The sequence below is a fragment of the Burkholderia sp. AU16741 genome (assembly GCF_002223345.1).
Taxonomy (GTDB): domain Bacteria; phylum Pseudomonadota; class Gammaproteobacteria; order Burkholderiales; family Burkholderiaceae; genus Burkholderia; species Burkholderia sola.
Genome location: NZ_NKEZ01000011.1, coordinates 1 through 230686, shown reverse-complemented (window position 1 = coordinate 230686; position 230686 = coordinate 1). Strand labels below are relative to the sequence as shown.

General features: G+C 67.7%; 176 protein-coding genes, 1 rRNA gene and 3 pseudogenes (1 of these 180 cut by a window edge). 65 read left to right on the top strand and 115 right to left on the bottom strand.

The window, feature by feature from the left end:
- On the top strand, positions 1-391 hold the 3' end of the coding sequence (locus CFB89_RS30010) for a PhzF family phenazine biosynthesis protein (RefSeq protein WP_089471128.1). It extends 470 nt beyond the left edge of the window; the window shows 391 of its 861 coding nt (coding positions 471-861); its start codon lies off the left edge, out of view; the stop codon is at positions 389-391.
- A 27-nt stretch (positions 392-418) separates the two neighbouring features.
- On the opposite strand, the gene CFB89_RS30005 is transcribed toward CFB89_RS30010, so the two are convergent.
- Positions 419-1582: an aldose epimerase family protein gene (locus tag CFB89_RS30005; RefSeq protein WP_089471127.1), complete on the bottom strand. Its 1164-nt coding sequence runs from the start codon at positions 1580-1582 to the stop codon at positions 419-421.
- 103 nt (positions 1583-1685) lie between these two features.
- Positions 1686-2591 carry an AraC family transcriptional regulator gene (locus tag CFB89_RS30000; protein WP_089471126.1) on the bottom strand — a complete coding sequence of 302 codons (906 nt, stop codon included), beginning with the start codon at positions 2589-2591 and terminating at the stop codon, positions 1686-1688.
- A 120-nt stretch (positions 2592-2711) separates the two neighbouring features.
- Here CFB89_RS30000 and CFB89_RS29995 point away from each other — a divergent pair, with 120 nt between their 5' ends.
- Positions 2712-3620 (top strand): LysR family transcriptional regulator, encoded by a 909-nt coding sequence (locus tag CFB89_RS29995; RefSeq protein WP_089471125.1) that lies wholly within the window; start codon positions 2712-2714, stop codon positions 3618-3620.
- A gap of 145 nt (positions 3621-3765) precedes the next feature.
- Here the strand turns inward: CFB89_RS29995 and CFB89_RS29990 are convergent, their stop codons facing one another.
- From CFB89_RS29990 to CFB89_RS35575, 6 genes are all read right to left on the bottom strand, one after another.
- Positions 3766-5253 (bottom strand): mechanosensitive ion channel family protein, encoded by a 1488-nt coding sequence (locus tag CFB89_RS29990; protein ID WP_089471124.1) that lies wholly within the window; start codon positions 5251-5253, stop codon positions 3766-3768.
- A 111-nt stretch (positions 5254-5364) separates the two neighbouring features.
- Complete coding sequence (locus CFB89_RS29985) at positions 5365-5784, bottom strand: DoxX family protein (protein ID WP_089471123.1); 420 nt, start codon at positions 5782-5784, stop codon at positions 5365-5367.
- 230 nt (positions 5785-6014) lie between these two features.
- Positions 6015-7826 carry a winged helix-turn-helix domain-containing protein gene (locus CFB89_RS29980; protein WP_089471122.1) on the bottom strand — a complete coding sequence of 604 codons (1812 nt, stop codon included), beginning with the start codon at positions 7824-7826 and terminating at the stop codon, positions 6015-6017.
- Between the two features lie 436 nt (positions 7827-8262).
- Positions 8263-9084, bottom strand: coding sequence for an alpha/beta fold hydrolase (locus CFB89_RS29975; RefSeq protein WP_089471121.1), 822 nt, complete (start codon positions 9082-9084; stop codon positions 8263-8265).
- Positions 9085-9148: 64 nt separating this feature from the next.
- On the bottom strand, positions 9149-9580 hold the full coding sequence (locus CFB89_RS29970) for a DUF3331 domain-containing protein (RefSeq protein WP_089471120.1): 432 nt from the start codon (positions 9578-9580) through the stop codon (positions 9149-9151).
- A 125-nt stretch (positions 9581-9705) separates the two neighbouring features.
- Positions 9706-10125, bottom strand: coding sequence for a hypothetical protein (locus tag CFB89_RS35575; protein ID WP_256979804.1), 420 nt, complete (start codon positions 10123-10125; stop codon positions 9706-9708).
- Between CFB89_RS35575 and CFB89_RS29965 the strand changes: the two genes are divergently transcribed.
- Positions 10106-10927, top strand: a complete 822-nt coding sequence (locus tag CFB89_RS29965) for an alpha/beta fold hydrolase (RefSeq protein WP_256979803.1) — start codon at positions 10106-10108, stop codon at positions 10925-10927. The two genes, CFB89_RS35575 and CFB89_RS29965, sit on opposite strands and share 20 nt — an antisense overlap.
- Positions 10928-11027: 100 nt before the next feature.
- On the opposite strand, the gene CFB89_RS29960 is transcribed toward CFB89_RS29965, so the two are convergent.
- Positions 11028-12608, bottom strand: coding sequence for an MFS transporter (locus tag CFB89_RS29960; RefSeq protein ID WP_089471679.1), 1581 nt, complete (start codon positions 12606-12608; stop codon positions 11028-11030).
- A gap of 83 nt (positions 12609-12691) precedes the next feature.
- Between CFB89_RS29960 and CFB89_RS29955 the strand changes: the two genes are divergently transcribed.
- Both CFB89_RS29955 and CFB89_RS29950 read left to right on the top strand, forming a co-directional pair.
- Complete coding sequence (locus tag CFB89_RS29955) at positions 12692-13720, top strand: HlyD family secretion protein (protein ID WP_089471118.1); 1029 nt, start codon at positions 12692-12694, stop codon at positions 13718-13720.
- Complete coding sequence (locus CFB89_RS29950; RefSeq protein WP_089471117.1) at positions 13717-15165, top strand: efflux transporter outer membrane subunit; 1449 nt, start codon at positions 13717-13719, stop codon at positions 15163-15165. Before CFB89_RS29955 ends, CFB89_RS29950 begins: the two co-directional genes overlap by 4 nt.
- A 27-nt stretch (positions 15166-15192) precedes the next feature.
- Here the strand turns inward: CFB89_RS29950 and CFB89_RS29945 are convergent, their stop codons facing one another.
- Entirely contained in the window at positions 15193-16464 is a 1272-nt protein-coding gene (locus CFB89_RS29945; protein ID WP_089471116.1) for an NAD(P)/FAD-dependent oxidoreductase, read from the bottom strand.
- A gap of 226 nt (positions 16465-16690) precedes the next feature.
- Here CFB89_RS29945 and CFB89_RS29940 point away from each other — a divergent pair, with 226 nt between their 5' ends.
- The 7 genes from CFB89_RS29940 (at position 16691) to CFB89_RS29910 (ending at position 24945) form a co-directional block, all read left to right on the top strand.
- Positions 16691-16963 (top strand): ubiquitin carboxyl-terminal hydrolase 14, encoded by a 273-nt coding sequence (locus tag CFB89_RS29940; protein WP_089471115.1) that lies wholly within the window; start codon positions 16691-16693, stop codon positions 16961-16963.
- A 324-nt stretch (positions 16964-17287) separates the two neighbouring features.
- Positions 17288-18574, top strand: coding sequence for a cytochrome c (locus tag CFB89_RS29935; RefSeq protein ID WP_089471114.1), 1287 nt, complete (start codon positions 17288-17290; stop codon positions 18572-18574).
- Positions 18571-19071 (top strand): (2Fe-2S)-binding protein, encoded by a 501-nt coding sequence (locus tag CFB89_RS29930; protein ID WP_089471113.1) that lies wholly within the window; start codon positions 18571-18573, stop codon positions 19069-19071. Before CFB89_RS29935 ends, CFB89_RS29930 begins: the two co-directional genes overlap by 4 nt.
- Positions 19071-21332, top strand: a complete 2262-nt coding sequence (locus tag CFB89_RS29925) for a molybdopterin cofactor-binding domain-containing protein (protein WP_089471112.1) — start codon at positions 19071-19073, stop codon at positions 21330-21332. Before CFB89_RS29930 ends, CFB89_RS29925 begins: the two co-directional genes overlap by 1 nt.
- A 105-nt stretch (positions 21333-21437) precedes the next feature.
- Positions 21438-22355 carry a LysR family transcriptional regulator gene (locus CFB89_RS29920; RefSeq protein WP_089471111.1) on the top strand — a complete coding sequence of 306 codons (918 nt, stop codon included), beginning with the start codon at positions 21438-21440 and terminating at the stop codon, positions 22353-22355.
- Positions 22356-22536: 181 nt separating this feature from the next.
- The gene (locus CFB89_RS29915; RefSeq protein ID WP_089471110.1) at positions 22537-23754 is read left to right on the top strand and encodes an MFS transporter; all 1218 of its coding nucleotides are present in this window, start codon (positions 22537-22539) and stop codon (positions 23752-23754) included.
- Between the two features lie 78 nt (positions 23755-23832).
- Positions 23833-24945 (top strand): alkene reductase, encoded by a 1113-nt coding sequence (locus tag CFB89_RS29910; RefSeq protein WP_089471109.1) that lies wholly within the window; start codon positions 23833-23835, stop codon positions 24943-24945.
- A 94-nt stretch (positions 24946-25039) separates the two neighbouring features.
- Here the strand turns inward: CFB89_RS29910 and CFB89_RS29905 are convergent, their stop codons facing one another.
- From CFB89_RS29905 to CFB89_RS29895, 3 genes are all read right to left on the bottom strand, one after another.
- Positions 25040-25714: a phosphohydrolase gene (locus tag CFB89_RS29905; RefSeq protein ID WP_089471108.1), complete on the bottom strand. Its 675-nt coding sequence runs from the start codon at positions 25712-25714 to the stop codon at positions 25040-25042.
- Between the two features lie 79 nt (positions 25715-25793).
- Positions 25794-27692: an amidohydrolase gene (locus CFB89_RS29900; protein ID WP_089471107.1), complete on the bottom strand. Its 1899-nt coding sequence runs from the start codon at positions 27690-27692 to the stop codon at positions 25794-25796.
- A gap of 144 nt (positions 27693-27836) precedes the next feature.
- The gene (locus CFB89_RS29895; RefSeq protein ID WP_089471678.1) at positions 27837-30770 is read right to left on the bottom strand and encodes a winged helix-turn-helix domain-containing protein; all 2934 of its coding nucleotides are present in this window, start codon (positions 30768-30770) and stop codon (positions 27837-27839) included.
- A 400-nt stretch (positions 30771-31170) separates the two neighbouring features.
- Here CFB89_RS29895 and CFB89_RS29890 point away from each other — a divergent pair, with 400 nt between their 5' ends.
- Positions 31171-32091: an AraC family transcriptional regulator gene (locus CFB89_RS29890; RefSeq protein ID WP_089471106.1), complete on the top strand. Its 921-nt coding sequence runs from the start codon at positions 31171-31173 to the stop codon at positions 32089-32091.
- 176 nt (positions 32092-32267) lie between these two features.
- Here the strand turns inward: CFB89_RS29890 and CFB89_RS29885 are convergent, their stop codons facing one another.
- Together CFB89_RS29885 and CFB89_RS29880 are read right to left on the bottom strand one after the other, a co-directional pair.
- Positions 32268-33257: an alpha/beta hydrolase gene (locus CFB89_RS29885; RefSeq protein WP_256979802.1), complete on the bottom strand. Its 990-nt coding sequence runs from the start codon at positions 33255-33257 to the stop codon at positions 32268-32270.
- 184 nt (positions 33258-33441) lie between these two features.
- Positions 33442-35997: a winged helix-turn-helix domain-containing protein gene (locus tag CFB89_RS29880; RefSeq protein ID WP_179233563.1), complete on the bottom strand. Its 2556-nt coding sequence runs from the start codon at positions 35995-35997 to the stop codon at positions 33442-33444.
- 261 nt (positions 35998-36258) lie between these two features.
- Here CFB89_RS29880 and CFB89_RS29875 point away from each other — a divergent pair, with 261 nt between their 5' ends.
- A complete protein-coding gene (locus CFB89_RS29875; RefSeq protein WP_089471103.1) occupies positions 36259-37230 on the top strand; it encodes a LysR family transcriptional regulator in 972 nt (323 codons plus the stop codon).
- Between the two features lie 316 nt (positions 37231-37546).
- Here the strand turns inward: CFB89_RS29875 and CFB89_RS29870 are convergent, their stop codons facing one another.
- A complete protein-coding gene (locus tag CFB89_RS29870) occupies positions 37547-38593 on the bottom strand; it encodes an MBL fold metallo-hydrolase (RefSeq protein ID WP_089471102.1) in 1047 nt (348 codons plus the stop codon).
- Between the two features lie 216 nt (positions 38594-38809).
- On the opposite strand from CFB89_RS29870, the gene CFB89_RS29865 reads away from it, so the two are divergent.
- Positions 38810-39715, top strand: coding sequence for a LysR family transcriptional regulator (locus CFB89_RS29865; protein WP_089471101.1), 906 nt, complete (start codon positions 38810-38812; stop codon positions 39713-39715).
- Between the two features lie 23 nt (positions 39716-39738).
- Here CFB89_RS29865 and CFB89_RS29860 read toward each other — a convergent pair whose 3' ends face one another.
- The 5 genes from CFB89_RS29860 to CFB89_RS29840 all read right to left on the bottom strand — a co-directional run bounded on the left by CFB89_RS29860 (position 39739) and on the right by CFB89_RS29840 (position 45281).
- Positions 39739-41211, bottom strand: coding sequence for an alginate export family protein (locus CFB89_RS29860; protein ID WP_089471677.1), 1473 nt, complete (start codon positions 41209-41211; stop codon positions 39739-39741).
- Positions 41212-41225: 14 nt separating this feature from the next.
- A complete protein-coding gene (locus CFB89_RS29855; RefSeq protein WP_089471100.1) occupies positions 41226-42179 on the bottom strand; it encodes a VOC family protein in 954 nt (317 codons plus the stop codon).
- A gap of 170 nt (positions 42180-42349) precedes the next feature.
- Entirely contained in the window at positions 42350-44239 is a 1890-nt protein-coding gene (locus CFB89_RS29850; RefSeq protein ID WP_089471676.1) for an amidohydrolase, read from the bottom strand.
- A gap of 19 nt (positions 44240-44258) precedes the next feature.
- Positions 44259-44426: a DUF1427 family protein gene (locus tag CFB89_RS29845; protein ID WP_014725963.1), complete on the bottom strand. Its 168-nt coding sequence runs from the start codon at positions 44424-44426 to the stop codon at positions 44259-44261.
- A 168-nt stretch (positions 44427-44594) separates the two neighbouring features.
- Positions 44595-45281 (bottom strand): hydrolase, encoded by a 687-nt coding sequence (locus CFB89_RS29840; RefSeq protein ID WP_034175518.1) that lies wholly within the window; start codon positions 45279-45281, stop codon positions 44595-44597.
- A 305-nt stretch (positions 45282-45586) separates the two neighbouring features.
- Here CFB89_RS29840 and CFB89_RS29835 point away from each other — a divergent pair, with 305 nt between their 5' ends.
- Positions 45587-45865 carry a XapX domain-containing protein gene (locus tag CFB89_RS29835; protein ID WP_089471099.1) on the top strand — a complete coding sequence of 93 codons (279 nt, stop codon included), beginning with the start codon at positions 45587-45589 and terminating at the stop codon, positions 45863-45865.
- Positions 45866-46023: 158 nt separating this feature from the next.
- Positions 46024-46932 (top strand): LysR family transcriptional regulator, encoded by a 909-nt coding sequence (locus CFB89_RS29830; RefSeq protein ID WP_089471098.1) that lies wholly within the window; start codon positions 46024-46026, stop codon positions 46930-46932.
- 155 nt (positions 46933-47087) lie between these two features.
- On the opposite strand, the gene CFB89_RS29825 is transcribed toward CFB89_RS29830, so the two are convergent.
- Entirely contained in the window at positions 47088-47825 is a 738-nt protein-coding gene (locus tag CFB89_RS29825) for a YoaK family protein (protein WP_089471097.1), read from the bottom strand.
- A complete protein-coding gene (locus CFB89_RS29820) occupies positions 47807-48019 on the bottom strand; it encodes a DUF1427 family protein (RefSeq protein ID WP_089471096.1) in 213 nt (70 codons plus the stop codon). The genes CFB89_RS29825 and CFB89_RS29820 overlap by 19 nt, the downstream gene beginning before the upstream one ends.
- Before the next feature lie 250 nt (positions 48020-48269).
- Here CFB89_RS29820 and CFB89_RS29815 point away from each other — a divergent pair, with 250 nt between their 5' ends.
- From CFB89_RS29815 to CFB89_RS29805, 3 genes are all read left to right on the top strand, one after another.
- The gene (locus CFB89_RS29815) at positions 48270-48989 is read left to right on the top strand and encodes a TetR/AcrR family transcriptional regulator (RefSeq protein WP_089471095.1); all 720 of its coding nucleotides are present in this window, start codon (positions 48270-48272) and stop codon (positions 48987-48989) included.
- 136 nt (positions 48990-49125) lie between these two features.
- A complete protein-coding gene (locus tag CFB89_RS29810; protein ID WP_089471094.1) occupies positions 49126-50001 on the top strand; it encodes an alpha/beta fold hydrolase in 876 nt (291 codons plus the stop codon).
- A 41-nt stretch (positions 50002-50042) separates the two neighbouring features.
- Positions 50043-51185 (top strand): FAD binding domain-containing protein, encoded by a 1143-nt coding sequence (locus tag CFB89_RS29805; protein ID WP_089471093.1) that lies wholly within the window; start codon positions 50043-50045, stop codon positions 51183-51185.
- Here CFB89_RS29805 and CFB89_RS29800 read toward each other — a convergent pair.
- The 6 genes from CFB89_RS29800 to CFB89_RS29775 form a co-directional block, all read right to left on the bottom strand.
- Positions 51113-51352 (bottom strand): hypothetical protein, encoded by a 240-nt coding sequence (locus tag CFB89_RS29800; protein ID WP_373559881.1) that lies wholly within the window; start codon positions 51350-51352, stop codon positions 51113-51115. The two genes, CFB89_RS29805 and CFB89_RS29800, sit on opposite strands and share 73 nt — an antisense overlap.
- Positions 51353-51378: 26 nt before the next feature.
- Complete coding sequence (locus CFB89_RS29795; protein WP_089471675.1) at positions 51379-51657, bottom strand: DUF4148 domain-containing protein; 279 nt, start codon at positions 51655-51657, stop codon at positions 51379-51381.
- Between the two features lie 173 nt (positions 51658-51830).
- Positions 51831-52580, bottom strand: coding sequence for an amino acid ABC transporter ATP-binding protein (locus tag CFB89_RS29790; protein ID WP_089471091.1), 750 nt, complete (start codon positions 52578-52580; stop codon positions 51831-51833).
- Positions 52567-53217: an amino acid ABC transporter permease gene (locus CFB89_RS29785; RefSeq protein WP_089471090.1), complete on the bottom strand. Its 651-nt coding sequence runs from the start codon at positions 53215-53217 to the stop codon at positions 52567-52569. Before CFB89_RS29785 ends, CFB89_RS29790 begins: the two co-directional genes overlap by 14 nt.
- Positions 53214-53900, bottom strand: a complete 687-nt coding sequence (locus CFB89_RS29780; RefSeq protein ID WP_089471089.1) for an amino acid ABC transporter permease — start codon at positions 53898-53900, stop codon at positions 53214-53216. The genes CFB89_RS29785 and CFB89_RS29780 overlap by 4 nt, the downstream gene beginning before the upstream one ends.
- 89 nt (positions 53901-53989) lie before the next feature.
- Positions 53990-54796, bottom strand: a complete 807-nt coding sequence (locus tag CFB89_RS29775; RefSeq protein WP_089471088.1) for a transporter substrate-binding domain-containing protein — start codon at positions 54794-54796, stop codon at positions 53990-53992.
- A 469-nt stretch (positions 54797-55265) separates the two neighbouring features.
- Between CFB89_RS29775 and ansP the strand changes: the two genes are divergently transcribed.
- Entirely contained in the window at positions 55266-56756 is a 1491-nt protein-coding gene (gene ansP, locus CFB89_RS29770; protein WP_089471087.1) for an L-asparagine permease, read from the top strand.
- 64 nt (positions 56757-56820) lie between these two features.
- Here the strand turns inward: ansP and CFB89_RS29765 are convergent, their stop codons facing one another.
- Both CFB89_RS29765 and CFB89_RS29760 read right to left on the bottom strand, forming a co-directional pair.
- Positions 56821-57183 carry a DUF4148 domain-containing protein gene (locus CFB89_RS29765; protein ID WP_089471674.1) on the bottom strand — a complete coding sequence of 121 codons (363 nt, stop codon included), beginning with the start codon at positions 57181-57183 and terminating at the stop codon, positions 56821-56823.
- A gap of 127 nt (positions 57184-57310) precedes the next feature.
- Complete coding sequence (locus CFB89_RS29760) at positions 57311-57808, bottom strand: MEKHLA domain-containing protein (protein ID WP_089471086.1); 498 nt, start codon at positions 57806-57808, stop codon at positions 57311-57313.
- Between the two features lie 269 nt (positions 57809-58077).
- Here CFB89_RS29760 and CFB89_RS29755 point away from each other — a divergent pair, with 269 nt between their 5' ends.
- From CFB89_RS29755 to asnB, 4 genes are all read left to right on the top strand, one after another.
- Positions 58078-61317 carry an efflux RND transporter permease subunit gene (locus tag CFB89_RS29755; protein WP_089471085.1) on the top strand — a complete coding sequence of 1080 codons (3240 nt, stop codon included), beginning with the start codon at positions 58078-58080 and terminating at the stop codon, positions 61315-61317.
- 49 nt (positions 61318-61366) lie between these two features.
- Positions 61367-62803, top strand: coding sequence for an efflux RND transporter periplasmic adaptor subunit (locus tag CFB89_RS29750; protein WP_089471084.1), 1437 nt, complete (start codon positions 61367-61369; stop codon positions 62801-62803).
- A 31-nt stretch (positions 62804-62834) separates the two neighbouring features.
- Positions 62835-64343, top strand: coding sequence for an efflux transporter outer membrane subunit (locus CFB89_RS29745; RefSeq protein ID WP_089471083.1), 1509 nt, complete (start codon positions 62835-62837; stop codon positions 64341-64343).
- 572 nt (positions 64344-64915) lie between these two features.
- Positions 64916-66736: an asparagine synthase (glutamine-hydrolyzing) gene (asnB, locus tag CFB89_RS29740; RefSeq protein WP_089471082.1), complete on the top strand. Its 1821-nt coding sequence runs from the start codon at positions 64916-64918 to the stop codon at positions 66734-66736.
- A 245-nt stretch (positions 66737-66981) separates the two neighbouring features.
- On the opposite strand, the gene CFB89_RS29735 is transcribed toward asnB, so the two are convergent.
- From CFB89_RS29735 to CFB89_RS29715, 5 genes are all read right to left on the bottom strand, one after another.
- Positions 66982-68442 (bottom strand): heavy metal sensor histidine kinase, encoded by a 1461-nt coding sequence (locus CFB89_RS29735; protein ID WP_089471081.1) that lies wholly within the window; start codon positions 68440-68442, stop codon positions 66982-66984.
- Positions 68439-69116 (bottom strand): heavy metal response regulator transcription factor, encoded by a 678-nt coding sequence (locus CFB89_RS29730; protein ID WP_050014215.1) that lies wholly within the window; start codon positions 69114-69116, stop codon positions 68439-68441. The genes CFB89_RS29735 and CFB89_RS29730 overlap by 4 nt, the downstream gene beginning before the upstream one ends.
- A 320-nt stretch (positions 69117-69436) precedes the next feature.
- Positions 69437-70837, bottom strand: a complete 1401-nt coding sequence (locus CFB89_RS29725) for an efflux transporter outer membrane subunit (protein ID WP_179233562.1) — start codon at positions 70835-70837, stop codon at positions 69437-69439.
- Positions 70838-70908: 71 nt separating this feature from the next.
- The gene (locus CFB89_RS29720; protein WP_089471079.1) at positions 70909-72903 is read right to left on the bottom strand and encodes a MacB family efflux pump subunit; all 1995 of its coding nucleotides are present in this window, start codon (positions 72901-72903) and stop codon (positions 70909-70911) included.
- Positions 72904-72907: 4 nt separating this feature from the next.
- Positions 72908-74089 carry an efflux RND transporter periplasmic adaptor subunit gene (locus CFB89_RS29715; protein WP_089471078.1) on the bottom strand — a complete coding sequence of 394 codons (1182 nt, stop codon included), beginning with the start codon at positions 74087-74089 and terminating at the stop codon, positions 72908-72910.
- Between the two features lie 1027 nt (positions 74090-75116).
- Between CFB89_RS29715 and CFB89_RS29705 the strand changes: the two genes are divergently transcribed.
- Together CFB89_RS29705 and CFB89_RS29700 are read left to right on the top strand one after the other, a co-directional pair.
- Positions 75117-76769 carry a PAS domain-containing sensor histidine kinase gene (locus tag CFB89_RS29705; RefSeq protein ID WP_306427141.1) on the top strand — a complete coding sequence of 551 codons (1653 nt, stop codon included), beginning with the start codon at positions 75117-75119 and terminating at the stop codon, positions 76767-76769.
- A complete protein-coding gene (locus CFB89_RS29700; protein ID WP_089471076.1) occupies positions 76751-78130 on the top strand; it encodes a sigma-54 dependent transcriptional regulator in 1380 nt (459 codons plus the stop codon). The genes CFB89_RS29705 and CFB89_RS29700 overlap by 19 nt, the downstream gene beginning before the upstream one ends.
- Positions 78131-78210: 80 nt before the next feature.
- Here the strand turns inward: CFB89_RS29700 and CFB89_RS29695 are convergent, their stop codons facing one another.
- From CFB89_RS29695 to CFB89_RS29680, 4 genes are all read right to left on the bottom strand, one after another.
- Positions 78211-79776: a methyl-accepting chemotaxis protein gene (locus CFB89_RS29695; RefSeq protein ID WP_089471075.1), complete on the bottom strand. Its 1566-nt coding sequence runs from the start codon at positions 79774-79776 to the stop codon at positions 78211-78213.
- 101 nt (positions 79777-79877) lie between these two features.
- Positions 79878-80351, bottom strand: coding sequence for a hypothetical protein (locus CFB89_RS29690; protein ID WP_089471074.1), 474 nt, complete (start codon positions 80349-80351; stop codon positions 79878-79880).
- A 91-nt stretch (positions 80352-80442) separates the two neighbouring features.
- On the bottom strand, positions 80443-81729 hold the full coding sequence (locus tag CFB89_RS29685) for an MFS transporter (RefSeq protein ID WP_089471073.1): 1287 nt from the start codon (positions 81727-81729) through the stop codon (positions 80443-80445).
- A gap of 48 nt (positions 81730-81777) precedes the next feature.
- On the bottom strand, positions 81778-83202 hold the full coding sequence (locus tag CFB89_RS29680; protein WP_089471072.1) for a M20 family metallopeptidase: 1425 nt from the start codon (positions 83200-83202) through the stop codon (positions 81778-81780).
- A 134-nt stretch (positions 83203-83336) separates the two neighbouring features.
- On the opposite strand from CFB89_RS29680, the gene CFB89_RS29675 reads away from it, so the two are divergent.
- Positions 83337-84233: a LysR family transcriptional regulator gene (locus CFB89_RS29675; RefSeq protein WP_089471071.1), complete on the top strand. Its 897-nt coding sequence runs from the start codon at positions 83337-83339 to the stop codon at positions 84231-84233.
- Positions 84234-84486: 253 nt separating this feature from the next.
- On the opposite strand, the gene mdeB is transcribed toward CFB89_RS29675, so the two are convergent.
- Positions 84487-87177: an alpha-ketoglutarate dehydrogenase gene (mdeB, locus tag CFB89_RS29670; protein ID WP_089471070.1), complete on the bottom strand. Its 2691-nt coding sequence runs from the start codon at positions 87175-87177 to the stop codon at positions 84487-84489.
- Positions 87178-87254: 77 nt separating this feature from the next.
- Positions 87255-88271 carry a 1-aminocyclopropane-1-carboxylate deaminase gene (locus CFB89_RS29665; protein ID WP_089471069.1) on the bottom strand — a complete coding sequence of 339 codons (1017 nt, stop codon included), beginning with the start codon at positions 88269-88271 and terminating at the stop codon, positions 87255-87257.
- 173 nt (positions 88272-88444) lie between these two features.
- On the opposite strand from CFB89_RS29665, the gene CFB89_RS29660 reads away from it, so the two are divergent.
- The 5 genes from CFB89_RS29660 (at position 88445) to CFB89_RS29640 (ending at position 92799) form a co-directional block, all read left to right on the top strand.
- Positions 88445-88957, top strand: a complete 513-nt coding sequence (locus CFB89_RS29660; protein ID WP_089471068.1) for an Lrp/AsnC family transcriptional regulator — start codon at positions 88445-88447, stop codon at positions 88955-88957.
- 460 nt (positions 88958-89417) lie between these two features.
- The gene (locus tag CFB89_RS29655) at positions 89418-91148 is read left to right on the top strand and encodes a methyl-accepting chemotaxis protein (protein WP_089471067.1); all 1731 of its coding nucleotides are present in this window, start codon (positions 89418-89420) and stop codon (positions 91146-91148) included.
- Between the two features lie 34 nt (positions 91149-91182).
- Positions 91183-91713, top strand: coding sequence for a chemotaxis protein CheW (locus CFB89_RS29650; RefSeq protein WP_089471066.1), 531 nt, complete (start codon positions 91183-91185; stop codon positions 91711-91713).
- Positions 91710-92123 (top strand): hypothetical protein, encoded by a 414-nt coding sequence (locus CFB89_RS29645; protein ID WP_089471065.1) that lies wholly within the window; start codon positions 91710-91712, stop codon positions 92121-92123. The genes CFB89_RS29650 and CFB89_RS29645 overlap by 4 nt, the downstream gene beginning before the upstream one ends.
- Positions 92124-92529: 406 nt before the next feature.
- On the top strand, positions 92530-92799 hold the full coding sequence (locus CFB89_RS29640; RefSeq protein WP_179233561.1) for a hypothetical protein: 270 nt from the start codon (positions 92530-92532) through the stop codon (positions 92797-92799).
- A gap of 205 nt (positions 92800-93004) precedes the next feature.
- Here CFB89_RS29640 and CFB89_RS29635 read toward each other — a convergent pair whose 3' ends face one another.
- Positions 93005-94573 (bottom strand): methyl-accepting chemotaxis protein, encoded by a 1569-nt coding sequence (locus CFB89_RS29635; RefSeq protein WP_089471064.1) that lies wholly within the window; start codon positions 94571-94573, stop codon positions 93005-93007.
- 275 nt (positions 94574-94848) lie between these two features.
- Here CFB89_RS29635 and CFB89_RS34580 point away from each other — a divergent pair, with 275 nt between their 5' ends.
- A complete protein-coding gene (locus tag CFB89_RS34580; protein WP_144030177.1) occupies positions 94849-95139 on the top strand; it encodes a hypothetical protein in 291 nt (96 codons plus the stop codon).
- On the opposite strand, the gene CFB89_RS29630 is transcribed toward CFB89_RS34580, so the two are convergent.
- The 14 genes from CFB89_RS29630 to CFB89_RS29570 all read right to left on the bottom strand — a co-directional run bounded on the left by CFB89_RS29630 (position 95101) and on the right by CFB89_RS29570 (position 115905).
- On the bottom strand, positions 95101-96015 hold the full coding sequence (locus CFB89_RS29630; protein WP_306427140.1) for an endo alpha-1,4 polygalactosaminidase: 915 nt from the start codon (positions 96013-96015) through the stop codon (positions 95101-95103). The genes CFB89_RS34580 and CFB89_RS29630 overlap by 39 nt on opposite strands.
- Positions 96016-96081: 66 nt before the next feature.
- On the bottom strand, positions 96082-97455 hold the full coding sequence (pelG, locus tag CFB89_RS29625; protein WP_089471062.1) for an exopolysaccharide Pel transporter PelG: 1374 nt from the start codon (positions 97453-97455) through the stop codon (positions 96082-96084).
- Positions 97455-99101 (bottom strand): GT4 family glycosyltransferase PelF, encoded by a 1647-nt coding sequence (gene pelF, locus CFB89_RS29620; RefSeq protein ID WP_089471061.1) that lies wholly within the window; start codon positions 99099-99101, stop codon positions 97455-97457. Before pelF ends, pelG begins: the two co-directional genes overlap by 1 nt.
- Positions 99098-100132 carry a hypothetical protein gene (locus tag CFB89_RS29615; protein ID WP_089471672.1) on the bottom strand — a complete coding sequence of 345 codons (1035 nt, stop codon included), beginning with the start codon at positions 100130-100132 and terminating at the stop codon, positions 99098-99100. Before CFB89_RS29615 ends, pelF begins: the two co-directional genes overlap by 4 nt.
- 53 nt (positions 100133-100185) lie before the next feature.
- Entirely contained in the window at positions 100186-101646 is a 1461-nt protein-coding gene (locus CFB89_RS29610; RefSeq protein ID WP_089471060.1) for a PelD GGDEF domain-containing protein, read from the bottom strand.
- Positions 101647-101680: 34 nt separating this feature from the next.
- The gene (locus tag CFB89_RS29605; RefSeq protein ID WP_080287820.1) at positions 101681-102178 is read right to left on the bottom strand and encodes a penicillin-binding protein activator LpoB; all 498 of its coding nucleotides are present in this window, start codon (positions 102176-102178) and stop codon (positions 101681-101683) included.
- A gap of 171 nt (positions 102179-102349) precedes the next feature.
- On the bottom strand, positions 102350-102613 hold the full coding sequence (locus CFB89_RS35705) for a hypothetical protein (protein WP_306427139.1): 264 nt from the start codon (positions 102611-102613) through the stop codon (positions 102350-102352).
- A 50-nt stretch (positions 102614-102663) separates the two neighbouring features.
- Positions 102664-106479: a tetratricopeptide repeat protein gene (locus CFB89_RS29600; RefSeq protein ID WP_306427138.1), complete on the bottom strand. Its 3816-nt coding sequence runs from the start codon at positions 106477-106479 to the stop codon at positions 102664-102666.
- On the bottom strand, positions 106469-109243 hold the full coding sequence (locus CFB89_RS35570; RefSeq protein WP_089471059.1) for a sugar ABC transporter: 2775 nt from the start codon (positions 109241-109243) through the stop codon (positions 106469-106471). The genes CFB89_RS29600 and CFB89_RS35570 overlap by 11 nt, the downstream gene beginning before the upstream one ends.
- A 91-nt stretch (positions 109244-109334) precedes the next feature.
- Positions 109335-109805 (bottom strand): hypothetical protein, encoded by a 471-nt coding sequence (locus CFB89_RS29590; RefSeq protein WP_089471058.1) that lies wholly within the window; start codon positions 109803-109805, stop codon positions 109335-109337.
- Between the two features lie 536 nt (positions 109806-110341).
- Complete coding sequence (locus CFB89_RS29585) at positions 110342-111427, bottom strand: Rieske 2Fe-2S domain-containing protein (protein ID WP_089471671.1); 1086 nt, start codon at positions 111425-111427, stop codon at positions 110342-110344.
- Positions 111428-111451: 24 nt separating this feature from the next.
- On the bottom strand, positions 111452-113152 hold the full coding sequence (locus tag CFB89_RS29580) for an NAD(P)/FAD-dependent oxidoreductase (RefSeq protein WP_089471057.1): 1701 nt from the start codon (positions 113150-113152) through the stop codon (positions 111452-111454).
- Between the two features lie 51 nt (positions 113153-113203).
- Entirely contained in the window at positions 113204-114289 is a 1086-nt protein-coding gene (locus CFB89_RS29575) for a monodechloroaminopyrrolnitrin synthase PrnB family protein (RefSeq protein ID WP_089471056.1), read from the bottom strand.
- Positions 114289-115905, bottom strand: a complete 1617-nt coding sequence (locus CFB89_RS29570) for a tryptophan halogenase family protein (RefSeq protein ID WP_089471055.1) — start codon at positions 115903-115905, stop codon at positions 114289-114291. The genes CFB89_RS29575 and CFB89_RS29570 overlap by 1 nt, the downstream gene beginning before the upstream one ends.
- 794 nt (positions 115906-116699) lie before the next feature.
- On the opposite strand from CFB89_RS29570, the gene CFB89_RS29565 reads away from it, so the two are divergent.
- The 4 genes from CFB89_RS29565 to CFB89_RS29550 all read left to right on the top strand — a co-directional run bounded on the left by CFB89_RS29565 (position 116700) and on the right by CFB89_RS29550 (position 121157).
- A complete protein-coding gene (locus tag CFB89_RS29565; RefSeq protein ID WP_089471054.1) occupies positions 116700-117302 on the top strand; it encodes a LysE family translocator in 603 nt (200 codons plus the stop codon).
- A 459-nt stretch (positions 117303-117761) separates the two neighbouring features.
- Entirely contained in the window at positions 117762-118688 is a 927-nt protein-coding gene (gene rbsK, locus CFB89_RS29560) for a ribokinase (RefSeq protein WP_089471053.1), read from the top strand.
- A 40-nt stretch (positions 118689-118728) separates the two neighbouring features.
- Positions 118729-120102: an L-fucose:H+ symporter permease gene (fucP, locus tag CFB89_RS29555; protein ID WP_089471052.1), complete on the top strand. Its 1374-nt coding sequence runs from the start codon at positions 118729-118731 to the stop codon at positions 120100-120102.
- A gap of 2 nt (positions 120103-120104) precedes the next feature.
- Entirely contained in the window at positions 120105-121157 is a 1053-nt protein-coding gene (locus CFB89_RS29550) for an aldose 1-epimerase family protein (protein ID WP_089471051.1), read from the top strand.
- Positions 121158-121176: 19 nt separating this feature from the next.
- Here CFB89_RS29550 and deoR read toward each other — a convergent pair whose 3' ends face one another.
- Positions 121177-121947: a DNA-binding transcriptional repressor DeoR gene (deoR, locus tag CFB89_RS29545; RefSeq protein WP_089471050.1), complete on the bottom strand. Its 771-nt coding sequence runs from the start codon at positions 121945-121947 to the stop codon at positions 121177-121179.
- A gap of 146 nt (positions 121948-122093) precedes the next feature.
- Here deoR and deoC point away from each other — a divergent pair, with 146 nt between their 5' ends.
- Positions 122094-122774, top strand: a complete 681-nt coding sequence (gene deoC, locus CFB89_RS29540; protein WP_089471049.1) for a deoxyribose-phosphate aldolase — start codon at positions 122094-122096, stop codon at positions 122772-122774.
- Positions 122775-122890: 116 nt separating this feature from the next.
- Here deoC and CFB89_RS29535 read toward each other — a convergent pair whose 3' ends face one another.
- Positions 122891-123343, bottom strand: coding sequence for a hypothetical protein (locus CFB89_RS29535; RefSeq protein WP_089471048.1), 453 nt, complete (start codon positions 123341-123343; stop codon positions 122891-122893).
- Between CFB89_RS29535 and CFB89_RS29530 the strand changes: the two genes are divergently transcribed.
- Positions 123342-123974, top strand: coding sequence for a hypothetical protein (locus CFB89_RS29530; protein WP_256979801.1), 633 nt, complete (start codon positions 123342-123344; stop codon positions 123972-123974). The genes CFB89_RS29535 and CFB89_RS29530 overlap by 2 nt on opposite strands.
- 120 nt (positions 123975-124094) lie before the next feature.
- Here CFB89_RS29530 and CFB89_RS29525 read toward each other — a convergent pair whose 3' ends face one another.
- Positions 124095-125066: an ATP-binding protein gene (locus CFB89_RS29525; protein WP_089471047.1), complete on the bottom strand. Its 972-nt coding sequence runs from the start codon at positions 125064-125066 to the stop codon at positions 124095-124097.
- Entirely contained in the window at positions 125063-125980 is a 918-nt protein-coding gene (locus CFB89_RS29520) for a DMT family transporter (protein WP_089471046.1), read from the bottom strand. The genes CFB89_RS29525 and CFB89_RS29520 overlap by 4 nt, the downstream gene beginning before the upstream one ends.
- Before the next feature lie 91 nt (positions 125981-126071).
- Here CFB89_RS29520 and CFB89_RS29515 point away from each other — a divergent pair, with 91 nt between their 5' ends.
- Positions 126072-126872 (top strand): helix-turn-helix transcriptional regulator, encoded by an 801-nt coding sequence (locus tag CFB89_RS29515; RefSeq protein WP_089471045.1) that lies wholly within the window; start codon positions 126072-126074, stop codon positions 126870-126872.
- On the opposite strand, the gene CFB89_RS29510 is transcribed toward CFB89_RS29515, so the two are convergent.
- The 5 genes from CFB89_RS29510 to CFB89_RS29490 all read right to left on the bottom strand — a co-directional run bounded on the left by CFB89_RS29510 (position 126829) and on the right by CFB89_RS29490 (position 132933).
- Complete coding sequence (locus CFB89_RS29510) at positions 126829-127170, bottom strand: anthrone oxygenase family protein (RefSeq protein ID WP_256979800.1); 342 nt, start codon at positions 127168-127170, stop codon at positions 126829-126831. The two genes, CFB89_RS29515 and CFB89_RS29510, sit on opposite strands and share 44 nt — an antisense overlap.
- A 128-nt stretch (positions 127171-127298) precedes the next feature.
- On the bottom strand, positions 127299-128153 hold the full coding sequence (locus CFB89_RS29505) for a 3-hydroxybutyryl-CoA dehydrogenase (protein ID WP_069619533.1): 855 nt from the start codon (positions 128151-128153) through the stop codon (positions 127299-127301).
- 38 nt (positions 128154-128191) lie between these two features.
- Positions 128192-129385, bottom strand: a complete 1194-nt coding sequence (gene bktB, locus CFB89_RS29500; RefSeq protein WP_089471044.1) for a beta-ketothiolase BktB — start codon at positions 129383-129385, stop codon at positions 128192-128194.
- A 48-nt stretch (positions 129386-129433) separates the two neighbouring features.
- Entirely contained in the window at positions 129434-131062 is a 1629-nt protein-coding gene (locus CFB89_RS29495; RefSeq protein WP_373559887.1) for an electron transfer flavoprotein-ubiquinone oxidoreductase, read from the bottom strand.
- 80 nt (positions 131063-131142) lie between these two features.
- Entirely contained in the window at positions 131143-132933 is a 1791-nt protein-coding gene (locus CFB89_RS29490; protein WP_089471042.1) for an acyl-CoA dehydrogenase, read from the bottom strand.
- Positions 132934-133285: 352 nt separating this feature from the next.
- Between CFB89_RS29490 and CFB89_RS29485 the strand changes: the two are divergent.
- Positions 133286-133495, top strand: a pseudogene (locus CFB89_RS29485) (hypothetical protein); the annotation flags it as partial.
- 111 nt (positions 133496-133606) lie between these two features.
- Here CFB89_RS29485 and CFB89_RS29480 read toward each other — a convergent pair.
- On the bottom strand, positions 133607-134767 hold the full coding sequence (locus CFB89_RS29480; protein ID WP_089471670.1) for an AraC family transcriptional regulator: 1161 nt from the start codon (positions 134765-134767) through the stop codon (positions 133607-133609).
- Positions 134767-136401: an AMP-binding protein gene (locus CFB89_RS29475; RefSeq protein WP_089471041.1), complete on the bottom strand. Its 1635-nt coding sequence runs from the start codon at positions 136399-136401 to the stop codon at positions 134767-134769. The genes CFB89_RS29480 and CFB89_RS29475 overlap by 1 nt, the downstream gene beginning before the upstream one ends.
- A gap of 312 nt (positions 136402-136713) precedes the next feature.
- Here CFB89_RS29475 and CFB89_RS29470 point away from each other — a divergent pair, with 312 nt between their 5' ends.
- Complete coding sequence (locus CFB89_RS29470; RefSeq protein WP_089471040.1) at positions 136714-137814, top strand: AraC family transcriptional regulator; 1101 nt, start codon at positions 136714-136716, stop codon at positions 137812-137814.
- 25 nt (positions 137815-137839) lie between these two features.
- Here CFB89_RS29470 and CFB89_RS29465 read toward each other — a convergent pair whose 3' ends face one another.
- The 13 genes from CFB89_RS29465 to CFB89_RS29405 form a co-directional block, all read right to left on the bottom strand.
- A complete protein-coding gene (locus tag CFB89_RS29465; protein WP_089471669.1) occupies positions 137840-139378 on the bottom strand; it encodes a HAMP domain-containing sensor histidine kinase in 1539 nt (512 codons plus the stop codon).
- On the bottom strand, positions 139378-140097 hold the full coding sequence (locus tag CFB89_RS29460; RefSeq protein WP_089471039.1) for a response regulator transcription factor: 720 nt from the start codon (positions 140095-140097) through the stop codon (positions 139378-139380). The genes CFB89_RS29465 and CFB89_RS29460 overlap by 1 nt, the downstream gene beginning before the upstream one ends.
- Before the next feature lie 405 nt (positions 140098-140502).
- The gene (locus CFB89_RS29455; protein WP_089471038.1) at positions 140503-141321 is read right to left on the bottom strand and encodes an aspartyl/asparaginyl beta-hydroxylase domain-containing protein; all 819 of its coding nucleotides are present in this window, start codon (positions 141319-141321) and stop codon (positions 140503-140505) included.
- Positions 141322-141415: 94 nt separating this feature from the next.
- Entirely contained in the window at positions 141416-142663 is a 1248-nt protein-coding gene (locus CFB89_RS29450) for an MFS transporter (RefSeq protein WP_089471037.1), read from the bottom strand.
- Positions 142660-143103 (bottom strand): GNAT family N-acetyltransferase, encoded by a 444-nt coding sequence (locus tag CFB89_RS29445; RefSeq protein WP_089471036.1) that lies wholly within the window; start codon positions 143101-143103, stop codon positions 142660-142662. The genes CFB89_RS29450 and CFB89_RS29445 overlap by 4 nt, the downstream gene beginning before the upstream one ends.
- Entirely contained in the window at positions 143084-144547 is a 1464-nt protein-coding gene (locus CFB89_RS29440) for a serine hydrolase (RefSeq protein WP_089471035.1), read from the bottom strand. Before CFB89_RS29440 ends, CFB89_RS29445 begins: the two co-directional genes overlap by 20 nt.
- A gap of 65 nt (positions 144548-144612) precedes the next feature.
- Positions 144613-146208, bottom strand: coding sequence for an MBL fold metallo-hydrolase (locus CFB89_RS29435; RefSeq protein ID WP_256979799.1), 1596 nt, complete (start codon positions 146206-146208; stop codon positions 144613-144615).
- 1 nt (position 146209) lies between these two features.
- Positions 146210-160261 (bottom strand): hybrid non-ribosomal peptide synthetase/type I polyketide synthase, encoded by a 14052-nt coding sequence (locus CFB89_RS29430; protein ID WP_089471033.1) that lies wholly within the window; start codon positions 160259-160261, stop codon positions 146210-146212.
- The gene (locus CFB89_RS29425) at positions 160261-163509 is read right to left on the bottom strand and encodes a non-ribosomal peptide synthetase (protein ID WP_089471032.1); all 3249 of its coding nucleotides are present in this window, start codon (positions 163507-163509) and stop codon (positions 160261-160263) included. The genes CFB89_RS29430 and CFB89_RS29425 overlap by 1 nt, the downstream gene beginning before the upstream one ends.
- Positions 163510-163579: 70 nt before the next feature.
- Positions 163580-164989 (bottom strand): hypothetical protein, encoded by a 1410-nt coding sequence (locus CFB89_RS29420; RefSeq protein ID WP_089471668.1) that lies wholly within the window; start codon positions 164987-164989, stop codon positions 163580-163582.
- Between the two features lie 70 nt (positions 164990-165059).
- The gene (locus CFB89_RS29415; RefSeq protein ID WP_089471031.1) at positions 165060-165950 is read right to left on the bottom strand and encodes a cupin-like domain-containing protein; all 891 of its coding nucleotides are present in this window, start codon (positions 165948-165950) and stop codon (positions 165060-165062) included.
- Positions 165951-165975: 25 nt separating this feature from the next.
- On the bottom strand, positions 165976-167304 hold the full coding sequence (locus CFB89_RS29410; protein ID WP_256979798.1) for an MBL fold metallo-hydrolase: 1329 nt from the start codon (positions 167302-167304) through the stop codon (positions 165976-165978).
- A 226-nt stretch (positions 167305-167530) separates the two neighbouring features.
- The gene (locus tag CFB89_RS29405) at positions 167531-167740 is read right to left on the bottom strand and encodes an MbtH family NRPS accessory protein (protein WP_089471029.1); all 210 of its coding nucleotides are present in this window, start codon (positions 167738-167740) and stop codon (positions 167531-167533) included.
- A 329-nt stretch (positions 167741-168069) separates the two neighbouring features.
- Here CFB89_RS29405 and CFB89_RS29400 point away from each other — a divergent pair, with 329 nt between their 5' ends.
- Positions 168070-168861 (top strand): thioesterase II family protein, encoded by a 792-nt coding sequence (locus CFB89_RS29400; RefSeq protein ID WP_089471028.1) that lies wholly within the window; start codon positions 168070-168072, stop codon positions 168859-168861.
- An 82-nt stretch (positions 168862-168943) separates the two neighbouring features.
- Here the strand turns inward: CFB89_RS29400 and CFB89_RS29395 are convergent, their stop codons facing one another.
- From CFB89_RS29395 to CFB89_RS29380, 4 genes are all read right to left on the bottom strand, one after another.
- Positions 168944-171025 carry a bifunctional diguanylate cyclase/phosphodiesterase gene (locus tag CFB89_RS29395; protein ID WP_089471027.1) on the bottom strand — a complete coding sequence of 694 codons (2082 nt, stop codon included), beginning with the start codon at positions 171023-171025 and terminating at the stop codon, positions 168944-168946.
- Positions 171026-171261: 236 nt separating this feature from the next.
- Entirely contained in the window at positions 171262-172335 is a 1074-nt protein-coding gene (locus tag CFB89_RS29390) for a porin (RefSeq protein ID WP_089471667.1), read from the bottom strand.
- Positions 172336-172522: 187 nt separating this feature from the next.
- Positions 172523-173965, bottom strand: coding sequence for an MFS transporter (locus CFB89_RS29385; RefSeq protein ID WP_089471026.1), 1443 nt, complete (start codon positions 173963-173965; stop codon positions 172523-172525).
- Positions 173966-174147: 182 nt separating this feature from the next.
- Positions 174148-175071, bottom strand: coding sequence for a dihydrodipicolinate synthase family protein (locus CFB89_RS29380; RefSeq protein WP_089471025.1), 924 nt, complete (start codon positions 175069-175071; stop codon positions 174148-174150).
- Between the two features lie 181 nt (positions 175072-175252).
- On the opposite strand from CFB89_RS29380, the gene CFB89_RS29375 reads away from it, so the two are divergent.
- Positions 175253-176197, top strand: coding sequence for a LysR family transcriptional regulator (locus CFB89_RS29375; protein ID WP_089471024.1), 945 nt, complete (start codon positions 175253-175255; stop codon positions 176195-176197).
- A gap of 63 nt (positions 176198-176260) precedes the next feature.
- Here CFB89_RS29375 and CFB89_RS29370 read toward each other — a convergent pair.
- Positions 176261-176365, bottom strand: a pseudogene (locus CFB89_RS29370) (sel1 repeat family protein); the annotation flags it as partial.
- Between the two features lie 207 nt (positions 176366-176572).
- On the opposite strand from CFB89_RS29370, the gene CFB89_RS29365 reads away from it, so the two are divergent.
- Positions 176573-177172 carry a TetR/AcrR family transcriptional regulator gene (locus CFB89_RS29365; protein WP_089471023.1) on the top strand — a complete coding sequence of 200 codons (600 nt, stop codon included), beginning with the start codon at positions 176573-176575 and terminating at the stop codon, positions 177170-177172.
- Positions 177173-177429: 257 nt separating this feature from the next.
- Complete coding sequence (locus tag CFB89_RS29360) at positions 177430-178722, top strand: Nramp family divalent metal transporter (protein WP_089471022.1); 1293 nt, start codon at positions 177430-177432, stop codon at positions 178720-178722.
- 33 nt (positions 178723-178755) lie between these two features.
- Here CFB89_RS29360 and CFB89_RS29355 read toward each other — a convergent pair whose 3' ends face one another.
- Both CFB89_RS29355 and CFB89_RS29350 read right to left on the bottom strand, forming a co-directional pair.
- Complete coding sequence (locus CFB89_RS29355; RefSeq protein ID WP_089471021.1) at positions 178756-179760, bottom strand: chemotaxis protein CheB; 1005 nt, start codon at positions 179758-179760, stop codon at positions 178756-178758.
- A gap of 162 nt (positions 179761-179922) precedes the next feature.
- Positions 179923-184077 (bottom strand): CheR family methyltransferase, encoded by a 4155-nt coding sequence (locus CFB89_RS29350; RefSeq protein WP_089471020.1) that lies wholly within the window; start codon positions 184075-184077, stop codon positions 179923-179925.
- A gap of 481 nt (positions 184078-184558) precedes the next feature.
- On the opposite strand from CFB89_RS29350, the gene CFB89_RS29345 reads away from it, so the two are divergent.
- On the top strand, positions 184559-184840 hold the full coding sequence (locus tag CFB89_RS29345; RefSeq protein ID WP_089471019.1) for a hypothetical protein: 282 nt from the start codon (positions 184559-184561) through the stop codon (positions 184838-184840).
- Between the two features lie 214 nt (positions 184841-185054).
- Here the strand turns inward: CFB89_RS29345 and CFB89_RS34575 are convergent, their stop codons facing one another.
- Positions 185055-185429 carry a hypothetical protein gene (locus CFB89_RS34575; protein WP_144030176.1) on the bottom strand — a complete coding sequence of 125 codons (375 nt, stop codon included), beginning with the start codon at positions 185427-185429 and terminating at the stop codon, positions 185055-185057.
- A gap of 19 nt (positions 185430-185448) precedes the next feature.
- On the opposite strand from CFB89_RS34575, the gene CFB89_RS29340 reads away from it, so the two are divergent.
- Positions 185449-186357 carry a manganese catalase family protein gene (locus CFB89_RS29340; RefSeq protein WP_089471018.1) on the top strand — a complete coding sequence of 303 codons (909 nt, stop codon included), beginning with the start codon at positions 185449-185451 and terminating at the stop codon, positions 186355-186357.
- A 166-nt stretch (positions 186358-186523) separates the two neighbouring features.
- On the opposite strand, the gene CFB89_RS29335 is transcribed toward CFB89_RS29340, so the two are convergent.
- From CFB89_RS29335 to groES, 3 genes are all read right to left on the bottom strand, one after another.
- The gene (locus tag CFB89_RS29335) at positions 186524-186811 is read right to left on the bottom strand and encodes a hypothetical protein (protein ID WP_179233559.1); all 288 of its coding nucleotides are present in this window, start codon (positions 186809-186811) and stop codon (positions 186524-186526) included.
- A gap of 118 nt (positions 186812-186929) precedes the next feature.
- Positions 186930-188552, bottom strand: a complete 1623-nt coding sequence (groL, locus tag CFB89_RS29330; protein ID WP_089471016.1) for a chaperonin GroEL — start codon at positions 188550-188552, stop codon at positions 186930-186932.
- A gap of 80 nt (positions 188553-188632) precedes the next feature.
- Complete coding sequence (groES, locus tag CFB89_RS29325) at positions 188633-188950, bottom strand: co-chaperone GroES (RefSeq protein ID WP_006482399.1); 318 nt, start codon at positions 188948-188950, stop codon at positions 188633-188635.
- Between the two features lie 443 nt (positions 188951-189393).
- On the opposite strand from groES, the gene CFB89_RS29320 reads away from it, so the two are divergent.
- Together CFB89_RS29320 and CFB89_RS29315 are read left to right on the top strand one after the other, a co-directional pair.
- Positions 189394-189717, top strand: a complete 324-nt coding sequence (locus CFB89_RS29320; protein ID WP_089471015.1) for a hypothetical protein — start codon at positions 189394-189396, stop codon at positions 189715-189717.
- Entirely contained in the window at positions 189711-189989 is a 279-nt protein-coding gene (locus CFB89_RS29315) for a hypothetical protein (protein WP_089471014.1), read from the top strand. The genes CFB89_RS29320 and CFB89_RS29315 overlap by 7 nt, the downstream gene beginning before the upstream one ends.
- A 225-nt stretch (positions 189990-190214) precedes the next feature.
- On the opposite strand, the gene CFB89_RS29310 is transcribed toward CFB89_RS29315, so the two are convergent.
- From CFB89_RS29310 to CFB89_RS29300, 3 genes are read right to left on the bottom strand one after another with little or no spacing between them, the layout of a single operon-like run.
- Positions 190215-191186 carry a PDR/VanB family oxidoreductase gene (locus CFB89_RS29310; protein ID WP_089471013.1) on the bottom strand — a complete coding sequence of 324 codons (972 nt, stop codon included), beginning with the start codon at positions 191184-191186 and terminating at the stop codon, positions 190215-190217.
- Positions 191187-191208: 22 nt separating this feature from the next.
- Positions 191209-192606, bottom strand: coding sequence for an SLC13 family permease (locus CFB89_RS29305; protein ID WP_089471012.1), 1398 nt, complete (start codon positions 192604-192606; stop codon positions 191209-191211).
- Positions 192603-193829 carry an aromatic ring-hydroxylating dioxygenase subunit alpha gene (locus tag CFB89_RS29300; RefSeq protein WP_089471011.1) on the bottom strand — a complete coding sequence of 409 codons (1227 nt, stop codon included), beginning with the start codon at positions 193827-193829 and terminating at the stop codon, positions 192603-192605. The genes CFB89_RS29305 and CFB89_RS29300 overlap by 4 nt, the downstream gene beginning before the upstream one ends.
- 274 nt (positions 193830-194103) lie before the next feature.
- Here CFB89_RS29300 and CFB89_RS29295 point away from each other — a divergent pair, with 274 nt between their 5' ends.
- The gene (locus CFB89_RS29295) at positions 194104-194664 is read left to right on the top strand and encodes a DNA-binding protein (protein ID WP_089471010.1); all 561 of its coding nucleotides are present in this window, start codon (positions 194104-194106) and stop codon (positions 194662-194664) included.
- Positions 194665-194721: 57 nt separating this feature from the next.
- Here CFB89_RS29295 and CFB89_RS29290 read toward each other — a convergent pair whose 3' ends face one another.
- From CFB89_RS29290 to CFB89_RS29265, 6 genes are all read right to left on the bottom strand, one after another.
- On the bottom strand, positions 194722-196038 hold the full coding sequence (locus tag CFB89_RS29290; RefSeq protein WP_089471666.1) for a hydantoinase/carbamoylase family amidase: 1317 nt from the start codon (positions 196036-196038) through the stop codon (positions 194722-194724).
- Positions 196038-197015 carry a dihydroorotate dehydrogenase gene (locus CFB89_RS29285; protein WP_089471009.1) on the bottom strand — a complete coding sequence of 326 codons (978 nt, stop codon included), beginning with the start codon at positions 197013-197015 and terminating at the stop codon, positions 196038-196040. Before CFB89_RS29285 ends, CFB89_RS29290 begins: the two co-directional genes overlap by 1 nt.
- Complete coding sequence (locus CFB89_RS29280) at positions 197008-197874, bottom strand: dihydroorotate dehydrogenase electron transfer subunit (RefSeq protein WP_089471008.1); 867 nt, start codon at positions 197872-197874, stop codon at positions 197008-197010. The genes CFB89_RS29285 and CFB89_RS29280 overlap by 8 nt, the downstream gene beginning before the upstream one ends.
- 39 nt (positions 197875-197913) lie before the next feature.
- Positions 197914-199161: an MFS transporter gene (locus CFB89_RS29275; protein WP_089471007.1), complete on the bottom strand. Its 1248-nt coding sequence runs from the start codon at positions 199159-199161 to the stop codon at positions 197914-197916.
- A gap of 151 nt (positions 199162-199312) precedes the next feature.
- Positions 199313-199636, bottom strand: a complete 324-nt coding sequence (locus CFB89_RS29270; RefSeq protein WP_089471006.1) for a hypothetical protein — start codon at positions 199634-199636, stop codon at positions 199313-199315.
- 104 nt (positions 199637-199740) lie between these two features.
- The gene (locus CFB89_RS29265; protein ID WP_089471005.1) at positions 199741-200814 is read right to left on the bottom strand and encodes a porin; all 1074 of its coding nucleotides are present in this window, start codon (positions 200812-200814) and stop codon (positions 199741-199743) included.
- 332 nt (positions 200815-201146) lie between these two features.
- Here CFB89_RS29265 and CFB89_RS29260 point away from each other — a divergent pair, with 332 nt between their 5' ends.
- A complete protein-coding gene (locus CFB89_RS29260; RefSeq protein ID WP_089471004.1) occupies positions 201147-202061 on the top strand; it encodes a helix-turn-helix domain-containing protein in 915 nt (304 codons plus the stop codon).
- Positions 202062-202320: 259 nt separating this feature from the next.
- Here the strand turns inward: CFB89_RS29260 and CFB89_RS29255 are convergent, their stop codons facing one another.
- A complete protein-coding gene (locus CFB89_RS29255) occupies positions 202321-203262 on the bottom strand; it encodes a LysR family transcriptional regulator (RefSeq protein ID WP_089471003.1) in 942 nt (313 codons plus the stop codon).
- A gap of 137 nt (positions 203263-203399) precedes the next feature.
- Here CFB89_RS29255 and CFB89_RS29250 point away from each other — a divergent pair, with 137 nt between their 5' ends.
- Both CFB89_RS29250 and CFB89_RS29245 read left to right on the top strand, forming a co-directional pair.
- Positions 203400-204698: an MFS transporter gene (locus tag CFB89_RS29250; RefSeq protein WP_089471665.1), complete on the top strand. Its 1299-nt coding sequence runs from the start codon at positions 203400-203402 to the stop codon at positions 204696-204698.
- A gap of 94 nt (positions 204699-204792) precedes the next feature.
- A complete protein-coding gene (locus CFB89_RS29245) occupies positions 204793-205689 on the top strand; it encodes an amidohydrolase (protein ID WP_256979797.1) in 897 nt (298 codons plus the stop codon).
- Positions 205690-205719: 30 nt separating this feature from the next.
- Here CFB89_RS29245 and CFB89_RS29240 read toward each other — a convergent pair.
- Positions 205720-205912: pseudogene (locus CFB89_RS29240) on the bottom strand (IS3 family transposase); the annotation flags it as partial.
- A 147-nt stretch (positions 205913-206059) separates the two neighbouring features.
- Between CFB89_RS29240 and msrB the strand changes: the two are divergent.
- The 4 genes from msrB (at position 206060) to CFB89_RS29220 (ending at position 210624) form a co-directional block, all read left to right on the top strand.
- A complete protein-coding gene (gene msrB / locus CFB89_RS29235; protein ID WP_089471001.1) occupies positions 206060-206590 on the top strand; it encodes a peptide-methionine (R)-S-oxide reductase MsrB in 531 nt (176 codons plus the stop codon).
- A 35-nt stretch (positions 206591-206625) separates the two neighbouring features.
- On the top strand, positions 206626-208470 hold the full coding sequence (locus CFB89_RS29230; RefSeq protein ID WP_089471000.1) for a cytochrome c biogenesis protein DipZ: 1845 nt from the start codon (positions 206626-206628) through the stop codon (positions 208468-208470).
- Between the two features lie 60 nt (positions 208471-208530).
- Positions 208531-209274, top strand: coding sequence for a peptide-methionine (S)-S-oxide reductase MsrA (gene msrA, locus CFB89_RS29225; RefSeq protein WP_089470999.1), 744 nt, complete (start codon positions 208531-208533; stop codon positions 209272-209274).
- Positions 209275-209508: 234 nt separating this feature from the next.
- Positions 209509-210624, top strand: coding sequence for an aromatic ring-hydroxylating dioxygenase subunit alpha (locus CFB89_RS29220; protein ID WP_089470998.1), 1116 nt, complete (start codon positions 209509-209511; stop codon positions 210622-210624).
- 31 nt (positions 210625-210655) lie between these two features.
- Here CFB89_RS29220 and CFB89_RS29215 read toward each other — a convergent pair whose 3' ends face one another.
- From CFB89_RS29215 to CFB89_RS29180, 8 genes are all read right to left on the bottom strand, one after another.
- The gene (locus CFB89_RS29215) at positions 210656-211045 is read right to left on the bottom strand and encodes a cytidine deaminase (RefSeq protein ID WP_089470997.1); all 390 of its coding nucleotides are present in this window, start codon (positions 211043-211045) and stop codon (positions 210656-210658) included.
- 25 nt (positions 211046-211070) lie between these two features.
- Positions 211071-212387, bottom strand: a complete 1317-nt coding sequence (gene deoA, locus CFB89_RS29210) for a thymidine phosphorylase (RefSeq protein WP_089470996.1) — start codon at positions 212385-212387, stop codon at positions 211071-211073.
- 39 nt (positions 212388-212426) lie between these two features.
- A complete protein-coding gene (locus CFB89_RS29205) occupies positions 212427-213701 on the bottom strand; it encodes a NupC/NupG family nucleoside CNT transporter (protein WP_011545785.1) in 1275 nt (424 codons plus the stop codon).
- Positions 213702-213949: 248 nt separating this feature from the next.
- On the bottom strand, positions 213950-215407 hold the full coding sequence (hydA, locus tag CFB89_RS29200; RefSeq protein WP_089470995.1) for a dihydropyrimidinase: 1458 nt from the start codon (positions 215405-215407) through the stop codon (positions 213950-213952).
- Between the two features lie 65 nt (positions 215408-215472).
- Positions 215473-216981, bottom strand: a complete 1509-nt coding sequence (locus CFB89_RS29195; RefSeq protein WP_089470994.1) for an NCS1 family nucleobase:cation symporter-1 — start codon at positions 216979-216981, stop codon at positions 215473-215475.
- A gap of 100 nt (positions 216982-217081) precedes the next feature.
- Positions 217082-218398: an NAD-dependent dihydropyrimidine dehydrogenase subunit PreA gene (gene preA / locus CFB89_RS29190; RefSeq protein ID WP_089470993.1), complete on the bottom strand. Its 1317-nt coding sequence runs from the start codon at positions 218396-218398 to the stop codon at positions 217082-217084.
- 57 nt (positions 218399-218455) lie between these two features.
- Positions 218456-219793 (bottom strand): NAD(P)-dependent oxidoreductase, encoded by a 1338-nt coding sequence (locus CFB89_RS29185; protein WP_089470992.1) that lies wholly within the window; start codon positions 219791-219793, stop codon positions 218456-218458.
- A gap of 129 nt (positions 219794-219922) precedes the next feature.
- Positions 219923-221203 (bottom strand): Zn-dependent hydrolase, encoded by a 1281-nt coding sequence (locus tag CFB89_RS29180; protein ID WP_089470991.1) that lies wholly within the window; start codon positions 221201-221203, stop codon positions 219923-219925.
- A 321-nt stretch (positions 221204-221524) separates the two neighbouring features.
- Between CFB89_RS29180 and CFB89_RS29175 the strand changes: the two genes are divergently transcribed.
- A complete protein-coding gene (locus tag CFB89_RS29175; protein WP_089470990.1) occupies positions 221525-222217 on the top strand; it encodes a TetR/AcrR family transcriptional regulator in 693 nt (230 codons plus the stop codon).
- A gap of 127 nt (positions 222218-222344) precedes the next feature.
- On the opposite strand, the gene CFB89_RS29170 is transcribed toward CFB89_RS29175, so the two are convergent.
- From CFB89_RS29170 to CFB89_RS29160, 3 genes are read right to left on the bottom strand one after another with little or no spacing between them, the layout of a single operon-like run.
- Positions 222345-223535 carry an acetyl-CoA C-acyltransferase gene (locus CFB89_RS29170; RefSeq protein ID WP_089470989.1) on the bottom strand — a complete coding sequence of 397 codons (1191 nt, stop codon included), beginning with the start codon at positions 223533-223535 and terminating at the stop codon, positions 222345-222347.
- Positions 223536-223553: 18 nt separating this feature from the next.
- Positions 223554-224321 (bottom strand): 3-hydroxyacyl-CoA dehydrogenase, encoded by a 768-nt coding sequence (locus tag CFB89_RS29165; protein ID WP_089470988.1) that lies wholly within the window; start codon positions 224319-224321, stop codon positions 223554-223556.
- Positions 224322-224334: 13 nt separating this feature from the next.
- On the bottom strand, positions 224335-226002 hold the full coding sequence (locus tag CFB89_RS29160; protein WP_089470987.1) for an acyl-CoA synthetase: 1668 nt from the start codon (positions 226000-226002) through the stop codon (positions 224335-224337).
- A gap of 142 nt (positions 226003-226144) precedes the next feature.
- On the opposite strand from CFB89_RS29160, the gene CFB89_RS29150 reads away from it, so the two are divergent.
- From CFB89_RS29150 to CFB89_RS29130, 5 genes are all read left to right on the top strand, one after another.
- A complete protein-coding gene (locus CFB89_RS29150; protein WP_089470986.1) occupies positions 226145-227149 on the top strand; it encodes an AraC family transcriptional regulator in 1005 nt (334 codons plus the stop codon).
- A gap of 119 nt (positions 227150-227268) precedes the next feature.
- Complete coding sequence (locus CFB89_RS29145) at positions 227269-228522, top strand: SMI1/KNR4 family protein (RefSeq protein WP_256979796.1); 1254 nt, start codon at positions 227269-227271, stop codon at positions 228520-228522.
- A gap of 189 nt (positions 228523-228711) precedes the next feature.
- A complete protein-coding gene (locus CFB89_RS29140; RefSeq protein WP_089471663.1) occupies positions 228712-229311 on the top strand; it encodes a hypothetical protein in 600 nt (199 codons plus the stop codon).
- A gap of 53 nt (positions 229312-229364) precedes the next feature.
- Positions 229365-229736: a nuclear transport factor 2 family protein gene (locus CFB89_RS29135; RefSeq protein WP_089470984.1), complete on the top strand. Its 372-nt coding sequence runs from the start codon at positions 229365-229367 to the stop codon at positions 229734-229736.
- A 136-nt stretch (positions 229737-229872) separates the two neighbouring features.
- Positions 229873-230337, top strand: coding sequence for a GNAT family N-acetyltransferase (locus CFB89_RS29130; RefSeq protein ID WP_089470983.1), 465 nt, complete (start codon positions 229873-229875; stop codon positions 230335-230337).
- A 227-nt stretch (positions 230338-230564) separates the two neighbouring features.
- On the opposite strand, the gene rrf is transcribed toward CFB89_RS29130, so the two are convergent.
- A 5S ribosomal RNA gene (rrf, locus tag CFB89_RS29125) occupies positions 230565-230677 on the bottom strand.
- Between the last annotated feature and the right edge of the window lie 9 nt (positions 230678-230686).

Below are 230686 nucleotides of genomic sequence, written 5' to 3'. Positions count from 1 at the left end.
CCAGTTGCTGGTCGCGCTCAAGAGCCCGGCCGCCGTGCGGCGCGCGCAGCCCGACAGCGCGTACCTCGACATCTGGCCGCGAAGCAGCCTCGGCCGGAAGACCGCCTATGTATTCGCGTTCGACGCCGAGCGCCCGGGGACGGTCGTGTCCCGCTACTTCTTCGTGAAGCAGGGCGGCGGCGTATCGGAAGACCCGGGCACCGGATCGGCCTGTGCGAACCTCGGCGGCTGGTTGCTCGCCGCCGGGCACGATCTGCCGGCCGCGTGGCGGGTCGAGCAAGGCGAAGCCGTCGGTCGGCCTTGCCTGCTGCGGTTGTCGGTCGATGCCGCGGGCGAAATCGGCGTCGGCGGGCGCGTGATCGAACTCGGGCGCGGCACGATCAACGTGTGATCGGTGCGCGCCCGCCAGCGTCGACGATCATCGCGCGCCCACCCGCCACACCGTCACTTCGTGCAGCGTGTCGCCCGGCTTGAGCACCGTCGACGGGAAGGCCGGATGATTCGGCGAATCGGGAAAATGTTCGGCTTCCAGCGCAAACGCGTCGGTTTGCCGGTACACCGTGCCGCCCTTGCCCGCGACGCTGCCGTTCAACCCGTTGGCCGTATAGAACTGCAGCCCCGGCTGCGTCGTGTACAGCTCGAGGAAACGCCCGGACGCCGGGTCGTAAGCACGCGCGGCAAACGCGGGCGCCGGCTGGCCGCCCTGGTCCAGCACCCAGTTCTGATCGTAGCCATGCGCGATCACGAGCTGCGGATACCCATCGCGCAAATGCGCGCCGATCGGCGTCAACTGGCGCAGATCCATCGGCGTGCCCGCGACGCTCGCCAGTTGCCCGGTCGGAATCGACGTATTGTCGGTCGGCGTGAAACGCGACGCGGCGATCTCGATCAGTTGCCGCTCGACGCTACCGCCGGCCTGCCCCGCCAGATTGAAGTAGCTGTGGTTGGTCAGGTTGACGACGGTGTCCTTGTCGGTCGTCGCGCGATAGTCGATGCGGATCTGGTCGTCGGGGGTCAGCGTGTAGGTCACGTCCGTCGTCAACGTGCCGGGGAAGCCGTTCTCGCCGTCGGGGCTCACGTAGCGCAGCGTGACGCTCGAACCCGTCGCGTCGCTGTGCGTGCCGGTGACCTTCCACACCTTCGCGTCGAAACTGTCGGGACCGCCGTGCAGCGTGTTCGGCCCGTCGTTGACCGGCAGCGTCCACATCCTGCCGTCGAGCGCGAAACGCCCGCCCGCGATGCGGTTCGCATACCGGCCGATCAGCGCGCCGAAATGGATGTTGCCGTTGTGCGTTTCGTAGTCGCGCAGCGAATCGAAGCCGAGCACGATGTCGGCAACGTGGCCGGTGCGGTCCGGCACGTCGAGCGCCGTCACGATGCCGCCGTACGTGATCACTTTCAACGTCACGCCGTGCCGGTTCGCGAGCGTGTACTGGCTCACCGCCTGCCCGTTCGCGGTCGTCCCGTAATCCGCGCGGCTGATCGACACGTCGGATGCCGCGTAAGCGATGGCGGCATGAAAGCCGATCGTTGCGAACACACCTATCGCGAGCATCGCTCGTCGTGGCCAGCGTCGTTTCATGAAAACCTCCGAAGTCGTGCAGCCCGTGCTCGCCCGCAAGTTGCATGCCTGCACGTCGCCGCGTTTGCGATGCGCGCGCCCCGCCCCCGGCGTATCGCGGCGCTCACGTATGGTCCGCGCGCCACCGGCGTGGTGTGACACCGGTCAACCGCGTGAAGACTCGCGAGAAATGGCTCTGATCGGCAAAGCCGCATGCAAGGGCGATCGTGCTCAACGGCACGTTCCGGTCGCGCATCCATTCCTTCGCCCGCTCGACCCGCTGCACGATGAGCCAGCGATGCGGCGGCAGCCCGGTGGTTCGCTGAAACGCCCGGACGAAATAGCTGCGAGACAACCCGCACGCGCTCGCGACGTCGGCCAGCCCGATGTTGCCGTCGATGTGCTCGAGCAACAGTTCCTTCGCGCGGCTGGCCTGCGACGGCGTGAGCTTGCCGCCCGATCTCTCCCGCCGTTCGCCGACGCCGCCGTAACGGTGAGCGACGTGGGCCTGAAACGCCAGCCCCACATGATCGATGAAGATCTGCGATGCCTCGCCCGGCCGGGCCAGCGCCGGCAGTAGCGACTGGCCGAGCGCGTGGATGATCGAGTCGTGGGTGCTCAGATGCGGCGGCAGATAAAGCTGCGGCCGCTGCCGGCCGCCGAGGTCGTCGACCGTTTCCTCGAGCGTGTGGCGCGGCAGATGGAAATGCAGGCAATCGAACGCGCCCTGGAGGTCGGCCACCCAGCGCCGGTCGAGATCGTAGATCGACACGGTTCCCGCGTCATACGGGACGAACGGTGCGGGGCGGCCGTCGAGCCACAGACCCTGTTCGCCGAACGGACGCAACTGCAATACGATCAGATCCGTATTCTCGAGTTCGTAGGGTGCGGTCAGCCCCGAGTTCCTGCGCAAGCTCTGAAGTCGGACGATACCGATTTGCCCGTTCGGCAACGCTTGCGTGACGACGGTCTGCCTGACGTCGGCCGGGATGAAATCGGACGATGCGATGTCCGGCTGAGGGGCGCTCATGGGGCGATGCGGGGCGGCGAATGACGATACCCGCCACTCTAGCAAATCGCGGCGACGCACGCTGCTCGCGCCGCACCGTGCACTGGTATGATGCGCCAGCCACCTCTCCCGGAATTCGCAATGAAGCTGTCATTCGAAGCGCTCGAAGCCCTGGACGCGATCGACCGCACCGGCACCTTTGCCGAAGCAGCGGAACTGCTGCATCGTGTGCCCTCGGCGCTGACCTACCTGGTGCAGAAACTCGAAAGCGATCTCGGCGTGGCGCTGTTCGACCGCAGCGGACGGCGCGCGAAGCTCACGCATGCGGGACGCATCGTCGTCGAGGAAGGCCGGCGCCTGCTGCGCGCGGCCGAGCAACTCGAAATGAAGGCGCTGCGTGCGCAACAGGGCTGGGAAACGGAAGTGCGCGTCTGCATCGATGAAATTCTGCCGTTCGACGCGCTGTGGCCGTACGTGCACCGGTTCTACGCGCTCGGGATGGACACGCGGCTGCGGCTGTCGACCGAAGTGCTCGGCGGCGCGTGGGATGCGCTGATCTCGCGTCGGGCCGATCTCGTCGTCGGCGCGGCGGGCGAACCGCCGGAATTGCCCGGCATCGTCGCGCGGCCGATCGGTTCGCTGAAACACGTGTTCGCGGTCGCGCCGACCCATCCGCTCGCATCGATGCCCGAACCGCTGGCGATGGCGTCGGTCGTCCGGTATCGCGGCGCGGTGATCAGCGATACGTCGCGCGAATTGCAGCCGCAGTCGGTCGCGATCGATGCGGGCCAGCCGACCCTCGCGGTCCCGACGCTGGCCGCGAAACTCGAAGCGCAATGCGAAGGGCTCGCGGTCGGCACGCTGCCGGAATGCATCGCGGCGCGCGCGATCGCCGACGGCAAGCTCGTCGCGCGCCAGGTGACGGGCATGCGCGACACCACGCACTGCTATCTCGCGTGGCGCGGCGACGAGGCCGGCCGCGCGCTGCACTGGTGGGTCGAGCAACTCGACCAGCCCGATCTCGTCGAGCGGTTCACGACGCCGGACTGACGCATCCGTTCACGGCCTGCCGGCACGGCGGGGTCGCACCCGCGACCGCGTCGTCGATGGCCGACGGCCCGGCAGCGCGCGCGTGGCGTACCACCAGCTCGCCGCGCTGCCCCCGGCCGCGCTGGCGGCCCTCGCGATCCGCACGTCAGCCGAGCGAATCGTGCAGCCGCTTCATTTCCTTCTCGAGCCAGCCAATCAGGCTGAACCCCGCGTGCGCCTTCTCGACCGGGGGAATCATCATCCTTTCCTCGGTCGCGATATGGTCGGTGAGCGACTCGCACATCAGCCTGCCGAGCGCCGGCTTCCTGCCGATCAGCGCCGAGAGATCCTCGCTGCGAAGCTGATGCACGGTCATCGCGGTCACCGCATGGACCGTCGCGTGAAGCCGCGTGCCGGCGAGCACGACCGACTGCCCGATCGCATCGCCCGGCGCCATCCGTCGCACTTCGACGTCGCCCGTCGCGCCCGGCACGAACACTGCCGCGACGCCCGATTCGACGATGGTCAGCACGCGCGACTCCGCAGTCGACGCATAGATCACGTCGCCCTTGCCGAACGAACGCGAGACCAGCGCATCGGCCAGCACGGCCAGATCGTCGTCGTCGACGCGCGCGAACAGTTCGACCGCACGCAACAGCAGCAGCCGGCGCGATACCGGATGCGCTTGCGACGTCGACGACGATGCGGACGCCGGCGCCGGCCCCGCGAGCGGCCGCCACGCGACGCCCGCCGCGGCCAGATGCCGATGCGCGAGATCGTAGAGCGCGTTGCGCACGGTCGTTTTCTTCTGCAGCGCGTCGACGTAGCAGACGAGTTCGTACTGGATCGCGTTCGCGCGGAACGCCTTCACGACGGCGATCGGCGCGGGGCGCGCGAGCACGTCGAGCGAACTCGCCGCGGCCCGCTCCAGTGCGCCGACGGCGACGGCCGGCCGCACCGCGGGATCGAGGTCGAGCGCGAGCGTGACGCCGTGCAGGCCGGCCGGCTCGCTGAGGTTCACGATGGTGGCGCGCGCCGCCGCGCTGTTCGGCACGACGATCAGGTTGCCGAGGCTGTCGATCAGCTTCGTCGAACGCCAGTTGCTTTCGACGATCCGCCCTTCGCGTTCGCCGATCGACACCGTGTCGTCGAGCCGGAACGGCTGCGTGGTGTTCAGCACGAGCCCGGAGAACACGTCGTTCAGCGTGTTCTGGAGCGCGAGACCGAGGATCACCGCGACGGCGCCGGAGGTCGCGACCAGGCCGCTCAACGGCAGGCCGAGCACGTAGCCCAGCGCGGCCACCGCGGCCGCGCCGAACACGATGCCCGCGGCGATGTCGTGAAAGAGCCGCTGGCTGTGCCACGCACGCGGCAGCAGCAGATGGTTGAGCAGCAGGCTGAACACGATCGCGCACTGGAGCCACCACGCGATGCACACGGCCTGGACCACGATCCGGTCGAGCCCGCCGAGCGACGCGGGAACGGCGAGCGGGCTGACGCCGGTCGCGAACAGCACGGCGCTCAGCGCGGCGAACGCCGCGCAGCGCCGGATGGCGCGCGCCACGGGGCGATCGTGCCCGCGCAGCCGCCACGCGGCGAGGTCGGCCAGCACGATCGGCGCGCCGTAGATCGCCGTATCGGAGAAATTCAACATGTCGGATCGCCAGCGCGGCGCGCGAAAGAGTGGAAGCGCCAGCACGCAGGTCGCTGCGGGCACGGAACCGGCGGATACATGGCGGGCGCGCCGCCGACGCGCCGGTTGCGGCTAGCTACGCCGACGCACGACGCCCGGCAACGGCAACACATAGCGGCCGGGGCCCGCGATCGCGATCGTGCCGAACAGGATCAGCAACATCCACGCGAACTGCGCGTCGCGCAGCGGCCAGTCGGGGTGGACGAACACCAGCGCGACGAGCGTGACGATCATCACCGGCAGCGCCGCCAGCCTCGGGAACAGACCGACGATCATGAAGATCGGGCACACGACCTCCGCGAAGATCGCGAACAGGATCGACAGCGTGCGGCCGAGATGGAACGGATCCTCGATGGCCGCGGCTTCGGCCGTGTAATGGACGACCTTCGGCAAGCCGTGCACCACGAGCAGCAGCACGCTGGCGGCGACACGCAGGAACAGCAGGCCGAAATCGGTCGCGCGACGGGAAAGGTCGGACGGGTCAGGTTTCATGCGGAGGTTCGTCGATTGAGCGGGACGCGCGACGACGTGCACGCCGGGCGTTTCGCCGCGCCGGCGTTCAGGGATGTCGCGCGATGCCGGCGGGCGCACGGGGTCGGCTCGCACGCGTGCCGACGGGGTGCCGGCGCCCTCCGTTCACGCAATCTACGCGCGCGGCCTGCCGCCGTCCTGTAACGGGGCTGAATCGTTCTGAAACATCGAGACGCGCGACGAACCCGGCGTCACGACTCGCGCGACGGCAGCTCGGCCTCGGCCGCATCGAGCCCGAGCCCGTGCACTTCCGACCACGCATCGTGCGCGGCCTGCGTCGAGCCTGCCGTATGCGCGAGCGCGGCCGCATACGCGGCCAGCAGCCGCACACGCGCATCGTCGGACACGGGCGCCGCGCCTGCGTCCGCGTCGCGCATCGCATCGAGCGCGACGCGCGCCCGCTCGCGGCATTCGTCGACGAGCGACAGGTCGAACAGGCAAGGCACCGCGACGGCCGCGAGCGCGATGCCGAGCGCCGCGTCGCCCTGCGCCGAAAACGCCCAGTCGAGCGCGGCACGCAGATTGCCGAGCTCGCGCCGGACCGCATCGAGCCGGGTCGTGCTGCCGGCCTCGCTGCGCGACTCGTCGCCATCGTGGGCCGCGCGCCGGAACAACGCGAGGAAGTAGGTCGCATGCGCGCGCGCGGCGGCCGCCGCCTCGCCGTGACTGTCGAGCTGCTGTTGCGCGTAGGCCCGCGTGGTCGTCAGCAGCCGGTAGCGCGGCGCGCCGTGCGCGGTCTCGAGGATCAGCAGCGACTTCGACACGAGGCCGGCGATCGTATCGAGCAGGTCGGCGCCGGCCAGCCCGTTGGCGCCGACGACCTCGCGCACGGCCTCGATCGAGAAGCCGTCGCGAAACACGCCGAGCCATCGCAGCAGCAGGCGCTCGGCCTCCCCGAGCAACCGGTAGCTCCAGTCGTACATCGCCTGCAGCGTCTGATGGCGCGGCAACGCGGTGCGAAAACCGCCGGTCAGCAGCCGAAAGTGATCGTCGAGATGGGCGGCCAGCACGTCGATGCCCAGCACGGCGGCGCGGGCCGCGGCCAGCTCGATCGCGAGCGGCAGGCCGTCGAGGCGGCGGCAGACCGACGCCATCAACGCCACGCTGCGTGCATCGAGCGGAAAACGCGGATCGGCCGCGCGCGCACGCGCCGCGAACAACTGCACCGCGCTCGCGCGCATCGCCTCGTGTTCGCCGGCCCCTTCGTCGGGCACGTCGAGCGGCGGCACCGGGCACACGCGCTCGCCGTGGATGCGCAGCGATTCCCGGCTCGTCGCGAGCACGCACAGCCCGTCGTCCGCATCGGTGAGCGCGCTCGCGATCTGCGCGGCGGCGTCGAGCAGGTGCTCGCAATTGTCGAGCACGAGCAGCATCCGGCGACGCGCGACGCTGGCGAGCACCGCTTCGAGCGTCAGCGACCCGATCGGCTGCGTGATGCCGAACGCGCCGGCGAGCGCGTCCGGCACGAAGCGCGGACACGCGACGGTGGCGAGCGAAACGAATACGCTGCCTTCCGGAAAGCGGGCGTCGGCGCGCGCCGCCGCTTCGATCGCGACCCGCGTCTTGCCGATGCCGCCCGCGCCGACCAGCGTCACGACGCGCGCGCCCTGCAGCGCGGCCAGCACGTCGGCGACCGTCTGTTCGCGGCCGAACAACGCACTCGGCGCAGCGGACGGCCGCCACGTCGCGGGCCGCACGGGCGCGTCGCCGTCGTCCTGCCCGACGACCAGCCGGTAGCCGCGGCCGGGCACCGTCACGATCAGGTTCCGGTCGCCGGCCAGCGCCTTGCGCAGCGAAGCGATGTGCACCTGCAGGTTGTTTTCCTCGACCACGGTGTGCGGCCATACGCGCTGCATGATGTCGTCTTTCGATACCAGCGCACCGTTCGCCCGAATCAACAGCTCGAGAATTTCGAATGCGCGGCTGCCGATGCGCAGCAGCTTGCCGTTCGAACGAATTTCACGTCTGTCGAGAAAAACGTGAAGTGTTCCAATCCGGATCATGAGAATTTCTTGAGGGTGACATTCAACGGCGCCCCACTGAAATCGGGGGCCGGTTCGGTGTCAATGCTACGGTATTTGCATGGCCGAATGATTCAAATTATCAGAATGAATGGCACGATTTTTTTGAAATGACGAAAAACGCCGCCGCGAAACGCTGCTTTGAACCCCTCACCGAAAGGCGACAAGGCCGTGCACGTTTCATGTGCAAATCGTGGATGCGCCGATGAATACGACGTCGTTATATCAGACGAAACGTTTTTCGATTGGCGCCATGCGCGCATTTTCGTTTTGATTGACCGGCCGGTTTATTTTCAGGCGCCTCTATTGCGCCGGCCGACTATCCGCCGGCTCGTTTGCCCGCGTTTGCGGCGCGATTCACCGCGCGGCGCGGGCGCGCGCCCGCGGCCTCGCACCGCCGCCGGCCGGCATCGCGGGCTCAGGCCCGCGCGAACGCCAGCAGCTCGTCGTTCAGCCTGGCCGCGTGCGTCAGGTAGAGCGCGTGCGGGCCGCCTTCGTAGACGCTCAGCGTCGCATGCGGCACGCGTTTCGCCGTGGCGGCGCCGGTCAGCGCGAGCGGCGCCGTCTGGTCGTCGTCGCCATGAATCACCCGCGTCGGTACGTCGAATCGTTGCAGATCGGCACGGAAATCGGTTTCGGAAAACGCGCGGACGCAATCGAGCGTGCCCTTCAGCCCGCCCTGCAGCGCCATGAACGACGTCCAGCCGAGCGCCGCGCGCGACACCGTCGAGCCGTCGCGGTTCGAACCGGTAAAGAGCGGCCAGAAGCCGTCGAAAAACGCCGCGCGATCGGCCACGATGCCCGCGCGAATGCCGTCGAATACCGCGACGTCCACGCCCTCCGGATGATCGTCGCGGCGCGCGACGAGCGGCGTCACCGAGCCGATCAGCACCGCCTTCGCGATGCGGCGCGTGCCGTGCCGGCCAATGTAGCGCGCCACCTCGCCGCCGCCCATCGAAAAGCCGACGAGCGTCACGTCGTGCAGGTCGAGCGTCTCGAGCAGCGTGGCGAGATCGTCGGCGAGCGTGTCGTAGTCGTATCCGCTCCACGGTTGACCGGACCGCCCGAAGCCGCGCCGGTCGTACGCGATGCAGCGCAGGCCGTGCGACGCGAGATGATGCATCTGCACGTCCCACATGTCGGCGTTCAGCGGCCAGCCGTGGACGAACACGACCGGGCGGCCGCTGCCCCAGTCCTTGTAGTGAATCGACACGCCGTCGCGGGTGGCGAATGTGCTCATGAGGGTTCCTTTCGCATCGGGACGCCGCGGCCGCGAACGCGGCCGACGCGTGCGGCGCGGCGCGTCATGCCCGCGACGGCCGCGCGACGAACTGTTCGAGCGCCGTCGCGAGCACCATCTCGCGGCAATTCGCGGGGCGTTTCTCGCCGCGCCACTGCGGTTTGTAGATCGCGTCGCCGATCCGGATCGGCTGCCCGGTGAGCGCGCAGCGCGCCAGCCTGCGCGCCTTCGCGCAGATCCAGCGTTGTTCGTCGTAGCGGCAGCGCGTCGGATCGCTCCACGACACCAGCATCGACGAATCGGTCTGCCGCTCGACGGCGACGATCGCGCTGCGGCGGCGCACGTCGCCGCTCGACGGCATCGGCGCCTCGTCGCGATGCGGGCGACGCGAGCCGTCCGTCTCCCGCGTGCGCGGCATCGGCAGCAGCCGGACGCCCGCGACGGGCAACGGTCCGAGCGACGTGATCATGTGCTCCCAGCGATTGAAGGCGTCCATGGCGGCATATCCAGGCAGGTGACGGGCGGAGCGGGCCCGCGGGCCCGTGCGCGTGGCGCGCAACGTGTGCCGGTGACCCGATGTTGACGATAGCCGCCGTGCGCTGAAGAGTCCCGGTCCCGCGCTTAATTTTTCTGCAGCGCGGCAAATCCGCGCGCGCCGCCGCGGCGTTCAAGAAAATTCAGCCGGATTTCAGTACGGCGCGCGCTGCGCCGGGATACGCTCCCGACGGCTTTCGTTCGTCCGCGCGCGCCAGTCGACGCGCGGCGGCGCACGCCGGACGGCTGCCGGGCGGGATGGCCGCGGCCGGCCGCCATCGAACCACCGTCCCGGGCGGCCTCGCCGCCGCATACCTCAGGAGTCCAGATGCACCCCGAACAGACCGATGCCGTTGCGTCGGCCCGCCGCCGCGACATGCTGCTCGCCGGCGCGACGGCCGTTGCCGCAGCCGCGCTGCCCGCGATGGCGGCCGCCGCCGGCACGCCGTCCCCCAGCCCCTCTTCAGCCCATGCAGGAACGCAGACGATGAACACGATCACCACCAAGGACGGCACGCAGATCTACTTCAAGGACTGGGGTAGCGGCCGCCCGGTCGTGTTCTCGCACGGCTGGCCGCTGTGCGCGGACGCGTGGGATGCGCAGATGCTGTTCCTCGTGCAGCGCGGCTATCGCGTGATCGCGCACGACCGCCGCGGCCACGGCCGTTCGAGCCAGCCGTCGCGCGGCAACGACATGAACACGTACGCGGACGATCTCGCCGCGCTGCTCGACGCGCTCGACGTGCGCGAAGCCACGCTCGTCGGCCACTCCACCGGCGGCGGCGAAGTCGCGCGCTATATCGGTCGCCACGGCACGAAGCGCGTGGCGAAGGCCGTGCTGATCGGCGCGGTGCCGCCGCAGATGGTGAAGTCGCCGACCAATCCGGGCGGCCTGCCGATGGACGTGTTCGACGGCATCCGCAAGAACGTCGCGGAGAACCGTTCGCAGTTCTACAAGGATCTCGCCGTGCCGTTCTTCGGCTTCAATCGCCCGAACGCGAAGGTGTCGCAGGGCACGATCGACGCGTTCTGGTCGCAGGGGATGATGGGCGGCATCCACGGCCAGTACCTGTGCGTGAAGGAGTTCTCGGAAGTCGACTACACCGACGACCTGAAGAAGTTCGACGTGCCGACGCTCGTGCTGCACGGCGACGACGACCAGATCGTGCCGATCGACGATTCGGCCCGCCTGTCGTCGAAGATCGTCAAGCACGCGGTGTTGAAGGTGATCGAGGGCGGCTCGCACGGGATGTGCGTCGTGAGCGCCGATCGCATCAACGCCGAGTTGCTCGCGTTCCTGCAGGCGTAAGCGCACCGTCCGTCGCGGCGGCGCGCATGCCGCCGCGACGGACGCCGCACACGCGCCATTCAGGATTTTTCAGGAAATTTCAGATCGTCCGGTGCGGCGCTCACGGCGCCCGCACCGGGCGCAGCAGGATGCCGAGCAGCGCGCCGGCGAGCGCGAACGCCATCGCCACGCGGAAGTTGTCGGCCAGCGCGAGCGTCGTGGCCTGCACGCGCACCGCGCGGTCGATGAGCGCATAGGCCGCCTGGTCGCCCGTCGCGAACGTGGCGCCATGCGCGACCAGCGACGCCGCGCCCGCCCGCAGCCGTTCGAGCGTTTCCGGATCCGACAGCGACACATGCAGACCGACGAGATTCGAATGGGTAGCCTCCCTGATCCGCTGAATCACCGCGATCGACGTCGTGCCGAGCTGCCCGCTCAGCAGGCGTGTCGTCTGCACGACCGCGCCGAACGTGAGCGCATGCTCGGCCGTCACGTGCCGGCCGAAGAAAACGATGACCGACGTGAGCGCCATCGTCTGGCCGAGCGCCTGCAGCAATTGCGACGGAATGAAATCGGGTTCGGCCCACACCGGCGTGAGCCGCGAGCCAAGCGCGAACGCGATCGCCACCATCGCGAAGCCGGCGACGATCAGCCGGCGCGGGTCGACCCGCTGCAGCAACAGCGCGACACACGGCGCGAACAGCAGTTGCGGGATCGCGATCCAGCGCAGCGTGTCGCCGATCTGCAGCGGGCGCAGGCCGTACGTGCTGGCGAGGAACAGCGACGGGATGAAGCTCGTGTTGAGCACGGTGAAGCGCACGAGGCCGACGAGCACGATCAGCAGCGCGACGTTGGGCCGCGCGAGGTAACCGAGATCGATGCCCGCGCGCGGCGACGCGAGTTCGTGGATCAGGAATGCGGCGATCATCAGGATGCCGGCGACGAGCAGCGCGACGATCAGCGGCGACTGCAGCCAGAACAGCCGCTCGCCCTGGTCGAGCGCGACGCACAGGCACGCGAACCCGCCCGCGCCGAGCAGCATCCCGCGCGCGTCGATGCCGGACGCGAAGCGCTTGATCGGCTCGTCGGCGAGCGACAGCATCAGGCACGCGATGAACGGCACGGTCAGCGCCGCGTTCTGCCAGAACAGCCAGCGCCAGCTCAGGTGTTCGCTGTACCAGCCTTCGAGCGTGGCCGACAGGTTCAGCGACATCTCCAGATTCATCGCATACGCGGCGATGCCGAACGGAATCAGCCGCGGCGGCAGCGTGCGCACGACGAAGCCGACCGTCAGCGGCACGAACACGCCGGACGCGAGCCCCGCGATCGCCTGGCACACGATGAACGCGCCGAATTGCGTGCAGAGCGGCAGCACGGTTTCCGCGCCGAGAAACACCACGGCGCCCACGACCAGCACGCGGCGCGTGCCGAACATGAAGGCCGCCGCGATCGCGAGCGGCCCGACGAACATCTGCGACGCGGTAAACGCGGTGTTGATCCACGCGCCTTCGTCGAAGCCGATGCCCAGCGCGCCGCGCACGTCGGCCAGCCCGAGCGACGTGATGCGCGACGTCAGCGTCGCGATGATCGCGCCGAGCAGCACGGCCGCGATCGCGGCGATCGACCGAAACGTCGGAATGTCGGAGGCCGGCCTTGCGGCCGGCGCCGGCATGGCACTGCCGGTGGCGAACGTCGTGTTCATCGTCGAGCGGCTCCCGCCTGTCAAGCTGGCGCAAGCATAACGCGGTGCGTCGAATCCTGCCCGTACGACGGAGTTTACCGATCATGACCCCACCCTCCCCCGCGCCGTCGCCCGCCGTGCCCGCGCGTTCCCGCAAGCCGGCCATCGTCGCGATCGCCGCGATCGCGCTGCTGCTCGCCGCATTGCTCGTGTACGAGTTCGACGCACGCGATCGCGGCACCGACGACGCGTACGTGACCGGCCACCTGCACGTGATCTCGCCGCGCGTTTCCGGCACGGTCGAACGCGTGCTCGTCGACGACAACCAGTTCGTGCACGCAGGCGACGCGCTCGTGCAGATCGACCGGCGCGACTTCGACGTGCGTGTCGCCGCGCAACGCGCACGCGTCGCCCAGGCGCATGCCGATGCGAGCCGCGCCCACGCGCTGATCGAACAGGCGGACGCGGCGCTCGTGTCGGCGCACGCCGATGCCGAAAAGGCCGAACTCGATTACGCGCGGGCCCGCGAACTGACCCGCGAGACGCCGCGCGGCCTGTCGAAGCAGGAGTTCGACGCGGCCGATGCCGCCCGCAAGTCCGCCCGCGCGCGGGTCGCGGCGGCCGACGCGCAACGGCGCAGCGCCATCGCCGCCGCCCAGGCCGCCGACGCCGCGTCGAGCCAGAACGATGCCGAGTTGCGCGACGCGCTGCTGCAGCTCGGCTACACGGCGGTCGTCGCGCCGTCGGACGGCTACGTCGGCAAGAAGACCGTGGAGACCGGCGAGCATGTCGCGCCCGGCCAGGCGCTGCTCACGCTGGTCGAGCCGCATCCGTGGATCGTCGCCAATTTCCGCGAGACGCAGTTGCGGCACGTGCGCGCCGGCGACGCCGTGCAACTGCGCTTCGATGCGCTGCCGGAGCGCGCGTTCAGCGGCCACATCGACAGCCTGTCGCCCGCGACCGGCGCGCAGTTCGCGCTGCTGCCGCCCGACAACGCGACCGGCAACTTCACGAAGGTCACGCAGCGCGTGCCCGTGAAGATCCTGCTCGACGGCCCGGCCGCGACGGAGCCGCGCATCCGGCCCGGGCTGTCGGTCGTCGTCACGCTGCAACCCGGCGGCGCAGCGCAATGAAGCGCGCCTTCGCCCTGCTCGCCGCGAGCCTGCTGGCCGCCTGCTCGATCGCGCCGCAGCCGCTCGCGCCCGTGCCGGTCGGGCGCGACGGGTTCCGTCATGCCGATCCGTCGGCCGATGCGCATGCGCCGTCGCTCGCGGCATGGCCCGCCTGGTTCGGCGACCCGCAGCTCGGCCGCCTCGTCGACGCCGCGCTCGCGCACAACCTCGATATCCGCGCGGCGGCCGCGCGCGTCGATCAGGCGCAGGCGCTGCTCGGCGTGCGCGAGGCCGCGCTGGCGCCGACGGTGCGCGTCGACCCGTCGTTCAGCCGCTCGCGCGTATCCGGCACGATCGACAACGCGCTGCCGAAGCGCACGATGCACAACTGGTCGGTGCCCGTCGCCGCGAGCTACGAAGTCGATCTATGGGGCCGCTTGCGCGGCGATGCCGACGTCGGCGAACAGAACGTGCTGCAGGCGGCGGCCGACCGCGATGCGCTGCGTCTGCGGGTAGCGACCGAAGTGGCCGTCGACTACCTGACGCTGCGCTACGTCGACGACGATCTCGTGACGCTCACGCGCGCGATCGGGTTGCGGCGCACCGCGCTCGACGTGATCGCCGCCCGCGTGCGGGCCGGCGCGGCGAGCGATCTCGACGGGCTGCGCGCGTCGGCCGATCTCGATACCGCGCATGCCGATCTCGCGGAGAGCCGCCGGCTGCGCGAGAACCTCGTCGACGCCATCGCGGTGCTGACCGGCGTGTCGCCGACCGCGTTCGACGTCGGCACGGCCGCCGTGCCCGTGCAGGTGCCGGAGGTGCCGGCCGGGCTGCCGTCCGCGCTGCTCGCCCAACGCCCGGACGTATTCGCGGCGGCCCGGCGGGCCGACGCGGCGTCGCTCGAGCTGGGCATCGCCCGCACCGCGTGGCTGCCGACGCTGACGCTGACCGCCGACGGCGGTTTCGCCACCCGCGACCTGCGGTCGCTTCTCGACCGCAACAGCTCGCTGTGGAGTCTCGGCGCGAACGTCGCGCTGACGCTGTTCGACGGCGGCAAGCGCGACGCCGCGGTGGCCGCCGCGCGAGCCGGCACGAACGTCGCCGACGCCAACTATCGCGCGACCGCGATCGCTGCGTTGCGCGACGTGCAGGATGCGCTCAACGACATCGCCGCGCAAAAGGAGCGGATCGTGCGCTACGACCGCGCGGCGCACGCGACGGACGCCGCGGCGCGGCTGTCGCTGAGCCGTTACGCGCACGGCTACGTCAGCTACCTGGAAGTGATCGACGCCGATCGCGATGCGCTGAATGCGCGGCGCCAACTGATTCACAGCCGGCAGGCGCTGGCCGTCGCGACGGTGAGCCTCGTGCGCGCGTTGGGCGGCGGGTGGACGCCGCCGGCGCGCGCGGGCCGGGATGGGTGGCGGGACGGGCTGCGCGACACGACGCAGGCCGACGCGCGATGAATGGATCGAACGGCCCGCGCGAGCGCGTCACGCGAGCGCGAGCCGATGCGCATCCTCGCCGAGAAACCGGTGCACGAAGGTCACGGCCATCGCGCCTTCGCCGACCGCCGACGCGACGCGCTTGACCGATCCCGATCGCACGTCGCCGGCCGCGAACGATCCCGGCACGCTGGTTTCGAGGTGGTACGGCCGGCGCTCGAGCGGCCATACGCGCTCGAACGCCGGACAGTCGTACAGGTCGCCGCCGGTCACGAGATAACCGTCCGGATTGCGAATGATGTCGGTGTCCTTCGCCCAGTCGGTATTCGGCGCGCCGCCGATGCACACGAACAGGCGCGTGGCCGGCAGCCGTTCGAGCGTGCCGTCCGCCGAGCGAAGCTCGATCGCGTCGAGCCAGCCGTCGCCGTGCAGCGCGGCGACGCTCGACCGGTAGCGGACCTCGATGTTCGGCGTGCGCTCGATCCGGTCGATCAGGTAGCGCGACAGCGTGTCGGCGAGCGACGCCCCGCGCACGAGCATCGTCACCTGGCGCGCATGCCGCGCGAAATTCATCGCGGCCTGGCCGGCCGAATTGCCGCCGCCGACGATGAACACCTGCTCGCCCGCGCACATCGGCGCTTCGCTCGACCCGGCGCCGTAGAACAGCCCCGCATTGAGAAACGCCGGCTCCTCGGGCAGCCCGAGGCTGCGATATTCGATGCCGGTCGCGCAGATGTTCGCGCGCGCGACCAGGATCGACCCGTCGGCGAGCTCGACGCGGATCTTGCCGTCGACGAACGTCGCATGCACGCCCTCGCGCATCGTCAGCAGCTCGACGCCGAACTTCACCGCCTGCTCGCGCGCGCGTTCCGCGAGCTCCGCGCCCGGGATGCCGTCGGGGAAGCCCATGTAGTTCTCGATCAGCGAACTCGTGCCGGCCTGCCCGCCGATCGCGCCGCGCTCGATCACGACCGCGCGCAGCCCTTCGGACGCCGCGTAGACCGCCGCCGACAGCCCGGCCGGCCCCGCGCCGTAGATCGATACGTCGTATTCGACGAAGCGCGGGCGCGCGACCCAGCCGAGCCGCGCGGCGATCTCGGCCAGCGTCGGCTGGTACAGGCGCGAGCCGTCCGGAAAGATCACGACCGGCAGCCGGACGTCGCGCAGCGGCGCGATGCCGAGCATCTGTGCACAATCGGCGTCGGATGTCAGCTCGCACCAGTCGTACGCGATCATGCGCCGCTGCAGGAAATCGCGGATCGCGTACGCATCCCTGCTGCGCGGCAGGCCGACGATTCGCACGTGTTGCGGTTGATCCATGAGCGCCTCCCGATGAAGTCGATGTCGAATGCGGTCCGGCCGATGCCGCGGCGTGGCCGGACGCATTCGCGACTGTACGCCGCCGGTGCGCGCCGCGCGGGCCGCTTCATGACAATTAAGGTCGGGCCGCGACGCGACGCTGCACAATGCCGCGTATCCCTTCCGCTTGCGGCCGCGTGCCGGCCACGCCGCAAGCGTCGCTCCCGCGCCGGCATCGGAGCGCAAGATGGCCAACGCCTGTACGCATCTCGACGAAGCACGCGTGTTCGACACGGACAAGGACTACTGTGAGGAATGCGTCAAATCGGGCAGCCGCTGGGTGCATTTGCGGATGTGCCTGATCTGCGGGCACGTCGGCTGCTGCGACTCGTCGCCGAATCGCCACGCGAGCCGGCATTTCCGCGAAACCGGTCACCGGCTCGTCCGCTCGATCGAGCCCGGCGAGCGCTGGATCTGGTGCTACGCGGACGAAGTCGTCGCTGGCGAGATGCCCTCGTGACGCGACGCGCGGGGCCGCCGCGACACGGCGCGCCCGGGATCGGCCCCCGGCCGATCCGGCGCCGGACACCGTTCAGAACGTTTCAGCGCCGTTTCAGGCAAGGGTCGCGGCCTCTGCGTAGACTGCCGTTCATGAGCTGCCGCGCAGAACGGCGCCTGCGCCCGTTATCGACTGCTGGAGTAAAAACATGATCCCCGCCGCCAATCACCGCCGCTCGGCAACACGCTCGCGGCCGCATCGGACGACACCGCGCGGCCGACACGCATCGTCCGGTGTCGCCGCGCCTCGCATGACTTGCGGCGCACCGCGTCGCCTGGAGCGCGCATGAAGCACAAACGACTCTGGTTCGGCGCGGCCGGCATCGCGATCGTGGGCGTCGCGGTCGCGATCGGCATCATGGTGCGGCCGTCGATCGCGCCGATCGATCCGCCGGTCCCCGCTTCGTTCGATCCGCAACTGGTGCGCGCCGGCGCGCGCGTCGTCGCGCTCGGCGACTGCATCGTGTGCCACACCGCGAAGGACGGCAAGCCGTTCGCGGGCGGGCTGCCGCTCGCGACGCCGTTCGGCACGATCTACGCGACCAACATCACGCCGGACGCCGAATCGGGGATCGGCCGCTGGTCGCGCGACGCCTTCGCCCGTGCGCTGCGCACCGGCATCGGGCGCAACGGCCAGCCGCTTTACCCGGCGTTTCCGTACATTCATTTCACGCGGATGTCGGACGACGACATCGCCGCCGCGTACGCGTACCTGATGACGCGCGAGCCGGTACGTGCGAAGGCGCCCGCCAACGACCTGATCTTTCCGCTGAACTTCCGGCCGCTGGTCGCGTTCTGGAACGTGCTGTTCCTGCGCGAAGGCGCGTATCAGCCCGACCCCGCGCAGTCGGCGCAATGGAACCGCGGCAGGATGCTCGTCGACGGGCTCGGCCACTGCGCATCGTGCCATTCGCCGCTGAACGCGATCGGCGGCGAGCAGCGCGGCCGCGCGTTCGACGGCGGCATCGTCGACGGCTGGGAAGCGCCGCCGCTCAATGCGCTCGGCCAGGCCGCGCGGCCGTGGACGCAGGCGCAGCTCGTCACCTACCTGCGCACCGGCCGCGCGAGCGAGCACGGCGCGGCGGCCGGGCCGATGCTGCCGGTCACGCGCGACCTCGCGACGGTGCCGGTGGAGGACGTCGAGGCGATCGCCACGTACATCCTGTCGATCCAGAAACCGGCGACCGCGCGTGCGGCCACGGCAACGGCCGCTGGCGAACACCCCGCGACGACGCCGGCCGCGCAGCGAGGCGCGACGCTGTTCCAGGCGTCGTGCGCGCAGTGCCACGGGCCGGCCGCGCCGATGCAGTCGATCGGCGAGCGGCCGACGCTTTCGTTCAGCACGGCGGTCAACGCCGATACGCCGCGCAACGCGATCCAGATGATGTTCAACGGAATCGGCTGGCACGGCGAGGATACGCTCAACTACATGCCGTCGTTCATCGACCAGTACGACGACGCGCAGATCGCCGATCTCGCCGCGTACGTGCGCGAGACCTATACCGATCGCCCGGCGTGGTCGGGCGTCGACGCGATGGCCGCGAAGCTCAGAAAAGAGGACACCGCACGATGATTACCCTCACCGTCAACGGCGTGCGGCACACGCTGGACATCGATCCGTCCACGCCGCTGCTGTATGCGCTGCGCAACGACCTGCACCTGCACGGCGCGAAGTTCGGCTGCGGCCTCGGCCAATGCGGCGCCTGCACCGTGATCGTCGACGGCAAGCCGACCTTCTCGTGCCTGATGCCGGTGGCCGCGGTCGGCGCGCGCAGCGTGCGCACCATCGAGAGCCTCGGCACGGCCGAGCATCCGGGCCCGCTGCAGCGCGCGTTCCTCGAGCACCAGGCCGCGCAGTGCGGCTACTGCATCGCCGGGATGATCATGCGCGCGCAGGCGCTGCTCGAACGCAACCCGAAGCCGACCGAACAGGAACTGCGCACGCACATGGAACCGAACCTGTGCCGCTGCGGCACGCACATGCGGATTCTCGCGGCGGTGCGCTCGGTCGCGGGGCTGCCGCCGCCGGAACCCGCTTCCGCTCCCGTCACGATCAGCAAGGGGCTGTGATGAATTCCCATGACGACATCGACGAAGGCCGCCGGCACTTCATCGTCTCCGGCGCGCTGTTCGTCGCGTTCACGCTCGCGCCCGCGTCGCGCGCGGCCGCGCAGCTGGTGATCGCCGACGAAGGCGCGGCCGTGCACGTGGCGAAGGCCACGCAGGCGCTCGCCGGCAGCCTGAAGACCAATCCGCTGCTCGATGCATGGGTCAAGATCGCGCCCGACGGCAAGGTCACCGTGTACACCGGCAAGGTCGAGCTCGGCACCGGCGTGCGCACCGCGCTGCTGCAGGTGGCCGCCGAGGAACTCGACATGAAGCCGTCGCTGATCACGTTCCTGACCGCCGACACCGGCGCGTCGCCGGACGAAGGATTGACCGCCGGCAGCCATACGATGGCCGACAGCGGCTCCGCGCTGCTGAATGCGACCGCGCAGGTGCGCGCGCTGCTGGTGGAAGGCGCGGCGAAACGCTTCGGCGTCGATCCGCGCACGCTGACGACCGCCGACGCGGTAATCACGGCGCCCGACGGCCGCACGATGACCTACGGCGACGCGATCCGCACGGTGGACCTGCACCGCAACGCGACGCCCACGTCGCCGCTGAAGAACCCGGCGACGTTCGCGGTGATCGGCACGTCGCTGCCGCGCGTCGACATCCCGAACAAGGTCACGGGCGGCGTCAGCTACGTGCAGGACATGCAGCTGCCCGGCATGCTGCACGCGCGCGTCGTGATGCCGCCGGTGTATGAAGCGAAGCTGCTGTCGTTCGACGAAGCCGCGATCCTGAAGCTGCCGGGCGTCGTGCGGATCGTGCGCAACGGCAGCATGCTCGCGGTGGTCGCGCAGGGCGAATGGCAAGCCGTGGTCGCGCAGCGCGCGCTCGCCGCCGGCTGCCGCTGGTCGCCGGGCCGCAAGCTGCCCGAGCGCGGCACCGTGCACGCGGACCTGAAGCGGATCTCGACGCAGCGCATCGAGATCGCGAACACGCACGCGGCCACCGCGCCGGCCGTGAAAACGCTGAACGCGACGTTCCTGAAGAACTACCTGCTGCATGGGTCGATCGGGCCGTCGTGTTCGGTCGCGCATCTCGAGAACGGGATGATGACGGTGTGGACCCACTCGCAGGGCGTCTATCCGCTGCGCGACGCGCTCGCCGAGATGCTGTCGATGCCGAAGGCGAACATTCGCTGCATTCACACCGAGGGCTCCGGCTGCTACGGACACAACGCGGCGGACGACGCGGCCGCGCACGCGGCGCTGATCGCCGCCGCGATGCCGGGCAAGCCGATTCGCGTGCAATGGATGCGCGAACAGGAACACACGTGGGATCACTTCACGCCCGCGATGGTGACGGAAGTCAGCGCATCGCTCGACGCGAGCGGCCGCATCGTCGACTGGAACTATGCGTTGTGGAGCAGCTCGCACAACGAGCGGATCGTCAACGCCGGCCGGCTGCTGCCCGCGCGCATGCTGGAGCCGCCGTTCGTGCCCGCGCCGTCGACGCCGATGCTGCAACCGGAAGGCGGCGGCGACCGCAACGCGATTCCGCTGTACGCGCTGCCGAACCAGCACATCGTCAACAACTTCTCGCCGACGATGCCGCTGCAGACCTCCGCGATGCGCTCGCTCGGCGCGCACACGAACATCTGGGCGATCGAGAGCTTCATGGACGAGCTCGCGCACGCGGCCGGCGTCGATCCGGTCGAATTCCGGCTGCGTCACATGGAAGACCATCGCGCGCGGCAGGTGATCCAGCTCGCCGCGAAGCACTTCGGGTGGCCGCGGCCGCCGCGCGCGCGCAACCGCGGCGTCGGCTTCGCGTTCGGCAAGTACAAGAACCTGATGGCCTACGTCGCGATCGCGGTCGAGGTGTCGGTCGTGCCGGAAACCGGCCAGGTGACGCTCGAACACGCGGAAGCCGCCGTCGACGCGGGCCAGATCGTGTCGCCGGACGGGATCCGCAACCAGATCGAGGGCGGCATCGTGCAGGCCGCGAGTTGGACGCTGTACGAGGCGCTGAAGTACGACACGGAACGGATCCGCAGCTTCGACTGGAGCAGCTACCCGATCCTGCGCTTCTCGGCCGCGCCGCGGAACGTGAAGGTCCACCTCGTCAATCGCCCCGGCGCGCCGTTTCTCGGCGCGGCCGAGGCGTCGATGGGCCCGACCGCCGGCGCGCTGGCCAACGCGATCTTCGATGCGACCGGCCAGCGCCTGCGCGAAATGCCGTTCGCCGGCGATTCGCTGAGAAAGCGCATCGAAGCCTAGCGGCGGCGTCGCACCCGCCACGCGACACGCCCTATCCGATACCCGACAAGACGGCGCCGGCACGCACCGGCGCCGCGCCCCGACAGGAATGGAGAGCTTCCGACGATGGATACCTTGCTTTCGATGCGCGTGTTCACGCGCATCGTCGAAACCGGCAGCTTCACGCGCGCGTCCGACACGACCGGCCTCACCACGCCGCGCGTGTCCGCGCTGCTGAGCGCACTCGAGCAGCATCTCGGCTGCCGGCTGCTGAACCGCACCACGCGCCGCATCTCGCTGACCGAGGACGGTCAGGCGTATTACGAACGCGCCGTCGCGGTGCTGCGCGAGATCGACGACATGGAGGCATCGGTCTCGCAGGCCCGCAACGTGCCGCGCGGCCGGCTGAAGGTGAACCTGCCGCCCGCGATGGCGAAGCAGGTCGTGGTGCCCGCGCTGCCGGCGTTTCTCGACGCCCATCCGGACATCATGATCGAACTCGGCGTGACCGACCGGCAGATCGACCTCGTCGGCGAAGGGGTCGATTGCGTGGTGCGCATCGGCGCGCTCGACGATTCGGGGATGATCGCGCGGCGGATCGGCAGCCTGACCACCTGCACGTGCGGCTCGCCCGCGTATTTCGCGCGGTGCGGCGAGCCGGAGACCGTCGACGATCTCACGCAGCACGTCGCGGTCAGCCACATCTCGGCCGACACCGGGCGGCCGCGCCCGTGGGATTACGTCGTCGACGGCGAGCCGCGCATCGTGCAGATGTGCGGCACGGTGGCCGTCAACGACGCGGACAACTACATCGAGTGCGGCGTCGCCGGCATCGGCCTGATCAAGACGTCGCTGTACCTCGTCGAGCCTTACCTGAAATCGGGCCGGCTGCGCGAGGTGCTGACCGATTTCAACGCGCCGGCCAAGCCGATCTCGGTGCTGTATCCGCCCAATCGCCACATCCCGGTCAAGCTGAAGGTGTTCGTCGACTGGCTCGCGGGGCTGTTCGAGCAGATTCCGACGCTGCAGGGCAAACGCGGCTGAACCGGTGCGGCGCGGCACTTTTGCGTGCCGCGCAACGCTCGATTGCGCGGCAGCTCGCTTCCGGCTTTATCGATTGATCAATAGTATGGACGGCAATGCGATGCACCGTATCGCGGCCGGGCGAACTCGATGCCGGCGCGACGCTTCGGTGTCCGGCCTTTCTCTTTTCCAGGAGTCGATCATGTCAACGGATTCAACACCGCTCGCGCCGCCCGCGCACGGCGTCAAACTCACGCAGGGGCTGATCCTGCTGTTCGCCTTCAGCTGCGGCGCGATCGTCGCGAACCTGTACTACGCGCAGCCGATCACCGAGCTCATCGCGCCGAGCCTGCACATGTCCGGCAACACGGCGAGCCTGATCGTGTCGCTGACGCAGATCGGCTATGCGCTCGGGCTGTTCTTCATCGTGCCGCTCGGCGACCTGCTCGAAAACCGCAAGCTGATGATCGTGACGGCCGTCGTGTCGATCGCGAGCCTCGCGGCAGCGGCGTTCGTGCGCACGCCCGGGCTCTTTCTCGCGATTTCGCTGCTGATCGGATTCAGTTCGGTGGCCGTGCAGATCCTCGTGCCGCTCGCCGCGCACCTGGCGCCCGACCATTCGCGCGGCCGCGTCGTCGGCACGATCATGAGCGGGCTGCTGCTCGGCATCCTGCTCGCGCGGCCGCTGTCGAGCGTCGTGGCCGACGCGTTCGGCTGGCGCTTCGTGTTCGCGGCGGCGGCCGTGCTGATGACGCTCGTCACGGCCGTGCTCGCGCTGACGATTCCGTCGCGCCAGCCCGATCATCGCGCGACCTATTTCGAACTGATCGGCTCGCTGCTGCACCTCGTTCGCACGATGCCGATCCTGCGTCACCGCGCGTTCTACCAGGGCCTGATGTTCGCGTCGTTCAGCCTGTTCTGGACCGCCGTGCCGGTCGAACTGACGCGTCACTACGGGTTGTCGCAATCGGCGATCGGCCTGTTCGCGCTGGTCGGCGCGATCGGCGCGACCTCGGCGCCGGTGGCCGGGCGCCTCGCGGATGCCGGCCATACGGTGCGCGCGACACTGATCGCGCTCGTCGCCGGCGCGCTCGCGTATGCGGTCGGGTTCGTGCACGGCGCCGGCCTGTACGGGCTCGTCGTCACCGGCATCGTGCTCGACTTCGCGGTGCAGATGAACATGGTGCTCGGCCAGCGCGAGATCTACGCGTTGCATGCGGCGAGCCGCAACCGGCTCAATGCGCTGTACATGACGAGCATCTTCGTCGGCGGCGCCGTCGGCTCCGCGCTCGCGAGCCCGCTGTACGAGCACGGCGGCTGGCCGCTCGTCGCCGCGGTGGCCGGCGCGTTCCCGATCGTCGCGCTCGGCCACTACCTGCTCGTCGGGCGGCCGCACGCGCAACGTCACGCGGCGGGTTGAACCCTCGTCACCCATCGAATCGATCCGTTCGCGGGGCGCGAAGCCGCCCCGCTCCCCGTCGAACCACAGGAGTCCATCATGTCTTCCCTGCTCAGTGCCTACGATCTGCGCGGCCTCGCGCTGCCGAACCGCGTCGTGATGGGGCCGATGACGCGCTCGCGCGCGCCGTCGCGCGGGCTGCCCACCGAACTGATGGCCGAGTACTACGCGCAGCGCGCGTCGGCCGGCCTGATCGTGACCGAGGCCACCAACGTCAGCCGGGCGTCCGCCGCCTTCGAGCTGACGCCGGGGCTCGTCGACGATGCACAGGCCGCCGCCTGGAAGATCGTCACCGACGCCGTCCACGCGAACGGCGGACGCATCTTCGCGCAGCTGTGGCACGGCGGCCGCGTCAGCTCGCTGACGCTGCTCGGCGGCGCCGCGCCGCTGTCGCCGTCCGGCGTGAACGACGACCTCGAACAGTTGCAGGTCTGGGCGCAGTTGCAGAACGGCTACTACACGAAGATCCATGCGACGCCGTCGCGCGCGATGACGACCGATGAAGTCGTCGCCGCCGTCGACGAATTCCGGCAGGCCGCCGTGCGCGCGATGGCCGCGGGCTTCGACGGCGTCGAGATCCATGCGGCCAACGGCTACCTGCCGCACCAGTTCCTGTCGTCGACGCTGAATCGCCGCGACGATCGCTACGGCGGATCGGTCGCGAACCGCGCGCGCTTTCTCGAGGAAATCGTCGACGCGGTCGGCGGCGTGATGCCGCTGAGCCGCGTCGGCGTGCGCATCTCGCCGTACGCGAAATACAACAACGTGCGCGACGCCGATCCGGACGCGACGCTCGCGTACGTCGGCCGGATGCTCGACGCAGCGGGCATCGCGTATCTGCATGCGGCCGACACCAACGGCTGGAGCGGCGAACCCGATCTGCCGCGCATCGTCGAGCACGCGCGCCGGTCGTTCCACGGCACGCTGATCGTCAACGGCGGCATTTCGCCGGAAGCGGCGAACGCGCTGATCGACGCGGGCGACGCCGATCTGGTCGCGTTTGCGCGCGCGTATATCGCGAACCCGGATCTCGTGGAGCGCATCGCGGCCCGCGCACCGCTCGCGGAGCCGAAGGCCGCCGGCTGGTACGGCGGCGACCGCGCCGGCTACGTCGACTATGCGCGGTACGACGCGGCGCCCTCGCACGCGTGACCCGCACATGCGGCGCGCAACATGCCGCATCCCCGGCGCGGCCGCGCGCCGCGGCCGGCCCAGCGTGCGGCAGCCGCACGCTCGACCGGCGCCGTCAGGTGTCGTTCCACCGCGCGCCCAGCACGCGCCCGCAGAAATTCGGCCGATGGAAATCCGGATCCGCGCGTTCGAGCACGTCGGCGCTCCACGTGCCGAAGGTCGACTGCGGCCGATGCGAGACGCCGCGCGCGACCAGGTCGAGAAACGCTTCGGGAAAACCGCTACCGCGCGGATACGCGGCAAGGAGCGCGTCACGCTCGTCGGCCATGTATGCGTCGAAGTCGGTCGCCATCAGGTCCGTCGACACCGCAGCCGCCAACGCGCGCGCGAGCGGCGACGCGCGGACGGCCACGCCCGGCGTCGTATGCAGCGCGATCGCGTGCCACACGTCGTCGCGCATGCGCCGCGACCGGCGGTGCCGCAGCAGCAACGCGCGCGCGGCATCCGCGCCGTCCAGTTCGTAACGTTCGGTCGAACGGCAGTACGCCGGGCTCAGCCCCATGTTCGCGTACATCGCGGCGACGTACAGTGCATCGGCGTCGCACGCGTCGCCGGCACGCCGCGCGGCGAGCGACGCGAACACGAACACGCGCGCCGCGTGATCGACGAGCGCGGCGGGCAACGATGCGCGGGCCGCGTCGGCTGCCTCGACCGCAACGGGCGTGCGCGGAATGCGAACGCCGGCCACTTCGTCGCCGGTGGCCGATGCGCGCGGGTGCGCAGCATTCATCCTGTCTCCTTCATGCCCCGTGCCCGGGGCGGAAAATCGTTCCATGCACGGCGGCGTGCGTCGCGCACCGGTACGCCGCTCAAAACGCGACGCAGCAGCGGCCGAAGGCTTCGCAGTGTTCGGCGGCCGCGCTTGCCGTCGGATAGCGCGACCGCGCGAAGCGGCGTCCGTGACTGTGCGCGCGGCAGGCATCGACGCCGGAAGCCGCGCATGCGTCGCCCGCCGCCGATGCATGCGGCGCGGCGCGCCCGCCGGCGCCCGCCGCATCGGCGACGCCGCCTGAACCGACCGGCGACCATGCCGGGCTGACGGGCGGAGGCGGCGGCGCCAGCGGCGAGAATTCCTGCTCCGCGTGCACGACCTTGCCGTCGACGACCGTCAGCACCGACGACAGCGCCGGGATATGCCGCGCGTCGACCGTGAAGTAATCGTCGCTCAGCACCGCGAAGTCGGCGTACCGGCCGGGCACCAGCGCGCCCTTGCGATGCTCGTCCGCGGAGAACCATGCGCTGCCGACCGTGTAGCGGCGCAGCGCCTCCATCCGGCCGAGCCGGTTGCGCGCCGGATACAGCGCGGTGCCGCCCACGCTGCGCCCCGACACCATCCAGTACAGCGCGACGAACGGGTTGTAGCTCGCCGCGCCCGTCGCGCCCGAGCCGGCGCCGACCGGCAGCCCGGCCGCGAGCATCGCGCGGATCGGCGGCGCGCGCGTGGCCGCCGCCGCGCCATGGCGCGCGATGAACGCTTCGCCCTGGAACGCCATGCGCGGCTGCACGGTGATGCCGCCGCCGAGCGCCGCGACACGCGCGATATTGGCATCCGAAATCGTCTCGCAGCGGTCGAAGCTCCAGCGCAGCCCGTCGAACGGCGTGTCGCGATCCACCGCTTCGAACACGTCGAGGAAGCGGCCAATCGATTCGTCGTAGGTCGCATGCAGCCGGAACGGCCAGCGATGGCGCACGAGCAGCCGGACGATGGCCGCCAGCTCCACCTCGACCGATGCGGGCAGGTCGATGCGCGGTTCGAGAAAATTGCCCAGATCGACGGCCGAGAACAGCAGCCGCTCGCCCGCGCCGCTCGCGCGCAGGAACGCGTCGCCGCGGCCGGGCGCCGTCAGCGCGATCCATGTCGCGAAGTCGTCGAGCTCCCGGCCGGCGTGCCGCGCGCCCAGCGCATAGGCGATGCGCGTCGTCAATTCGCCGCGCCGCGCGAGCGTCGCGACCGCCGCATAGTCGTCCGGATACGCGAGGCCGTCGCCGCCGGCGTCGATCGCGCTCGTCACGCCGACGCGGTTCAGCGCGCGCATGAACTGCCGCGTCGAGTTGACGCGGTCGTCCGCATCGAGCATGGGCGCGCGGGCGAGCGCCGCGCCGAGCACCGCCGGGTCCGGACGCGCGAGCAGCAGCCCGGTCGGCCGCCCATGGCGGTCGCGCCGCAGTTCGCCGCCGGGCGGATCGGGCGTGTCGCGCCCGTAGCCGAGCGCGCGCAGCGCGGCCGCATTCAGCCACGCACTGTCGGCCAGATGCTGGATGAACACCGGCGTGTCGGGTGCGATCGCGTTGAGCTCGGCCGCCGTCGGGCCGCGCTTTTCCGCGAACTGCAGCGCGGTCCAGCCGGCCGCCACGCGCGCCCATTGCGGCGCGGGCGTGCGGCGTACCTGCCGGCCCAGCAGCTCGAGCGCGTCGGCCAGCGACGGCACGCCGTCCCAGCGCACTTCGAGGTTGAAGTTCATGCCGCCGCGGATCGCCTGCAGGTGCGCGTCGATCAGGCCCGGAATCACGGTACGGCCGTTCAGATCGATTCGGGTCGTGTCGTCGTGCGCATGGCGCAGCACGTCGCGATCGTCGCCGGTCGCGACGATGGTCCCGTCCTTCACCGCGAGCGCGCGAACGAACGAGCGCTGTTCGTCCTGGGTCGCGATCTTGCCGTTGAACACGACGAGGTCCGCCGAACGCGCGGGTTCCGTCGCTCTAAGCACTGTCGGGCCTCCCGTGCGCGCCCGCGCGCGACGCCATCCGACACGCGAGGCTTCCCGCCGCGCACCGGCAAGCGTCCACGGCGCGCGCGTCGGCACGCATGCTGCGATCGCGCGGCCGCCCTGCCGTACTCGGTTCGCGCATCGTTATGCCGCCTGCTGCGCCGCGTCGGCGGCATCGCGTCGCGTGCGCGTCAGGCACGGCGCGAGCGGCGCATCCGGACGGACGAAGTTCTGCACGCGCAGCAAGCGGCGCACGTCGTGGGCGCGCGAACGCGGATCGAAATGCCGCGCGACCCCGGCGACGAGCGCCGACGCCTGCGCGGTGTGCCCGCGCTCGATCAGGTGATCGGCGAGATCGAGCGAGCCGCGCAGCGCCCACATCGCGGCGCCCTGCGCGTTCGCGGTCTGGATCGCCATCTGCAGATGACGGTGCCCGTCCGCCTCGTACGCGGCGGCGAGATCCGCGCCGACGGTGCGCGCCTGTTCGAGCATCGCGACGCCTCTCACGCGCAGCAGTTCGGGAACGAACAGGTGCTCGCCGTGCGCGCGGCAGCGCGCGAGCGTCGCATCGAGCCGGGTGCACGCTTCATCCGCGCGGCCGGTTCGCACGAGGCCTTCCGCGTACGCGACGGTCAACGGCGCGAGCACGCGCCGGAAGCCGCTCGCCTCGACGCGCCGCAGCGCGGGTTCGAGCCGGGCGAGCCCGGCGCCGGGATGGCCGGCCTGGATGTCGAACTGGCCGGTCAGGCATTCGGCGTGACTGCGCCAGATGTCGAAGCCGTGCGCGTCGGCGGTCGCGCGCAGCGTCGCGAGATAGTCGGAGGTGATGTCGTGATCGCCGTAGCGCAGCGCGATCGGCACGGCGGCCGCGCCGAGCACGATGCACAGCGCGAGCGGCGACGGGCCGCGCCGCGCGCACTCGACCGCCTGCGCGGCGACGCGCATCGCGTGCTCGGGCTCGCCTTGCATCCACAGAAGACGGATCAGCATCGTGCGGCCCAGCGTCGCCATGTCGACGCCCAGCGCGGCCTGCGCGCACGGCGATTCGCCCGCGTCGGCAAGCTCGGCCGTCGCCGCTTCCAGCCGCTCGCGCGCCTGCGCATGCTCGCCGAAGTAATGCAGCGACGTCGCGACCATCGTGTTCGCCAGCAACCGCTGCGACCGGTCGCCGCGCCGCTCGGCCGCCCGCTCGAAGCGCGTCGCGTAGCGCAGCGATTCGTGAATGTCCGACAGCGTCAGCATCGTGTTCCACAGCCCGACCAGCGCGCGCGCGTCGAACGCATCGTCGCCGACGTGCGCGGCGAGACCGAGCGTGCGGTCCCACATCGCGGCGGCGGCCAGCGCGTCGCCGTCGGTATGCAGCAGCGCCGACGCGCAGGCCGCCCGCAGCCGCATCTCGCGCGCCGCGTCGACCGGGTCTGCCGCGCCCGTGTCGAGTTCGTCGAGCACCGCTCTCGCGCGCGCCGTGCACGCGCGCATCCGCGACGGCTCCAGCAGCGCGCGCGCCAGCCGGTCGGGCTCGGGCACGCCGGCGGCCTCGGCGGCGTCCGCCGGTTCGTCCAACGGTTCTTCCACGGCCAGCAAGGGCGCATCGGCAGGCGTCACGTCAGCGGGCGTCACGGGCGCGACGAGCCGCACGGGCGCACGCTCGCGCTCGTACGCCGCATGGCGCGCGACGATGCGCTCGAACTCGCCTTCGTTGTGCAGTTTTTCGAGCGCGTACGCGCGCGTCGATTCGGTCAGCCGGTAGCGCGCATACGCGCCGTGGAACTCGACGGTCACCAGCGATTTCGCGACCAGCTCGCCGAGCACCGCGATCATGTCCGCGGCCGACGTGCCGGGCTCGGTGGCGACCGCGTACGCGGCATCGAACGAAAACGGCCCGATGAAGCACCCCATCCGGCGAAACAGCGCGCGCGCGGCCCGATCGAGCAGCACGTAGCTCCAGTCGAACGTCGCGCGCAGCGTCTGATGACGCGGCAGCGCCGAGCGCAGCCCGCCCGTCAGCAGGTTCAGCCGGTCGTCGAGACGCGACGCGACGACCGCGAGCCCGAGCGTCGCCACGCGCGCCGCGGCCAGTTCGATCGCGAGCGGCAGCCCGTCGAGGCGCCGGCAGATGTCGCCGATCAGCCGCACGCCGGCTTCGTCCACCGTGCACTCCGGCGCGGCCGCGCGCACGCGCTCCAGGAACAGCTCGACGGCCGAACAGCGGACGATTTCGTCGGCGGACGCGTTGCCGTCCGGCACCGCGAGCGGGCTCATCCGCAGCACCGCTTCGGCCGAGATGTGCAGCGGCTCGCGGCTCGTCACGAGCACGCGCAGCGAGCCGGCGCTCGACGTCAGCGTTTCGACGAGGCTCGCCACCAGGTCGACGATGTGCTCCGCGTTGTCGAGCACCAGCAGGCAGCGCGACGCTGCGAACGCGTCGCCGATGCGGTCGATGGCGGGCACGCCCTGCGTGTCGAGGCCGAGTTCGGCCGCGAGTGCGATCAGCATGTCGTCGCGTGTCGACGCGCGCGCCAGTTCCACGAACAGCACGCGCTCGCGCGAGCGGCTGCGCACGCCGTGCGCGACGCGCACGGCAAGACTCGTCTTGCCGATGCCGCCCGCGCCGACGAGCGTGACGACCGGCGTGCGTTCGAGCATGTCGACGATCTGCGCGATTTCGGCGTCGCGCCCGACGAGCGGCGCGGGCAGCGACGACGCGGGCGCATCGGGCAACGCGACGACGGGCGGCGCCGCCTCGACGGCCGGCGCGTCGACCACGGGCACGAAGTCCGGGCCGGACGACGCGCTCGCCACCAGCAGGTAGCCGCGCCCGGGCACCGTCTTGATCAGATCGCGGCTCGCGCCGAGCGCCTTGCGCAGCGTCGCCACGTGCACCTGAAGCCGGTTTTCCTCGACGATCAGGCCCGGCCAGACCGCGTCCATGATGTCGTCCTTCGACACGACCGAACCGCTCGCGCGGTGCAGGACTTCGAGAATGTCGAGCGCGCGCGCGCCGATGCGCAGCGACGCGCCGTGCTGGCGAATGTCGCGCTGCTCGAAATCCACAGACAAAGTTCCGATCTGGATCATGGCCGCCTCCGGTCCCTCGGGATGGCTGCCCGATGAACGCGGCAGTTCACCCGGCAGGAAGTCCGCGTCCGGCGCGCCGTTGCACCGGACGGAAAATGTCGAATTCCGGACCGAGTGTAGACGGGTGGCCGCCGAAAATCTTGAAGGAAAATGCGCTCTGCCCGCCGATTTCGGTCGGGCGCGACCGGCACGATCACTTGCGTGTAAAAGTGGGGCGCTATACTCTGCCGGGCCGCTCGAGCAGGCGTTGAGCCGGGCTGCGCACGCATCGCGCGCATGCGTTGAAAGCATTTTGTAATGATGACCGGTGGACGTTTATGCAAATTCATTTTGAACGTTCGCGTGCGCATCTAAACTGGACTCGTCATTTCACGCTCCGAGTCCCTCGCTGGGGAATTCCATGTCAGACTCCGTCATCGCCGCGCCGGTGGCATCGCCTCCGCGGCGGCCGAAAGACACGCTCGGCTGCGTGTCGAGCCTGCTGGCAAAGGATGTCGAGACGGCATCCGGCGGCCTGAGGCTGCACCGCAAATGCATGCGCGAAGCGCACGTCGAACGCATCGAGATGCCGCCGTGCGACCGCGGCTTCCTGGTCGGCGTGTCGCTGGGCGGCGGCCACCGCCGCACGCTCTATGGGCGCGCCGGCGCGAGCGAGCGCCGGTTCCAGCATCACTCGATCTACATTCGCGATTTTTCCCGTCATTTCCACGCGGACCTGTACGGCAACTTCGACTTCGTGCTGGTCGAGCTGCCGCATGCGTATCTCGAACGCGTCGGCCCCGAGCACGGCGGCCAATCGATCGGCGGCCTCACGTGCCGCCCCGACGTACGCGATCCGGTGCTCGGCCATCTCGCGCACGCGGTAGCCGACAGCCTCGACGCCGGCGGCCCGCTGAACGCGCTGTTCATCGAACAGATCGGGCTTGCGATGGGCACGCATCTGGTGCGCCGCTACGGCAATGCGCGCACGCGCGAACTCGAACGCAAGGGCGTGCTGTCTCCCGCGAAGGTGGCGCGCGCGCAGGAGTTGTTGATGGAAAAGGCGGACCTCGGCGTGTCGATCGAGGAAGTGGCGAACGAATGCGACCTGTCGCGCGGTTATTTCATCCGTGCGTTCTCGCGCACCACCGGCCGCACGCCGCACCAGTGGCTGCTCGAACAGCGCGTGACGCGCGCCCGCGAGCTGATCGAGACGTCCGACATGACGCTGGCCGACATCGCGATCGCGTGCGGCTTCGCCGACCAGAGCCATCTGAACCGCGTATTCGCCCGGATCGTCGGGCATCCGCCCGGCGCGTGGCGGCGCGCACGGTCGCGCTGATCGGCCTTCCATGCCGTTGGCAAGCGGGTCGAACGTGCAAGCAGGATCGGAAAGCATGGCGACAAACCTGCGTGCCGAACCGGTCGCACAGTGCGGGCATTTGCCGCACGAGGAACAACCCGGGCGCGTCAACGCGCTGCTGCCCGCTGTCCCGAGGCGATCGATCTGTCCCATATTCAGTGTCCGCGTGGCGTCGCGCGGATCGTGCCGCATGCCAATCGCAATGCCGCCTCGGTGGGCGGCGTGTCGGCGAGGCCGTCGAGCACCGTGAAATCGCGAATCGTGCCGAGGCAGCGAACCGCGCTGACGCGAACCCCGGCGAGCATCAGCTTGCGGGCGTAGGCTTCGCCGTCGTCACGTGCGACATCGTTTTCAGCCGTGACGATCAGCGCGGGAGGCAGGTCTTCGAGATCCGTGTAACTCGCGTTTAGCGGCATGGCGATTGTTTCGCCGAGGTTTTCTGACGGAAAGCGCGTCCGTGCGTGCATGCGCCCGGTGTGCGCGGTCAAGCCGGGGCCGTCAGCGTATCCCGCTGCCGACGCGCCCGCCGTGCTTGTGGAAAACGTCGGACACAGCATGATCTGAAGCGCGATACGGGGACCGCGGCGCGCCTTGGCGAGCAGCGCGAGGGTCGCGGCGAGATGACCGCCCGTGCCTTCGCCGGCGACGATAAGGGCGCCGCCGTCGAGATTCAATGCGCGTGCGTGCTCGTGCAGATGGACGAGCGCGGTGAACGCCTGCTCGTTTTGGGTCTGAAAGCACGCAGCGGGTGCCGACGTGTAATCGACGAGTACGACGGCCGCCTCGGAGTCGGTGGCGATCCTGCGCGCGAGCCGGTTGTCGCTGTGGCAACCCGCGAAGCTCGCGCCGTCCGGCAGGAAGAGCACGGCGGGCAGCGGCGTCGGCGCCGCCTGCGGCGGTCGCACGATCCGTATCGTGAAATCCGAGGCCGCCGCGCCCGCTTTCAGCGCGATTTCTTCGGCGTGCATCGCGTCCGTGGCATCGCCGTTTGCCCATTCGCGCAAACGCTCTGCCGGAACCCCTGCCTCGGTGGCATGGTCGACGAACGATTGCGTTTCCGCATCGAGGACCGGATACGAGTCCGCGGATCGGATCAGGCCCGGTGCGGCGTCTTCGGGCAGACGGGCAGACGTGAAATCGTTCATGGGGCAGTTTCCGATGAGTGAGCTTGCTTGTCGATCCGGCACCGTTGGCCGTCGACAGAACAAATTTTCATCGGATGCCCGCACGAGCGACAGTTAAGCGTTGCTAAGAGGCGTTAAGCCCGTGTCCAGCAAAGCGTTCAGGCCAGTGACGCACGCTTCGAGCCGATTTACCGTCGCTTCATGTCTACGCACCGCGCATTGCCGCGGCTTCCAGCAAATGCACCTGTAACCACGATGGCGTGTTCGCCCGTCCGGCTTCGATCAATGCGTTAGCGCTCCCTGCGTCGCCAGCGCGCGCGAACACTTCGAGTTGCATCGGGGTGGCGCCTGCCGGCATGACGGGCCTCCCTTCGTGAATGGCCTCGAAGCCCTCGCCCCATTTGTCCCAATACGCGAGACCCCGCCGGCGCGTGCGCTCGCGAAGCCGCGCGGTCCATTCGCGCGCGAGCGTCACTTCGCCTTCCCATGTCGCGACGGCGATCGAGCCGATCGCGAGCCCATAACAGACGGTCAGATCGTGATCGATCGCGAGCGCCTCCGTCGCGCAGTCGCGCGCGAGCGCCATCGCCGCGTCGGTCTCGCCCTGCAGCCACAGAATGCGCATCAGAATGGCAATCGCAGCGATATGCGCGTCGACCTGCGCGTGATTCGCGTGCGTCGCGCGCACCGGGTCCTTGTCGCGAGCCATCACCGCTTCGATCAATGCGCGCGCGATATCGTGGTCCCCGAGGAAGTGATGTGACAACGCGCACATCCGTTCGCCGGTTTGCGTCGTCGAAAAATCGCCCGTGCGCGCGGCGGCAGCGCGAAACGCACGCGCATGTTCGAGGCTTTCCGCGTACGCGCCCGCGAGCGTCCGATGCGCCCACACGCCCCACAGCATGCGCAAGGCGAGCCGGTCGTCGCCGAGGCGCTGCGCGGCGGCCTGTGCGGCGTCGAACGCGTTCGCCATCTCCGCCGTCGGCCCACGCGTGTGCCAGAGCGCGTGACCGTACGCGGCGAGCAGCTCGATATGCTGCTCCTGGCCCGCCAGATCCGAGTTTTCCGCGGCAGCGATCGCGCGCTCGGCCATCCCGAGGAACTCGTGAGGTAGCGAAAGATGAAACCATAGCGGCGCCGTCGCGATCAGCAGGTCGATCGCGAGCTTCGGCTCGCCATCCTGGCCGGCCGCCCAATCGAACGCGGCTCGGACGTCGTCGATTCGCTGGCTGTGAATCGCGAGCCACTGACGCGGCGCCTTGCCTTCCCACGCCGCCACGGGGTCGGCAAAGCTCGCACAGCAGTACGACGCATGGCGGCGGCGCGCGTCATCGCGCTCGCCCGCCTCTTCAAGTCGCATGGTTGCGTAATGGCGCGTTGTGTCGAGCAGTCGATAGGGATGGTCCGAATCATCGATTGTGCAGGCGATCAGCGACTTGGCGATCAGGCCGGTGACGGCGTCGAAGGCTGCGACGTCGTCGACGTCGCCACCGGCCGCGACAGCCGCCGCGGCATCCATGCCGAACGCGGCCCGCATGACCGAGAGGCGGCGCAGCACCTGGCGCTCCTCCGGCCCGAGCAATTCATAGCTCCAGTCGAGCGTTGCGCGCAGCGTCTGCTGGCGCGCAAGCGCCGTGCGGCGGCCCTGCGTGAGCAGCGCGAAGCGGTCGTCGAGCCGCGCTGCAATCGAATGCACGTCCATCAGGCCGACGCGCGCCGCCGCAAACTCGATCGCGAGCGGGATACCGTCGAGCCGTCGGCAAATATCGATAACGGGGCCCAGATTCGCGTCGCTCAACGCAAACCGGTCATTGGCGGCGCGCGCGCGGTCCTGAAACAGCGCGATCGCCGGGAACTGCACGGCGTCGTGGAGGCTCACGCCTGCGTCGGTTTCGGGCGACGGCAACGCGGCGAGGCGATGGACGGATTCGCCTTCCGCGCGCAGCGGCTCGCGGCTCGTGACCAGCAGATGCACGCCGGACGCGCCTTGCAGCAGTTGCTCGGCGAGCACGGCAATGGCATCGATCAGATGCTCGCAGTTATCCAGCACCAGCAGCACCGGCGAGGCTCCCAGCGCCTGGATAAGGTCGGGTACCGGATCGCCGCTGGAGACGGCAACGCCGAGCGCCGAGGCGACCGTACTGGCCGCGCTCGCCGCCGCCGAAACCGGCGCGAAATTGACGAACACGGCGCGCATGCCGGTGCGCTGCGTGAAGCGATGCGCGACAGCGATGGCGACGGTCGTCTTGCCCATGCCTCCCGGGCCCGCGATGGTGAGCAAGCGTCGCTCGGGCAAGTGGTCGGTCAGGCCTGCGATGACGTCGTCGCGGCCTATCACGCGAGCGAGCGTGACCGGTAGACCGCGTGAACCGCTTTCGGCCCCGGCGGAAGGCCGGGCGGCGTGCGTATGAGGCCGTGGTGCGGCAGGGTCCACGGCTTCGGCCCGGGTAACGGGCGCGGCGAAACGATAGCCGCGTCCGGTCTCGTTGACGATGTAACGCACACCGTCCGGTCCGTCACCGAGCACCTTGCGCAGCGCCGACAGATGCACGCGCAGCGCGCCTTCCTCGACGACGTTGTCCACCCAGACGCTGTCGCACAGATTGCGCGTGGAGACCAGCGCGCCCGCCTGCTCGACCAGTACGACGAGAATATCGAGCGCGCGGCTACCGATTTTCAGCGGCGTCCCGTCCTTGAGCAGGACCCGTTGCGGAAATTGCAGCGTAAAAGGGCCGAACGCGAGGCTGTAAGGAGCGGTCATCGAGAGCGTCATCGCGCGGGTTGAGTGTCGGCCAATACGGTGCGCCGGGCGCGCGCATTGACGCAAAAACAGCCAATCATTGCTCAAAAGCGCGGTACGCGCCCTTAAAAGATCTTAAAAAAACCTGTCTTGTTGCAGCCGACGAGGATCGGCACGGCTCCGGGCGCCGACTTAGCAACGCTTAACAAGTCGTAACTGGCCCGATGCGCGTCTCCCCGCCAACATTGCTCCATGCAAGCCAATCAATGATCGGAGGTCGAGATGGAGCGTCTGAAAGCGCTGGAGGTATTCAAGGCAGTGGCGGACCACGGCAGTTTCACGCGGGCAGCGGACGCCACCAATCTTGGCGTACCGTCGGTGAGCCGCGCGGTGCAGGATCTCGAAACGATGCTCGGTGTGCAACTCTTCAACCGGACCACGCGCCGCGTCGCGTTGACCACGGCGGGCCATGCGGTACTCGAGCGCGTCGCTGGCGTCCTGTCCTCCTATGAAGACCTCGCGCGTACCGGCAGCGACGAAGCCGGCGATTGCGCGGGTAACGTCCGCATCGAGGTGCCGGCAATCTTCGATACCGCCCGCCTCACCTCCGTCCTGGTCCGCTTCATGCGTGCTTGGCCGAAAGTACGGGTCGACGTGCGGCGCGTCGATCACCTGGCCGATACGCTCGGCGATCTTGCCGACCTCGCCATCGTCGTCGGTCGCTCGGCGCCGTCGTCGTGCATCGCGCGATCGCTCGCGGCCGTGCCTCTCGGGCTCTATGCGAGTCCTGCCTGGCTCGAACGGACCAACGATCTCGCTCACCCGCTCGACGTGCCTGCCGAAGCTTGCCTCGCGACCGGCGCACAGCATTCGGTATGGACGGTCAGCCATGAAGCATCCGGGGAGTGTGTGTCGCTTGCCCCGCGCGCGGCGCTGCGCACGAATTGTCCTCATGCGCTGCTCGCGGCGGCCGTCGACGGCGAGGGAGTAGCAATCCTGCCCGCCCCGCTCGCACACGCGGCGCTCAATCGCGGCGAACTCGTGCGTGTGCTCGATGCGTGGCAGGTGGCGCCACTGGAAGCCTGCCTCGTCTACCGGTCCAGACGCAATCTCCCCGCGCGGGTGCGCAGATTGACCGAGTATTTGCTCGACGCCTTCGCCGAGCAACGAGACGAGGTTGGCGCCATGGCGGCTGTACCGAACATTGCCCGGATTGCAGCGACGCAGGCGACGCTCACGCCGTGCGCAGCTTGATGAAGATTTTGCTGATACGAATGCAGGGGAAACAACGAAATGATGGTTGATTTTGCTGGATGTCTGCTGGACGTGTCGTCGCGGTATCTCGGACTCGCGATCAAGAACCGGACGGTCGTGGCTTACGTCGAGGCCGGACCAGGACACGCCACGCGCGCGAGCGATTCACCTCGTGGCGCGTCGTCCGCCAGAACGCCGCAGCATGCGCATGCGGCCACGGACGTGGCCTCGCCGACGTAGCCGGCCCGACAGAGGAGCGATGTGACGGCACTTCGCGTGCGGTGACGAAGGACGCCGGGCGCCGGGCGCCGGCTCGTCACCGCACCGGCGTCGCGTCATAGTTGACCGGCACCCAGTCATATTGCGCACCATCCCGGCGCAGGTGGCCGAGCCCGGGAAACGCGATATGCGCGGCGCCGACGAGATAGCGCCGATCGGCGACGCGCTTCAGCGTGTCCCGTCGCGTGCGGCGGGCCGCGCCCGCATCGCTGTCGTACTGGACCGTCGCGTCGACGTCGCGCAACTGGATCGCCGCCACGTGCACGATGTCGCCCCACGCGAGCAGGCCCGCATTGCCGCTCTCGATCAGATAAGCCGTATGGCCCGGCGTATGGCCGGGCATCGGCACCGCGCGAATGCCGGGCGCGAGTGTCGCTTCGCCGCGAAACGTCTTGAAGCGGCCGGCCGCGACATAAGGCGCGACCGCCGCCGCGGCCGCATCGAAGAACGACGCGAGGAACGCCGGCGCTTGCGCCTTGTTGGCGGGATCGAGCCAATACGCGGCCTCGACGGCGTTCACCCGCACGACGGCATTCGGAAACGTCATCGCGCCGTTCGATACGATGCCGCCCACATGATCCTTGTGCAGATGCGTGAGCAGCACTTCGTCGATCTGCCCCGGCGCGTAGCCGGCCGCGCGCAGGTCGTCGACCAGCTTGCCGCAGCAGTCGCCGTACAGCGTGCCGGCGCCCGCATCGACGAGGATCCGCTTCGATCCGGTATCGACCAGGAATGCGTTGATCGACCCCTGCACGGGCGGTTCGAGGAACGCGCGGTCGAGGTCGCGCCGGATCTCGTCCTTCGAGATGTCGCGAAACACCGTGTCGACCGGAAACGGATGGGTGCCGTCGGACAGCGCGATCACCGTGAAGTCGCCGATCTTCTGCCGATAGAAGCCGGGGGGCTGCCGGCCCGCGCCGGGGGCCGGCGCCGTGGACTGCGCTTCGGGTTGCGCATTGGCACGGGCGTCGGACGACGCCTCGGCCTGCGCGAACGCCGCGGATGCGAGCAGGCCCGCACATCCGGCCACGACGAGCAAACGGGCCGCATGCACGACGCACCCGGGCCGGAACAGGGTCTTCATATGTTCTCCGTGACGAACCGTACGCCCGCCCGGCCACGAACGGACCGACCCGAGCGACACGCGATGTGGCGCAGCTTATCGGGCGCCGTGGCGAAAATCCCGCGCGTGGCCTGAATTGTCCTGAAGACCGGTACGCGCGCGCGGCCGCCACGCCGGCCGGCGCTAGAATGCGAACCGCATGCACCCGGACCTTACGACCCGCATCGAGGCGACCCCATGGACAAATTCTCCGCGCTGCGCGCCTTCGTCGAAGTCGCGGAAGCCGGCGGCTTCTCGAGCGCGGGGCGCCGGCTCGATCTCGCCGCTTCGTCGGTCGTGCGCGCGGTGGACGCGCTCGAGGCGTCGCTCGGCACCGTGCTGCTGAACCGCACGACACGGCAGGTCACGCTGACCGATGCGGGCGCCGTCTACTATGCGCGGGCGAAACGCGTGCTCGGCGAACTCGCCGATGCCGACGCGCTGGTGGCCGATCGCGGCGACGCGCCGTCCGGCCCGCTGCGCGTGTCGGTCCCGGTCGCCTACGGTGTGCGCCGCATCGCGCCGCACGTCGCCGCGTTCGTCGCGCGGCATCCGAAGCTCGACCTCGACCTGCAACTGACCGACGAACGCGTCGATCTCGTGTCCGCGCGGATCGACGTCGCGATCCGGCTCGGCGACGCGGCCCCGACCGCGGAAGTCGTCGCGCGGCCGCTCGGCACGTTCCGGCGCTACGTGGTCGCGAGCCCTGCCTACCTCGACGCGCACGGCACGCCCGCGACCCCGGGCGAACTGGTCGATCACGCGTGCCTGCGCTTTCACTTCGGCGTCGACCAGCAGACGTGGACGTTCGCCGGCGCGCAACGCACGACGCAGGTCGTCGTCACCGGCCGGCTGAAATCGAATCACAGCGAGGTGCTGCGCGAGGCCGCGCTCGACGGCGCCGGCATCGCGCTGCTGCCCGACTGGCTGATCGATGCGGACCTCGAAGCAGGCCGCCTGCAGCGGCTGTTCGATCAATACGACGTGACGCCGGGCTCGGCACGCGCGGTGATCACCGCGCTGTACCTGCCGAACCAGCGCGGCTCGAAGCGCGTGAGCGCGTTCATCGATTTCGTCGAATTGCTCGCCCGCGCGCAGGCCTGACACGCGCGGCGCCGCGCGACGCGTCACCAGCCGAACTTCGCTTCCATCCCGAGATAGTCGGCGTTGCGTGCGCCGAGCGCGCGAATCGACGAGCCGAGCTGGAAGTGCACGGCCTCGAGCGCGAGCGCGACGTTCGCGTTCACGAGCCAGTCGACACGCGCCTGTGCATACATCCCCGTCCACGCGCCGCCCTTGCCGGCCGTGCCCGGCACCGCCGACATCCCCTGCCCGTAGATCGCGTCGGCCGTCGTCTGCCGCCACTGGAAGCCGACGGCGGTGAGCACCGTCACCGAGCTGGCCGGCTTGAACGTCAGCGACGGCTTCACGTGGATCAGGTTGCTGTATCCGGTATAGCCGGCGAGCGTGAAGTAATAGCCGTTCGGAAACATCGGGTTGAACGTGCCGACGCGCCGGTCGCCCGGATGCGCGTCGCCCGATGCGCCATCGACCTGGATGCCGACGCGCGGCGTGCCGGCCGTCTTCGCGAACGTGTAGCCGCCCAGCGCGCCGAACGCCCACGCGCCGACCGTGTCCTGCCCGACGTGGCCGGTCTGCAGCATCGCCTCGACGTCCCAGTCGAACCCGTCGGTCTTGCCCGCGTAGCGCATGTCGAACACGTCGCGCCGCTCGGTGCCGGAGGCATCCGGATAGCGCGCGTTGTCGCGCGTATAGCGCGACCAGTACGCGGACAGATCGCCGGGCCCCGTGCCGGTGCGCTCGACGCGCACGCCGTCGAACCGCAGGTGCCGGTTCGACACGTCGTCGAACACGGCCGCATTGCGATACTGCACCGGCCGCGTCACATAGCCGATCAAGCGCCATTTGCCGATTTCGTAATCGGTCCACAGTCCGTCGTACGCCTGCCGCACGTTCGGGCCGTCGCGCACCGACACGAAGCGCTGCAAGTCGAACGCCATCTCCTGCCGGCCGACCCGCGTCTTGAACGTGCCGGGCCCCAGTTGATCGACGTACGCGACGAACGCCTGTTCGAGGTCGAGCTGATCCTTGTCGACCGGGCCGACCGTGTCCTTGCCGAACGGCCGCGCATCGACGAACTGCACGAACGCCTGGACATGCCCGCGATAGCGCAGGTCCGCATGCACGTTCGCGCGCTGGATCACGTAGTTGTCGTCGTGCGCGGCGCCGAGGCCGAACAGCGGCGCGTTGTTCAGTTCGAAGCGCTCGCGCAGGTTGGCGCCGAGCGACAGGTAGGTCGACGGGTCGTCGCCGAGCCGTATGTATTTCAGCGCGTCGAACGGCTTGCGCGGCACGCACGGATTCGCGAGCACCGACCAGTCTTCCTGCCAGCGGTTGAACGACACCGTCGGGCGCTTCACGGTGCACGCCGCCGCGGCGGCGGCCGGCGACGCGGCCGCGCCGGCCGCCGCCACATTGGCATCGACAGCGCCATCGGCGCCGACGGCCGACCCCGCGTGCAACGCGGCGCCGCCCGCCAGCACGACGCACGGCAGCGCACCGCGCCACGATCGCTTCATCGGCCGGCGCACCGTCATTTCGACCGCGCGTGGATTTCGGCGACGTAGCCGCCCGGGAACTGCACGAGCGCCGCGTCGCGGCCGTCCGACTTGAACGGCGGCACGAGCACCGTCACGCCCGCGGCTTCGGCCTGCTTCAGCGTCGCGGCGAGATCGGCCACTTCGTAGCCCGTCATTTCGCGCCCGAACGGGTAAGGCAGGTGGCCGTCGGTCGCGAGCACGGTCATCTTGCCGAAGCCCGACTCGATGCGAATGCGGCGGTACGTGTCGTTCGGCCGGCCGATCTCGATGCCCGGCGCATGGCGCACGTCGGACACGATCTTGCCATGCGAGAACGCGGCGAAATCGCGTGCGAGCTTGCTCGCGCTTTGCGGCGATACGTACACGCGGTTCTCCGGCACCGTCTGCAGCGGGTCGTAGTTCGGCGCCTGCGTGTGCCAGTACAGCTGCATGTTCACGCCGCCCGGCCAACGGACGATCGCGTCGCGGCCGATCGGGTCGGGGAACGTCGTCACGACGATGTCCGCGCCATGCGCGCGCGCCGACTTCACCGCGACGTCCATGTCGGTGACGAGATAGCCGGTGCGTTCCTCGCAGAACGGATACGGGATCGGCGTCTTGAAGCCGAACACCGAGATCGTGCCGACCGGCGTCAGCACGAGTTGCGACATCGTCTGGCTCGGCGTCGGCGTGACCTGGAACACGCCCTGCTTCGACTTCTTGCCGCCGAACGTCGCGACGAAGCTGTCCGTGAAGCGGTCGAAGTCTTCGGGTGCGACGCACACGTGGGTCGTGTCGTATTGCGGGCCGACCGCAATCGCGGGGGAGCGCGCCGCGGCGGCCGGCGACGCGATGTCGTCGAGATGGGTTTCGTCGGCGAGTGCCGGCGCGCCGGCCAGCAGCGCGGCGAGCACGGCCGACGACGCGGCGGTGATGCGCAGCATGTTGCGCAGATTCAGTGAACTCATCGGTTTTCTCCTTGATGGTGACGCGCGCGGCGTGGCGCCGCGCGCGGATTCGGATTCAGCGGAATGCAAGCCACTCATCCAGGCGGCCCGGACGGCAGGCGAGAAACACGCGCCGCGAGCGGCGGCGTGCGACTCCCTGCCGGGGCGTTGCAAGCGGTATGCACGCGATATCAGATCGCCCAGCACGAACAGCCGAACGCGCCCCAGAAGCCCTTCGCGTCCGACGTCGGCAACGCGCTGGCCCATGCGCTCGCGTGCGCATGCTGATGAAGGTTGCATTCGTTCGCGCAGCCGCACATCGCGGCGGCCGCCGCGCGTTGCAGCGGCGCGCCGCTGCGCTGCGTCGCGCCCCAGCCGCCATAGCCGCCGAACTCGCGCACCGGCGACCAGTCCGGCATCGCCGGCGGGATCGGCGCGTCGTGCGACGCGAACGGCCCCGCGCCCCACACGATCTTCCCGTCGACCACCGTCAGCAACGCGGTCGTGGCGGCGATATCGTCCTCCGCGCACCCGAAGAAATCGCGATCCGGGACGACCAGGTCGGCAAGCTGCCCCACCGCGATCCGGCCTTTCTTGCCTTCCTCGTTCGAGAACCACGTCACGTACTCGGTCCACATCCGCAGCGCGGTTTCGCGATCGAGCAGGTTGCGCTGCGGATACATGCGCATGCCGCCCACCGTCTTGCCCGTCACGAGCCACGCGAGCGACACCCACGGGTTGTACGATGCGACGCGCGTCGCGTCGGTGCCGGCCGATACCTTGAGCCCCTTCGCGAGCATCTTCGCGACCGGCGGCGTCGCCTCGGCGGCCTGCGCGCCGTAGCGTTCGACGAAGTATTCGCCCTGGTACGCCATCCGGTGCTGCACCGCGATGCCGCCGCCGAGCGCGGCGATCCGGTCCATCGATTTTTCGGTGATCGTTTCCGCGTGATCGAAGAACCAGTTCAGCCCGTCGAGCGGGATGTCCTCGTTGACCTTCTCGAACACGTCGAGCGCGCGGCTGATGGTTTCGTCGTAGGTCGCGTGCATGCGCCACGGCCAGCGGTTTTCCGCGAGTACGCGCACGACGCCTTCGAGGTCGTCCTCCATCTGCGCGGGCAGGTCCGGACGCGCGACGCGGAAATCTTCGAAGTCGGCCGCGGAAAACGCCAGCATCTCGCCCGCGCCGTTGTTGCGGAAGTAGTCGGTGCCGTCGTGGTACTTGACGCTCTTCGTCCAGTTCACGAAGTCTTCCTTCTCCGCGTTCGGCTTCTGCGTGAACAGGTTGTACGCGATCCGGATCGTCATCTCGCCCGCGTCGTGCAGCTTGCGGATCACTTCGTAATCGTCGGGATAATTCTGCGACCCGCCGCCCGCGTCGATCACGCCCGTCACGCCGAGCCGGTTCAGCTCGCGCATGAAATGACGCGTCGAGTTGTACTGATATTCGAACGGCAGCTTCGGGCCCTTCGCGAGCGTCGCGTAGAGGATCGTCGCGTTCGGGTTCGCGAGCAGCAGACCGGTCGGGTTGCCAGCGGCATCGCGCAGGATGGTGCCGCCCGGCGGCTCCGGCGTGTCCTTCGTATAGCCGACGACACGCAGCGCCGCCGCATTCAGCAACGCGCGATCGTACAGGTGCAGGATGAACACCGGCGTGTCCGGCGCGACTGCATTGAGTTCGTCGATCGTCGGCAGGCGCTTCTCCACGAACTGGTGTTCGGTGAAGCCGCCGACCACGCGCACCCACTGCGGCGCGGGCGTCACGGCGACCTGACGCTTGAGCATCTCCATCGCGACCGCGAGCGACGGCACGCCGTCCCAGCGCAGTTCCATGTTGTAGTTCAGTCCGCCGCGAATCACGTGGCAGTGGTTGTCGATCAGGCCCGGCAGCACGCCGCGGCCGCCGAGATCGATCGTCTTCGTCGCGCGGCCCGCGAGCGGCATGACGTCCGCGTCGCTGCCGACGGCGACGAAGCGGCCGGCGGCAATCGCGACTGCCGTGGCGACGGGGTTCGTGCGGTCGAGCGTCGTGAATCGTCCGTTATGCAGGATCAGATCCGGTTGGGTCACGGTTGCGGTCATGTGCATCACCTCTTGTTGATCAGAAGCCAAACAGCTGTTTCACGGTGGGTAAGGCTTGCACGCCGATCAGCATGCCGAGCAACCCGACCAGCGCAATCAGCGGCGGTGCGGGAGAGCGAACCTTGATGGCGCTGTAAATCACACCGATCAGCAGGCCCGCACCAAGGGAAACCAGATAAGGTTCCATGCGATAAATCTCCCGGACAAATTCAAATGCAGGCGCAGTGTTTCGAACGGCATGCCGCGGGCGGCATTCGTGTTTCGGTCACGTCCGCCGCCCGCGGCAAGGGAGCCCATGCGGCGCGTTCGCATCGAACCCGCCGCACCGGCATCGGCCGTTACAGGCCGTCAGCGCTTACTTCGCCGGAACGGGCGCGATCGACTCGTGCGGCGTCGCGGTGCGCTGCGGCGCCTTGTGGAGCATCGTGTACGCGTAGTCCACGCCCATCCCGTAGGCGCCCGAATGCTCCTTCGCGATCGCCATCACCGCGTCGTACGTCTCGCGGCGCGCCCAGTCGCGCTGCCATTCGAGCAGCACCTGCTGCCACGTGACCGGCACCACGCCAGCCTGCACCATGCGCTGCATCGCGATATCGTGCGCAGCCTGCGTCGTGCCGCCCGATGCGTCGGCGACCATGTAGATCTCGTAGTCGCCTTCGAGCATCGCGCACAGCGCGAACGTCGTGTTGCAGACTTCGGTCCACAGGCCCGACACGACCACCTTCTTGCGGCCGTTCGCGGCCAGCGCGTCGCGCACCTTCTGGTCGTCCCACGAGTTCATCGACGTGCGTTCGAGCGTCTTCTGGTTCGGGAACACGTCGAGCAGTTCCGGATAGGTGTGGCCCGAGAAGCTCTCGCTTTCGACCGTCGTGATCGTGGTCGGGATGTTGAAGACCTTCGCGGCCTTCGCGAGGCCGACGACGTTGTTCTTCAGCGTCTGGCGATCGATCGACTGCACGCCGAACGCCATTTGCGGCTGCTGGTCGATGAAGATCAGCTGGCTGTTGTGCGGGGTAAGTACTTCAAGCTTGGGGTTGCTCATGATGGTGATGTCCTTTGACGCGGAGAAAGATGAGGCTTGCCTGGCCGACGCATCCGCGCGGCGTCCAATGCGCGGTGTCGGAAGCGTCGGCAGCCGGCCTGCGTCATTCAATACGCGAATGCGCGACCGCACCAGTTAATTGTTCTGATTCTCGCCACGCGCTGAATTCAGACTGAAAAGATCTGAATTTCATTGAATGCGCTGACGACGAACGCGCAGACCTGATAGGCTGGCCCAACACTTTCGGATCGACGCCAGCCCGGTATTCATCCGTATTTTTAACGGCCGTCACTCCATCCACATCCATGAAACCGTACATTGCTTCACTTCTCGCCGGCATCCTCGCCGGCGTCGTTTACGCGCTGATCGGCGTGCAATCGCCGGCGCCGCCCGCCGTCGCCCTGGCCGGCCTGCTCGGCATTCTGGCCGGCGAGCAGATTCTTCCCGTGGTGCGCCGGATGTTCGACGGCATCCGCCCGGGAACCGCGTGGCGCGACGCGAAGTGCAGCCAGCACATGTTCGGCGCACTGCCCGGCGCGCACGCGGACGCTGCCGTGAAGCGCCGCGAATCGACGCCGACGTGACGGGCGGATGTCGAGCGCATGCGGCGGCGGCACGACGGTTGGCGCACATGCGTGCGTGTCCCGGTACGTCGGACGACGAACCGTTTTGAACCGTACTGGATTCAGCGTCGCTCGACGGCGCGACATCGGCTGATGCCCTTGCCGTAGCGGAACTCGTGATGAAGCTGTCATTCGAAGCACTCGAGGCACTGGACGCGATCGACCGCACCGGTACGTTTGCCGACGCGGCGGAGTTGGTGCACCGCGTGCCGTCCGCACTGACATACGTCGTACAGAAGCTCGAGAGCGATCTCGGCGTCGCGTTGTTCGATCGCAGCGGGCGTCGCGCGAAGCTCACGCGCGCGGGCCGCGTCGTCGTCGAGGAAGGCCGCCGCCTCCTTCATGCCGCCGAACAACTCGAACGGAAGGCGCAGCGCGCGCAGCAAGGTTGGGAAACCGAGGTCCGCGTCTGCATCGCAGAGATACTGCCCTTCGACATGATGTGGCCATACGTCCACGCGTTCTACGATCTTGAAATGGACACGCGGCTGCGACTCTCCACCGAAGTGCTCGGCGGCACCTGGGATGCGCTGATTTCGCGGCGGGCCGATCTGATCGTCGGCGCGGCCGGCGAGCCGCCGGAACTGCCGGACATCGTGGCGCAGCCCATCGGCACGCTCCGGCACGTATTCGCGGTCGCCCCTACCCATCCGCTCGCTGCGCTGCCCGAACCGCTGTCGATGGCGTCGATCGTCGCGTATCGCGGCGCGGTGATCTCCGACACGTCCCGTGAACTTCAGCCGCAGTCGGTCGCGCTTGACGCCGGCCAACCGTATCTCGCGGTGCCGACGCTCGCCGCGAAACTGGCCGCGCAATGCGAAGGACTCGCGGTGGGTACGCTCCCGGACTGCATCGCGGCGCCCGCGATCGCGCAAGGCAGGCTCGTCGCGCGGGAAGTCACCGGCATGCGCGACACGACCCATTGCCATATCGCGTGGCGTGCCGACGAAGCCGGGCACGCACTACGCTGGTGGGTCGACCAGCTCGGTCACCACGACCTCGTCGACCGGTTCACCGCGCTCGCGTGACGCCGCGCTTTCCGCAAACAGTCGAGCGGTCTCGCGCTTGCCGGCCTGCATCCAGCCGTTCTCGAAATCAGCGTTGAAGGAAACGAAGAAACGCGGAGCGGCTTCGCCGCCGCTCCGGTCGCGCACGCAGCCGACGCCGCGCGCGGAATCGGCGTTCAGCGCGACGCGGACGGCTCGCCGGCTCGGCCGGATCGCCAGGTGAGGAAACCGAGCGCCGCGAGCGGCAGCGCCAGCGCCCAGAATCCGGCGTACAGGTAGGCGCTCGCCCCGCCGCCCGCGCCGAGCGCGAACCCGACCACCGGCGGCAGCGTGCGTCGCAGCCGCGCGCGCGCGGCTTCCCGTTCGGCCGGCGCGGCGATCGGCACGAGCCAGTCGAATGCATCGATGACCGCTTGCGTGACGTTGCCGGTCATCACGGTGTTCGCGACGACGGTGCGCGCGGTCAGCCGGCCGTGCGCGTTCTGCACGCCCATCGCCGCCGCACCGAGCAGCCCGCAGACGATCGTCGCGGGCGCATCGGCGCTGCCGATCGGCGACGCCGCGACGCCCGCGAGCATGAATCCGGCCAGCAGGATCGTCTGCAGCGCGTACAGCGAGCGCGCCCGCGGGCCATGCCCGCGCACGCGCATCCGGTGATCGAGCAGGCGGGCGGCCACGATTCCCGCGATGAATGCCGGAAACGCGAGCCACTTGATCATGAGGCCCTGACCGACACCGGCGAGGCCCGAGCCGATCAGGATGAAGTTGCCGGTAACGTGTGCGGTAAAGAGCCCGAACAGCGCGACGAAGCCGAGCGTGTCGACATAACCGGCGATCGACGCGAGGAACACGTCCTCGCCACGCACGTGATCGGGGGCCGCCGCGCCCGCTGCCGTTACTTGCGCGGGCTGCATGTCGTGGCTTCCGCGGTTGTGTCGGCGGTGTCCGCATCGCGGACCTGTGCGGCGGGCGGGATCGCCTGCTCGTCAGCAACGATGCCGGACAGGCGCGCCAGCGCGATCAGCGGCGCGGCGGGCAATGGCACGCGCCAGAGAGGGGGCAGGAAGCCGACTGCGATGCCGGCTCCCGGCGAGATCAGATGAGGCATGGTCCATTCCGGTTGCGCTGCGAGCCGGGCCGACAGGATGACGCCCGGCCCGTGCGGCGGTTCTGAAGCAAGACTAGGGGACGCCGGCCTGAAAGTCATGGCGGCGAGCTGAATTTTCCTGAAAGCGCCGAACGGCGCACGGCTCTGCGCGGCTCTGCACGGTGCCCGCCTGCGTGGCCGGCCGCGCCGGGGCGCGCGTTGCCATCTTTCGATCGACAAGGGCAGAATGGCCGCATTCAGGAGCCGACGCATGACCGAAGCCAAGCGCAATGCCGCGCCCCGCACGCGCGGGACGACCGTCGACGCCACCGCCGGCCCGTCGGGCCGCCGCCTCACGCCCGAAGCGCGCGAGCGCCAGATCGTCGAAAAAGCGGTCGAGCACTTCGCGACCCACGGGTTTTCCGGCAGCACGCGCGAACTTGCGCGACAGATCGGCGTCACGCAACCGCTGCTCTACCGGTATTTCCCGAGCAAGCAAGCGCTGATCGATCGCGTGTACGACGAGGTCTACACGTGGAATCCCGACTGGGAAAAACTGATCGCCGATCGCTCGGTGCCGCTGCAGCAGCGACTCGTCGCGTTCTACCGGTCGTATGCGCAGACGATCCTGCGGCGCGAATGGATCCGCACGTTCATCTTCGCGGGGCTCAGCCGCGAAGGCTTCAACACGCGCTATCTTTCGCGGCTGCGCGAACGCGTGTTCCTGCCGGTGCTGCGTGAACTCCACCACGCGTACGACATCGCGACGCCGGGTTCGGAAGCGCAGCGCAACGCGGAAATCGAGCTCGTATGGAGCCTGCACGCGAGCATCTTCTATCTCGGCGTGCGCAAGTGGGTATACGGGCTGCCGATCCCCGACGATCTCGACGCGGAAATCGAACGGCAGATCGACGCGTTCCTCAACGGCACGCCGGCCGCGCTCGAGCGTGTCGCGTCCGCCGCGGCCGCGAAGCGCCCGCGCCGCAGGTGAGGCAGCGGCGCCGCGCACGGGCCGCACTTGGGCCGGTTCAGAACGATTCAGCCGCGACGCACGTCGCCTGCCCTATGCTCGGACAGCATCGGACGCGTGCCGTATCGCGCACCGCCCGCAGAACCAGGACTCCCACATGACGACCGATACGCTTGCACCGACCCATCACACCGTTACGGCGAACGGCATCCGCCAGCACGTCATCGATGCCGGCGCGGGCCCCGTCGTCGTGCTGCTGCACGGCTTCCCCGAAACCAGCTTCGCGTGGCGCTTCCAGATTCCGGCGCTCGCGCGGCACTATCGCGTGATCGTGCCCGACCTGCGCGGCTACGGCGAAACCGACAAGCCCGCGGCCGGCTACGACAAGCGCAACATGGCGCGCGATCTCACCGCGCTGCTCGATGCGCTCGGCATCGAGCGCATCGCGCTCGTCGGGCACGATCGCGGCGCACGCGTCGCGACGCGTTTCGCGAAGGACTTCCCCGAACGCGTCGACCGGCTCGTCGTCATGGACAACGTGCCGACGCGCATCGTCGCGCAGAACATGACCGCGCAAACCGCGCGCGCGTACTGGTTTTTCCTGTTCCATCAGGTGCCCGACCTGCCGGAGGCGCTGATCGCCGGCAAGGAAGCCGAATGGCTCAGCTACTTTTTCGCCGACTGGTGCTACAACCCGCACGCGATCTCGGGCGATGCATTCGACACGTACGTGCGCGCGTATCGGCGTCCGGGCGCCGTGCGCGGCGCGCTGGCCGACTATCGCGCGAACGCGGAAGACGTGCGGCAGGACCTCGTCGATGCGGACGTCAGGATCGCGTGCCCGACCATGGCGATCTGGGGCGAGGATTTCTACGCGGTCGGCAAGATGTTCGACATGAAGGCCGTGTGGGAAGGCATGGCGACCCATCTCCGTGCCGAGCCGATCGCGCAGTGCGGACATCTGCCGCACGAGGAGCAGCCTGAGCGCGTAAACGCGCTGCTGCTCGATTTCCTGCGCGGCTGGGCCGGCTGACGCAACGCCCGCCGCACGCGGCATCATCGGGGGAACATCGGATGGAACACGGAACGGGCCGCAAGGCCGTCATCGCCGGCGGATCGGTCGGCGGGCTGTTCGCGGCGACTGCGCTGCGCGCGGCCGGCTGGGACGTCCGCGTCTTCGAGCAATCGCCGCACGCACTCGACAGCCGCGGCGGCGGCATCGTGCTGCAACCGCCGATCGAGCGCGCGTTCGCGTTCGGCGGCGTGGCGCTGCCGCGCGACGCGGGCGTCGATTCGGTCGACCGCATCTACGTCGACGCGCAGGACCGGATCGTGCAGCGCTTCGCGATGCCGCAGACGCAGACCGCGTGGAACGCGATCTACACGGCGCTCAAGCGTGCGTTGCCGGCCGAAATCGTCCACGCCGGCGACGCGTTCGAGCGGTTCGAGCAGGACGGCGAGCGGATCGTCGCGCATTTCGCGAGCGGCCGCGCCGAGACGGCCGATCTGCTGATCGGCGCGGACGGCGGCCGCTCGACCGTGCGCGCGCAGTTGCTGCCCGACGTGGAGCCGACCTATGCGGGCTATGTCGCGTGGCGCGGGCTCGTCGACGAACGCGCGCTGCCCGAGCAGGTACTGGTGATGCTGCGCGAACGCTTCACGTTCCAGCAAGGCGATCGGCACCTGTTCCTGACCTATCTGGTGCCCGGCGCCGACGGCACGACCGAACCGGGCGGGCGGCGCGTGAACTGGGTGTGGTACCGGCGGCTCGCGTCCGAGCGGCTGCCGTCGCTGTTCCTGGCGCGCGACGGCACGCAGCGCGACGGGTCGCTGCCGCCCGGCGCGATGCGCGACGACAACCGCGCGGAACTCGTCGACGCCGCCGACCGGATGCTCGCGCCGACGCTCGCCGCGCTCGTCGATGCGACCCCCGCGCCGTTCGCGCAGTCGATCGTCGATCTCGCGGCCGCACGCATGGCCTTCGGCCGCGCTGTGCTGCTCGGCGACGCCGCCTGCATCGTGCGCCCGCACACGGCGGCGGGCGTCGCGAAAGCGGCGGACAACGCGGTCGATCTCGCCGAAGCGTTGCACGACGTCGCACGCGGCGCCGCGTTCGACGCCGCGCTCGCGGGCTGGGACGCGCGTCAGCGGGCGGCCAGCGCGTTGTTGTCCGCGCGCGGGATCGCGCTCGGCGCGCGGCTGATGGGCGCGGCGTGACGGCTCGCCGCGCGGAGGTCGACTGCCGCGCGGTGCGGATCGAAGTCGGGATTGAGCGCGCGCAGCACGCTGGCGCGCCCGCCATCGTAATCGGGCAGTTGCGGCTGCCCGCGCGCGAAAGCCGGGGCCGCGGCCGCCGCGAGCCATACGGCGGCCGCCAGCCCCATCGCGCACGTCGATATGGCGGCCCGCTTCATTGCGCGCTCGCGGTCGACACGGCGGCCGACGTCATGGCCATTGCCGTGTGGCTGTCGCCATGGGCGATCGCATACAGCTCGCGATTGCGCGCAATCGTCTGCGTGCTCGGCGGATAGTCCCAGTTCGACGTCGGCAGCGTACCGTCGCGTTCCGCCTGAATCAGCTCGGCGCGCACGTCGGCGCGCGTGACCGTATGGTCGGCGGTTTGCGCGAATGCGACGACCGGTGCGCTCAGCGCACAGGAAAGCAGGACTGCACGAATCAGTTTGTTCATGACCTTCACCTCTCAAAGATGGCGTGTTCGCGTCCGCAGATCAGGCCGGACATCCGCTCCGCATCGATGCGATGAGGAGTGGTGTCCATTCTGCGATTCGCGCGCTTTCCGGAAGGTGAGGCTTCGATTACGGTCTTGTCATCTGACGCGGCCCGGCCGCTCGGCCGTGTCGGTCAGCGCGCAGCGGTTTCCGGATTGCGCACGCTGCCCAGAAACCGCGTCAACTCCACCGTCTGCGGCCGCTCGAAGATCTCCTCGGCCGTCCCGCTCTCCCACACGCGCCCCTGGTGCATGAACACGATCCGGTCGCTCACCGCCCGCGCGAAGTTCATCTCGTGCGTGACCATGATCAGCGTCATGTCCTCGCGCGCGAGCTGCTCGACCACGCCCAGCACCTCGCCGACGAGTTCCGGATCGAGCGCGGACGTGATTTCGTCGCACAGCAGCACGCTCGGCTTCATCGCGAGCGCCCGCGCGATCGCGACACGCTGCTGCTGGCCGCCCGACAGCTGTTCCGGAAACGCGTCGAACTTGTCGCCGAGGCCGACGCGCTCGAGCATCAGCTCCGCGATCGCGCGCGCCTGCTGGCGGTGCGACTTCTTCACCACCGACTGCGCGAGCATCACGTTCTGTCCGGCGCTCAGGTGCGGGAACAGGTTGTATTGCTGGAACACCATGCCGACCTTCAGCCGCAGCGCACGCAAGTCCGCATGCCGTGCGTCGACGCGTTCGCCGTCGACCGAGATCGTGCCCGCGTCGATGCTCTCGAGCCCGTTGAGCGTGCGCAGCAGCGTGCTCTTGCCCGAGCCGCTGCGGCCGATGATCGACACGACCTGCCCGCGCTCGACGGAGAAATCGATGCCCTTGAGCACATGATGGGTGCCGAAGTTCTTTTCGAGACCCCGGGTTTCAACGAGCGGCATGCCATCTCCTTTGCAACGTGCGCGCATAACGGGTAAGCGGATAACAGAGCGCGAAATAGATCAGCGCGACGAGGCCATACACGACGAACGGCCGGAACGTCGCGTTCGAGATCGCGATGCCGGCCTTCGTCAGCTCGGTGAAGCCGATGATCGACACCAGCGCCGTATCCTTCACGGCCTGCACGCCGAAGCCGACCGTCGGCCCGATCGCGATGCGCGCGGCCTGCGGCAGGATCACGTGACGCAACTGCTCGACATAACTCATCGCCAGGCTGGCCGATGCCTCCCACTGCCCTTTCGGCACCGCCTCGACACAGCCTCGCCAGATCTCGGCCAGATACGCGCTGGTGAAGAACGTGAGCCCCGCCGTGGCCGCGACCCACGGCGAAACGTCGAGCCCGACGAGCGGCAGGCCGAAGAACACGATGAACAGTTGCATCAGCAACGGCGTGCCCTGGAACACTTCGATGTAGAGCTTCGCGACGCCGCGCAGCACCGTCGAATTCGACACGCGCATCACGAGCAGCCCGAGGCCGACGAGGCCGCCGGACACGAACGACACGATCGACAGCACGATCGTCCAGCGCGCCGCCAGCAGCAGGTTCGCGAGAATCTGCCCGAACGTGAAATCGGTCATCGCGCACCTCGCACGCGGCGGGAGAACAGGCGGCGGCCCATCGCGCCGAGCGTCGCGCGCATCAGCAGCGCCATCGCCAGATACGCGAGCGTGATCACGAAGTACGTCTCGAACGCGCGGAAGTTGCGCGACTGGATGTAGCTGGCCGCATAGGTCAGATCGGCCACCGAGATCTGCGATACGACCGCCGACCCGAGCATCGTGATCACGATCTGGCTCGACAGCGCGGGAAACACCTTGGCGAGCGCCTGCGGCAGCACCACGTGGCGCAGCATCTGCGCGCGCGACATCGCCAGCGCGGACGCCGCCTCCAGATGCCCTTTCGGCACGGCGGCCACGCCCGCGCGCACGATCTCGACCGAGTACGCGCCGAGATTGAGCGTCATCGCGAGGATCGCGGCCGTGTATTCGTCGATGTGCACGCCGAGCGCCGGCAGGCCGAAGAAGATGAAGAACAGCTGGACGACGAACGGCGTATTGCGAATTGCCTCGACGTACGCGCCGATCAGCGGGCGCAACCGCACGGCCGCGCGCGCGTCGGCGCTGTACGCGGCCGCGCCGAGCACGCCGACGGTCACGCCGAGCACGGTCGCGACCGCGGTCAGCGCGAGCGTGATCGCCGCGCCGCTCGCGAATACGCCGGCGTACTCGGCAAGCTCGCCGAATTGAAGCTGGTAGCTCATGGGAACGGGATGAATTCGGGTTCGGACAACGACACGCGCCGCGCCGGCCATGCCGGCCGCGGCGGCGTGTCACGCGACACGGCGCTTCGTCACAGTCCGGCCGGCAACGGCTGGCCGAGCCACTTGCGCGACATTTCGCCCAGCGCGCCGTCCTGCTTCGCATGCGCGATCGCATCGTCGATCTTCGCGAGCAGGCGCGGTTCGTTCTTGTTGACGCCGACGAAGCACGGCGAATTCTTGATCACGAACTTGACCTCGGGGCGGCGCGGCGGATTCTTCGCGAGAATCGCCGCCGCGACGATGTTGCCGGCCGCGATCAGTTGGACTTGGCCCGACAGGAACGCCTGGATCGTCGCGTTGTTGTCCTCGAAGCGCTTGATCGTCGCGTTCGGCGCGAGCTGCGACAGCGCGATCTCCTCGAGCGCGCCGCGCGTCGCGCCGACCGTCTTGCCGGTCAGGTCGGCGGGCCCGCTCACCTTCACGTCGGACGGCCCGAACACGCCCTGGAAATACGGGGCGTACGCGGTCGAGAAGTCGATGACCTTCTCGCGCTCCGGCGTCTTGCCGAGCGACGAAATCACCATGTCGACCTTGTTGGTCGTCAGGTACGGAATCCGGTTCGCACTGTTCACGGGCACCAGCTTCAGCTTGACGCCGAGCGCCTTGGCGAGGAGTCCTGCCATGTCGATGTCGTAGCCCTGCGGCTGCATGTCCGTGCCGACCGAACCGAACGGCGGATAGTCCTCGGGCACCGCGACGCGCAACGTACCGTTTTTCGCGATGGTGTCGAGCGCATCGGCATGCGCCGGCGCGGCGGCGAACAGCGCGATCACGGGGGCGGCGAGCAGCGCAGCCAGCCAGGTGCGTCGGGGGAACGGTCGGGTCGTCGGGCTCACGGTGAATCTTCCTTGTCTGGTATGTCGTCGGGCAGCGCAACGATTGCGCGGCCGACACCACTCAAGCAAAAACCGGGCCATCGACGTGAAACGCTTGCCGCACCGGCGCGAGACGGAAATTTCGGCGGACCTTGCGGCGAACCGGATTCCTCATTTCGGTGCATGAGCCGGCGCCGTCGGTAACGGTTGCCCTCGCAGCGCGCGCGGGCGCACCAAATTACCTATCCGGTTCACCCGGCGCCGCGACGCCATGCACGGATTCGAACAGCTCCAGTCCAAATTTGCATTCCGTTTGTGACGGGAATTACGGCTGAATACGTTCGCGACGTACCGTGCCTTTCGTCACGTCAGACGAATCGCAATCGGGACGGACGCGCTCGATTGCGCGCGCCGGACCGCCGGTACCGGTGGTCCCGATCGCCCCGCGATCGGGATGAATCCAATCCCATCCGTGCGCGAGGATACCGTCATGGCATCGATTCCCGACCCGTCGACAACCGGCGAAACCGACAAACGCAGCTGGCTCGAATCGCACGAAGCCGGCTATCACAAGACCCTCGGCAATCGACAGGTGCAGATGATCGCGATCGGCGGGGCCATCGGCACAGGGCTGTTTCTCGGCGCCGGCGCCCGGCTGCAGGCCGCCGGCCCGGCACTCGCGATCGTCTATCTGGTATGCGGCGCGTTTTCGTTCCTGATTCTGCGCGCGCTCGGCGAGCTCGTGATGCATCGCCCCAGCAGCGGCAGCTTCGTGTCGTATGCACGCGAATTCCTCGGCGAGAAAGCGTCGTTCGTCGCGGGCTGGATGTACTTCCTGAACTGGGCGATGACCGGCATCGTCGACATCACCGCCGTCGCGCTCTACATGCACTACTGGGCGCCGTTCGCGGCCGTGCCGCAGTGGATCTTCGCGCTCGTCGCGCTGTGCATCGTCGCGACGATGAACCTGATCGGCGTGAAGTGGTTCGCGGAGATGGAGTTCTGGTTCGCGCTGATCAAGGTCGCCGCGATCGTGCTGTTTCTCGTGATCGGCGCGGCGATCCTCGGCACGGGCATGCCGGTGGCCGGGCACGGCACCGGCATGCATCTGATCACCGACAACGGCGGGTTCTTTCCGCACGGACTGATGCCGGCGCTCGTGCTGGTGCAGGGTGTGGTGTTCGCGTTCGCGGGCGTCGAGCTGGTCGGCACGGCCGCCGGCGAATGCAAGGATGCGCGCAAGGTGCTGCCGCGCGCGATCAACAACGTGATCTGGCGCATCGCGATTTTCTACGTCGCATCGGTCGTGCTGCTGGTCTGCCTGCTGCCGTGGAGTGCGTACAAGGCGGGCCAGAGCCCGTTCGTCACGTTCTTCGGCGCGCTCGGCGTGCCGGGCATCGGGTCGGTGATGAACCTGGTGGTGCTGACGGCCGCGCTGTCGAGCCTCAACTCCGGCCTGTATTCGACCGGGCGCGTGTTGCGTTCGCTGTCGATGGGCGGCTCGGCCCCCGTGTTCCTCGCGCGAATGAGCGGGCAATCCGTCCCGTACGCGGGCATTCTCGTGACGGTCGCGATTTATGTGGTCGGCGTGCTGCTCAACTATCTGGTGCCGTCGAGCGTGTTCGAGATCGTGCTGAACATCGCGTCGCTCGGCATCATCAGCACGTGGGGCTTCATCGTCGTGTGCCAGATGAAGTTCCGCGCCGCGGTCAGGCGCGGCGACGTGGAAGACGTGTCGTTCAGGATGCCGGGCGCGCCCGTGACGTCGTGGCTCACGCTGCTGTTCCTGCTCGGCGTGCTGGTGCTGATGGCGTTCGACTACCCGAACGGGACGTGGACGATCGCATCGATCCCGCTGGTCGCGCTGCTACTCGTGGCCGGCTGGAAGTGGCTGAGCCGTCGTGCGCGCCGTGCGTTGCTCAAGCCGACGATTCCGTCGATCGCGCTCACGCAGAACGTGCTCGAGAACGGCGAGAACTGACTCGCGGCATGCGCGCCGCCGAACGATCCGCCGTCGGGCCACCGACGGCGGTCGACGGCCGCATTCAGTGATGCTCGTACAGCGGCTGCGTGTCGAGCGACGCGAGCGATGCGAACGACGGCGCGGCGGTCTTGGCGGCGGTCTTGGCGGCGGTCTTGGCGGCGGTCTTGGCGGCGGTCTTGGCGGCAGCGCTCGGCCGTGCGGCGGCCGATTGCGCCTGCTGCGCGACGACCTTCGCTTCGGCGGCCTGGATGTCCTCGGGATAGTACGGATCGCTGCCGACCGGACGATAACCGGCCTTTTCGACGCGGACGAGATCGGCGCGCACGTCGGCTCGTGTGACCGCATGGTCGGTGGTTTGCGCAAATGCGACGATCGGTGCGCTCAGTGCGCAGGACAGCAGGACTGCACGAATCAGGTTGTTCATGATGTTCACCTCTCAAAGATGGCGTGTTCGCGTCCGCAGATCAGGCCGGACCTCCGCTCCCCATCGATGCGATGAAGAGTTGGGTGCATTCTGCGATTCGCGCGCTTTCCGGAAGGTGAGGCTTCGATTACGGTTTTGTTATCAGGGCGCTGGCGCCCGTCGCGAGCGCGTCGAGCGGTCGTACTTCCGGAATCATCGCGGCCTGGCCGTGCACGATTCCGTCCGCGTCCATGAGCTGCCACACGGTTGCGCGCTCGATCCAGAACCGCTTGCCCGACTTCGTCACCCGCACGCCGCGGTATTCGGATACGAAGCCGTCGCGCATCACCTTGTCGAGAAACACCTGACGCTCGTGTCGCTCCATCGGTTCCGCCGACAGACGGGACGGCAACGCCGTCAGTTCATCCCAGTCGTATTCGAAAATCGCCTGCGCGCGCTGATTGCCGTACACGAAGACCGGATCGGCCGACGTGTCGTGCGCAAGCACGCCGAACGGCGCCGTACCGTACAACCACGCGGCGCCGTCGGCCGCGCTCATGCCGTCGGGCACGAGCGGACGGTTCACGAGCCGGCGATACGAATCGGCAAGAAGGAGGAAGAAGTTTGCATCGGTGCGCAACGACATCGGTCTGGCTCCTGAAATCGGCGAGATACGCGAATGAGCGAAGGTTTTGCCGCCGGACATTATAGGGATGAAGCGGCGCACGGCCGTCGGCGGCGACGGTTCGGCCAGCCCGCATCGCGCTGGGCGCCCGCCGCACGGCCGCTGTCGCCGCACCCGCACAGATAACGGTTTCGTAATCCTCGAGTCAGGGTCGGGTCAACGCCGCGCCGGCAGACTGCATGCTCGTCGCATCGAATGCGCATCCAAGCCCTGCTTCGAGGAGCACCATCATGTGGATCGTCCGGCTGGCGTTACGCAGGCCCTACACGTTCGTCGTACTCGCGCTGCTGATCTTCATCGCGGGGCCGCTCGCGCTGCTGCGCACGCCGACGGACATTTTCCCGAGCATCGACATTCCGGTCGTCAGCATCGTCTGGTCGTACAACGGCTTCTCCGCGGAGGACATGGCCAAGCGGATCACGTCGAACTACGAACGCGCGCTCACGTCCGACGTCGACGACATCGAGCACATCGAGTCGCAGTCGCTGAACGGCGTGTCGGTCGTGAAGATCTTCTTCCACCCGGGCGCCGACATCAATCGCGCGATCGCGGAAGCCGCGAGCAACGCCGCGTCGATCCTGCGCATCCTGCCGCCCGGCACGCTGCCGCCGAACATCATCACCTACAACGCGTCGACGGTGCCGATCCTGCAGCTCGGGCTGTCGAGCGACACGCTCGCCGAGCAGCAGCTGTACGACCTCGGCAACAGCTTCATCCGCACGCAGCTCGCGACCGTCCAGGGCGCGGCCGTGCCGCTGCCGTTCGGCGGCAAGATCCGCCAGATCGTCGTCGATCTCGATACGCGCGCGCTGCAGGCGAAGGGCCTCGCGCCGATCGACGTCGTGAACGCGATCAACGCGCAGAACCTGATCCTGCCGGGCGGCACCGCGAAGATCGGCACGCACGAATACAACGTGCAGATGAACGGCAGCACGCAGACGGTCGCCGCGCTGAACGACCTGCCGGTGAAGACGATCGGCGGCAACGTCGTGTACGTGCGCGACGTCGCGCACGTTCGCGACGGCTACGCGCCGCAGACCAACATCGTGCGGGCGGACGGCAAGCGCGCGGCGCTGCTGACGGTCGAGAAGACCGGCAGCACGTCGACGCTGACGATCATCGACCAGGTGAAGACGATGCTGCCGAAGATCGCGGCCGGGCTGCCGAAGGCGCTGCACATTTCGCCGCTCGACGATCAGTCCGTGTTCGTGAAGGCGGCCGTCCAGGGCGTCGTGCGCGAGGCGCTGATCGCCGCTTGCCTGACCGCGCTGATGATCCTGCTGTTCCTCGGCAGCTGGCGCGCGACGCTGATCATCGCGATCACGATCCCGCTCGCGGTGCTCACGTCGCTGCTCGCGCTGTCCGTGCTCGGCCAGACCATCAACATCATGACGCTCGGCGGGCTCGCGCTCGCGGTCGGCATTCTCGTCGACGACGCGACCGTCGCGATCGAGAACATCACGCATCATCTCGAACTCGGCGCGCCGCTCGAGGAGGCCATCCTGACCGGCGCGGGCGAAATCGCGGTGCCGACCTTCGTGTCGACGCTGTCGATCTGCATCGTGTTCGTGCCGATGTTCCTGCTGACCGGCGTCGCGCGCTATCTGTTCGTGCCGCTGGCCGAGGCGGTGATCTTCGCGATGATCGCGTCGTACTTCTTCTCGCGCACGCTGGTGCCGACGCTCGCGATGGCGCTGATGCGCGCAAAAGGGAGCAGCCGGCCGCCGCGCGGCGTATTCGCGCGCATCGCGCGTTTCCAGGCCGCGTTCGAGCATCGCTTCGAGGCCGTGCGGCTGCGCTATCGCGCGCTGCTGTCGGCGGCGATCGCGCGGCGCCGCCGCTTCGCGGCCGCGTTCCTGCTCGCCTGCATCGCATCGACCGGCCTCTACGCATTCGCCGGGCAGGACTTCTTCCCGTCGGTCGACACCGGCGAGATCCGCCTGCACCTGCGCGCGCCGACCGGCACGCGAATCGAGGAAACCGCGCGGCTGACCGACGAAGTCGAAGCGAAGATCCGCAACGTGATTCCGGCGAACCAACTCGCCGGCGTGCTCGACAACATCGGCGTGCCGGTGAGCGGGATCAACCTCACGTACGACTCGTCGGATCCGATCGGCACCGAGGACGCCGACGTGCTCGTCACGCTGAAGCCGAATCACGCATCGACGGCCGCATACGTCGCGAAGCTGCGCAACGTGCTCGCGCAGTCGTTCCCCGGCGTGACGTTCGCGTTCCTGCCGGCCGACATCGTCAGCCAGATCCTCAATTTCGGGCTGCCCGCGCCGATCGACATCCAGATCGTCGGCAACAAGCTCGACCAGAACCGGGCGGTCGCGAATGCGCTGCTCGCGAAGCTGCGCGGCGTACGCGGGCTCGTCGACGCGCGCATCCAGCAGCCCGGCGACGAACCGGCGATCAACGTGAACGTCGATCGCACGAAGGCGATCCAGGCCGGCCTCGAACAGCGCGACGTCGCGCAGAACCTGCTGATCGCGCTGTCCGGCAGCTCGCAGACGACGCCGAACTTCTGGCTCGATCCGCGCAACGGCGTCAGCTATCCGGTGCTCGTGCAGACGCCGCAATACACGGTGAATTCGCTGCAGTCGCTCGCGAACGTGCCGCTGCCCGCCGGCACCGCCCGCTCGCCGCAGACGCCGGCCGGCGGCCCGGCCGCGGGCGTGCCCGCGCAGAACCTGCTCGGCTCGCTCGGCACGTTCTCGCGCGCGACGCAGCAGGCCGTGGTGTCGCACTACAACGTGCAGCCGGTGCTCGACATCTTCGCGTCGGTGCAGGGGCGCGACCTCGGCGGCGTCACGGGCGACGTGACGAAGCTCGTCGACGCCGCGCGCGCGCAACTGCCACCCGGCTCGTCGATCGTGCTGCGCGGCCAGGTGCAGGCGATGCACGAATCGTTCACGGGCCTGCTCGGCGGCCTCGTGCTCGCGATCTCGCTGGTCTACCTGCTGATGGTCGTGAACTTCCAGTCGTGGCTCGATCCGCTCGTGATCGTCGGCGGGCTGCCGGCGTCGCTCGCCGGCATCGCGTGGATGCTGTTCGTCACGCACACCACGCTGTCGGTGCCCGCGCTGACCGGCACGATCCTGTGCATCGGCATCGCGACCGCGAACAGCATCCTCGTCGTGAATACGGCGCGCGAGCGGCTCGCGGGCGGCGAGCCGCCGTGGCAGGCGGCGCTCGACGCGGGCTTCAGCCGCTTCCGGCCCGTCGTGATGACCGCGCTCGCGATGCTGATCGGCATGCTGCCGATGGCGCTCGGCCTCGGCGACGGCGGCGAGCAGAACGCGCCGCTCGGCCGCGCGGTGATCGGCGGGCTCGCGTTCGGCACGGTGTCGACGCTGCTGTTCGTGCCGGTGCTGTTCGGCTTCGTTCACGCGTGGCTCGCGCGGCGTCGCGACGCCGCGGCCGCCCGGCGCGCGCAGCACGCGCCCGATACGCCCGCGCTGCGTTGAGCGCGGACGCCCCCTTCCCATCCTTCGATTCGCCCGACCCGGACCCATCATGAACGACTCGATCGAACCCGTCGCCCCGCCGCCCGCCGCCGAAGCGGCCACCACGGCCACCGCGGCCGCAGCCGTGCCGCCCGCCGTGCGCGGCGCCGCCGCCGACACCCCGCCGGGCCGCCGCGGCCGCAAGCTGGCCGTGCCGCTCGCGGCCGCCGCGCTCGCCGCCGCGCTGCTCGCGCTCGGCATCGTGCCGCGTATCGATGCACGCGCCGCGCAGCGTGCGCAAGTGGCCGTGCAGCAGGCACTGCCGGTGTCCATCGTCGTGCCCGGCGCGGCGCCGGCCGACCAGACGCTGACGTTGCCCGGCTCGGTCGCGCCCTATGCGGACGCATCGATCTATGCGCGCACGAGCGGCTATATCGCGCACTGGAGCGTCGATCTCGGCACGCACGTGAAGGCCGGCCAGACGCTCGCGCAGATCTCGGCGCCCGATCTCGACGCGCAGCTGCGCCAGGCGCGCGCCGACGAAGCGAGCGCGCAGGCGAACTACGACTATGCGAAATCGACCGCGCAGCGCTGGCAGGACATGCTGAAAACGCAGTCGGTGTCGCAGCAGGACACCGACACGAAGGTCGCGGACATGAACGCGAAGCGCGCGATGCTCGCGTCCGCGCAGGCGAACGTCGCGCACCTCGCCGAACTCGTGTCGTACGAGTCGGTCACCGCGCCGTTCGACGGCGTGATCACCGCGCGCAACGTCGACGTCGGCACGCTGGTCACAGCGGGCGGCACGCCGGGCAGCCCGGGCCTGTCGGGCGAACTGTTCCATCTCGAACAGACGGACACGCTGCGCGTGTTCGTCGACGTGCCGCAGGACAGCGCGAGCGGCGTATCGACCGGCACGCCGGTCTACCTGACGACACCGCAGTATCCGGGGCGGCGCGTGGCCGCGCGTGTCGCGCGCAGCGCGGGCGCGATCGATCCCGTCACGCGCACGCTGCGCGTCGAGATCGACGTCGACAACCGCGACGGCACGCTGATACCCGGTGCGTATGCGCAGGCGCATCTCGTCTTGCCGAGCGCGGCGCCAGCGCTCGACCTGCCGGTCAGTGCGCTGCTGTTCCGCCCGAACGGCGTGACGGTCGCCACCGTCGGCGCGAACGGCCGCACCGCGCTGAAGACCGTGCAGATCGGGCGCGATTTCGGCACGCGCGTGGAGATCGTCGCGGGGCTCGCGGCGACCGATCGTGTGATCGATAACCCCGGCGATGCGATCACGGCCGGGGAAGCCGTGAAGATCGTGGCGACGTCGCACGATGCGGCGCCGGTTGCGGCTTCGTCTGCTTCGTCTGCTTCGTCTGCTTCGTCTGCTTCGTCCGCGCAAGCCGCGCAACCGGCGTCCGCCGCCGGTGCGCGCGACGTGCCGCCGCTGCGCGCGGCCGGCATCGCGCCCGCTGCTTCAACGCCCGCTCCGGCGCCCGCCCGCGGCTAACCCATCGACGCCCCTCCACGAGATGCCTGCCATGCGCCTTCTTCATCCGCTCCCGTTCGCTCGCCGCATCGTCGCGCTCGGCGCCGTCGCCGCACTGACCGCCTGCTCGACGCTGCCACCCTATTCGCCGCCCGCCGTCGCGGTGCCCGCGCACTACGCGGGCGCGCCGGCCGCACCGGCCGCGCAAGCCGGCTGGCGCGCCGCAATGCCGGCCGACGCCGCCGCGCGCGGCGCGTGGTGGACCGTGTTCGGCGACGCCGACCTGAACGCGCTCGAAGCGCGCGTCGACGTGTCGAACCAGACGGTGAAGAAAGCCGTCGCCGACCTGCAGCAGGCACGCGCGATGGTCGACTATCAGCACGCCGGGTTCCTGCCGACGATCACGGCAGGTGTCGCGCAAAGCCGTGCGCGCGTGTCGCAGAACCGGCTCGGCTCGTCGCTCGCCGGCAAGACGACGCCCGACTACCAGGCCGGCGTGGCCGCGAGCTGGGAGCCCGACGTGTTCGGCCGCGTGCGCGACGCGGTAACGGGCGCGCAGGCGAATGCCGCCGCGAACGAGGCCGACCTGCAGGCCGTGAAGCTGTCGGTCACGGCCGAACTCGCGACCGACTATTTCGCGCTGCGCTCGCTCGACACGCAGAAGCAGTTGCTCGACGATACGGTACATGCGTACACGGACGCGCTGACGCTGCTCAAGCAGCAACTCGCGGCCGGTGCGATCGACGCGTCGGCGGTTGCGCAAGCCGAGACGCAACTCGAATCGACACGCACGCAGGACACCGACATCGACGCGTCGCGTGCGCAGTTGCAGCACGCGATCGCGACGCTGGTCGGCGAGAGCGCATCGACGTTCGCGCTGCCGCCGCGCGTGCAGGCATTCCACGTGCCGGCCATTCCGGCCGGCGTGCCGTCGCAATTGCTGGAGCGGCGGCCCGACATCGCGGCGGCCGAGCGTCGCGTCGCGGCCGCGAACGCGCAGATCGGCGAGGCGCGCGCCGCGTTCTTCCCCGATCTCGTGCTGTCGGCCAGCGCCGGCCTCGAAAGTTCATTCTTCGCGCCGTGGCTCGCGGCGCCGAGCCTGTTCTGGTCGCTCGGCCCGCAACTCGCCGGCACGCTGTTCGACGGCGGTCGCCGCAGCGCGTCGCTGCGCGGCGCGCATGCGAAATACGACGGCGCGGTCGCCGATTACCGGCAAACGGTGCTCGTCGCGTTCCAGCAGGTCGAGGATCAGTTGTCCGCGATCGATGCGCTCGCGTCCGAAGCCGGCAGCCAGCAGCGCGCGACCGACGCGGCCGACCTGTCGCTGCGGCTGACGACGAATCGCTTCAACGCGGGCGCCGTCAGCTATCTGGACGTGGTGACCGCGCAGACGATCGCGCTGACGAACCGGCGCACGGCCGATCAGATCGACGCGCGCCGGATCGAGGCCGAAGTCGGGTTGCTGAAGGCGCTGGGCGGCGGCTGGCAGGCGAGCGCGAGCGCAAGCTCAGGCGCGGAATCGAAAGCCGACGCGAAAGTCACGAACACGATGTACCCGTAACGTTTTCTGCCCTTCACCCTGGTTGCCCCGCTTCTGGCAGTCGGAAAAATTACAGATGTGGGAGGGCGAGGCGATGAGTTCGTTCTGGCGTGTGTCCGGAGATACAGGGGCAAGTCCACTGAGCAGCAGCAGGCCGTTGTCAAGGTGTTTCCACGAAGTGCGTCGAACGCCAAACGATGGTGTTGAAGCGCGGGCTGGACGTTCGCCAACGCTCAATGTGAACCTCCGACACCCTGTAAAACAAGCACTGGTGTCGCCCCACCGGGCGTCGGACGATGATTGTATCGTTGTGCATGCACCCAATTTGTTGATCATCTGCTACGTGCACGCTATGCTCTTGTCATAAGTCGCTTTCCTCATCACGCCGCTCATGAACCCCATCTGACATTGCAAGCTCTTGAAGGCGCATTGGCCAAATCTTCGCGCATACACTCCCCATTTTTTGCATGAGCGCAACGCGTGCAGACACGAAAAGAACGTCGCTCTCAGCCTTTGCTGACGGCACTACCACGAGTTTTCCCAGTAGCAGTATCCGTGGTGACTGTTAGCAGAAACTTCGAACGGCAACAGCAATGGACCATGCTGTTGCCCGCCCCTGCTCAACTGGGCGTGCCCGTCTGATGTGCGGCTTGGCTGGGCTGATTCGCCATGACGGCCACGCGCCCGCACAGGTCGAGCGGGTGCTCGCGATGCGCGAGCGACAACGGCATCGTGGGCCGGATGGCCGCGGCTTATGGCATGACCAACACGCCGTGCTTGCTCACGACCGTCTGGCTTTACTCGACGCCGAACATGGCGCGCAGCCGATGTGCAGTGCAGACCATCGTTACGTGCTGGTCTACAACGGCGAGATCTACAACTACGCGGAGTTACGCCGCGAACTGAGCGGGCACTGGTCGTTCCGCACGAACACCGACACCGAGGTGGTGCTCGCCGCGTATGCGGTATGGGGCGAAGCGTGTCTTCGGCGCTTCAACGGCATGTTCGCGTTCCTGGTGTGGGACGCCCATCGTCAACGAGCCTTTGCCGCGCGCGACCGGCTGGGCGTCAAGCCGTTCGTTTATCTGCAGCAGGGGGCGGAATTCCTGTTTGCGTCGGAGGCCAAAGGACTGCTGCCTGCGATGCAAGCGCCGCGTGCGAATATCGACGCCGTGCTGGAATACCTGGTGGCGCCGTTCTTCAGCGGCGTGACCCAACCGATGTTCGATGGCATGGCGTACCTGCCGCCCGGCCATCTGCTGCGCGTGGATCGCGATGGCTTGCAGCTATCGCGCTGGGCGCCGGAGATTGCCGAAAACCCCGCTGCGAAGGCCGACGATGTCGCCCACGCGCTGCGCGAGCGCCTCGCCGCGGCTGTCCAGCGTAGCTTGATCGCCGATACACCGGTCGGCCTGTTTTTCAGCGGCGGCCTCGACTCCACGCTGATAGGCGGCCTGGCGCGAGCGGCTGGTGCGACACCGTCCTGCTTCACCATCCGTTTTGAAGATCACCATCGCTACGACTACACGCGTTCGCTGATCGTGGCTTCCGACGATCAACCTTTCGCCGAACAGGCTGCGAACGAATTGGGCCTGCCGCGCGAAGACGTCGCACCGACGCGCTCGACACTCGCCCAGGATCTGCTGCAACTGGCCACGCAAAACGATGCACTGCCCGCGTGGGAACAGGAGCTGGCGCAACATTACTTGGCGCGAGCCGCCAGCACGCGCGTCAAGGCGGTATTGGTGGGCGATGCCGCGGACGAAACGCACTACGGTTATCACTTCCTGCTCGACCCGCACGCCACCCGCGATCCGACCCATATCCTGCAGCGCTTGACCGCCGATCCCTATCTACGGCCCGGCGTGCTGGCGCAACCGTTGCAACACTACGGCGAGGTCTATCGCGAACTGGCGACCGCAGCCGGACACGATTGGCATACGCCCGCCTCGCGCGTGCGCGCCACGCAATGGCTGGTGCGCCATCGTTGGTTGCAGCGGCTGTTGCATAACGGCGATATCCACGGCATGGCGCATGGACTGGAAGCGCGCGTCCCCTTCAGCGATACCGAAGTATTGGACCTGGCTGCCACCATTCCGGCCGAGCTGGCGCTACGTGATGGCGTGGAAAAAGCCATGTTGCGTGAAGCGTCGCGCGGTGCGTTGCCGGAAGCCGTGCGCCTGCGCAGGAAGTCGGCCTTACCCAAGGATCAAGGCAACGGCGAGGCATTGCGCCAGCACGCCCGCGAAATACTGGCGACGGACGCCGACCGCATCGCCGGTTTGCTCGACGTACCGCGGCTGCGGCGCCGCTGCGCCGATCCGTCCCCGCTGAACGAGCACGAGCGCGCCGTGATGTTTCGGGCTTGCTCGCTCGCGCACTGGTCGCGGGTTCACGGCGTGAGCATGCCATGAGGCAGCCCTCGCTTTGCGTGGTGCCCGAGAACGAGCATCTCAATCCTCCTATCGAACCGGATCAGCGCGTGCGAACCGGTAAGCTTTGAGGTGGCGTTCTACGCGCCAACCATCCCGGCCTTGGTCGGATTGGTGAAGGCGCTGGGCGGCGGCTGGCAGGCGAGCGCGAGCGGTGACTCGAGATCAGGCGCGGAATCGAACACCGGCGCGAAGGAACCCGCGGCCGCCGTGCGCCCGTGCCGCCGTCAAGCAGCCGGCGGCCGGTTGAACGTAAGCACGAACCGCGTGCCGCGCGCATCGCTTTCGACCTGCGCGGTGCCGCCGTGCAGCTCCATCACCGAGCGCACGATCGCGAGGCCGAGCCCGGCCGTGCCGCCCGGCGCGCCGCCGCTGCGTGCCGGGTCGCCGCGCACGAACCGGTCGAAGATCCGCGGCAGCAGTGCGGGATCGATCGGCTCGCCCGGATTCGCGACGACGACGCGCACCGCGTCCGGCGTTTCGTCGACGGCGAGCGTGATGACGCCACCGGCAGGCGTGTAACGCAGCGCGTTCGCGAGCAGGTTGCCGACGGCCCGCCGAAACAGCTCGACGTCGGCGGTCAGTTGCCCGTGCCCGTCGACGCGCAGCGTCGAGCCCGCTTCGTCGGCGAGCCCCTCGAAATACTCCGCGATGCGCTCGAGTTCTTCACGCACGTCGAACGCGCGCTGCCGCGTGACGAAGCTCGGATGCTCGGCGCGCGCGAGGAACAGCACGTTCTCGATCATTCGCCCGAGACGGTCGTATTCCTCGAGATTCGATTCGAGCAGCGTCTGGTACTCGTCGACCGAACGCGGCCGCGCGAGCGCGACTTCGGTAGCGCCGCGCATGTTGTTCAGCGGCGTGCGCAAATCGTGCGCGAGATCGGCGCTGAATTGCGACAGATGCGCGAAGGCCTGCTGCAGGCGGCCGAGCATCGCGTTCTGCGCATCGACGAGCGCGCGCAGCTCGGGCGGTGCGCGCGATGCGTCGAGCCGCGTGTCGAGCTTGTCGACCGTGATCCGGCCCGTGTCGTCGACGATCTCGCGCAACGGCGCGAGCGCCCGGCGAATCAGCCAGTAGCCGAGCAGCAGCGCGAACAGCGCGCCGAGCCCGCCGGCGAGCTCGAGCCGGTCGCGATAGCCTTCGAGCAGATCGGCCCGGTCGCGCATGTTGCGCGCGATCGCGATGCGGATCGGCGTGCGGTCGCCGAGCGCGGCCTCGATCACGACGCCGCGCATCGGCATGCCGCCGTCGGCGGTCCACGTGACGAGCTGGTCGGTCGTGATCCGGTCGCTCGCGGGAACCGGCACCGCATGCGGTGCGAACAACTGCGCGTCCGCCAGCGGAACGGATGCGGCCGCGGGCGCGTCGTCGAGCGCGGCGAGCCGGACGTTGTGGCGCGCGAGCACGTCGCCCTGCGCATCGACGACGACCATCGACAGCGCCTCGTTGCCCAGCACCTGGCTCGTGAGTCGCTCCGCATGCGCGCGAACCGCATCGAGCGACTCGAGCTCGCCCGCGAGCCGGCGCGTGTGGCGCGCGGCCAGCACGATGTCGAGGTCGTCCTGCGTATTCACCTGCCGCTCGAGGCCCGCATACACATACGCGCCGACGAGCGCGAACGCGGCGAGCGTGGTCACGGCGAACGCGAGCGCGAGCGTCGCCGCAAGCGAGCGCGGGCGCGTCATGCGTCGTCCTTCGGTTCGAGCACGTAGCCGACGCCGCGCACGGTATGGATCAGCTTGACGGGGAACGCGTCGTCGATCTTCGCGCGCAGGCGCCGGATCGCGACCTCGACCACGTTGGTGTCGCTGTCGAAATTCATGTCCCACACGTACGACGCGATCTGCGTGCGGCTCAGCACCTCGCCCTGCCGGCGCGCGAGCAGCTGCAGCAGCGAGAATTCGCGCGGCGTCAGGTCGATTCGCGTCGCGCCGCGCTTCACGCGGCGGCGCACCACGTCGATTTCCAGATCGCCGACCACCAGGTGTTCGGTCTCGCGCGGCGGCCCGCGACGCGCGAGCGTGCGGATGCGGGCAAGCAGTTCGACGAACGCGAACGGCTTCACGAGGTAGTCGTCGGCGCCGAGTTCGAGGCCGTGCACGCGGTCCTGCACGTCGTCGCGCGCGGTCAGGAACAGCACGGGCGTCGTGTGCGTTTCGCGCAGCCGCTTGAGCACGCCCCAGCCGTCGAGCACGGGCAGCATCACGTCGAGCACGATCACGTCGTAACGCTCTTCCTGCGCGAGCATCAGCCCTTCGGCACCATCCTTCGCGAGATCGACGCTGAAGCCCGATTCCTCGAGCCCCTTCTTCAGGTACGCGCCCGTCTTCGGTTCGTCTTCGACTATCAGGATGCGCATGGCCGGCTCCGTCGCTTTGGTGGGGACATCCGGCGATGTTACCCGGAAATGGCGACACGGCTGCGCTCCGTGCAAGCGCGGATGGCGTAGATGACAAAACGGTAATCAGACGGTCAGCCTGGCGTGCGGCGCGGCGGGTCGAGCGTGCCCGCCTTCTGGTCGAATGCCTCGAACAGGACGCCAGCCCGGCGAACACGGCCCGGCCCGAGCGGCGGCTTCAAAACGGGCCCTCGACCACGATCGACAGGCCGTTGATATCCATCAGCGAGTCGACCGCGGTCTTCGAGTGGCAAGGCGTCTCGTCCGCACCTCGCCGCCGGCTATCTTCCGCCGAGCGCGACGTAAAGGGCGACCTGATTCGTGAGGATCGAATAGCGTGCGTTCGCGAGTTCGGCATCGGCGTTGCGGCTCGCCTGCTGCGCGTCGAGCCAGTTTTGCAGCGGAATCGAACCCGCCCGGTACTGCCAGCCGATGCGTTGCTCGCTTTGTCGTGCTGCTTCGAGCGCATCGGCCCATTGTGTGATTTCGGCCTGATAGTCGGCGCGCGCAGCAAGCGCGTTCTCCACATCAGCGAGTGCCTGATAAAACGTCCTGGCGAATGCCACCGCCGCGGCGTCATAGGCTGTTTGTGCCGAACCCACCTGCGCTTTCATCGTCCAGACATTCAGAAACGGCGCCGCGACATCGGCTGCGATCGTGCCGAGCGGGTTTTGCAACAGATTGCGCAATGCGTCGCTCGCGGTACCGGCCGACCCCGTCAACGTGAGGTTGGGGTAGAAACTGGTCCGTACGGCATCCACCCTTGCGAGCGTGCTTCGCGTGCGCAATTCCGCCGCCATGACGTCCGGACGGCGAACGAGCACGGAGGCCGGCACGCCCGCGGCGACGGCGGGCAACGGGGTCGTCAGACGCGCCGAAGGGACGACGAAGACTTCGCCTGGTGGCTGACCGAGCAAGATCGCGAGCGCGTTTTCGGTTTGTGTTCGCTGCGCCAGTAGAACACTGCGCGACGCGCGTTGCGACGCGAGCGATTGACGGGCCGCAAGCAGGTCCACTGCCGTAATCGCCCCCGACGCATACCGGACATTCGTCAATGCCAGCGTTTGCTCGCCGTAAAGAATCGATGCATCGCTCTGTTCGATCTGTTCCGTCAGCAGCGCGAGCAACCAGTAGTCTTGGGCGACCAGGGATGCGACGGTCATCTTGACCGTCCGCTCATCCTGCTCGGTTGCCCGCGCCTCCCAGCGCGATGCATCGGTCGAACTCGCCAGCGAACCCCATAGGTCGACGACGTAGCTAGCCGATGCGAGAAGCGACTTCGAATGCGACACGACGCGCGTGCCACGCAGCGAATGAGAATTCGACAACGCCGCACTCGAGCTGATCAGGGGCAATTGATTTGCGCGGGCGAGATCGACGGCAAATTGCGCCGCGCGCAGATTGACGACGGCGGTCTTGAGATCGTGATTGCCCGCCAATGCGCGCTCGATAAGCCGGTTCAGTTCCGGATCGCCGAACGCGTTCCACCACGGGTCGATATTCGCATCACCGCCGGGGTTCGCTGCCGTGTCCGCCGGCGACGACCTGGACGCGGCGGATTCTGCCTGCCAATGCCGGGGAATCGAGACGTCGGGCCGCGTCCATGTCGTGCGCGTCAACGTCCCGCATGCGGAGACGCCCAGCGACACGATCACCAAGGCGATCGTGCCGAATCGCGACATCGACCTGGACGCTCGAACCGGTCGTAGAACCGTACGTGTCAAAACAGCATGCAGTGAATGAGAGAACGTGTTCATTCGCGGGCCAGTGCTTCTGCCGGGTTGAGGCGCGCGGCCTGACGCGCCGGGAAGTAGCCGAACACGACACCGACGAGCGCGGCACTGGCGAACGCAGTCACGACCGAGTCGGGCGACAGCACCATGTAGAAGCGACTATGAGGCTCGGAAAAAAACCGGATGATCCCGAACGCAAGCGCCACGCCGACCACGCCACCGGCGACGCATAGCCAGACGGACTCGATCAGAAACTGATCGCGAATATCGGAGCGGCGAGCGCCGATCGCCATGCGGATGCCGATTTCATGGGTGCGCTCCGTCACCGACACGAGCATGATGTTCATCACGCCGATGCCACCGACAAGCAAGGAAATGCCCGCGATCGACGCAATAAAGAGGCGAAAAGTTTCGTTCGACGCCGTCGCGACCTGAAACAAGGCGTCCGAATTGAAGGTCGTGAAATCGATGGCGCCATGGCGCATCTTCAGAACCTTGTTGATGCCGGCAAGCGCGGCGCTCGAAGGTATGCCGTCGGCGAGCCGGACGGTCACGCTCTGGAGGTTGTACGAGCCGGTCATACGCGACATGACCGAGGTGTACGGCATATAGACTCCCAGCGTACCGGGTGCAAACGACATGGCGTTCGAACCCGCCACGCCGATCACATGGCCCGGCAGATTTCCGACGAGTACCACTTTCCCTATCGGCGAATCGGAGCCGAACAGCGTTTGCCGGGCCTTCTCATCGACGACGACAACCGGAGCGTTCGATTCGACCAGCGACTCGTCGAAAGGGCGGCCTTCGATCATATGGATGCCGTGGACGCGAAAATAGTCGGCGCCCGTGCCATGAACCGTCGCGGATACGTCTTTGTTGCCCACGCGAATCGTTCCTGTGCTCGTCACTTCCGGCGTCACGCTATCAATGTAGCTTTGCGCCTGCAGCGCGTGCACGTCGCCGAGACTCAGCGTATGAATCGAGTTCGCACGCAAGTCGCCGGCCATCCGTCCTGGATAGATGCTGATCGTGTCCGTACCAAACTGCCGTAAATGATCGATGATCGCCCTGCGGCTTCCTTCGCCCCGCGCGACCATGCAGGCGACCGACGCAATACCGGCAATAATGCCCAGCATCGTCAGGAATGAGCGCAGACGATGGTTCGCCGCCGAGTGCATGGCAAGCCGGAATGCTTCGATGAGCCGGCCCAATGCGAGCGGCTGCGCATTTTTGCGTCGAAGCAGGACCGCAGGCTCAATGGGCGAGGCAGACGGCACATCGCAGGCGTTCGCCGATCGCGTCGATTCAGGGCGACTGTCTCCGACGATGCGCCCGTCGCGAATCTCGATGATGCGGCGCGCATGCCGGGCGACGTCCATATCGTGCGTGACGATGATGATCGTATGGCCCTGCCCGTTGAGCTCGTGGAACAGCGCCATCAGTTCTTCGCCGCTCTGGCTGTCGAGTGCGCCTGTCGGTTCGTCGGCGAGAATGATGTCGCCGCCGTTGATCAAGGCGCGCGCGATGCTGACCCGCTGCTGTTGACCGCCAGAGAGTTGCATCGGCCGATGGCCGAGGCGGTCACCCAGACCCAAGCGCTCGAGAAGCTTCCTTGCTCGTCCGCGTCTTTGTTCCGCGTCGAGGCCCGCATAGACGGCAGGCGCTTCGACGTTGGCGAGTGCGGTCAGATCGTTCAGCAACTGATAGCGCTGGAATACGAAGCCGAAATGCTCGCGACGCAACTGCGCGAGCGCGTCCGCGTCGAGCGACTGCGTCTCGACTCCGGCGATCCGGTAAGTACCGGACGTCGGCGTGTCGAGACAACCGAGGATATTCATCAACGTCGATTTTCCCGAACCCGATGCGCCGACGATGGCCACCATCTCACCTCGCTCGATGCGCAGACCGATCTGGTGCAGGACGGTAAGCGCCGCCTCGCCGGCGCCATAGGTGTGGCTCACATTATCGAGTTCGATCAGCGCCGGATTCGACGTCCGTGCGTGTGGCGTGGACATTCCGTTACCCTGCCATGCCGTAAGGGTCACGCGGCCCGGCGCCGGAAGACTGACCGACGACGATACGATCGCCCGCCCCCAGGCCGCTGACGATCTGTACGACGGTGTCGTTGGCAATGCCGGTCCGTACCATCCGGCTCGTGACGGTGCCGTCGGCCGCCAGCACCCGCACCATCGCGCGCCCGTCGCGCGGCGGTGCGGTCAGTGCAGCGACCGGCAGGACCGCCACGTGTCGCGCCCGCGCAAGCACGACCGACACCTGTGCCGTCATCGAAATGCGAAGTCGATGATCGGGATTCGGCATATCGAGCCGGCCGTTGTAATAGATGGCCGTATTCGTCGCCGACGAAGTGGTCGTGGGACTGGTTGTCGTGTCGGTCATGATCGAGTCCGGCGCGGGCTCGATGGCTTTTAGCGTGGTTTCATATCGATGCGACGGGTCGCCGAGAATCGTGAAATAGGCGGGCAGGCCAGGCCTGAGCCGCACGACGTCGGCCTCCGAGATTTGCGCCTTGACCTGGATCGTGTCGAGGCGCGCGATCTTCACCAGATTCGGCGTCGTCTGATTGGCGTTGACGGTTTGGCCCTCTACCGCGAGCACGGCGACAACTTCCCCGTCGCTCGGGGCGACAATGCGCGTGTAGCCGAGCGTGACGCGCGCGGTGTCCACGTTGACCTGCGCTACCTTCATCTGGGCATGACTCGTTTCGACATTCGCGCGAGCCACGTCGAAGGCTGCCTGTGCCGTTTCCAAATCGGCATGCGCGCCGGCGTCATGTTCAGCCAGTTCCTTCTGCCGTCCCAGCGCGAGCCTGGCCTGGACAAGCGACGCCTCGCTCGAATGCACTGCGGCCACCGCGCTTTGCAATTGCGCCCGAGCCGTGTCCAATGCGTAGATCTGTGGCTGCGAGTCGATTTCCGCGATCAGTTGACCTTTCCTGACATGATCGCCGAGCGCCACGTGCATCGACTTGATCTGGCCGTTGACCTGCGCGCCGACGCTAACGAGATCCGCCGCGCGGATCGTTCCCACGGCCTCGACGGTGGACTCGATGTCCTGATACGAAACCTGGGCGGTAACGTATTGAATATTTGGCTTGTCGTGCCGTGTATATCTATATGCGACGACAGCCGCTGCGATAATCGCGAAAGCCAAGATGAAATACTGAATAATTTTCTTGTTCACGCCCCATCTGCCTTATTCTGCGAAGCCTTCGCTCTCTCGCTCGTTGTTGTCTCGCCTCCGAATTCCCGGATCGACACAGCGTCAACGGTCAATTCAGATTTCCGCATTGGCCGTCAACTTCGATCCGAATGCCATGGTAACCCGCGAAAACTGGAATAATTTTGCTTTTTCGTTCCCGCAAGGGGAGCAGCAGTGAGTGGTGGCATCAATGCGTCGGCGTAAAAACGGTATGAGATTCCACATGCGACGCCTGTATTAATTTAAAAAATAGCTCAGTGAAATAGCGAATCTGTCGGCCCCTGTGGTCACGTATCCAGAGTCGACTACAGCCACGGACGGGCTCGCTCCTCCCGTATCGAACAGCAAGACACGAACGTAGCATCGAGTACGAATTCGTAAAGATATTGAAAGACAATACGGTGCACGATTAGTAATATCGGGATCACGAAGGTTTGCAGCCAGTCGTCCAGCGCAGTGCCGACGCGCTCGTACGCGTCGTCGAAGCCGAAGCCCTCGGGGCAATCCGGCGAAGCATCGGTTTCGATCGACCCGCCGAATGCCGGGTGCAACGCCCGCGCGTTCGCGGCCTCGATCGATGTGATGCCGAGCCACGGCCGGCGAGGCCACCGAATGCACCTCAATAAAAGTCAGCCCGCCTACCTGCGGCACGGACCCATCTGCGTGCGTGCTCCGAAGGCCCGACCTGCTTGCGTGCAACGTCCCAACGCTGCCGGGATGACACTTTCACGCTCGCGGCGTGACGGTGTCGGTTCGGGACCGCATTGATTTATTGACCGCGCACCGCGCGCAAACGATTGCGCACAAGACGAAAGCAAAACGTTTATGTACCATTCAGATAATAAGGATCACTTCCAGATACGAACACGAACCGTGTCTGACACATGGATTTCATTATGTACTTAAGACGGGCGTGAAACGGGACGCTCGTCGCCCCGCGCCCATGTGGGTGCTTCCGCGCCTCCACCGCCTGGTTATTGCACATACCGCCTGCCCCATTGCTTCGAGCGTGACCGAAATCGGCGCGCTCGTCCGTCGCTCGATCGTCGACACACACGCGAACGCGATTGCCCTGCATTGCGCAGACCATTTCCATGAGCACCGACGTAGCACCCTTCAACGCAAGACCATGCCGCTAGTCAGACCGAGGTTTTCAACGCAATTGTCGCTACTCAGGGCACTTGCCGCAGTGTTGTGCGCGTCGCTGGTCGCAATCGTCTGGTTAATGGCCAGTTGCACCGAAGGCCAGCGGATCGCATCCGCCAGGCAGCGCGCGAGCGACGCGTGCGAGGCGATTGCTTCCCACTACACCCTGTCGTTACCGCACGCGACGGAGCCGAACGTTCAACTGTTGCACGACGTCCTCAACGCAGCCCTTGCCGCATCCGCGGGTATCGAGGGAGGGTTCTGGCGGGCTGACGCGTCGTATTCCGCGCCGCCGGCGAGTGCGCCCGAGCATGCTGGTGGATTCCTGGCCTACGCGTTTCCCTCTTACCCCGGCAGCGGCATCAAACGCGACATTCCGGAAGCGGAAACGCCGCTGATCCTGAGCGCACTCTCCGCTGCTTCCACCGCCGTTCGTACGGCCGCCGAGATAGTCGGACGCCGCCGCGAGGCAGTCATCGCGATCGCGTGCCCCGTGAACGGACATACCGGGCTCTATGCGTGGACCCTCGTGCGCGCGCAATCGATGCTGGTCCACCAAGGCGACACCATCGTAGCGACGTTCGCCGTCGTTCTGGCGGTGCTGTTCGCCGTTTCCCTGTATCTCGCATTCGCCCTGTGCGCATGGCGCGACAAACTCGTGCGGCTCGACACCGCGCTCTCGAACGACGACGCCGATTCGATCGGCAGCATCTCCTGCCCGGGCGAACCGGAGCTCGATCGAATCGCGCATGCATTCAACCGCTGGATTGCGCGTACCCGCGACGCTCGCGAACAGGCGAGCGAACTGGAAACCCGCCTCGCTCACGCGCATCGCGTCGCGCTGCTCGGCACACTGGCCGCCGAGGTTGCGCATGAAATCCGCAATCCGGCCGGCGCGATGCGCTTGAAAGCCGAGAACGCGCTGGCCGGCGATGCCTCCCGGCAGCAATCGGCGCTGCGCTCGATACTCGGCCAGATCGAGCGCATCGAAATCCAGGTGTCGAGGCTGCTGGCGCTCACCCAACCCGTTACGCCGCGCATCGAGCCGGTCGATCCGGGCACGTGGCTCCCGGAAAGCGTGCAGACGCATGACGAGCTCGCGCGCAGCAAGGGCGTCGCGTTGACGGTGGCCTGCACTATGCCGACCACCTCCACCGGAGAAACGACCGATCGCCCCGTTTTCGATCCCGCCCAGATGCGTCGTGCGCTCGACAATCTGATCGTCAATTCGCTGGCGCACGTTCGACCGGGCGGCACGGTTCACATCGAAGCCAGCCGTCGCGCTTCGCCATGCGGCATGCGCTTCGTGCTCGAAGTCGCCGACGACGGCCCCGGCGTGGCCGAAGCCGAGCGCGCGCGCATCTTCGAACCTTTCGTCAGTGCGCGGCCCGGCGGCTGCGGGCTGGGTCTCACCCTGGTTCGAGAGATCGCGGCGTCGCACGGCGGCAATGCCTATCACGCCGCCACCCCTACTGCCTGCTTTGTCATCGATATCCCATGGCGACCATCCTGCTGATCGACGACGACGATGCCTTCCGCGAAGGATTGTCCGAAACCCTGACCGATCTCGGTCACGAAACCCTATGCGCCGGCACGGGCGAGCACGCGCTCGCCCGCATCGAGCGAGGTCTGCAACCCGACTGCATATTCCTCGACGTCCGGCTGCCCGACATGGACGGAATAGCCGTGCTCGAGAAACTGCGGCGCGTCGACCGACTCGCGACGGTACCCGTCGTGGTATTGACCGCCTATGCCCGTAGCGGCAACACGATCGCCGCGATGCGCCTGGGCGCGTTCGACCACCTGGCGAAGCCGGTCGGCCGCGACGATATCGCGTGCCTGCTCGAGCGCATCTTCGCGGCGCATTCTCCGTCCGACGCCGTTGCCCATGCGCACGCGAACGTCGACACATTCGACGAGCCTGTCGGTGCGGAGCCGCGCTTGCTCGGCATCAGCGCGGCGATGCGCGAAGTACAAAAATGTATCGGCCGCGCGGCAGCGTCGGACGCGACCGTTCTCATCACCGGGGAAACAGGAACGGGCAAGGAAGTCGCGGCCAGGGTGCTCCACGTCGAGTCGTCGCGTAGCGGCCGCCCGTTCGTTGCCGTCAATTGCGCGGCGATTCCTCACGAGCTTCTCGAAAGCGAGCTCTTCGGCCATTGCAAAGGCGCTTTCACGGGCGCCACGGCCGCACGGACGGGCCGAATCGTCGAAGCCGATGGCGGCACACTATTTCTGGATGAAGTCGGCGACATGGCGACCTGCATGCAGGCCAAGCTGCTGCGCGTGCTGCAGGATCAGCAAGTCACCCCGCTCGGCGTCAACCGGTCCATTTCGGTAAACGTCCGCGTGATTGCGGCAACCCACCGGGATCTGCGAACCATGGTCGCGAACGGAACGTTTCGCGAAGATCTGCTTTACCGACTCAACGTCATCCCCATTCATCTGCCGCCGCTGCGCGAGCGGCTGGCCGATATCCTGCCGCTCGCCGTTCATTTTCTCGACACGACGTCGAACTCGACTACGACGAAGCGGCTGTCCGTGCAGGCGGAGCGCCGCCTGCTCGCGTATGCGTGGCCGGGCAACGTACGCGAGTTGCGCAACGCGATCGCTCGCGTGAATGCGCTCGCGCCCGGCGCCGTCGTCACCGGATGCGATCTCGCGTTCCTCGACGAACCGGGTGTTCCGTCGCGCGACGCGCTGCTGCCGGCGGCGATGCTCAATCGTCCGCTATCGGAGGCCCTCGCCGCCGTCGAGCGCGAGATGATCCTGCGCACGCTGTCACTCACCGGCGACAATCGCGCGGAAGCGGCGAAGCGGCTCGGCATCAGCCGCCAGTCGCTGTACACGCGCATGGCGAACCTCGATATCGGCTAGCGTCGGATTGCCGGACATACGGGTCCGGGCGCGTCGACACGCGCGCTGCCGCACCGCCGGCAAAGCCGCGTCGCCCGGCGCTACAGTGCTTCAGCGCGTCCAAGCTGAAAAACCGAGACGACCTCCACCAGTTCCCGTGACTGCTGGCGCAGATTGATCGCGGCCGCCGCCGTTTGCTCGACCAACGCGGCGTTTTGCTGCGTCGTGCGTTCCATCTGGCCGACGGCTTCGCCGATCTGGGCCACGCCGAGCGATTGCTCGGTGCTCGCGGCGCTGATTTCGCTCATTGTCTCGGTGACGCGACGAATCGAGTTCACGACTTCCGTCATCGCCACCCACGCGCGCTCGACTTCCGTCGAGCCTTGAGCGACGCGCCCCACGCTCGAGCCGATGAGCTTCTTGATCTCCCTGGCCGCGTCGGCGGAACGTCCGGCCAGGCTGCGCACTTCGCTGGCCACCACCGCGAAGCCTCTGCCCTGCTCGCCGGCGCGCGCGGCCTCCACCGCGGCATTCAAGGCCAGGATGTTCGTCTGAAAGGCAATGCTGTCGATGACACCCGTGATGTCCGAGATCTGGCGGGAACTGTCGTTGATGCCCTTCATGGTTTCCACGACCTGATTGATCACTTCGCCGCATTGCGCGGTCACCGTGGACGCATTCATCGCCAATTGATTCGCTTCGTGAGCGTTGTCGGCGTTCCGTGCGACGGTGGAACTCAGTTCCTCCATGGAGGCGGCGGTTTGCTCGAGCGCGCTGGCCTGACTCTCCGTGCGGGAACTGAGATCGTCGTTGCCCTGCGCGATTTCGGCGCTCGCCGCCGCGAGGTTATCCGAGCCGCGGCGCACGTTGGACACCACGCGAAGCAGTGCAGCCTGCATGTCACGCAAGCTGCCGAGCAATTGGCCGAGTTCATCCGTGCCATGAACGTCGACACGAACGCTCAGGTCGCCTCTGGCCACGCGATGCGCGACGTCCGTCGCGCGCATGAGCGGCCGGGTAATACTGCGGGTGATCAGCCATCCGCATACCACGCTCAGCAGCATGCCGACCATGCCGAACGCGATCATCAGCGTGCGCCCGAATCGATAATTCGCGTCGATCTCGGCCGCGAGTCCATCGATTTCTTCGCGCTGGTACTTCACCAACGCGTCGACCTTTTCGACAAGTTGCCGCGCGGTCGGTATGAACTGCTGTTCGAGCAACTGGTCGGCCTGTTCCGCCTGTCCTTCCTTCTTCAGCGCATAGATCTGATCCCGGATCGCGAGGAAGCGCTTGCGTTGCTCGCCGATGGCGGCGAACAAGCGCTTTTCCGCGTCCGACGTCATCAATGCCTCGATGGCCGTCTGCTTCGCCGCGGACACTTTCGATGCGGCAATGGCTTCGTCGTTGAAATAGTTGGCCAGCCCCGGATCGGCGCTCTTGGCAATCGCGGTAGTACGCGTGACCGCGACGCTGATTTGTCGGGACCAGTCATTGACCAGCCGCTCGGTCTGCAACGGCCTGGCAACCATGTCGCGGGTGGCCTGGGCAACGGAAGACAGACGCGCCAGTCCGATGACGATCCCGATCAACGACATCGCCAATACCATCGCAAAACCGAGCCCCAGCCGCTTGCCGATGTTCAACTTCGAAATAACGGTCAACATACCTGTCACTTGTTTGTGTTGTTGAAGAAATGGATGAATTGCAGATACGTGACTCGCAAGCGTATGTCGCGACATGCCGAAGCAAGACCATTTCTACTGCATCAAAAGATCAACATGTTCTCGGCGATCGCGTGCTTCAACTCCTTCAGAACGAGCGTGAGAAGACGAGATACCTGCATGTCGACCTCGTCGCCCTCGAAGGTAACGAGGGCCCGCACCCTGTTGCCTTCGATACCGCCGAGCCAGTCGAGGTCTTGCGGGCGCGTCGACCACACCAGCAACGGCACGCCTCGCGGCAATCGACTCGATCGGCAATCCGCGCGCGTGTTCGCCGCATTGGGACCGTCACCCGACATGAGCGACTCGCTCCATGCACGGTGGGCATCGACGGGATCGTCGATCTGGAGAAGCGCGACTTCCGGCATCGCCGAGAAGCAGGCGACGGCCGCCGAAACCGCGGCCGCGCCGGGGCTCGGATCGATGACGACACACACGCGGGCCCGCTCCGAAGGCGGTAACAGCCAATTCCACGTCGACGCGTCCGACGATATCGTGTCCAGTTTCCTTGCACTCATTGCGATCTCACCTCGCCTGTCGTCGAAACCGTCTCGGCCGCACCCGGCGAAGCCATCGCCCGGCGGTGCGGAGTTCTCTCGATGCGCTGCCTTATCGGAGATTCAACATTGATCGACAGCCGCGCAATGCCATCAAGCTCAGCACGCCGAGCAACATCAGGTAAAACGCCGGCGATGCCAGATTGCCGGTCTGATGGATCAACGAGGCGACGATCAGCGGCGCGAAACCGCCGAACAGCGTGACGCCGATGTTGTAGCTGATGGCCATGCCCGTCGCCCGGGTTTCCGTCGGAAATACTTCCGCCATCAGCGCGGGGAGCGCACCAAAATAGACCGCCTTCAGCGTCCCGATCCAGGCCATCATCGCGATGAGCCGTCCCAGATCGGGATGCGCCCCAAGCAATTTGAAGACCGGATAAATGGTCAGAATGAACGCGATCCCGGCCCAGATCATCAGCCTGACGCGGCCGATCCTGTCCGAGAGATAGCCGACGAACGGCGTCACGAACGTCAGGATGGCGCCGGTCAACATCGTTGCAATGAAGCCGAAACTGGCGGGCAGATGAAGTTCACGCACCGCGTAGGTCGGAATATAAAGAATGACGTAACTGGCGCCGGTGGAAAGGACGAGCGTACCGATCGCCAACAACATTCTGGTTTTCTGCTTGACGAACACTTCTCGTACCGGGAACGATGCGGGCCTTTCGCGCCTCGCGCCATCGGCCTCATGCACGTGCTTTCGCAAGTACAGGCCGACGGGGCCGATCAACACACCGAAGAGAAACGGGATGCGCCAGCCCCATGCGTCGATCGCGTCTCCGTCGAGGGTCATGGTCAGGAGAACGCCAAAACCGGCCGCGAGCATATAGCTCAACCCTTGACTCGCGAACTGGAAGCTGGCGAACAATCCCTTGCGTTCGGGACACTGTTCCACCAGAAACGCAGTGGTACTGCCGAACTCGCCGCCCGCGGAAAAGCCCTGAAGCAGTCGAGCGCAGATGACCAGAATCGGTGCGATCACGCCGATCGACGCGTAACTCGGCGTCAGTGCGATCGTCGTCGTGCCGACCATCATCGTCACGATCGACACCATCATCGATGCCTTGCGGCCGCGACGATCCGCATACGAGCCCAGCACGAGCGCTCCGATCGGCCGGGCCAGATACGAGATCGCGAACGTCCCGAACGTCAGAAGAAGGGATACCCCGCTGCTCGACGCCGGAAAGAAAGCCTTTGAAATCGAGATTGCGAAGAATCCGTAAATCAGTATGTCGAACCACTCCAAGGCATTGCCGACGGTTGCGGCGGACACCAGCCGCAACACGCTTGGCCCCTGCTCTCTTGTCGGCGCGGCATCCACCATTTCCATAGTACGCATCTCATTCTCCGTTAACTGACGATAACAAGTGCATTAAAAACGGGCGTCTCATGCCTGGGCGACAAGCGCTCCTTCCTTGCGCCGATCCCGGACGGCGGATGCCGACTCCCCGAGATCCCAAAATATGCCGGCCATGATCTGCAGCGCCTCGCGCGCGACACTTCCAAGCAGGTGTTCGTTCGGGGCATGCTGGGAGCAGGCGCCGTATGAGTGCGGAATCCAGACCGTCGGAAGGCCCAGCACCTCGGAAAAGACGTCGTTGGGCAGCGACCCGCCAAGATTGGGCAGCAAATCCGGCTGCTTGCCGGTCGTCCGCTCGATCGAATCGAGCGCCCATGCGACCCACGGATCTTCCGGCGGCAGGCGCGTGGCGCCCATCCGCTCGCCGATGGCCACCTCGACCCGATCGAACCCGCATGCGTCGAGGTGATGCCGCAGAACTTCTTCGATACGCTCGCAATCCGTACCGACGACGTATCTGAGTTGGCAATGCGCGTGTGCAACGGGCGGAATCGCGCCGATCGGGCTGGTCGGGTTGCCGGTGGTAAAAGCCAGGACTTCCAGCGCGTTCCATGCATAGACGCGCTCCGGGGTGGTCAAGCCAGGTTCGCCCCAATTGGCATCGACGTGGGGATCGTTGGGTCCGCCACCCACGGCAATATTTTTCAGCGCAGTCCGCACCGCATCCGGAATATGCCTAGGCAACAGCGCGTCGACGAGGATCCGCCCACGCCCGTCGACGAGCGACGAGATCGCGTTGGCGAGCACGGTGCCGGCATTACCGAGCGCCCCGCCCCAGTTTCCGGAATGATGGGCACCCGACCGGAGCCGGACGGAAAGCGTGAAGTTGACGAACCCGCGCGCCCCGAGAAAAACGCAAGGGACGTTCGATCTGGCCCGAGGGCCATCCGAAGCGATCAGAATGTCGGCGGCGAGAAGGTCCTTGTTCTGCTCGCAGACCGCGCGTAGCCCGGGCGACCCCGTTTCTTCCCCCATCTCGAGCAGCAGCGTCGCATTGAAACCCAGGCGTCGATTCCTGGCCTCGACGACTTGCTCCAGCGCGGCCAGGTTGATCGTGTGTTGCCCTTTGTTGTCCGCGGTGCCCCGCCCAAACCATCGGTCTCCTTCGACCGTGACGTTCCATGGCGACATCTGATCCTGCCACTGTCCGTCATGGCCACGGACGACATCACCGTGCCCATACATCAGGATCGTCGGAAGCGACGGATCCTCGATACGCGTCGCAATCAAAAACGGCGCGCTCCCCGCAACCGGGTTCTCGACGATACGAGACTCGAAACCCATACGGTCGATCGACGGCGCGATCTCGTCGACGAGGTAGGCTCGAAGCTCGCTTGCCCTTCCGGAATCCTGACTTTCCGTCATCATGTGGACGCGTCGCGCGAGATCTTTCAGGAAGCTTCCCGAATCGAAATATGTTGTGGCAGAGTCGATTGCTTGGTGGCGCGTCATGGAGATCCTCGCGTGTATCGTGGAAGAGCGGTTTGTTCAACCCTGATGGATCGAGCGTACGAAGCCAAAACGCGCACTACAATTGACTTTTTTGCGCGCCCTGCTTTCCAATAACGCAAACTTGGCGGCCCGTCATGCACAACGCTGCACTCCGATACTTCCTTGCCGTTGCCAACACCGGTTCGTTGAGCGAGGCGTCCGAGAAGCTGCACGTTTCGATCTCGGCGCTCAGCCGTCAGATTACGAAGCTCGAGGAGGAGGTCGGCTGCCCGCTGTTCGAGCGTCAGGCGCGCGGCATGGTCCCCAACAAGGCCGGGGAGCTGTTGGCTGCGCATGTCCGACGGACCCTGCTCGAAGGTCAGCAGGTGATCGACGAGATCAAGGCGCTGAACTCGTTCGATCGAAGCACGATCCGCGTCTCGACGTCGGAGGCGTTTTCCCGAGATGTGCTCCCTCGCGCCATCACGCAATTTCTGGAAAAGTCGCCCGGTACCCGTTTCGAGGTGGCGGTGACTGCGCCGGCGGAGGTAACTGCACACGTAAGGAGCGGCGAAGCGGATATCGGCCTGACGTTCGGTGTCGTACGAGAGCCGGAGATCAACGTCGAGTACACGCAGGGCGCGCCCATTTGCGCGGTCATGCCTCGTTCACACGCGCTGGCCGGGCATGCGACGGTATCGATGGACGAGTTGCGGAATTACCCGATTGCCTTGCTTGATCGCGGCACGACGATCCGTCGGCTTTTCGATACGACGGCGAGCCTCGAGAATCTTCTCTTCGAGCCCGTCCTGACCTGCAACAACTCCGGCACTCTGTATGCATTCACACAAATGTCGGGGGTGGTGTCCCTGACGAGCCGCCTGACGGTGCAGGCGCGTCTGGCGACGGACGGCCTGGTCGCGATCCCGATCGATCATCCGGGCATGTCGTTACGTGCGATCCAGATCCAGACCTTGACTGGAAGGGTGTTGTCGACCGTATTGATCGACTTCGTTGGCGAATTGGTGAAGCAACTGCATACGACCGACTAGGTACGCAGCGACGTCGTACCCGAATACCACGAACTGGTGCGACAAACAAAACACGAACCTGAGCAGAACCCCCTTTGCCGTCCGCCCAAGGACGCGCCTTTCTTTTGGTTACTTTTCTTTGGAAGACAAAGAAAAGTGACCGCCGCCCCGCGCAGGGGCGACACTAATAGACCGCTAGCAAAACAGGTTCAACGACAAGCGCATGGAGCGCGCCTAAAAAAAACCACGCACATATCCAACCGATATCCCACCGTTATCCCGCCACCACCCCGACGACATTAGCAGCACCCGATTGCTTGCAAACCTCATTCCCCGCCCCCTGCCCCTCGAAGGCCCGCAGGCTTGCCTGCACGATGGCATGAGCATCCACCTCAAAATACCGCCGCAACTCCGCCCGCGAATCGCTCCGCCCAAACCCATCGGTTCCAAGCGTGACATATCGCCGCCCGTCCGGAATATACGCACGAACCATTTCCGGAAGCGCTTTCACATAATCGGAAGCGGCGACAATCGGCCCGACCGTCGCGCGCAGCCGGCTATAAATCCACGACTCCCCGATATCGCCGGAACCAAGCCGCCATTCCCGCTCGCATCGCGCGCCATCGCGCCCCAGCTCGACATAGCTGGTGACACTCCAGACGTCCGCGCCCACCCCATGTAACCGCTCGAGTTCGTCCGCCGCCTTGAGCACCTCGCCCATGATCGCGCCGCTGCCGAACAACTGAACCCGCCTCTGAAAACGGCCGCCCTGTCGAAACAGATACATGCCTTTCACGATACCTTCGTGCGAAGCATCGGCAATACTCGGTTGCGCGACGTTCTCATTGGTCACGGTGACGTAATAGAACTCGTCCTGCGCATCACTCAGCATGCGCCGCAACCCATAGTCGACCAGGACAGCCAGCTCACCGGCAAAGGACGGATCGTACGCCCGACACGTCGGTATCGTCGACGCGAGAAGATGACTCGAACCATCCTGATGCTGCAATCCTTCTCCACCGAGCGTCGTGCGACCCGACGTGGCGCCGACGAGAAAACCTCTGGCTCGCTGGTCCGCGGCCGCCCAGATCAGGTCGCCGATACGCTGAAAGCCGAACATGCTGTAGTAAATGTAGAACGGCATCATCGGAACACCGTGCACGGCGTAACTCGTCGCGGCGGCCGTCCACGACGATATGGCTCCTGCCTCCGTGATCCCTTCCTCGAGAATTTGACCATCGGACGCTTCACGATACGAGAGCATCGATGAATTGTCTTCCGGATCGTACAACTGCCCGAACGGCGCGTAGATTCCGACCTGTCGGAAAAGATTCGCCATCCCGAACGTTCTGGCCTCGTCCGCCACGATCGGGACCAATCGCGGGCCGAGGTCGGCGTCCTTGAGCAGCGCACCGAGCTGCCTGACGAAGGCGGTCGTCGAACTCATGACCTTGCCGTCCGCATTCATCGAAAAACCCGCGACGCTCGCCAGCGGGGGCACCACGAGTCGCTCGGATGCCGCACGTCGCTCAGGGAGATAGCCGCCGAGCGTCTCGCGACGCGTGCGCAAGTACCGCAGTTCATCGCTATCGTGCGGCGGCCGATAAAACCGCGCTTCCGATGCCGCTTCGTCGGAAAGCGGGAGCGCGAATCGATCCCGAAACGCGATCAGGTCGTCCCGTTCCAGCTTTTTCTGCTGATGCGTCGTCATGCGCCCTTGCGCGATCGTGCCCATGCCATAGCCCTTCATGGTCTTGGCCAGCACGACCGACGGCCGGCCATTCCTGACCGTCGCCGCGGCAAAGGCGGCATGGATTTTCACGGGATCATGCCCGCCGCGCCGAAGCATCGCGATGTCGTCGTCGGACAACGAATCCACCAGCGCTCGCAGTTCCGGCGTCCGACTGAAGAACGTCTCGCGATTGAACGCGCCGTCATTGGCCGACAATGTCTGAAAATCGCCATCGACGGTGTTCGCGAAAGCCCGCTCCAGCACACCCTCACGATCGCGGCCGAGCAACGCATCCCACTCGGAGCCCCAGATGCATTTGATAACGTTCCATCCGGCGCCGGCGAACAACGCCTCGAGCTCGTCGATGACCCGGCCGTTGCCGCGAACCGGCCCATCCAGTCGCTGGAGATTGCAGTTGATGACGAATACGCAGTTGTCGAGCCGCTCGCGAGCCGCGAGCGTCAATGCGGCGATCGACTCGGGCTCGTCCATTTCTCCATCGCCGAAGAAACCCCACACGCGACGCTCGCCGTGCTCCTTCAGGCCGCGATTTTCCATGTACCGCATGAACCGCGCCTGATAGATGGCGTTGAGCGGCCCCAACCCCATCGATCCGGTTGGAAACTGCCAGAAGTCCGGCATCAGGAAGGGATGAGGATATGAACTCAATCCCCGGATGCCGCGAGCCTCCGCCACGATCTCCTGGCGGTAATGGGACAGCGATTCTTCCGACAGTCGTCCCTCGAGGAACGCCCGGGCATAGACGCCCGGCGCGGAGTGCGCCTGGAAGAACACCAGATCGCCGCCGTGCACCGCATCCGGGCCGCGAAAAAAATGCTGGAAACCGACCTCGAACAAATCCGCGGCGGAAGCATAGCTTGCAATGTGCCCGCCCAGTTCACCCTGCGCACGGTTGGCACGGACCACCATCGCGAGCGCGTTCCACCGTATCAACGCCGCGATCCGCCGCTCGATTTGCAGATCGCCCGGATAGGCCGGCTGCTCGTCGGGCGCCACGGTATTGACGTACGGCGTGACCAGGGGCGGCCGCCACCCGACGCGACGGGCCTGTGCGTGGGCCAACAACGAATCGAGAAGATGGCGCGCACGTGCGTTGCCTTGATCGCCGCCCCACGCATGCAACACGCCATCGAGCGCGTCGCACCATTCCCGGAGTTCCTCCGGGTCGGGATCCGTCATCGTGCTGGCCGGAAGTCGATTCTGCATGTCCATACTTGGCACCCCGAATTGGCGATATGCACGCCGCGTTCCGACTCTGACTCTAGTTGCAGCCGGAACGCGGCCAAGCCTCAACCGTTCTTGAACAGGAAGCTGTAGGCGTTCAATGCGGGGACGCCGCCGAGGTGCGCATACAAAACCCGGGACCCTTCCGGAAACTCGCCGCGGCGCACCTTATCGATCATGCCGTGCATCGACTTGCCTTCGTAAACCGGGTCGGTCAGCATCCCCTCGGTCTTCGCGCACAGGCGAATCGCTTCGAGCGTGCCTTCCGACGGCAGGCCGTATTCCGGGCCGCCGTAGCGCGTGTCCAGCACCACGTCCGCGTCCGCGATCGGCCGATCGAGTTCCACGAGATCGGCGGTCTGGCGTGCGATGCGAAGAATCTGCTCGCGCGTCTGCTCGGGTTTGGCCGACGCATCGATACCGATCACGCGATCCGCGCGTCCGTCCGCCGCGAACCCGACGACCATGCCGGCCTGCGTGCTTCCGGTCACCGAACACACGACGATGTAGTCGAACTTGAATCCGAGTTCCGCTTCCTGGGCGCGTACTTCCTCCGCGAAACCGACAAACCCCAGGCCGCCCAGCCGATGCTCGGAACAACCGGCGGGGATCGGATACGGCTTCCCGCCCGCGTTGCGAACACTCTCCATCGCCTGTTCCCAGCTCGGGCGAATGCCGATGTCGAAGCCGTCGCTGACCAGCCGAACGTCGGCGCCCATCATGCGGGACATCTGGATGTTGCCGACGCGGTCATACACCGCGTCCGAGTAGTTGACCCAGTTTTCTTGAACCAGCACGCATTTCAGGCCAAGATGAGCCGCGACTGCGGCGACCTGACGCGTCTGGTTCGACTGGATGCCGCCAATCGATACGAGCGTGTCGGCGCCGCTCGCCAGAACGTCCGGCACGATGTACTCGAGCTTGCGGGTCTTGTTGCCGCCGAACGCCAGGCCGCTGTTGCAGTCTTCGCGTTTTGCATAGAGATGCACTTTTCCACCCAGCTCCTTGCTGAGGCGCGGCAACTCATGGATGGGGGTGGGTCCGAAGGTCAGCTTGTGGCGAGGAAAGCGATCGAGGTTCACGGAGGTTCTCCGAAAGATGGGCGGTGGGTTCCGACGCCCGATGTCGCCGGGGCGACCGGGCACGAAGAAATTCTAGTTAAATACCCGCGAAACGTGGTTGCAAACATATTTCCTTCGCCGTGCTTTGAAATACAATTTCCGGCATCTCCACGAACGTTAATTTTTTCGAATCGATGAAATCGACAACAAAATTTCTCGACAAATCGCGCCCGGACGACGCCAGCCACGTCGAACTTGACCGCACGGACAAAGCGATCCTGCGCGCCCTTCAGAAGGACGCATCGATCTCGAACGTGGCGCTGGCGGCGAAGGTGAATTTGAGCGCGCCGGCCTGTTTGCGCCGCGTCGAACGGCTCAAGAGCCTGGGTTTGATCCGAGGAATCGTCGCGCTGCTCAACGCGCCTGCCCTCGACGCGGGCATGGTCGTCATCATCGGGGTCGTGCTGGATCGATCGACTCCCGAATCCTTCGCCGCGTTTGAAAAAGCGGCCCAGAACGTATCCGGCTGCATGGAATGCCACGTGGTGACCGGCGAGTTCGACTACTTCATGATGCTGCGCACCCGCGATAGCGAAAGCTTCAACCGACTCCATGCCGAGCAACTGCTTTATCTGCCCGGCGTGCGTCAGATCCGGACTTTCATGGTGCTCAAGCAGGTCTTTTCTTCGACGCAGATCGCCATATAGCGGCTGAGCTAGGCCGCCGTTTCCCGCGCACGCCGGAACTCGCCGGCGACGATCGCGCGGAAGCAGCGAAGCGGCTCGGCATCAGCCGCGAGCTCCGCACACGCGCATCGCTAGCCTCGACATCGGCTAGCGTCGGATTTCCGGACACGCGTGTCCGGACACGTTGACACTCCCGCCGCCGCACTGCCGGCACAGCCTTGTCCGACAGTCCCCTTTATGTGGCACACCGCTTGCATGTATTGCCCGAAACGATCTCGCGGATCGCACCGGGCGGGCGGCGTTCATCCTTCGCGAAACGGCACGCGAAGACATCGAAGCCGGTACCGGTCCCTGCGTGGTCGTGATTTCAACGACGGGAGGCGGATGAGCTTCGACGCATGTCGACGCCTTCCCGACCCGACGTTCATAACAAGCACAACGACAACCGCTCACTGGAGCGAACGACAGGGGAAGACCAAAGATGAGCTTCGGACAATTGACCGTGCGGGTAAAACTCGCGTCGACCTTCGGCATGATGGCCGCGTTGGTGGTTCTGGTTTCGGTGCTCGCGCTCAGTGCGCTCGGCGACGCGAACGACGGCTTTGCCGGCTACGTCGACGGCGCGCGCGCCCGCGCGGCGTTGACGGAGACAATTCGTGCGGCGGTACTGCGGCGTGCGGTCGCCGTCCGTAATCTCGTGCTCGTGACGAAGCCCGACGATATCGAAGCCGAACGCGTTGCGATGACGCAGGCGCACGACGAAGTGCAGGCGCGGCTTCGCCAGTTGAACGAAGCCATCGCCACCGATTCCGACGTGACGGCGAACGCCCGTGCGCTGGTGGCCGAGATCAATCGCATCGAGTCTCGATACGGCCCGGTGGCCATCGCGATCGGCGACGCCGCGTTGCATGGCCAGCGAGACCAGGCGATCGCGATGATCGTCGATCAATGCCGGCCGCTACTGAAGGAACTCGTCGCGGCAGCCGACACCTACGCCGGTTTCGCAAGCAATCGGGCGGCTGAAAGCAAGCAGGCGTCCGTGCAACAGTACGGCCGACACCGCGTCTTGCTGATCGGCATCTGTCTGGCTGCACTCGCGGCAGCCGTCGTGGCGGCCTTCCTGATCACGCGCAGCATCACGCGGGCACTCGGCGCGGAACCCGGCGACCTGAGCGACATCACACGCCGCGTCGCGGCGGGCGACCTCGGCACCGTCGACGGCGCCGCCGCCGCGCCGCGGGGCAGCGTGCTCGCCTCGATGGGCGAGATGCAGGCGAGCCTGGTCCGGCTGATCGGGCAAGTCCGCACCACCGCGGACAGCATCGCGACGGGATCCAGCCAGATTGCGTCCGGCAACCAGGACTTGTCGTCCCGCACGGAGCAACAGGCGGCGTCGCTACAGGAGACGGCATCGAGCATGGAACAGCTCACCGCCACCGTGCGGCAGAACGCGGAGAGCGCGCAACAGGCGAGCGCCCTGGCCGACGGCGCGTCGGACGTCGCGCACAAAGGCAGCGCGGTGGTGAGCCAGGTCGTGGACACCATGACCGACATCAGCCACAGCTCGTCGAAGATAGCCGAGATCACCGGGATCATCGAAGGCATCGCGTTCCAGACCAATATTCTCGCGCTGAACGCCGCCGTGGAAGCTGCCCGCGCGGGCGAACAGGGTCGCGGCTTCGCCGTCGTGGCGAGCGAAGTCAGAAGCCTCGCACAGCGTTCGTCGGGTGCGGCCAAGGAAATCAAGGCGTTGATCGGCGCATCCGTGCAGAAGATTCAGGATGGGTCGCGTTTTGCCGACGACGCGGGCCACACGATGGCCGAAGTGACGAAAGCCGTGGCGCGCGTGACGGACATCATGGGCGAAATCGCCGCGGCCTCCTCCGAACAAAGTCGCGGGATCGAACAGGTCAACATCGCGATCACGCAGATGGACGAAGTCACGCAACAGAACGCGGCACTGGTGGAGGAAGCGGCGGCCGCGTCGAAGTCGCTCGAGGATCAGGGCCGTCGATTGACCGAGGCTGTCTCGTTCTTCCGCGTCGGCTCCGCGGACAGCCGTGCATACGACCAGCCGGCCGCGCACCGGGGTGCGGCAGCCACGGCGGCCGTGTCGCGGCCGGTGCGACCGGGCCGCACGCCCGTGACGGTGGCGAGCACGCCGTCACCCCGTGCCGCAATGGACACTGCAGCAGACTGGACCACCTTTTGATTCGGCACGAACCATCCATTTTTTGGAGCATGACATGACGGAAGCAGTTGAAATCGCGGAGAGCACACCCGTACGCGATGGCGCCGGCGACGCGACCACGCAGGTATTTGTCGCCTTCGTGCTCGGCGACGACGAATACGGAATCGATATCCAGAGTGTCCGCGAGATTCGCCCTTATGTAGAACCGACGCCCGCCGCCGATGCGCCGCCGTTCGTCAAAGGCACGATCAACCTGCGCGGCTTCGTCATGCCGATCGTCGACCTGCGCATGACGTTCTCGCTGGACCCAATCGGTGGCACCGTGCCGACCGCCATCATCGTGCTCGACGGTGCGGAACAGGCGATCGGCCTGATCGTCGACTCGGTGAGCGGCGTCGTCGATATCGATCGCTCCGCGCGCCGCCCGGCACCGGAGGTCGGGGCCGCGATGCAAACGGAATGCGTCACGGGCCTCGCCGCCTACGAAGGAGACGACGGCGAACAACTGCTGGCCCTGCTCGACATCGATCGACTGATGGAAACGATCGACGTCGGCGTGCGCTGGAACCGTCCGAGCAAAGCTTGATCGACATTCAAACGATGACGAAAGACACACAACGGCCGCCGGTATGGCGGCCCATCGAGTTTTTGCCGAGCCTGTTCTATCTGGTCGACGCTCAAGTGGACGAAGCCCGGGCGACCTTCGACAAATTGACCCGGCACACGACGGAACGACACATGCCGGACCCTGCGATGCGCGAGCGAGTCAGGCATGACTACATCGGGCAACGGAAGCTGTTGCCGATTCAATACGAGCAATTCATGCGTTGGCAATGGGAAGCCACGACTGCGGAGCAACGGGACATGCTCAAGCGGATCGGCGAGCGCGCCGACCACCTCGCCGCGCTGTACGATTCGATCATCGCGTGGCTCGACGAATCGTCCCGGGCCACATCCGGCGTCAAGCAGCCGAACGATTCGTCGACGTTCGCCTGAGCTCGATTCGAGCCGGCGCCATCAGCCTATGCGCGCCGGCTTTGCTTCAACCCGCCGAGCGATTGAATGGTATCGGCGACGTAAACCGGCCTCGCGTCCCTTTCCAAACTATTTCGGTTGATTGACGACAATAAAACACGCCCCACATCAACCTCGATCGGCGTCTAATTCGTTGACGCCGGTGTATCGATTGATTGACACATCCGATTGTTCGCCGTTGGCAGTGTCTCGTCCGGCATAGGCCTTGACGTGGCACGTCGCTTGCATATTTCGCGCGCACAGGAAGCGGCCCATGCAACGGCGGACGTAGTCGAAAGCGGGCCGGATAGCGCGGCATGCTCGCCTGACCGTCATGCCGACCCGATGCGTGACGAAATACCGTATGGTTTTCAGACAGGTGCCAAGGATGAACATGCAACCGATGGAGAGCACGCTGCCCGTTTTGACGGATGCGGCCACGCTGCAATTTTCCGCTTATGGATTCGGTTGGGGATATCGTTCGTTTTCGTTATTGCGCGAGACGATGTGCGCCTTCCCGGGCGCCCGGGATACGAGCGAGCAGCAGATCCGGCTGGCCTTCGAACTGAACCGGCATCGAATCCTTCGCGCGGTCGGACCGTTCTCGGCGATGCCGTATCAAGGCGAGACGATCCCCGTTCCGGTCGAGAACCTGTAGACGGCTTGCGCCGGCATTCGTCGATGCCCGGATAGCGGGTGACGACATGCGTGCACGATGTCGTCGCACCCCGAAGCGCGATACAGCCGGCGTTCGTTTCACTGAACATCCCGCGGCAAACTGCTTCGGCTGACGAAGCATCGCCGCGCGAGCGGCTCGGCTCCCGCTCGCGTCGACTTCCGGCGAAGCACCGAGGCCGAGCCCGTCAGTGCGCGAGCCCGCGACCGATCCTGAATACCCCGACGACCTCGCGCAGCGTGGTTGCCTGCTGCGCCATCGCCTGCGCCGCTGCCGATGCCTGCTCCACGAGCGCCGCGTTCTGCTGCGTGACCGAATCCATCTGGCCCACGGCAACGTTCACCTGCTCGATACCCGTTCCCTGCTCGTCCGACGCCGACGCGATTTCACTCATGATGTCGGTCACGCGCCGTACGGACTGCACGATATCCGACATGGTCGCGCCCGCGCGTTCGACCTGCTGCGACCCCTGCGCCACGCTCTCCACCGAACTCGTGATGAGATCCTTGACTTCCTTGGCCGCGTTCGCGCTGCGTTGCGCCAACGTGCGCACTTCGCCGGCCACCACCGCAAAGCCACGCCCCTGCTCGCCCGCACGCGCGGCCTCGACTGCCGCGTTCAACGCGAGAATGTTCGTCTGGAACGCGATCCCTTCGATCACGGTAATGATTTCGGCAACCTTGCCCGAACTGCTCGAAATGGCGCGCATGGAGTCGACCACCTGGTTCACCACTTCGCCGCCGCGCATCGCGACCTCGCAGGCGCTACCCGCAAGCGCATTCGCCTGCTTGGCGTTTTCCGTATTCTGACGAACCGTCGCGGTCAACTGCTCCATGCTGGCCGCCGTTTCCTCGAGCGAAGCCGCCTGCTCCTCCGTTCGCTGCGAGAGATCCAGGTTTCCCTGCGCGATTTCGCCGGCCGAAGTCGTGATCGATTCCGCGGTCGACTGAATTTCCGACACGATGCCGCTCAGTTGCCGTCGCATCGATTCGAGCGACGCCATCAGGCTGCCGCGATCGTTCGGCGCGACCGGCACGGGCGCTTCGAGATCGCCTTCGGCAATCCGCCCGGCCACGACCGCGGCGTCGGTGGGCTCGCCGCCCAGCGACCGCATGATTCCACGCGTGATGACGGTCCCCAGCACGATCGAGAGGATGACGGTGATGATGCCAGCCGCCGCGAGCGTCAACTTGGTCAACGCAGTCAAGCTGGTCACCTCGTCTGAACGTTGATCGAGCAGCGACTGCTCGGCCCCGGTCAGTTCGGCGGCCACCGCTCGATAGCGATCCATGAACTGCTTGTCGTCGCCCTGCTTGAAGTAGTCGATCAGCACGTTGGCAGGCTGCGTACCGGCATTGACGTCGCGCCGCATGGCGATCAGCTTGTCGTCGACCTCCGCCACCTTCCGATGCATGTCGCGCAGTGTCTCGAGACGACGCTGTTGTGCGGCATTGTCCGAAGTGAGGCTGCGCACGACATCGAACGACGTGGCGAACTGCTTGAGGCCGGCCTTATAGGGCTCCAGGTACCGGTCATCCCCCGCGGCCACGTAGCCGCGCACGCCCGTCTCCATGTTGACCATGCTGGTCAACATGTCGTCGTTCGCGCGCAGGACCTGGTAACTATGAACGTTCCAGCCGTTCGCCTGGTTCAGCTTCAGAAAATTGACGATCGAGATCGCGCTGCCGATCAACGATATGAGTACGACGATACCGAATGCTGCGCCCAGCTTCCTGCCGACTGTCATGGAGCCCATGCTTGCTTCCCCCTGTGTTGTTGTTCGTTATGTCGGCACGCAAGCAAACTTACTGTAATGCCCACCCATCCGGCCCGAAGAGACATTTCGCAAGATGGCCGGCCATATCGGTTGGCTTTCCCCGACACGCAGCCGCATCCGGTGACTATCCATCCTCGCAAACGATCGCGGACGTATTATCTTTTTATCGGTTTCCGCAAAAAACATTGCGCCGGGCGTGATAAACATGCCGGAATCCTCTGACAAATTCGGAATTCGGAGAATTTCTCCCGTGAATGGAACCGCACGTGCCGGACGGTGGGATGCTCGGACGAATCCGGCATTACCACACCCGGCAACGAACAACGTTACCGCGTCAAGACGAGCAGTTCATGCGCTGGCAAGCAGAGGCGACGACCGCGAAGCAGCGAGAAATGCTTGCTCGCATCCGTGTGCACGCAAACGCACTCTCCACGCTGTTCAATTCGATCATCGCGACAATCGACGCGCTCTCCAGAGATGCGCTCGACAGCAGGACGCTGGGTGCGTCACCCTCCGCCCAACTTCGGCTCGCGGCATTGCCATGATGCCGTCGCATCGGGGCCCGTGCCGACGGTGCGCAACGCGCCGTCCGTCACGTACGGAATGAGACCCGCCGCGCGAATCTTCGCGGCGATCGTGCTGCGGCACGCCGCGTCGTCCGGCGCGCAATAGTCGATCGAGATCACCGGCAGCGCGTAGCGCTCTTCAATGGCCTTGGCTTGCGCGAGCAGCCAGTCGCGATCCGCTGCAGGGACGGCGCCGTAACGCCGGTTGCGTTGATCCCAGTTGCCGAACAGCGATTCGAATGCAACCGCGGCGATCGCATCGTGCACCCTCGGCAAGATCTCGAAGCCGCGGTTCAGGATCAGTTGCGCGCTCGGGTAGCGTGACTTCACCGCGCGGATCACAGCGACAAGGCCGGCCTCCTGCTTCGCGCGCGCCGCTTCCGTCTTCGCGACGAGCTGGTACGAATCCAGCGTATCGAAAAAGAAGCCGCGGTACCCACGCGCCCACAGCGGCGCGATCACCTGTTCGACGAAAAACGACGGCCACCCCGGCGCCGACTGATCGACGACCGTCGACGCCCATGTCGTATTCCGCCCGAGCAACCACTGTTTCGGCATCCTGCGCGCATAGTCGCGCTCTGGTGTGACCTCGCCGACGCTCACATAGGCGAACCACGCAGGGCGTCGCGTGTCTTGAGAACGTGGATCGAAGCCGCTGTCGGGTTCGACGACGACGACATCGAACTTCTCCAGCTGACGAACCGGCACGTCGTTGCCGTAGAAGAACGCGACGGAATGCGGACGCATCGCATTGGCCGGATCGCACGCGTCAGGCGACGATACCGGCGGGGCGGGTTGCGCATAGCCTGCCCGCCCGCACAGCGCACCAAAGATGACGACTGCGACGGCAGCCACGGACGACGCCGCTGCCCTCATCGGCGGCCTGCGCGACCGACGGATTCGGAATGAAAACATATCCCCTCAATGACGCAACATATAGGTTTCGTATTCGAGGCGGCCGAACTTGCGGTCGAGCAGCAGCACCGCCGCGACATCGAGAATGAGCAGAGCAAGCGCGAAGCCGTAGCCGTATGCATCCGGCGTCATCCATAGCGTGATACCGGTCAGTACGCCGTTGAGCACGACGAAAGCCGCCGACAGCGCCACGACAAGCCGACGCGCGTCGAGATAGAAGAATACGTTCAGCAAACCCAACAGCAGCACCTGCAGACTCGCGGCGATCACGTCGACGAGCAGAAGCGGAAGGTACAGCATCGAAATGTGCAGGGCCGCCAGCAGCCAGTGACCGAAAGCGACGATCAGCACCAGCACGGCGGCCTGCACCTTGATGATTTCATACAGCCCGGCGCGCACGCTGCCGACCATCATGTCGCGCATGTCGTTGATGTGCCGCAGCGTCGCACCGCTGCGCACGGCTTCGTAGAACGCGTCGTAATACTCGACGAAGTCCGCCTCGATGCGTACCAGGAACGTCGCCATCCCGGGCATCACGCAAACGTACGCGATGAACACGGGAATGTCGTAGATCACCGATGCATGCAACGGCCCGATCACCGGGGCACCCGTGCCCGGCGCATACCAGAACATGAACTTGTCGAGCCATACGCCGAGATTGAACAGCAGTCCGACGAGCGCGAGCGTCGGATACGCGAAGCGCCGGTCGAGCATCTCGAACGACACGAAGCGATCGCTGCGGTAGTTTCGGTAGATCAACCCCGAAAGCCCGGCGAACAAGACGAGGTGCCCTGCGACGAAACCGCCGAGCAGGCCGCAGATGCCCTGCCGGTTCAGCATCAGCGCGAACGCGACCGTGCAGCCGTAGCCGACCAGGAACACCGCAAGAATCTGCCGGTACTGTTTCACGCTGGACAAAAAGATCACCGCGATCCAGATGTTGCTGACGATGACGAATCCCGCGACCATCAGCAGCCGATACAGCAGCGGCTCACCGCGAAATCCCGCCGCCACCGCGATGAAGCCGATGCATCCCGATGCCGCCGTGGCGATGAGCGCCACGCCGTTATAGTTCGACAGCACGAGATCGTCGCGCTTTTCGAACAGCCGGTCGGAGATGAAGCGTGTGAACGACAATTGCAGCGGCCCGGTCAGAATCAGACTGCACGCGATCAGGTAAGTCACCGACACCTGAAACTGGACGATCGCATATTTGGGTATCACGAACGCGATGCTCATCACGCCAATGATCAGGATCCCGAATATCGAAAGAATCAGCGGCCCGGAGCTGATCAGCCCCGCATACGCGTATGCGCGTGCGACGCCGAAAAGCGTCTGCTGCCGCAGGATCTTGCGCAATTCGAAGCCGATGCCGGCCATCAGCGGCCCTCCTTGCGCGAGCCGGACGCAGCCACGCCCGCACCCGCATGGTTCACCGGGCATCCGACTTCGAACGGCTGCCCGCGACGCATCCGGTCGGGGGCGATCGCGAGCGCATCGTACAACGCCCGATACCGGTCGATCATCTGCGCACGCGTGTAGAAGCGTCGGACCCGGGAGAGGCCGGCTTGCTGCGCGGCCTGCCAGCGTTGCGCGTCGCCGAGCAGGTCGAGCGCCGCCTGCGCGAACGCGGCCGGATTCGCGATCGGCACGACCGCACCGGCGGGCCCGAATGCGCGGTCGTCCTCTCCGAGCCCTTCGATCAGTTGCCGGCACGACCCGACGTCCGTCGTAATCGACGGCACGCCGGCCGCGAAGCCTTCGAGCACGACGAGCGGGAGCGCCTCGCTGATCGACGTCAGCGCGATCACGTCGACTTTCGGCAAAATGTCGTGAATCCGCTGGAAGCCGAGAAAGCGCACCGTCGTCGCGAGCCCGAGGCTCTGCGCGAGCGCCCGGCATTCCAGCGCATAGGCGGGATCCTCTTCTTCCGGCCCGACGATCCAGCCTTCGATTTCCGGCATCGTCCGCGATGCGATGAACATCGCGCGAACGAACGTCTTGATGTCCTTGATCGGCACCACACGGCCGATCAGCGCGACGACGCGGCGCGGGCCGCCGTCCCGCTTGTCCAGTAGCGGCGCGAAGCCGTCCACGTCGACGCCGTTCGGAATGTTGCGCGTCCGGGCGGCCTCGGCGCCGTCGGCGATCTGACGGTGTCGATTGGCCTCGTAGAGCGCGACGATCTCGTCGGCCGCGTCGTAGGCGAGCTTGCCGAGCGCTTCGAAGAAGCGCACCCACAGCGCGCGGAAATAGCTGATCGTCGATACGTCCCGCTCGAACGCGCCGCGGTTGTCGCGGATCCACTCGCTTTGCAGCAGATCGATCTTGCGTTCCTTGGTATAGATGCCGTGCTCGGAAACGAGCAGCGGACGGCCCGTGCGGTAATGCAACAGCGCACCGAGAAAGCCCGCGTAACCCGTCGATACGGTGTGATAGACGCGCGCCGGCGGCAGTGCGCGTGCGATCCGCGCAAGCTGCCACAGCGGCTTGTGCATGATCCGCACCGTCCAGAAGTAGTCGGTGAAGGAAGGGTCGGTGCAGTAGCGGTGATAACGCTCGACGATGAAGTCCCACGCCGCGCGGCTGGTGGAAAACTGCTGCTCGTTCAGCGGTCCGTCGTCGCCGATCAGCTGGACCAGGTGGGCCATCAGCGCAGCCGGGTTCGCCGCGGCGCCGTCCGTACCCAGCCCACGCCACGCATCGTGCAGCGCGGCCGATCGCTTGAACGCTTCGGGGTCGCCGGGAATCTCCCGTGCGCCGCCCGTATCGGCAGGCACGTCGCCATACAGATAATGGGATTCGAAGTGAACGACGTTGTCGGGCAATGCGTACGCGGCGCCATGATAGTCGTCTTCCCGGCTGCCGATGAACACGATCGCGAAGTGCTTGTGCGGGTATGCTCGAATCATCTCGTTGACCCAGCTCGATACGCCGCCTCGCACATACGGGAACGTGCCTTCGAGCAGCAGGCAGACGTCGATCGCGGTCGACGGCCCGGCACGGCGGTGAATGGACGGTTTCATGACGACCAGTAACGAACGACGGGATTGAGAACGGGCAGCGCGGCCGCGTTGCCGAGCGACGCGAGCAGCTCGGCCGTGCGCGAATACTCGCCGCGCAGGAATGCGGCCTCGGCGAGCCACGGCACGAGACGCTCGCGCGGAAAGCCCCATTCGAGCGCGCGGCTCATGTATTGCATGGCCGCATCCGCGTCGCCGGTCGCGAGTGCGAGGCGGCCGCGAACGAGCCACATCGCCGCGTCGCCCGCGTTGATCGCGAGCGCGGCCTGCGCGTGGCGGTCGGCCTGTTCGCGCGTGTGCCCGTGCACCGCACCGAGCACGAGATTCTGATAGACCAGCTCGAAGTACAGCTCGGCAAGCCGGCGATGGGTCGCCTGGCGCGTTGCGTCGTCGGTGGCGGCGTCGAGCGTCTGCTGCGCGTGGAAGATGTTCTGCGCGATCTCGTTCTCGGCGCGGTCGAGCGTGCCGTATGCGATGAGCCGCACGTCTTCGAGCGGATCGGCGAGCAGATCGCGCAGCAGCGTGCCGGTCGTGCGCGTCGGCATGCTCTGTATCGCCACCAGCGCGGAGAGACGATCCGACGCGGCCACCCGGGTATTCACGAGACGCGCCTGCAGACGCGCGCCGCCGCCGTGCGAGACGCGCGACACGAGATAGGTGACGAACTCGGGCAAAGGCACGTCGGCGTATGCGTCGTCGCCCTGCTTCGCGGGCCAGCAAGCCGCCCACGCACAGCTGGCCAGCACGACGAGGCCGCCGCCGACAGGCACGAACGTACAGGCGAGCCAGAGCGCCGCGAGCGTCCCGTTGCGCGGGGTTCGGTAACGTTGCGGTAGCAACTGCCGGTACAGCAGCGCCTGCGCCGCGCCGCCCACCACCATCGCGCCGAACACGGGCCACAGGGGGTCGACCGGCGATGCGGGAACGGGCATCGCCGCCCCCGCCCGGGCGAACCCGCCGAACCGCGCGAGCACGGCATACTGCAGCGCCGCGACGATCGCAATGCCGACGGATGACGCGAGTGCGGCCAGCATCGACGCCGATGGCACCCGTAACGCGCCGGGGGGGGCACGAACCGGATCGCAGCCTAGACATGGATGCCGCTTCCCTTCAGCAGGCGCTGCAATGCCGGCCCCGGTTCGAGGCTGCCCAGATGCAGCGTATGCACGCCGACGCGCGCGCCTTCGAGATCGAGACCGAACTGCGCATCGAGGCTCGCCTCGACGCGTGCGAGATAGCCGTCGACGCCGGCCGTATCGGTCGCCGGCATCAGATTCACGAGCACCGATTGCGTCGGCGTCTTCAGCGGCCATACGAGATCGAGCGAACGGCGCCCGCGCATCACGTGCTCGAACAGCGAATCGTCCGCCTCGTCGTGCTGGAACACGAGCGCGACCACCGACGACGCAATCCCCGATTCGCGCTGCAGGCGCGTCAGACGCGCGATGTCGAGCGCGAATTCGTACGGGCACGCCGGTACTGCCGCCATCACGTCGCGCACGCACGCCGCATGCTCGACGCCGTCCGCGTAATAGCCGAGCAGCACCAGCAGCAGTTGCAGATTGTCGAAGTTCAGCGACAGAAACGGCATGCGCTTGATCGCGAGCAATGCGATCAGGCGACCGTCGGCGCACACGACCGGCGCGGCGACGAGCAGCGCCGTATTCGGCGCCACGTCGCCGCTGCTTTTCGGATGGGCGATGCATTTCGTCTCGAGCGCGCGGGCCACGAGGCTGTCGCGCGGATCGAAATCGAATGCATCGCCGAGCCGCGCAACCGGTTCGCACACGATTCCGGGCGAGTTCGTCGCGCCTTCGACCGGATACAGCGCCGCCACCTCGATCTGACACGCCTGCGCGACGAATTCGAGCAGCGCGTGCGCACCGGGTAGCCGTACCGTGCTCGCCGCACCCTGCGGCGGCGCATCGAATCCGTGCGCGAGCGACAGCCGGCGCAGTTCGGTGATCGAATCCCGCAGCGTGGTCGGCTTCGACAGCAGGTCCTTTTCCAGCCGCTCGTGCGACAGACGCATCAGGTAGTGGCTCTTCGTGATCGCGACGAGCCGGTCGTTCAGATAGTCGTTGAGCGCGTTCGCCCGAGTTGCGCGAGCGCCCCACGTGTCGCCGAAATGGCCGACGACGATCGTCTGCAGCAACCCGCCGGCGAAGCGCTGCAGCGGCCACGCTTCGCCGGCCGCGGCAGGATGCAGGTGGGCGACGCATTGCCATGCGCCGATCATCAACGCGTTCGCGAGCAGCCCGAGCAGCGTCCCGTAACGCAGCGCGACGATGAGCGGGCCGAACCACAGCCACGGAAAGTCCGCACGCAGCAGCAGCGGATCGCTCCGGTCGAAGTACCAAGCAAGCGCGAGCACGAGCAGCATGAACACGATCGTTTCCACGACCGAAACCGGCCGTGCAGCGGCAGGGGCGACGAGACGGCGTACCGTACTCAGGTGCCCGAACGGATTCGCCTGACGCGATCGAGGCGACGCCGGTGCAGGGCCGCTCCCGCCGTGCGGGTTGCCGGTAGCGTTCGCGGCGCTCATGGTCGCCTCCGGGCCCAGTCGTGTCGGGCACGCATCACGAGCGCGGCCGCAACGGCGCGAGCAGGCGGCCGACCAGCGCATTCGCGACGCTCGACAGGCTCGAACGGCTCCAGCCGCTGCGCGTGCCCGCCGCGCTCCAGACGACCCGGCCCGACTCGACGTCGACGAGTTCGAAGGTCAGGCCGGCGACCGGCTCGCCATCGACGCCCACCTTGTAGCGCCACTCCTCGACGGCGCCGGCCAGCACGTACTTCACGTGATGCTCGCGCGCCCACGCGAGCCGACGCTCGCCCGTGTCGCGCTGCGCGGTGTCGAACATCGCGTTGCCGTCTCCGTCGGCCGGCGCGAGACGCACGTCGGCCAGCCCGTTCGCGCGCAATACGGTCGCCGCGAGCGCCGCGGCGCTCCCGCCGGCCGCGGGCGTTTCGGTGAAGTTCGCAATCGGTGCGATCGCCACCGCATCGCTGGCCGCGAGCGTCGGCGCCGCGGTCTGTCGCATCGAGCCGCAGCCCGCCAGTACCGCCGCCGACATCGCGATCGCCGCGCCCCAGCGGACGAGCCGGGCCGCCTCCGCGCCGCGCAACCATCCGGACCGTACAGTCGCTTCGTTCATCTCGTTCATCGAACCACTCCCTACTCACTTCGTTGCATGCATCATCGTGCGCGTCGTTCCGTTCGCGCCGCGCAACGATGGAAACCGGAATCAATAAAACCAGCGGTATTGCGCGCCGACCACCGTCACGGGCGTACCGAGGCGTGATACACGCTGGTGCTGGATGAACAATGCGGCGTGATCCCCGCCGAACACCGAACCCGCCATGCCGGCATCGACGGCCGCTCCGCCGCCCTGAATCGAATCGTGCAGGACGCCGACCTCGAGAAACGGCCGCCACCGATGCGTGTACCGCTCGCGCAGATCGGTCCCGAACCCCGCGAACAATCCGTATTGCGTGTACGTGGCCGGCATGAAGTTTCCCGCGGAGCCCGACCGGCTAGCGGCAGGCAGAAGCGACGAAATCAGCGTGTCCGCCCGCCCCCCCCGTAATCGCCGTGCGTGCCGACGACGCGGATCGTATAGTCCGGGTACGCCGTACGAATTCGGTAGCTGACCTGCGCGGTCGACAGCACGCCGCTGCCGAGATAGGTGCGCGCCTGGCTGTAGAAACGGTCCATCTCGACACTGCCGGACACCGTCACGCGTTCGTTCGCCTGCCAGCTCCCATCGGCGATCAGGTTGTCCTTCATCCCGCCGATGCGCAACGTCGGCAGCTCGTCGGCGACCTGATCGCGGCCCGCACGTATGCCGAACTGCAACGGTCCGTTGCGTCCGAATTCCGCGCCCAGTCCGATCGTATAGAAGGCGTCGAGTCCTTCGCGGCGGCCCGCACTCACCGTGAACGCATCGTCGCGCGTCTGCCGCCTGGCATGGACCACCAGCGAGCGGTCCGCCGACGGCACGTTGACCAGTTGCGATGCGTCCGTCGATCGCTGGAGGTCCAGCGTGGCGGTCATGCCGATCAGGTAATGCCCGGCGATCTTGCGGCTTGCCGCGATCGTCTGCTCGCTGTAATCGAGCGGATGTTCGGCGTAGCGCGTCACGGTCGCGTCGAGCGACTGCGGCCACGCGAGCGCGGTTTCGACGAAACGCCGATGCATTTCGCTGTCGTCGGGCGCGCCATCGAGGCCGTCGAACGCGAGCGTTTGTGCTTGCCCCGGACGGTCGACGGCTTCGGCCGCATCGATCCGGTCGTAGCGCGGCAGGCGCACGCCCTGATCGAGCAGACGCTCCATCGTTCCGATGTCGCCGTCGGCGAGCGCGACGGTCAGTTGCGCGGACGCCGGCCGCGCGAACAGGTTCGCCGCCTGCAACGCGAGCCACCGCTTCGCAAGCGGATTCGCCTCGTGCGACAGCGCCCACGTGATCGCCACCTCCTGCGCGACTGCCGCGTACGCACGGCGATCTTTTTTCAGCATGTCCTGCATCGATTTCGCGCTACCCCGCGCCGACGATTCGAGCGGCGAAAGACCGCGTGCATCGCCGAGCAAGGTACGGCGTTCGCTGATGAAATCGGCAGCCGCCGAGCCGTCCTTCAGCAGTGCGTCGAGCAGCGCGACCGCGTGGTCGGCGTTCGAATATTGCGCAGCCAGATCGACGCCGCGGCTGCGCAGCTCCAGGCGCGTCTCGACGTCCTGCGACGTACGCGCCGGAACACCGCGTTGCATGGGTTGAGCGGCTTGCGGCGCCTGCGTCGTCCGTCGCGGCGGCGAGAACGATGCATCCCGTTCCTGCGGCGTCTGCCGGGCCTGCTTCCGGCCGAATGCGCCGATCTGCAGCCACACCTTGCGGCGAATCGACCACGCGAGATCCGGACGTCCCGCCATTTCCTGCGCGTCGGCGTACGTAAGCAGCCACAGCGGATCGTGCGACATCATCACGACCTGACGGCGCAGATATTCGAGTGCATCGACGGGCCGGTTCAGGCGCAGTTCGGCCGCGGCATACGGTCCCCACAGCGGCGCGTCAGACGAAGCCTTGTCGCGCCAGCGCTTGAGCGCCGCGCGCAACTCGGCATCCGTGCCGTAATCGACCAGCGTCCACAATAGCGCCGCATTCAGATCCGCCGATGCGCCAGGCAGATCGACCGCACGCTGCAGATCGCGCAACGCATCGAGCGGACGCCCCGCTTGCCGCTCGTACTCGGCGCGCACGCCGAGAAAACCCGGCGACGCCTCGGCTGCCTCGCGCTCCTGCGGCGTGAGGCTCGCGAGCAGCGCGTCGATGCGTTCCATCGCGCCGGCCGCCGTGTAGTAGTAAACCGCCTGCTGCAGCGCACGCACGGTATGGTCGCGCCGGTAGTGCAGCGCCGAGATGCGGCCGGCGTCGATCGGGTACGCATCGTAGAAGTACGACATGTCGGCCAGATCCTCGGGTGTCGCCGCATCGCTCGCCAGCAGGTGGCGATACGCGTCGTGCGCCGCGTCATCACGTTGCAGCAGGCGCGCCAGTTCGCCGTAGTTGCGCCAGAACGCCACTTCGCCGTCCTGCGCGTAACGGCTCGCGTTCGTCATTGCATCGAGCGCGCCCGCGTAGTCGCCGTCGCGGTACAGGACGTTGGCGGTATGCAGCGCGTAGCGCGGATTGCGCGGCTCGCGCCGTTGCAGCCGACGGTAGATCGCGAGCGCCTCGTCGTCGTGGCCGGCACGTTCCGCGAGCGCACCGGCGCGTTCATCGAGCGCGTTCGCTTCACGGCCGTGCGGCAGACCGTCGAGGAACGCGATCGCGTCGTCCGGCCGCCCGAGGCGCTCATACGTTGCGGTGATGGAATCGACGAGCTTGAGATCGTCGGGCGTCGCCCGCGCCGCCTGCAGCAAAGCCGCCAGGTAGGCGTCGTCGTCGTCCAGCATCGGGGCGATGCGCCGAACGTTCCGCCAGCCGACGGGGTCGCCCGTTTGTCGCGCATAGTCGAGCCACGACTTCAGCGCGAGCTGCGACGCCCCGTTCCATTCGGCCACCTGCGCCAGGCGCTTGCGCCACAGCGCCGAATGCGGTTCCTTGGCGAGCTGCGCGAGCGCGACCTTCTGCGCATTGGCGGGATCGGCGGACTCCAGGAACGACTGATAGAGGAGATCGGCAATGCCCGCCCCATCGGCAGCCGGCGGCGACGGAAGTTGCACAGCCCCCGCATGCTTCGATACCTGCGTCGCGGCGACGAAGCGCATCATTGCGTCGCGCCGTTGCAGCGCGACCTTCACGACGTGCGCCCGCGGTTGCGTCTGTGGGGTGACTTGCGCTTGCGCCGCATCGATGAACGGGCCGTGGCCGTCACGGCCTGCCCGGAGCTGCCGCGCAACGCCACCGCGACGTGCGCTGCCCCATGCCATCGGACCGTCCAGATACGCGTACGCCCGCGGCGTCGAATCCGACCCGTGAACCGCCGGCATGGCGAGCACGCGCTCCGCGCGCCGGCTCCGATAGGCAATCCCGCCGATCCCCGCGCGCCGCGCCAACGCCTTCGCATACCGCTCGATCAGGTCCGGCCGCTGCGCCGCCCGTGCGAGATCGAGCAACGCGACGAGCGTCGGCTGATCGTCGATGAACGCGTCGTTCTGGCGCTGCGCAACCGCGATGGCATCGGCGGTCAGATTGCCGGCCTGCAGCACGCGAATGCCCGCGATGAAGCAGCGTCGCTGGGCGCCGAGCGTCGTCGCGTTCTGCTGACGCTCGAACCAGCTGTCGGCCGCCTCCTTGTAGTCGCCGATCTGCAGCGCGTAGCGCGACACGTATCCGTCCCACGTATCGCGATGTGCGGTGTCGCGCCGCGCGAGGCGCACATAGAAACGCAGCGCGAGCGCGGGGGCACCGACCGATGCCGCGGATTGCGCGAGCCATTCGAGATCGCGATCGGACCAGTCGAGCGCGGCCGCGTCGGAGAGCTGCCGGCGCAGCGCGGCAAGCGCAGCGGAACGGCGCGGATCGTCGGCCTGCATCGCGTTCGTGCGTTGCTGCGCGATCGCGAGCCGCAGCTTCATCGCGGCCTGCCGCAGCGGCGCGGAAGCCGCCTCGTCCATCCGTTGAACGACCCGCCCTGCATCGGCGAGCCGGCCCAGCGACACATATTGCTCACCGAGCATCGCCAGTAGCGCTTCGTCGCGCGGCCGCACTTTCAGCCATGCTTCGAGATACGCCGCGCTCAGATCGCTCGGGCCGCCAACCGCGGCCATCCGCTCACGCAGCCCGTCGTGCGGTGCAACCGCATAGCCTGCCAGCAGCACGACGCCTGCCAGCACCAGCACCAGCCATGGCGGCGCGATACGCGGGCGCTTACCGGCCACACGCAATCTCGACCGGTTGGTAGTGCATCGGGTGACGGACGTCGGCCGCCGTTTCGAAACGGAGAACCGTTCCATCGCGCCGTGCGTCGATCGGTCGGCCCGCGATGCGCACACGGCAACGCTGCGCGTCGGCGAGCTCGACGAACGGCTGATAGTAGCCGCCGAACTCGAACGACATCCCGTCGGCGGTACGGTGGAAGTTCCGGACGAATCCGTTCGCTTGCGCGATATACGGCGTCCCGCCCGGGCCATGCGGTGGCGCTGCGCCGCGCAAGCCGTTATCCGTGTCGCGCTCGAACACGACACGCGCCGCGCCGTCGGCAATATGGATATAGAGGCCGTCCGGGCCGGGCGCATAGCCGGTCACGCCCTGCGATGCACGCAGGTCGGGCACGTCGTTGCGCGGCCAGTGCAATTCGCGCACGTCGCCGTTGCCGCGCACGACCCATGCGCCGCCGGCCACTTCGCGCGCGACCGCGAAACCGCGCCAGTCCAGCACCTTGTGCGTGTAATCGGTGATGTAGACAGGCAGCACCGGCTGCTTCAGCACGGTCGAGTAGATCTGGTCCAGCGCGCGCAGCGACGCGAGCTTCGTGCCGCTGTACATGTGGTAGTACACGTCGATCGGTTTGAAGCGATACGGATGCTCCGTCATGTCGTAGGTCTCGAGTACCTGCGTGAAACCATAAAACGGGCCCTGCCAGTCGTTCGTGTAAACGTTCTCGTCCTGGTTCGGCGCGTATACCTGGTACGCGCCCGGCCCCTTGTCGACGCCGAGCGGCGCGATATGGGTCCAGCTGTTCATCGACTTGCGGATGATCGTGTCGCCGCCGTTGATGTTCTGCACGCCGGCCGCATAGGCCTTGCGCACGGCGATCGCGGGCGGCTCGCAGTCGCCCGGCCATTGCAGCACTTCGGTACGCTTGCCCGGCGGCGCGAGACGCGAATCGATGTACGCGATCGAACCGGCGATCTCGCGGTCGAGATCGAACGTGTAGCCCGGGATATCCAGCGAGAACGCCGTGTCGCCGCCGTTGCCGCGCTCGACGTTGTTCCGGTGGTCGACGCGTGCGCCCGTCGTCGCATCGAGGTCGGCCATCTGGAACGGATGCGAGTAGGTATGCGAACCGATCTGCACCCACGGCAGCGCGAACATCTGCCGCGCGAGCGCTTCGAGGCGCGGCGACAGTTTCGGATACAGGCCGGTCGGCCCCACTTCGCCTTCGATGACCGACAACGTCATCGGCACCTTGTAGCGCGTGAAGATCCGTCGATAGAGCGCGTCTCCCGAATAATCGGCGCCGGGGAATTCCGCGCGCGACGCATAGCCGTCGCCGTCGACGTGCGACATGAACAGGCGCCGGCCGTTCTCGGTCGTGACGCTCGGCGACGGCATCCGCACGAGACGCAGCGCGTCGGTCACGAACGAGATCGGCTGAATCGCCCAACGCGTCTGCCCGATGCCGTTCAGCGAAACCACCGTGTACGGACTCAGCGTATAGCCGCCCCACGGCGTGATCGCGGCCGCGTCGACGTTCGTGCCCGCCGCCGAGAGCCGCAACAGCACACGGCTGCGCGATCCGACGCGCATCCCGACGAGATCGCGCGCATCCGGCCTCGGATCGATCTCGAAGTGCATCATCGGATCGCGCGTCACGACGCTGAGCGGCGCCGTGAACGGGCCGGGCACCGGCTGCAGATCGAGTGCCGCGCCCTCTTCCTGCGCGGCGTCGAAGCCGAACTGTCCCATGAAGGCGACCGGCACGTGATCCGCGATGCGCGCATCGATCCAGCGCCGCCATCTCGCGGGATCGGCGGGCTCCGCGCCTTCGATCCAGGCGACGACGCCCGCGTAACGGTCCGGTGTGATATCGGTCGGCAACGGGGCGTCGAGATCCGCGTATTCGACGTCGTAGCCAAGATAATTGAGCGGCATCGCGAGGTCGCGCACGCCGCGCGTTTCGTCCACTGGCGTATCGGCGTCGCGGTTCTGTACGATCAGCACCTTGCGCGGCAGCACTTCGATCGCACCGATGCCGACGACGTCGCGGCCGGCGTCCGTCACGTACGGCGTCACGCCGGTCGCGACGACCTGCGCGGCCGTCGCGCGGGCACATGCCCGGTCGGTGCGCTCGCAGATCTCGAGCGACAGCACCGGCACGTGCGTCTCGCGCATGAAAAGCCGCGCCGCGTCGACGCGTGCGCTGCGGTCGGCGGCGGCGACGTCGCGTACCGAACGCATGTCGTCGCCGTCCATGAAACCGCGTACCAGCGGCGGACCGAGCACCGCGTAAAGCACGCTCGCATGCGATTGCGCCGCACGCAGCGCATCGTTGCCGCCGACGATCAGCCGCGCGTCAGGATAAGTCGCATGAATTGCCTCACTCGATGCAATCGCCTCCGGCGTGTCGAGCAGGAAGCCGCGATAACCGCGCGCCCACAGCGGCTCGATGCGCTGCGAGACAAACGCCGCGGGCCCGAGTGCCGGGCCCGACGCGCCGTGCGGTACGCGTGCGACCCAAACGGTATGCGCGAGCGGGTGCGTCGCCGGATCGAAGCCCCGGGCGGGATCGAGCACCACGGCGTCGAACGCTTGCAGCAAGCCTTCGGGCGGCTGGGCACCGTCGAAAAACGCGACGTTTGCACGTGGCGCGGCCGGCGGGGATGGATGTTCCGGGGTATCGGCCGCCAGGGCGTGCAGCGAAACGAACGCAAGCGCGGCGATGCACAGAGTCGCGGCAACGCTGCCGCGGGCAGCAAGCATGGAGGCCGTGCTCGCTCTGGGTTGGTGATTCAATTCGTGTCGTTCCGGACGTCAGGCAATGCCGGCGCATGCCGCCCCGGCACAGGTAAGATTAGCGGATGGTGTCTACAGCCGGGAGCCGTCCCCACATACGCACGGGACCGTCGCGCCCCATCGGCGCACGCGCATGCAGCAACCACGATGCAGGGGAGATCGTTTGCGCACGCACCGTTTGCCGGCGCCCACGCCCGCTGCGCCCCGCGTCAGCGATACGCGGCATCTGCAAGCGCGTGGCGACGCCGAAACCGGCGGCCCTGTCGGCAGTCAATACCAGAGCGGCTTGAAGTGCGCCCATGCCGTGTATGTCCGAGTAATATGCGAGGCGATCCGTGCTCTCGATCTTCGCCGCGGAGGGCAGCACTTCGCCTCGATAGACGACGAAAAAACAGCACGTGATGATCCACACACACAAGACCCGCACCGCAAATGGCTGCACGCGCGGCGCATTGCAGCCATCGACCGCGGAAGAGCCGATGGAACTGGCGACAAGCATCGAACCGGATGCTTTTTCCGACTTGGCCATACTTATTATTTCCCCGTTTGTTCTTCTTTTTAAAATTACCATGCCCAATGGTGAATTTTATGTTCTTACATAAATTTATGTTTTGATGCGACATCGTAAAGATGGCGAAGGCATTTCGACGGAAATCCGCCGCGTGATGGGATAACACCTTCGCCCAATCGGACCATAGCCATCCGGCGAGAGCGAAGTCACCGCCGACGTTTGTGGATTATCCCGGCCCAAGATGACCTGCCTATGGCATTCGACTCTTTCGATACGTCGTAGAGGGCGCGACGCGCACCATGGCCGCACACGTTTGCGCCGCCGCACTGCCATGGATTGCGATTGCTCCGAATATCGCATTCAATTGCCGTGCAGCCTGCCTTTAACCGGGATTTACCCGCGCTGCTGCACATGCGGTTGGCGTGCCTACGCGCAGGCACGCCCGCATTCGCTTCGATCGATACCCTCGCCGGCCGGGCGCGACCCGGCCATCTTGTCATCGCGTATCACGCATATCGATGTCGCCGGCAATCCCCGGCATCGCCGCGGCACCGCTATCGGCCGACGCGGTCGACCCAGCCGCGATAGAACGCGCGGTACTTGAGCACGAGCTTGTCGTACTTGCTGTACGCGCCACCGCCGTCCGGCTTCATCCCGTTCCAGATCTTGACGTCGTACCCCGCGGCTTGCCGGGTCTGAAGCCCGAACAGCACGTAGTCGGTCGCGCGGCGCAGGACGCCGCCCACCTTCTTGATCGAGATCAATATGTGCATGACGTTCTTGCCGTCGCTCACCGGCGTCACGCACTGGAGCAGCTTGTACTTGACGACGCCATCCAGCGCGACGGTCATCACGCACCCGCCGGGGTAGCCGTCGAAGTGCAGGTTCATCTGCGACATGTTCAGGCCCAGCGCGCGCGACAGCATGCCGAGAGGCCCGAAATACCGGTTCACGGTGAAGTCGATCCCGGCGCCGAACCACGCGCCGGCCCGCGCCAGCGACTCGACCTCCGGCCACGCGCGCCAATCGTCGAAAAGCTTGAGCTCGAAGGCCGAGATCGGGAGCGCGTGGACGGGCGTCGCGTGCTGCGCGTCGTAGAAGTTCTCGACGATCCGCAAGACCGCCGTCGTCGTCTCGAACGCGAAGTGCAGGTGCATGAAATCGCCGTTGTCGACGTCGGCCGCGGCGATCTCGGGCAGCGGGTGCTGCGGCTGCGGAGAGCCGTACCAGACCCACACGTAGCCATACCGCTCGGCGGTGACCCACGTCGGCTGGCGCGCCCCGCGCGGCACCGGCTCCAGCCGGTGCACCGTCGCGCTGTGGCCGGGAATATGCACGCACTGGCCGTGCTCGTCGTACCGCCAGTGGTGAAACGGGCACTGGATGCACCCGTCCTTGATCTGCCCGTCGGCCAGGTTCGCGCCGAGATGCGCGCAGTGGCGGTCCATCACCACGGCCCGGCCCGTCGTGCCGCGCCACGCGACGCACGGGCGGCCGAACAGCGTCAACGCGGTCGGCTTGTCCTTGAGGTCGTCCGAGCGCATCGCGACGTACCAGCTCGCGGCCACGCGCGTGGTCGCGTCATACGCCGCCGACGGATGCTCGCCGGCGCGCACTTGATTCAATTGAACGTCGTCTATCATTTTCATTCCGGGGTCGGTCGACTACTTCAGCGCCAGGCCGATGCGGGTCGTGACGTACGCCCTGAGCAGCGCGAACATCGGGTTGTAGTCGAAATACCGTTTCACCTCCGCCGGCGCGCTGGTCTGCGTCCAGTGCAGCAGCTTCATCGCCGGCAGCAGGCTGTACTTCGAGTTGTTGAGCTGCGGTTTGGCGCCTGTGATGCAATATCCGAAGCCGAACATCGGCTTCGCGAATTCGCGTTCGTTGATCAGAACGTGAATCCGCGCCGCGGCTTCCTCGGCCGACTTGAGCCCGGCGCTCACGGCCTCGACCTCGGCCTTGGCGTCGTTGAACAACTGGTAGTAGCCCTCCATGTCCGCGCACAGGAACCCGAGGTACGGCGCGTTGTCGTCGAGGTGATCGAGATCGCGCTCGTCGCGCGACGCGCGGAACCTCGCATGCGCTTGCACGAGCCGGAACTGCCCGAGGATCGTGCCGACCGCCCACAATCGGTGGAACGCGTCCCACAGGCGGAAGTCCGAGAACGCCGTGTAGCAGCAGCTGACGAAGTCGTCGTTGTGGTCCAGCAGCTTCTGCTGCAGGCGCTCGATGTACTCGAAGCGCTCGGGCGAGAAGTCGTCGTCGCGCAGCGCCTTGATCAGGCGCGCCGCGAGCGCATGGATCGTCACCGCGGTGTTCTCGAGCCCGCGGGAAAAAAGCGGATCGATGAACCCGTTCGCATGCAGCATCAGGCAGTAGCGGTCGCCGACGCAGGCGCTCGACGAAAACTGCAGGCGGTCGGTCTTGACCCAGTCGCGCACCGGCACGGCATCGCGGAACTGCGCCGCGATGCTCGGGAACCGCGCGAGGAATTCGTCGAATTCCTGCTGCGCGGAGATATCCGTTTTCGGGTAGACACGCGGGTCGAGCTGCAAACCGACGCTCACCAGGTTGTTGGTCGAGCGCGGGTGGTTGTTGAACGGAATCACCCAGAGCCAGCCGCCCTCGAACATGTGGTGCAGGGTCCCCTCGTGCCAACGCCAGCGCTGCCCCTTGACCTTGAAGATGTCGTCGAACGGCTTGACCCCGAGCATGTGCGTGTAGAGGCTGCGCGAGTGCGTCTTGAAACGGCACGGCTCTTCGCGCAGCCCGAACTTGGTCGCGAGCGGCGCGCGCGGGCCGCCGCAGTCGATCATGTAGCGGCCGGTGAAACGTTCGCCCTGGGCGGTGGCCACCGCGACGCCGTCCTTGTCGGCGTGGTATTCGGTCACGCTCGTCTTCTGGCGAACCGTGCAGCCGTACTTGATGGCGGCTTGCAACAGGTACGCGTCGACGTCCTGCCGGTAATAGTGGCTCTCCGGCCCCCACGGCAGCTCGGGAATCACGCATTGCGTGAATTCCTTCGGGTCGTGCTCCTCGCCGGGCTTGTGGAACACGAAACCGAAGTTGCGCTTGATGCCCGTGCTCGACGCGACGTAACGCTGCGTCGCATAGAACGACGTGATGTGGTCGAGCTCCGGAATGCCGTAGCGATCGGCGATGATGCGGTTCATCAGCGACGTCTCGGGGATCGACGATTCGCCGATCGTGAAGCGCGGGTGCGACGATTCCTCGAGGATCAGCACGCGAAACCGCTGCTTGGCCAGGATGGCGCCCATCTGGGTGCCCGACATGCCCGAGCCGAGGATGATCACGTCGTAGTGGTTGCTGTCGCGCCCGTTCGCGGGGCTCTGCTGAGTCATGGGGCAAACTCTCCTGGTGAGATGGAATACATGGCCGCCCGCGCCAAGCCGTCAGCGCGCGCCGAGCGCGGCGCGAACGCGTGAGCGCGCCGCGCGTGTGAGCGTGAGCAGATCGCCGAGCATGCTCGGCGCGTACCCGCCGCTGCCGATCGTGGGGCCGCTTCGGCCCACTTCGTACGCGCGCTCGGCCAATTTGCCGTGCGGCGCGCGAAAGCGCAGCAGCACCTCGAATACGCGGTCGAGGGCCGCCAACCCGGCGTCGACCGGCTCGCCCCGCGCACGGGCCGCTTGCGCTTCGCCGAGCACGCGGTCGACGAGCGCCGGCCGCCCGGCGAACCGCGCATAGATCGCCCTGAACGTGGGAAGCACGTAGGGCAGGTACGTCTCCTTGAATTCCCGATAAGCCCGGTGGTCCGATTGCGCCCCCCACAGCACGTGCTCCAGCACGAAAAGAGGCATTTCGACCGCACCGGGGCCGAGGTAGTCGTGACCGCCGACTCGAATCGGTTCGTAATACGGACGAAGCTCGTCATAGAACACCTGCAGCGAGATGAAGCGATACGCGTAGACGATCGAGTCGACCATTTTCTGCAGATAGTCCGCCAGCGTGTCGCACCCTTGCGCGAACGCGGGCGAGCGCAGCGGCACGTCGGTCAGTTCGACGGTCAGCGCGATGGCCGCCTCGAGCGCCGCCATCGAGATGCGCACGCTTTCGAGCAGATGCGCTTCGTCGCGCAGCCCGGTGTAGCTGCGTTGCGCGTCGGCCGCCGCGGGATTCCAGACCGTCACGTGCAGCAGCGTCTCGCGCGGCGGCAACTCGGTCGCGCGCGCCAGGTCGAGCAGCACCGGCTCGAGCCCGGGCACCGCGTCCACGGGCTCGTGTCCGTGCCGCTTGAGCGATCCCAGGAAGAACCCGATGTCCCGCATCGCGGCGGCGGCTTCGACGAAGCCCCAACCCGAGGGCACGCCGCGTGCCGGAAGGAACTCGCGCAACAGCCCGACGATGCCGGGCACATCCTGTCGACGGTTCAGGCCCGGCAGCCGCAGGACGAGCGCGCGCGCCTGCAGCGGGTCGCAGGCCGCCACGGCAGCGTGCGTGGCCGCGATCGCGCGCACCCGGTCCGGAGCGCGCTCCACTACAGGATCTCCGGCGTCGCGAGCGTCGGCCCGGGCCGGCTGCGAGACTGCGCCGCGTCGCCCTCGCGCAGCGAGCGCAGGTAATCGTAGTTCGTCGGCAAGCTCGCCCGCAGATGCTCGGCGTCGCGCCGGATCCGCGCGAACATCGCCTCGGCCTTGTCGATCGATTCCGGCCGGTGCCGCAAGAGCGGCAGCGAACGGTCGGGCAACAGCCCCAGGCCGGCAAAAATGCAGTAGTAGTTTCCGTTCAACCAGAAGTTCTTGAACTCGTAGTCGAAGGTGTCGTAGTACGTCGAATCGTCGAACGACGTGGTGGTCAGCGGCAGCCCCGCCTTGTAGCGTTCGACTTTCTCCTGGATCGCGTCCGACAGCCGCAGGTCGTGCCGGTTCGCGCGCCAGAACGCGGTGTCGTCGCGCGACGTGGTGAAATAGTGCGCCTGCACGAAATCCCGGCAGTCGTCGAACATGTAGACGATTTCGGCGTTGAATGCGTCGGCCAACCGCGGGTCGAACGACGTATCGGGGAAGTGCTTCACGAGCTGGTACAGCGCCGCGTAGATGAAGTAGATGCCCGTCGATTCCAGCGGCTCCAGAAAGCACGACGACAGCCCGATCGCGACGCAGTTGTTGACCCACGCGCGCCTGTTGCGCCCGACCCGGAACTTGATCTGGTTGAGCGGCTGCTTGTCCGACAGCCCCCACAGGTCGAGGAAGTCGGCGGTGGCCTGATCGCGCGACGTGAACTTGCTCGAGAACACGTAGCCGCTGCCGAACCGGCCCAGCATCGGGATCTTCCAGGTCCACCCGGCGTTCATCGCGATCGCCGACGTGTACGGCTCGATTCCCTCGCGCGCGTCGTCGGCGGGCACGGCGCTGGCGACCGCGCTATCGCACAGCAGATGGTCGGACATGTCGATGAAGGGCTCCTTCAGCGCCTGGTTGATCAGGAGCCCGCGCATGCCGGAGCAGTCGATGAACAAGTCCGCTTCCAGCATGCGCCCCTCCTTGGTGGACAGGCTGGCGATGTAGCCGCGATCGTTCAGGTGAACCTGCTCGACCTCGTCGACCACGCGCTTCACCCCGCGTTCGGTGGCCCAGCGCTTCAGGAAGTCGGCCACCAGGTGCGCGTCGAAGTGCCATGCATGGGACATCTGGCGGGTGCCGTCGGGCAGGCACGGCGCCAGCCTGGCGTCGAGCGCCTCGGTCTGCGGGTAGCACGCGTATTCCATCGGCTGCTGGAAGCCCTGTTCGCGCTTGCGCAGCCAGTAGTGGGTCAGCGGCACGCCATCGCAGTTCGGCACGTTGCCGAACAAATGGTAAAAGTGATCGCCGCGCGAACCATCGGGAGCCTTCCTCCAGTTCACGAACCTGATCGCGGACTTGAACGCGCCGTTCACCTGGGGCATCCACTCCCGCTCCGGTATCCCGAGGAAGTCGAAGAACACCTTCTGCAAACTCGGAATGGTCGCCTCGCCCACGCCGATCCGCGGGATCGCCGCGGATTCGACGAGCGTGATGTTCGCGTGCTGCTGGAGCGCCCGGACGAGGTACGAGGCGGACATCCAGCCCGCCGTGCCGCCGCCCACGATGACGATATTCTTGATCGGGTGAGTCATGACACGCTTCCCATAGGATTGAAAATCGGAATGGATAGTGCCGCCTTGTCGAATTGAATCGGCAACGCTTCCGGTAACGCGTGATGACGCGTCCGGCCCATCACGACAAATGACATCGAAAAGGCGGATTGAATCGCAACGAACGCATGCAACAACGCGAAGCACCCATCGCACGCGGCGGCACACCGCGGAAGGGATTCTGCTTCGGCAAATTGACTTTCGGATACGGCGACTGTTACTAGCGCATTTATAAACTCAGTCTACCTAATTGTTTCCAGGATCGTCGCACCGCGCGCTTGACCCTCCGACACACCATAGCAGCGTTCATGACGGCGCACTTCGAAAAATTTCATATCAATCTCCGGTTGTTCAGAGAAATTCTAAATGCCGTTAAATTTCGACGAAATACCGCACAACGATCGATTCAACTTTTTCGAAACAACAGAATTCATTTTTTCATTTTAAGCAGGTGAATCCAGAATCTTTTCTATCTTTAATATGCGAAATGGCATAATGAATTCACACGAAAGAAACAAAGAATTCACAACATCAAATACAAAACAGACGATCTTTTCATATTTTGTCGATCGTGATCTCGACCTAAAAATAATTCGACTCGTCGGCAGAGAAATTCGTCATGATGTGCGCGAGCGAACACGAAGGTCATGCAATGAGGACGGGCAAGTTCGCGAAAGCGCGGATCGAACGACCGTGCATGCAGGGCAACCGCTATTTCACGGTGCGCCAACTTCGACCGGACGCGAACCGCGACACTGACGAATCGAGGAGGCCGCGTGCCCATCCAGGAAGCGTTGCTGAAGATGGCGATGTACGTCTCGCTGGTGCTGATCGTGCCGGGGCCGACCAATACGCTGCTGCTGTCGTCCGGGCTGAAGGTCGGCCTGCGCGGCACGTGGCCGCTGGTCGTCGCCGAGGCGCTCGGCTACGCGATCGCGATTGCCGTATGGGGATTCTTCCTGTCCACGTTCGCTGCCGGCCGGCCCTGGCTTTATGACGTGGTCAAGCTCGCGAGTTCCGTCTACATCTTTTTCCTCGCGCTCAGGATGTGGACGCATAGCCGCGTGCTGCAGGACGTGTCGGTCGCGCCGGTGCGCTTTCGCGACGTGTTCGTCGCGACGATGATGAACCCGAAGGCGCTGTTGTTCTCGAGCACGCTGTTTCCGCTGGAGGCGTTCAGGTCCGCGCACTATTTCGCTTGGGCGCTCCTCGTCTTTCTGGTCGTGCTCGCGCCGATCGGCGTGGGCTGGTCGTCCCTCGGCGGGATCCTTACTTCGCAACGCGCGTGGGCCGCCCGTACGTCGACGCTGCTGCGCGGCGCGTCGCTCGTGTTGTTGATGTTCTCCGGCACGCTCGTGTACTCGGTCGTGAACCGCTGATCGACGCGGCGTCGCACGCGACGCTTCTCGGTGCGCCCGTCATTTCTTTCGACATCGTTCGCGTGCGAACCCTAACGGGGGCTATCGAGCGGTCAGAAATGAAGGAGTCGGCGAACCGGCGCGCGCCGGCTGTGGCGACGTTACCGGAATCTCAGCTCCGGCGGCACCCTGCCGGGCACTCTCTGCACCGCGGAGAGAATTCAGCCAACTTCCCACCCAAGCCCCCGCTTCTCACCGTGCCAAATGCGAGCGTCCGCAATTGCGCTGCAGCACCGCCCGAGGCGAAGCCTTCTCTCCAGCAGGCATGGGCGCATTCTTCGCCTTGCCGCCGGCCAAACAAGTGACCCCCCTAACATCACAGGATTGCATTTTCACATTCAATGTGATTTTATTATCACCCATCGCGCCCCGCTCCTACCCCTGCGCGGTCGCACCCCATATACCAAGGAAGACACGCAGATGGAGACAATCGCCGTCATCGGCAGCAACATGGTCGACCTCGTGACCTACGTCACACGCATGCCCGCCCGGGGCGAAACGCTAGAGGCGCCGAACTTCGAGCTCGGCTGCGGCGGCAAGGGCGCGAACCAGGCCGTCGCGGCCGCCCGCCTCGGCGCGCGCGTCGTGATGGTCACCAAGGTCGGCGACGACGTGTTCGCCGACAACACGATCCGCAACTTCGAGCGCGAAGGCATCGACACCACGCACGTGCGCAAGGTCGCCGGCGTGCCGAGCGGCGTCGCGCCGATCTTCGTCGAGCCCGATTCGAGCAACAGCATCCTGATCGTCAAGGGCGCGAATCGCCATCTGCGGCCGGCCGACATCGACGCGGCCGCGCCGATGCTCGCCGAATGCGCACTGATCGTGCTGCAACTCGAAATCGAGCTCGACACCGTCTATCACGCGATCGAATTCGGCGCGCGGCACGGCATTCCCGTGTTGCTGAACCCGGCCCCCGCCGTGGCCGACCTCGATTTCGAACGCATCCGTTCCGTCGAATTCTTCGTGCCGAACGAAACCGAGCTCGCGATCGTGTCGGGCATGCCGGTCGATTCGCGCGAGAGCGCCGCCCGCGCTGCCCAAGCGCTGGTCGCGCGCGGGCTCGAGCACGTGCTCGTCACGCTCGGCGGCAACGGCTCGCTGCTGGTGTCGCGTGACGGCGTGCACCATGTGCCGGGCGTCCCGGTCGACGCGCGCGACACGACGGGCGCCGGCGACGCGTATATCGGCTGCTTCGCACGCTGCTATGCGGCGTCGCGCGACGCGATCGATGCGATGCGTTACGCGTCCGCGTACGCCGCGCTTTCGGTCACGAGCCTCGGCACGCAGAAGTCGTACGCCGACGCCGCGACGTTCGAACGCTTCCTCCGCGACGCCGGCTTCTGACCGGCGCCTTCATCGACGAGACATTGGGAAGGAGACACCCATGAGCCGGACCCCGATCGAACACACACCCGACGGCTATTACCTGAATCGCACGCCGCTCTTCGCGTTCACGCTGCTGTGCTGCCTGTTCGCGCTGTGGGGCACCGCCGCGAACCTGAACGACGTGCTGATCGCGCAGTTCAAGAAATCGTTCTTCCTGTCCGATTTCGAATCGGCATTCGTGCAGTCCGCGTTCTATCTCGGCTACTTCTTCCTCGCGATTCCGGCCGCGACGGTCGTGAAGAAGTTCAGCTACAAGACGACGATCCTCGTCGGCCTGCTGCTCTACACGACCGGCTGCCTGCTGTTCTTTCCGGCCGCGTCGATGGCGAAGTACGGGATGTTCCTCGTCGCGCTGTTCGTGATCGCGGCCGGCCTGTCGTTCCTCGAAACGGCGTCGAACTCGTATTCGACGCTGATGGGCCCGCGCGACACCAGCACGCGGCGGCTGAACATCTCGCAGACGTTCTACCCGTTCGGCGCGATGGCCGGCGTCTACATGGGCAGCTTCCTGATCTTCAAGGAAGGCGACGCGTCGCATGCGCAGCTCGCGGCGATGTCGGCCGCCGACGCGCACACGCACCAGCTCGCGATGATCCAGGCCACGCTCGAGCCTTACAAGTGGCTGATCGTCGTGCTCGTCGCCGTGTTCATCGTGTTCGCGCTCACGCCGTATCCGGCCTGCAAGGGCAACGGCGCGAGTACGGTCACGCACCGGATCGACGCGCGCGGCACCCTCGCGCGACTGTTCGGCAACCGGCGCTTCGTCGCGGGCGTCGTCGCGCAATTCCTGTATGTGGGCGCGCAGGTCGGCGTGTGGAGCTTCACGATCCGGCTCGCGATGCAGATCGGCGGCCTCACCGAGCGCGGCGCGTCGCGCTACCTGCTCGCGACGTTCTTCGCGTTCTTCGTCGGCAAGCTGGTCGCGACGCTCGTGATGAAACGCGTCGGCCCGGCCAAGGTGCTGATCGTCTACGGCATCCTGTGCATCGCGCTGCTCGCGTACACGATCAGCGTGCACAACATCACCGCCGTGTATGCGGCCGTGTGCGTGAGCATCTTCCTCGGCCCGTGCTGGCCGACGATCTACGGGCTGACGATCGACGGCCTCGGCAAGGACACCGAATACGGCGGCTCGATCCTCGTGATGAGCATCGTCGGCGGCGCGGTCGTGCCGCTGATCCAGGGGCTGATCTCCGATCACACCGGCGGCAACATGCAGCTCGCGTTCGTCGTGCCGCTCGTCTGCTTCGTCGTGATCGTCTACTACGGCTTCTACTGCCTGCGTCACCTGCCGGCGGCGACACCCGACGCGACGGCCGACGGCCATGCGGCCGCGCGCTACGCTGCGACGCGCAACACGTCGGGAGCCTGATCATGCGCGGCGAGATCGAATTGCGGCGCGACGACTTTCGCGAAGCGCCGCGCACGCTGTACCGCACCGACGGCCTCACCGTCACCGCGTTCGCGTATCCGTCCGGCGTCGAGGCGCTGAAGCTCGAGAACCGCCGCGGCCATCTCGTCGTACTCCCGTATCTCGGCCAGATGATCTGGGCCGCCGAATTCGACGGTCGCGACCTGACGATGAAACACATGTTCCGGCAGCCGAAGCGCGCGGCGTCGATCATCGATACCTACGGCTGCTTCATGTTCCACAGCGGGCTGCTGCGCAACGGCTGCCCGGGGCCGGACGACACGCACGCGCTGCACGGCGAGATGCCGTGCGCGCCGATGGACCGCGCGAGCCTCGTCGTCGGCATGGACGCGCGCGGCGCGACGGTCGACGTGACCGGCGAATACGAATACGTGCAAGGGTTCGGCAGCCACTACGTCGCGCGTCCGTCGGTGCGGCTGGCCGAGCACGAGGCGCGGATGACGATCGCGATGGACGTGACGAACCTCGGCGGCACGCCGATGGACCTGATGTACATGGCGCACCTGAACTACGCGTATATGCCGGGCGGCCGCTTCGTGCAGTCGCTGCCGCGCGGCGGCATGCGGCTGCGCGACAGCGTGCCCGCGCACGTGAAGCCGACCGCCGCGTGGCGCGACTACACGGCCACGCTCGCGCGCGATCCGGCGCGACTCGCGACGCTCGATGCGCCCGCGCTGTACGACCCCGAGATCGTGTTCTTCATGAACGAGGTTGAAACGGACGCCGACGGCGTCGCGCATTTCCGGCTTGTGCATCCGGACGGCGGCGCGTTCCACACCGCCTACCGCCCCGCGCAATTTCCGCATGCGACGCGCTGGATCCTGCACAACGCGGATCAGCAGGTCGCCGCGTTCGCGCTGCCGTCGACCTGCGAGCCGGAGGGTTACGAAGCCGAGCGCCGCAAGGGCCACGTAGCGGCGCTGGCGCCCGGCGCATCGCGCCGCTTCGAAGTCCTCACCGGCTACCTCAGCGCGGCGGAAGCGCACGATGCGTGACGCGATGCCCGGCGCCGCATCAGGTCACGAGCGCGATCCCGTGCTCGCGGATCGCCGTTTCGTAGCGGCGGCTCAGTTGCCCGTCGGAGATCACGTAGTTGAAATCGGTCAGTTCGGCGAAATAGGCCGCGCGCACTTCGTCGAACTTCGTGTGGTCGACCAGCAGGAAGCGGTTCTGCGCGCGCGCCATCACCTTCTTCTTCGCATCGACTTCGTGGAAGTTGAAGCACGTGACACCGCAGCGCTCGCTCACACCGGCCGCCGAAATGAACGCCTTCGACACGCGCACGGAATCGAGGATGCCCATTTCGGCGACCGATTCGAACACCATGTTCTGGCGGTGATACGCGCCGCCGCACAGGATGACGTTGCAATGCGGCTTCTGCTGCAGCTTCGCGAACACGTTCAGCGAATTGCAGACCGCCGTGAATTCGAGGTCGTCCGGAATGAAATCGACGATGAACGGCGTGGTCGACCCGCAGTCGACGAAGATCGTGTCGCCGGTCGTCACGAATTGTGCGGCCAGCTTGCCGATGCGACGCTTTTCCTCGGTCTGCCGGTTGTTCTCGGCGCTGATCAGGTACTCGCCGATATCGCTGCGCTGCGCGGCGAAATGGCGCGTCACGTAGCCGCCGATCAGGCTGAGGCCGTGCGGGTTGTCCGCGAGATCGCGGCGGATCGTCATTTCGGACACGCCGAACAGCTCGGCGACTTCCCTCAGATGAATCGCGTTCTGCCCTTGCAGCACGTTCATCAATGTCTTGATCCGTTCGCCCTTCTTTGTTTCCATGCCTGTATCCTGCGTGCCCGCCGCGTGAGTCGCTCGTCGTGCCGGGCGCGCGGGCCCGGCCGGAATGTCGTATTTGTAACAAACCGATGTGAAAACATCAACTTTCCGTGTGCCCTTTCCGCACACGATCCGTGGAGTCCTGACACATGCCGCTTTCCAACGCCCAACTCGCCCAAACCATCGATCACACGCTGCTCGCGCCTGACGCGAGCGACGCGCAGATCCGCGAACTCTGCCGTCAGGCGGCCGAGCATCGCTTTTACTCGGTCTGCGTGAATTCGGCGAACGTGCCGCTCGCCGCGCGCGAGCTGGCTGAGACCGGCGTGCTCGTCTGCGCCGTGGTCGGCTTCCCGCTCGGCGCGGGGCTGTCCGCCGCGAAAGCGTTCGAAGCCACCGCCGCGATTGCGGCGGGCGCCGGCGAGATCGACATGGTGATCAACATCGGCGCGCTGAAAAGCGGCCGCGCCGACGACGTAAAGGCCGACATCGACGCCGTGCATCGCGCTTGCGGCACGGTGCCGCTCAAGGTGATCCTCGAAACGGGGCTGCTGACCGACGACGAGAAGGTGCGCGTGTGCGAGATGTGCCGCGATCTCGGCGTCGCGTTCGTGAAGACGTCGACCGGGTTCGGCCACGGTGGCGCAACGCTTGCGGACGTCGCGCTGATGCGCCGCACGGTCGGGCCGACGCTCGGCGTGAAGGCGTCGGGCGGCGTGCGCGACCGCGCGGCCGCGCTCGCGATGCTCGAAGCCGGCGCGACGCGGCTCGGGACGAGTTCGGGGGTGGCGATCGTCAGCGATCAGGGAGCGAGCGCGTCGGGGTACTGATCGCCAGGGTCACCCGCTTTCGTCGGCCACCCGTGAGAACGTTCGTCAACGTGCCGCAAGCAGGCGTCCTGCTCGCGGCCGGACCGGCACGCATCCTGGCCGGCGGCGCGCGACGCTCACACGGTAATATTCGACTTGAACGCTTCGGGCGCGTGCCTGCGCAGGATCTCGAGGCATTTTTTCCGGTCGTCGATGCGCATTTCGGCAAAGGGCAGCTTGACCTTGCGCACCTTGCCGGCGCCCGAGCGCGTCGCAACCCGGTACAGCACGACCAGCGAGAACGGGCCGCGCGTCACCTCGACGACATCGCGATACGGCACCGAGATTCGCTGCACCTTGAAACGGTCGCCGAAGAACACGGCGCGCGTCATCACGAACAGGTAAGCGAGGCCACCCAGCGCGCCGACGAACGGCATGATGAACGACGTGAAGCTGAAAAACGGATTCGCGCTCGCGGCCCAAATGAAACCGCCGCCGATCACAACCAGCGCGAATACCAGGGTCGGCAACGCGAAACGGCTGCCGCGCACGATCAGCTCGGGCTCGGATAACTGCGTCAGATCGTTCATGCTTGCCTCCCGGCGTGAAAAAACAGCGGTCGTCGAATGCCGGAAATTCTACGCTGGATCGGTGCGTGCGCAACCAAGCGCGCTTGGCCCGCCGGGTCGCCCCTTCCCCGGGCCCGGCAACCCCGGCACAATGTTGCCCATGCGCTACGACAACGCCTTCGTCTACCCGTCCTCCGGCCTCGCCGGCCGACTGCGGCGCGTGTTTCCGTCGCCGCTGCAGAGCAATTGGCGGCTCTACGTCGATACGCTGCCGGACGGCGCGCCGGCCGAGCGCACCGTGCTGTTCGTGAAGAACGTGTTCGATCACCCGCTCTATGCGCTTGGCAGCCGGCTGTTCAGCGACGCGCTGCCGTCGCATCTCGCGCGGCCGTTCACGCATACGGCACGCGACGGACGCTACGACACGCGGCTGGCGGGGAGCGGCGGCAGCGCGCCCGACTTCCGCTGCACGGCCGAGCGTCGCACGACCGGACGCTGCCCGACGCCTTCGCGCCATTCTTCGGCGACTGACGCGCGGCCAGCGCCGCCCTGTCGCTGCGGCGCGCGGCCGTCGCCCATGTCGAAGACTGTGACCGCCTCGCGTATGCGTCGATCGACCGGCCGATCGACGTCGACGCGATCCGGCCGCTGAAGACGGTCGGCCTCGCCGACGGCGCCCCCTCGCCCGCATCGGCGCGACCGGCGAACCGCTGTGCTTCGTCTGCCCGACGTCGCATTCCGCGTGCTGTCCGAGCGGCTGCTATAGCGCGGCTCAGGCCGTCCGGCGCGCGGACGCGCCCTCGCCGCTTTCGTCCGCGAGCCGCCCCGCATAATCGCGCGCGAACTGCACGGCGATGCGGCCCGAACGCGCACCGCGTTCGAGCGCCCACTGCAGCGCGGGCTCGCGCGCCGCACCAATCTGCGCGTCATCGAAACCGGCCGCGCCGAGGCGGCTCGCGACGACGGCCAGGTACTCGTCCTGCGTGAAGCCGTAGAACGTGACCCAGACCCCGAAGCGCTCGGACAGCGAAATCCGCTCCTCGACCGCATCGCCCGGGTGCAGTTCGCCGTTCTCCGCGCGCGTCACGTTCGCGTTGTCGCTCGCCTGCTCGGGCATCAGGTGGCGGCGGTTCGACGTCGCGTACACCAGCACGTTCGACAGATCGCTCGCGACCGAGCCGTCGAGCACCGTCTTGAGCCCTTTGTAACCGGTCTCGCCGGCCTCGAACGACAGGTCGTCGCAAAACACCAGGTAGCGCTCGGGCCGCGTGCGCACCAGTTCGACGATCGCCGGCAGATCGTTCAACCCTTCCTTGCTGACCTCGATCAGCCGCAAGCCGTGCGCCGCGAACGCATGCAGGCACGCCTTCACGATCGACGACTTGCCGGTGCCGCGCGCGCCGGTCAGCAACACGTGGTTGGCCGCGAACCCGTGCACGAACTGGCGCGTGTTCCGCTCGACGATCGCCGCCTGCCGGCCGACGTTGCGCAGCGTGTCGAACGCGACGAGCGCGGGCGAGGCGATCGGCTCCAGCGGCGCCGTTCGATGGCCGCCGCCGAAACCGCGCCAGCGAAACGCAATGGCCGCGTCGAAATCGACGGCCGCCGGCGGCGAGGTGCCCGCCAGCGCCTCGAGTGCGGTCGCGATCCGTTCGAGCTGGCGCGCGAGCGCCGGCGCGGCCCCGGGCGCACGTTCGTCCGGCAGCGCGGCCGGCAGGTCCTGCATGTCGGGATGGGCGCTCATTGACGAACGCCTTGCGCCGTGCCGGCATGAAACGGAAAGCGCTGTGCGATCGCGACGCCGAGCAACGCGACGCCGCCGCCGATCAGGTGATACAGCCGCAGCGATTCGCCAAGCAGCACGATCGCGCCGCCGGCCGTCATCACGGGCAGCAGGTTCATGAACATCGCGCAGCGGCTCGGGCCGAGCCGCCGCACGCCCTGCATCCACAGATACGGGAGGACCACCGACGCCAGCACGCCGGCGTACAGGATCAGCGGCACGCTCGCGCGCGTCGGCCACGCGGCCTGCGCGGGCAGCCGCAGCAGCATCGGCGCCATGAACGCGAGCGCCGCGAGCGCCGCGAGCGCCTGCACGTAGGTCGACTGCCAGGCCGGCAACGCGCCGATGCGCCAGCGCTTGAGCAGCACGCCGTAAAGCGCGTACGCGGCCGACGCGGCCAGCATCAGCAGGTCGCCCCGATGCACGCCGTGCGCGACAATCGCCGCCGGGTGCCCTTCGGCGATCAGGTAGACGACACCCGCGAGCGACAGCACCCCGCCGCCGATCATGCCGGCGCCCGGTGGATCGCCGAGCAGCAGCGAGCTCAGCAGCATCGTCATCAGCGGTACGAGCGCGGTGATGATCGCCATGTTGGTCGCGCTGCTCGTCTTCGCGGCCTCGTAGGACAGGCTCTGGAACAGCGCCATCGCGAGAAAGCCGAGCACCGCGAGCTTCGGCAGGTACGCGACGAGCACCGCGCGATTGCGCCACGCGGGGGCCAGCGTGAAGACGCTCATCAGCGCGACGGCGAGCAGGAGCCGGTAGAACGTGATGGCCGACGGATCGATCGTCGAGGCGGACAGCTTCGACACGACGACGTTGCCGGCCCACAGCGCGATCGCGCAGAAGGGGAGCAGAAAAGGAGACTTGTTCATCGCGTTTGTCGGATTAATATCGTGACAGGAGGGTCTGGCGTGAATCGGAACGCCATCGTGCCCGGCCGCCCACTGCCTGTCTCACGCCAAAATGTCACGACTTGTCGCCAATCGGACACTCGAGTCCACCCCGCCCTTCGCCCACCTGCGCTACGAATCGACGCCGATGCCCGTGTCGGCGATGGCGGCCACGTACGCGCACGGCACGTCGATCGCGCCGCACCGCCATCGCCGCGCGCAACTGCTCTATGCGATCGAGGGCGTGATGCACGTGGAGTCCGAAGGCGCGTCGTGGGTCGTGCCGCCGACGCGCGGCGTGTGGCTCGAAGCCGGGCTCGACCATACGGTGCAGATGAGCGGCGACGTGCAGATGCGCACCGTGTTCGTCGAACCGGGCGCGGTCGAGTACCTGCCCGCGCGCAGTTGCGTCGTCGAAGTGCATCCGCTGCTGCGCGAACTGATCCTCGCCGCGGTCGACGTGCCGCTGGATTACGCGCCAGGCTCGCGCCACGATCACCTGATGCACCTGCTGCTCGCGGAAGTGACCGTCGCGCCGCTGCTGCCGCTGTATCTGCCGTGGCCGCACGACGCGCGCCTGCGGACGATCTGCGACACGCTGGTCGCCACCCCCGACGATCAGCGCACGATCGCCGAGTGGGGCGACCTGCTCGGCCTGTCGGTCCGCACGCTGCATCGCGCGTTCCGGCGCGAGACGGGGCTCAGCTTCCGCCGCTGGCGCGAGCAGGCGCGGCTGCTGCTCGCGCTCAAGCGTCTGGCGCACGGCGAGAAAGTGCTGACCGTCGCGATGGATCACGGCTACAGCAGCCAGAGCGCGTTCTCCGCGATGTTCAAGCGGCACTTCGGGATGTCGCCGTCGGCGTTTTATGCGTAACGGCAGCACGACCGCTACCGCGCCGCGATTGCCGCGACGAAACACGCGCATGCGGCATGCCGACGCCACGGGGGCGCACGTGATTCCACCTCCTCCGGCCGTGCAGGTAGCGCATCCACAGCGCCGTGCCTTGCGTCGCGGCCGGATCGGCCGCGGCGAGCACATCGTCACGCGGCACATTGACGGCCCTCGTCACCGCGAAGATGCCGAACACAGGGAGCACGCCGCCTGCGAGCGCGGCCATCGCGCCCGGCGAGCCGCGATAGCACAGCGCGATCGCGACGAGCGCGAGCACCATCAGCGTCGTACCGAGAAACAGCGGCATGAACGGCGAACGCACGATGTCGACGTCGATCGATGCTCGGCGGCGCCCTCAAAATAAACGGCCGCCCGAAGGCGGCCGCTGGAAGTGGAATGAAGTACCGCTTACTTGCTGTAGTCGTACACCCCACGCCCGGTCTTGCGCCCGAGCCTGCCCGCCGACACCATCTCGCGCAGCAGCGGACACGCGCGATACTTCGGGTCGCCGAAATCCTTCAGGAACACGTCCATCACCGCGAGGCACACGTCGAGCCCGACGAGGTCGGCCAGCGCGAGCGGCCCGATCGGGTGGTTCGCGCCGAGCTTCATCCCCGCATCGATCTCCTCGGCCGACGCGATGCCTTCGGCCAGCACGAAGAACGCCTCGTTGATCATCGGCACCAGGATCCGGTTCACGACGAAGCCCGGCGAATTGCGCACGCCGATCGGCGACTTGTCGAAACGCTCGGTCAGCGCGCGCACGGCCGACGCGGTCGCGTCGCTCGTCTGCAGCCCGCGGATGATCTCGACGAGCGGCATCAGCGGCACCGGGTTGAAGAAGTGCATGCCGAGAAAACGCGACGGGTCGGCGAGCGGCGCGGCAAGCGCGGTGATCGAGATCGACGACGTGTTGGTCGCGATGATCGCGTCCGGCCGCGCGACGGCCTCGATCTGCTTCAGGATGCGGCCCTTCAGCTCGACGTTCTCGGTCGCGGCTTCGATCACGATGTCGACCGAGGCGAGCGTCGCGTAGTCGGTCGACGTCGTGATGCGCGCGAGCGCCGCATCGCGTGCATCGGCCGCGAGCTTGTCCTTCGACACGAGCCGTTCGAGGCTGCCCTTCAGCGTCGCGAGGCCCTTGTCGAGCGCGGCGTCGCTGACGTCGATCATCACGACGTTCAGTCCTGCAACGGCGGCGGTTTGCGCAATGCCGTTACCCATGGTTCCGGCGCCCACGACGCCGACGGTTTCGATGGCCATGACGATTCCTGTGTATTCGGATGCTGAGCGGTCGATTATCAGATGTTCTCGAAGATCGCGGCAATCCCCTGGCCGCCGCCGATACACATCGTCACGAGCGCGTAACGCCCGCCGATGCGCTTCAGCTCGTACAGCGCCTTCACCGTGATCAGCGCGCCGGTCGCGCCGATCGGGTGGCCGAGCGAGATGCCCGAGCCGTTCGGGTTGACCTTGGCCGGATCGAGGCCGAGTTCCTGCGTGACCGCACAGGCCTGCGCGGCGAACGCTTCGTTCGCCTCGATCACGTCGAGATCGGTGATCTTCAGGCCCGCGCGTTCGAGCGCCTTCTGCGTGGCTGGCACCGGGCCGATGCCCATGTACGCCGGATCGACGCCCGCATGCGCATACGCGACGAGGCGCGCGAGCGGCTTCGCGCCCTGCGCGCGCGCGGCGTCCGCGCTCATCATCAGCACGGCGGCGGCGGCATCGTTGATGCCCGATGCGTTGCCGGCCGTCACGGTGCCGTTCTCCTTCGCGAACACCGGCTTGAGCTTCGAGAAGTCGTCCGGACCCGCGTCGTGCCGCACGTGCTCGTCGGTGTCGAACGCGACTTCGCCCTTCTTCGTGCGGATCGAGATCGGCAGGATCTGGTCCTTGAAGCGGCCTTCGGCGATCGCGCGCGCCGCGCGCCGATGCGATTCGAGCGCCAGCGCATCCTGCGCGTCACGCGAGATGTCGTATTTCTTCGCGACGTTCTCGGCCGTCACGCCCATGTGGATCGTCTGGAACGGGTCGTGCAGCGCGCCGAGCATCATGTCGACGAGCTTCGCGTCGCCCATGCGCTGGCCGAAGCGCGCGGCCGGCACGGTGTACGGCGCGCGGCTCATGCTTTCCGAGCCGCCGCCGATCGCGACGTCGGCGTCGCCGAGCATGATCGTCTGCGCGGCCGACACGATCGCCTGCAGGCCCGAGCCGCACAGGCGATTCACGGTCAGCGCCGGCGTGTGCTGCGCGACGCCGCCGTTGATCGCCGCGACGCGCGCGAGATACATGTCCTTCGGCTCGGTGTTCACGACGTGGCCGAACACGACGTGACCGACCGCATCGCCCGGCACGTTCGCGCGCGACAGCACTTCGGCGACCACCTTCGCACCGAGGTCGGTCGGCGAGAAATCCTTCAGGCTGCCGCCGAAATCACCGATCGCGGTGCGGACACCGCTCACCACCACGACTTCCTTCGCTGCATTGCTCATCGTCTCACTCCGGTTCGTTCGCGCTCGCGGGCGCGGGGATGCGTTGCGTCACATGTTCGGGTAATTCGGCCCGCCGCCGCCTTCCGGCGTGACCCACACGATGTTCTGCGTCGGGTCCTTGATGTCGCAGGTCTTGCAGTGCACGCAGTTCTGCGCGTTGATCACGAGGCGATCGCCGCCGTCGTCGTTCTTCACGAACTCGTACACGGCCGCCGGGCAGAAACGCGCCTCCGGCCCCGCGTACGTGCGCAGGTTCACGTTCACCGGCACGCTCGCATCCTTCAGCGTCAGATGCGCCGGCTGGTTTTCCTCGTGGTTCGTGTTCGAGATGAACACCGACGACAGCCGGTCGAACGTCAGCTTGCCGTCCGGCTTCGGATAGTCGATCGGCTCGCACTGCGACGCCGGCTTCAGCATCTCGTGGTCCGCATGCTGATGATGCAGCGTCCACGGCACGTTGCCGCCCATCACCTTCTGCTCGAGCCCGACCATCAGCGTGCCGAGGTACAGGCCCTTGGCCATCCACTGCTTGAAGTTGCGCGCACGGTACAGCTCCGTGTACAGCCACGATTGCCTGAACGCATCCGGGTACGCATTGAGCTCGTCCGACTGACGGCCGGCCTGCACCGCGTCGAATGCGGCGTCGGCGGCCAGCATGCCGGTCTTGATCGCCGCGTGACTGCCCTTGATCCGCGATGCGTTCAGGAAGCCCGCATCGTCGCCGATCAGCGCGCCGCCCGGGAACACCGTCTTCGGCAGCGACAGCAGGCCGCCGGCCGTGATCGCGCGCGCGCCGTACGACACGCGCTTGCCGCCTTCGAGGAACGCGCGGATCGACGGATGCGTCTTGTAGCGCTGGAATTCCTCGAACGGCGACAGGTACGGGTTCGTGTAGCCCAGGCCCACCACGAAGCCGACCACGACCTGGTTGTTGTCCATGTGATACAGGAACGAGCCGCCGTACGTGTCCGACTTCAGCGGCCAGCCGGCCGTGTGGATCACGAGGCCCGGCTTGTGCTTGGCCGGATCGATCTCCCACAGTTCCTTGATGCCGATCCCGTACGCCTGCGGGTCGGCGTTCGCGTCGAGCTTGAACTTCGAGATCAGTTGACGGCCGAGATGGCCGCGGCAGCCTTCGGCGAACAGCGTGTACTTCGCGTGCAGCTCCATGCCGAGCTGGAAGTTCTCGGTCGGCTCGCCGTCCTTGCCCACGCCCATGTTGCCGGTCGCGACGCCCTTCACGGAACCATCGTCGTTGTAGAGAATCTCGGCAGCGGGGAAGCCGGGGAAGATCTCCACGCCGAGCGCCTCGGCCTGCTGGCCGAGCCAGCGGGTCACGTTGCCCAGCGAGATCACGTAGTTGCCGTGGTTCTTGAAGTTGTCCGGCAGCGCCCAGTTCGGCGTGGTGACGGCGCTCTTCTCGGACAGGAACAGGAAGCGGTCTTCGCTCACCTCGACGTCGAGCGGCGCGCCGCGTTCCTTCCAGTCGGGAAACAGCTCGGTGATCGCGCGCGGGTCCATCACCGCGCCCGACAGGATGTGCGCGCCGATCTCGGAACCCTTCTCGAGCACGCACACGCCGATCTCGGTGCCTTTCTCGGCGGCCAGCTGCTTGAGCCGGATCGCCGCCGACAGCCCGGCGGGGCCGCCGCCGACGATCACGACGTCGTATTCCATCGATTCGCGCGGGCCGTATTGCGCGAGCAAGTCCTGTGTGGTCAAAATCCTGTCTCCTGCTGCGTCCCGACCGTCAGCGGTCAGAACTGGTCTTCCGTCAACGCGAGCACGCTCTCGTTGCCCTTCGCGCCGACGATCGACGCTTCGAGCGCACTCGCCTGAACGAGCACGTGCTCCGCATAGCACTGCGCGATCGCGATCTTCGCATCGAAGAACGCGACGTCGCGCGCGCGGTTCGCGTGCGCGGCCAGCAGCGCACGCGCCATCTGCCAGCCGCACAGCACGACGCCCGCGAGCTTCAGGTAAGGCACGCTCCCCGCGAACACCGCGTTCGGGTCCTGCTTCGCGTTCGCGAGCACGTAGTCGACCACCGCCGACAACGAACGCGCGCCCTTCTCCAGTTGCGCCTTCATCGATGCGGCCGCCGCGCCGTCGATCTTGCCGAGCGCCGCGATCGTGTCGCCGATCTCGGCGATCAGCGCCTTCGCGACCGCACCGCCGTCGCGCAGCGTCTTGCGGCCGACGAGGTCGTTCGCCTGGATCGCGGTCGTGCCTTCGTAGATCGCGAGGATCCGCGCGTCGCGGTAGTACTGCGCGGCGCCGGTTTCCTCGATGAAGCCCATCCCGCCGTGCACCTGCACGCCGAGGCTCGCCACGTCGTTCACCATCTCGGTGCTCCAGCCCTTCACGACCGGCACCAGATACTCGTAGATGGCCTGATGACGCGCGCGCGTCGCCTCGTCCGAATGGCGGTGCGCAATGTCGCTGTGCGCGGCGGCCACATACGCCAGCGCCCGCGCGCCTTCGGTCAGCGCCCGCATCGTGCCGAGCATCCGGCGCACGTCGGGGTGATGGATGATCGTCACCGACTGCTTGGCCGAGCCGTCCACCGGGCGGCTCTGCACGCGTTCCTTCGCGAATTCGGCGGCCTTCTGGTATGCGCGGTCGGCCACGCCGATCCCCTGCATCCCGACGCCGAAGCGCGCCGCGTTCATCATGATGAACATGTATTCGAGGCCGCGATTCTCTTCGCCGACCAGGTAACCGATCGCGCCGCCGTGGTCGCCGTACTGCAGCACCGCCGTCGGGCTCGCCTTGATCCCGAGCTTGTGCTCGATCGACACGCAGTGCACGTCGTTGCGCGCGCCGAGCGAGCCGTCGTCGTTGACCATGAACTTCGGCACGATGAACAGCGAGATGCCCTTCACGCCTTCCGGCGCGTTCGGCGTGCGCGCCAGCACCAGGTGGACGATGTTGTCCGCCATGTCGTGCTCGCCCCACGTGATGAAGATTTTCGTGCCGAACACCTTGTACGTGCCGTCGCCCTGCGGCTCCGCGCGCGAGCGCACCAGCGCGAGATCCGACCCGGCTTGCGGCTCGGTCAGGTTCATCGTGCCGGTCCATTCGCCCGAGATCAGCTTCGGCACGTAGCGCTGCTTCTGCTCGTCGGTGCCGGCCGTCAGCAGCGCCTCGATCGCACCGTCGGTGAGCAGCGGGCACAGCGCGAACGACAGGTTCGATGCGTTCAACATCTCGATGCACGGCGTCGCGATCAGCTTAGGCAGGCCCTGGCCGTCGTATTCGGCCGGATGCTGCAGCCCCTGCCAGCCGCCTTCGACGAACTGGCGGAACGCTGCGCCGAAACCCGGCGTCGCGGTCACGACGCCGTCCTTCCAGCTGCTCGGGTTACGGTCGCCTTCGACGTTCAGCGGCGCCAGCACCTCGCCGCAGAATTTCGCGGATTCGTCGAGCACGGCCTGCGCCGTGTCGTAACCCGCATCCTCGAAACCCGGCAACTGCGCAACGGCGTCGATGCCCGCGAGTTCCTTCAGCACGAACAGCATGTCCTTGACGGGGGCGTTATAGCTCATGGTCGATGTTCCAATCAGGCGGTGAATAGGGGGCGCCACGGAGTCCGATAAGGCAAAACCGGCCAGCGCCGGGCGACGTGATGGGCCATCCTAACGCCGGGGATTCCGATTCCCATTGTCATATCCGGCCCACATGGTGACAAAACCGGCCACCGCATGCGCGTGCGTCGGCGGAAACGACCGATGGGATAAGGGTTTGGCCTGAGCCGGCTTCGGTGAATCGGCGAGCAACCAGTATGCCGGACGAAGCGGTGAGCGCGCCACCGCGAATGCCCGTGCAGCCCACGCGCGAACCGTGACACGACGCGGCATTGGCTCGCTCGCCCGCGCATTGCCCCCGAGCGTACGGGAGAGCGGACGCGATCTCAAACTTTCATACAAGGGCGGCAGCAATACCGTCACCGTGCCGACCAACGTTCCCGTCGTGACGCTGATTCCGGCGACCCGTGCCGAATTGACGACGGGCAAGAAGGTGTTCGTCGTGGCCACACCCAAGACAACCGGCGTCTATGACGGCAAATTCGTCGTCGTCGAAAAGGACGGCGTCGCGCCGCCGATGTAAGCGTGGCCATCGGGTGGAACGTCGGGGGTTGATGGGAGCCGGCCATGGGAGCGCGCGAAGGGAGCCGGTTATGGGAGCCGTCCGCGAAGCGCAGCGCCCCGGCGCCTCACGTCACGCGCGGCGCCGATACGTCCCCGGCGTGCTGCCCGTCCAGTGCCGGAACGCACGATGAAACGCGCTCGGGTCGTCGAAGCCGATATCGGCGCCGATCGCCGCGATCGTGTCGGGCGTATCGGTCAGCCGCTGGATCGCGATATCGCGCCGCAGCTCGTCCTTCAGCACCTGGAACGTCGTTCCTTCGGCGGCCAGATGGCGGCTCAGCGTGCGCACCGAGCAATGCAGGTGCTCGGCCGCCTGATCGATCACGGGCAGATCCGGCAGCGCCGCCGACAAGTACTGCCGCACCCGATGGCACACGAGTTGTTCGCTGAACGATTCGAAGATCCAGTCGCCGGGCGCGCGCGCGAGAAACTTGCGCAGGTTGCGCTTGCTCTGCCGGATCGGCGCGTCGAGGTAATCGGCGCTGAAGCGCATCAGCGTGCGTTCGCAGTCGAACTGCACGGCGCCGGTGAAGAAGTACAGGTGATCGACCGCATGGCGCGGCCGCGGGCACGCGAACTCGATCCGCAGCAGCGGAATCTTCTGCCCGATCAGCCAGGAGCACACGCCGTGCACGAGCTTGAGCATCAGTTCCTGGCCGAGCGCGCCGATCGGCCCGATGGCGTCGTTCGGGCGCAGCAGCACCTGCGCGACGAGTTCGTCGCGCTTCGATTCGACGAAGAAGTCGTCGAGCAGGATATGGAAGAATTGCCCGAAACGATGCAGCGCCGTTTCGAGGTTGCGCGCATCGAGCAGGCTCAGGCACAGGTACTTCAACGTGCCGCCGCGCAACGGGCGCGAGAAGATGCCGGGCATCTCGTCGTCGAGGTCGATCGCGAGCGTGCGGTACAGCGTCGAGAACTGTTCCTCCGTCACGCGCGCGTGCGGCTCGCCGAGCAGCTCGATCGGAATGCCGGCGCCGCGCACGTAGCGCTCGATCACGTAGCGCTGCACGCCCGCGCTCGCGAGAAAACCGTTGACGAGCGAGATCGGCACCGTCGCGCTCGGCGACGGCAGCGCACGCCCGGGCCGGGCGGAAAGGGAATCTGAGCCGGTCATCGCGTCCCCGTCGATCGAACCGACCGCATTGTACTTGAGCGGCCCGCGCGCCAGCTTCGGGGCTTTCCGCGCACGGGGCCGCGCAGCCGCGGCCGCGCGGTGGGTCGCGCCGATCAGTCGGTGCGGCTGAGTTCCCGGCGCAGGATCTTGCCGACCGTCGACTTCGGCAGCCGGTCGACGAAACGCACGAGCTTCGGCACCTTGTATGCGGCCAGGCTCGCACGGCAATGCGCGACGAGCTGCTCTTCGGTCACGTCCGCGTCCGGCGCGAGCACCACGAACAGCTTGACGGCCTCGCCCGTGCGCGGGTCCGGCACGCCGATGCACGCGCATTCGGCGACGCCCGGCAGCGCGGTCGCGACCGCCTCCACCTCGTTCGGGTACACGTTGAAGCCGGACACGATGATCATGTCCTTCTTGCGGTCGACGATCCGCAGGAAGCCGGCCGCGTCGAACACGCCGACGTCGCCGGTGCGGAAATAACCGTCCGCGGTGAACGCGGCCGCATTGGCGTCCGGCTTCCGCCAGTAGCCGCTCATCACCTGCGGCCCCTTCACGCAGATCTCGCCCGCTTCGCCGATCGCCACCTCGCGATCCTGATCGTCGAGCAGCTTCACGTCGGTCGACGGCAGCGGCAGGCCCGTGGTGCCCGTGAACCGGTCGATCGCCTGCGGGTTGAACGACACGACCGGCGACGTTTCCGACAGCCCGTAGCCTTCGCGGATGAAATTGCCCGTCACCGCCTTCCAGCGCGCCGAGATCACGTCGATCACCGCCGCGCCGCCGCCGGCCGACAGCTTCAGCCGCGACCAGTCGACTTCCTTCAGCCGCGGATGGCCGGCAAGCCCCGCGTACAGCGTGTTCACGCCGACGAACACCGTCGGCCGCGCGGCCTTCAGCACGTCGATGAAGCCGTCCATGTCGCGCGGGTTCGCGACGAGCCAGTTCTGCGCGCCGATCGCGAAGTAGGACAGGAAGTTCACCGTCAGCGCGAAGATGTGATACAGCGGGATCGCCGTGACGACGACCTCTTCGCCCGGCACGCGCGCGGCCGGCACGATCGCCCCGAACTGCGCGACGTTCGCGACGAGGTTGCGATGCGACAGCGCCGCGCCCTTCGACAGGCCGGTCGTGCCGCCCGTGTACTGCAGCAGCAACAGGTCCGCGCCGCTCAGCGCAACCGGCTCGCACGCGAGCGACTCGCCGGCGGCGATGGCGTGCGCGAGCGCGGTCGAACCGGGCGGCAGCGCGTCGCACGCGCCGGCCGGCGCATCGACGACGCCGAGATCGTCGCGCCCCACGCTCAGCACGGTGCGCACGCGCGTGCCGTCGACCACGTCCGCGAACGTGCCCATCGACCCGCCGCAGACGATCGCCACCTCGACCCCCGCGTCGTTGAGCTGATGCGCGAGCTCGCGCGCGGTGTAGTGCGGATTCACGTTGACCTGGACCGCGCCGATCTTCGCGACGGCGACGAACACGACCGGAAACGCGAGCACGTTGGGCAGCATCACGGCCACGCGGTCGCCCTTGCGCACGCCGACGACCTGCTGCAGATACGCGGCCAGCGCGCTCGACAGGCGCTCGACGTCGGCATAGGTGAGCGTGCGGCCGAGCGCATGGAACGCCGGACGCTCGGCGAAGCGGTGCATCGCGTCGTCCAGCAGCGCGCTGACGGAAGGATGGCGATCGGCGTCGATCTCGGCGGGGATCGGGCCATACGACCCGAGCCAGTGTCTGTTCGTCATGTCTCACTCCTCTGGGGACGGCACGCCAGCCTGCGTGCCGTTCGCACGGCGGCCTGCACGCCCAAAGGACGCGGGCCGCCGCCTGACCGGCGACTATCGCGCGCGCGACGCGCTTTGCAAATGATCCGGGCGGCCGAAAACATGATCGAAACGGACAGGCGCGGCGCGTGCCTGCGCAACATCGCACGGCGAACGCCTGCCCGCCCGGGCAGCTTCGTCGGTGCATCAGGGTGAACCCTGTGGCGAATGGGGCCGTTCCCGCGCAGAATGGCGTGCCGTCAACGATATCGATTCGGACGCAGGACTCCCGCCATGCCGCGCAGTGCGCTCTCGAAACCGCCCCATGCCCAGCCTGCCCGGCTGCCGGACGCCGCCTCCGCCCACGCGTTGCACGAGCAGCGCTTCACGCCGGCCAAGCTGGCCGTGCTCGTCGACGTGGCCGCACAAGCCGGCCTCGACCCGGCGACGGTGCTCGCCGGCACCGGCCTCGCGCCGGCCGACGTCGCGGACCCGTTCACGCTCACGTCGCCGCTGCAGTTCCTGACGGCCGCGCGCAATGCGGTCGGCCGGTACGACGGCACCGACCTCGGCGTGCGCGTCGGCCGCCTGCTGCGCGCGTCGAGCTACGGCATGTACGGCTACGCGATGCTGTGCTCGGAATCGCTCGCGCGCGCGTTCGATGCGGCCGTCAAATATCACCGGCTCGCGAACGGCATGCTGCCGATCCGCTGGGTCGAACAGGGCGACACCGCATCGTGGCTGTTTCCGGACCGCCACGAAGTCGCGCTGCCCGATCTCGACGAGCCGCTGTACCGTTTCCTGATCGACATGCAGTTCGCGCTGCACGTGACGATCATCAAGGACGTGATGGGTGCGTGGTGCGTGCCGGCGCGCGCGCAGTTCGCGCAGCCGCGGCCGCCGCACGGGGCGCGGCTGGCCGACGCGCTCGAATGCCCGATCGCGTTCGACCAGCCGCATCACGTGCTCAGCTATCCGGCGGCATGGCTCGCGCGCGCGCCGCAACTCGCGAACCCGATCACCGCCGCGCAGGTGTCGTCGCACTGCGCGCAGTTGCTCGACGCATTGCGCAGCCAGTCGGGCATCACGCGACGCGTCTACGAGGAGCTCACCCGCACGCCGGGACAATTCCCGGACATCGACGCGATCGCCGAGAGCCTGTGCATGACGTCGCGCACGCTGCGCCGCAAGCTCGAAACCGAAGGCACGTCGTACAGCGAACTGCTGACGAGCGTGCGCAAGGCGCTCGCGATCGACTATCTCGGCACGACCACGCTCAGCACCGAGGACATCGCGCTGACGCTCGGCTTCAGCGATGCAGTGGGATTCCGCCACGCGTTCAAGCGCTGGACCGGCACGACGCCGACCGACGTGCGGCGCAAGCGCGGCAAGTAGCGCCTGCCGAGCGTGGCCAGCGCGGTCAGCGCGTGCCGTCGCCCGCCGCCGGCGACGCGACCGCCAGCGCGAACTCGAACACGGCGCCGCGCCCGGCCCGGTCGACGAGCCGGATGCCGCTGCCGTTGAGCGCCAGCATCCGGTGCACGATCAACAGGCCGAGCCCGCCGCTCGTCGCCGTGCCGCCGCCCGTCGGCCGCTGCGGCCGCTGGAACAGCCCTTCGCGGCGTGCGGCCGGAATTCCTTCCCCGGTATCCGACACGGTCACGATCACGCGGTCGCCCGACGGCGCCGGCGCGATCTCGATCTCGACCTCGCCGTGCGAAGGCGTGTGCCGCAGCGCATTGTCGAGCAGGTTGGTCAGCACGCGCTCGATCATCCCGAGATCGGCCGACACGACCGGCACGCGCGGCGGCATCCGCGCATGCAGCGCGACGCCGCGCGATTGCGCGGCCAGCTCGAATTTCTGGAACACGTCCTGCACGAGATCGACGAGCGAGAACGGCTCGCGCTCGGCCTGCACGCCGCCCGATTCGAGCCGCGCGAGTTCGAACAGCGCCTGCGCGAGGCGTCCGACCTTCGCGCTCTGCGCGAGCGCGATCGACAGGTAGCGGCGCCGCTCGGGCTCGGGCAGCGTGTCGGCTTTCAGCGACAGCGTCTCCAGATAGCCGTGCAGCGACGTGAGCGGCGTGCGCAGGTCGTGCGAGATGTTCGTGATCAGTTCGCGCCGCTGCTGGTCCTGGCGCGTCAGCGCGCGCCACTGGTCGCCGATCCGGTCGGCCATCTGCGCGAACGCCGATTCGAGCACCGCGATGTCGTCGCCGCGCCGGCCGGGCGGCAAGTGCAGCACCGGCGGCGGCGTATCGGGCGTGTCGGGCGTGTCGGGCCCACCCGGCGCGCCGGGCGCACCGTTCGCGTCGAAGTCGCGCATCGCGGCCGTCAGCCGGCGCAGCGGGCGCGTGATGAAGCCGAATGCGACGAGGCCCGCGAGCAGGCCGAGCAGCGCGACGATCGCCATCGACCACAGCGTCGTGCGCAGCACGTTGCCGGCGTCGACGCGCGCGGCGAGCCGGTCGTGCGCCTCGCCCTGCAGCACCACGTAGATGTAGCCCGACGGCGGCTGCCCCGCGCGCTGCAGCGGCGCGGCGCTGAACACCTTGCGCGCGTCCGGGCTGCGCGGATCGTCGCCGAGGATCGGCAGCGGCTGGCCTGCGATGAAGCGCTGCACGGGCGCGAGATCGACGCGGTCGCGCTTCACGTGGCCGGGCGGCGCATCGTCGCCCTTGATGCGCCCCGCGTTGTCGAGCAGGTACACCTCGACGCTCGGGTTCACGCCCATCAACTGGCCGAACAACGTGCGCACGGCGTCGGGGCGCAGCCCGTTCGCATCCATCAGCGGCGCGCTGCCGGCGATGTTGGCGGCCAGGTCGCGCGACAGCGCCTGCACGACTTCCTTCTCGCGCATGTCGTTCGCGCGGATCTGCAGCCACGCCGACGCGCCCGAGCACGCGAGCAGCAGGATCGAGAACACGAGCGACAGCCGCCGGGTGAGCGTGAGCTGCATCATGCGTCCCGCTGGCCCGGCGCGGCGAGCTTGTAGCCGCGCCCCCACACGGTGAGGATCCGCACGGGCTCGGCCGGATCGGCCTCGATCTTCGCGCGCAGGCGGTTGATGTGGGTGTTGACCGTATGTTCGTAGCCTTCGTGCTGGTAGCCCCACACGGCGTTGAGCAGGTCCATCCGCGAGAACACCTTGCCCGGGTGCCGCGCGAAGAAATACAGCAGGTCGAATTCGCGCGGCGTGAGGTCGATGCGTGCGCCGTCGACGCTCGCCTCGCGTGCGATCGGGTCGATCGCGAGCCCCGCGACGTCGAGCGTGCCCGCGTCGAGCCGCGAATCGCGCGCAAGCGCATCGACGCGCCGCAGCAGCGCCTTCACCCGCGCGACGAGTTCGAGCACCGAGAACGGCTTCGCGAGGTAGTCGTCGGCGCCGAGTTCGAGGCCGAGAATCCGGTGCACCTCGCTCGACCGCGCGCTCGTGATGATGATCGGCGTATAGCGCGTCATCGCCCGCGCGCGGCGGCAGATCTCGAGGCCGTCCACGCCCGGCAGCATCAGGTCGAGGATCAGCGCGTCCCAGTTGCCCTGTTCGAGCAGACGCAGCCCTTCGGCGCCGTCCGCGCTGTGCACGACCTCGTAGCGCTCGTCGCGCAGGTGCAGGCTCAGCACGTCGGCGATGTCGGCATCGTCCTCGACGATCAGGATGCGTTTCGGTTGGTCCATGGCGGTGGGCGGCGGCACGTCGGAGCGGGGCTCGATCACGGTGGTCGGCGGGCGATCGGCCCGGGTCGAAGCGCGGAGGAAAGCCGCGCTGCCGTCATTGTGCAAAATTTTGCGGCGGCGAGGGGTCACATTTCGTTTAAGTTTCGATCGTGCGCGTGAGGTGAGCCCATATCCGCAAGGCTTCCCGCTCCGGCCCGTCGAGCTCGATTCCGCGCGCCCCCGCAATAGACACGAAAAAACGGGCGCGAGATGCCCGGTGCCGCCGCCTCCCTCGGCGCGGCGCGCGGCCGGCACCCACGCGCGCCGGTGCAAAAACGAGCGCGGCGCCGAATGCCAGCCTGACCGAGCCGCTATCGGTCGATGATCGAAAAGGCGGCCCCCGCCAGCCAGCCGCCCTTCCCCGCGTTACGCCGCGGCCGCTTCGGCCCAGGGCGGCCGGAAATCCTGGCCGAGATGCCGGCTGATCGCCGCATCGAGCCGCTCGACCGCGTCCCGCTCGATCCGCGTGATGCCCGGATGCCAGATATCGACCAGCAGGCAAACCCGCGGCTCGTCGCTGTCGTTCCAGCTCTCGTGCTCGAACGTATCGTCGAAAATGATCGCGCGCCGGTCCGGCCACTCGCGCGTCTCGTCGCCGACGCGCAGTCGCGAGCCGTGCGGCACGATCAGCGGAAGCTGGCAGGTCAGCTTGAGATTGGTCGTGTCCGAATGCGGCGGGATCCGCGTGCCGCCCTGGATCACCGAAAAGATGAACGCGCCGCTCGGGCTGAGGAAATCCTGCACCTCGCGCATCAGCGCCGCGGTGCGCGGGCAGCGGCGGCAATTCTCCTCGACCTCGGGCTCGCCCTTGCGCCGGAAATAGAATGACCCCCAGTCGTTGCGCCGGATCGACTCGAACCGTCCCGCCACCTGCTCTTCGTACGGCAGCAGCATCGGCGTGGTCACCTGCGCGAGAAACTCCTCGCGCAGCACGTCGACCGACGCCTCGAGCGTCGACGTGAACGCCTCGAGCTCCGGGTAATCGGACGCCTCGTACCACGGCTTTCCGTCGAGCCCCGGGAAATAAAACAGCAGCGGCCGCTGATGTTTCGGCAACACGGGCAACGGAACCCGCCCCGTATTGATGTCGACGAACGCGATCACGCGTTCGAGCTCCGCCCTCCCGTACTGCGACACGAGCGCATCCAGCGTGTCGTGAATCGCATTGCGCATCTCCTGTTTCAAAGTCGCTCTCCTTGGCTATCGTGGGGTGACAAACGAAAAAGATTGCCGCTACCGCATGACGCATTGCACCTGAATCGAACCGGCGCGCCCGGCGCTACACGCGCGCGGTCGCCTTCGCCTCTTCCACCGGGTCGGCGGTCCAGCCGCCGATCGTGGCGCCGTATCCGGACGCCGCCGCGACCAGCACGCCGACGCCGCACCACACCGCCTGCACGCCCCACTGGCTGACTAGGTAGCCGAGCAGGACCGACGCGATCATGCTGCCGAGCTGGAACACCAGCGAGAAGAACGAGACGGCGCGCGATCGCAGCGCATCGGGCGTGCGGTGATGCAGCACCGCGTTGACCACCGCGCCGGCGATGCCGAGGCACAGCGCGACCCCGCTCAGCACGACGCCGAACGCGACGACGTGATTCGCCCAGCGCGTCAGCACGAGGCTCACGGCGAGCCCGGCGAACGGCAGCGTCACGGCGAGCGCCGGCCGCGCGGCGCATTGCTTCATCACGCGATACGACACCCAGCCGCCCGCGCCCTTCACGACCAGCATCAGCGTGAGGAACAGGCCGAACGCCCAGGTCGCGCCATGCATCGGCACGAGCGTCTTCAATACGACCGGCCAGTAGCTCTCCAGCACCGACACGACGCCGCCGAGCAGCATGCAGAGCAGGATCAGCGGCCGCACCGCGCCGCCGTGCCACGTGAACCGGACCAGTTCGCGAAGATCGTCGAGGATCCTGCCGGCCGGCACCGCCTCGTGCGGCGCCTGCTCCGCCTCGGCGAAAAACCACGACGTGAGGCCCAGCAGCACGATGAACAAGCCGCATGCGAGCGCGAGGCCGATCTTGTACGGGTTGTCGAACAGCCGGCTGCCGACCAGGTCCGGGAGCAGGCCGCCGACCAGCGACATGCTCGCCAGCCCGAGCGCGGAGGCCAGCTCCGCGCGGCCGAGAAAATACGGAATCCGCTTCGTTTCGCCGTGCTCGCGCAGCAGGCCGACATACCATGCGTCGACGGTCCCGGAACTCATCGCGCGCGCGATGCCGAAGCTCGCCGCCGCGAGGTACAGCATCGGCTTCTGGCTGAAGCACAGCATCAGCGCGCAGCCGACGCTGTTCATCAGCAGCGATACGCGGTAGGTCCGGATGCGACCCACGCGGTCGGCCATCGCGCCGAACGGCAGCTCCAGCGCGATGGTCGACAGGCTGAACAGCGCCGCGTAAAGCCCGATCTCGAACAGCGTGAAATGGTTGTGCAGCAGGAACAGCGTGACGACCGGCAGCACGAGGCCGAAGGTGCCCCACAACGCCGCCTGCTGCAGGCAGTACCGCAGGTGGACGGTCATCGGCCGTCCTTGTCGCCGGACTCAAGCAGCAGGTACTCGCCGTCTTCCGCGCTGCCGGCGCCGATCTCGACGAAGCCGCACGCCGCATAGAACGCCCGCGCCGGCACGTTGGCGCGCAGGCACTTGAGCCGGTAGCGGGTGGCCGGCCAGCCCGGCAGCGCGCGCAGCAGCGCGCGGCCGACGCCGCGCCGGTGGTGCGGCCGGGACACGTGCAGGTGATGGATGAAATGGTCGGGCTCCCAGACCGACACGAAGCCGGCGAGCCGCCCGCTTCCGTCCTCGGCGACCCTCAGCCGCTCGCCTTCCGTCTGGGCCTCGAAGTCGGCCAACTGGAACGCGCCGGCCGGCAGCCAGACGAAGGTCTCGCGGCGCGAGCGCAGGAACAGCTCGCGCAGGGCCGGCATATCGGCGGCCACTGCGTCACGTACGGTGATCTTCATGATTCGCCTCCCTTGCAGCGGTCGTGGTTGCGGGGCCGGCGCAGCCCGGCAGGCTCGCCATCACGTCGGCGACGAAGCGTTCGGTGTCCCAGCTGTGGTCCACCGTCGCGCCCAGCCGCGTGATGACCGCGCGGCACGACGGCACGATCACCACCAGTTGGTGATTGAAGCCGTCCATCATCATCAGGTCCTCCGGCAGCGACGGAAACCGGCGCGCGCCGCCGGCGCCGGCATTCAGCCACAGATGCGCGCCGAGCCGGCCGTCGTGCCGTGTCGCGTCGGGCGTCGCCATGAAACGCACCCAGTCCTCGTCGACGATGCGCGCGCCGCGCCATACGCCGTGCTGCAGGATCAACTCGCCGAGCCTCGACCAGTCCCGCGCCGATGCCAGCATGTAGCTGCTGCCGACCAGCGTGCCCGACGCGTCGGGCTCCATCATCGCGGTGCGGATGCCGAGCGGCTCGAACAGCCGCGCCCGCGCGAACGGCACGACGTCGAGCGGCCGCGGCGAGACCGCGCGCGCGATGATCTTCGCGACCAGCACGCTGCCGCCGCTCTGGTAGTCGACCTCGCGGCCGGGCGCGACCTTCAGCGGCCGGCTCGCGACGAAGCGCGCCATGTCGGTCGACTGGTACAGCATCTTCGTCGTGTCCGAACCGGGCAGATAGCCTTCCTGGTAGTCCAGCCCGCTCGTCCATTGCAGCAGGTTGCGCAACCGGATCGCCTGGCGCGGATCGCCGGACGACGCCCAGTCGTCCAGCAGGCGATCCTGCGCGAGCGTCAGCTTGCCGTCGCGGACCAGTACGCCCGCCAGCAATCCGATGACGGTCTTCGTCATCGACCAGCCGAGCAACGGGGTGTCGGCCGTGACGCCGGGCGCGTACCGCTCGCCGACGAGCTGGCCGTCCTGCCGCACGACCACCGCCAGCGTGTTGCGCAGCGATCCGGGCGCCGGCTCCGCCACCGCGCGATCCAGCACGGCGCGAAGCGCCGGCGGCGGATCGGACGGTGCGGCATCGTCGAGGTTGTCGGCCCCGGCCGCCGCGCCCGGCAGCGCGAGGCCTTCGCCCTCCACGCGCAACGCGTCGAGCGCGTCGGCCGGCGCGATCGTGCAGCCGAGGCCCGGCCGGTACAACGCGACCGTCGAGCGCAGCACGCCGAGCCCGGCCGCCTCGACGGTCTGCCGCGCACGGTCGATCCGGTACGTGACGAAGTCGAACAACGGGTTGATCGGCCGCACCTCGCGCGCGAACACGGTGCGCGCATCGCCGTCGCTGCCGGCGCCGCCGGCGAGCACGCGCACGCACAGGTAATGCGATGCATAGCCGGTCGCGGCGGGCAGCGCCCAATACAGCAAGCCCACGGCAACGGCCAGCAACAGCATGACGGCGACGGCGAGAATCTTGACGGCGGTAGCGACACGGGACGGATGACGATCCGGCATGGGGGAGGGTTTCCTGGTTCGACGATTCGACGAGACGATGCGGGCCGCCCCGCGGCCGCCCGCGCTCAAAGGACGATTTCCTTCTTCAGGTACAGCCGCTCGGACTGGATGTCGTGCGCGTGGCAGCGGGCGATCAGCTTGTCCGATTCGACGATCGGCAGCGAGGTCGGCGCGTATTCGATGCTGGAGATGAACTTGAGCCACGGCTCCGCGCCCATCGCGTAGACGAACACCTGGCGCGGCGCGAAGCATTCGACCAGCGGCCACGCGCGTTCGCAGTCGGAGCCGTTCAGGCGGCGGTTCTGGTCGAACTGCCGCCCGAGCGGCTCGTTCAGGAGCGCGCCGTACAGCCAGGACATCGGCGCGCCTTCGCATTCCATGCCGATGAACAGCGTGCCGATCCGGCCGATGCGCCGCGCGATGCGCTGGTACAGCTCCGGCTGCAGGTTGTTCGAGTCGGCCGCGAACAGCATGCTCTTGCCGTCCACCTTCAGCGCGAACGCCATCTTCGCGGCGATATGCAGATCGCCGTGCTCGCCGAGGAACGGCAGCGCGACGATCTCGCCGCCGGGCACGGGCACGCTGTCCAGCTCGCCGACCTCGATCACCCGCTCGAACCCGCACGCTTCGAGCGCGAGCCGGATCGACGGGTCTTGCAGGAACCCGCCGTGGCTGCGCGGCACCACCAGCGTGCCGATCCGGTGCCGTAGCTGCAGCAGGCTCTCGAGCACGATGTGATCCTGGTGGTTGTGGGTCAGCAGCACGTAATCGATGCGCTCGGGCAGATCCGCGAACGTGAACGGATCGTCGCCCTGGCCGAGCGGATAGCCGACGATCGGATCGGTCAGCAGCGAGAATGCCGCGGTTTCGACCAGGACCGTCGCATGGTTGAAGTAGCGCACCCGCACCGGCTGCCCCGCGCGCGCCGGCGCCGCCGGCGGGCGCGGCGGCGGTGCGTCGGTGAACCACGTTTCGAGCGCCGTGCGCCGCGCGGCGCCGCCCTCCGCGTGCGCGAGCAGGCGGTCGATCAGGTCCGGCGCGGCGCCGGTGTGGCGGGCCGCGAACAGCTCGTCGTACAGCGCGTCGCGAAACGGCAGGCGAATCTGCACCATGTGCTCGTCCGGAAAGCGCGGCGTGCTCAGCATGAAGCTCCGGTCGTCGCTGGTGGCGAGAAAGCCGTTCACGCTCTGCAGCGCGTCGAGGTAGCCGGCGCTGTCGTACAGCAGCCGCTCGAACAGCCGGTACGACGCGTGGCCGCGCAGGTCGTAGCCCAGCTCGACGAATCCCTTCAACGGCTCGGGCACCTTCGCATACAGCGGCGACAGCGTATCGCCGCCCCCTTCCCGCGCGAGCAGTTCGTCGAGCTCGCGCAGCGCGTCCGCCAGCGCCAGCAGCGGCGCGGCGCGCGTGCGGGTCTCGCGGATCAGCGCGTCGACCGCCGGCACGCGCTCGCGGCCGCCGTTGAGAAACGGGCCGCCGGCCATCTTCGCGGCGGAACGCCGATGCAGCTCCGGCGCGCGGATGAAGGATTCCATGATGCGCAGATGCACCTGCTTCATCACCAGCGCGCAGGTCGCGGGCTGCAGCAGGAAAGTCCACGCATACCATTGATTGATCAGCGGTTCGAAGACGACGTTCGGTTTCAGGTAGATCTGGGTCATGTCAGGAATGATCGTGTTCGACTACGGGAACGGCTGCGTCGGCGACGTGCGCGAGCGCGGCCTCCATGTGTTCGCGCCACCGGCGCAGCAACTGTTCGGCGGTGGACCGCGCGTGGACGGCGTCGCTGTAGCGGCACTCGAACGCGAGTTCGCCGTCGCCCGCGACGCAGACGAGGTTCAGCAGGTGCGAACGTTCGTCGGTGGCCGCGCGGTCCGCGCCCACCGCCTCGGTGGCGGCGGAGAACCATGCGGACGGACGCGCGGCGGCCGCCGATACGAAATCCACGCTCACCTGCGGCTGCACGCAGCGCCGCCACGCGTCGGGATCGACGCCGGCGGGCGGCGGCAGGCCTGCCCCGCCCAGCGCCGCCAGCGGCAGCGCGGCGAGCGTCGCCTCCCATTCGCGCAGCGCGGCGACGCTCGGCACGCCGGCGTGATGCGGCAACAGCAGCGGCACGTCGCAGACGAAGCAGCCCACCGCGCGCTCGACCGCCGGCCCGTCGTCGAGGCAGTCGCGGCCGTGCCGGCCGAGATCGGCGACGACCGCGCCGCCCGCCCAGTCGGTAAGCGCGCGCGCCGCCGCCGCGATCGCGACGGTGGCGGCCTTCACGCGCAGGCGCTGCGGCACGACGGCCAGCAACCGTCGCGCGGCCTCGCCCGTCAGCCGGTCGCGCACGACCTGCTGGCTCGCCTCGGTGTTCGCGCCGGCTGCTGCGTGCCGATCCTGCGGCAGCGCGACGTTGGCCGCCAGCGGCGCGAAGTACGCGGCGGTTTCGCCCGCCTGCCGTGCGGCCGCAATACGTGCGTCCAGCGCGCGAAGATAGGCCGGATAGGCCAGCGTCGGTGCGGCCACCGCCGGCGTCCGGCCGTTCGCATGCGCCGCATACGCATTGGCGAGGTCGTCCAGCAGCACCGCCCAGCCATGGCTGTCCGCGACGAGACCGTGCACGACGAGCAGCAGCCGGTCGCCGGCCGCGCCGCATCGGTAGTGCGCGACCCGCACCAGCGGCCCTTGCGCGAGATCGAAGCCCTGCTGCAGCGTCGCGCTGTGCGCGACGATGAAGCGCGCCGCCTCGTCCGCCGCGAGCGCGTGGCTGCTGAAGCAGCGCTGCACGGCGTCCGCGTCCGAGGGCGCGACACGGCCCGACAGCGCGCCGCGATCGAATACGCAGCGCAGCCCCGGATGCGCGTCGAGCAGCGAGCGCAGCGCGGCCCGCAGCGCGTCGGCGTCGAGCGGTTGCGCCGCCCGAACGAGCAACGCGCGGTTCCAGTGGTGCGCATGCGGGCGCTGCAGCACGCGCCTTTGATACGGCGTCAGCGGAAACGCGGACACATCGTGCGCGTCCGGTCGCGCCGCCAGCGGCCGCAGGCAATCGGCCAGGTCCGCGAGAGTCGGGCTCGCGAAGAAATCCTGCGGATCGACCGTCCAGCCGGCCCGGTTCAGCTGCGCGACGGCCCGCAGCACCAGGATGGAGTCGCCGCCCAGCCCGAAGTAGTTGTCGTCGCGGCCGATCCGCTCCAGCCGCAGCACGTCGCGCAGCACCGTCAGCAGCGCGCGCAGCGGCGGCGTGTCGTCGCCCTCCGCGGCCGCGGCCGCGTCCGGCAGCACCGCCGTCGCTACCCACTGGCGATCGATCTTGTCGCCGGACGTCTTGGGCAGCGACGGCACGATCGCCAGCGCATGCGGCACCAGATGCGCGGGCGCGATGCGGCGTAGCGCGCGCAGCCGCTCGCGCGCCGCCTCGCGTGACGTGTCCGCCGCCCCCGACGCGTCGGTGTCGACGACGATGAACGCCTCCAGGCGCGGCGCCGGCGCGTCGGGCCCGCCCGACAGCCGCACCGCGGCCTCGCGCACGCCGTCCTGTTCGAGCAGCAGCGCTTCCACTTCGGCCAGCTCGACACGAACCCCGCGCACCTTGATCTGGCGATCGCTGCGGCCGAGGTAGATCAACGCGCCCGTCCCGTCGCGCCGCACGAGGTCGCCGGTGCGATACATGCGCGCACCCGGCCGTCCGGCGAACGGATCGGGCAGGAACGCGGCGGCCGTCTGGCCGGGCCGGCCCGGGTAGCCGCTCGCGAGCGCGCTGCCGCCGAGGTAGAGCTCGCCGCGGCACAGCGGCGGCACCGGCTGCAGGTGCGCGTCGAGTACATAAGCCGTGGTGCCGGGCAGCGGCGCGCCGATCGGCACGTCGCGTTCATCCGGCCGCGCGTCGGCCGGCACGTCGTGCACGACGGACGTGATCACGCTTTCCGTCAGCCCGTACGCGTTCATCAGCGCCACACGGCCGCCCGTCACGGCGCGCCATGTCTGCACCGCGGCGAGCGGCACCGTCTCGCTGCCCGTCACGACCAGCCGCAGCCGCGTGGGCAGCGCGGCCTCGCCGAGACCGAGCGCACGCACCCATTCGCGCCACAGCGACGCGGGCAGGTTGAGCACGGTCGCGCGCTGTGCGTCGAGCAGGCCGCTGAACGCGCCGAGCGTCGGCCACGCCGCGCGCTCGAGCAGCAGCAGGCAGGCGCCAGAGGACAACGTCGTGAAGATTTCCTCGATCGACACATCGAACACGAGCGACGAGAACTGCACGACCCGGTCGTCGGCCGTCATGCGATACGCGGCGCACAGCGCCTGGATCTTGTGCGCGACCGCCCGATGGCTGACGTCGACGCCCTTCGGCACGCCGGTCGAGCCGGACGTGAACAGCGTATAGGCGGCCTGTTGCGGATCGATACGTGCGGGCGGCGCGCCGGCGGGCGCGTCGCCGAGCGCGGCGAACGCGATCGCCGCGCATCGGGGCCACGTCGGCGGGGCCGCCGCCGCATCGTGCACGAGCAGCACCGGCGCCGCTTGCGACAGGATCGCGTGCTGCCGCGCGGCCGGCGCGGCGGGATCGAGCGGCAGGTACGTCGCCCCGATGCGCAGCACGCCGAGCAGCGCCACCAGTGCGTCGAGCCCCATCGGCAAGCACAGCGCGACGCGATCGCCGGCGCGGACGCCGCGTGCGTGCAGCGCGCCCGCGACCTGCTCCACCCGAGCCCGCAACGCCGCGTAACTGAGCGTCTCGTGCGCGGTCGCGACCGCCGGCGCGGCGTTGCCGTCCGTCAGCGTGCCCGACAGCAGCGACACGAGGTCGGACGCCGCCCACGACGACACGTCGGCCACCCCGGCTGCCGCCTGCCAGGCCTGCCGCTGCGCGGCCGACAGCACGCCCGCGTCGCCGAGCGGCGCATCGTCCGGCAGCGTCAGCAGCAGGTCGAGCGCGGCCTGGAACTGTTCGATCACCTCGTCGGCCTCGCCACGCTCCAGCGCGCCGTCGCGCGTCAGCAGCACGCCGCCGTAGCCCGCGCCGTCGCGATGCAGGTTCATCGTCAGGTCGTATTCGGTTTCCGTTTCCGGCGTGTCCTCGAACGCGACGTCCAGCCCGCCGATCCGCACCTGGCGAACCGGCGCCTCCTGCATCGAGAACACCACCTGGAACAGCGGCGTCAGCGACGTGTCGCGCGGGCCCGCGAAGCGCTCGACCAGCTTTTCGAACGGATAGTCCTGGTGCGCGTGCGCGGCCATCACGCAGTCGCGCACCCGCTCGATCCACGCCCGCGCGCGGCTGGCGGCCGGGAACGCCACGCGCAGCGCCAGCAGGTTGACGAAAAAGCCGACGAGCCCTTCGGTGCGGCTCGACGCGCGGTTGGCGACCGGCGAGCCGACCACCAAGTCGCGCTGCCCGGTGCGCCGCGACAACATCAGCAGGAACGCGGACAGGAACACGACGTACGGCGTCGTCCGCAAGCGCCGCGCCAGCGCGTCGACCTGCCGCGCACGCTCGGCGTCCACCGCGACGCGGCCGCTGTGCGCGAGACGCCCCGGCGTGCGCGCGCGGCGCCGATCGCCGCCGAGGTCGAGCACCGGCGCGCCGTCCAGATGCGCCCAGAACGCCTCGTGCGCCGCGTCGTGCCCGGCGGCGAACCGCGTCGCCTGCTCCTCGCTGTAGTCCGCGTAATTCCACGCGGGCGGTGCGGTATCCAGCGCGCCGCCCTGGCTCGCCGCGCCGTACAGCGACGCGAGATCCTGCGCGATCAGCCGGAACGACCAACCGTCGACGACGATGTGATGGAACGACATCAGCAGGCACGCGCGGCGCGGCCCGAGTTCCAGCAGTCGCGCGCGAAACAGCGGCGGCCGCGCGAGATCGAACGGCTCCGCCCGCAGCGCATCGCGATGCCGCGCGATGAACGCGTGCAGGGCGTCGTCCGTGCCGCCTGCGTATGCGTGGATCGACAGCGCGATCGTCGCGTCGGCATGCACGTGCTGCTCGCCGCCGCCGTCCGGTCCTTCGTGGAACGACGTGCGCAGCACCGGATGGCGCGCGACCAGCCCCGCGAGCGCCGCGTGCAGCGCGGCGCGGTCGAGGTCGCCGTGCAGATGCAGGCATTGCGGCAGGTGGAAGACCGAACCGCCCATGCCGAGCCGTTCGAGCGTCCACAACCGGCGCTGCTGGAACGACATCGGCGCGCGGCGCGGCCCGGCGGCCGGCAGGCCGGCCGGTATCGTCGCCGCCGGCATGGCAGGCGGCGTCGGTTCGGACTGCGCGCGAATCGCGCTGGCGAGCCCGTCGATCGTCGGCGCGCCGAAGAACGCCGCGAGCGTCAGCTCCACGTTCAGCCGCTCGTGAATTCTCGTGAGCACGCGCCCGGCGAGCAGCGAATCGCCGCCCAGCTCGAAGAAATCGTCGGTCGGCGCGATCCGCTCATGGCCAAGGCACTCGGTCCAGATACGCGTCAATGCATGCCGCACGTCGTCGATTTCCGCCGAGGCGACGAGCGGAGTCTCGACCGCGACCGGCGCGGCAACCGCGGCAATCGACGGCGCCAGTGCCTCCGGCTGCACGCGCGCGACGGGCTGGGCGGGCAGCCAGTGACGCGTCCGCTCGAACGGATAGCCCGGCAACGGCAGGCGCTTGCGGCGCTCGCCCGCGTAGGCGTCGCGCCGTGTCAGTCGCGCGCCCTTCGCCCATAGCCGCCCGTAGCCGGCGAGCAGCGTCGCCATCGTGCGCGGCGTACGCTCCGTGAAGCTCGCCAGCACCGCGTCGGCCGGCGCGCAGCGATGCGCGCGCACCAGCGCCGCCAGCACGTCGCGCGGGCCGATCTCGACCCACAGCGCGTCGCCCAGTGCCGCCAGCGTTCGCACGCCCGCCGAGAAGCGCACCGTGCCGAGCACGTGCGCGGCCCAGTACGCCGGATCGGTGGCGCGCGGCGCGTCCAGCAGCGTGCCGTCGAGGTTGGAGATCAACGGGATGCGCGGCGCATGCAGCGCCATCGTCGCGGCATGCGCGTGCACACGTGCCGCCGCGTCCGTCATCATCGGCGAGTGGAACGCATGCGACGACGCGAGCCGCGCATGCGCGACACCCCCGTCGCGCAACCGCGCCGCGAACGCGTCGACCGCGTCCACCGGGCCGGACACCACGCATTGCAGCGGCCCGTTGACCGCCGCGAGGGCGAGCGTCGGCGGCAGTTGCGCGGCCAGTTCGTCTTCCGCGATCGATATCGACAGCATCGCGCCGGGCGGCTGCGCCTGCATCGCCGCCGCGCGCGCCGCCACCAGGGCGACCGCGTCGTCGAGCGAGAACACGCCCGCGCAGCACGCGGCGACCAATTCGCCGAGGCTGTGGCCGATCAGGTAGTCCGGCGTCACGCCCAGCGCGGCCCACGCCTGATACAGCGCGTACTCGTACGCGAACAGCAGCGGCTGCACCAGCGCGGTGTCGGTGGTGCTCGCGTCGCCCAGCAGGTAAGGCTCGAGCGCGAGCCCGGCCGTGCTCGCGAACCGCGCGCACACCTGGTCGAGCGCCGCGCGGAACACCGGATTCTCGCGATGCAGGTCGCGCGCCATCCCGGCGGCCTGCGCGCCCTGCCCGGTGAACAGGAAAACCACCGGACGCGCGGGCGGCGCGTCGTCGGCGAGCGGCGACACGCCCGCGGCCAGCGCGTCGAGCGCCGTATCGCGCGACTCGGCGACCACGAACGCGCGGCACGCATGGTCCTGCCGGGCGGCCTGCAGCGTGTACGCGACGTCGGCCAGCGCCCATTCCGGGTGGCGGCGCAGCGCGGCGGCGAGGCCGTCCGCCGCACGCCGCAGCCCGTCGGGCGTGGCGGCCGACAGCCGCAGGCAATGCGCGGCGGCGGCCGTCGGCGCGTCCGCCTCGGGCGGCGCGGCTTCCAGGATCACGTGCGCGTTGGTCCCGCCGATGCCGAACGAACTGACGGCCGCGCGGCGCGGCGCGCCGCCGTCCGGCCAGTCGGTCGCTTGCGCGGTGATGCGGAAGGCCGCGTCGTCGAGTTCGAGCAGCGGGTTGGGCGTGTCGAAGTGCAGCGTGCCCGGCACCTTGCCGCGCTCGAGCGCGAGCGCCGCCTTGATCACGCCCGCGAGCCCGGCCGCGCTGTCCAGGTGCCCGACGCTCGTCTTGACCGCGCCGAGCAGGCGCGGCGCATGGGCCGGATGCTGGCCGTAGGTCGCCTTCAGCGCGGCCATTTCGATCGGGTCGCCGAGCAGCGTGCCGGTGCCGTGCGTCTCGACATAGCCGACCGACGCGGCGTCCACGCCCGCGTCCGCCAGCGCGGCGCGAATCACCCGCGCCTGGCCGGCGGGGCTCGGCGCGGTGTAGCCGGCCTTGTCGTGACCGTCGTTGTTGATCGCGGAGCCCTTGACGATCGCATACACGTGATCGCCGTCGCGGCGCGCGAGGTCGAGCCGCTTCAGCACGACCGCACCCGCGCCGCTGCCCTCCACGGTGCCGCTCGCGGCCGCGTCGAACGCGCGGCAATAGCCGTCCGCGGAAAAGATCCCGCCGGTACGGTGCAGATAGCCCGGCACGCCGTCGACGCCGATCGACGCCGCGCCCGCGAGCGCGAGTTCGCAGTCGCCCTGCGCGACCGCGCGCGCGGCCATGTGCAGCGCGACCAGCGACGTCGAGCACGCGGTGCTCAGCGTGACCGCGGGGCCGGTGAGATTCAGCCGGTAGGCGATCTGCGTCGCGGGCTGGTTCAGCACGTTGATCTGGTACAGCCCGAGCGCGTCGACCGCGTCGCGGTTGCCGAGCACGTGGTTCGCGAGGTACTGGCTCGCGCCGACGCCGACGTAGACGCCCACGTCGCGCGCGGGCCCGGGCCCGGCGTAACCGGCGTCCTCGAGCGCGCGATAGCTTTCCTCGATCAGCTTGCGCTGCTGCGGATCCATGATCTCGGCGTCGCGCGGCGTATAGCCGAAGAAGGCGGCATCGAAACAGTCCGGATCGCGAATCAACCCGCGCGCGGCGACGAAGCGCGGATTGCCGAGCAGCGCGTCCGGCACGCCGAGCGCGCGCAGCCGCGCGTCGTCGAGCCGGGTGATGCCGTCCTCGCCCGCGAGCAGCATGCGCCAGAACTGCTCGACGTCGTCCGCGCCCGAGACGGCCGCGCTCATCCCGATGATCGCGACGTCGCGACTGCCGACCTCCGACGCGCGCGCGGCCTCGGCCATGCCGCCGGCTTCGGCCGCCCGTTCGCCGGACGCGGACAGCCAGTCGGCCAGCGTGCGAATCGTCGTGTAGCGGAACAGGTGATCGATGTCGACGTCGCGACCGAATTCGCCGCGCAGCCGCGCCTGGCACTGGATCAGCGCGAGCGAATGCCCGCCGGCGTCGAAGAAGTTGGTGTCCGGATCGATCTCGGCGAGGCCGAGCACGTCGCGCCAGATCGCCGCGACCGCGGCCTGCGCATCGCCGGGCGCGCGGCGCGCGGCGTTGGCGGGGGCGGCGGAGACGGCGCGCTCGGCGACAACGCTCGCCGCCTCGAGCGGCCAGTCGGCCAGCCGGAGGCGATCGATCTTGCCGCTGCCGGTCATCGGCATCGCGTCGAGCACGACGATCCGGTCGGGCACCATGTACGGCGGCAGCGCCTGTTGCGCATGCGCCTTCAGCGCGCCGTCCGGCAGCGTGCCCGCCGCCTGCACGAACGCGCAGAGCACGGCGCCTGCGTTACCCGAACGCGCCAGCACCGCGACCTTGGCGACGCCCGGATGGCGGCCCAGCACCGATTCGACTTCGCCCGTCTCGATGCGGAAGCCGCGCACCTTGACCTGCTGGTCGTCGCGGCCCACGAATTCGATGTCGCCGTGCCGATCGAAGCGGGCCAGGTCGCCGGTGCGATACAGCACGCGATCCGCGTCGCCCGTCGCATACGGGTTCGGCACGAAGCGCTCCGCGCTCAGTTCGGGCCGGTTCAGGTAGCCCGACGCCAGCGCGCGCCCGCAGAGGTACAGCTCGCCCGTCACGCCGATCGGCAGCCGGGCGAGTTCGGGCGACAGGATATGCGTGCCGACGTCGCCCACCGCGCGGCCGATCAGCACCGGGCCGCTCGCGCAGCGCCACACGGTGGCGTAGATGCTGGCCTCGGTCGGGCCGTATGCGTTGAACAACGGCGCATGCGGCAGCACGCGCGCCGCCAGCTCGACGGTCGCGGGCAGCAGCGGCTCGCCGGCGGCGAACACCGCGCGCAGCGGGCTCGCCGCGCCGGCGTCGAGCGATTGCAGGAACAGGTGCAGCATCGACGGCACGAAATTGACCACCGTCACGCGATGCTGCTCGATCGCGCGCTGCAGGTAGCGCGGATCGTACTGGCCGTCCGGCCGCGCGATCACGATCGCGGCGCCCTTCATCAACGGCCACAGCATTTCGGTGAGCGACACGTCGAACGATTGCGCGGTCTTCCACAGCACGCGGTCGCCCGCGGCGAGCGGATAGGTGTCGGCAAGCGCGTCGAACAACGCGAGGATGCCTTCCTGGCGGCACGGCACGCCCTTCGGCGTGCCGGTCGAGCCGGACGTATAGAGGATGTAGGCGGGCGCTTCGGGGCTGACGCGCGGCGCGGCGGCCAAGGTGGCGTGGGCCGTTTCCGCCAGCGCCGCCAGCTCGACGAAACGCACGCCGCACGCACGCAGGCAGGCGGGCGCGGCGGCATCGCCGACGATCGCCGCCGGGCGCGCGTCGTCCACCATGAAGCGATGGCGCGCTTCCGGCAACGCGGGATCGAGCGGCAGATACACGGCGCCGATCCGGAACAGCGCGAGCACCGTCTGCAGCGTCGCCGCCGAGCGGCCCGCGCATACCGCCACGACGTCGCCCTGCCGCACGCCCAGCGCGGCGAGCGCCGCCGCGCGCCGGTCGCACTGCTCGAGCAGCGCCGCATAGGTCGTCTCGCCCGCGTCGTCGATCAGCGCGACGGCGTCCGGCGCGGCGGCCGCGCACGCGGCGAGGCGCTCGCCGACGCTCGCGCTCACCGGCAGCCCGGGCTTCGGCGTCGCCCAGTCGTCGAGCCGCGCGAGCGTGGCCGGCAGCAGCCACGTCGCCGCGGGCGCACCGGCGAGCCGCCGCAGCGCTTCGTGCTCGGCGTGCACGATGTCTTGCGCGTCGTCACGCCGCAGGCTGTCGGCCCGGTAGCCGACGATGCAGCGCAGCCGCTGGTCGCTCGCGGAAACGGAGAAATCGACCTGCACCGGAAAACTGTTGACCGCGTGGCCGTCGCGGCCCGCCAGCATCCGCACGTCCGCGTCGTCCAGCTCGCGCAGCACGTGAAAGCTCGTGAAATTGAACAGCACCTCGCCGAGCTCGATCCCGCCGTTGTCCTGCCGGATCTGCTGCGACGGATAAAAACGGTGCCGGAAAATGCCCGACTCGATTTCGAACACCTGCCGCACCTGCGCGACCGGCGACGCGTCGCCGTCGAGCGCCGCGCGCACCGGCACCGAGTTCAGGAACAACCCGACCGCGCGCTCCGCATCCTCGGTCTCGGGCCGCACGTGCGTCACCATCGACGTCAGCACGTCGCGCCGCCCGCTCAGCGCCTGCAGCGCGCGCAGGTGGGCGGCGAGCAGCACGCTCTTGAGCGGCACGTTCGCGTCGCGCGCGAGCGCACGCAGCGCCGCCTCCAGTTCGGCAGGGATCTCGACCTCCAGATAATCCACGCGCTCGTCTGCCGCGTCGTCCGTCAGCGGCGCGCGGCGCAGCGACAGCGCCTGTGCGCCGTCGAGCTGGCCGCGCCAGAAATCGCGCTGGGCCGGATCGGCGAGCGCGGCCTGTTCGCGCTCGATGAAATCGCGGTAACCGGCCTGCACCGGTTCGTCGTTCTGCCCCTCCTGCCCGCCCTGCCCGTGTTGCGCGCCCGCCAGACCCGCCGTGTAGAGCCGGATGAATTCGGCGGTCAGCGCGGCCTCGCTCCAGCCGTCGAGTATCGCGTGATGAAAACTCCAGACCAGCTTGAAGCGCTGCGCGGCCAGCTTGAACACGAAGCAGCGGAATAGCGGCGCGGCGGCGACGTCGAACGCGGCGAACCGCTCGCCGTCCATGAACGCGGCGATCCGGGCGGCCTGCGCCGCCGCATCGAGTTCGGTCAGGTCGGTGACCGCCAGCGGAATGCGCGCCGTGTCGAACACGAGCTGCAGCGGCACGCTGAACCCTTCCATCCGCAGCGCGGTGCGCAGCGCCGGATGACGCGCCGACAGCCGGTCGAGCGCATGCGCGAGGCAGGCTTCGTCGTACGCATACGCGACCTCGTAGCCGATCACGTCGTGGTACAGGCTCGAGCGCTCGTGCCGGAGGCTGTGATAAAGCATCCCCAGTTGCAGGCGGCTGAGCGGATACGCGTCGACGACGCCGGCCGGCAGCCGCGCGCGGTCCGCGTCGCTCGTCAGCGGCGCCCGCGGTGCGGCGGCCTCGGCCGGCGCGCTCGCCTCCGCACCTGCGCCGATGCCGGCGCCGGCGCCGCGCTGCCGTTCGATGTGCTCGCCCAGCGTACGCACGCTCTGGTGGACGAACAGGTCCTGGATCTCGAATTCGAGCCCGTGGCGCTGCGCCTGCGCCTTCAGCCGGATCGCCAGCAGCGAATCGCCGCCGAGATCGAAGAAACCGTCGTCGAGGCCGAAGCCGCCGCGGCCCAGCACGTCTTCCCACAACGCGCGCAGGATGCGCTGCGTGTCGGTCAGCGTCTCGGGCGCCGTTGCCGCGGCCGCCTGCGCAGGCGCGAGCCGCGCGAGCGCGGCCCGGTCCACCTTGCCGTTGGCCGTCAGCGGAATGTGCGGCACCGCGTGGAAACGCGCCGGCACCAGGTGATCCGGCAGCGACGCCCGCAACTGCGCGCGCAGGCCGGCTTCGTCCGGCACGTCCGCGCCCGCGCCCGGGCTGGCGGTCCAGTACGCGACGAGCTGCTTGTCGCCCTGCGGCGTCGCGTCGACCGTCACGACGGCGGCCTGCACGCCGCGGCATGCGGCCAGCGCCGCCTCGATTTCCGCCGGCTCGATCCGGTAGCCGCGCAGCTTCACCTGGCGATCGCGCCGGCCGAGGTAATGCAACGCGCCGTCATGCGCCCAGTAGCCGACGTCGCCGCTGCGGTACATGCGGGCGCCCGGCTCGCCGCCGTAAGGATCGGGCACGAACGCGGCGGCGGTCAGGTCCGGCCGGTTCGCGTAGCCGTGCGCGACGCCGAGCCCCGCGATGTAGATGTCGCCCGCCGCACCGGGGGGCAGCGGATTCAGCGCGTCGTCGAGCACGTACACCGACGTGCCCTGGATCGGCATGCCGATCGGCACCGCGCGCCCCGCCGCCGGCGCGCCACGCACCGGGTATGCCGTCGCGAACGTCGTGGTCTCGGTCGGCCCGTAGCCGTTGACCACCTGCCCGTGTTCCAGCAGCGCGCGGGCGCGCTCCACGTGCGGCAGCGACAGCACGTCGCCGCCGCAGACGAGGTAGCGCAGCCGCCGCAGCGCGTCCGGCGCGTGATCGACCATCGCCGCGAACAGGCCGCTCGTCAGCCACAGAATCGTCACGCGCGCATCGATCAGCAACGGCCCGAGCTGGTCGAGCGACGCATCGCGTCCGGCCGGCACCACGAGCGACGCACCGTTCAGCAGCGCGGTCCAGATCTCGAAGGTCGACGCGTCGAACGCGGTCGGCGCGAACTGCAGGAACACGTCGTCCGGCGTCACGTCGAGATAGGTCGGGCGGTACGCGAGCCGCAGGATCGCCTGTTGCGGCACGATCACGCCCTTCGGGCGATCGGTGGTGCCCGACGTGTACATCAGGTACGCCGGCATCTGCGCGGGCAGCCCGCTCGCGACGAACGCGCCGTCGCGCGCGGCGATCTCGTCGTCGTGGTCCTCGAGGACGATCAGGTTCAGATAGCCGTCACGCAGCGCATCGGTGCGCGCGACCACGTCCTCGCGCGTGACGATCACGCTCGCCTGGCTGTCGTCGAGCAGGAATCGCAGCCGGTCCGCCGGATAGCGGCTGTCGAGCGGCACATACGCGCAGCCCGCGTTGAGCACCGCCAGCATCGCGACGATCAGCTCCGCGCCCGGCTCCAGACACAGGCCGACGGTCGAGCCCGGCGACACGCCGAGATCGCGCAAGTGACCGGCCAGCCGGTTCGCGCGGGCGTTCAGCGCGTGGTAGTCGAGCGTCGCGTCGCCGTGGCGGATCGCCGGGCGATCCGGATGCTGCCGCGCCAGCGCGTCGATCACCGCGCCGATCGAGTCGGGCAGCGGCTGCGCGAGCGGCCGGCGCTGCCAGCCGCGCAGCGCGTCGAGCGTCGCCGCGTCGCCGCGCGCGAGCGTGCCGAACGGCGCGTCCGGCTGCGCGGTCAGCACGTCGAGGTACTGCACATAGGTGCGCGACAGCCGCTCGATATCGGCGGCCTCGAACAGGTCGGTGCGGAACACCGTGCAGCAGCGCACGCCGTCGGACGTCAGCTCGGCGAACAGCGTCAGGTCGAACTGCGCGTAGCGGTACAGGTCGTCGCGCACCGTCATCGCCGGCATCCCGGCCGCCGTCGCCGGCTCGGCGGCGCCGGGCACCGCGCCTTTCGTGTCCTGCAGCACGAAGTTGACCTGGAACAGCGGGCTGCGCGCGGCATCGCGCGCGACGCCGACCTGCTCGACCACCTGGTCGAACGACACCGCCTGATGCCGCAACGCGTCGGCGACGGTGTCGCGCTCGCGCTCGACCAGCGCGGCGAACGTCGCGCACCCTTGCCGCGCGGTGCGCAACGCGAGCAGGTTCGCGAAGAAGCCGACGATGCGCTCGCTGCCCGGATGCACGCGGTTCGACGCGGTCGTGCCGATGCAGAAGTCGTCCTGGCCGGCGTAGTCGCCGAGCAGGCAGCGCCACGCGGCCAGCATCACCGTGAACAGCGTGCCGCCCTGCCGCCGCGCCAGCGCCTCGGCCCGCGCGCGCACGGCGGCGGGAATCGCGAAGAACACCAGTTCGCCGTCGTGCGCGCGCCGTGCCGGGCGCGGCAGCGCGAACGGCAATTCGAGCGTCGTCGCGCCCGTCAGCCGGCCCTGCCAGTAGGCGAGGCTCGGCGCGCTGTCCGCGGCGCTGCGCGCCTGCTGCCACAGCGCATAGTCCGCATACTGCGGCGCGTCGCTGGCGGGCGGCTCGGGCGCGCGGCCCGCCAGCCGCGCCGAATAGGCCGACCACCAGTCGGCCAGCATCAGTTCCAGCGACCATCCGTCGACGATCAGGTGATGAGCGGTCAGCACGAGAATCTGCCGCGCGTCGCCGAGACGATGCAGCGACACGCGCAGCAGCGGCCCGTGCGCGAGGTCGAACGGCTGCGCGATTTCGGCCGTGATCGCGCGGGCGATCTCCGCGTCGGACACATCGGCCGCGTGCCGATGCACCGGCAGCGACGGGGCCAGCTCGGGATGCACGCGCTGGTACAGGCGGCCTTCGCGTTCGTCGAACGTCGTACGCAGCGCCTCGTGCCGCGCCATCACGTCGCGCAGCGCCGCCTGCAACGCGGCTTCGTCGAGCGCGCCCGGGATCTCCAGCACGTGCGGCACGTGGAAATGGCCGGCGCCGCCGCTGATCGCCATCTGCACCCACATCCGCAACTGCTCCGCCGACGCGGGCAGGTCCGCCGGCCGCGCGTGGCGAATGATCGCGTCGCGGCTGCCCGCGCCACGCTGCCTGCCGAACGCTTCGAGCAATTGGCGACGCTTGTTTTCGGTGGAATCGTTATGCGACATCAAACCAGCTCTCCCGACGATGAAAACACTGTGAGTAGTTCGTCCATGTCGTCCGGCGCGAGACGATCGAGCAGCGCGTCCAGGCGGTCCTCCTGCCGGGCCTTCTGGCCGAGCGCCACCAGCACTTGCGCGCTGAACCGGTCGAGCTGCGGTGCGCCGAACAGCAGCGGCGGCGACAGCAGCAGCCCGTAGCGGCCATTGAGGCGCCCGATCAACTGGATCGCTTGCACGGAACTGCCGCCGAGCATGAAGAAATGGTCGTCCGGCCCGATATCGGCGACGTCCAGCACGGCCGACCACTCGGCGGCGACCTCGGCCTGGAACGGCGTCTTCGCGCGCACGTCGGCGCCGTGCGCGCGCGCCTCGAGCGCCGCCTCGGCAAGCTGGGCCAGGCGCTTGCGGTCGATTTTGCCGGCCGGCAGCAGCGCGATGCGCTCCACCACGTCGATGCGCGCCGGGCGCATCGCGTCGGGCAGCCGCGCGGCCAGCTCCGCGTGCAGCGCGTCGACCGGCCAGGCGTCCCACCCCGCGGCCGGCTCGACGAATGCGTGCAGCAGCCGCACGCGGCCCTGCACCCGCACCGGCACCACCGCGCACTGCGCGATGCCCGGCAGCGCCAGCAGGCACGCCTCGATCTCGCGCAACTCGATCCGGTTACCGTTGAGCTTGACCTGCTCGTCGCGCCGGCCGAGGTAATGCAGCTCGCCGTGCTCGCCGAACATCGCGACGTCGCCGGTGCGGTACATGCGCGCGCCCGGGCGGCCCGCGTACGGATCGGGCACGAAGCTCGCCGCGGTCAGATCCGGGCGGCCGACGTACCCTTGCGCGAGGCCCGCGCCGCCGATGTACAACTCGCCCGCGCTGCCGGGCGCGCACGGCTCGAGGCCCGCATCCAGCACGTACAGCGACACGTTGTCGATCGGCCGGCCGATCGGCACGCCGGCGCGCACATGAGCGTCGTCCGGCATGCAATGCCACACGCTCACGTCGATCGCGGCCTCGGTCGGCCCGTACAGGTTGGCGAGCCGTACCCCCGGCAGCAGCCGGTGGAAGCGCTCGGCCTGCTCGGCCAGCAGCGCCTCGCCGCTGCAGACGACCAATGCGAGATCCGGGAAGACCTGCCCGGGCGTCGCATCCAGAAATGCATTCAGCATCGACGGCACGAAGTGCGCGACCGCGATGCGCGCATCGCGCAGCAGCACCGCGAGCCCGGCCGGGTCCTTGTGCAGCCCGGGCGGCGCGATCACCAGCGCATGGCCGCTCTGCAACGTCCACAGGAATTCCCAGACCGACACGTCGAAAAAGTACGGCGTCTTCTGCAGCACGCGCACCGGCGCGCTATCGGGCAGCAGCGAACCGTGCCAGTCGAGCCGGTTGACCAGCGCGCGATGGGTGTTGGCGACGCCCTTCGGCGTGCCGGTGGAGCCGGACGTGTAGATCACGTACGCGATCCCGTCCGGGTGAATGCGTTGCGGCGGCAGCGGTTCGGCGGCGAGCCAGATCGCGCGCTCGTCGAGCGCATGCCGGGCGACCGGCCCGGCGGGCAGGTTCGCCAGCAGGTGCCGCTGCGTGAGCAACAGCGCGAGCCCCGCATCGTCGACGATGCGCCGCAACCGGTCCGGCGGCGCAGCGGGATCGAGCGGCACGTAGGCCGCGCCCGCGCGCATCACCGCGACGATCGCCAGCACCATCTCCGTCGAGCGCTCGCAGCACAGCCCGACGAGCACCCCAGGCGTCACGCCGCGCGCCGCGAGAAAGCCCGCGAGCCGGGCCGACAGCGCATCGAGTTCGCGATAGGTCAGTTGCTCCGCGCCGAACCGGACGGCCGGCGCATCCGGCGTCGCCGCGCACTGCGCGGCGAAGCGGGCCGGCCAGTCCGTCGCGTCGATCGGGCGCGTGGGCCCGTGCCAGTATTGCGCGAGCCGCGCGCGCTGCTCGGGCGCCAGCAGATCGACCGCGAGCGCCGGCTGCGCATCGTCGTCCAGGTACGCGCGCAGCAGTCGGCCGAAACGCGCGGCGAATTCGCCGACCCGCGCCGGTGGCAGGCAGCCGGTGTCGTATTCGAGATTCACGTGCAGGCCGTCGTGCGTCAGCTGATACGCGAAGTTCAGGTCGAACGGCCGCTCAGCGGCGACCACCGGCAGCAATTCCGCCTGCACGCCGTGGAACGCGAGCGGCGCATCCTGCACGAAGAACGCTTCCGTCACACCGACGTTGAAGACGGGCGTGTCGGCCAGCGAACGCGAGCGCCGCAGCGCCGTCACGAGCTCGGTCAGCGACAACTGCTGATGGCGCTTGCCTTGCGCACGCCGGGCCGTGGTACGCGCGACGATGTCGCGGAACGTGTCGCCCGGCCGCAGCGAAAAGTGCATCGGCAGGTTGTTGACGAAGCATCCGCTGGCGTCGTGAAACGCCGGCGCGCGCATGTTGACGGGATAGGTCACGACCAGCTCGCGCAGGTCCTGCCAGCGGGCCAGCGCGATCGCGAACAGGCTCGACAGCACGAGAAACGGCGTCGAGCAGCTCGCGCGGGCGCGGGCGCGCAGCCGGCGGGTCGTGTCCGCGTCGAAACGCATCCGGTGGATGCGCCCCTCGCGCGGCCCCGCCGACGCCGCCGCGTCGAACTCGACCCCGAGCGGCGCATGCGCGAGCGCGCCGAGCCAATAGGCCAGATCTTCGTCGTAGCGCGGCGACGCGCGGTACGCGGCTTCGATCGCGAGCTGCTCGCCGAGATCCCGCAACGTGCACGCGGGCGCCGGCCCCGCGCCGAGCGCGTGGTTGTACAGCGCCGTCAGCCGCTGGTTGATGTACACCGCCGAAAACGCATCGGAGAGGATGTGCGGAAAGCTGAGCACGAGCCGGTGCGCATCGGCCTCCTCGCGCAGCAGCGCGAAGCGGAACAGCGGCGCGTCGTCGAGCGCGAACACGTGCGCCGCGCGCGCGGCGATCCATGCGTCGGCTTCGGCGGCGTCGAGAGACGGCGCCGCGCGCGCGTCGCGGTAGTCGAGCGCGACCGTCACGCGATCGTGCACGTCCCGCACCACGCGGGCGCCGTCCATCCGGAACGTGCTGCGGCATCCTTCGTCGTGCTCATGGACGAACGCGTCCAGTGCGCGCCGCAGCGCATCGCGATCCAGCGGCCCCGACAGGCGATAGACGAGTGCGGTCGTGTAGGCCGACGAGTGCGGATTGAGCTGCCACTCGAGCCAGAAGCGGTACTGATAGGCTGAAAGCGAAGTGGTACGCATGGTAGCCCCTGTCTGGATACGTGAAGGACGTGAAGGACGGCGCGGCGAGTCGATCCCGGCGCACCGCGCGTCAACGCGCCGCGTGGTCCGCGACGGCCGTGTCCGCGAAGTGTTCGGCGATGCAGTGGCGCAGCCGCGGACCGAACACGGCGGCGATGTCGTCGGCCGAGTACGGCGCCACGACGTCGTCGATGCCGAGCGCGCGGTCCACCTCCTGCTGGAGTCGCGTGAAGATTCGCCGCGCGGCGCGCTCGTCGTGCAGGTACGTATTGAGCGCGGCCGCCGTCGCCTGCGCCGCCGCCGCGTCGAGCCCGTGCGCCGCGAACGCGTCGGCCGACCATTCGTCCGCCTCGCGCGGTGCGTCGCGCATCGCGTCGACTTCGGCCAGCAGGGCGGGCCCGTCGGCGCCGAGCGTGGCCACGCACATCCGGTCCGCCGCGGCGACGAGCTGATTCAGCCCGGCCGTCATCTGGCGCAGCACCGTGCCCGCCGGCCATTGCCGCGCCCGCGCGATCTCGGCCTCGTCCCCCTGCAGCAGCATCGCGAGATCCTCGCGCGCGATCTCGTGCGCGAGCGGGCTCGTGTGTTCGGTGGACCAATCCTCGAACCGCGCCAGCGCGTCGCGGAATGCTTGCGTGCGCGCCTGGCCGGGCACCGCGTCGAGCGCGACGATCAGCGCGCGCAACTGCCGCGCCGCACGCACCGCGAACAGATATTTTTCCGCTTCGAGCTTCAGGAACGCCGCCGCGTAGCGGTAGAAGCCGGGCTCGGCCGCGCTCGCGTCGGCGCCCGCGAGCGATGCCGGCTCGATCATCGCGCGGTAGGCCTGCTCGACCATCGTCTGCGGCCCCGCGCACACCGAGTTGCGGCCGACGAGCAGGCCCGCCGCCTCGGCGATCAGGTAATACGCGTCGCTGGCGAGGCACGGCGCGGCCGGATCGCCGCCCGAGGCCATCCGCTTGATCAGCGAGATATGCACGATCCGGTGCATGCCGAGCGAGATCCGGTAGATGATCGACGGCACGACGGGAATGCTGTCCGGGTCGGCCGGCTGCTCGCGCCGACGAATCAGGTAGGCGGGCAGCAATTGGCACAGCTTGCTGATGAACCACAGGTCGAGCATCGACACCGCGCCGTCGTGGCCGCGCAGCCGGCAATACCCGTCGCGCAGCGTCGAGATGGTCGGCAGCACCAGATGCCAGTGGTTTCCGAACTGCCGCAGCGACGAGATGTTCATCGGCAGCGCGTGATGAAACCGGCTGCCCTCGTACTCGCAGCGCGCGGCCTCGATCTCGATGCCGTCGCGCGATTCGGCCGGCGCGATCTCCTCGCCGAGCGGGCGAAAGAAGCTGTCGCGATAGGCGACCATCGAGCCCAGCATCGAGCGCCAGTAGAACTCCGGTTTGTCGAGCGCGCGCGGCCCGTGATAGCCGGTCGCGTACAGCGCATCGATGACGGTGAAATCGAACTCGTTCTGCATCATGGCTTCCTGAAGAGACACGGCCGCCGGCACGGCGGGCCGATAGAACGAACGGCGTGGGGACGGCGCGTCAGCGCGGCATCGACATCGGCTTGCCGGCCGTGTCGGCCGCGCGGCGCCACCGGCGCGCGAGCGCGTGCCACAGGCTCGCCAGCTCGACCCGACAGAAGGTCCGCACGGCGCGGGGCGACCACCACCAGTAGTTCACGTTGATTGAATCGCTCAGCGATTCCACGTAGTGCCACCAGCCGGGCGGCAGGTACAGCACCTCACCCGCCTCCAGCACGAAGTCGTGGCGCGGCGCCGACTGCACGCGCGGAAACAGCACCGGGTCAGGATCGCTCATGTCCACCGGGCTGAAGATCACCGGCAGGTCGCGGCGGCGCCGGTAATACACGTTGGCGGACTGCTCGGGCGCGAACAGCACCCAGCGCTTGCGGCCGTACACCTGCACGTTCAGGTTCTCGTGCCGGTCGAAATGCATCGGCGACGAAATCCCTTCGGGGCCGAGCCAGAAGCCCGGCCGCAACACCAGCCGGCGCCTCAGCCAGTGCGGCATCCAGCCGGGAAAGCCGTGCTGCTCGTGCAGCGGCACGATGTCGTCCTTCAGCTCCGGCGCCGTCGAATAGATCGCCGCGTAGGTGATGTACGCGGTGCGGGCGCTGCCCTGCGCCTGCATCGCGCGGATCGTCGCGCCGAGGCGCGCGGTTTCGTAGCGGCGCGCGCCCAGGTAGAGGTCCGGCCGGGTCGGCGTCGGCGACAGCTGCGACGTCTCCACCGTGATCTCGTGTTCGCCGTAGCGCTCGACGAAGAAATCCGGCGTCCAGCGCGTGCGCGCGGGCCAGGCGTCGATGAATCCTTCCAGCACGGCCGGATGCTTCAGTCCGGCCAGAACGTCGCGCATGCTCCGGCTGCCGTCGTAGCGAATCCGCGGCATCGGCACAATCTTGCTGCCAGTCATCGTGGGGCTCCTGTCGACAGGAAAATCAGGACACCTGCCAATCGCCGTCATGCCGAAGCACGTCGCCCGGCAGCCAGCGGATCACGCGGGTGGTGGCGCCGAGCGTGTCGAGGCGCGCGTCGATCTGGTCGAGGGTGTCGGCTTCCGCGGGCTCGCCGTTGATCCAGCCGATGTCGTCGATCTCGGTGGCGATGCCGCGGAACCCGTTCGCATACGGCGCGAACGCATGGGCGCCGGCGCGCGCGCAGAGCTCGCCGATGCCGGACGGGCCGAGCGTGATGGACGGGCCGTCGCCCGCTTCCGCGATGTGCGGCAGGCGCTGCAGGTCGGTCATCGGCAGCACCATCCAGAACGTAAACAGGCCCTGCCAGAACGGCGCCTTGCGCATCTCGCGGCAGCAGCTCAGGACCAGGTCGGGCCGGCCGCGCCGGGCGACGGACCGATCGATCACGTCCATCACCGAGCCCTTCGCGTCCTCGCCGCTGTCGACGAGCAGAATCACCGAGAACTGCGGCGTCGTGACCCGGTAGCAATTGCCCCAGTTGCGCACGTCGGGCGGCGGCACGGCCGCGCCGATGGTCGGCTGCTCGCCGTAGAACGGCAGGATGTCGATCTCGATGTCTCCGATCCGCACCGTCTCGCCCCAGCCGGGCGCGAGCACCGTCTGCCCGACGTCGCGCAACGATTGCTGCATGTCGTCCTGCGCCAGCAGCGATGCGACCGGAACGTGCGGCACGATGACCGGCACCGATCCGTCGCCGCCGTGCCGCAGGATGGTCGGGATGTGCCAATGATCGAGATGCCCGTGCGTCACGAGCATGCCGTCGATCTGCCGCCCCAAGTTGGACGGCGCGCGATCGAGATCGGGCAGCCCGACGTTGCCGCCGATCGCGAGGCTGATCGGGTCGGTCAGCAGGCGGGTGGTTTCGGATGCGATCAGCAGCGACGCGTGTTCGAGCCGCTGGATGCCGGGGCCGTCGAACGCCGGCCACGCCAGCGCCGCGTCGCCCTGCGGCCGTTCACAGCCGAGCAGGCGGGGCTCCGCGTACAGCTCGGACAGCGGCTGCCAGCGGTTGCGCTGAAGCGCGTCGCGCAGCGCATGCGCGAGCTGCGGCACGTCGCCGGCGGCCGTATCGAGCACGATCGGCTCGCCGCTCCGCGGCGCCAGCGCGAGCGTCCAGCGGTCGCGGCGCTGATGCAGATCGTAGAGCAACGCACGGCTCGCGATGCAGCCGCCGGCCGCCACCGAATCCGGATCGAACAGTTCGGCGAGAAACGGATAACGCGCAATCGCATCGCGCAACAGCGCGGCGCAGGCGGCCGGTTCGAATTTCGCTTCCATGAATTGCTGCATGAGCGCGTCCTGACGCTCGATCAACGAGCCCAGATCATGCGCGCGTGAAGCCAGAATGCCTGTATTGAGGAAGACCCCCAGGCGATCATCGACTGACATGGTGTGTTTTACCCTCGGATTCTCTCGGCGAAACGCAAACGTCCTCCCGCGCGCCGTCACCGGGCCGCGAAATGCCGCATCGTTCCTTTATCTTTTATTGCGCGCTCGTGGCGCGAAGCGTCGATAATTATCTCGACAGCGCAGCCCGCACGCTCAATGGGCGCATGTCGGTCCAATTGGCGCCGATCCATTCGAGACAGGCCTCCCGGTTTCCCGACGGGCCCGCCGCCCGCCAGCCTTCCGGCACATGCTTGTCGTCCGGCCAGATCGCATATTGCTCCTCGTGATTGACGACTACTTTGAAAACGGTATCGTCTTGCGGCGTTTCGGCTTCCATGTCTCTCTCGTTTCAATAATCGATCACGCGTGTCACACGCATCACATAATTCGATATTTCGATAAGAACAGCACGCCCGATAGCATCGAGTGACGATGCAAGCACGCTAAAAATCGAAGCGAACCGACTTTACCATAATTCACCTTAAATCAATTACATTTCTATTGCATGAAACCGGGATAAATCATATTCCCCGACAACCAATAATCGAGCCAATTGTTTCATAAATATGTGAACAGATATGCGAAATATTCCTTTTCAAATAAATCCATAATCAGCCCAATTGTTTTGTATTTTGTCCGGTTCGTTTTTAATTGGAGTTCACAAGCATGGTCTTGCTGGCCAGTACTGTCACCATTCCGCTCGAGCGCCCGACGGCGCGGCATCGGCTGCTGGTGTTCCATCACGCGTGCGGCGCGGCGGCCAATTACTATCGATGGGGGGCGTCGTTCCCGGACGACATCGAGGTGTGGCTGATCGAACTGCCCGGCCGCGGCCGGAGTCTGGGCGCTCGCGCGATCGATACGTTGCCCGAACTGATCGACTTCCTGCGCGCGCTGCGTCCGCTGTTGCCGCCCACCTATTCGGTGTTCGGCCACAGCATGGGGGCGTTGATCGCGTATTGTTTCGCGTGCGACATGGCGCAACAGGGGCGTCCGCCCGTCTGGCTCGGCGCCTCCGGCGCCGATGCGCCGTTCTACGCGCATCGCCACGCGCACCGCGATGGCATGCCGGTTCATTTGCGCACCGACGCCCAGATCGTCGACTACGTCGTGTCGCTCGGCGGGACGCCACGCGAAGTGGTGGAACACGACGCGCTACGGGCCATGCTGCTGAAGCTCGCCAAGGCGGATTTCCGCGTCGTCGAGCGGTTCTTCCCGCTGCCGTCCGCGACCGCGCTACCCTGCCCCGTCACGGTCTTCTCCGGCCGCGACGACACATTGCTGAGCCCGGCCGGGCAACGTGACTGGTTGCGTGCGTCGCACCATCCGGTCGATTTCCGCGCGTTCGATGGCGGGCACTTCTTTCTTTTGGACCATCCGGCCGCGGTTCAGCACGCAATCGGCCAGGCGTTGGCGCAGGCGGGGCAGCGCGACACCGATGATTGCGCGATACCGTAGCCGATAACATGGGCGCCCCCGCTTGCCGTGTTCGACCGTTGCACAGATGCGCCGGGCGACCACGACACGTTCCGAATCGGGATCACATGCTCTTGATCGCCGTGCCTTGCGCGATCACGTCGACGAAGTGATCCGCCGGCATCGGACGACCGAGCAAGAAGCCCTGCAGCGAATTGCAGCCGAGCCGGGTCAGGAACTGCTGCTGCGCGGTCGTTTCCACGCCCTCCGCGACGATCTTCAGGTCGAGTGCCCGGCCGAGCGCGACGATCGCGGAGATGATCGCGGCATCTTCGGTATCGTGCTCGAGATCCCGGATGAATCCCCGATCGATCTTGAGCTCGCTGGCCGGCAGGCGCTTGAGATACAGCAAGCTCGAATAACCCGTTCCGAAGTCGTCGATCGAAATGCGCACCCCCATGTCGTGAAGCTGCTGCAGGATTCTCAAGCTGGCGTCGGCATCGCGCATCGCGGTCGATTCGGTGATCTCCAGCGTCAGGCAGTGCGGCGCCAGCGCGTGCCGCTGCAATGCGGCCTCCACGACCCGGATCAGGCTCGCGTGACCGAACTGCAACGGCGAAAGGTTCACTGCCATCGTCCAGTCGGTTCGACCTCCATCCCGCCACGCGCGTATCTGCCGGCAGGCCTCGTCCAGCACCCATTCGCCGATCGGCACGATCAATCCGGTCTTTTCCGCAATCGAGATGAACCGATCGGGCGAAATGAGGCCGCGCGTCGGATGGTTCCATCGCAACAGCGCCTCGACGCCCATGATCGGTCCGTCGGGAACTTCGAACTTCGGCTGGTAATGCAGGACCAGTTCATGCCGCTCCAGCGCCAGACGGAGTTCCTGCACGAGTTTCAAGTGCTCGCGGACATTCGCGTTCATCGATGCCTCGAAGAAGCAGTACGCGTTTCGGCCGAGCGCCTTGGCGTGATACATCGCTGCATCGGCATTGGTCATCAGCTCGCGGAAATCGCTGCCGTTGCCGGGATAGAGCGCAATGCCGATGCTGGCCGACACACGCAATTCGTGTTCGGACACGCGGAACGGTTTCCGGATCACCGCCAATACCTTGTCCGCCACGTCGGCCGCGTCCGCGGGCTCGTTCACGGCCACGACCAGCACGAACTCGTCGCCGCCCAGACGGGCAATCGTGTCCTGCGAGCGCAGGTTCGCGCCGATGCGCCGGGCCACGTCGACCAGCAACAGGTCGCCGACGTGATGACCATAGGCATCGTTGACGGCCTTGAATCCGTCGAGGTCCATGAACATCAGCGCGAAACACCCGTGCTCGCGGTCGGTGCTCTGGATCGCCTGGTCGATCCGGTCTTCGAGCAGCACGCGGTTGGGGAGCTTGGTGAGGGTGTCGTGCAGCGCCAGATACGTCAGCTCCTGGTTCGCTTCGGCCAGCGACGTCGCGAGTACCGCCGTGCGGGATTCCAGACGCAGGTCGAGGATGGAAACGATCAGCGCGATGGCGAGTATCGCCAACGTGGCCACGACGATGACGAGCGCAAGCCAGCCGGGATCCATGCTGGCGCGCGCGGCCCCGCAGAGGCTGCCCAGCGGGAACCGGGCGGCCGCCATCCCCGTATAGTGCATGCCGGCGATGGCGGCCCCCATCAGGACCGCTGCCCCCAGATTGAGCAGGCGCACGCGCGACGAACCGGTTCGCCGAATGAATACGATCCACAGCACGGCGCCGGATGCGACGACGGCAATCGCGACCGACAGGCAGACGAGCAACGGGTCGTACTGGATGCCCGGCGACATGCGCATCGAAGCCATGCCCGTGTAATGCATTCCCGCTACGCCAGCCCCCATCAACATCGCTCCGCCGCCAAGCCGATGCCACTCGAGCGTGCCCCGACAGACGAGCCACAGCGCAACCGTCGAGCAGGCAATGGCGATCAGCAACGACAGCACCGTAATGGCCGGATCGTATCCCAGCGGAATCGGCAACGCGAAGGCGAGCATGCCGACGAAATGCATCGACCAGATGCCCGCGCCCATCACGCTGGCCGCGCCGACCAGCCACCAGTGCGCGGCGCGCCCGTCGGCCGTCTTGATACGCCCGGCCATGTCCAGCACGGTGTAGGACGCCAATATGGCGATCAGGAGCGAAAGAAGAACGAGCAACGCGTTGTAACTGGTCGGCAGCATTGTTATTTACAGATCGCTTTCGATTCGGCGACGACGAGACCCCGAGTTGCCGGGGGGCCTCGTGAATTCGTGTGAGGGTTGGGCGCAAAAGGAAAGCGGTGCCGAAGGAACGGACCGGTCGTACGACCGATCAGACGATTCCAGCGGCCACCGCTTGCAAGGCGGATCATAAACGCGACCTCGCGTTCAGGAAAGGATTGACGGCTGCGGGGGCGTTGGAGGGCGCGCGGGCGGAATCAGAACGTGTGACGAACGCCCACCGCAAACGTGTTGCCGGTGGGGTGAGCGCTCAGCTTGTCGTAGGAGTAAATCGCGTAGACATCCGTCCGTTTCGACAGAAGGTGGTTGTAGCCGACGGACGCGGTGTTCCGCAGGCTGCCGGCCGCTCGGGTAGCGCCGGACCGCTTCGTGCGCGCCCACTCCGCCAGCAGGAAGTCGGCCGGCGACAACGGGATCGACACACCCGCTTCGTAGGTGTGGCTGCCGGTCGGCGTACTCGTGTCGCTCGTCATCGCCCAGGCGCCGTAGAGCGTGACGAGCTTGAAGTCGTATGCCGCGCCGGCCAGATAGGCGTACTGCGCGCCGACCGGCCCTGCCGCGGTATACCGCACGCGCTGGCCGGACAGCACGGCCGTGAGGCCATGCCCACGATAGTTCAAGTGAATGCCGAGGTTACCGACGCCGGGCGAACCCGCAACGCCGCCAAGACCATAGATGACGGTGGCGCCGAAACCCTTGAAGTCCGGAGTCGTGTACTTGACGGTGTTGTTCCACACCGTATCGCCGATGATCGTCCCGCCATAGTTGGTCACGAACGTCTGCAGGACGAGCGGAGAGAAGACGGTCGAGGATCCGAACGGATTGATAAGGGATTCGGCCGTATAGGCCGGATTTCTTTGCCGCCCGAAGGTCAACTGGCCGAAGTCGCCTTGAAAGCCCACGTACGCATTGCGTGACCAGAACGGGTCCGCCGCGCTGCGCCCGAGCGCGCCGTTCGCGGATCGAAAGAAGCTTTCGAGGACGAAGATGGCGCCGACGCCGCCGCCAAGGTCTTCCTTGCCGCGGATTCCCCAGAACGATGTGGTCAGCCCGCCGCTGCCCATCTGAACCGCGGACTGCGGCGTGTCGCTGCGCTTGATGCTCCCGACGTAGGTGCCGATGAGGCCATAAAGCTGGACCTGGGAGCCGCTATCCGCGTATGCGTCGACGGAAATCGATGCCAGAGCCGCGTTGAATATCGCCGTCATTCCGAGCGTACCGACAACGCGCCGGGCGGCAACGCGCACCACGGCCTGTCGTGTCTTTTTCATTTCGGTTGTCTCCATTCATATTTTTTTGAGCAGCCTTTTTCGCGACAATCCACTCTGCAGTACTGATGGATTACCTGCCACGGCGGCGCGTGTTGCGAGCATGTCGCTGAAGTCACTGGCGTGACGGACGAGGAAACGCCTTCCCTCGAGGCTTATCAGGGGAAGGCGCCGTCAGGCATGCGAGCGACTACGGGGAAATCTCTTCGAGCGAACGATTGGTCGTCTCCACCATTCGCGTGGCGACGAAGAAGCCCACGGCACTGACTACCGCGAACATGACGAATACCGCGGCGATGCCTCTCCCGGTCAATACGACGCCGACGATCGCCGGCGCGGCCGCAGACGCCGCCCGCAGCCAGGAAGTCGCGAGACCGGTACCGATCGCGCGCATCCGGGTGGGGTAGATCTCCGGGGTGTACAGGTACAGAAGGACCGTGGTCGTCGCCATCACCGCGTAAGCCGACGATCCGAGGAACATCACGGACCACGCGCTGCCGGCGCCGTGAATGCCGAGTACGGCGAGCAGGGCCGCGCTGATGATGAAGCAGGCCATTGCCCACCGGCGGCGCCCGACCCGATCGATCAGCAGCGCACAGGCAAGCACACCGCACGTACTCAGGATGTTCGAAATGGACGCCATCTGAAGCGACGTTTGCAGCGGCAGATGGTAGACCGTCCTGTAGAGGCTCGGCAGCCAGTTGTTGATGCCATTGGCCACGAAATAAGCGCTCGCCCAAAGCAGCCACACGACAACGGTGCGGCCTCGGTAGAACGGCGAGAAGAGTTCCTTCCACGTTCCCTTCTGCTTCGACTGTCGGCCGAGCAGAAGACCCGACACGCGCGCATCCACCTCGGCCTTTTGGGTCTGCGTGTCGAGGTTGCGCTTCGTCGTGCTGGCTTCCAGCCGCTCGATGATGCGTTCGGCCTTATCGAAACGCCCCCGTGAAACGAGCCAGCGCGGCGATTCCGGAAGACGTGCGATCAGGATCGCGACGACGATGCCCGGAATCCCGCCGATCAGGAACATATATTCCCAGCCGAAGCGCGGGACGACGAACGCACCGAGCTGCGCGGCCGCGAGCAGGCCCAACGGGAAAATGAGTTCGTACAGGATGAAGAAGCGTCCGCGGCCGTGTGCTTGGGACAGCTCGTTGATGTACGTGGCGGCCACGGGCACTTCTCCGCCCACACCGATGCCTTGCAGGAAGCGCATCAGAAACAGCATGTGGAAGCTGCCGGTGAACGCGCATACGACGCTCATGGCCGACATGACGCCCACCGCGACGGTGGCGCTCGGCACCCGCCCCAGGCGCTCGGCCAGCCAGCCGAAGACCAACGCGCCGACGACCTGGCCAAGATAGCCGGCGGCGATCAGCACGCCGATCCGACCGGGAGAAAGATGCCAGAGCCCCACCAGTACGGGCAGTACGAAAGCCAGCGAAAGTGCGTCGAATGCATCGAAGAGGGTCGCGCTGCCCATGACGATTCGTGCCCGGGTGTGCCACTTGCAAAACGGCACGTTCTCGATGCGGAACAGCAGGTTCGCCGCCCGCAATTGCTCGCTCATGGGACGCGTTTCGCTCGCGGACCGATCAAGGTCGACGCCGCAGGCGGTCGAAGGGGTGTTCATGCTGTCTCCTGAAAAGCTGCATTTTATGGACCTTCGGCTTGCTTCTCGTTTTACAGCGCCGGTCGCGTTTTCTTATGGTTTTCCGCGACATCGGCGCGTTTTTATCGTTTGCCGAGCCTGTCGGCGGCGAAGCGGGCAGCGCTTCGCCGTCGTCATCCGGCTATGGACGTGCCGCGCCGGTGTCAGTCGACGAGCCCGGCCGAACGAAGCGCGTGCGCAATTTCGACGTCCGCGCCTTGCGCCAGCGGCAGCAACGGGGAGCGCACTGCGGCGTGCTCGAGGATGCCGCGAGCCACCAGGCCATGCTTGAGCGCGACGGTGCCTTCCATGTGCGACCCGCGGTGATACACGTTGCGCGTCACCGGCAGCAGGCGATCGTGAATCGCGCGAGCGGCCGGGTAGTCTTTCGCCTTGCCTGCCTTGATCAGTTCGATGAGCGGCTCCGGAGCCAGTCCGCCGTAGCCGACGAGCGCGCCGTCCACGTCGAACATCGTGTGGAGCAGATACTCGTCGTGGCAGGTCAGGATTTGCAGTTCCGGACGCTCGCGTCGAATGATCGGAATCTCCACGTCCCAGCGACGCATGTTGCGCACGCCGTTTTTCATCGCGAAGACGCCCGGTTGCGCGGCGATTTCCAGCTGCGTTTCGAGGTTGTAGGTCGCCTTCGTGGCGTCCGGGTACTGGAACAGGATGAGCGGCAAGCCACTGCCCTCGTGGATGGCGCGGTAGCGATCTTGCGGCGCGCCTTTCTGGTAACCGAAGCGCAGCCAGCCGTGCGATGGATACACCAGGCCGGCCGACGCGCCGGCGTCGACCGCGCGCTTCGCCTCTTCCACCGCCACTTCCGTGCCTTCGAGCGTAATGCCGGCGATGACCGGAATCTTGCCGTCGACGGACTTCACGAAGCTTTCGATGACTTGAGCCTGCTCTTTCTGTGAGAGGAACGTGCCTTCGCCTGCGTGTCCGAGAACCGTCAGACCTTTGACGCCTTCGATGCCGCCGAGCCACGCGCCCAGCCGTTGAATTGCCGCATGGTCCACCGCGCCCTCGCGGGTGAAAGGGGTAACGGGTGCCGGGACCAAACCCCGCAGATCGATCGCTTTCATGACGTCTCCAGATGTGAGCTTTTCAACTCCTCTTGGGGGGAGGAGAGCCCGCTGCCCGTTTCGCATCGAACCGGAACAACGGTGCATGCGATGCAGTGTAAGGACGCACGACCCATGCGAGAACGGCCAAATCTCGCATTTCAGATATACTGATTCGACATATCCCCTGAGAGGCTTCGCGATGGACTATGCGGCCTGGAAGCTATTCATCGACGCGGCGGAACTCGGAAGCCTGAGCAAGACGGCCGTTGCTTACGGCACCAGTCAGCCTCACATCAGCCGGCAAATCGTCGAACTCGAGCAGTACTGCGGCGGCCGCCTGTTTCAACGGACAGGGCGCGGCGTGGTATTGACCGAGCTGGGCGCGCGTATCGCGCCACGCGTGAGGACGTGGCTCGCCAGCACGGAGCAGTTGTCCAACGACATCCGCAGCACGGCGGGCGAGCCGATCGGCGTAGTCAGGCTCGGAATCCTGCCCTCCACCGCCCATCCGCTTGTCAGCACCGTTTACCATCGGCTTCGCGAGCGTTACCCACTGGTGCAGTTACAGGTCCGCGAGGGTCAAGGGGCGTTGCTGGAAACCTGGCTGGAGAACGGCAGCGTCGATCTCGCCATCCTGTTTCGAAATAGTCCGACGCCGAGAAACGGTGACGAATATCTGGTCGAGGCCGCGACTTACCTCGTTGGGGCGGAAGGCGATCTGTTGACCCGTCAGCCGACGATCGCGTTTTCCAGGCTCGATGGCATTCCGCTGGTCTCTTTCTGCCGCCCCAATAGCTGGCGCGAGCGGCTCGAACAAATCGCGGGCGAACACCAGATATCGCTGAATTTCGCGGCGGAAGCCGATTCCCTGAGCCTGCAGGGGCATATCGTCGCCGACGGCGGCATCCATGCGTTGCTGGGCCCTTATGCGATCGCCAATCTGGAACGGGAATGCCGATTGCAAGCGTCGATGGTCGTCGATCCGTCCGTGCCGCGCTTCATTGCGCTCGCCATGTCGCCGCACGGAGAACTGACGCTGGCTTGCCGCACGGTCATGCAGCTCACGAGGGAAATCGCACGGTCGCGCAATCTCTCGTCGGACCTTCGGTTGGGCGTGTCCGCCGCGTTCCTGCGCTCCATCTGAAGGGCACGGCTTGAGCGCGGCGATGCGCGGATCGTCCCGCTCCTCCGCCTTGCCCCTCTTTCAATAGGAAACCTGATCTTCAGGGCGATCGGAACAACCTGTGTCGTCGCGAATCCGCACCGTGCTGGCGGTAACCGGCGGATCCTGCGCGCACGCGGCCGACAGCAACAGCAGCCCCGGTGCGAGTGTTGCCTACTGTCTTCAAACGATATATATCGGTCTACCCAACAGTCAGGTGACTTGACGACCGGCGCCATAGTCGAAGTGTGTCAGGCCGCAACGCCCTCGGACCACGGCCGGAGGCCGATTTCGTCGAGCCCCGTGATGCTAGAATAATCGGTCTATGTTGGTGAAATACCGAGGAGGAAGCCGTTCGTGCGAGCCAACAAACGCCAGCTGGTGGTAGACAAAGCGACCGAACTGTTCTCCAGGCACGGATTCCACCCGGTGGGCGTCGACTGGATCATCGACGATTCCGGTGTCGCCCGCATGACGCTGTACCGGCATTTTGCGAGCAAGGACGAACTGATCCGCGAGGTGCTGGTCCAGCGCTACGACCTGATCGTCGGCAGCATCGCCGCGCAGTTGCAGCATGCGGCCGATCCGGTCGAGCGCGTCAAGACCCTCTTCGACTGGTACGCGGCGTGGTTCAAGACGCCCGAATTCGCCGGCTGCCTGTTCGAGCGGGCGCTGGCCGAGTTCGGCACCGCCTATGCGCCGATCTCGGACGTCGCGATCCGCTATCGCCGCACCATGGTCGAATGGATCGCAGAACTGATCGAGGCCCTCGTGCCGCCCGAAACCGCCCACCGGCTGGCAACGGTCTTCATGATGCTGCTGGACGGCGCCACGGCCGAGGCACGGGCGTTCAACGATTGCGACGCTGCCGCGCACGCGTGGCAAGCCGCGCAGGTCCTGCTCGAACAGGCGATGCATGCGACGGTTTCGCCCGCCGACGGTGCGGAGACCCTCTGAGCCGACCACGTCTGCCTCGGATACGCCGTCACGCCGGTCATCGTCCAGAAGCGATTCGATGTCGATGCAACCGACCTCGACGACTCCCCGTTTTCCGCGCGGCGGCTGGACATCCGCAGCCGCTGCCTGATCCTCGCCTCGGACTTCCCTTCATCCTCGTTCCTTCCGCTCCACGGTCGCGTGGGGCCGCCCGCGCGAGACGCCCGTCGAGCAGGCATGGCGATTGCGCCTGCAGCACTCCCGGGAGGCCCGCGATCATGAACGACAACGACTTGCTCCAGCCCGAGCCGACGAAACCATCCCCGAATGAGACCTCGTGGGTCCGGCGTCTCGGCCCCGGCCTGATCACCGGCGCCGCCGACGACGACCCGTCCGGCATCGGCACGTACTCGCAGGCGGGGGCGCAATTCGGCTTCGAACTGCTGTGGGCCTTGCTGTTGACGTACCCGCTGATGACGGCCATCCAGCTGGTCAGCGCGAGAATCGGCCGCGTGACGGGCAAAGGACTCGCGTCCAACATGCGCACCCACTACCCGCGATGGCTGCTGTACGGAACGGTCGTGCTGCTGATCACGGCCAACGTGATCAATATCGCGGCCGACCTGTCGGCCATGGGCGCGGCCGTCAGTTTGTTGCTGCCCGGCCCGCAACAGCTCTACATCGTGTGCCTCGGCGGCGTGTCGGTCGTGCTGCAGGTGTTCGTTCCGTACGACCGCTACGCGCGACTCCTCAAATGGACCGCGCTGACGCTGCTCGCGTATGTCGCGGTCGCCCTCATCGTGCCCGTCAACTGGGCCGAGGTCGGTCGCGCGATCGTGCGGCCCCATGCGCAACCGACCGCCGCTTATCTGACCACGGTCGTCGCCGTGCTCGGCACGACCATCAGCCCGTATCTGTTTTTCTGGCAGGCATCCCAGGAAGTCGAGGAGTTGCGCGCCGCGCCGGACCAGCGGCCGCTGCGGCGCATGCCGCGCGAGGCGCCCGCGCAATTGCGCCGGATCAGCTTCGATACGTGGTTCGGCATGGGCGTCTCGAACGTGATCGGGTTCTTCATCGTGCTGACGGCAGCGGCCACGCTCCACACCCATCACATCGACGTCAAGACGTCGGCGGACGCCGCGCGGGCGCTCGAGCCGGTGGCCGGTCACTTCGCATACGTGCTGTTCGCGCTCGGCATCGTCGGTACCGGCCTGCTGGCGCTGCCGGTGCTCGCGGGATCGGCCGCCTATGCGGCGGCCGGCACGTTCCGCTGGCGCAACAGTCTCGCGTTGCAGTGGGGCGTCGCGCCCGAATTCTATGCAGTGATCGTATTGGCGATCGTCGGCGGAATCGCGTTCACGTTCACGCATTTCGACCCGATCCGCGCGCTTTACTGGAGCGCCGTCATCAACGGCGTAAGCGCCGTGCCGATCATGGTCGTGATGATGCTGATGGCGAGAAGCAGACGAGTCATGGGCGAGTTCGCCGTCAGAGGCACGCTCGCGTGGGGTGGATGGGTCGCGACGCTCGCGATGGCGATCGCGGCGCTAGGCGTGTTCGTGCCCGGATAAAATCCGTGGCGCGGATGCCGCGCGCCGCTGCGCTCAGCCCGGTTCGTCCCCGCCCAGCGCCGCGCCGACCGCATCGCGCAGCACGTCCGCGAGTCGCTGGTTCTCGTCGATGCGAGCCTGTTCGATCGCGACGCCCTCGGCGTTGCCGGTTCGGCGCGCCCATTCCTGGCGCTCGCGCGCAAAAATCATGCGCTCGTGAACCGCGCGGATCGCCCCCCATATCGCATCCTCCGCTTTCTGGGCTTCCACGTCGTCGAGAGAAAGCGCGGAGAATGCATGCCCGGTATGGCATCGGTATCGCAACGGACGATCGTCGCGCATGCGCCAGAGCACGCCGTGACAACTGGGGCACGTGAGGGCGGAACGCGTGCCGATCGCGTCAAGCAGCCCGGGATCGACGAGGCCCTCCTCCGCAATCCCGCTCTCGTGGTCCAGGTCGCGCAAGTCCGCCGCCTTTCGCCGCTCCGTCACACGTGCGCCGTAGACCGCCGCACGAATGGCCTGCGGCAGCTCTCCAGCCCTTGCGACCACATCGGCGCCCGCCGCGGCCAGTGCGCTGCGCGGCATCGACGGCGCTTCGCATTCGTCGGGGTCCTGAACGATACCGTAGCCGCCCCGGGCGCGAATCGCCGCGAGGCCAGCCGCGCCGTCATCGAGGTCGCCGCTGAGGACCACGCCGATCGCACCGGCACCGTATTCGCGGGCGGCAGACCGGAACAGCGGATCGGCAGCCGGCCGGGTGAAGTTCTCGGCGGCCGTATCGAGCAGCCAGAGATCGCCATCGCGCACGATCATGTGCCGGTCGGACGGCGCCACGTAAATTCTGCCGGCCTGAGGCGATTGCCCGTGTCGCGCCTCGCTTGCCTCCAGCGTGCCCCATCGCGACAACAGATCGGGCAGAATCGTCCGATGTCGACCAATGTGCTGAACGATGCAAATCGGCACCGGAAAATCCGCGGCGATGCCCGCCACGAGGGTCCGGAGGACCGGGAGACCACCCCGGGACGATGCGATTACGACGATATCTCGACGATCCATAGCCCCCCCTTTCCGGATATAGCCGCAAATCGGGTTCCTGAACCGGCATTCCGTCACCGGCGGGCGCAGACGACGCAACGCGAGTCGAATGGCGCTGGCGCAAACGCCGCCGCGGCGAGCCGCGCCCGACCGACCCGCGATGCACGCGCGGGCCGTCGGCCGTCATGGAGTGTCGTGATGCGCGTCGCCGAGCACCGCGAGCAACATCCCGAAATCGAGCGGTTTCGACAGATGGCTGTCGAAGCCGGCCTTCGTCGCAGCCCGGACGTCGTCCTGGCGATTGCGGCCGGTCAGCGCGACGGTCCGGAGCGTGGCCCAGCGGGGATCGGTCTTGATCCGTCGAAGCAACGCGTAGCCATCCATGTCGGGAAGCCCGATGTCGGACACGATCGCGTCCACGGTTGCCTCCTGCAGCATCGTCAACGCCGCGGCGCCGCTTTTCGCGCTCTGGACCACCGCCCCCGCCAGTTCCAGCAGCGCGGTGAGCGACGTCGCCGTCTCCTGATCGTCCTCGACCAGCAGCACGCGCAGGCCGGCGATATTCCCCTCCGGCACGCCGCTGCCCGCAGGCACGGCGCGCTCGGTCGATGCGGCCGGCAGCCATACCGTCATCGTGGTGCCGGAGCCCGGGCCATCGGACGCGGCGGCGATCCGGCCGCCATGCATTTCGACGAGTTGCCGAACGAGCGCCAGCCCGATGCCGAGACCGCCGCGCGTCCTGTCGCGCGGCGCCTGCCGGAACATGTCGAAGACATGCGGAAGCGTATCGCCGTCGATCCCCTGCCCGTCGTCGATCACGTCGACGCGCAGCATCTTGCCCTCGTGCGCGAGACGCACGACGATCCGGCCGTGCGGTTGCGTGTACTTGAGCGCGTTGGACATCAGGTTCCAGAAGATCTGCTCGCATCGCACCGGATCGGCGAGCGCGATGGCCGGCTCCGTCGGCAACTCCGTTTGCAGGACCAGGCCGCGCGCGTGCACGTCGAGCTCGCAGGTATCCGTGATGCCGCGCAACATCGCCGTCAGATCGACCCGGCCCAGCTCGAGCGCGAGCTTGCCGGTCTGGATGCGCGACAGATCGAGCAGATCGTCGATGATCTGCGCCTGGGCGCGCACGGCCTGCCGAATCGAATCCGCGGCTTCGCGCACGGCGGCAATGTCGCGCGTCTCCGGCAGGCGCGGCAGCATTTCCGCCTTGACGCCGATCAGGTTGAGCGGATGCCGCAGCTCGTGTGACAGCACGGCAATGAACTCGTCCTTCAGCTGACTCGAACTGAGCGCCTGCTCGCGGGCCGCCTGTTCCCGCGCGAGCGCTTCACGGTTCGCGTCGTCGCTCTGCTTGCGCAGCGTCATGTCGCGCACGATCTTCGCGAAGCCGTTGAACGACGTATCGGAAATCGGCGTGACGACGCCGCTACAGAAAATCCGCCGCCCGTCCTTGGTCCGGTGCCAGCGTTCGTCGTCCGCGCGCCCTTCGCGGGTCGCGATGTCGCGCTCGCGCGTCGGTACGAGCGCCTGTCGGTCGCTCGGCTCGTAGATCAGATCCACGTCCTGGCCGATCATCTCTTCTTCCGTATAGCCGAATATGCGTTCCGCGCCGGCGTTCCAGCTCACGATGGACCCGTTGCCGTCCTGGATGATGATCGCGTAGTCCTTGGTCGATTGCGCGACCAGACGCAGGCGCTGCTCGCCGGCCCGCGCCGCCTCTTCCGCGTGATGCCGGTCGGTGATGTCGATCAGCGTGATCACCGCGCCGTCGATGTGATCGTCCGCCGTCCGATAGGGCAGCAACCGCATCAGATACCACCGGCCAGCCTCGCTCTCGATCTCGCGCTCGATCAGCCGCAGCGACTGAAACGACTGCCGGACATCGTCGGCCAGCGTCGGATACCGCAGGGCATGGGTGATATGGAACAGCGACCGGCCCAGGTCCGAATCGATCAGGTTGAAAATCGCGGTGGCGTTGGGCGTAAACCGCTTGACCCGGATTTCCTTGTCGACGAACACGGTCGCGATCTCGCTCGACGCGATGATGTTGTGCAGATCGTCGTTCGCTTTCGCGGTGTCTTCGATCCTTGCCTGCATTTCGGCGTTGGCCGTCGTCAACTCCTCGTTGACCGATTGCAGTTCCTCCTTGCTGCTTTCCAGTTCCTCGCTCGTGGAACGCAACTCTTCGTTGATCGCCTGCAGCTCCTCGTTCGACGCCTTCAATTCCTCGACGGACGTTTCGTACTGCTCGATGATCGTCGCGAGTTGCTCGCGGCTGTGCTGCAGCTCCTGTTCGAGCTGGGCCAGAACCGGATCCTGCCCGCTCGTCTCGACCTGGTCCTCCTCCGTCATGCGGCCCGCCACCTCGTCGAACACGATGAGCAGGAATTCCGCATTCGCGACCTTGTCGTGAAACGGCCTGACCGTCATGTTGATCCACGACACGCGGCCATCGTGTGCCCATTTCACCCGGCGCGCCTCCACGCTCGTGCCCGTTTGCAGCGCACGGAAAATCGCGGTGCGCAGATCGAGCCGCAGATCCGGCAGCACCAGCGTCATGATGTTGCTCGACAGCTCGCCGCCGACGTGCCGCAGGAACCGGCCGGCGTTATCCGACAGATGAACGACGTTCGATTCCTTGTCGATGATGACGCTCGGCGGCGAATACGTTTCGAGCGCGCGCTGATGGAGCTCCGAATAGGAGAAGTTGCGTTGGGCCGGGCTGGCCGGCACGCGCAACGGCGGCTGCGGCGCGGCCCGCTCGTCGGATGCGCCGGATTCGACCTGGAACAGCGGCGGAAAGCCCGTGGCCGGCTTCGCGCGATGCGTGACGACGCGTGCACGGTAAATCCGGCGTTTCTTGTCCACGACGGCAAACAGATCGTCCGCCGCGTCGGCCGACTCCGCGGTGCCGAGGAACAGGTAACCGTTGGGGCGCAACGCGAAATGGAACAGCTCGAGGATTTGCCGCTGCACCGCGCGCTCGAGATAGATCAGCACGTTGCGGCACGAAATCAGGTCGAGGTGCGAGAACGGCGGGTCGCGCAGCAGGCTGTGCGCCGCGAACAGGATGCGCTCGCGCACCGCCTTCGCGATCACGTAGTGTGCGCCATCCCGCGTGAAATACCGCTGCAGCAGCGGGGCGGGCACGTCGCTCGCGATCGACAGCGGGTAGGAACCGGTCCGCGCGCGGACGATCGCCGCTTCGTCGATATCGGTCGCGAAGACCTGGATGGCCTGGCTCGACATCGCGGCCTCGCGCGCCCGCGCCAGCAGCAGCGAGATCGAGTACGCCTCTTCGCCCGTCGCGCATCCGGCCACCCACACACGGACCTGCTCCTCGCCGGACTCCGACGCGAACAACGAGCCGATCACTTCCCGTTCGAGGAAATCGAAGGCTTCGCGATCGCGGAAGAACTGGGTCACGCCGATCAGCATGTCCGCCAGCAGCGCGTTCGCTTCTTCCGGCGTGGCCCGCAGGAAATCCCGGTACGCGAGGAGATCACGCTGGCCGTTGACCTGCATGCGCCGCTCGATACGCCGCAGCACGGTCGCCCGCTTGTACAGCCGGAAGTCGTGGCCGGTGCGTACCCTCAGGTGCATCAGAATGTCGGAGAGCGCCCGTTCGGGATCGTTGATCGTCGGCCGCTCGACGTTGTGCAGCGATTGCGCGAATTGGAGGCTTTGCTGTTCGATACGGCGCGCATTCGACCAGAGTTCGAGCAACCGTTGCGGCATGTCGGCCACCGGCAGCACGATATCGACGCGCGCCATCGCAATCGCATGCTGCGGCATCCCTGCGTGCTCGGCGTCGTCCGGCGATTGTGCGAGCGTAATGCCGCCCGCCTCCTTGATGCGGCTCAAGCCCGCCGCGCCGTCGGAGCCGGTGCCGGACATCACGATGCCGACCGCGCGCCAGTCGTGCGCGTCCGCCAGCGTCCGAAAGAAGTGGTCGATCGTGAACGGAACCCCATCGGATGGATCCCGGCCGTGGCAACGAAGGCAACCGTCCGACATCTCGAGGTGCATGCCCGGTGCGATCACGTAGATATGGTTTTTCTCGATCGGTACCGTGGACGTCACCTGATGCACCGGCATGCCCGTCGTGCGCTGCAGGACGGCGTCCATATGACTGGCCTGTTCCGGCGCGAGATGGACGACGACGACGAACGCCATGTCCATGCCCGTCGGCGCATTCTCGAAAAAGGTCTGCAAGGCCGTCGTGCCGCCTGCCGACGCACCGATGCCCACGACCGGAAACGACAGATCGCTTTTCAACGTCGCGGGCGATGGAGGCTGCTCCTTGTGCGTAGGCGCTTGCCGTGCCATTGAATTCTCCTGATGGTGTTGCCGAACATCCTGTGCCGGGCGCCGATCGATACCGGGTCGCATCGTCCTCGCCCCGCCGTCCCGCGATCCCGCCGGCGATACTTCCCGCCGGGCGTCCATGCGCATTGTAAGACACCGCCAAGCGAGACCGGGCGCCTGACGAAAGGCTTGCAACCGGCGTGCGGCGGAGCGCCACGGCCGCACGCCGGTGCGTCACCCGGACGTCATTCGTGCCGACATACCATTCCCCTTGGTTGGCGAAACGCGATGCGTCGGGTCGATCGCCAGCGGGAACGAATCGTGCTCGTGCGTCGGCCCGTCGGATTCAATTTATTTCCTTTGACGGATGCCGTATTACCGGCGAATATTCGCGTCGATCAAGCGGTTAGTACCGCTCAAGAACAACATGAAACGATGCTCGCCCACGCAGTCGGGGACGTTACACTGCTTCGCCAACAGATACCTGATCGAAGGGGAAGAAATGACGCCGTTTTCCCAGGATGTGAGCATCAAACAAACCGCCGCCGTCTCCAAGGCCGCCACGCCGTCGCCCGTTTTCTGGAAAGCGGGGCCGATCGTCGAAGCCCCTCCGCCCGAGCCGAAATCCGCGACGCCGGAGCTGCGCGATTTCTTCGCCGCCGCCGCGCTGCAGGGCTTGCTGTCGCGCGATGCCGGGCGCAACGTGTCGACGATCGCCGACTACGAATCGAAGCGCGCGATCAGCGCCTATCGGCTCGCCGACGAAATGCTGAAAGCGCGATGAACCGGCCGGCCCGCGCGCCTGGCGTCATCCGGTTCGCGGGGCACCGCGGGGAACAGGAGCAGCCACGATCGTCCGGATGCTGACGCACCGGCCGTTCGGTTGCCGTCCAACCGAAACGTCATCGCGCCGATCGGCCCCGCCAGCAACGCGGCACGTCCGTCGCCGCGCATCGCCATCTTCACGAAACGCGCGTCACGCGCCGGCGTGACACGGCTCATGCTGCCGAAATGACAACCGCTTGAAAATCCGGCAACGAGGGTTGCAGATCACGCGACGCGCTCGTATTGCCGCCGACGCTGCCCTTCCCGCGTGCCGCGCCCTTGCATCGGCAACGGTCCGCTCCATACGCGAGAAACGACGCCTCGCGAACCGATCGCGCCTTCGTCATCCGGCGCCGGCTCGCGCCCGACCGGCCCTCGTCTGCCGGCGTCGCGATGCGTTGCGTCGCACGCGTGCGAACGCCGCCAGCGTCCGCCGAAAACCGCTCCACGACACTGCGCACGCCGACCGGAATCGCGCCGCGTACCCGGGATCGTCGGCCGGCCACGGGATCGATTCGTGCTGGGTCGCCACCGCGAATGTCGCGCAACCCTTTCCACGGAGATGCCATGTTCATCCACAACACACGGCTTCAGTACACGGTGCGCGTCGGCGCGCCGAATCCCGGCCTCGCCAATCTGCTGCTCGAGCAGTTCGGCGGCCCGCAAGGCGAACTCGCCGCCGCGATGCGCTATTTCACTCAGGCGATCACCGAGGAGGATCCCGGCCGCAAGGACATGCTGCTCGACATCGCCACCGAGGAGCTGAGCCATCTCGAGGTGATCGGCTCGATGGCCGCGATGCTCAACCGCGGCGCCAAGGGCGAACTCGCCGAAGCGGTCGACGAACAGGCCGAGCTGTACCGCAAGCTGCACGGCGCGGGCAACGACAGCCACGTGACGCAGGTGCTGTACGGCGCCGGCGCGCCATTGACGAATTCGGGCGGCGTGCCGTGGTCGGCCGCGTACATCGACACGATCGGCGAACCGACCGCCGACCTGCGTTCGAACATCGCGGCCGAAGCGCGCGCGAAGATCATCTACGAACGGCTCATCAACGTGACCGACGATCCCGGCATTCGCGACGCACTCGGCTTCCTGATGACGCGCGAGGTCTCGCACCTGAAGTCGTTCGAGAAGGCGCTGTATGCGATCACCGCGAATTTCCCGCCGGGCAAGCTGCCGCCGAAGGCGCCGTACGACAGCGTGTACTTCCGGATGCAGCCGGACGCGGCGCCGCTGGTCGGCCCCTGGAACCATGGGGAGGGCCTCGAAATCCGCGACGCCCAGCCGGCCGTCGACGGCGGCACCGGTATTGCCGAAGGAATGCTCGAGCCGCAGCAGATGGACGCGATCGACGCGATGGCGCAGCGGCTCGCGTCCGATCCGGACAGCGACCCGGTGACCGGTGCGGAGCTGGGTGCAGGCCAGCCGGTCCCGCAGGGCCGCGCGCCCGGCAAGCCGGACGGCGGAGCCTGACCGGAAGCGCGAAGACGGGCGCTCGGGCGTCGGCGCGAGTGCCGCTTCGTCATGCGATGGATGATGAAATGACAATAGCCTGACACTGCAGGCGGCGAACGTTCGATGAGCCGGCTGCGCGACGCACACTCTGTGCACGCACTCGCCATGGAACGCTCGGCGCGCGTCACGCGCCGGCTTCGCCGGACCCGGTCTGGTCGGTCTGGTCGGCCATCAGGTACTGGATGACCAGTGTCGGATCGGCGATGTCGAGAATCAGGCGGCGCATCACACGCTTGCGCATATGGGCGTCGTCCAGCGTCCACGGCCCCGCCGCGTCGCCAAGGTAGCGGGCGAGCGCGACGCGATGGTCGCCATCCGGAGGCAGGCCGAGCCGTGCCGCGAGCAGGCCCGCGATGACGTCGTCGAGTTCGACGTGCAGCGGCCTGGAATCGATCGAGAGTTCGAGCTTCATGGTCGGTCTCGCAAACATGAAAAAACGGCGCGGCGCGCCCCCCCGCTGTCGCGCGCGCCGGGAAAAGCCGCTCCGGCCAGCGGCTGTTCGACGATCGCAGGCGAACCTGCGACACCGGTCAGTAGCCGAGTTCGGGGGCGGGAGCCGGCTCGGCGCTGTCCTCTTTCGGCGCTTGCGCGACGGTCGCATCGGTCGTCAACACCAGGCTCGCGATCGACGCGGCGTTCTGCAGCGCGGTACGCGTGACCTTGGTCGGGTCGACCACGCCCGCATCCACCAGATCGCCGTACTCGCCGGTCGCCGCGTTGTAGCCGAAGTTCCCGGTGCCTTCGAGCACCTTCGAGATCACGACCGACGGTTCGTCGCCCGCATTGGCCGCGATGACGCGCAGCGGCGCCTCCAGCGCGCGCAGCACGATCCGGATGCCGGCGTCCTGGTCCGCATTCGCGCCCCGGATGTCCGACAGCGCCGCGCGCGCACGCAATAGCGCGACGCCGCCGCCCGGCACGATGCCTTCCTCGACCGCGGCGCGCGTGGCGTGCAGCGCATCGTCGACACGATCCTTCTTCTCCTTCATTTCGACCTCGGTGACCGCGCCGACCTTGATCACCGCCACGCCGCCCGCGAGTTTCGCGACGCGCTCCTGCAGCTTCTCGCGATCGTAGTCGCTCGTCGCTTCGTCGATCTGCACGCGAATCGACTTCACGCGCGCGTCGATGCGCGCCGCATCGCCCGCGCCGTCGATGATGATCGTATCGTCCTTGCGCACCTCGACACGCTTCGCACGACCAAGATCCTCGAGCGTGGCCTTGTCGAGCTGCTTGCCGGTTTCCTCCGAGATGACCGTCGCGCCGGTCAGGATCGCGAGATCCTCCAGCATGGCCTTGCGTCGGTCGCCGAAACCCGGCGCCTTGACGGCGGCGACCTTCAGGATGCCGCGCATCGAATTCACGACGAGTGTCGCGAGCGCTTCGCCTTCGACATCCTCGGCGACGATCAGCAACGGCTTGCCGGCCTTGGACGCCGCTTCGAGGATCGGCAGCAGATCACGGACACTGGAGATCTTCTTGTCGTGCAGCAGAATCAGCGCATCGTCGAGATAGGCCGCCTGCTTCGCCGGATCGTTGATGAAATACGGGCTCACGTAACCGCGATCGAACTGCATGCCTTCGACCACGTCGAGCTCGTTCTCCAGCGACTTGCCGTCCTCGACGGTGATCACGCCGTCCTTGCCCACTTTCTCCATCGCATCGGCGATGATCTTGCCGATCGCTTCGTCCGAGTTCGCGGAAATCGCACCGACCTGCGCGATTTCCTTGTGGGTCGAAATCGGCCGGGACAGCGTGCGCAGCTCGTCGAGCACCGCGCCGACGGCCTTGTCGATGCCGCGCTTCAGATCCATCGGGTTCATCCCGGCCGCGACGTGCTTCATGCCTTCCTGCACGATCGCCTGCGCGAGCACGGTGGCGGTGGTCGTCCCGTCGCCGGCCACGTCGGCCGTTTTGGACGCGACCTGCTTGACGATTTGCGCGCCCATGTTCTCGAAGCGGTCCTTCAGCTCGATTTCCTTCGCGACCGACACGCCGTCCTTCGTGATCACGGGCGCGCCGAAGCCGCGTTCGATCACGACGTTGCGGCCCTTCGGGCCGAGCGTCACCTTCACCGCGTCGGCCAGCACGTTCACGCCCTTGACGATCTGCTGGCGCGCGCCGTCGCGGAATTTCACGTCTTTTGCAGTCATTTTCCTGCTCCGGATACAGTCGTTGAACGGGATGCCGCGCGCATCGGGCAGCCGCCCGTGCGACGCGGTCGAATCGGCATTCAGGCCGCTTTCCTGGCGGCCGGCGATTCGGGTTCGAGTACGCCCATGACGTCCTCTTCGCGCATGACGAGCAGTTCCTCGCCGTTCACCTTCACGGTCTGGCCTGCATATTTGCCGAAGAGAACCTGGTCGCCGACCTGGAGCTGCAGCGGACGCTGCGAGCCGTCCTGGAGTAGCCGGCCGCTGCCGACCGCAATCACTTCACCCTGCTCGGGCCGTTCGGCGGCCGAATCGGGAATCACGATGCCGGAGGCCGTCGTCCGCTGCTGTTCGATTCGCTTGACGATAACCCGGTCGTAGAGGGGACGAATCTGCATTTTCATCTCCTGAGCGATGAGATCACCTGGAAAAGGGAATCCGCTGGCGCCCGCACGCGCAAAAGCTGCGATGCGCCGGCGTGCCGTCGATTGGCGAAAAGCGAAATAGTGGCGCGGGACGCGTGCTTCAAGAGGCCGAAAAAAGCCTGTTTGTAACAAAATGTTTCATCAAGGACGCGCCTTTTTGATGATCGTCGGTTGTCTCGCGACGCCCCGCGACGCGCGGCAAGAAGGCGTCGCCGGCCGCCGCACCGGGACATGCGAACCGTCGCGGAGCGGTGCTTGAAATCCGCGCTTCCCATCCTATTTTGGGTATCGCTCAAGCAGCCGCGGCTTATGCGCTGCGTGTTTCGATTTGTTTGTCAACGAGGCCTCTCGTGGATCGACGAACTGGAGCGCGTGGTCCGGTTCGTCCCCGTGCGAGGCCCAATCGGGAGCGAATCATGAACGATCCTTTCCTTGTCTTCGATCGGCTGCCGGAGGTCGGCCGCCGACCACGACGCGCCGCCCGCGCCTTCAAGGGTCTGCCGGCCGGCCTGCGGATGGCGCGCAACGGTACGGGCCGCGCGGCGCCGATCGGCGCTCGGGTACGTGCTGCCCGCAAGCCGTTCGCGTTGCGCGGCGCGGCCCGACCGGCCGCGATCGGCCGACCGAAGCTGCCGCGCCGTCGGGTCGCCGCGCGTGGGTGGGCGCTGCACCCTATTTCGTTTTTCTGGGCCGCGCCTAAGGGCGGCGGTACCGTGCGCGACGGGGGGCAGCCATGCTGAGCCCGCACGAATTCGCAACGCTGATGCTGGTGTGCCAGGCACCGGATCAGCTCGACATGAATCGCGCCGAACTCGATGCGTTGCTCGAACGACAGCTCGTCATGCTCGAACATCGCGCGCCCGGCCGCCGACGCGCGTATCTGACGAAGAAGGGTCGATCGATTCTCCATGCGCTCGGGGCCGATATCGCTTCCCGCGGGAGCCACGGGGCGACAGCGAAGCGCGGCGGTCAAGGCGAAGCGAGCGTCGCGCTATCGGACGAGGCGGGATGACGCGGCTCGGTCGCCGACTCGGCGACCGACGTGCACATGGTCTGCCCGACGTACGCAGGGGCCGCGAAAACGCGCCGCCGACACGGAGCCTGCCAGCCGGCGACATACGGGCCCCTTGCGGCCTGCCTCATCGCGCAGGACAGGATCGAAGGCGCGCCGGCATGCGCGCCCCCACGCGCCACATCCGTGGCTACCGACACACTTCCCCGGCCCCCCCGTGACGGCTCAGAGATCCAGCACCAGCCGTTCGCCGCGGCATCGCGACACGCACGGCATCATGCAATCGTTGCGGGCCTTTTCCGCCGCACTCAGGAACGCGTCCCGATGATCGGGCGTGCCCTCGAGCACGGTCGTCCGGCATGCGCCGCACACCCCCGCCTCGCACGACGTGGCGACCGCGATGCCGTGCTCGTACAGCACATCGGTGATCGACTGCCCCGGCGGCACGAGCAACGCGCGCCGCGAGCGCGCGAGCTCGATCCGGAACGCGTCGGCCTCGACGTCGGCGGGCTCCGCGGCCGGCGCGGAAAAATACTCGTGATGAAGCCGCGCATCGCCGAGCGCCGGCCGCGCGATCGTGTCGACGGCCGCCATGAACGGCGCCGGTCCGCAGAAATACAGATGCGAGCGCGGCTCCATCGCGCCGACGATCGTCGCGATCGCGTCGCGGGTCGCGTCGGGCGTCAGCCCCGTGTGCACCGTCGCGACGTCCGCGAGCCGCGACGCGAGCGTCGCCCCGTACGCGGCCGCGTCGGCCGAACGCACGAAGTAGTGGAACGCGAGCGGCCGGCCCGCGCGCACCAGGCTATGCGCCATCGCGAGCAGCGGCGTCACGCCGATCCCGGCGGCGAGCAGCACGGCCGGGCTGTCGTCCGGCGCGAGCGGGAAGTAATTCAGCGGCGCGCCGATCCGCAGCACGTCGCCGACCCGGATCGCATCGTGCACGTACGCGGAGCCACCGCTCGACGCCGGCTCGCGCTTGATCGCGATCTCGTACACGCCGTGCTCGACCGGATCGTTGCACAGCGAATACTTGCGCTTGAGCCCGTCGCGCAGATGCAGGTCGATATGCGCGCCGGCTTCGAACGCCGGCAGGCAGAGACTCGGCGCGGCGCTGACGAGCCGCAGCGAAATCACGTCGCACGCGACGCGCTCGCGCGCAATCACGCGCGCGGCAAGCAGATCGTTTTCGATCATTGGATTCACCATTCAGGAAAACTCACAACAGCCCGATCAGCCGCCACCACAACGCATTGATCGGGATCACGAACACCACGCCCAGCAGCGCCGTCGCGATGCAGTACCGCAGCACCGCACGCCGGTCCAGCTGCGCGAGCGCGTTGCCGAACACGATCGGCGGCGACTGGTACGGCAGGACCGTGGTCGCATAGCCCATCACCTGCGCGAGCAGGCCGGCCTTCAGGTGCAGCCCCTGCGCGAGCAGTCGCGACACGATCGGCACGTATAGCGCCGGTTCCGCATTCGACGTGACCGCGAAGCAGACGACGATCGACAGCGCGGTCAGCGCGAAGTACATGAGCATCGGGCTGTCGCGCAGCGCGTCGAGCGCGAGCGTGTCCGGCACGCGCATGTCGAGATGGTTGACGAGCGCGGTCAGCCCGATGATCGCCGCGATGAACCACAGCAGGTCCATCTTCAGCGTCGCGGTGAAGCGCTCGAGCTGCGCGGGCGGCGACGTGCCGAAGTAGACGAGCGCGAAGCCGAGCCCGACCCAGCCTGGCGCGATGCGATGCACGGCGTCGGTGAACCAGAACGCGAGCGTGATCGCCAGCAGCACGATCGCGTGCCATTCGCGCCGGCCGAGCGCGCCGCGCACCGCCGGTATCTCGACTTCGCCCACCGTATCCGCGAACAGCCACCAGGACGCGAGCACCAGCACCGCGCCGCGCACGATCACGCCGGCCGGAAAGAACAGCAGCAGATACTCGGAGAAGCGCAGATGCATCCCGTGCGACTGCTCGAGAATCCCCGCCATGATCACGTTCGGCAGGTTCGCGGGCAGCACCGCGGCCGCCAGCTCGTACGAGCCGACGATCACGAGCAGCAGGATGCCGCGCCGCCCGTTCGCGTGCGCGCCGAGCTTCACGACGTCGCAGTAGCCGATCGCGATCGGAATCAGGATCGCGATCCGCCCGAACGTCGACGGCATCACGAGCGACAGCAGGAAGCTCAGGATCGCGAATGCGAGCAACGCCTTCAGGTACGAGCCGCCGATCCGGCGCGCGAGCGCGATGCCGATCCGTTCGCTCAGGCCGCTCTCCTTCAGCGCGAAGCCGATCGCCGCGCCGCTGAACACGAGCCAGAAAGCGCTCGACCCGAAGCCGGAGAAGATCTCGGCGGTGGGCACCGTCGTGCAGGTCGCCGCGAGGAAGAAAAACAGCAGCGACACCCACAGGCTCGCGACCGCGCCGGTCGCCCACAGCACGATGCAGGTGAACACGATCGCGACGATGCGTGCGTCGCCGGCCGACAGCGCGCCGCGCGCGCCGAGCGCGGCGACACTCGCGAGCCCCGCCGCGAGCAGCGCGGCCGTGACGCGGCCGGCCGTCAGCATGCCGGCGCCGCGGTCCGGCCCGCCGAGCGCACCGCCGCTCAAGCGCGCATCACCGGCGAGTTCGCCGGGATCTCGTATTCGACGTGCGACTCGTCGAAGATGTCGCCGAATTCGCGCTGCTGGCGGAACGTCGGGTCCGGCGCGCAGCTCATCGGCAGATAACCGCCCATCCATGCGCGCAGGTCGGTCACGTCCGGCGCGCCGCCGTACACGTTCGCGACCGGCCGCTCGCCGCGCGCGACCGCGTCGATCTGCTCCTGCAGCATCTGGCGGAACATCACGATGCCGCGATCGGACGCGCCGAGGTTCTCGCGCGAACGATCGAAGATCGGGCCCTGCGTCTCCACCGCCATCGCATCCTGGCTCATGAACGTGTTCATCAGGTAGCGGCCCGCCGCGTCGGTGCGCGCCGGCTGCCGGACGATCTTCGGCGCCTCGTCCGCGGGCGGCCGCGCGCCGTCCGCGTTCGGCGTGAACGACACCCAGACGATCCGCGTCGTCGTATCGTCGACCGGCACGCGCCAGTGCATCTCGGTCATGATCCGCAGCATGTTCGGGAACACCATCAGGTTGCCCCAGCCACGGCCCTCGCCTTCGTATTCCCAGCTCTTCACGATGCCCCAGTCGAAGCGCTGGAAGCCGAACCGCTTGAACGGCTTGCCGAACCCGGACGCGTCGCGCATGCCGAGGTGCTCGAAGTATTTCGAGTGCGTATAGAAGGTGTGCGTGACGTCGACCGCGTTTTCCTGCACCTGGAACCAGTTGCACGCGAGATCGTCCTGCACCTCGAAATGGCGGACGCCGTCGTTGCGCACGAGGATGTCCCAGTTCGGAAACGCGGGCTTCTGCTCCGCCGGCCCCATGTAGGCGAAGATCAGCCCGCCGCATTCGTGCGTCGCATAGCTGTCGATCAGCTTCTTGCACACGCGGCTCGCCTTCGTCGATTCGAACGGCCGCTCCACGCATTCGCCGGCCGCGTTGTACTGCCAGCCGTGATACGCGCAGCGGATCGTGGCTTCCTCGACGAAGCCGTACAGCAGCGATGCGCCGCGATGCGGGCAACGCTCCTGCACGAGCAGCACGCCGCCGTTGCCGGTGCGCGCGAGCACCAGATCCTCGCCGAGAATCCGCACGCGTTTCGTCTGGCCGGCTTCGGCCAGCTCCGACGAATAACCGACCGGATGCCAGTAGCGACGCAGCAATTCGCCGCACGGCGTGCCAGGCCCCACGCGGGTCAGCAATTCGTTGGTGGCGTGGTCAAGCATGAATACACCTCTCTCTCAGGTTGTAGCGGGCTGTATCGCCCCGGAGACGTCTGCGTACCGGCGAACCATCGAGTCGCGATACGCCCGTCGATAAATCTATTTTTTTAGACTAAATAAAGTGACGGAAAAATGCAAGGCGGGAAAATCCACAATTTTCAGCCCGTCATCGCCGCCGCATCGCCATAAATCGATCGATGTGTATAATTAAAAAGACGACCGGTACGCGCGATCGCCGAGATCGACGCGCCGCGCGTCGGCCAACCAGGAGGACAAGATGGCGATCATTGGCGTGATGGGCTCGGGCAAGAACGAATGGCCGGAGTGGGCGACGCCGCTCGGAACGTGGATCGCCGCGCAAGGATTCGACCTGCTGACCGGCGCCGGCCGCGGCGTGATGCTGTCGGTCGCGCGCGCCTACGCGACGACGCCGGGGCGCCGCGGCCGCTCGATCGGCATCGTGCCGAGCGAAGCGCACCCGCTGTTCGGCTTCGTGCCGATCGCCGGCTATCCGAATCCGTTCATCGACCTGCCTATCGTCACGCCACTGCCGCGCAAGGAAGCGGACGCGCCGGACGACGCATTGAGCCGCAACTACGTGAACGTGCTGACGAGCGACGTCGTCGTCGCGCTGCCGGGGAGCAAGGGCACGCTCGAGGAGATCCGCCTCGCGACGCGCTTCGCGAAACCGTTGATCTGCACCGGGCCCGCGAGCGCGTTCGATGGCGTCGCGGCCGGCACGCGCATCGTGTCGGCGCTCGATGACGTCTATGCCTTCGTGCTCGCGCAGGTGAACCGCGCGCAAGGCGGCGCGGGCGCGCCCGTTCCGTCGGCGTGAACCGCGCGCCCTCCGGATCCCCGGCGCGTCGGCCGCCATCGTTTCCCGTGTCGCCGGTCACAGCCGCGCGATCGTGTCCGCGAGCACGCGCACGCCCAGCATGAAATCATCGATCGACATCGCCTCGCGCGGGTTGTGCGACCCGTAATCGTTGCGCACGAACAGCATCCCGCTTGGCACGCCCGCGTTCGCGAACAGCGCCGCGTCGTGGCCCGCGCCGCTCGGCAGCGTCGCATACGGCACGTCGAGCCGCGTGCACGCGTCGGTAAGCGCGGCGCGCAGGGTGGCGTCCATCCGCGCCGGCGCGCTTGCCAACCGCCGGTCGAAATCGAATCGCACGCCACGCTCGCGCGCGATCGAATTGCATTCGGCGATCAGCAGCTCATGGAAGACGTCGAGCGTCTCCGTGCTCTCGCTGCGCGCCTCGAAGCTGAAATGCACCTGGCCGGGAATCCGCGAAATCGAATGCTCGTCCTGATCGGTCGACACGATGCCGGTCGTCACGACGAGATCGATGTTGCGTTCGAGCAGCCGGCGCCAGTGCTCGTCGAGCCGCGTGATCAGCTCGGCGACCGCGAAGATCGCGTCGTGCCGCAGGTCGCGCGGCACCGCGCCGGAGTGGCCGGCCTCGCCGATGCAACTGATGGAGTTGTGCCGCACGTTGCCGCGAATGCCGGACACGACCGCGACCGGCAGCCCGCGCGCGACCATCACGGGCCCCTGCTCGATGTGGAGCTCCAGATATGCATGCGCGCCCCGCACGTCGAACAGCGGTTTGCGCGCCCGCACCGCGTCGATGTCGACGCCCGCCGCCACCATGCAGTCGGCCAGCGGCCGGCCGGTGCTGCGATGCTTCATCGCGAGATCGTCCGGCGTCAGCCGGCCGAACAGCGCGCTCGATCCCATGTAGGCCTTGCCGAACCAGGCGCTTTCTTCGCCGCGCAGCGCGATCACGTTCAACGGGCGCGGCGACGCCGAGCCGCTGCGCCGTTGCGCGACGAGGCACAGCAGCCCCGCGACGATGCCCGCGAGCCCGTCGTAGTTGCCGCCATGCGGCACCGAGTCGAGATGCGAGCCGACCCAGATCGCACGCGCATGCGGGTCCGCGTCGGGCAGGCTGAAGACCAGGTTGGCCGCGCGATCGGCGCGCACCGCGATGCCCTCGCGTTCGGCGTGCGCCGCCAGCCGCTGCGCGGCCGCCGTTTCGCTGTCGCCGTAGCTCTCGCGCGTGACGCCCACGCCGTCGGCCGACAGCACGCGGATCTCGTCGAACCACTGCTCGGCGAGCGCCGTCAGTTCGGCAAGCGGCAGCGCCGCCGCATCGTGCGCTTCGATGTCCGCCTGCGCGTCCGGCGTGTCGGTATGCGCGTTCATCACGCCCCCGCCGTCGTGCCGCCCGCGCGCGCCGGCGCCGCGCAAAAGCGCCGCCAGCGCTCGCTCAGCTCCGCGTCGAGCCTGACCTGCCCGGTCAGCGACGCGATCGCGCCGATGCCCTCGTCCGCGCAAAACTGCTCGAGCCCGTCGACGATCGTGCGCATCACGCCCGGATCGCGGAACGACGCCGTGCCCACCTGCACCGCGCTCGCGCCGGCGAGCAGGAACTCGATGGCGTCGGCGGCGCTCCGGATGCCGCCGCAGCCGATCACCGGAATCGACACGGCGCGGTAGCACTGGTGGACGAGCCGCAGCGCGATCGGCTTGATCGACGGCCCGGACAGGCCGCCCATCACGTTGCCGAGCGACGGCCGGCGCGTGCGCACGTCGATCGACATGCCGAGCACCGTGTTGCCCATCACGATCGCATCGGCGCCCGCGGCCTGCGCCGCTTGCGCGATCTTCGCGATGTTGCCCGCGTTCGGCGTCAGCTTCACCCACAACGGATGCCCGGTACGCGTGCGAATCGCGTCGACGACCTGCCGGGTCATACCCGCGTCCATTCCGAACGCCATGCCGTCCGCCTCGAGATTCGGGCACGAGATGTTCGCCTCGATCGCCGCGACGTCCGGCCGCGACAGCGCCTCGCACGCGCGCGCGAACGCGTCCGCCGTATCGGCGGACACCGACGCGACGACCGGCGTGCCGTGGCCCGTGTACGCGGGCAACACGTGTTCGAGATAGTCGTCGATGCCGCGGCTCGGAATGCCGATCGAATTCAGCATGCCGTCACCCGCGTCGGCGACGCGCGGCGTCGGGTTGCCCGGGCGGCTGGCGGGCGACACGCTCTTGATCACGAGCGCGCCGAGCCCGGTCAGGTCGAGCGCATCGCGATACTCGATCGCGAAACAGCCGGATGCCGGCATCACGGGATTGCGCAGGCGCAACTCGCCCACGCGTACGCTCAGGTCAGCCAACTCCCACCTCCACCTCCGTCACCACGTCGCGAATCGCGAACACCGGGCCCTCGCGGCACACGCGCCGGAATGCGCGGGTCGCGCCGTCGTCGAACATCCGCACGCACGACAGGCAGACGCCCATCCCGCATGCCATCCGCTGCTCGAGCGCGACCTCGCCGCGCATCGACGGATGGTCGGCGAGCACGTGCTGCAGCAGCGCGAGCAGCCGTTGCGAGCCGCACGTGTAGACCGCGTCCGGCCGGTCGCGCGCGATTGTCGCGCGCAGCAGCGCGTCCACGTTCGCGACCGCCGACGAGCCGTCGCTGTCGAACACCGCATGCACGTCGGCCGGCGCGCCGCGCAGGAATTCCGCGGTCATCAGGTCGTCCGGCGTGCGCGCCGACATCACGACCGTCAGCGCGATGCCCGCCCCCGCCGCGCGCTGCACGAGCGGCGCCATCGTCGCGAGACCGACGCCGCGCGCGACGAGCAGCAGCCGTCGCGCACCGGCGTCGAGCGTGAACGGGCGGCCGAGCGGCCCGACGATCGACAGCCGCGCGCCGACGTCGAGCTGCGCGAGCGCACGCGTGCCTTCGCCGGTCACGTTGTACAGGAACTCGATCTCGCCGGCGCCGGGGCCGACGCCGTACACGCTCATCGGGCGCGGCAGGAATGGCCGGTGCAGATCGCTGACGGGACAGACGAGCTGATAGAACTGGCCGGCCTGCGTGACGCTCGCGAGCGGCGCATCGGCGCGCACGCGCAGATAGCGATAGCGCCGGTTCACCGCGCGATGCGCGACCACGTCGCACGCATGCGCGGCGACCGTGGCCGCCCACGGCTGCGCGCAGGCGCGCGCCCCGTCGATCACGTCCATCGTTCTCTCCTCGTTACGGTTGGGCGGGAGGCACGCGCGTCAGTCGAGCGCGCGGTCCTTCAGTTCCGGAATCAGCGTGACCGTGACGATCATGTCGAGCACGTACAGCGCGGCCAGCATCGCGATCGCGATCTGAAACGAATAGCGCGCGGCGAGCGCGCCGACGACGAGCGGCCCGAGGCCGCCGATCGCACGGCCGACGTTCCACAGCACGTTCTGCGCGGTCGCCCGCACCGCGGTCGGGTACGCTTCGGACATCAGCGTGCCGTAGCCGCCGACCATCCCGTTCACGAACATCCCCATCAGCGCGCCGGCCCACAGCATCGTGGCCGGGTCCGTCAGCCGCGAATACGCGAACACCATCGCCACCGCGCCGAGCTGGTACAGCAGGAACGTCGGCTTGCGGCCGATCCGGTCGGCCAGGTGTCCGAACAGCCAGACGCCGACCATCATCCCGAGCACGGTCACGGCGGTCCACAATCCGGATTTCGTCAGCGAGAAGCCGAGCTGCTTCGACAGGAACGTCGGCATCCAGATCATGATCCCGTAGTAGCCGAAGTTCTGCACCGCGCACAGCACGACGATGCCGATGCTCGTGCGGGTCGTGCGCGCATCGGCGAACAGCAGCCGGAAACGCGCGCCCGTGCGCGCCGGCTGCCGGCTCCGGACGAACACTTCCGGCTCGTGCAGCTTGTTGCGCAGCACCCAGGCGACGATCGCGGGCAGCACGCCGATCGCGAACATGCCGCGCCAGCCGACGCTCTGCAGCAGCAGCGGCGTCAGCAGCGACGCCGCGAGCACGCCGCTCTGCCAGCCGAGCGCCACGTACGACGACACGCGGGCGCGCTTGGCTGCAGGCCACGCTTCGGCCGCGAGCGCCATGCCGATGCCGAATTCCCCGCCGAGGCCGATGCCGGCGATGGTCCGGTACGCGAGCAGATCCCAGAAGCCCTGTGCGAACGCACACAGCCCGGTGAACACCGCGAAAAGCAGGATCGTCCAGGTCAGCACGCGCACGCGGCCGTAGCAATCGCTGAGCGCGCCGAAAATCACGCCGCCCGCGACCGCGCCGACCAGCGTCCACGTGACGAGCGCCCCCGCCTGCTGCGCGCCGAGCTGCAGCGACGCCGAAATTGCCGGCAGCATGAAGCCGAGGATCAGCAGGTCGAAGCCGTCCATCGCATAGCCGATGGCCGAGCCGGCCAGCACTTTCCACGCGTAGCGCGACACCCGTTCGGGCGGTGCGCCGGCGGGCGCGGCCGCCGAGGGTCGAAGGTTCGCTTCCATGATTGTCCGTATCGTGAGGAGGGAATATCGATGCCGGTGGTCCGCCTCGCGGTCGTTTGTCGTTTTTTTTGGACAGACTGACCGCAACCCGATCGTCGGCATCGCGTAACTTAAGGGCGTGGCCCGCGCAGATTCGCGCCGGCGCCGCGCATCAGACGACCAGTTCCTTCGACACCCGCGCGGCGACGCCGTTGAGCGCCGCGAGCAGCGCGTCGTCCGAGCCGCGGCTCGCATCGCTCAGCCGCCGCGCGTGCTCGCGCAGCTCGGCGAGAAATGCCTGCACCGTCTCCGCGCAGACCGCCACGCCCTCCTGCCGTTCGGCGAACGTCGCGGCCGCCTGTGCGAGCAGCACCAGCGCCGCCGATTCCCGCCCGTGCGGCGCCGCCGCGTCCCGGCAGCGCGTCGCGAACCGGTGAATGTCGGAAAAGCCGACGACGTCCTGTGCCAGCCACTGCGTGGCGTCCATAAGGTTCATGCTTTCCTCCTCGTCTAAATATTTAGACTACCCGCATCAAAAACGGAATGCAAGCGTCCGATGTATCGGGGTAAACCGCGAAGCCTCGCATCGCGACGCCTGCGTCAGAAACGCGTGCGCAGGCCCGCGCCGTACGTGATGCCGGTCGACAGCCCGCCGACGTGATCGACCTTGATCGCCGAATAGAGGTCGGTGCGCTTCGACAGCAGATAGTCGTAGCCGAGCGCGCCGGTGTTGCGATGCGCGCCGTCGGCGAGCGCCCCGCTCGAATGCGTATATGCGTAGCTCGCCAGCAGCGAACCCACGCCGATCGGCACGCTGACGCCGGCCTGCAGCGTATCGCCGTGGAAGTTGCCGCGCTGCGCGCGGTTCGCGACGTTCATGTACTGCGCGAACAGCTTCACGACACGCCAGTCGTACCACGCGCCGACCTGCACCGTGCGCTGGCTCGACAGGCCCGGCGCCGCGGCGAGCGCGCCGCCGAGATCGCCGGGCGTCGCGCTGAAGTTCACGTACTGGAAGACCACGGCGGCCGCGAACGCGCCGCGCGCGTAGTTCGCGTTGACGCTCCATTTCTTCGCGCCGTTCCGGCCGGCCGTATTGCCGAGTGCATACAGCAGCCCCGCATTGAATCCGCCGAACGTCGGGCTCGTATAGGCGAGCGCGTTGTTCCAGGCCGAATCGCCGACCACGCCCTCGGCGCCCACGCCCTTGAACGTGTGGAAGATCATCGGCGAGAACGTGTACGAATTGAACAGCGGGTTGAACTGGATCGTCGCGAGATACAGCGGCGTCGTGATCCGGCCAAGACGAAGCTGGCCGAACCGCGTCTGCAATCCCGCGTACGCATTGCGCGAAAACAGGCTGTCCCCGGCGTAGCGGCCGTACGCGCCGCTTTGCGGTTGAAAGTAGCTTTCGAGCACGAAGAACGCCTTGTTGCCGTTGCCGAGATCCTCGCTGCCGCCGAGCCCCCAGAACGACGTCGTCATCCCGCCGCCCGACTGCACGAGCGCCGTGCGCCCGCCGGGTTGCTTCACCGAACCGACGAAAGCGTCGGCGACGCCGTACAGCGTCACGCTCGACTGCGCGTGCGCGAGCGGCGCGATGCCAATGGCGCCTGCCGCGCCAGCCATCAGGAATCCTGCCCGAAATCGGGCGCACGGGGTGCGCGACGTCATGCTTTTCTCCTCCCGGCGCAATGGGCCGGCACGTGGGAATGTCTGGAAGGTGCGATGCCTCTATCGCCGACGGCGTCCGCGCGCGCCGTTCGTCCAAATATTTAGACGACGTGCACGCGCACGGACACGATCCGGTCGCTGGCCGTGACCGCGCACAAGACGAGCGCAAGCCACGGGCGTGCGACCATCCGTTGTCGGCTACGTTAAAATACCCGATACAAAAAAATAGACAAACATCGATCTTCGCGATGCCCCCCGGGCAGGATGACGGCGCGGCGCGGTCGCGCAAACCGGTGTCTGTCGATTTTTCACCCGTCACCTAGAGGTACTTCATGTCCACCGCCGGTTCCCGAAAAACGCGTCTGCGCGGCGCGCGCTTCGACTTCGACAGCATTGGCGAGCGCTTGCGCGCGTACCGGATGGCTGCCGAGTTGCGCAGCGAGGATGTCGCCGAGCGCCTGAACATCTCGCGCGCGGCGGTCTACAAGCTCGAACGTGGCGAGATTGTGAAGATCGATACGCTCGAGCGGCTCGCCGCGCTGTTCGGCGTGTCGCTCGCGAACCTGATGGGCGTCGAGGTCGAGTATCACGATTCGGCGATCAGTTATTTCGAGCGCATGCGGCAGATCGAGAGCCGCTCGCAGCGGATCTTCGCGCACTTCGATCCGTTCTCGTTCCTGCTGACGTCCGACGATTACGAAGACTGGCTGCGCCAGATGCTCGAGGAAAGCATCCCGCCGTCGCTGACCGATGCCGCGTGGCGGCAGACGCTGTCGAAAGTGATGGCGATCCTCGCGGACCGGAAAGCCGCGTTCCGGCGCGCCCCGCTGAACGTGACGAGCCTGATCGGGCTGCGCCAGATCGAGCAGTTCCTGCACCACGGGCTGGTCGGCCGCCTCGGGCTGCCGCCGGGCGTGCAGCTCGAGCGCAAACTCGCCGCGCGCCGCGAAGTGATGCGCATCGTCGGGATGCTCGAGGACGATGCGAAAGGCGTGCGTATCGGTATCGTCAGCGACAATCTGCCGAACGAGACCTTCCAGATCTTCGAGGACGACGACAGCGCGCATATCGCGGTATCGCCGTTCCGGCTCGGCGAGCTGCCGAACATTCGTACCGGGATCGCGACGATCACCACGTCGGCGGATGCCGTCGCGATGTACCGGAAGATGATCGACCGGCTGTGGGCCGATTCCACGAAGGGGGCCGACGGGGCCAGGCTGCTCGTCGACCTGCTCGACCGGGCGTAGCGCGGCGTCGCATCGACCACGCGCGATCGCGGTCGGCCCGCATCGCGCGCGTTCCTGCGCTGCTCTTCCTTTTGCGCCGAACCAGCCAGGAAGAAGGCCCATGACCGACTTCTCAACGCTCGCGCTGTTTTCGGGGGGACGGGTGCGCCGCTATTGCGCGGTTACATAGATCATGGAGATCTACAGCGATGCCCGCTGGCACGTCCGATCAAACGCCCAAACTCACAGCCGAGGCCGGTCGACCTGCGTGACATCGACATCAGCGTGCACGACGCCGCGCACGCTGCGCCTTGCCGCCCGCGTCCGCCTTTTCGGCAACGCGATCGAGTACCGCCGCGAACCGATCGGCCAGCGTCGGTCGCGAGCGATTGGGCCAGACCGCACTCAGTTCGAAGAAGGGCAGCGCATCTCCGTCGCGCACCTCGCAGACGCGCACGCCCGAGAAGTGCAGGGCCTGCACCGAAGCCGGCAGCAAGGAGGCGCCACAGCCGGCCGCGACGCAGGCGAGCACCGTCAGCGAGCGGTTCGCGTCCTGCACGATGTTGGCCTCGCAGCCGGCCTTGCGGAACGCGCTGAGGATACCGGCGCGCACCACCGGCAATTGCCCCTGTGGGAACCACACCAGACCGATGCGTGCCAGGTCGGCCAGCGCGAGCCGGCCGTCGGCGTCGAGCACATGCGTGTCGTGCACCACCGCGTGCAGCCGCTCGCGCGCGATCAGCTTCTCGTGCATGCGCCCGCGTACCACCACCGGCGTATGCAGCAGGCCGATGTCGATCTCGCCCGACTCCAGCGCGGCGGCCTGCTCGGCATTGCTCATCTCGCGCAGCGCCAGCTCCACGTTCGGTACTTCGGCGCGTAGCGCCGCGATCGCGCGCGGCAGCACTTCAAACAGCGCCGCCGAGACGAAGCCGATCGTGAACCGCCCGCCGCGCTGCGCGCCGATATCGCGCGCGCGCGTCTCGGCGGCCTCAATGCGCGCCACGCTTAGGCGGATGTCGTCGATGATCGCCTCGCCGGCTGCGGTTAGCGCCGCCCCGCGCCGCGTGCGCGAGAACAGCTTGACGCCGAGTTCGCGCTCGAGCCGCGTGATGGCCTGGCTTAGCGCCGGTTGCGCCAAGCCGAGCAGGTCGGCCGCACCAGTCACGCTGCCGGCGTCGGCTACGGCCACGAAGTATTTGAGGATACGGGCGGATTCCATAACGCAATGCAATGAAAGATCAACGTTTCCATAGTATGCGAGCCAGCCTCATCCCGCCAGAATGCATGTATCAATCAATCGCCGCCGGCGCATCAGCCGGCGCGCCGCAGCCAAGCTGCGCGCAAAGGGAGACGATCATGCGCTGGTACCGGGACATTACCCCCATCGAGAAACGAACCCTATGGGGCTGCTTTGCAGGCTGGGCGATCGACGCCGCCGACACGCAAATATTCTCGCTCGTGATCCCGACGCTGCTGACGGTATGGGGCATCTCCAAGGCGCAGGCCGGCCTGATCGGCGGCGCCACGCTGGTGGCGGGCGCCCTCGGCGGGCTGCTGGCCGGTGTACTGTCGGATCGCATCGGTCGCGTGCGCGCGCTGCAGATCACCGTGATCTGGTTCTCGCTGTTCACATTCCTGAGCGCCTTCGCGCAGAACTTCGACCAGTTGCTGGCGCTTAAGGCGCTGCAGGGCATCGGCTTTGGCGGCGAATGGACGGCCGGGGCGGTGCTGCTCAGCGAGATCGTCAGCGCGAAGCATCGCGGCAAGGCGATGGGCATCGTGCAGAGCGCCTGGGGCTTCGGGTGGGGCGGCGCGGTGCTGGTCTACACGGCGATCTTCTCGCTGGTGTCGCAAGACTGGGCCTGGCGGCTGCTGTTCGCGGTCGGCCTGCTGCCGGCACTGCTGGTGCTCTACCTGCGCCGCAACGTGGTCGAGCCGCCGCGCGAGCCGCTGTCGGTCGACGCGAACGGCGAACGCCCTGGCGCGCTGGCGACGGCGGCCGGCATCTTCGCGCCTTCGGTGCTACGCACCACGGCGGTCGGCGGCCTGATCGGACTAGGCGCACACGGCGGCTACTACGCGATCAACACGTGGTTGCCCACCTACCTGAAGACCGAGCGCCACCTATCGGTGCTCGGCACCGGCGGCTATCTGGCCGTGGTGATCGTCGCCTTCATCGTCGGTTGCTTTGTCAGTGCCTGGCTGCAGGATCGCATCGGCCGGCGCTTGAACGTGATCGTGTTCGCCATCGGCTGCGCGGTAATGGTCAACCTCTATACCTTCCTGCCGATCGGCGACACCACCATGCTGGTCCTTAGCTTCCCGCTCGGCCTGGTCTCGGCCGGCATCCCGGCCACACTCGGCGCGCTGTTCAACGAGCTCTATCCGCAGGGGGTGCGCGGCACCGGGGTGGGCTTCTGCTACAACTTCGGACGCATCGTGTCGGCCGGCTTCCCGGTGCTGATCGGCCATATGAGCAGCTCGATGTCGCTGGGCACGGCGCTCGGCATCGATGCCGGCATCGCTTACGGGCTGGTGGTGATCGCCGCGCTGATGCTGCCCGAGACGCGCGGCCGCCGGATCGCGGCGCCGCTCGCCGTCGGCGAACCGGCCCGGGACGACGACGGCCGCGCGCCGAGCGGATCGCGAGGTTGAAGCCCTTGCTTGAAGTTGAAGTGCGCTGCCGGTTTCCTTTTCCTTGATGTCTTCGTCTCTCTCCACCATGAGCACCACGCCTGACGATTGCGCGATGCAGGCCGAGTCGGGCCTGAGCCCCGGCGGCGCGGCATGGCTCGCGGCCGCGGCGCCAGCGCCCGCCGGCATCGACAGCCATGCCCACCTGTTCGTGCGCGGCCTGCCGCTGGCCGCACACCATCGCCACGCGCCTGACTACGACGCCACGCTCGATGCGTATGTTGCGCATCTGTCGACGCATGGGTTCTCTCAAGGCGTACTGGTGCAGCCGAGCTTCCTCGGTACCGACAACGGCTGGCTGGCCGCTGTCGCGCGTCGTTATCCGCAGCGCTTTCGCGGCGTGGCCGTGGTCGAGCCGGAGATCGACGAGACGCAGCTGGCCGTGCTCGCCGCCAGCGGCATCGTCGGCGCGCGTCTGAACCTGATCGGGCTGCCGCTGCCCAACCTGAACCAGGGCCCCTGGCCGCGTTTTCTTGCGCGCCTGAACGCGCTGGGCTGGCATGTCGAGATCCATCGCGACGCGGCCGACCTGCCGGTGCTGCTTGACGCGTTGCTGGCGCAACGCTGTACCGTGGTGGTGGATCATTTCGGGCGGCCCGATCCGGCGGCCGGCCTGCGTGATCCGGGCTTTCGCGCGCTTCTCCGACGCGCCGACAGCGGCCGCATCTGGGTCAAGCTGTCGGCGGCCTATCGGAGCGTCGATGCGAACGCGAATGCCGATGCGGGTGGGGTGGGCGGCGACGGTATGGCATTGGGCACGATGCTGGCCGCCCAGCTGCTGGAGGCGTTTAGCCCCCAGCGTCTGGTCTGGGGCAGCGACTGGCCGCATACGGAGCATCGTCACCTCGTCGACTACGCGTCGACGGCGCACGCGTTGCGGCAATGGGTGCCCGACGAGGCGCAGCGGCGCACCATCCTGGTCGATTCAGCACGCGAGCTGTTCCGCTACTGACCCTGTACGGCGGGCGATTGTCCGCGGCTCGCTCCAGATTTCGTTGATTGCGGTCACGATGTGCCTGGCTGTCGCAGCCGAGCCGATTTGTTACGTCCCGGCCGCTTGTGCCGCGGTGACAGGCCCTCCGCACGATACAACCTGTAGACGCGCTTGCATTGTCTCGCCAGCCTTCCCGTCGCAGGACCACGTGAACGCGCCGATACCCGCAGTGCACAAATGGGACAGTTTTGTGGGCTAGGGGCATTTCATAGCACGGCGACGGAACATTCCAATCATCACGATTCATTTAACTTTCCGTGAGGACTTCGACACCGGCCGCCGCCTACGATGGGCGCATGTTTTCAGCACCTGCTTCCAGGAGCCCGTCATGCCCACCCGCAGACATCTGCTGTTCGCCGGCGCCACCGGCCTCGCCGCGCTCGCGGCGCTGTCGTCCGCCGGCCGCCGCGCGCTGGTCGCCCGCGCCTTCGCCGCGCCGCCGGCCGGCTCGCCGAAGGGCGCCCCGTTCGAGATCACGCTCAGCGACGCCGAATGGCATCGCCGGCTCACGCCCGCCCAATACACGGTCCTGCGCGAAGCCGGCACCGAGCGGCCGTTCAGCAGCCCGCTGAACGACGAGCACCGGCACGGCACGTTCGCGTGCGCCGGCTGCGACCTCGCGCTGTTCTCGTCGGCCACCAAGTTCGACAGCCATACGGGCTGGCCGAGCTTCTGGAAACCGCTCGACCACGCGGTCGGCACCGACGCCGACGCGTCGTTCGGGATGGTCCGCACCGAAGTGCACTGCCGCCGCTGCGGCGGCCATCTCGGCCACGTGTTCGACGACGGCCCCGCGCCGACCGGCCTGCGCTACTGCATGAACGGCCTCGCGCTCGCGTTCCACCCAGCCGCCGCCTGATCCGGCCCCACGCCCATTCGACTGGAGAACGCATCATGCTGCTCATCGTCCTTGCCTATCTCGGCGGCGTGCTCACGATCCTGAGCCCGTGCATCCTGCCCGTGCTGCCGTTCGTGTTCGCGCGCGCCGACCAGCCGTTCGTGCGCACCGGCCTGCCGCTGCTCGCGGGCATGGCGCTCACGTTCGCCGTCGTCGCGACGCTCGCCGCCGTCGGCGGCGGCTGGGTCGCGCAGGCCAACCAGGCCGGCCGCTGGATCGCGATCGTGCTGCTCGCCGTGTTCGGCCTGACGCTGCTGATGCCGCGCTTCGCGGAACACCTGACGCGCCCGCTCGTCGCCGCCGGCAACCGGCTCACCGGGCTCGCGCAACGCGACGGCCGCCCGGCCGGCCCGGCGTCGTCGCTGCTGCTCGGCGTCGCGACGGGCCTGCTGTGGGCGCCGTGCGCGGGCCCGATCCTCGGTCTCGTGCTGACCGGCGCCGCACTGCGTGGCGCGAGTGTCGGCACGACGCTGCTGCTCGTCGCGTATGCGGCCGGCGCGGCGACGTCGCTCGGCGTCGCGCTCGTGATCGGCGGCAAGGTGTTCGCCGCGATGAAGCGCTCGCTCGGCGCCGGCGAATGGATTCGCCGCGGGATCGGCGCGGCGCTCCTGGCCGGTGTCGGCGCGATCGCGCTCGGCCTCGATACGGGCGCCCTCGCGCAACTGTCGACGGTCACCACGGGCGGGCTCGAAACGAAGCTCGTCGACCGTCTCGGCGGACGCTCGAACGGTGCGCCGGCGGCCCCGGCCGCGACCGGCGCCACCGACAACGCGCCGGGCGGCGCGATGATGGCCGCCGCAGCCGATGGCGCCCAGGCCGGCGGCGGCGCGATGATGCGCGTGGCCGACGCCACCGCGGCCGCGCTGCCGGTCGAAGGCACGCTGCCGTCGCTCGACGGCGCGGTGCAGTGGCTGAACTCGCCGCCGCTGACAGCGGCCGGGCTGCGCGGCAAGGTCGTGCTGGTCGATTTCTGGACGTATTCGTGCATCAACTGCCTGCGCACGCTGCCGTACACGACTGCCTGGGCACGCAAGTACGCGCCGTACGGGCTCGTCGTGATCGGCGTGCACGCACCGGAGTTCGCGTTCGAGCGCGATATCGGCAACGTGAAGAAGGCCGTGCACGACCTCGGCATCGACTACCCGGTCGCGATCGACAACGGCTATTCGATCTGGCGCGCGTTCAACAACGAATACTGGCCCGCGCACTACTTCGTCGACGCGCAAGGGCGGATCCGCCATCACCACTTCGGCGAAGGCGAATACGCGCAGTCGGAACGCGCGATCCAGTCGCTGCTCGCCGAAGCCGGCCATCCGGACGCGCTGAACGTGCCGCTCGGGCTCGCCGGCGCGCCCGCGAAGGGTGCGCTCGCGGCGGCCGACAGCGCGGACGTCCGTTCGCCCGAAACGTATGTCGGCTATGCACGCGCGGAAAGCTTTGCGTCCGCGGGCGGCGTCGTGCGCGATGCCGCGCACCGCTACGACGCGCCGGCCCGCCCGGACCTCAACGACTGGGGCCTTGCCGGCACGTGGAACGTCGGCGCCGAGCGCGCGGCGCTCGCCGCCCCGGATGGCCGGATCGTCTACCGCTTCCATGCACGCGACCTGCACCTCGTGCTCGGCCCCGGCGCGGGCGGGCGGCCCGTGCGCTTTCGCGTGACGCTCGACGGCGCGGCGCCCGGCGTCGCGCATGGCGACGACGTGGACGCGCAGGGCTACGGCACCGTCACCGGCCAGCGCCTGTACCAGCTCGTCCGCCAGCCCGGTGCGATCGCCGATCGCACGTTCGCGATCGAGTTCCTCGATCCGGGTGTCGATGCGTACGCATTCACTTTCGGCTGATCGCGCGCGCCGCCGCCATCCGGGCGCCGCTTTTCCCCATGCATTCCGAAGGAGCAAAACATGAATCCGATCCCTACCCGCGATGCCGCCGCCCGTCGGCGCGCCGCCGTGCTGCGCCGCATCGGCGCGATCGCCGTCGCGGCGGCCGCCGTATTCGGCTACCAGCGCATCGTCCATTCCGCCGAGCCGATGCGTACCGTGCCCGCGCCGACGCTCGACGAAACGCCCGGCGCATCGCACGACGAGACGGCCGTGCTCGCCGGCGGCTGCTTCTGGGGCGTGCAGGGCGTGTTCGAGCACGTGAAGGGCGTGAAGCAGGTGACCGCAGGCTACGCGGGCGGCGCGTCCGAAACCGCGCACTATGCGCTCGTCGGCTCGGGGCTGACGGGGCACGCGGAATCGGTGCGCATCGTCTACGATCCGACCCAGGTCACGTACGGCCGGCTGCTGCAGGTGTTCTTCTCGGTCGCGCACGACCCGACCGAACTGAACCGGCAGGGCCCCGACGAAGGCTCGCAGTACCGCTCCGCGATCTTCCCGACCACCGCGCAGCAACGCGCGGTCGCGACCGCGTACATCGCGCAGCTCGGCGGCGCGCATGTGTTTCCGGCGCCCGTGGTCACGCGCGTCGAAGCCTACCAGGGCTTCTATCCGGCCGAGGCCTATCATCAGAATTACCTCGAACTGCACCCCGACGCGCCGTATATCGCGTTCAACGACCTGCCGAAGGTCGCCGGGCTGAAACAGCGCTTCCCGGCGCTGTACCGTGCCGACCCGGTGCTGTGGCGCGAAGCCCGCTCGTGAGCCGCTTGCGACCGTCTGCTCGCTGCATGACGGGGCTGCCGCCCACCGCCCAGCAGAGCCGCAGACACCACGCCCCAGCGGCGTCCCGTTTGCGCCGGATCAACGAACCAGCGGATGCGATGCCGGGGCAAACCCGCATCGCCTCCGCCGCGACCGGCAACTTCGCGTAGACTCTCCTGATTCCCGCCGCTTCTTGCGGCGCTCGACATTCAGTCCAGCCAGGAGGCGTCACGCATGCGCGCAGTGCCTTTGCCTGACAGCAACACCCTCGAAGAACCGTCCACCGGCGCGGCCGTCCGCGACCTGCGCCGCGTGCCCATTCACCCGGATCACTGGTACCCGCTCGCGTGGTCGCGCGAGCTCAAGCGCGGCAAGACGCTCGGCGTGCGCTTCGCCGGCGATCCGATCGTGCTCGTGCGTACCGAATCGGGCGCCGTGTATGCGCTCGAGGATCGTTGCGCGCACCGCCAGGTGCCGCTGCACGCGGGCGTCGTGAGCGGCGAAACGCTGCGCTGCTGCTACCACGGCTGGACCTACGCGTGCGACAGCGGCCGCTGCGTCGACGTGCCCTACCTCGGCCGCGAGCGCCTGCCCAACGGCGTGCGCGCGTATCCGTGCCGCGAGGCGCACGGGCTGATCTTCGTGTTTCCGGGCGATGCCACGCTCGCCGACGAACGGCCGTTCCCCGCGCTCGAATCGGCGGACAACCCCGCGTACAAGACGCGCCGCTTCGGCCGCGAGGTCAAGTGCCACTACTCGTTCATGCACGAGAACCTGATGGACATGAACCATCAGTTCCTGCATCGCAAGCAGATGGGGCAGATGCGCGCGCGCTCCGTGGGCCGCCGCCGCGGCGACGACTGGGTCGAGGTCGACTACACGTTCGCGCGGATGGAAGGCAAGCAGCCGGTCGGCGAGGCGCTCGTGTTCGGCGCGAGCAAGAAGCCGGCCGACCAGTCCGACAAGAGCGTGATGACGGTGCGCACCGGCTACCCGTACCAGACGCTGCAGATCCGCTCGAGCGAAGGCACGCTTGTGATGGATCTGTGGATCGTCTACGTGCCGCTCGACGCCGAGCAGCGCACCAACCGCACGTTCGGGCTGCTGTCGATCCACAAGCCCGGCATCCCGTTCGCGCTCGATCTCGCGTGGCCGCTGCTCGTGTGGTTCACCGAGCGCATCTTCCGCGAGGATCGCTGGATCGTCGAGCGCGAGCAGGAAGCGCACGATCGCCAGGGCGCCGACTGGAACCACGAAGTGTTTCCGGTCATCAACGAGCTGCGCGACCTGCTGCGCCAGTGCGGCGCGCGCACCGTGATCCCGATCCGCGACGCACGCGACAGCGCATGACGTGACGCATGCGGCTCGCCGCGGCGCGCCGTTACAGCGTGAACGCGCCCGGCAGCAAGGCGCGGGCCGTCGTGATCTCGACGGCCCCTTTCAGGTTGGCGAGGATCACCTCGATGTCGGGCGTGCCGATCTCGATGATCACCTGACGACACGCGCCGCACGGCGCGATCGGGCCGTCCGTGTCGCCGACGACCGCGAGCCGCGCGAAATCCCCCGGCCGATAGCCGGCGGCGATCGCCGCGAACATCGCCGTGCGTTCCGCGCAATTGCACAGCCCGTACGACGCGTTCTCGACGTTGCAGCCGTGGAAAACCGCGCCGTCGCGCGCCAGCAGCGCCGCGCCGACCTTGAAGCGCGAATACGGCGCATACGCGCGCTCGCGCGCCGCCTTCGCCTGTTCGATCAGTTCGTCTCGTTCCATCGTGGTGAGGCCTCCGGGGGCAGGGTCAGCCGATCTGCTGGTAAAGGGTCGGCGGCGCTTCGCCGGTCTCCCCGAGCACGTAGCTGCGGCGCACCGCGTCCGCCGCGTGAGCCGCGGCAGCTTCGTCGCGGGCGTGCACGAAGCCGAGCGGCTCGCCGGCCTCGATGCGCTGCCCGATCTCGGCGAGCGCCGTCAGGCCGACGCTGACGTCGATCGCATCCTCCGCGCGCGTGCGGCCGCCGCCGAGCGCGACCACCGCCAGCCCGAGCGCGCGGCAATCGACGCGCTGCACCACGCCGCTCGCCGGCGCCGCAACCGGCACGATCACCGCCGCGCGCGCCAGATGCCGTGCAGGCGCGTCGATCAGGTCGGCCGGGCCGCCGAGCGCGACGACCATGCGCGCGAAACGCTCGGCCGCCGCGCCGGAATCGAGCGCCTGCTGCAGCTTCTCGCGTGCGTGGGCGACATCGGGCACAAGCCTGCCGGTCACGAGCAATTCGGCCGACAGCGCCATCGTCACGTCGTGCAGACGCGCGGGACGCGACTTGCCCGTCAGGTAGTCGATCGCGCACGCCACTTCGAGCGCATTGCCCGCGCACGGCGCGAGCGACTGGTTCATGTCGGTGAGGATCGCGGTCGTCTTCATGCCGGCGCCGTTGCCGACGTCGACGATGCTGCGGGCCAGTTCCGCCGATTTCTCCGCCGTCGGCATGAACGCGCCGGAACCCACCTTGACGTCCATCACGAGCCCGTCGAGCCCCGCCGCGAGTTTCTTCGACAGGATCGACGCGGTGATCATCGCGACCGATTCGACGGTCGCCGTCACGTCGCGGATCGCATAGATGCGCTTGTCGGCGGGTGCGAGCCGCGCGGTCTGCCCGATGATCGCAACGCCTACCTCGCGCACCGTGCGGCGAAACGCGTCCGTCTCGGGCATCACGTCGTAACCGGGAATCGCGCTGAGCTTGTCGAGCGTGCCGCCGGTATGGCCGAGCCCGCGCCCCGAGATCATCGGCACGTAGCCGCCGCACGCGGCCACCATCGGCCCGAGCATCAGCGACACGACATCGCCGACGCCGCCCGTCGAATGCTTGTCGATCACCGGCCCGCCGAGATCGAGCGCGCGCCAGTCGAGCACGTCGCCGGAATCGCGCTGCGCGAGCGTCAGCGCGACGCGCTCGTCCGTGCTCAGGTCGTTGAAATACACGGCCATCGCGAACGCGGCCACCTGGCCCTCGGTCACGCTGCCGTCGGTCACGCCGCGCACGAACGCGGCCATCCCGTCGCGATCGAGCGGCTGCCCGTCGCGCTTCCTGCGAATGAATTCCTGCGGTAGAAACATCGTTGCCTCGCGTCAAACGGTCGGAGTCTGCTGCACGGTTCAATGCAGCGAGAAAAACAGCCCGGCAATCGCCGCGCTCATCAGGTTCGACAGCGTCGCGGCCGTCAGCGCGCGCAAGCCGAGCCGCGCGACGTCCGAGCGGCGCTCGGGCGCGACCGCGCTGAACCCGCCCGCGAGAATCGCGATCGACGAGAAGTTCGCGAAGCCGCACAGCGCGAACGACACGATCGCGAGCGTCTTCGGGTCGAGCACCTGCAGGCCGGCCGCCGCCGCGTGCGCGCCGCCCTTCAGGTACGGCGACAGGTCGCCGTACGCGACGAATTCGTTGAAGATCAGCTTCTCGCCGATGAAGTTGCCGGCCAGCGTCGCATCGTGCCACGGCACGCCGATGATCCACGCGAGCGGCGCGAACAGGTGGCCGATGATGCCGACCAGCGTGACCTGCGGAAAGCCCGCGAACGCAGCCGCGCCGCCGACGATCAGGTTCATCAGCGCGATGAGCCCGACGAACGCGATCAGCATCGCGCCGACGTTGATCGCGATGCGCAGGCCGACCGACGCGCCGGATGCGGCCGCCTCGATCACGTTGGCGGCGCGCTTGTCGTCGAAATCGAGGCCGTCGACCACCACGCGGCTCGGCTCGACGGTCGGAAACAGCAGCTTGCCGAACAGCAGCCCGCCCGGCACCGCCATGAACGACGCGGCGAGCAGGTACTCCATCTTCACGCCGAGGCCGGCGTAGCCGACCAGCACCGAGCCGGCGACCGACGCCATCCCGCTCGCCATCACCGTGAAGATTTCGGCGCTCGTCATGTTGCGCACGAACGGCTTCACGAGCGCGGGCATCTCGCTCTGCCCGAGGAAGATCGTCGCGACGGCCGAGCACGCCTCGATGCGGCTCACGCCGAGCACCTTCGCCAACCCCGCGCCGAGGATCGCGACGATCCACTTCATCACGCCGATGTAGTACAGCACCGAGATCAGCGCGGTGACGAAGATGATCATCGGCAGTACGCGCAGGCCGAACACGAACCCGCCGTCGCCGAACAACTGGAACATGCGCGCGTCGACGAGCCCGCCGAATACGAACGCGATGCCGTGATTGCCCATGTCGAGCACGCGATTGACGCCGTTCGCGGCCCCGGCGAGCGCCGCGCGGCCGGACGGCACGAACAGCACCAGCGCGCCGATCGCGAACTGCGTGAGCAGCGCGGCGATCATGGTCCGCGCGCTGACCGCGCGGCGGTTGTTCGACAACAGATACGCGACCAGCAACAGAAACAGCATACCGAGGAGACTGCGCAGAATATCCACCTTTGTGCTCCTTTCTCACTATTTGAACTGTCCGGCGGACGGCCCGTGCCCGCGGCCCACGTGATGGGGTGGGTGGATGTTACTCGCTCGATATGCACGCCGGCAACGTCGCCAAAATCGCCGCGATCAATGGCATCGATCGTTTCCGTTTTCGTCTTCGACAATTTGATCAGGTGTTCTATCTACGCAGCTAAAACAGGCGCGGGGCGTGCCGTCGGAACGGACACGCCCCGCGCGACGCGCATCGTTCAACCCGCGCGCTCGACCGGATGCGGCTCGCGCAGCCGGTTCGCGATCCGTGCGGCCTCGTAGTAGCCGGCCGCCGGCGGACGCTTCAGGTAGCGGCCCGCGCCGCGCACCGCGCGCAAATCGCCGTCGGCCCACGCGAGCGCGCCGCGCGTGAGCGTGTGCGTCGCGCCGCCCTGCACCGTCATCCCCTCGAACACGTTGAAGTCGACCTGCTGATGATGGGTCTTCACCGAGATCGTCTTCGTCGCGGCCGGATCCCACACGACGAGGTCGGCATCGGCGCCGACCTGCACCGCGCCCTTGCGCGGATACAGGTTGAAGATCTGCGCGGCATTGGTCGACGTGATCCGCACGAACTCGTTCGGCGTGATGCGGCCGTGGTTCACGCCGTGATGCCACAGCACCGACATGCGATCCTCGACGCCGCCGCAGCCGTTCGGGATCTTCGTGAAATCCTCGCGGCCCATCGCCTTCTGCGATGCGCAGAACACGCAGTGATCGGTCGCCGTCGTATGCAGCTGCCCCGACTGCAGCCCGCGCCACAGCGCCTCGCGATGCTCGGCCGAGCGGAACGGCGGGCTCATCACGTGGGCCGCCGCGCGCGTCCAGTCCGGGTCGCGATAGACGGCCTCGTCGATCACCAGGTGCCCCGGCAGCACTTCGCCGAATACGCGCAGCCCTTCGCTGCGCGCGCGCGTGATCACGTCCACCGCGTCCTTCGCCGACACGTGCACGATATACACGGGCACGCCGAGCACCTGCGCGATGCGGATCGCGCGGTTCGCGGCTTCGCCCTCCACCTCCGGCGGCCGCGACAGCGGGTGCGCCTCCGGCCCCGTGATCCCGCGCGCGAGCAGCGCCTTTTGCAACTGGAACACGAGCTCGCCGTTCTCCGCGTGCACGGTCGGCAGCGCGCCGAGTTCGAGCGAACGCGTGAAGCTGTTCACGAGGACTTCGTCGTCGGCCATGATCGCGTTCTTGTACGCCATGAAGTGCTTGAAGCTCGAGACGCCATGCTCGCGCACGAGCGTGCCCATGTCGCGGTGCACGCTCTCATCCCACCACGTCACGGCCACGTGGAAACCGTAATCGGAAGCCGCCTTCTCGGCCCAGCCGCGCCATTCGTGGAACGCCTCCATCAGCGGCTGCTTCGGGCTCGGAATCACGAAATCGATGATGCTCGTCGTGCCGCCCGACAGCCCGGCAGCGGTGCCCGAATAGAAATCGTCGCTCGCGGTCGTGCCCATGAACGGCAGTTCCATGTGCGTATGCGGATCGATGCCGCCCGGCATCACGTACTGATCGTGCGCGTCGACGACGGTTGCGCCGGCCGGCGCGTCGATCTGCTCCGCGATCTGCAGGATCGTGCCGCCGTCCTGCGGATCGGCGCAGAGCACGTCCGCGCGATAGGAGCGGTCCGCATCGACCACGGTGCCGCCGCGAATCAGGATTGCCATTTCGTTGCCTCCTCGTTGACTGTCGGGTGCCGCATGCCGCGCGCGAGTCGCCGCCGGCTCGCGCGTCATGCGCTTACAATCCGCGCGCGCGGTCCGGCGCGCCACTTCATCCAGGTGCCGTATACGCCGGACGCCAGCACGAGGCCGACGAACCACGCATACGTGTAAAGCGTGTTGAAGAACGCCGGCACGTTCGGAAACGACGCCGGAAACGCCGTATGCAGGAAGCCCGGCAGGTTCGGCAGCACGCCGACGGCGAGCGCGACCAGCGCGGCCGGGTTCCAGCCGCGCGCGTAGCTGAAATCGCCGCGCTCGTCGAACAGCGCGCGCGTGTCGAGCTGCGTGCCGCGAATCAGGAAATAGTCGACCATCAGGATGCCCGCGACCGGCCCGAGCAGCGCCGAATAGCCGACGAGCCAGGTGAAGATATAGCCGTCCGTCGTCGCGAGGATTTTCCACGGCATCATCACGATCGCGATCGTCGCGGTGATCATCCCGCCCGCGCGGTACGAAATCGCCTTCGGCCACAGGCTCGAAAAATCGTAGGCAGGCCCGACGAGATTCGCGGCAAGATTGCAGCACATCGTGTCGAGCGTGAGGATCACGAGCGCGATGCCCACGCCGATGCCGGTCATCCGGCTCGTCAGGTCGATCGGATCCCAGATCGCGTTGCCGTAGATCACGACGGTCGCCGACGTGACGACGACCGACACCACCGACAGCAGCGCCATCGGCAGCGGCAGCCCGATCGACTGGCCGATCATCTGGTCGCGCTGCGAATGCGCGAAGCGCGTGAAATCGGGAATGTTCAGCGCGAGCGTCGCCCAGAAGCCGACCATCGCGGTCAGGCCCGGCCAGAAGGTCGCCCAGAAGAGTCCCGCCTTCTTGCCGCCCGCCGCGAACTGCGACGGCGCCGACAGCATCGAGCCGAACCCGCCCGCCTTCGACGTCGCCCACCAGACGAGCGCCACGCACATCACGACCTTGATCGGCGCGGACCAGCTTTCGAGCCAGCGGATCGAATCGGTGCCGTGCAGGATGAAGTACAGCTGCAGCGCCCAGAACACGAGGAAGCACGCGAGCTGTCCGAACGAAATGCCGACGAGCGGCAGCGCCGCGCCGTGCAGCGCATTGCCGGTCAGAATGTTCAGCAGCGTGTAGATCGCGCTGCCGCCGAGCCAGGTCTGGATGCCGTACCAGCCGCAGGCGACGATCGCGCGCAGCAGCGCCGGCAGCTTCGCGCCCTGCGTGCCGAACGACGCACGCACGAGCACCGCATACGGAATCCCGTGCTTCGCGCCGGCATGGCCGATCAGCAGCATCGGCACGAGCACGATCAGGTTGCCGAGCAGCACCGTCATCACCGCCTGCCACGGCGACATGCCTTCCTGGATCAGCCCGGCCGCGAGCATGTACGACGCGATGTTCATCACCATCCCGACCCACAGCGCCGCGAAGTGGTACCACTTCCACGTGCGCTGCGCCGGCGTCGTCGGCGCGAGGTCGTCGTTGTACAGGCTGCCGCCGTGCGCCGCGGCGCTGTCGGGATCGGCGGGAATCGCTGCTGGTTTCATTGAACGCGCTCCACGAAAACGTCGGCGCCGGCATCGCACGATGCCGGCCCGGGGAAACGAAAAGCGGCGGCGCAAGCTCTCCTGTGCCGCCGGACGCCGGTCAGGCCGCCTTCGCGTGCTTCTCGGGCGCGGCCGCCGGGCCGCCGCTCGCGCCGGCATCCGCGCTCGCCGGATTGTTCGGATGCGTGGTCCAGTTCGCGTAGTCGCCCGAATCGACGCGCTCCATCGTGATGCATTGCTCGACCGGACACACATGCATGCAAAGATTGCACCCGACACATTCCGAATCGACCACTTCGAAGTGCCGCACGCCGTCCTTCGTCGCCGTGATCGCCTGGTGCGACGTGTCCTCGCACGCGATATGGCACAGCCCGCACTGGATGCAGCGGTCCTGGTCGATGCGCGCCTTGATGTCGTATTTCAGGTTCAGGTATTTCCAGTCGGTCACGTTCGGCACCGCGCGGCCGCGAATGTCGTCGAGCGTCGCGTAGCCCTTCTCGTCCATCCAGTTCGACAGGCCGTCGGCGAGATCCGACACGATCCGGAATCCGTAATGCATCGCGGCGGTGCACACCTGCACGCTGCCGGCGCCGAGCACCATGAACTCGGCCGCGTCGCGCCACGACGAGATGCCGCCGATGCCCGAGATCGGCAGGTTCGGCGTTTCCGGATCGCGGGCGATCTCCGCGACCATGTTCAACGCGATCGGCTTGACCGCCGGGCCGCAATAGCCGCCGTGCGTGCCCTTGCCGTCGACGGTCGGCATCGGCGCCATCTGGTCGAGATCGACCGCGACGATCGAGTTGATCGTGTTGATCAGCGACACGCCGTCCGCGCCGCCCTTGTATGCGGCGCGCGAGCCCATCCGGATGTCGCTGATGTTCGGCGTGAGCTTCACGAGGCACGGCAGCCTCGTGCCTTCCTTCACCCAGCGCGTGACCATCTCGACGTATTCGGGCACCTGCCCGACCGCCGCGCCCATCCCGCGCTCGCTCATCCCGTGCGGGCAGCCGAAGTTGAGCTCGACCGCATCGGCGCCGGTATCCTCGACCAGCGGCAGGATCCATTTCCAGTCGCGCTCGTTGCACGGCACCATCAGCGACACGATCAGCGCGCGGTCCGGCCAGTCGCGCTTCACCTGCGCGATCTCTCTCAGGTTCACGTCGAGCGGACGGTCGGTGATCAGCTCGATGTTGTTCAGCCCCGCGATGCGCTGGCCGTTCCACTGCACCGCGCCGTAGCGCGAACTGACGTTGACGACGTGCGGATCGAGCCCGAGCGTCTTCCACACGACGCCGCCCCAGCCCGCCTCGAACGCGCGGTTGACGTTGTAGGCCTTGTCGGTGGGCGGCGCGGACGCGAGCCAGAAGGGGTTCGGCGAAGTGATGCCTGCGATGGTGCAGCGGAGATCGGCCATGTTCGGCTCCGTGAGAAGGGGTCGTGTTCGTCGGTGTGCGTGCGGTGCGTCGCGCGTTCAGGCCGCCTTCGCGTCACGCGCGGCGAGCGTCGCGTCGATCGACGCGGCCGCGCGCTTGCCGTCCTGCACGGCCTGCACCGTCAGGTCGATGCCGTCGGTTGCCGCGCAGTCGCCGCCGGCCCATACGTCCGGCAGCGCCGTGCGCCCGTCCGCATCCACCGCGATACGCGTGCGGTCCGCGGTCAGCAGCGCGGCTTCGATACCGTCCGGCACGAGCGTCTGGCCGATCGCCTTCAGCACCATGTCCGCATCGACGGTGAAACGCTCGCCCGACGCGGCCTCGAATTCGACGCCCGTCACCTGCCCGTCCGTGCCTGCGATGCGCACCGGCTTCGCGTGCGTGACGAGCGTGACGCCGCACTTCTGCGCGAATTCGCGCTCGGCCCACGTCGCGCTCATCGCGTCCACCCCGCGCCGGTACACCATCGTCACACGCTCGGCGCCGAGCTTGCGGCTCTGCACGGCCGCATCGATCGCCGTATTGCCGCCGCCGATCACGACAACGCGCCGCCCGACCGCCACCTTCTCCAGCCCGTCGGCCTGCCGCACCTGCTCGATGAAATCGACCGCGTTCATCACGCCGCCCAATTGCTCGCCGTCGATCGCGAGCGCACGCACGCCGCCGAGGCCCATCGCGAGGAATACCGCGTCATGCCGTTCGCGCAATGCGTCGAGCGTGACGTCGCGACCGAGCGCGATACCCGTTTCCAGCGTGATGCCCCCCACCGACAGCAGCCACTCGACTTCACGCTGCGCGAAATCGTCGACGGTCTTGTACGCGGCGATCCCGTATTCGTTGAGGCCGCCGGCCTTCGGCCGTGCATCGAACAGCGTGACGCGGTGCCCGGCGAGCGCGAGCCGGTGCGCACACGCGAGCCCGGCCGGCCCCGCGCCGACCACCGCCACATGGCGGCCCGTCTCGGGCGCGCGCCGGAACTGCACCGCGCCAGTCTCCATCGCCCAGTCGGTCGCGTGCCGCTGCAACGCGCCGATCGCGACCGGCTGCGCATCCTGATGGTTGCGCACGCATGCGCCTTCGCACAGGATCTCGGTCGGGCACACGCGGGCGCACATCCCGCCGATCGGATTCGCGGACAGGATGTCCATCGCCGCGCCTTTCAGGTTGCCGTTGCCGATCTTGCGGATGAAGCTCGGGATGTCGATCTGCGTCGGGCACGCGTGCACGCACGGCGCGTCGTAGCAGTAGTGGCAGCGGCTGGCCGCCGCCGCCGCGGCGGTCGAATCGAGCAGCGGCGCGATATCGGCGAATTCGCACGAGAGTTGCGTGGACGACAGGCGATGCGCGGCGATATCGCCGGTTGGCTGGGTGGTCATACGCATTCCTTCGACTGGGTGGAGACAAAGCCGTCCCCGCCGGCTGCGGATGCACAGTCGGGGCGGTCGTGCTTAGGATTGCTACGGTCGAACTATGCGCGGTCTACCGGCCGCGCTATACCCGATCCGTCATGAAGCCGGCTCGCACGCACGCGACAGCATCGCGTGCAGCAGCACGTTCGCGCCGGCCTCGATCCATGCGGGCGTCGCGTCCTCGATCTCGTTGTGACTGATGCCGTCGATACATGGCACGAACACCATCGACGTCGGCGCGACCTGCGCCAGATAGCACGCGTCGTGGCCGGCCCCCGACACGATGTCGCGATGCGAGTAGCCGAAGCGATCGGCCGCGTCGCGTACGGCTGCCACGCAGGCGGGGTCGAACGCGACCGGCTTGTAGTAGAAAATCTGCTCGAGTTCGGTGTCGAGCCCAATGTCGCCCGCGATGCGCGCAACGCCGTCGCGCAGCGCCGCGTCCATCTTCGCGAGCACGGCGTCGTCCGGATGGCGGAAATCGACGGTGAAGAACACGCGGCCCGGAATCACGTTGCGCGAGTTCGGGTGGACCTGCATCATGCCGACCGTCGCGCAGCCGAATGGCGCATGATCGAGGCCGATCCGGTTGACGAGATCGACCACGCGCGACGCGCCGAGCAATGCGTCGCGGCGGCGCGGCATCGGCGTCGGCCCCGCGTGCGCCTCCTGGCCGGTGAACGTGATCTCGTACCAGCGCTGCCCCTGCGCGTCGGTCACGACGCCGATCGTCTTGCATTCCGCTTCGAGAATGGGCCCCTGTTCGATATGCAGTTCGAACGCCGCGTGCAGCTTGCGCCCGCCGCACGGCACGTCGCCCGCGTAGCCGATGCGCGCGAGTTCCTCGCCGATCGTCTTGCCGTCGACGTCCTTGCGCGACAACCCGTAGTCGAGCGTGAATACGCCCGCGAACACGCCCGATGCGACCATCGCCGGCGCGAAGCGCGAACCCTCCTCGTTGGTCCAGATCACGACCTCGACCGGATGCTCGGTCTCGATGCCGTGATCGTTCAGACTGCGAATCACCTCGAGGCCGCCCAGCACGCCGTAGATGCCGTCGAAGCGCCCGCCGGTGGGCTGCGAATCCGCGTGCGAGCCCGTGACGACCGGCGCCGCGTCGGCCACGCGGCCCGCGCGGCGCATGAACACGTTGCCCATCGTATCGACCGTCACCGTGCAGCCCGCAGCCTTCGCCCAGCCGACGATCAGGTCGCGGCCGGCCTTGTCGAGATCGGTGAGGGCGAGACGGCACACGCCACCCTTCGGCGTCGCGCCGATTTTCGCGACTTCCATCAGGCTGTCCCACAACCGCCTGCCGTCGATCTTGATCGACGTGTCGAAAGCTGCCCGCTTCACTGTTTCCGATACCGCGTTCATTCGTATCGCTCCTGTGGGGTCGGTGATGTCGTCAGCCCGGTCTGTGCCGGTGCATGCGAGGCCTGTTTCGGGGCACGCCGCCCGGATGCGGTGCATGCTCGGTCGGGTGCGTGAAACGCGTCAAATCCTGTCCGATTGGACAGGTTTTAGACGATCAAAATGAGCAGCGCAACGTCTTTCTTGCGCGACGCACCGGAGCGAGAAACGTGCCATCGCAACGCAGCATCGCGGCGGCATGGCGGCATCCGGATGCGTGCGCGCGACGCGAATCAGCGGCTAGAATGAAGCCCAACGCGGCATGGCCGCCGCGCGAGGGTAACGATGAGACATGACGAGGCGACGATCGAAGCCACCGACCGGGATGAAACGGCGGCGCCTTTGCGGCGACGCAAGGCGCACATTCGCGAGTCCAACGAAGCGCATCTGCTCGCATGCGCGGAGGCCGTATTCGCCGAGCGCGGGCTCGCCGGCGCCAGCACCGCGATGATCGCGGAACGCGCGGGCCTGCCGAAGGCGAACGTGCACTACTACTTCCCGACCAAGCTCGCGCTGTACCGCCGCGTGCTCGAAGATCTGTTCGAGGACTGGCACCACGCGGCCGGCTCGTTCGAGGCCGGCGACGATCCGGTGGAGGCGATCGGCGGCTACGTGCGCGCGAAGATGGCGCTGTCGCAGCGGCGCCCGCTCGGCTCGAAGGTGTGGGCCAACGAGATCATCCACGGCGCGGAGCACATGCAGGACATCCTGTCGCAACGCGTGAAGCCGTGGTTCGACACCCGCGTGAAGGTGATCGAAGGCTGGATCGCGCGCGGGTTGCTCGCGCCGATCGATCCGCATGCGCTGATGTACCTGATCTGGGCGACCACGCAGCACTATGCGGATTTCGATGCGCAGATTCGCGCGCTGAGCGGCAAGCGCGCGTTCACGAAGAAGGCGTTCGACGAAAAAACCGAGCAGGTCGTGCAGCTCGTGATTCGTGCGTGCGGCGCGGTGTCGCCGAACGCGAAGCCGTAGCGCGACACGACGCTTCCATCGAATAAAAACGGGCGGCGCGTATCGCACGGGGGTCCCGTGCGATACGCGCCGCCCGTGATCCGTGACACCACGCTCGCGCGTGCGATGCGATGCGATGCACGACGTATTACGCGATGCGTTCGATCGCAATGGCCGTCGCTTCACCGCCGCCGATGCACAGCGATGCGATGCCGCGCGTCAGGCCATACGTTTCGAGCGCGGCCAGCAGCGTCACCATCACGCGCGCACCCGACGCGCCGATCGGATGCCCGAGCGCGCATGCGCCGCCGTGCACGTTCACCTTCTCGTGCGGCAGATCGAGGTCGCGCATCGCGGCCATCGGCACCACCGCGAACGCTTCGTTGATCTCGAACAGGTCGACGTCGCGCAGGTTCCAGCCGGTTTTCTCCGACAGCTTGCGCAGCGCGCCGATCGGCGCGGTCGCGAACAGGCCGGGCTTGTCCGCATGAGTCGAATGCCCGACGATCACGGCCTTCGGCGTGAGGCCGAGGCGCTCGGCTTCCGAGCGGCGCATCATCACGAGCGCGGCCGCGCCGTCCGAGATCGACGAGGCATTCGCGGCCGTCACCGTGCCGCCGTCGCGGAACGCCGGCTTCAGTGTCGGGATCTTGTCGAGTTTCGCCTTGCCCGGCTGCTCGTCGATCGACACGACGCTTTCCGTCTTGCCGGCCTTCACGGTCACCGGCGCGATCTCCGACACGAAACGCCCTTCCGCGATCGCGCGCTGCGCCCGCGTCAGCGACGCAATCGCGAACGCATCCTGCGCTTCGCGCGTGAACTGGTAGGCCTGCGCGCAATCCTCGGCGAAGGTGCCCATCAGGCGGCCTTTTTCATACGCGTCCTCGAGCCCGTCGAGGAACATGTGATCGAGCACCTGCCCGTGCCCCATGCGCATGCCCGCGCGCGCCTTCGGCAGCAGGTACGGCGCATTCGTCATGCTCTCCATCCCGCCTGCCACCGCCACGCCCGCCGAACCCGCCAGCAGCAGGTCGTGCGCGAACATCGCCGCCTTCATCCCGGAACCGCACATCTTGTTGACCGTGGTCGCACCCGCCGCGAGCGGCAGCCCGGCCTTCAGCGCGGCCTGGCGCGCCGGCGCCTGGCCCTGGCCGGCCGGCAGCACGCAGCCGAACACGATTTCGTCGATGCGTTCGGCCGGCACGTTCGCGCGCTCGAGCGCCGCGCGAATCGCCACCGCGCCGAGGTCGCTGGCGCTGGCTGCCGCCAGGTCGCCCTGAAAACCACCCATCGGCGTGCGCGCCGCGCCCACGATTACGATCGGATCCTGAGTCGTCATGATTCGCTTCCTCCAGTGTCAGCGCGGTGCCATGCGCAACGCGCCATCGAGACGGATGACTTCGCCGTTCAGCATCGTGTTCTCGGCGATGTGGCGCACCAGCGCCGCAAATTCTTCCGGGCGGCCGAGCCGCGGCGGAAACGGCACGCTCTTGCCGAGCGCGTCCTGCACGTCCTGCGGCATGCCGGCCATCATCGGCGTCGCGAAAATGCCGGGCGCGACCGTCACGACGCGAATGCCGAAGCGCGCGAGCTCGCGTGCGATCGGCAGCGTCATGCCCACCACGCCGCTCTTCGACGCCGCATACGCGGCCTGTCCGATCTGCCCGTCGAACGCCGCCACCGACGCGGTGTTGACGATCACGCCGCGCTCGCCTTCCGCGTCGGCGTCCTGCTTCGACATCGCTTCGGCGGCCAGCCGGATCATGTTGAACGTGCCGACGAGGTTGATCGACACCGCCCGCGCGAAGCGGTCGAGCGAATGCGGGCCGTCGCGGCCGACGACCTTCTCGCCCGGTGCGACGCCCGCGCAGTTGACGAGCGCATCGACGCGGCCGAACGTGTCGCGCGCGGCCGCGACGGCCGCCTGGCCGTCGGCTTCGCTTGTCACGTCGGTCTTCACGAAGCGCGCGGCCGCACCGAGCTCGTTGGCGAGACCCGCGCCCGCCTCGTCGTTGACGTCCAGCAGCACGGCCTTGCCGCCTTGCGCGACGACCATGCGCGCCACCGCGGCGCCGAGGCCGGAACCGGCGCCCGTAATTAGAAAAACGCGATCCTTGATATTCATTCGCAGTCCGTATTCATGGTTGAGCGACCTTCTCGGCTTCCATCTTGCGCAACACGAAGCGCTGGATCTTGCCGCTCGGGGTTTTCGGCAGCGCGTCGACGAAGTCGATCGCGCGCGGATAGGCGTGAGCGGACAGCCGCCGCTTCACGTGCAGACTCAATTCCTCGACCAGATCGCGCGTGCCGTCGAACCCTTTCGACAGGACGACGAACGCCTTCACGATTTCCGTGCGTTCCGGGTCGGGCACGCCGATCACGGCGGCCTCGCTGACGGCCGGATGCTCGATCAGCGCGCTCTCCACGTCGAAGGGGCCGATCCGGTAACCGGACGACGTGATCACGTCGTCCGCGCGGCCGATGAAGCTCACGGCGCCGTCCGGCTCCAGCTCGACGTTGTCGCCGGTCCGGTAGTAGCCGCCCGCGATCGCCGGCGTGTCCTGCTGCCAGTAGCCGCGGAACCACAGCAGCGGCGAGCGCGCGATGTCGATCGCGAGGTTGCCGGGCTCGCCGGGGCCGAGCTCGCGGCCCGCTTCGTCGAGCACCGCGACCCGGTAGCCGGGCATCGCGAAGCCGGCCGAGCCGACGTGCACCACGTGCGCGAGGCCGTGATGGTTGTTCACCACCATCCCGAGTTCGGTCTGGCCGTAGTGATCGTGGATCGGCGCGCCGAGCGCCGCGTCGAACCAGCGCACGACTTCCGGGTTCAGCGGTTCGCCCGCGCTGCTCACCACCCGCAGCTTGCCCTTCACGCGCGCGGCCACCTCGGGGCCGGCCGCCATCAGCATCCGGAACGCGGTCGGCGAACCGGCGAGGCTCGTGATGCCGAGCCGCTCGATCACGTCGTACGTGCTGTCGACCGTGAAGCCGCCCTCGTAGAGCGTCGTCGCATGGCCGAGCAGGAGCGGGCCCGTGATCGCGTAATAGAGGCCGTACGCCCAGCCCGGGTCGGCGATGTTCCAGAACCGGTCGCCCGCGCGCAGATCGACTGCTTCGCGCATGTACGCACCGAACGCGAGCAACGCGTACAGCGGCACCGGCACACCCTTCGGCAAGCCCGTCGTGCCGGACGTCGACATCATCATGAACAGATCCGACCCCTTGCGCAGCACGGGCTCGAACGTATCGGGCTGCGCATCGAGCGCCGCGCGGAAATCGATGTCGTGCGCCGACAGCGTCTCGCCTGCTTCGCGCACCGTGGCCACCGGCGGGCAATCGGCAATTTCGTCGAGCTTCGCGCGATTCGCGACGTTGGTCACGACGAGCCGCGCGTCGCTCATGCGCAACCGGTGCTCGATCGCCTTCGGGCCGAATGCGGTGAACAACGGCTGATACACGGCGCCCGCGCGCCACGTGCCGAGGATCGTCGCGACGAGTTCCGGCGTGCGCGGCAGCAGCCCGGCCACCACGTCGCCCGGCTTCACGCCCTGCGCGACGAGCAGGTTCGCGACCCGGGCCGACAACGCCTGCATCTGCGCGAACGTGAAGCGGCGGTGCTGCCCGCCGGCGTCGATCCAGTCGAGTGCGATCGCGTCCGACTTCGCGTGCCGGTCGCAGCATTCGACGCACGCGTTCAAGCCGCGCTCCAGGTCGCCGCTCAGTTGCGCGGCGGCGGTCTCGATACTGAATCGGGCCACGGTGTCGGCATAAGCCGGCACCGGCCGGGCGGTAGCTCCTTCAGGCATGCGTGTCTCCTGTTCGTTATGGCCGCCGTCGAGCCGGGGCGCGACGGGGATACATCGATAGTAGACAGCCCATACATTGCAATCAATGACAAACGGAATCTAGAATCATGATCGCTTTTGCCATGTCGGAGGACGCAGGAAAATGGGGCCGCAGATGATTTCGCCGGATTTCGTCGACGATGCGCTCGCGTGCCTGCGCCGGCACGACCTGCCGACGGCGCCCGTGCTGCGCACCGCCGGGCTGCCGGCCGTCGTGCACGAGCCCGTCACGCCGCAGCAGTACGGCCGCCTGTGGCTCGCGATCGCGGGCACCCTGGACGACGAATTCTTCGGGCTCGCCGCGCGCCCGATGCGCCGCGGCAGCTTCACGCTGCTGTGCCACGCGGTGCTGCATGCCGGCACGCTCGACAAGGCGCTGCGGCGCGCGCTGCAGTTCCTCCGGGTCGTGCTCGACGAGCCGCACGGCGAACTCGTCGTGGCCGACGGACACGCGCAGATCGTGCTGGCGCAATCGGGCACGCCGTACCCGGCGTTCGCGTACCGGACGTTCTGGCTGATCCTGCTCGGCGTCGCGTGCTGGCTGATCGGCCGGCGTATCCCGCTGCAACGCATCGATTTCGCGTGCCCGAGCCCCGGCCAGCGCAGCGACTATCACCAGTTCTTCGGCGTCCCCGTGCATTTCGACCGGCCCGACAGCCGGCTCGCATTCAACGCAGCCTATCTCGCGCTGCCGACGATCCGTTCGGAGCAGGCGCTGAAGACTTTCCTGCGCGGCGCACCCGGCAATCTCCTTGTGCGCTATCGGCACGACACGGGCTGGGTCGCGAAGACGCGCGCATATCTGAAGGCGCGGCCGGCCGCCGAGTGGCCCGACTTCGACGCGCTGGCCGCGCGCCTCGACACGACGCCCGCGACGCTGCGGCGGCGTTTGCGCAGCGAAGGGCAAAGCTTCGCGGCGATCAAGGACGAGTTGCGCGGTGCGCTGGCTCAGTCGCTGCTGCGCGGTCGCGCGCTCAGCGTCGCGGAAATCGCGGCCGAGCTCGGCTTCACCGAGCCGAGCGCGTTTCATCGCGCGTTCCGGAAATGGACGGGCACGAGCCCGGGGGCATTTCGGCGCGACGTGCATGCAGCGAACGCGGAGTCTTGAATGGTGTGCGGATACGCCACGTCTGGTCACGCGCGGCTGATACGATGCGGACATCCGGCTGCCGCCTGCCGTTCCTGATCCGCGGCAAACACCGATCAACCCTTACCGCTCCCGCTCCGATGCAAACATCCGTCTTTTCCGACACCGAACTGGCCGATCTGCGCGCACACGGTATCGTGCTGTTTGCCGGCCGCGTGATATTCGACGCACAGCCGCCGATGGCGACCGACCAAATCGCGGCCGTGCAGGCCTGCTGCCACGGCGACATTCCGCTCCCGTTGCTCGAGCTGTGGCGCGTCACGGCCGGCGGCAGCCTCGACTACGACCTGACGCTGGAGATGAACGGCAATGTCGAAGCCATCAGCTGGAGCGAGCTGTTCTACAACGGCAGCAACGGTTATCGCGACCTGCAGGGCTGGATCGACCACGAGCTCGAACTGGCCGAAGAAGCCGCGCAAGAGAACGCGCGCACGTGGAACGGCAAAATCGATGCGCTGCCGTTCGGCGGCTTCGAATATTGCGACCGCATCTACGTCGTGACGGAGCCCGGCGCGGCCGACTATGGCCATGTGCTTGCATGGAAACAGGGGTTGCCGCCCGCGTGGCGCGGCGCGATGCACGAGGACGGTCTCGCGACGATCGCCCCCGATCTGTACGCGGCATTCGGCGCGCTGCAGCTTCATGTCGATCCGCTGGAGCCCGGCGTCGAACCGGGCACCGGTGTCACGCTGCTCGAATACGTCGATGAACGCCGCGACGATCATGGCCTGTCGCCATCGTTGGCCGACAAGCTGATCGCATTCTATCGACAAGCTGTGATCGACTGGCGCACGCCGCTCGCCGACGGCACCCTCGGCGCGCAGCCGGTGCTCGCACGTCACGCATTACGCCATGCGATCGAGCAAGACGATGCGGCACTGATCTCGCGGCTGGCGCCGCTCGTCGCCGATCTCGGCGTGGCGCTCGCCGGCAGTTCGATCCCGACGGATTATGCGCTGCGGCGCCGGAAGTTTTCCGCCGCCGCCGCGTTGCTCGCATCGGGCGCACCGGTCGTGTCCGATGCGCTGGCATCCGTGTCCGGCGCCGTACCGCTCGAGCTCATGCGCATGCTGCTTGACGCCGGCGTCCAGCCGGATGCCGACGCAATGGCGCGTTGCGTCGCGGACGGCGGCACCGATAGCGCACGGCTGATCGGCGCAGCGCTGTCGGCCCGTGGCGTCGACGCGGCAGCAGCCTACCGCACCGCGAGCGAGAAACTGCTGGATCAGTTGAAGGCCGACATCCACAAGGTTCGCGCCGGCAAGCTCAGCCACTATCTCGGGCTCGACGGGCTCGAAGCGCACGCCGGGCGTCTGCGGACGTTCTGTTACTGACGTCACGCAGGCGCCGACGCGCCGTGGGTTTTCCTGCAGTATCGCGGTCCGGACGCCGTTTGTTTGGATCGGGTCTCTTCCGCGTTCCGGTGCGAATCTGCATGGTACCGAACGCACCGCCGCGCGTGACGTTGCGCCCCGTTCCGTCAGACCACATACTGGTCGGCCAGCCTGAGCGAGGTGGCGTCGATGGTGAATGTCGATGGGAGCGCCGCTTCGATCTTCGGCGCAATCGGGACGGCCGTGTCGTTGCTGGCGGCGATCCCTTACGCGCTCGCGATCTACCGGCGCACCGTTCGCCCGCATCTGTTCACGTGGCTCGTGTGGTCGGTCGTCACCGCGATCGCGGCCGCCGGCCAGTTCGCCGCGGGCGCGGGGCCGTCCGCGTGGTGCACGGCGGCGATTGCGGTCACGTGCTTTCTGACGCTGATCGCCAGCCTGTTTCGCGGCGAGCGCGGCTGGACGGACCTCGACTGGCTGTTCCTGTGCGCGGCACTGTCGGCCATTCCGCTGTGGATGCTGACCGACGATCCGACGGTGTCGATCTGCCTGGTTACGCTGATCGAGCTTGCCGGCCTCGGCCCGACCGTGCGCAAGACGATCCGCGATCCGTGGAGCGAGAGCCTCGCGTATTTCGCGCTGTGCGTGCTCAAGTACGCGCTGGCGTTGCTGGCGCTGAGCACGTGGAGTATCGCGGTCGCGTTCTATCCGGCCGTCAACCTCATCGCGTCGATCGGCATCTGCCTGATGATGCTGGTCCGGCGTCAGTCGTTGCCGAATGCGCGGTAGGCTGCGTTTGTCGCCGCCTGCCACCTCCCCTCCGAAATGATGCGAGGTCTGACATGAATGCAATCCGTACCGTCATCGAACCCTGCGAAACCGCACTTCGCGCAGCGATGCTCGCCAACGACGTCGAAGCGCTCGACGCGCTGCTGGACGACGATCTGGTGTTCACAATTCCGACCGGCCAGATCGTCTCGAAAGAGGACGACCTGGCCGCGCATCGCGCGAAGCTTTTGCGTCTCGACGCGCTCGACGTCCACGAAATGCGTGCATCCGCGATCGACGAAATGATCCTCACCACGACGCAAGCGACCCTAGCGGGCCATTTCGATGGCACGGCCTTCACCGGTACGTTTGCCTATACGCGGCTCTGGCGTCGCTCGGGCGCCCACTGGCGCGTCGTCGCCGGACATGCATCGCAGGTCGTGTAGCTGCGCCGCGTGTGCGGTTGAATCGCGTCAGGCAATGCTGCGGCGAACGGGCCGGCTGTCGATCGGCGGCGAGACCGGGCGACGCGGGTGATGCACTGACGAAAACACCGAGACGGGGGCCCTGATGAGCGCCAAAATGGACAAGCGATTTACCGTGCGCGCCGCGCGTGTCGTGGATGCGGACGAACTCAGTCGACTGGCGCGCCTTTCGAAGGCGCACTGGGGCTATCCGAAGGAATGGCTCGAGCTGTGGCAAAGCGATCTCACGATTTTGCCGGAAACGATCGAAGGGGCGATCGGTTACGTCGCGGAATCGGCCGAGTCGATCATCGGATTCTGGGTCCGAGCATCAGTGGATTCGGATCGACCGACGCCCGGATGGCTGTTCGTTCATCCCGATCACATGGGCCGGGGTATCGCCCGTGCGCTGTGGGAAGCAGTTCGGACTGAGGCCGCTGCGAGAGGCATCAAAAGCTTTGTGATCGAAGCGGATCCGAATGCTGCGCCGTTCTATCTGACGCTCGGAGCTGAAAAGGTCGGCGAGAAGGAATCGAGCGTTGTGCCGGGCAGGTTTTTTCCGATCTTGCGGATCACGGTCTGATGGGTGGTGAAAGCAGCAAGATGGCCCGCGGTGCGTATGGCCTGGGAGATTGAGCTGTCGGCGGTTACAAGTGAGGTTACGGCGGAGAAATGCCTGGGTTCGAGCAGCCCAGCAGGAGCGGCCTGATAGCGCTTGTTACGCCTTGCCTCGCATGCCATCCGACATGTTTTTCGACGCTGAAATGCAAAAACCCCCGCCTTGTCGGGCGGGGGTTTTTGGCTAAGGGAGCCTGACGATTACCTACTTTCACACGGGAATCCGCACTATCATCGGCGTAGAGTCGTTTCACGGTCCTGTTCGGGATGGGAAGGGGTGGGACCGACTCGCTATGGTCATCAGGCAAAGGGGG

Bases quoted from the DNA above. Each gene is read 5' to 3' on its own strand.
- CFB89_RS29915 (WP_089471110.1), top strand. From the start codon at position 22,537: ATGTCAACGGATTCAACACCGCTCGCGCCGCCCGCGCACGGCGTCAAA.
- CFB89_RS29170 (WP_089470989.1), bottom strand. From the start codon at position 223,535: ATGACGACTCAGGATCCGATCGTAATCGTGGGCGCGGCGCGCACGCCG.
- CFB89_RS29955 (WP_089471118.1), top strand. From the start codon at position 12,692: ATGACCCCACCCTCCCCCGCGCCGTCGCCCGCCGTGCCCGCGCGTTCC.
- msrA (WP_089470999.1), top strand. From the start codon at position 208,531: ATGAATCCGATCCCTACCCGCGATGCCGCCGCCCGTCGGCGCGCCGCC.
- CFB89_RS29695 (WP_089471075.1), bottom strand. From the start codon at position 79,776: ATGTTGACCGTTATTTCGAAGTTGAACATCGGCAAGCGGCTGGGGCTC.
- CFB89_RS29765 (WP_089471674.1), bottom strand. From the start codon at position 57,183: ATGAACAACCTGATTCGTGCAGTCCTGCTGTCCTGCGCACTGAGCGCA.
- CFB89_RS29435 (WP_256979799.1), bottom strand. From the start codon at position 146,208: ATGACCCAGATCTACCTGAAACCGAACGTCGTCTTCGAACCGCTGATC.
- CFB89_RS29590 (WP_089471058.1), bottom strand. From the start codon at position 109,805: ATGGCCAAGTCGGAAAAAGCATCCGGTTCGATGCTTGTCGCCAGTTCC.
- CFB89_RS29495 (WP_373559887.1), bottom strand. From the start codon at position 131,062: ATGGAATACGACGTCGTGATCGTCGGCGGCGGCCCCGCCGGGCTGTCG.
- CFB89_RS29300 (WP_089471011.1), bottom strand. From the start codon at position 193,829: ATGCTTGACCACGCCACCAACGAATTGCTGACCCGCGTGGGGCCTGGC.
- CFB89_RS29570 (WP_089471055.1), bottom strand. From the start codon at position 115,905: ATGACTCACCCGATCAAGAATATCGTCATCGTGGGCGGCGGCACGGCG.
- CFB89_RS29275 (WP_089471007.1), bottom strand. From the start codon at position 199,161: ATGGAAGCGAACCTTCGACCCTCGGCGGCCGCGCCCGCCGGCGCACCG.
- CFB89_RS29215 (WP_089470997.1), bottom strand. From the start codon at position 211,045: ATGGAACGAGACGAACTGATCGAACAGGCGAAGGCGGCGCGCGAGCGC.
- CFB89_RS30005 (WP_089471127.1), bottom strand. From the start codon at position 1,582: ATGAAACGACGCTGGCCACGACGAGCGATGCTCGCGATAGGTGTGTTC.
- CFB89_RS29335 (WP_179233559.1), bottom strand. From the start codon at position 186,811: ATGAAGCTCGAACTCTCGATCGATTCCAGGCCGCTGCACGTCGAACTC.
- CFB89_RS29505 (WP_069619533.1), bottom strand. From the start codon at position 128,153: ATGGCCATCGAAACCGTCGGCGTCGTGGGCGCCGGAACCATGGGTAAC.
- CFB89_RS29660 (WP_089471068.1), top strand. From the start codon at position 88,445: ATGAAATCGACAACAAAATTTCTCGACAAATCGCGCCCGGACGACGCC.
- fucP (WP_089471052.1), top strand. From the start codon at position 118,729: ATGAGCCGGACCCCGATCGAACACACACCCGACGGCTATTACCTGAAT.
- CFB89_RS29415 (WP_089471031.1), bottom strand. From the start codon at position 165,950: ATGACTGGCAGCAAGATTGTGCCGATGCCGCGGATTCGCTACGACGGC.
- CFB89_RS29615 (WP_089471672.1), bottom strand. From the start codon at position 100,132: ATGCTGGCCGCACTCGCGTCATCCGTCGGCATTGCGATCGTCGCGGCG.
- CFB89_RS29605 (WP_080287820.1), bottom strand. From the start codon at position 102,178: ATGTCGGCGGCGGTACTGGCGGGCTGCGGCTCGATGCGACAGACCGCG.
- CFB89_RS29945 (WP_089471116.1), bottom strand. From the start codon at position 16,464: ATGGATCAACCGCAACACGTGCGAATCGTCGGCCTGCCGCGCAGCAGG.
- CFB89_RS29355 (WP_089471021.1), bottom strand. From the start codon at position 179,760: ATGGATCGTCGAGATATCGTCGTAATCGCATCGTCCCGGGGTGGTCTC.
- CFB89_RS29810 (WP_089471094.1), top strand. From the start codon at position 49,126: ATGACGACCGATACGCTTGCACCGACCCATCACACCGTTACGGCGAAC.
- groL (WP_089471016.1), bottom strand. From the start codon at position 188,552: ATGACTGCAAAAGACGTGAAATTCCGCGACGGCGCGCGCCAGCAGATC.
- CFB89_RS29745 (WP_089471083.1), top strand. From the start codon at position 62,835: ATGCGCCTTCTTCATCCGCTCCCGTTCGCTCGCCGCATCGTCGCGCTC.
- CFB89_RS29835 (WP_089471099.1), top strand. From the start codon at position 45,587: ATGAAACCGTACATTGCTTCACTTCTCGCCGGCATCCTCGCCGGCGTC.
- CFB89_RS30000 (WP_089471126.1), bottom strand. From the start codon at position 2,591: ATGAGCGCCCCTCAGCCGGACATCGCATCGTCCGATTTCATCCCGGCC.
- CFB89_RS35570 (WP_089471059.1), bottom strand. From the start codon at position 109,243: ATGCTTGCTGCCCGCGGCAGCGTTGCCGCGACTCTGTGCATCGCCGCG.
- CFB89_RS29410 (WP_256979798.1), bottom strand. From the start codon at position 167,304: ATGCAGCAATTCATGGAAGCGAAATTCGAACCGGCCGCCTGCGCCGCG.
- CFB89_RS29280 (WP_089471008.1), bottom strand. From the start codon at position 197,874: ATGGACGTGATCGACGGGGCGCGCGCCTGCGCGCAGCCGTGGGCGGCC.
- asnB (WP_089471082.1), top strand. From the start codon at position 64,916: ATGGACCATGCTGTTGCCCGCCCCTGCTCAACTGGGCGTGCCCGTCTG.
- CFB89_RS29510 (WP_256979800.1), bottom strand. From the start codon at position 127,170: ATGGTGCTCGCGCTCGTCGCGATCGCGCTGTGCTATCGCGGCTCGCCG.
- CFB89_RS29975 (WP_089471121.1), bottom strand. From the start codon at position 9,084: ATGAGCACATTCGCCACCCGCGACGGCGTGTCGATTCACTACAAGGAC.
- CFB89_RS29220 (WP_089470998.1), top strand. From the start codon at position 209,509: ATGCGCGCAGTGCCTTTGCCTGACAGCAACACCCTCGAAGAACCGTCC.
- CFB89_RS29245 (WP_256979797.1), top strand. From the start codon at position 204,793: ATGCAGGCCGAGTCGGGCCTGAGCCCCGGCGGCGCGGCATGGCTCGCG.
- CFB89_RS29425 (WP_089471032.1), bottom strand. From the start codon at position 163,509: ATGCGTACCACTTCGCTTTCAGCCTATCAGTACCGCTTCTGGCTCGAG.
- CFB89_RS29700 (WP_089471076.1), top strand. From the start codon at position 76,751: ATGGCGACCATCCTGCTGATCGACGACGACGATGCCTTCCGCGAAGGA.
- CFB89_RS29310 (WP_089471013.1), bottom strand. From the start codon at position 191,186: ATGATCGAAAACGATCTGCTTGCCGCGCGCGTGATTGCGCGCGAGCGC.
- CFB89_RS29965 (WP_256979803.1), top strand. From the start codon at position 10,106: ATGAACACGATCACCACCAAGGACGGCACGCAGATCTACTTCAAGGAC.
- CFB89_RS29350 (WP_089471020.1), bottom strand. From the start codon at position 184,077: ATGGCACGGCAAGCGCCTACGCACAAGGAGCAGCCTCCATCGCCCGCG.
- msrB (WP_089471001.1), top strand. From the start codon at position 206,060: ATGCCCACCCGCAGACATCTGCTGTTCGCCGGCGCCACCGGCCTCGCC.
- CFB89_RS29260 (WP_089471004.1), top strand. From the start codon at position 201,147: ATGTCCACCGCCGGTTCCCGAAAAACGCGTCTGCGCGGCGCGCGCTTC.
- CFB89_RS29530 (WP_256979801.1), top strand. From the start codon at position 123,342: ATGCTTGCCTCCCGGCGTGAAAAAACAGCGGTCGTCGAATGCCGGAAA.
- deoC (WP_089471049.1), top strand. From the start codon at position 122,094: ATGCCGCTTTCCAACGCCCAACTCGCCCAAACCATCGATCACACGCTG.
- CFB89_RS29750 (WP_089471084.1), top strand. From the start codon at position 61,367: ATGAACGACTCGATCGAACCCGTCGCCCCGCCGCCCGCCGCCGAAGCG.
- CFB89_RS29405 (WP_089471029.1), bottom strand. From the start codon at position 167,740: ATGGAAGCCGAAACGCCGCAAGACGATACCGTTTTCAAAGTAGTCGTC.
- CFB89_RS29735 (WP_089471081.1), bottom strand. From the start codon at position 68,442: ATGACGCGCCCGCGCTCGCTTGCGGCGACGCTCGCGCTCGCGTTCGCC.
- CFB89_RS29890 (WP_089471106.1), top strand. From the start codon at position 31,171: ATGTCAGACTCCGTCATCGCCGCGCCGGTGGCATCGCCTCCGCGGCGG.
- CFB89_RS29815 (WP_089471095.1), top strand. From the start codon at position 48,270: ATGACCGAAGCCAAGCGCAATGCCGCGCCCCGCACGCGCGGGACGACC.
- CFB89_RS29925 (WP_089471112.1), top strand. From the start codon at position 19,071: ATGAATTCCCATGACGACATCGACGAAGGCCGCCGGCACTTCATCGTC.
- CFB89_RS29875 (WP_089471103.1), top strand. From the start codon at position 36,259: ATGGAGCGTCTGAAAGCGCTGGAGGTATTCAAGGCAGTGGCGGACCAC.
- CFB89_RS29230 (WP_089471000.1), top strand. From the start codon at position 206,626: ATGCTGCTCATCGTCCTTGCCTATCTCGGCGGCGTGCTCACGATCCTG.
- CFB89_RS29160 (WP_089470987.1), bottom strand. From the start codon at position 226,002: ATGCCTGAAGGAGCTACCGCCCGGCCGGTGCCGGCTTATGCCGACACC.
- CFB89_RS29930 (WP_089471113.1), top strand. From the start codon at position 18,571: ATGATTACCCTCACCGTCAACGGCGTGCGGCACACGCTGGACATCGAT.
- CFB89_RS29785 (WP_089471090.1), bottom strand. From the start codon at position 53,217: ATGACCGATTTCACGTTCGGGCAGATTCTCGCGAACCTGCTGCTGGCG.
- CFB89_RS29490 (WP_089471042.1), bottom strand. From the start codon at position 132,933: ATGAGCTATAACGCCCCCGTCAAGGACATGCTGTTCGTGCTGAAGGAA.
- CFB89_RS29270 (WP_089471006.1), bottom strand. From the start codon at position 199,636: ATGAACCTTATGGACGCCACGCAGTGGCTGGCACAGGACGTCGTCGGC.
- CFB89_RS29180 (WP_089470991.1), bottom strand. From the start codon at position 221,203: ATGAACGCGGTATCGGAAACAGTGAAGCGGGCAGCTTTCGACACGTCG.
- CFB89_RS29195 (WP_089470994.1), bottom strand. From the start codon at position 216,981: ATGAAACCAGCAGCGATTCCCGCCGATCCCGACAGCGCCGCGGCGCAC.
- CFB89_RS29790 (WP_089471091.1), bottom strand. From the start codon at position 52,580: ATGCCGCTCGTTGAAACCCGGGGTCTCGAAAAGAACTTCGGCACCCAT.
- CFB89_RS29265 (WP_089471005.1), bottom strand. From the start codon at position 200,814: ATGACGTCGCGCACCCCGTGCGCCCGATTTCGGGCAGGATTCCTGATG.
- CFB89_RS29420 (WP_089471668.1), bottom strand. From the start codon at position 164,989: ATGCAGAACGAGTTCGATTTCACCGTCATCGATGCGCTGTACGCGACC.
- CFB89_RS29860 (WP_089471677.1), bottom strand. From the start codon at position 41,211: ATGAAGCGATCGTGGCGCGGTGCGCTGCCGTGCGTCGTGCTGGCGGGC.
- CFB89_RS29165 (WP_089470988.1), bottom strand. From the start codon at position 224,321: ATGAATATCAAGGATCGCGTTTTTCTAATTACGGGCGCCGGTTCCGGC.
- CFB89_RS29150 (WP_089470986.1), top strand. From the start codon at position 226,145: ATGGGGCCGCAGATGATTTCGCCGGATTTCGTCGACGATGCGCTCGCG.
- CFB89_RS29340 (WP_089471018.1), top strand. From the start codon at position 185,449: ATGTTCATCCACAACACACGGCTTCAGTACACGGTGCGCGTCGGCGCG.
- CFB89_RS35705 (WP_306427139.1), bottom strand. From the start codon at position 102,613: ATGCCGGCCACGTACACGCAATACGGATTGTTCGCGGGGTTCGGGACC.
- CFB89_RS29440 (WP_089471035.1), bottom strand. From the start codon at position 144,547: ATGCCGGATCGTCATCCGTCCCGTGTCGCTACCGCCGTCAAGATTCTC.
- CFB89_RS29290 (WP_089471666.1), bottom strand. From the start codon at position 196,038: ATGAACGCGCATACCGACACGCCGGACGCGCAGGCGGACATCGAAGCG.
- CFB89_RS29725 (WP_179233562.1), bottom strand. From the start codon at position 70,837: ATGTCGCGATTCGGCACGATCGCCTTGGTGATCGTGTCGCTGGGCGTC.
- CFB89_RS29895 (WP_089471678.1), bottom strand. From the start codon at position 30,770: ATGATCCAGATCGGAACTTTGTCTGTGGATTTCGAGCAGCGCGACATT.
- CFB89_RS29140 (WP_089471663.1), top strand. From the start codon at position 228,712: ATGGTGAATGTCGATGGGAGCGCCGCTTCGATCTTCGGCGCAATCGGG.
- CFB89_RS29845 (WP_014725963.1), bottom strand. From the start codon at position 44,426: ATGGAACCTTATCTGGTTTCCCTTGGTGCGGGCCTGCTGATCGGTGTG.
- CFB89_RS29990 (WP_089471124.1), bottom strand. From the start codon at position 5,253: ATGTTGAATTTCTCCGATACGGCGATCTACGGCGCGCCGATCGTGCTG.
- CFB89_RS29475 (WP_089471041.1), bottom strand. From the start codon at position 136,401: ATGACGAACAGACACTGGCTCGGGTCGTATGGCCCGATCCCCGCCGAG.
- mdeB (WP_089471070.1), bottom strand. From the start codon at position 87,177: ATGGACATGCAGAATCGACTTCCGGCCAGCACGATGACGGATCCCGAC.
- CFB89_RS29520 (WP_089471046.1), bottom strand. From the start codon at position 125,980: ATGAACAAGTCTCCTTTTCTGCTCCCCTTCTGCGCGATCGCGCTGTGG.
- CFB89_RS29950 (WP_089471117.1), top strand. From the start codon at position 13,717: ATGAAGCGCGCCTTCGCCCTGCTCGCCGCGAGCCTGCTGGCCGCCTGC.
- CFB89_RS29805 (WP_089471093.1), top strand. From the start codon at position 50,043: ATGGAACACGGAACGGGCCGCAAGGCCGTCATCGCCGGCGGATCGGTC.
- pelG (WP_089471062.1), bottom strand. From the start codon at position 97,455: ATGGCCGGCATCGGCTTCGAATTGCGCAAGATCCTGCGGCAGCAGACG.
- rbsK (WP_089471053.1), top strand. From the start codon at position 117,762: ATGGAGACAATCGCCGTCATCGGCAGCAACATGGTCGACCTCGTGACC.
- CFB89_RS29825 (WP_089471097.1), bottom strand. From the start codon at position 47,825: ATGCAGCCCGCGCAAGTAACGGCAGCGGGCGCGGCGGCCCCCGATCAC.
- CFB89_RS29680 (WP_089471072.1), bottom strand. From the start codon at position 83,202: ATGACGCGCCACCAAGCAATCGACTCTGCCACAACATATTTCGATTCG.
- CFB89_RS29535 (WP_089471048.1), bottom strand. From the start codon at position 123,343: ATGAACGATCTGACGCAGTTATCCGAGCCCGAGCTGATCGTGCGCGGC.
- CFB89_RS29465 (WP_089471669.1), bottom strand. From the start codon at position 139,378: ATGCAGCTCACGCTCACCCGGCGGCTGTCGCTCGTGTTCTCGATCCTG.
- CFB89_RS29795 (WP_089471675.1), bottom strand. From the start codon at position 51,657: ATGAACAAACTGATTCGTGCAGTCCTGCTTTCCTGTGCGCTGAGCGCA.
- CFB89_RS29380 (WP_089471025.1), bottom strand. From the start codon at position 175,071: ATGAAAGCGATCGATCTGCGGGGTTTGGTCCCGGCACCCGTTACCCCT.
- CFB89_RS29780 (WP_089471089.1), bottom strand. From the start codon at position 53,900: ATGAGCTACCAGCTTCAATTCGGCGAGCTTGCCGAGTACGCCGGCGTA.
- CFB89_RS29175 (WP_089470990.1), top strand. From the start codon at position 221,525: ATGAGACATGACGAGGCGACGATCGAAGCCACCGACCGGGATGAAACG.
- CFB89_RS29885 (WP_256979802.1), bottom strand. From the start codon at position 33,257: ATGAACGATTTCACGTCTGCCCGTCTGCCCGAAGACGCCGCACCGGGC.
- CFB89_RS29840 (WP_034175518.1), bottom strand. From the start codon at position 45,281: ATGAGCAACCCCAAGCTTGAAGTACTTACCCCGCACAACAGCCAGCTG.
- CFB89_RS29820 (WP_089471096.1), bottom strand. From the start codon at position 48,019: ATGCCTCATCTGATCTCGCCGGGAGCCGGCATCGCAGTCGGCTTCCTG.
- CFB89_RS29720 (WP_089471079.1), bottom strand. From the start codon at position 72,903: ATGTCCACGCCACACGCACGGACGTCGAATCCGGCGCTGATCGAACTC.
- CFB89_RS29345 (WP_089471019.1), top strand. From the start codon at position 184,559: ATGACGCCGTTTTCCCAGGATGTGAGCATCAAACAAACCGCCGCCGTC.
- CFB89_RS29390 (WP_089471667.1), bottom strand. From the start codon at position 172,335: ATGAAAAAGACACGACAGGCCGTGGTGCGCGTTGCCGCCCGGCGCGTT.
- CFB89_RS29755 (WP_089471085.1), top strand. From the start codon at position 58,078: ATGTGGATCGTCCGGCTGGCGTTACGCAGGCCCTACACGTTCGTCGTA.
- CFB89_RS29135 (WP_089470984.1), top strand. From the start codon at position 229,365: ATGAATGCAATCCGTACCGTCATCGAACCCTGCGAAACCGCACTTCGC.
- CFB89_RS29385 (WP_089471026.1), bottom strand. From the start codon at position 173,965: ATGAACACCCCTTCGACCGCCTGCGGCGTCGACCTTGATCGGTCCGCG.
- CFB89_RS29320 (WP_089471015.1), top strand. From the start codon at position 189,394: ATGAACGATCCTTTCCTTGTCTTCGATCGGCTGCCGGAGGTCGGCCGC.
- CFB89_RS29525 (WP_089471047.1), bottom strand. From the start codon at position 125,066: ATGAGCGCCCATCCCGACATGCAGGACCTGCCGGCCGCGCTGCCGGAC.
- CFB89_RS29870 (WP_089471102.1), bottom strand. From the start codon at position 38,593: ATGAAGACCCTGTTCCGGCCCGGGTGCGTCGTGCATGCGGCCCGTTTG.
- CFB89_RS29430 (WP_089471033.1), bottom strand. From the start codon at position 160,261: ATGTCGCATAACGATTCCACCGAAAACAAGCGTCGCCAATTGCTCGAA.
- CFB89_RS29640 (WP_179233561.1), top strand. From the start codon at position 92,530: ATGAACATGCAACCGATGGAGAGCACGCTGCCCGTTTTGACGGATGCG.
- CFB89_RS29445 (WP_089471036.1), bottom strand. From the start codon at position 143,103: ATGAAGATCACCGTACGTGACGCAGTGGCCGCCGATATGCCGGCCCTG.
- CFB89_RS29970 (WP_089471120.1), bottom strand. From the start codon at position 9,580: ATGGACGCCTTCAATCGCTGGGAGCACATGATCACGTCGCTCGGACCG.
- CFB89_RS34580 (WP_144030177.1), top strand. From the start codon at position 94,849: ATGGAACCGCACGTGCCGGACGGTGGGATGCTCGGACGAATCCGGCAT.
- CFB89_RS29635 (WP_089471064.1), bottom strand. From the start codon at position 94,573: ATGGGCTCCATGACAGTCGGCAGGAAGCTGGGCGCAGCATTCGGTATC.
- CFB89_RS29650 (WP_089471066.1), top strand. From the start codon at position 91,183: ATGACGGAAGCAGTTGAAATCGCGGAGAGCACACCCGTACGCGATGGC.
- deoR (WP_089471050.1), bottom strand. From the start codon at position 121,947: ATGGAAACAAAGAAGGGCGAACGGATCAAGACATTGATGAACGTGCTG.
- CFB89_RS29690 (WP_089471074.1), bottom strand. From the start codon at position 80,351: ATGAGTGCAAGGAAACTGGACACGATATCGTCGGACGCGTCGACGTGG.
- bktB (WP_089471044.1), bottom strand. From the start codon at position 129,385: ATGAGCAATGCAGCGAAGGAAGTCGTGGTGGTGAGCGGTGTCCGCACC.
- deoA (WP_089470996.1), bottom strand. From the start codon at position 212,387: ATGTTTCTACCGCAGGAATTCATTCGCAGGAAGCGCGACGGGCAGCCG.
- CFB89_RS29935 (WP_089471114.1), top strand. From the start codon at position 17,288: ATGAAGCACAAACGACTCTGGTTCGGCGCGGCCGGCATCGCGATCGTG.
- CFB89_RS29830 (WP_089471098.1), top strand. From the start codon at position 46,024: ATGAAGCTGTCATTCGAAGCACTCGAGGCACTGGACGCGATCGACCGC.
- CFB89_RS29910 (WP_089471109.1), top strand. From the start codon at position 23,833: ATGTCTTCCCTGCTCAGTGCCTACGATCTGCGCGGCCTCGCGCTGCCG.
- CFB89_RS29460 (WP_089471039.1), bottom strand. From the start codon at position 140,097: ATGGACCAACCGAAACGCATCCTGATCGTCGAGGACGATGCCGACATC.
- CFB89_RS29185 (WP_089470992.1), bottom strand. From the start codon at position 219,793: ATGACCACCCAGCCAACCGGCGATATCGCCGCGCATCGCCTGTCGTCC.
- CFB89_RS29850 (WP_089471676.1), bottom strand. From the start codon at position 44,239: ATGACCGCAACCGTGACCCAACCGGATCTGATCCTGCATAACGGACGA.
- CFB89_RS29920 (WP_089471111.1), top strand. From the start codon at position 21,438: ATGGATACCTTGCTTTCGATGCGCGTGTTCACGCGCATCGTCGAAACC.
- CFB89_RS29450 (WP_089471037.1), bottom strand. From the start codon at position 142,663: ATGACCGTCCACCTGCGGTACTGCCTGCAGCAGGCGGCGTTGTGGGGC.
- CFB89_RS29905 (WP_089471108.1), bottom strand. From the start codon at position 25,714: ATGAATGCTGCGCACCCGCGCGCATCGGCCACCGGCGACGAAGTGGCC.
- CFB89_RS29610 (WP_089471060.1), bottom strand. From the start codon at position 101,646: ATGAGCGCCGCGAACGCTACCGGCAACCCGCACGGCGGGAGCGGCCCT.
- CFB89_RS29855 (WP_089471100.1), bottom strand. From the start codon at position 42,179: ATGAGTTCACTGAATCTGCGCAACATGCTGCGCATCACCGCCGCGTCG.
- CFB89_RS29295 (WP_089471010.1), top strand. From the start codon at position 194,104: ATGGCGATCATTGGCGTGATGGGCTCGGGCAAGAACGAATGGCCGGAG.
- CFB89_RS29880 (WP_179233563.1), bottom strand. From the start codon at position 35,997: ATGACCGCTCCTTACAGCCTCGCGTTCGGCCCTTTTACGCTGCAATTT.
- CFB89_RS29940 (WP_089471115.1), top strand. From the start codon at position 16,691: ATGGCCAACGCCTGTACGCATCTCGACGAAGCACGCGTGTTCGACACG.
- CFB89_RS29655 (WP_089471067.1), top strand. From the start codon at position 89,418: ATGAGCTTCGGACAATTGACCGTGCGGGTAAAACTCGCGTCGACCTTC.
- CFB89_RS29960 (WP_089471679.1), bottom strand. From the start codon at position 12,608: ATGAACACGACGTTCGCCACCGGCAGTGCCATGCCGGCGCCGGCCGCA.
- CFB89_RS29865 (WP_089471101.1), top strand. From the start codon at position 38,810: ATGGACAAATTCTCCGCGCTGCGCGCCTTCGTCGAAGTCGCGGAAGCC.
- CFB89_RS29675 (WP_089471071.1), top strand. From the start codon at position 83,337: ATGCACAACGCTGCACTCCGATACTTCCTTGCCGTTGCCAACACCGGT.
- CFB89_RS29515 (WP_089471045.1), top strand. From the start codon at position 126,072: ATGTCACGACTTGTCGCCAATCGGACACTCGAGTCCACCCCGCCCTTC.
- CFB89_RS29995 (WP_089471125.1), top strand. From the start codon at position 2,712: ATGAAGCTGTCATTCGAAGCGCTCGAAGCCCTGGACGCGATCGACCGC.
- CFB89_RS29315 (WP_089471014.1), top strand. From the start codon at position 189,711: ATGCTGAGCCCGCACGAATTCGCAACGCTGATGCTGGTGTGCCAGGCA.
- CFB89_RS29685 (WP_089471073.1), bottom strand. From the start codon at position 81,729: ATGCGTACTATGGAAATGGTGGATGCCGCGCCGACAAGAGAGCAGGGG.
- CFB89_RS29580 (WP_089471057.1), bottom strand. From the start codon at position 113,152: ATGACTCAGCAGAGCCCCGCGAACGGGCGCGACAGCAACCACTACGAC.
- CFB89_RS29255 (WP_089471003.1), bottom strand. From the start codon at position 203,262: ATGGAATCCGCCCGTATCCTCAAATACTTCGTGGCCGTAGCCGACGCC.
- CFB89_RS29800 (WP_373559881.1), bottom strand. From the start codon at position 51,352: ATGGGGCTGGCGGCCGCCGTATGGCTCGCGGCGGCCGCGGCCCCGGCT.
- groES (WP_006482399.1), bottom strand. From the start codon at position 188,950: ATGCAGATTCGTCCCCTCTACGACCGGGTTATCGTCAAGCGAATCGAA.
- CFB89_RS29760 (WP_089471086.1), bottom strand. From the start codon at position 57,808: ATGTCGTTGCGCACCGATGCAAACTTCTTCCTCCTTCTTGCCGATTCG.
- CFB89_RS29250 (WP_089471665.1), top strand. From the start codon at position 203,400: ATGCGCTGGTACCGGGACATTACCCCCATCGAGAAACGAACCCTATGG.
- hydA (WP_089470995.1), bottom strand. From the start codon at position 215,407: ATGGCAATCCTGATTCGCGGCGGCACCGTGGTCGATGCGGACCGCTCC.
- CFB89_RS29985 (WP_089471123.1), bottom strand. From the start codon at position 5,784: ATGAAACCTGACCCGTCCGACCTTTCCCGTCGCGCGACCGATTTCGGC.
- CFB89_RS29550 (WP_089471051.1), top strand. From the start codon at position 120,105: ATGCGCGGCGAGATCGAATTGCGGCGCGACGACTTTCGCGAAGCGCCG.
- preA (WP_089470993.1), bottom strand. From the start codon at position 218,398: ATGGCCGATCTCCGCTGCACCATCGCAGGCATCACTTCGCCGAACCCC.
- CFB89_RS29470 (WP_089471040.1), top strand. From the start codon at position 136,714: ATGCCGCGCAGTGCGCTCTCGAAACCGCCCCATGCCCAGCCTGCCCGG.
- pelF (WP_089471061.1), bottom strand. From the start codon at position 99,101: ATGAAACCGTCCATTCACCGCCGTGCCGGGCCGTCGACCGCGATCGAC.
- CFB89_RS29145 (WP_256979796.1), top strand. From the start codon at position 227,269: ATGCAAACATCCGTCTTTTCCGACACCGAACTGGCCGATCTGCGCGCA.
- CFB89_RS29730 (WP_050014215.1), bottom strand. From the start codon at position 69,116: ATGCGCATCCTGATAGTCGAAGACGAACCGAAGACGGGCGCGTACCTG.
- CFB89_RS29375 (WP_089471024.1), top strand. From the start codon at position 175,253: ATGGACTATGCGGCCTGGAAGCTATTCATCGACGCGGCGGAACTCGGA.
- CFB89_RS29395 (WP_089471027.1), bottom strand. From the start codon at position 171,025: ATGCTGCCGACCAGTTACAACGCGTTGCTCGTTCTTCTTTCGCTCCTG.
- CFB89_RS29360 (WP_089471022.1), top strand. From the start codon at position 177,430: ATGAACGACAACGACTTGCTCCAGCCCGAGCCGACGAAACCATCCCCG.
- ansP (WP_089471087.1), top strand. From the start codon at position 55,266: ATGGCATCGATTCCCGACCCGTCGACAACCGGCGAAACCGACAAACGC.
- CFB89_RS29400 (WP_089471028.1), top strand. From the start codon at position 168,070: ATGGTCTTGCTGGCCAGTACTGTCACCATTCCGCTCGAGCGCCCGACG.
- CFB89_RS29130 (WP_089470983.1), top strand. From the start codon at position 229,873: ATGGACAAGCGATTTACCGTGCGCGCCGCGCGTGTCGTGGATGCGGAC.
- CFB89_RS29980 (WP_089471122.1), bottom strand. From the start codon at position 7,826: ATGATCCGGATTGGAACACTTCACGTTTTTCTCGACAGACGTGAAATT.